Origin of the sequence: Pseudooceanicola marinus (assembly GCF_002786295.1) — a bacterium.
GTDB classification, from domain to species: Bacteria; Pseudomonadota; Alphaproteobacteria; order Rhodobacterales; family Rhodobacteraceae; genus Pseudooceanicola; species Pseudooceanicola marinus.
On the sequence record NZ_PGTC01000011.1, the window covers coordinates 1 to 180,865 of the forward strand.

A 180,865-nucleotide genomic window follows, 5' to 3' on the forward strand; every position below is an offset into this window, starting at 1 on the left:
TTTCCAAGAAAAATGAAAATTCTGAAAGATGATAAGATAAATAACTTAAATCAATGGCTTAGAGACCTCCGCTCTCGCGAGACCACACCGAAAGTGGATTGGCGCCCCACGCCGCTCGGGCCTCTGCCCTCCATATCTTGGGGTATCCACAGAGTTATCCTCAATAAGGCAGAGACTCGGGGCGGAATCGGTGCCGACTCGGCGGGGAATCTGGACGCCTCGGGGGGCTCCGGCGAGTCGGGGAATGCAAAAGGGGGCCGCAGCCCCCTCTTCTCCCTCCGTACAGAGACGTCTCCCTCAGGGATCGGGCTGACCCGACACGCTACGCTCCATCAGCCGCTGAAAGAGAGAGGGAGAGAGGCGGTTCACCCACCAGGCCAGGCGCGCCACGCGACCCACGGGGATCATTGGCCGTCCCCGGGCCAGACCGCGCAGGATCTCCGCTGCGGCAGCCTCGGGCGTCATGTAGTCCATCCCGTCGGCGGCGGAACCGGGCCGGGCGATGCCGGAGGTCTCGCGCTCGGGCCGACCGATGTTGGTGGCGACGAAGGAGGGCGCGGCGATCTGGACCCGGACGCCGTACGCACGCTCCTCCGAGCGCAGCGACTTGAACGCCCCTTCGAGTGCATGTTTCGACGCGGCATAGGCGCAGCGGTTCAGCAGCGGGGTGAAGCCGGCCACCGACGAGATCGCCAGGTGCGTCCCCCCGGTGTCACGCAAGGCCTGCAGGAAGTGACCCGCCATGGCCATGGCGGCGAAGTAGTTCACCTCGAAGACCTTTCGATGCGTCGCCGCGTCCAGCTCCGCGAAGGGGCCGATCTGCGTGATCCCCGCATTGTAGATGACAAGGTCCGCCCGCCCGTGGTCAGCGAGCACGCGGGCGCAGGTCCGCGACAGCGCCTCCGGCTCCGTCAGATCGCATGTATAGAGAGAGAGGCCGGACGCCGGGACGAGGGCCGAGACGTCCCGGTCGATCACCGCCACGCGCCAGCCCCGCGCCAGCAGCGCCGCCGCCAGGGCGCGACCGAGTCCCCCTGCACCGCCGGAGATGACCGCGACCGGGGCAGTGCCCTCTCTTCTCTCTTCCCTGTCAGGAGAGGTCATCGGGCGCTCCTTCTACAGACCCGCCTGGGCACACCAGAGATCGAAGACCTCTGCACTGGTCTTTTCGGGCCGATAGCCGAACTGCGATTTCAGCGCGTCATTGGCCAGCACCGGGCGATATTGCAGGAAGCGGACCTGTTCCGGCCCGTAGCGGGTCAGGCCCAGGGGTTTCGCCACCGCCAGCGCGACCTTCAGCGCCCAGGCGGGCAGCACCCGCACCGGCTTGCCCATGCGGCGGGCCAGATCGGCCACCGACAGGGCGCCATCACCGGCCACGTTGTAGATGCCTGCCGGGCCGTCGGTCGCAGCGCGCGCGATGATGCGCGCCAGGTCACCGGTCCAGATGAAGACGAAAGGGCTGTCGCAGCCCGCCACCGCCAGCAACCGCGGCTTGCGGAAGAGGGCCGTGATCTGGTTCTCGGTGCCTGCCCCCAGCACCGTGCCCACGCGCAGCACCACCTGCTCCAGCCCGGGCGCGGCGCGGCGGGCCTCGGCCAGCATCTCCTCCACCTGCCGCTTGTGGTCGGCATAGGCGAACTCGGCATTGCCGCGCAGCGGATCGCTTTCGCGCAGCGGCACCGGATTATCGGGGTGATAGCCGTAGGCCGCCCCCGAGGAGGTGACGACCAGCCGCCGCACCCCGTTGGCGACACAGGCGTCGATCACGTGGCGCGTGCCGGTGACGTCGACACGATAGGCCAGGTCGCGCCCCTGCTCTGGCGTTGGCGTGACGATCGAGGCCAGATGCACCACCACGTCGGGTTTCACCATTGCAATCACCCGCATCGGATCCGCCCCGGTCACGTCGAGGGTCTCGAACCGCACCTGGGGCGGAAGATCGGCGGGACGGTGCAGGTCGCTCGCCACGACCTCCACCTCCCCGCCGCGCTCCGCGAGTGTAAGGGTCAGGGCCCGACCGATCATGCCGGCCGCTCCGGTAATCAGAATGCGGGTCATCGGGCCGCCTCCCTCCGCCGCCAGAGCTGCGACAGGGCGAAGCCCGAGACCGCATGCCAGATGCCCCAGAAAGCGGCGACCACAGCCATGCCGCCGAGGCCGTGGAAGAAGCCGAAGATCAGCACCAGACCCAAACCGGAATTCTGGATCCCCGTCTCGATCGTCACCGCGCGGGTGTTGAAGGCCGAGAGCCCCGAGGCGCGGGCCGTGCCGAAGCCACCCAGAAGGGCCAGCGCGTTGTGGGCGATGACCAGCCCGGCAATGCCCCCGGCGAATTGCAGGAAGTAGCCCCAGTTCGACGCCAGCGCCGCCAGCACGAAGGCCACGAAGATCCCCATCGAGATCCATTGCATTGGCCCGCGCAGCCGCGCCGTGATGTCGGGGCGGCGCGTGTTCAGCGTCACGCCCAGCACCAGCGGCAACACCAGCATCAGCCCCACGGTGATCGCCACCGACACCGGGTCTATGTGCGTTTCGCGCAGGATCTGTCGCGAGGGTTCGTAAAGCGATCCCCAGAAGGCGATGTTCGTGGGCGTCAGCAGGATCGCCCCCACCGTTGCCAGCCCGGTCATCGACACCGACAGCGCCGCGTTGCCCCCGGCCCGCTGGGTGAAGAAGTTGGAGATGTTGCCCCCCGGGCAGGCCGCCACCAGGATCAGGCCAAGCGCGACCGAGGCCTGCGGCTGCGTCACCCAGACCAGGGCGAAGGTCAGCGCGGGCAGCACGGCAAACTGCGCCAGGAACCCCGCGATCAGGGGCTTCGGCCGCCGCAGCAGCTCCATGAAGTTGGCGGGCGTCAGGTCGATGGCGACCGAGAACATGACCACGGCAAGGATCGAATTCAGCAACCGCAGCGAGGCGGGGCTGAAGTTCAGCATGACCTCATCCATCACGTCGCCTCCGCGCCCGACAGGCGACGAATCCAGTCGGTCACCGCCTTCCGGTAGGTCGCCTTGTCCACGTAGTAAGCCATACGCGCCAGCTTCAGGTAGGCCATGCCGCCGGTGGCCCGGTCAAACCCGCTCGCCTTTTTCCGGTGCAGCACCTCGGCGGCGGGATTGCCGCTCCGCCGCCCGGCGATGTAGCGCGCCACCATCTCGGCCTGTTCATGGCGACCCTGCCAGCCGAGGCCAGAGGCTTCGACCATCCCCAGCACGAACAGGTCGTCGCGCGTGGGGTGCATGGTGTTCAGATAGAGGTGCGGCGCATCCCCCTGCCAGTTCAGCAGCTCCTTGGTGATGAAGGGATAGTGCAGCTTGTAGCCGGTGGCGGCCAGGATCATGTCGTAGTCGGCCCGGGTGCCATCCTTGAAATGCACCGTCTTGCCCGACAGGTGGTCGATGTCGGGCCGGATCGTCAGGTCCCCGTGCCCCGCGTGGAACAGGACCAACGAATTCACCACCGGATGGGATTCGTAGAGCTTGTAATCGGGCTTGGGGAAACCGTACTTCGCCGGGTCCCCCGTGAACCACTTCAGGATCAGCCCGTCGATCCGCCGCTTCAGCCACATCGGCAGCTTGATCGCGCCGCCCAGGGTATCCGCCGGCCGGCCGAAGACGTATTTCGGCACGAAGTAATAGCCGCGGCGCATCGACAGGTCGCAGCTGATCCCGTGGTGGATCGCGTCGACCGCGATGTCGCAGCCGGAGTTGCCGGCCCCGACCACCAGCACCCGCTTACCGTCGAACTGGCGCGGATCGCGGTACTGGCTGGCGTGGATCAGCTCTCCCTCGAACTGGCCCCGGAAGCTGGCCATGTTGGGCTCGGACAGGGTGCCATTGGCGATCAGCACCCCGGCAAAGACCGCCTCGTGATCGCCCTCCGCATCGGTCCAGGCCACGCGCCAGCCCGCACCGTCCTCGCCCAGGGGCTCCACCCGCGTCACCTCGGCGCCGAAGGTATAGTGCCGGCGCAAATTGTAGTGATCGGCGAAATCGCGGAAATAGCGCGCCATTTCGCGGTGCGACGGATACTCCGCCACCTCCTCGCGCATCGGGAAATCGGTGAACTCCGTCATCCGCTTGGACGAGATCAGATGCGCCGTCTCATACATGGTCGACTGCGGCGCCTCGATGTCCCACAGCCCGCCCACGTCCGAATGCAGCTCGAAACCGTGAAAGGCGACGCCCTGCTCGCCCAAAGTCTTGGCGGCTGCCAGGCCCATGGGCCCTGCCCCGATCAGGGCGAATTTCCCTGTCGTGTCCTGCATGGTAGTCCTCCCTCGCACCCCTCCCGGTGCAGAGGCTAAAATGAACGTACGTTCAACATAAGGCAAGGAAATTCATGTCGCCGGAAAACACCAATAAAAAACAACGGCAAAGGGCACCACAGAAGCGTGCCGTGGAAAGCCGGCAAAAGATCCTGGATGCGGCGGAGCGGGTCTTTGCCCAAGGGGGATTCGATGGCGCCAAGGTGCGTGACATCGCCGCCGAGGCCGGCGTGCCCGTGGGGCTGGTGCATCATCATGGCGGCGGCAAGGAGGCGCTGTTCAAGGAGGTCCTCAGGCGCCGGGCCGAAATCCTGTCCGCCCTGCGGATCGAGGCGCTGGATGTTGCCCGTGCCGGGGGGCCCGTGACGTTGGACCAGGTGCTGCGCGCTTTCAACACGCCCTACTTCGAACAGGTCCACAACGGCGGGCCGCAATGGCTGGCCTATGCACGCCTGGTGGCGATCATCTCGGCTGATGAGAAGCTGACCGAAATCTCCGCCGCCCTTTTCGATCCAACGGCAAAGGTCTTCATTCAGGAATTGCAGCACCTCTATCCGAAGGCCCCGACCGCCGCGGTGGCGGAATGTTTCGTCTACATGGTGTCCTGCATGCTGGCCCTGGTCACCTCGCGCTTCCGCATCGCGTCCCTCAGCGGTGGCAGCGAGAGTGGCGAGATGGATGGCCTGCTGACCTTCTGCCGCGCGGGCTTCGAAGCACGGCTGGCCGAGGCGAGCAACGCCTGACCCAGGCGGACCTCGACGTGGGCCGCACAGTTGCGGCGGGCACGGGAAAGACACCGCGCCCAAGGTCTGTTGCCCCGAAGGGCAGCATTTTCTCGATTTCTGGAAAATTGGTCGGAGTGAGAGGATTCGAACCTCCGACCCCTGCCTCCCGAAGACAGTGCTCTACCAGGCTGAGCTACACTCCGACCGTGCAGCGCGATCTACAACCAGCGCCCGGGCTTGGCAAGAGAGAATCCGACGCAAATTCAATTGCTCCCGGACCGACCCCGCGCCGCCCGCCGCCGAGGGGCCCGCAGCGGCCCCGGTTCAGGCGTTGCGCCGGGTACCGGGGCTTCCCGCGACGGTCTTCGCCCGGGTGGAAATCATCCGCATCAACGGGCCGACCCGCAGCGCCGCTGGCGTGCCGGTGCGGTTGCGCGTGCGCAGCACTGGTTGGATCGAGGCACTGCCCGGCCGGGATTCGCGGAACACGATGTAAAGACCCGACCCGATGATCAGTACGGACCCTGCGGCGGTGTTCATCCCCGGCAGCTCGTTGAAAAGTAGCCAGCCATAGAAAGTGGCCCAGAGGATCTGGGAATACTGCATCGGCGCGATCAGCGCCGCCTCGGCGTTGCTGTAGGCCGCGATCATCAGCAGCATGGCCACGGTCGACAGGGCCGCCACGGCGAAGAACCCGCCCATATGCGGCAAGGGCACCTCGGCGAAATTGCCCGGCAGCGCCATCAGCCCGCCCATCAGGACGAAATTCGCGATCAACGGATAGATCAGCATGACCACGTTGCGTTCCTCACGGCCGATCTTGCGCACGATGACCGACGCCAGCGCCCCGCAGGCCGCCCCGCCCATGGCCGCGAAATGGCCCATCGACAGCTCCGACTTGCCAGGTTGCAGCACTACGGCCACGCCCGCCAGCCCGACCAGCACCGCCAGCCAGCGGCGCAGGCGCACCTTCTCGCCCAGGATCGGGATCGACAGCACGGTGATCAGCAGCGGCGTGGCAAAGAGGATGGCATAGACATCGGCCAGCGGCAGCACCGAGAAGGCGTAGAACCCACAGCCCGCCGCGACCACCGAGGCCAGGGTGCGCACCAGCATCCACCAGGGGTGCACCGGCCGCAGCGTCCCCGGTCGCGTATCGCGGATCAGGATGACCGAGGTCAGCGGGAAGCTCATCAGCACGGTGAACCAGACCAGTTGGAACGCGCTGTAGTTGGCGCCCAGGATCTTGATGATCGCGTCGTGCCCCGAGTAGATCGCGAAAGCCAGTAGAGCGAAGCCGATGCCGCGTGTGGTGCCGGACATGGGAATCCCTTCCGAAAAGCCAGACATGAAAAAACCTTCCCGGCGATAATGGCCCGGGAAGGTCTGGTTTCAAGCGCTCGGCGGAAAAAGCCGGGCGGTCAGGGTGTTATTGCCCCGAAGCGCGAAAAAATGGCCCGCCCTGCGGGCCGTCTTCCCGGCCAGTGCCTCAAAGGCTGGCATCGAGGGCAGCCACCACGGCATCGCCCATCTCGGTGGTCGAGGCGGGCGTGCGGCCTTCCTCGTTCAGCAGGTCCGCGGTGCGCACGCCGTCGGCCAGCACCTTTTCCACCGCCGCTTCCAGGCGGTCGGCCTCGGCGCCCAGGTCGAAGGAATAGCGCAGCGCCATGGCAAACGACAGGATGCAGGCACAGGGGTTGGCCTTGCCCTGACCGGCAATGTCGGGGGCGGAGCCGTGCACCGGTTCGTACAGCGCCTTCGGACGGCCGTTGGCCATCGGCTTGCCGAGGCTGGCGGAGGGCAGCATGCCCAGCGAGCCGGTCAGCATCGCCGCGGCATCCGACAGCAGGTCGCCGAAGAGGTTGTCGGTGACGATCACGTCGAACTGCTTCGGCGCACGGCACAGCTGCATGGCGCCGGCATCGGCGTACATGTGCGACAGCTCCACCTCGGGGTATTCCTTGCCGACCTCGGTGACGACTTCACGCCACAGGATGCCCGATTCCATCACGTTGGCCTTTTCCATCGAGCAGAGCTTCTTGCCCCGTTTCATGGCCAGCTCGAAGGCGGAGCGTGCGACGCGGTCGATCTCGCTCTCGGTGTAGCGCTGCGTGTTGATACCGACGCGCTCATTGCCTTCCTCGATGATGCCGCGCGGCTCACCGAAGTAGATGCCGGAGGTCAGCTCGCGCACGATCATGATGTCGAGGCCCGCGACCACGTCCTTCTTCAGCGAGCTGAAGTCGGCCAGCGCATCAAAGCACTGCGCAGGGCGCAGGTTCGCGTAGAGGTCCATTTCCTTGCGCAGGCGCAGCAGGCCGCGTTCGGGCTTCACGGAGAAGTCCAGAACGTCGTATTTCGGGCCACCCACGGCGCCCAACAGGACGGCGTCGACCTCCTGCGCCTTGGCCATGGTGTCGTCATGCAGCGGCGTGCCGTGCTTGTCGTAGGCGCAGCCGCCCACCAGGTCCTCGGAAACGTCGAAGGCGATGCCCCGCTTGGCGCCGAACCAGTCGATGATCTTGCGCACTTCGGCCATGACCTCGGGGCCGATCCCGTCACCGGGCAGGATGAGAAGCGAGGGGTTGCTCATGGGACGTCCTTCCTTAACTCTGCGTCGCCTTCGCGTAGCGGGCGATGCGCGAAAGATCAAGAAACGAAAGACCTCATGCGAGGTAGGAACGTAACCCGGCGGCCAGCCTGTCCCAGACGGCAGAGACGCGCGGGGTGGGCCGCAGGCTCTCATGCGCGGCAATCCAAAGGGGCAGCGTGGGCAGGTCCAGGTCGGGCAGCACCTGTTCAACCGCCGCGTCACCCCGGATCAGCGGGATTTGCCCGAAGCCGATACCGCAACCCGCGCGCACCAGCTCCCAGTAGGTGACCTGGTCGTCGCAGCGGGTGGCGAAGCGGGCCCGCTCGGGCGGCAGGCCCAGGCGCGCCATCTCCTTCAGGATCAGGTCGGCGCGGTCATAGCCTACCAGGGCGTGATGGACGAGGTCGTCGACCTGCGCAGGCCGCCCCATCCGGTCAAGGTAATCGCGCGACGCGAAGGCCCCCAGGGTCACGTCGCCCAGGTGACGCGCGATCAGGTCGGGCTGCACCGGGCGGTACATGCGCAGGGCAATGTCGGCCTCGCGGTACATCAGGCTGTCGGTATCGTCGCTGGCCACCAGTTCCACCTGCAACTGCGGCAGCTCGGCCCGGATCCGCGCCAGGATCGGCGGCAGCACGCGGGTCGCCACCATCCGGCTCGCGGTCACCCGACAGGTTCCTGCCAGCCGGTCGTCACGCGCCGCAGCGATCAGGGCGACCTCTCCCACGGCCTCCGCCATGCGCCGGGCGGGGCCCAGGATCTGCCGCCCCTCCTCCGACAGGATCAGCCCGCGCGGCTGGCGCAGGAACAGGGTCATGCCCAGCCTCCCCTCCAGCGCGCGCACCTTGCGACCCAGCGTCGGCTGCGACTGCCCCAACCGTCGCGCCGCCGCCGACAATGATCCGGTTTCGGCCACGGCCAGGAAGACCTGCACCGCGGCCCAGTCGAGTGTCTGCAATCGCTCATCCATTCAAGAATGAATAGAGAGCGATTGATTTCAGTCAATTCCCATTCGCCCTGCGGAGGCGCAGGATCGCGTCAGACCCGCCACTTTCCCCTTACACGACAGGAGCGCCCCATGCCCGGCAAGGTCCTCATCCTCGGTTCTCACGGCCGTTTCGGCCATCACGCGGCCCAGGCCTTCGGCACAGCTGGCTGGCAGGTCACAACCTTTGACCGCCGTCATGACGACCTGGCAACGGCGGTGCAGGGACGGGACGTGATCGTCATGGCGGCCAACCCCGGCGGGTATCAGCACTGGGCGCGAGACCTGCTGCCGGTGCATCGCGCGGTGATCGCCGCCGCGCGCGGCAGCGGCACCACGATCCTGCTGCCCGGCAACGTCTATGTCTTCGGCCCCGAGGCCCCCTTCGGCTGGGACGCGGACACGCCGCATCTGGCGACCAACCCACTGGGCCGGCTGCGTCAGCAGATGGAAGACGACTATCGTGCCTCCGGCTTGCAGGTGATCGTGCTGCGCTGTGGCGATTTCCTCGACACGCGGCCCTCCGGCAACTGGTTCGATGCCCATATCGCCAAGGGCGCCCACCGAGGGCGTTTCGCCTATCCCGGCCCATTGGACCGACCCCATGCCTGGGCCTATCTGCCTGATGCCGCCCAGGCCGCCGTGGCCCTGGCCGAACAGCGCGGCAGGCTGGAGCAGTGGGAAGACGTGCCCTTCCCCGGCTACACGCTCACCGGGGCCGAACTGGCCGCTGCGACCGGCCGGGCCCTTGGGCGCGACGTCCCCGCGGGCCGCATGGCCTGGTGGCCGCTGGCGCCGCTCCGCCCCGTGGTCCCCGCCCTGCGCGGCATCTTCGAGATGCGCTATCTCTGGTCCCTGCCGCACCGGCTGGAGGGCGCCAAGCTGCAGCGCCTGCTGCCGGAGGTCGCCGATACCCCGGTCGAGACGGCCATCGCGGCGGGGCTGGCCCATCACGGCTGACCGGCGAAGGCCAGCGCGACAAACACTTCGGCAAAGCCTGTACCCGATGATCCGCGCAGTTTGTGGACGAAGGATCCCGGGGATGAGTCACGTCATGCCCGCTCTGCTCGCGCGGATCGGTCTGGACCATGACGGGCAGAGTCTGCTGTCCGAGGTCGGCGCGGCACTGTTGCCGCATATGGACGCGGCACTGGATGCGATGTTCCTCGACGCTGCGCACCTGCGCCAGGTGATGACCGGTCAGGTCACCCACGGCCAGCAGATCGCGGCGGAACCCTCCAGAACGCAGAGCGGTCCGACAGCCTGGTGCGCACCTTGGGCAGCGCCGGCAACGAGATCAGCGATCGGGAGAGAACAGATGACCTGCAACATCGAGACGGTCGGCGCCAGGATCAGGGCCACCGAGCCCCGAGACGGCGTGCGCGCGCTCCAGGGCACCGGCCCAGGCATCAAGCGGAAAGCGCGTCGCCTCCGCCGCCCGCAGGCATCGACCTACGGTGCGGTCCGATGGCCTTCGGTCTCGGCCCGCACCAAGGTGACACCTCTCAGGCACAACCGCGGCGACCCGTCACCTTTGCGCCCCGCGAACGCCTGTTGCGCGCAGGGAACGGAGCGCCGGCTTTGCCCCACGTGGGCCGATCAGGCAGATCCACCTCCACCCAGATCAGCCGATGGCGGCTGGCCGCTGCCACCGCCTCCGCCATCGGCGCCCCGGCAATCGGCCAGAGGACCCCTGCATCCTGCAGGATCAGATCGGCAGAGGGCAGGACGTAGTCCACCCGCATGCGCCCCGGCCCCTCGGCGGGCCAGTCGACCGTCGTGTCCCCCTCCGTGAGATCCGGCGCGTCCCAGCGGGGGGCGGGATCCTGCAGTCGCGAATCCCCCAGCAGCGCTCGGATTGCCTCCCGCCGCCCCTCTCCCCGTTTCGGATCCAGGTTGGCCCCGCCGAGAATCACGAAGGGCGCAGGCAGGCCCCGGGGCCGATCGGCGGCTTCGGGTTCCACCGCGCCCAACGGGCGGCCCGGCGGCAGCGCGCCGTCCAGCAGGTGCCGCCAGAAGATCACCTCGTCATGGTTGCGCCGGCCGTTGCGATCTTCCGGCCCGTCGAAGACCGGCGTGGTGGCGCGGAAAAGACCGAGGTGGAGCACGCCCTGCGGCGTCTTCACCGGCAGCACCCAGTGCGCCATGGACGACAGGCGCTGCACCCCGTGGCCCGGGTCGTTCGCGGCGATCAGGCTCCCCGGCAGGTTCTGCCACAACAGCGCGGAATGATCGGCCCCGACCCCGATGGGCCAGCGCGACAACAGGGCCAGCCCCCCCTTCGCCAGTAAAGCGGCCATAGCCCTGCGCGTCGCGCGCCTCCCTCCGGCGACCGTTGCCGTCCATGTCCCGCCCGGTGGCCAGCCCGGCATTGGGCAGCGCGGTGAAGAGATGCGGATAGGGCGCAGGCAATGCGGCGTTCAGCGCCGCCAGGGTCCGCCCTTCGGCATCCGCGTCTATCCCCGCCAGAACGAGAATGTCGGGGGATATGGCGCTGACCACCTCCAGCACCGCGACGACCTGCGGGTCGGTCCCGCGCATGACGTCACGCAGCAGCAGGCCGGGGCCGTCGCGGGCCAGTTCCGTGTCGAAATAGGCCAGCCGCAGTGGTTCCGCGCGCGGCGCAGATGACCAGACCAGGCAAAAAAACACGAGCAGAAGCGCAGGAGCGCGCCCGGCGAGTCGTCTCAGATCGCCAGAACGCCTTCGGCTTTGGCGGCGGCGTAGGTGCGGCGCCGCTTGGCCTCGATCATCGCCGCGATACGGGCCAGGGCCACGCCGCGCATAATCAGGTTTGCCGGTAGGAAGGCCCATGCCACCATCGTCCAGATCAGGGTCTGCGGCAGCGCCAGCGCGTGCAGATCCACCATCGGCATCAGGAAGCGCACCACCACCGGCGCCAAGAATGGCAGCAAGAACCCTAACACGATGTTAACCACCGAATCCCGCTTCAGCCTGGCCAGGACGTCGCCGCCGCCGGTCGGGTCGAACAGCGGCAGGTTGATCCAGACGTTGAAGGCGCCGTAGCGGGCCGGCCAGCCATAGACCCGCACCAGGATGCCGAAGGCCACCAGCCCACAGAGCGAGGTCAGGTAGGCGATGCCGGCGGCAGCGCGGACATCCTGGATGAAGGCGGCAGAGGAGCCTTCCGGCAGCGCCAGAATCACCAGCCGGACCGGCGAATAGGGGAAGTCGACCGCATTCACCAGAATCTGGCCCACGCGCTGCAACAGATCCGAGATGGGCGAATCCAGCGCCGGGCCGGACTGGTAGACCGCCAGCAGCAGGATCATGGCGAAGGCAGTGAAATAGCGCAGCCGGTTCACCGGCGGGGCAAAGCGGAACTCGATGATGGTCGGGAACTGGCTGAAATATTCGATGAAGGTGTAAAGGGCGCCCACCATGGCGACCAGCACGACGACCTGGGCCGCGTCGGCGGTGATGTCCGGCAACAGCAGCGAGGGCGTGGCGATTGCCAGCGCAATAAGGATGGCCCGCATCAGCGCGCCGGTGACTCGAACGATCACTGCTCGTCTTCCTTCAAACTGGCCCGGGCGTCTTTTGCGTTTGCCCGTGTTTCCACTTTGATGCCGCTGCATGGCGGACTGCCTCATTCTTGCCACGATTTAGACACCCCTTCGCCGCAAGGCTCAAGAGCTGGCTTCAGAAGACACGGATATTGCGGCGAAATGCGGGCCAAACTGGTGCGATCTTGCATCATTTGCCCCGCAACCATCGGTTGCAGCCCCGCGGGGCGCCTCAATGCGCGTTCAGAATGCAGCTGCGTGGCGCCCCCTGCCTCCCTGGCGCCTATGCCCCCGGCGGCGGGGCTTCAATCGCCGCGCTGACGGGAGATCAGCCCGAAGGCGACCAGGGCCGCCCCTTCGGCCAGCAACTGAATCCCGAGGAGAACCCCCAGGAAGGTGGTCGCCGCGGCGCCCACGTCGAACAGCACCATCAGGCCGATGGCCAGCGAGGCGACGCCCGACAGAAGCACCAGCGAGAAGAAGGGAGCGCCGCGCAGCGACGCCGCCATGGCCAGCCGCACGAAGCCCATCAGGAAGAAGATCGCCCCCAGCAGGATCGTCAGCGACAACGTGCCCGCCAGCGGATTTGCCAGCAGCCAGACCGCGGCCACGATGGTCAGCAGGGCCACCAGCCCGTTGCGCCGCCGCCCCTGGTGCGGGCCGGCCTTGAACTCGACCCAGGCCTGGGCGACGCCGGAAATCATGAAGACGATGCCCACCAGGGAGGTGACGGCCAGCGAGGCAGCGAAGGGATTGGCCAGAGCCAGGGCCCCCATCACCAGAAGGGCGACACCGATCAGGACAAAGGCGGTGGAAAGTCTCATGGCGCAGGTTCTCCTGGACTGCGGGGCGCATTGCCAATTGCGCGTTCGATTTCAGACGCATGCCGCGCCAACCTGCCCCGCTTCAGCGCGGCCAACAAGCCCGTTTTCGCGCCGCCCGGGTCCAGTCTGGCGCGCAGCCCCGGCGATCGCCCTCCCGGGCACCTGCGGTACTGAGCCATGAAAAAGGGGCCCGCAGGCCCCTTCTAACCGTCTGCGATGCCGGGATCAGACCCAGGGACGGGCCTGTTCCATCTGGCTTTCAAAGCTGTCGATGGCCGGCGCCTTGGCCAGGGTCAGGCCGATGTCGTCCAGGCCTTCCAGCAGGCAATGCTTGCGGAAGGCGTCCACCTCGAAGGGGAAGACCTCTCCGTCGGAGGTGGTCACGGTCTGGGCTTCCAGGTCCACCTCCATCCGGGCGTTGGCGCCCTTCTCGGCGTCCTCCATCAGTACATCCACAACCTCTTGCGGCATGACGATGGGCAGCATGCCGTTCTTGAAGCAGTTGTTGAAGAAGATGTCGGCGAAGGAGGTGGAGATCACCACCTTGATGCCGAAATCGGCCAGCGCCCAGGGGGCGTGTTCGCGCGACGACCCGCAGCCGAAGTTGTCCCCGGCGACGATGATCTGGCTTTCGCGGTAGGCGGGCTTGTTCAGAACGAAATCGGGGATCTCGTTGCCCTGATCGTCATAGCGCATCTCGGCGAAGGCATGCACGCCCAGACCCGAGCGCTTGATCGTCTTCAGGTACTGTTTGGGGATGATCATGTCGGTGTCGATGTTCACCAGCGGCATGGGCGCCGCGATCCCCGAGACTTTCTCGAACTTTTCCATTTGGCTTTCCTTTGGCTGTCCGGTGGCGGAGGGGCCAGCCCTCCGCCCGGGGATCACATCATTTCACGCACGTCGGTCAGATGGCCGGTCACGGCAGCTGCCGCCGCCATTGCAGGCGACATCAGGTGCGTGCGGCCACCGCGGCCCTGACGGCCCTCGAAGTTGCGGTTCGACGTGGCCGCGCAGCGGTCGCCGGGGGCCAGCTGGTCGGGGTTCATCGCCAGGCACATGGAACACCCCGCCAGGCGCCATTCGAACCCGGCCTCGGTGAAGATTTCGGCCAGGCCCTCTTCCTCGGCCTGCGCGCGCACCAGGCCCGAGCCCGGCACGATCATGGCGCGGACGCCGTCCTTGACCTTCTTGCCCTTCAGGATCTCGGCGGCGGCGCGCAGATCCTCGATCCGGCCGTTGGTGCAGGACCCGATGAAGACCGTGTTGATCTCGATCTCCGACAGCTTCTGGCCCGGGGTCAGACCCATGTAGTCAAGCGCCCGCTTGGCCGCGTCGACCTTGCCGCCGGCAAAGCTCTCGGGGGCCGGCACCACGTCGGTGATCGGCAGGACGTCCTCGGGCGAGGTGCCCCAGGTGACCACGGGGGCGATATCCTCGCCACGGATGGTCACGACCTTGTCCCAATGGGCGTCATCGTCGGAATAGAGGGTCTTCCACCAGGTCATGGCGGCTTCCCACTGGGCGCCCTTCGGCGCATGGGGGCGGCCCTTCACGTACTCGAAGGTGGTCTCATCAGGCGCGATCAGACCGGCGCGGGCGCCGCCTTCAATGGCCATGTTGCAGACCGTCATGCGGCCTTCCATCGACAGCGAGCGGATGGCCTCGCCACAATACTCGATGACATAGCCGGTGCCGCCGGCGGTGCCGGTTTCGCCGATCACGGCCAGGGTGATGTCCTTGGCGGTAACCCCGGGATTCAGCTGGCCGGTAATCTCGACCTTCATGTTCTTCGACTTGGACTGGATCAGCGTCTGGGTGGCCAGCACGTGTTCCACTTCCGAGGTGCCGATGCCATGGGCCAGCGCGCCGAAGGCGCCGTGGGTGGCGGTGTGGCTGTCACCGCAGACTACGGTCATGCCGGGCAGGGTCCAGCCCTGCTCGGGTCCGACGATGTGCACGATGCCCTGGCGCACGTCGGTCACCGGGTAGTAGTTCACGCCGAACTCCTTGGCGTTGGTGTCCAGCGCGGCGACCTGGATGCGGCTCTCTTCCGGCATCTGGTCGGGGTTCTCGCGGCCCGGGGTGGTGGGCACGTTGTGATCGGGCACGGCGATGGTGCGCTCGGGCGAGCGCACTGTGCGGCCGGCCAGGCGCAGACCCTCGAAGGCCTGCGGGCTGGTCACCTCGTGCACCAGGTGGCGGTCGATGTAGAGCAGGCTGGTGCCGTCCTCATCCTGCTGGACGACGTGCGCGTCCCAGATCTTGTCATAGAGCGTCTTGGGGGACATGGGTCCTCTCCCTCGGTTTTCGTGGAAATTCGCAAAAGCGGAAAACGCGCGCGGTCGGCTGCCGCGGCCCGAAGGCCGGCAGCACCGCGCCCGGCCTCATAGGTGGGCCTGGATCGTCAGCGTCGCACCGAAGAACCGCCAGGGCAGGCGGGCACGGTCGTCCATGTCGAAAATCTGCGTCATGACGGCTCAAATACTCTTCGCGCCGCGTTTCATCAAGCCTGCGCTTCGCCCGCGCGTCCCGGTGCCCATCCGGAACCCTGCCGCCGCCCCGCCCGTTGTCCCGGCAAAGGAGGTTCCGATGACCCAGACCATTACCCTGAAGGACAAGCGCCAGCTGACGCCCGATGTGCACGCCTATACCTTCACCCGCCCCGACGGCCTGACGTTCACGCCCGGCCATGCGACCGAGATGACCCTCAACCGCGACGGCTGGAAGGAGGAAGGACGCCCCTTCACCTTCACCTCGCGCCCCGACGAGGACCATCTGCAGTTCGTCATCAAGTCCTACCCCTCCCACAACGGAGTGACGGAACAGCTGGCCGACCTGGCCCCTGGCGAAACGGTGGACATCGCCGAGCCCTTCGGCGCGCTGGAGGACAAGGCCCCCGACGCCCCCGCCACCTTCCTCGCCGCCGGCGCCGGCCTGACGCCCTTCCTGGCGATCCTGCGCGAACGCGCGGCGCAGGGCACGCTACAGGGCTGCCAGCTGATCTTCACCAATTCCACCGAGGCGGACATCATCCTGCGCGGCGAACTGACGGCGATGGAGGGGCTGACCACCCATTTCACCGTCACCGACGGCCCGGCCAAAACGGTGGAGAAGGCCAAGGTCGACCGCGCCTTCCTGGCCGACAAGATCCACGACTACAGCGGCCATTTCTACATTTGCGGCCCGCAGGGATTCGTCGACGACATCCGCGATGCGCTGAACGCGCTCGGGGCGGATCCGGACCGCATCCACACCGAGGAAGGCTGGTGAAACGCGCCTGCGGCACAGGGCGGGGTGGCGCATTTGCCGCCCTCCCGCCCATGTCATCCGGATTCATTGAAAACCCGCCCCCGCACTGTTACCTTTGGCATATGCCCAGCACCGGGGCCGTGGTCGGTGCGCATCCAGGGAGGACGATGTCCTGTCACTTGACGCAACGGCGGATCATTCCGCATCCTCGGGGGCCCAGATGATGGCAGCCTCGCAAGAGCTGAGTGTCCAAGACCAGCTCACCCTCATCCTGAAATCGCTGGAAGACGACAAGGCCGAGGAGATCGTGCAGATCGACCTGGCCGGAAAATCCTCCATCGGGGATTACATGGTCGTCTGCTCCGGGCGGTCGTCCCGCCAGGTCGGCGCGCTGGCCGAAAAGCTGGTCGAACGCCTGAAAGAGGCCACGGGCCGTACCGCCAAGGTCGAAGGCAAGGAAACCGGCGACTGGGTGCTGATCGACACGGGCGACGTGATCGTCCATGTCTTCCGTCCTGAGGTGCGCGAGTTCTACCAGATCGAGAAGATGTGGATGGAGCCGGGCCAGAAAACCCCGCTGTCCTGACCCGGACGGCTGCTGCCTGAGGCCCGATGAAACTGCATCTCTGCGCCATAGGCCGGCTCCGCAAGGGGCCGGAGAAGGCGCTGATCGACGATTATCTCGACCGCGCCGGCAAGACCGGCCGCGCGCTCGGGCTCGGGCCCTGTACGGTCAGCGAGGCCGAGGCGAAACGCGGCGGCGGCATGGCCGAGGAGGCCGATCTGTTGGCCCGCATGATCCCCGATGGCGCGAAGCTGGTCTGCCTCGATGAGCGCGGCAAGCTGCTGAGCTCGCCGCAACTGGCCGATCAGCTGGGCGCCTGGCGCGACGAAGGCATCCGAGACACGGCCTTCGTCATCGGCGGCGCCGACGGGATCGACCCGACCCTGCGCGCCCGCGCCGACCTGTCGATCTCCTTCGGCAAGATGGTCTGGCCGCACATGCTGGCACGCGTCATGCTCTCCGAACAGATCTACCGCGCCACCACCATCCTCGCCGGATCGCCCTACCACCGCGTCTGACGCGCGGCTGCGACAGAGGCAACCGAGCCCGGCGCCGAGAGGGTCGCGCCTGTTGGCGGACTTTGCAGCCGGGGCGCGCGCCCTCCCCCTCTCCCTGCCGCGCCCCTTGCGACGGGGGGAGCGCCCCCTGCCCCCACATCAGGCAGCACCACGGCTGAACCCTGCCCGCCCCGGCAGCAGAGGTTTCCCCCCTGCCGCGAAGGGTCTAGAACGACAGCAGACTTGGGCCACGTTAGGAGAATCCGCATGTCCACCCCCAAACCTGTCGTCCTGTGCATTCTCGATGGCTGGGGCCTGCGCGAAGAGACCGAGGCCAATGCCCCGGCCCTGGCCGACACCCCCACGTTCGACCGGCTGTGGTCCACCTGCCCCCATGCCACGCTGACCACCTTCGGCCCCGACGTGGGTCTGCCCAAGGGCCAGATGGGCAATTCCGAAGTGGGCCACACAAACATCGGCGCCGGGCGCGTCGTCGCCATGGACCTGGGCCAGATCGACCTGGCCATCGAGGACGGCTCCTTCGCCAAGAACGAGGCCCTGCTGGCGATGATCGCGACGCTGATGGAAACCGGCGGCACGGCCCATGTGATGGGGCTGGTGTCGGACGGCGGAGTGCACGGCTCGCTCACCCATATCCTGGCGGCGGTGAAGATCATCGCGGACGCCGGGGTGCCCGTGGCCCTGCACGCGGTGACCGACGGGCGCGACGTGGCCCCGCAATCCGCCAAGGGCTACCTGGACACGCTGGAGGCGGGCCTGCCCGAGGGCGCGCGCATCGTCACCGTCTCGGGCCGCTACTACGCCATGGACCGCGACAACCGCTGGGAACGGGTGTCCAAGGCCTGGTTCGCCATGATCAAGGGCCAGGGCGAGAAGACCGCCGCCACCGCGCAGGAGGCCGTCGACCAGAGCTATGCCGACGATGTCATCGACGAGTTCATCCTGCCCACCGTCATCGGCGATTATACCGGGGTGGCCGACGGTGATGGCTTCTTCTGCATGAACTTCCGCGCCGACCGCGCCCGCGAGATTCTGCGCGCCATCGGGGAACCGGAGTTCGCCGAGTTCGACACCGGCCCGCGCCCCGCCCTCTCGGCCCTGCTGGGCATGGTGGAATACTCCGACGACCACAACGCCTACATGACCACCTGTTTCCCCAAGCGGGAAATCGTCAACACCCTGGGCGACTGGGTGTCCAAGCATGGCAAGACCCAGTTCCGCCTGGCCGAGACCGAGAAATACCCCCATGTGACCTTCTTCCTCGACGGGGGCGTCGAGAAGATCAAGCCGGGCGAAGATCGCTACATGCCCAAGTCGCCCAAGGTGGCGACCTATGACCTTCAGCCGGAGATGTCCTCGGTCGAGGTCACGGACACGTTCGTCGAGGCGATCGAGAAAGGCTACGACCTGATCGTCACCAACTTCGCCAACCCCGACATGGTGGGCCACACCGGGTCGATTCCCGCCGCCGTCGCCGCCTGCGAGGCAGTGGACCGTGGCCTGGGTCGCGTGGTCGAGGCGCTGGAGAAGGCGGGTGGCGCGATGATCGTCAGCGCCGACCACGGCAACTGCGAAACCATGGTGGACCCGGAAACCGGCGGGCCGCACACGGCCCATACCACCAACCCGGTGCCGGTGATCCTGTTCGGCGGGCCCGAGGGGGCCGCGCTGCGCGAGGGGCGCCTGGCCGACCTGGCGCCGACCCTGCTGGAACTCATGGGGATGGAGAAACCGGCCGAAATGACCGGCGAGAGCCTCATCAAGTGAGGCCCCTGCGCCGCCTTCCCTGCCGGCTGACCCGCGCGCTGGCCCTGCTGGCCGGGCTGGCGATCCTGGTGCTGGCACTGCTGGGACAGGGGGCGCCCGCGCGCGCGGCGACCGATGCCGCCGCGCTGGCCCGCGCCGCCGCGTCAGAGCTGGAGGCAGCACATGACCGGCTGGACGGGGCGGAACGGGCCTCGGATCGGGTGGCGGCCTTGACCGCCACCATCGCCGCCTATGAAAAGGGCCTGTCGGCCATGCGCGACAGCCTGCGGGCCGCCGCCCTGCGCGAGGCCCGCATCCAGGCCCAGTTCGACGCCCAGCGGGATGAGATCGCGGCCCTTCTGGGAACGCTGCAGACCCTGTCGCGCGAGCCCGCCCCGGTGCTGATGCTGCACCCCGACGGGCCGATCGGGACCGCGCGGTCCGGCATGCTGATGGCCGAGGCCGCACCGGCGCTGAACCAGAAGGTCGCCGAGCTGCGCGCCCGGCTGGAAGAGGCCCGCGAACTGCGCGCGCTGCAGGAGGCCGCCGCCGACCAGTTGCAGACCGCGCTTTCGGGCGTGCAGGAGGCGCGTACCGCGCTCAGCCAGGCGGTGTCGGATCGCACCGATCTGCCGCGCCGCTTCACCGCCGACCCGATGAAGACACAGCTGCTGGTGGCCACCGCCGAAACCCTGCGCGCCTTCGCCTCGGGCCTGTCGGAGATCACCGAGGGCGAAGAGGCCCCCGCCGCCCAGGACATCACCGCGCAGAAGGGGCAGATCCCCCTGCCCGTACAGGGCAGCGTGCTGCGCCGCGCGGGCGAGGCCGACGCCGCCGGCGTCACCCGCCCCGGCGTGGTGCTGGCCACCCGCCCGCGCGCCCTGGTCACCGCGCCGGTGCCGGCCACGATCCGCTATCTCGGCCCGCTTCTGGACTACGGAAACGTGATGGTCCTTGAACCTCAATCCGGTTTACTCTTTGTTCTCGCCGGGCTCGATATCGTCTACGGAGAGATCGGGGAGGTGCTGGCCGCGGGGGCACCTCTTGGCCTGATGGGGGGCGAAGACCCCGCGCCCGGCGCAATTCTGGCCCAATCCCGGGACGGGTCTGGAAATGACCGCTCGGAAACGCTTTACATGGAAGTCAGGCTGGGCAACGAGCCCCAGGACCCACTGACCTGGTTCGCAGTCACGAAGGACACGCAATGATGAAGAAATTCGCCATGGCAGCGATCAGCGGGATGACCGTGGCGGTGATCGCCACCACCCAGATCGCCCCGCCGCTGCTGGCCCAGGACGCGAGCCGGGACAGCTCCGTCTACGAACAGCTCGACCTCTTCGGCGACGTCTTCGAGCGCATCCGCAACCAGTATGTTGAGGATGTCGATCCCTCCGACCTGGTCGAAGCGGCCATCGACGGCATGCTGAGCTCGCTCGACCCGCACAGCAGCTACCACCCGCCGGAACAGGCCGACGACCTGCGCGTGCAGACCCGGGGCGAGTTTGGCGGTCTGGGCATCGAGGTGACCCAGGAAGAGGGCTTCGTGAAGGTCGTCACGCCGATGGACGACACCCCGGCCTATGACGCGGGCATCGAGGCCGGCGATTACATCACCCACGTGGACGGCGAATCCGTTCTCGGACTGACGCTCGACGACGCGGTGAAGATTATGCGCGGCCCCGTCGGCTCGGAGATCGTCATCACCGTGGTCCGCGAGGGCGAGCCCGAACCTTTCGACGTGACCATCGTGCGCGACACGATCAAGCTGACCGTGGTCCGTGCCCGCACCGAAAGCGACTCGATCGTGCTGCGGGTCTCGGCCTTCAACCGCCAGACCTACCCGACCATGGTCGAGAAGCTGAACGAGCAGATCGAGGCGGCCGGTGGTCTCGACAACGTCAACGGCATCGTGCTCGACCTGCGCAACAACCCCGGCGGCCTGCTGGATCAGGCGATCCTGCTGTCCGACGCCTTCCTCGACAAGGGCGAGATCGTCTCGACCCGCGGACGTGAGGCCGGGGACGGCGAGCGTTTCAACGCCGAGGCTGGCGACCTGGTCAACGGCAAGCCGATCGTCGTGCTGGTCAACGGCGGCTCCGCCTCCGCCTCGGAGATTGTCGCGGGCGCCCTGCAGGATCACCGCCGCGCCATCGTCGTGGGCACCAAGTCCTTCGGCAAGGGCTCAGTCCAGACGGTAATGCCGCTGCGTGGCGACGGCTCCATCCGGCTGACCACGGCGCGCTATTACACGCCCTCGGGCCGCTCGATCCAGAACCTCGGGATTTCGCCCGACATCGTGGTGCACCAGCCGCGTGTCGATCCCACCGCCGATGAAGGCGAGGAAGAGGGCCAGGTGGATCGCCCCCGCCGCTCCGAGGCCGATCTGCGCGGGACCCTGGACAACGACTCGCTGAGCGAGGACGAGATCCGACAGATCGAGGAAGAGCGCGCCCAGGCCGAAGAGGCCGCGAAGCTGCGGGACGAGGATTACCAGCTGGCCTATGCCATCGACATCCTGCACGGGCTGGCGGCCCTGGGTCCGCAGTACCGCGCGCCCGCCATGCTGGCCGGCGAGACGGACACCGGCGAAGGCAACTGAGCCGCGACGCATCGCAGAAACCAGACCCCCGCGCAGACCCTCTGCGCTGGGGTTTTTGCTTGCCTTGCCGCACCCGCGACGCGGCCCCGTCATCCGCCCATGCACAAGACCACCACACCGCGCTTGTGCCGCCCCTCGGCCCACAGCCTCTGCAGTGCCTCCAGGTCCTCCGCCCGGTCTGCGTTGACGTGGATCTTTACACGCCTGCGCGAACACGGCCAAAGCGCGGCCACGATCTCCCGCAGCCCGAAGTTCAGCGGCACGAAGACCCCGCCGGGACGCAGCAGCGCCCGGGCCTGCCGCACCGACAGCGCCCCGAAGGTGTCGAGCACAACGTCGAAGCTCTGCCCCAGGGCGGCCAGCTCGGCGGTGCGATAGTCCAGCGCCGTCTCGGCGCCCAGTTCGCGCAGCAGCGCCAGGTTGCCGGCACTGGCCATTGCCGTCACCCGCGCGCCGAAGGCCATTTCTACGGCAGTGCCAGCTACGTCGCCTCACCGGGGGAGATCACCGGCCCCGCCGACCTCGCCCGGGCACGCTTCCTCGCCTGGGGCCAGGGCCCGGCGCTGACCAACCTGCTGACTGCCATGGGCGTGCCGCTCGGCCCGCACAGCTTTCCGGTGACGACGGCCAGCCACTTGGTGCAGTGGCAGATGACGCAAGCCGGACTGGGCCTGGCGGCCAAGCTGACTCAGGCGGCGGGCCCGTCCTCGGGGTCGTGACAGACGATGCAGATCTTGTTGCCCTCCCTGTCGCGGAAACAGGCCCCAGAGAAATCTGCAGTCCGCCTCGCGACAAAAGAAAAGGCGGATCCGCGGACCCGCCTCATACGATGGTTGGAAATACGCCCGGGGGCGTCGCGACCGGGGGCAGCGCCCCCTTGCCCGTCCGGCGACCCTGTGGCGGCGGGCGGGCAAACCGCCGGCGATCAGAAGAACGCCTGCAGCCCGGTCTGCGCCCGGCCGAGGATCAGCGCATGCACGTCGTGCGTCCCCTCGTAGGTGTTCACAGTCTCCAGGTTCTGCGAGTGGCGGATCACCTGGTATTCGATCTGGATGCCGTTGCCGCCGTGCATGTCCCGCGCCTGGCGGGCGATATCCAGGGCCTTGCCGCAGTTGTTGCGCTTGATGATCGACACCATCTCCGGCGCGGCCTTGGCGGCGTCGAACAAACGACCCACCTGTAGAGATGCCTGAAGGCCAAGCGCGATCTCGGTCTGCATGTCGGCCAGTTTCTTCTGGTACAGCTGCATGCCGGCCAGCGGCTTGCCGAACTGCTTGCGGTCCAGGCCGTACTGGCGCGAGCGGTGCCAGCAATCCTCGGCCGCGCCCATCACGCCCCAGGCGATACCGTAGCGCGCGCGGTTCAGACAGCCGAAGGGACCTTTCAGGCCCGACACGTGGGGCAGCAGGGCCTCTTCGCCCACTTCCACGTTGTCCATGACGATCTCGCCGGTGATCGAGGCGCGCAGGGACAGCTTGCCATCGATCTTCGGCGCCGTGAGACCCTTCATGCCCTTTTCCAGGACGAAGCCGCGGATCGCACCGTCATGGGCCTCGGATTTCGCCCAGACGACGAAGACATCGGCGATCGGTGCGTTGGAGATCCACATCTTCGAGCCGACAAGGCGATAGCCGCCCTCGGTCTTGATGGCGCGGGTTTTCATGCCGGCCGGGTCCGACCCGGCATCGGGTTCGGTCAGGCCGAAACAGCCGATCCATTCGCCCGAGGCAAGCTTGGGCAGGTACTTCATCCGCTGCTCTTCGCTGCCGTAGGCATAAATCGGGTACATCACCAGCGAGGACTGCACGGACATCATCGAGCGATAGCCCGAATCGACCCGCTCGACCTCACGCGCGACCAGGCCGTAGCTGACGTAGCCCGCGCCGATGCCGCCGTATTGCTCGGGCACCGTGACGCCCAGAAGGCCCATCTCGCCCATCTCGGCGAAGATCGAGGCGTCGACCCCCTCTTCCAGGTACATCTTCTCGACCCGGGGGGCGAGTTTCTCCTGGGCGAAGGCATGGGCGGTGTCGCGGATCATCCGCTCTTCCTCTTCCAGCTGTTCGTTCAGCAGGAACGGGTCTTCCCAGGAAAAGCTCGACATGTTCGGGCGGTCCTTTTCCTTCAGGACCGGACGGTTGGCAGTGTCCATTCTCTCTCTCCTCGACGGGAATCTGGCTAGGCGTTTGCCCGCAACCTAAGTCATGGACCTTTCCACCGCCAACGCGTAATTCTGGCAAAGCTATGAGTTTCCCGAATAGGCCGCCCAAAAATGCGCAAACCCTACATACCCTCGGTGGGTGAGCTTGAAGCCTTTTGCGCATGCGCCCGGGTGGGCACCACCACCGGGGCGGCGCGCGAACTGGGTCTGACGCAATCCGCCGTGTCGCGCTCCATCGCCGCGCTGGAGGACCGGCTGGGCGTGGCCCTGTTCACCCGGGCCCGTCAGCGGCTGGCCCTGTCGGACGCGGGCCGCAGCTTTCGCGGCGAGGCGGAGGCGCTGCTGGCGCGGCTGGATGCGGCGGCCACCTCCGTCATGGCCTTCGGCGGGCAGGAGGCGGTGCTGCGCATCTCGGTCCTGCCCAGCTTCGGCCGGTCCTGGCTGATCCCGAAACTGGCCGATTTCCGCGCCACCATGCCAGGGATGAGCTTCGACGTGGCGGCGCGCCTCGCGCCGGTGAACTTCGACACCGATCCCTTCGACCTGGCGATCCAGCGCAGCGCGCAGCGCGCGGGCGGCGCGCATCACCTGCACCTGCTGGACGAAAGCCTGGTCGCCGTCGCCTCGCCGAAGCTGGCACGCTCCGGCCCGCTGTCGGACGAGGCGATGCTGGCGCTGCCGCTGTTGCAGCAATCGACGCGCCCCACCCTCTGGCCCGACTGGTTCCGGGCCAGCGGAGTGGACCCCCGCCGTGCCCTGCGCGGGGCGCGGTTCGATCACTTCGACATGGTCGCTGATGCCGCCGCCGCCGGCCTGGGCGTCGGCCTGGTGCCCGAGGTGGTGGCCGAACGTGCCCTGGCCGAGGGGCGTCTGGCCCTGGCTTCCGCCCGGCGGCTGGAGACGGGGGAGGCCTATACGCTGATCTACCCCGAACGGTCCGAGGCCCTGCCGGGATTCGCCCGCTTCCGCGACTGGCTGGCGGCCGAGCTGGCCGGCATCTGGGCCTGAGGGCGACCGCCCGGGCGCGGGCCAGCCCCCGCACCCCCGGAGTATTTCCGGCCAACGTATAAGCACAGGACAGGTCAGGCCCGGGCCGACCGGCGACGCCCCGCGCGGGCGCGCTCCGAGCGGTGGACTTCACCCGCCTGCGGCGTAGGATGCGCGCGAAATGCAAGGAGTTGTCCGATGACACCCGAAGAGAAAGCGGCGCTGCCCTATCGCCCCTGCGCCGGCGTCATGCTGGTGAACGAGCTGGGCCTGGTCTTCACCGGCCAGCGCAATGACATGAAAGCGGGCGAGCCGCCGGCCTGGCAGATGCCCCAGGGCGGTATCGACGAGGGCGAAACCCCGGAAGAGGCCGCCCTACGCGAGCTCTGGGAAGAGACCGGCGTGACGGCGGACAAGGTCACCCTGGAGGCGATGACCGACGACTGGATCCTCTATGACCTGCCCGAACACCTGCTGGGCAAGATCTGGAAGGGCAAGTATCGCGGCCAGAAGCAGAAATGGGCGCTGATGCGGTTCCACGGCAGTGACGCGGATATCGACATCGCCACCGACCACCCCGAGTTCACCCAGTGGAAATGGATGGCCCCCGACGAACTGGTGGAGAACATCGTGCCCTTCAAGCGCAGCGTCTACGAGGCCGTCCTGGCCGCCTTCGGGGACAAGATCTGATGCGCGCGCTTCTCCTCTCCGCCCCGATCCTGGCGCTTGCCACCCAGGCCAGCGCCCTGTCCTGCCTGCCGCCCGATGCGGTGACCAGCTACCAACGCGCCGACCAGGCCCCTGAGACCTACGTCGTCCTGCTGGGCGACTTCCGCTTCGATCCGCCCGAGCTGCCGGAGCGGGATCTGACCGATCCGAATCCTGAGGAACACCGCTTCCCCGCGCAGTTCGAGGGTCAGGCCCTCGGGCCCGAGGGGTTCACCGGCAGCTATGCCCTGGACATGGAGGTCACGCTGACCTGCGCCGGGCCGTGGTGCGCGGGCGTGCCGACGGGCGGCGCGGGGCTGGCCTTCGTGGAGATGACCGACACAGGGTACCACCTGCGCCTCGGCCCGTGCGGCGGACAGTATTTCAGCGCGCCCGAACCGGCCGTCACCGACCGGATCGCGGCCTGCCACGCGGGTGACGCGGGTTGCGCGGCGGAGTGATCCGCCGCGCCCGGCACCGCGGCCTCAGCTCTTGAAATCGAAGAAGTTGGCGCCGGCCTGCGCCAGCAGGGCCTCGGCCATGACGCGGCCCAGTTCGGCCCCGTCTTCCACCGGCGCACTGCGATCATCCGACAGCGCCTCGGACCCGTCGGGGCGCAGGATCTCACCGCGCAGGCGCAGGGTGCCGTTCGTCACCTCCGCCAGCCCGGCAATCGGCGTCTCGCAGGAGCCGTCGAGACGGGCGAGGAAGGCACGTTCCGCCGCCAGCCGCTCGGCCGTGGCCGCATCGTGGATGGGTTCCAGCAGCGCAGCGGTGGCCATGTCATCGGCCCGGCGCTCGATCCCGATGGCGCCCTGGGCCACCGCCGGCAACATCTCGTCCGGGTCCAGGGCGGCGCGCGCCACCTCGGGCCGGCCCAGCCGGTGCAGCCCGGCCATGGCCAGGAACGTCGCCTCGGCCACGCCGTCTTCCAGCTTGCGCAGACGGGTCTGCACGTTGCCGCGGAATTCCACCACCTGAAGGTCCGGTCGCCGCACCAGCAGCTGTGCCCGGCGGCGCAGCGAAGAGGTGCCCATGACGGCACCCTGCGGCACCTCCGCCAGCGAGCCATGGGCCAGCGAGACGAAGCCGTCGCGCACGTCCTCGCGCGGCAGGTAGCAATCCAGCACCAGCCCCTCGGGCTGATCCACCGGCATGTCCTTCATCGAATGCACGGCGATGTCGATCTCTCCGGTGGACAGCGCCACCTCGATCTCCTTGGTAAAGAGGCCCTTGCCCCCCACCTCGCGCAGCGCCTTATCCTGGATCCGGTCGCCTGCGACCGAGATCACCACCACCTCGAAGGCCTCCAGCGGCAGGTCGAAATGGGCCGCGATCCGGTCGCGGGTCTCATGCGCCTGGGCCAGGGCCAGGGGCGAGCCACGGGTGCCGATTTTCAGGGGCTGGGCGGGGGTCGGGCGTGCATCAGTCATGGGCCTTGGTTACGCCCGCGCGCCCGGGCTGGCAAGCGTGGCGAAGGGGCGCGGGCAAGGGGGGCCAACCGACGTGGACAGATCGCCCCGGCGCACCATCTGTCACAGGCGCGAGACACCGGGATCGCTTGACTTTCAGGGGCCGGACCGCGACCAGAGACCCGAAGAACGGAGGGACCCACATGGCCGAAAAGACGATCCTGCGCGCGCTCAAGGGCGAGGTGCTGCCGACGCCGCCGATCTGGATGATGCGCCAGGCGGGGCGCTACCTGCCGGAGTACAAGGCGACCCGCGCCCAGGCCGGGGATTTCCTGTCGCTGTGCTACAACCCCGAGCTGGCCGCCGAAGTCACCTTGCAGCCGATCCGTCGCTATGGCTTCGACGCGGCGATCCTCTTTGCCGACATTCTGCTGCTGCCCCAGGCCCTGGGCGCCGACCTGTGGTTCGTCACCGGCGAGGGCCCGCGTCTGTCGACCATCACCCGGCAGTCCGAGTTCGACGCGCTGAAACCCGCATCCGACGTGCATGAGACCCTGTCGCCGATCTACGAGACGGTGAAGATCCTGAAGCGCGAGCTGCCCGCCGAGACGACGCTGATCGGCTTCGCCGGCGCGCCCTGGACGGTGGCCACCTACATGATCGCCGGACGCGGCACCAAGGACCAGGGCCCGGCCCATGCGCTGAAGGCCGAGAACCGGGCGCTGTTCGAGGCGATCCTTGAACGGCTGACCGAGGGCACGATCGAGTACCTGTCGAAACAGATCGAGGCCGGGGCCGAGGTGGTGAAGCTGTTCGACAGCTGGGCCGGATCGCTGAAGGGCGAGGATTTCGACCGCTACGCGCTGGCCCCCGCCAAACGCATCATCACCGAGTTAAAGGCGCGCCACCCCGGCATTCCCGTCATCGCCTTCCCGCGCGAGGCAGGCGAGAAATACGTGGGCTTTGCCAAGGCGACCGGCGCCGATTGCGTCGCCCTGGACAATTCCGTGGCGCCCGAATGGGCCGCCGCCAACGTCCAGGTGGACGGCTGCGTGCAGGGCAACCTGGCCTCGTCGCACATGGTCACCGGGGGCGAGGCATTGGTGCGGGAAACCAGGGAGATCGTGCAGGCCTTCTCCAAGGGGCCGCATATCTTCAACCTGGGCCATGGCATCACGCCGGATGCAGATCCCGAAAACGTCCAGCTGATGATCGACACGGTGCGCGGCGGCGCCTGATCCAGGCGCGCCGGATCAGGCGCCAGTGCTTAGCCCCCGTCCTCAGGCTTCTGCCCGGCGGGGGTCATGCACCGGCACCGACAGGCCCTCCGGCCCCGCGTCGGCGGGGCCCTCGACCTCGTGGATCGGGCCTTCTTCCACCAGCTGCGCCTCCTGCGGGCCGTCTTCGACGGCCCCGCCATCGGCCTCTTTCCCGGTCAGGACCGTATCCGCCTCGCCCCGCTGTGGGGCCGGATCCGGCGCCGCGACCTCGGCCGCCAGCGCCCGGTCGATCTGCACGTTCAGCGACGCGCCCAGCAGGACGACGAAGGCCGAGACATAGAGCCAGAACAGCAGGGCGACAGCCGCCCCGAGAGAGCCGTAGACCTCGTTGTAATTGGCGAAGTTGGTAAAGTAGAGCGACAGCGCGTAGGAGGCGGCCAACCACAGCACCACGCTGACGATGGCGCCCGGCGTGGCCCAGGACATGCGCTCGCCCCGGTTGTTGGGGCCATAGCGATAGAGCAGCGACAGCGCCCCCATCACCGCCAGCAGCGCGGCCAGCCAGCGCACGATCTCCACCGCGACGGAGGCCACGGGGCCCAGAGGGAAGATCGTCAGGATCACCGGCAGCACCACGACGGAGCCGAGCGCCACGATCCCCACCCCCAGAAGCGCGACCGTCAGCATCAGCGCGATCAGGTAGTGGCGCAGCGAGCCGCGGTTTTCCTGCCCGTGGATGGTGTTCAGACCCAGGATCATCGCCGCCACGCCGGAGCGCGACGACCAGATGGCGAAGGCCAGCGACAGCGCCCCCGCCCAGCCGAGGGTCGTCCCGGAAGACGCGGAGATCTTGTAGACCTGTGCCGCGACGAGGCGATAAACCTCGTCCGGTAAGATGCCGCGCAGCAGTTTCAGCTCTTCCATCACCACGGTGGGGTCGGAGATGATCCCCCACATGGCGATCAGCGCGGCGAGGCCGGGAAACAGCGCCAGCATGGCGTAGAAGGCGACGCCGGCGGCGACCAGGGCCATGTTGATCTCGCCGATCTGCACGACGATGCCCGACAGGACCGCCCACGCGCGTTTCACCTGTTTCATCATCGTCGCTGTCCCTCTGCTGCGCCCGGCTGCCAGACTAGATGGCGCGTCACACCCACTTTGCCAGCGGCGGCAGGGACATCAACACGGCATTGGGGTCATGGCCGGTCTCCAGCCCGAATTTCGTACCCCGGTCATAAACCAGGTTGTACTCGGCATAGAGCCCGCGATGGATCAGCTGCGCGTCCTTGTCGGCCGCGTCCCAGGGCTGCGCCCGGCGCTTGTCGGCCAGGGGCAGGAAGGCGGGCAGGAAGGCGCGGCCCACGTCCTGGATGAAGGCGAAATCGGCCTCCCAATCGCCGCTGTTGTGATCGTCGAGGAAGATGCCGCCGACGCCACGCGCGCGCTTGCGATGCGGGATGTAGAAATACTCGTCCGCCCATTCCTTGAAACGCGGATAGAAATTCGGGTCATGCCGCGCGCAATGCTCTTCCTGCACAGCGTGGAAATGGGCGGTGTCCTCGGCATATTCGATGCAGGGGTTCAGGTCCGACCCGCCCCCGAACCACCAGCCGTGCGGCGTCCAGAACATGCGGGTGTTCATGTGAACGGCCGGCGCATGGGGGTTCTGCATATGGGCCACCAGGCTGATGCCCGAGGCCCAGAAACGCGGATCCTCGGCCATGCCGGGCAGCCCCTTGCGCGCGGCCATGGCGGCCTGCGCCCGCGCCCCCAGCTCCCCGTAGACGGTGGAGATATTCACGCCGACCTTCTCGAAGACGCGACCGCCGCGCATCACGGACATCAGCCCGCCGCCCGCGTCGCTGCCATCCTCGCTGATGCGTGTCGTCGGCGTGACATCGAAGCGGCCCGCGGGCTGGTCCGACATCGGGCCATCAGTCTGCGCGTCCTCCAGCCCCTCGAACGCCGCGACGATCTGATCCCGCAGCTCGCGGAACCAGGCGCTGGCCCGCGCCTTCTCCTCCGTCATCTCCGCCATGTCCCGCTCCTTTCGCCAGATGCCTCCGCCTCCCTACCAGCCCGCGCCGCAGGGCAGAAGAGGGCGCCCACACCCCTGACCCCATACGATGGCTGAAAATACTCCCGCCGGAGGCTCGGGACTCCGCAGGAGCGCCGAACAGCACCAGCGCAAAAGGAAATGGCCCCTGACGGGACCATGCCTTCGGCGAGAGTATTTATGGCTGTCGGATGAAAGGGGTGCGGCGTCCTGGCCCGGATCAGTGTGCGGGGGCAGCCACCGGATCGAGCAGGGTGCGCCCGCCGTCGACCGTGACGATCTGCCCGGTCATGAAGGAGGAGGCGTCACAGGCCAGGTATTGCACCGCCTCGGCCAGCTCGCCCGGGGGGGCGATGCGCGACAGCGGCGTGTGATCTTCAATGTCCTCGCGGAAATCCGAATTGCCACGCAGGGTTTCCTTCAGCGAGGACGACATGACCGAGCCGAAGGCCAGCGCGTTGACCCGGATCCCGTGCGGCGCCAGGGCCACGGCCAGCGACCGGGTCATCTGGTCCAGCGCGGCAGAGGAGACAGAGAAGGCCATCAAGTCCGGGTGGGTGCGGCGCGCGGCGATCGACGACAGGTTCACGATCGCCCCGCCCTTGGGGCCGTCGGGTTTCTCGGATTGCTTGATCATCCGCTTGGCCACCGTCTGCGTCACCCGCAGTGCCGTCAGCAGGTTCTGCTGCAGCATGGTTTCCATCGCGTCGTCATCGGGGTTCAGCGGATCCGACACCAGCACCTGGCGCGAGGCGTTGACCAGGATGTCCACCTGATCGAAGGCATCAATGGTGGCCGACAGCAGGTTGGCGATGGTCAGCTTCTCCCGCAGGTCGCCCGCGAAGTAGCGGATGTTGCCCTCTTCCACCGCCTCGCCCAGCTCATCGCGCAGGCGATCCTCGTCCATGTCGGCGAACATCACATTGGCGCCCTTGTCGGCAAAGAGCTTGCCGATGGCCAGACCGATGCCATGGGCGGCGCCGGTCACGATGGCGGTCTTGCCCGCGATCGAGAATGTCATATGGATCTCCCCATTCGTCCCGAGGCGGAGCCTACCTTGCCCCCGCCCCCTTGGCGAGTGGGCCGCTCTGCCATCAGCAGCTTGAAGCTGCGATTGCCGCCGAAGACCTCCACGTGGCCGAAAAGATCACCCAGGGTCTTCTCGTAGCCCAGGTGTGCATTGGCCACGACGTAAAGCCGCCCCTTGGGGGCCAGCATGGCGCCGGCGGCGCGCAGGAAGGTGCGGCCCAGTTCCGGGTCGGCCTTGCGCTCGCGGTGGAAGGGCGGATTCATCACGACGAAATCCAGCATCCGCCCCGGGCGCCAGGCCGTGGCATCGGCCCAGTGGAAGCCCGCGCGCGGATCGGTGACATTGCGCCGCGCACAGGCCAGCGCGGCGTGGTCGGCCTCGACCAGGTCCAGCGCCTTCACCTTGGGCGAGCGGTCCAGCACCTTGGCCCCCAGGAAGCCCCAGCCGGCGCCCAGGTCGGCGCCATATCCCGAAAGTTCCGGCAGGGCCTCGGCCAGCAGGGCCGACGCCGGGTCGATCCCGTCGGCGGAGAAGACGCCGGGGGCGGTGTGCCAGCCATCGGCGCTCTGCTCCGCGGCGGGGCGCCAGGCCTCCAGATCGGCGGCGCCAATCCAGAACAGCTTCCCGTGGGCCTTGGAAATGGGGGCCGAGACCTCGCCCAGCCCACGCAGCGCCTTCAGCATGCTGTCCACGCCCGCGTCCTTCTGCCCGTCGACCAGGACGGGGCCGTCGGTCACGGCACGCGCCTGCGCCACAAGCGCCCGCGCCTCGGCCTTGGCCCGCGGCAGGCAGACCAGGGCCGCAGCATAGCGACCCTCGGGAGCCACGGCCACGGCGTAGCCCAGGCGTTCAAAGGCGGTGTAGTCGGGGCGGAAGCCGGTCACGACCTCCACACGATCCTTCGGCAGGGCCGACAGGTCGGCGCCGGCGTGGGGCGCGAACACGGCGATCCGACCCGCCTCCGGCAGGGTCGGGCCGCTCTCCATCGCGAGAGCGAGGCGGGATCCGAGCATGGTCGCTCTATTCCTTTTCCATGGTGCATTGCAGCGGATGCTGGTGCTTGCGGGCGAAATCCATCACCTGCGCCACCTTGGTCTCCGCGATCTCGTGGCTGAAGACGCCGACGACGGCGACGCCCTTCTTGTGCACGGTCAGCATGATCTCGAACGCCTGGGCATGGGTCATGCCGAAGAACCGTTCCAGCACCAGAACGACAAATTCCATCGGGGTGTAATCATCGTTCAGCAGCAGCACCTTGTAGAGCGGCGGCCGCTTGCTGCGCGGCTTGGTGTCCAGCACGACATTGCCGTCGCCTTCCGGATCATCAGGTCCGGCCATCAGTGTCAGCGGCTGCGCCCAGGCGCCCATCTGCGCCAGCGGCTCGGGCCGCGCGGTCTCGGTCACTCGGGTCATCGTCACGTCGGTCATCATCTCCGCTGGGCCTGTCTCTCCGATCGAACGTCCAAAGCAATGTTCATCCGGGGCGCCGGCAGCAGTGTTGAGGTTTCGGGATCAGGCTGCTCTATATAACGCCGCAGGCCCCTCAGGGAAGGCCGCAGCCAGGATCGCGGGAAAAAAATGGCACGAAAAATCACAACAATCGGTTTCGATGCGGATGACACGCTCTGGCAGAACGAGCGGTTCTTCCACCTCACCCAACAGCGATTCGCCGAATTGCTGGCCGATCATGCCGATCCCGATCACCTGTCGGAACGCCTTCTGGCGGCCGAGCGACGCAACATCGGGCACTACGGTTTCGGCATCAAGGGCTTCATGCTGTCGATGATCGAGACCGCGATCGAGATCACCGAGGACCGCGTGCCGGCCGAGGTGATCCGCCAGATCATCGAGGCCGGGCAGGACATGCTGGCCCACCCGATCGAGCTGCTGCCCCATGCCCGAGAAGCGATCGAGGCGCTGGCCGATAGCCACCGCGTACTGCTGATCACCAAGGGCGACCTGCTGGACCAGGAACGCAAGCTGGCGCAGTCCGGGCTGGGCGATCTCTTCGACGGGATCGAGATCGTCTCGGACAAGACCCCGCCGGTCTATGCCCGCATCTTCACCGAACATGGCGACGGGCCGGAACGGGCGCTGATGGCCGGAAACTCGATGAAATCCGACGTGCTGCCGGCCATCGCAGTGGGCGGCGTCGGGGTGCATGTGCCGCACGGGCTGTCCTGGGCGCTGGAACATGCCGAGGCGCCGGAAGATGAACCGCGCTTCTTCACCCTGACTGATCTCGGAGCTCTTCCGCCGCTGGTCGATCAGCTCGACTGAGGCCGTGGCGACCGGACGATGCCGAAAATGTCAACTTCGGTTCCTAGCCCCCTGAAAAGGAATAGCAATTGCACATCTGTAACCCCGCAATTGCATCCCCTTGTTTTCAAGGGCAGTCACAGTCCTAGTAGGTTTATCCACAGCCATCACTACATCTGGAGGATGTATACAGGCAGCGGAAAGTCGCCCCAAAATGGTCGCTTTGTTCCCCCTGCGCCCTATGGTATTTCTCTCAACAGACGACAGGTGTGCCGCAGGCATTGGCGCCCCGTCGACAAAGATGGACCGACCGGAAAACCGGCGGCAACGAGGCAGATAGGTGAGTGACGTGGTGGTTCGGCGCAGGCAGCCGGCCCTTGACGGGCTATTCAGGACATTCGTAACGGCATTTCTTGCCCTGGTTCTTGTGGCCTTTTGGTCACCCGGTACTCAGGCCGCGCCCTATGCCGAGATGGTCGTCGACGCCCGCACCGGCGAGGTGCTGCGCTCCCGCAACGCCGACACCCGGCTGCACCCCGCCTCCCTGACCAAGATGATGACGCTCTACATCGCCTTCGAGGCGGTGGAACACGGAGAGATCTCCCTCGACACCCAGGTGCGCGTGTCCCGCAACGCCGCCAACGAGGTCCCCTCGAAGCTGGGCCTGCGCGAGGGTCAGCGGATCAAGCTGCGCTACCTGATCCGCGCGGCGGCGGTGAAATCGGCGAATGACGCGGCCACGGCCATCGGTGAGGCCATCGAGGGCTCCGAAGCGGCCTTTGCCCGCCGGATGAACCGCACCGCCGAGGCCCTCGGGATGACCCGCACCACCTTCAAGAACGCCAACGGCCTGACCTCCTCCGGCCACCTGTCGACCGCCCGCGACATGACAACGCTGGGGCGGCACCTCTATTTCGACTACCCGGAATACTACCACCTGTTCTCGAAACGCACGGCGGACGCGGGCGGCACGACCGTCTACAACACCAACCGCAAGTTCCTGGCCGCCTATCGCGGCGCCGACGGGATCAAGACGGGCTACACTCGCGCCGCCGGGTTCAACCTGGTGGCCTCGGCCGCGCGCGGCAACGAACGCATCATCGCCACGATCTTCGGCGGTCGCTCCACCCCCTGGCGCAACGCGCGCATGGCGGAACTGCTGGACCTGGGCTTTGAACGGGCCCCCTCCTCCGCGCCGACCATCGCCCCGGCGAAACCCGTCTACGGCGCTCAGGACGAGCTGCTGATGGCCGGCAAGACAGTGCGCGTGAACGGCGCGCCGCGGGCCTCGCTGCGCCCCCGCGCCCGCCCGATCCCCGACACGTCGGAGGACACCCCGGACGAGATGCTGCTGGCCTCCCTGCCCGATGCCGCCACGCTGGACGCCGCCGCCGCCGAGGCCCTGGCCTTTGCCGACACCAGTGCCGGACAGACGCTGCCGCTGCCGGAGGATCCCGCCCAGGGCGATGCCGCGGTCGAAACCGCCGTCGCCGCCACCCCGGCGATCCTTCCCTCCGGCCCGGTGGAGAACCCGATTCCCCCGATGGCCCGGCCCAGCACGCTGCTCAAACAGTTCAGCCCGGCCCAGCCCGCGCAGACCACCGAGGCGCAGCAGGCCTCGCTTCCCGCAGACGTGGGCGTGGCCGTCACCCCGGTGGTCACCCGCTCCGCCGATGCCGGCCCGGCAAGCTGGGGCGTCAACATCGGCCGCTTCACCACCGAGGGCCGCGCGGAACGCATCCTGCTGACCACCGCCCTGGCCGAGGTCGAGACGCTGGAAGGCGCCGACCGCCGCGTGGTGCGTTCGCCCACCGGGTTCGACGCCAACTTCGCCGGTCTGACCCGGGATGCCGCCGACCGCACCTGCCGGCGCCTGAACGCCCGCAACCAGACCTGCTTCATGATCGGACCGGACACCTGACAGGCGCCCGCGCGGCGCGCCGGCCCCAGGGTCCGCGTCTGCGCAGGGGCCCCGCCCGCTTGCACAGGCCTGACCGGGCCGCAAGAAGCCGCCCGGTCGCTGAAGGGCATTGCCCCCCTCTCTCTATTCTTTGGCCAGAAATATCCCGGGGGAATTGAGCCCCCTAGGGCTCAAGGGGGCAGAGCCCCTCCCCGTCCTGCCTGCCTCGTCCTACGACGGGGTCAAGGCGCAGCCGCGCCCCTCAGGGCTTCGGTTTATCGTCCCATTGATCCGACAGGATCCGTTGCGACGCCCCCTCCGGGTCGTCGTATTGATCCGTCTTCACCGTCCAGATGAAGCCGACCAGACCGATCCCGCCGAGAAACAGCGAGATCGGGATCAGCCAGACGAGAATATCCATGTCCTGTCCCCTTTCGGCCCCTCGCGGGTGCCCCTGTCACCGCCTGCCCCGGTCCCCGACCGCGCGTCAGCGCAGCCGCAGGGCGTTCAGCGATACCGTGATCGAACTGGCCGACATGGCCAGCGCCGCGATCAGGGGCGAACAGAGCCCCGCAACCGCCAGCGGCACGGCTATCACGTTGTAGAATGTCGCTATGCGGAAGTTCTCACGGATCCGCCGCGTGGCGCGAGAGGCGATATCCAAGGCCTCTGGAATGGGCGACAGATCGCCTCCCAGCAGCACGATGTCGGAGGCAACCCGCGCAGCGTCCAGCGCCGAGGCGGGTGAGATCGAGACATGCGCCGTGCTCAGCGCCGCCGTGTCGTTGAGGCCATCGCCCACCATCAGCACCCGTGCGCCCTGCGCCTGCAGATCCGCGATGCGGGCGGCCTTGTCGCCGGGCAGGGCCCCGGCGGTCCAATCCGCGATCCCCAGGCGTGCGGCCAGATCCGCCACCGCGCCCTCGGCATCGCCGGAGATCAGCGCGACCCGTTTGCCCGCCGCCAGCAGGTCGCGCACGGCCGTCTCGGCACCATCGCGCAGGCTGTCGGTGAAGGTGAACTCCGCCAGACCGTCCGGCCCCTGCAACCAGGTGGCGGTCTCGCCCCCGGCCTCGGCGCCCAGCCAGGCGGCACGGCCCAGGCGCACGCGACGCCCGTCCAGCCGCCCTTCGGTGCCATAGCCCGGCACCTCGCGCAGCTCGGCGACCGGCGCCGGGGCGATCCCGCGCGCGCGCAGAGCGGTGACGAGAGAGCGGCTCAGCGGGTGCGACGACCCCTCGGCCAGGGCAAGCGCCAACGACAGGGTGGCGTCGTCAAATGCGTCAAGGTTGGTCGCCTCGGGCGCGCCGGCGGTCAGAGTGCCGGTCTTGTCGAAGAGCACCGTGTCGACCTCGGCCAGCCGTTCCAGCGCGGTTTCATGTTTCACCAGCATGCCACGGCGGAACAGACGGCCCGAGGCCGCGGTGGTCACCGCGGGCACGGCCAGACCCAGGGCGCAGGGGCAGGTGATGATGAGGACTGCGGCGGCGATGTTCAGCGCCACGCGCAGATCCCCCGACCACAGGAACCAGCCGAGGAAACTGAGCGCCGACAGGATATGCACACCGGGGGCGTAGAGCTTCGCCGCGCGATCGGCCAGCGAGGTGTAGCGCGAGCGCCCGCTTTCGGCGATGGCCACCAGATCCGCCATGCGGGCCAGCGAGGTGTCGCGACCGATGGCCGTGGCGCGCACGGTCAGCGGGCCGGTCAGGTTCACCTCCCCCGCGCTGACATCCTGGCCAACCATGGCCGGCACGGGCAGCGTCTCGCCGGTCAGAAGGGAGCGATCGAGTTCCGAGGCGCCCTCGACGATCGCGCCGTCCACAGGCATCCGCCCGCCGGGCCGTACCTGGATCAGGTCGCCAATGACCAGTTCGGCCACCGGCAGCTGCACCTCTTCGCCATCGCGCAGCACCCAGGCGCGGGGAACTTCCAGCGCCGCCAGCTCCTCCGCCGCGGACCGCGCCGCGGCCCGGGTGCGGTGATCCAGGTAGCGGCCCGCCAGCAGGAAGAAGGTCAGGGTCAGGGCCGCGTCGAAATAGGCATGTTCGCCGGACAGCGATGTCTCCCAAAGCGATGTCGCCAGGGCCAGGAGGATCGCCAGCGAGATCGGCACATCCATGTTCAAATGCCGCGCCTTCAGGGCACGTCCGGCGCTGATGAAGAAGGGCTGGGCACAGAAGGCAATGGCCGGCAGGGTGATCGCCGCGCTGATCCAGTGGAACAGATCGCGGGTGGCATCCGCCGCCCCGGACCAGACCGAGACCGACAGCAGCATCACGTTCATCGAGGCGAATCCCGCCACCGCCAGACGCATCAAGAGCTCGCGCCCCCGCCGGTCGGTGGCGGTGGCCGCGATGGTGCCCGCGTCCAGCTCATGCGCCTCGTACCCCACGCCCTCGACCACCTGCACCAGGTCGGCGGCCCCGACATCGGCGTCGGCCTTCACCTGGGCGCGTTTCAGGGTCAGGTTCACCCGCGCCTCGCGCACACCGGGCGCGGCGTTAAGCGCCCGTTCGACCGTGTCGATACAGGCCGCGCAATGGATGCCGGGCAGCGACAGCGCCAGGGTGGCGCCTTCCAGCTCACGCGCGCGGCGGGCCATGTCCTCGGCCGCCGGGGCGGCGGAACAGGCTGGACAGGCCGAGATGCCGCCCGGTTGTTCCTCGATGTAATGCTGCGCTGCGTCGACCATCTGCGGGCCTCAGATCCTCAGTTCTCGACCTGCAGCTCTAGCCGTTGCAGGAACTCGGTGCCGTCCTCGGCGATGGCGCTGAACCGCACGATCCAGCGGCCCTCGCCCACGGCCAGCGGCGTCTCGTAGGCGGTGCCGTTGTAGGCGAACTGCGGCACCACGTCGTCGGTGCTGTCGGTGGGCCGACCGATGGTCGCGGTCATCTCCTTGGCGCGCACGGGGCGGCCGTCGGAATCGGTGATCGCGATGGTCAGCATCTCGCCCACGTCGCGGGCCTCCACCGTCCAGCCCAGGCGTTCCTGGTCCGCGACGCGGCCGTCGAATTCCTGGCTGAAGACGTAGGTGTTGTCGACTTCCAGCCCCGGGAAGGTCCGCACCGCCTTGGTGGCCATGACCACGTTGACCGTGATGATGATGCCGAAGGCCGCCACGAAGATCGCCAGCACGTGCCAGCCCTTCAGGGTGAAACCGGTGGGTTCTGCGGTGTCGCTCATGTCAGTTGGCCCTTCCGTTGAAGACGGTTTCCTCGCTCGACCGTTCCTGGCTGGACGTGTCCTCGACCCAGAGGGTGAACTCGGTCCGGTCCGATGTTGCCGGTGTGGTGCCCGGGGCGGCGGTCACGTAGACCCGCGCCAGGTGGGTGGCGTCCGCGTCGACCGTCACCGTGGCATCCTCGCTGCCTTCCACCTGAACCTCAAGGGCGGGATCGCCCTCGGCCGACAGGCGGAAGACCTGCTCTTCGCCCTGCTTGTTGCGCAGGCGCACGTCGTAGACGTTGCGGATGGTGCCGTCAGACAGGGTGATGAAGGTCGGATTGCGCACCGGGGCGACGGTCATGTCGATGTCGGGCCGGATGAACAGCGCGACGACCAGGCCCACGCCCACGGCGGCCCAGAGCACGGTGTAGAGGATCGTGCGCGGGCGGAAGATGTGGCGGGTGATCTTGCGGGGTTCCTTGCCGGCGCGTTCGTTCTGTTCGTCCGTCAGCGCCATGTAGTCGATCAGCCCGCGCGGCTTGCCGACCTTGTCCATAACGTCATCGCAGGCGTCGATGCACAGCGCGCAGGTGATGCAGGCCAGCTGCTGCCCGTCGCGGATGTCGATGCCCATGGGACAGACGTTGACGCAGGCATGGCAATCGATGCAATCCCCCAGAGCCTCGGCGCCCTCGGCCTTGCGGTGCTTGCCGCGCGGCTCGCCCCGCCAGTCGCGGTAGGCCACGGTGATCGTGTCCTCGTCCATCATGGCCGCCTGGATGCGCGGCCAGGGGCAGGCGTAGATGCAGATCTGTTCGCGGGCGAAGCCGCCGAAGAGGAAGGTCGTCGCGGCCAGCAGCAGCATGGTGGTATAGGCCACCGGGTGGGCGTTCAGCGTCACCAGGTCGCGCAGCAGCGTCGGCGCATCGGCGAAGTAGAAGACCCAGGCGCCCCCGGTCGCCAGGCCGATCATGAACCAGGCGACCCACTTGGTGATCCGCAGGCGGACCTTGCGGAGATCCCATTTCTTCTGCCGGTGCAGGCGCAGGCGGGCGTTGCGGTCGCCCTCGATCCAGCGTTCCACCAGGATGAAGAGGTCGGTCCAGACGGTCTGCGGGCAGGTATAGCCGCACCAGACCCGGCCCAGGGCCGAGGTGAACAGGAACAGCCCCAGCCCCGCCATCACCAGCAGGCCGGCGATGAAGTAGAACTCATGCGGCCAGATCTCGATCCAGAAGAAGAAGAACCGCCGGTTAGCCAGGTCGATCAGCACCGCCTGGTCGGGCAGGTTCGGCCCCCGGTCCCAGCGGATCCAGGGCGTCAGGTAATAGATGCCCAGGGTCACGATCATGATGACCCATTTCAGGTTCCGGAAGCGGCCTTTCACCCGGCGGGGAAAGATCGGTTCCCTGGCAGCATAGAGCTTGGGATCTTCTGTATCGGAAGCAGACACGGGGGCGTTCCTTTGGATGCAATTACAAGGCCTTCTCGCAAGCCAATGTTTTCCGAACATTGACCTGCATCAAATGCGACATTTTCACTGTACCTATTGCACCCCCGGCTGTGATCCCCCCGCGTCGCTCGCCCCGGCCCTGTCGCCCCAGGCCGCCCGGGCCTGCCGCAGCAACCAGCGGCCGAACTCCCGCGCCTCGGGACGCAGCGTCGGCGCGTGCCAGAGCAGGAAATAGCCCTTTTTCCGGACATCCTCGAACAGAAGGCGCAGGCGCCCGGCGGCCAGCTCGTCCTCCGCGAAGGCCCGCGCCATGACCCCGACCCCGCGGCCCGAACGCAGCGCCTCCAGCATCAGGTTGCCCGGCAGCGACGTTACGCCGCGCTGCGGATCGAGCTTGCTGCCCTGCCATTCCAGGAACTCGCCGGCCTCGTTGGTGCCCAACTCCTGGAACCAGGGATAGCTCGATAGTTCATCGGGACTGGGGAAATGGCCTTCGGGAATCAGCCCTGGCGAGGCGAGGACGGCAATCGGGCTTTCCACCAGCAGCTGCGCCTCCAGCCCGGGCCAGTGGCCGCTGCCGTAGCGCAGGGCCAGGTCGGCCCCACCGGGGCCCAGATCGCGCAGCGCGGGCGTCGGGTCGATCATCAGGGACAGGCCGGGATGGCGGGCCTGGTAGTCGCCCAGGCGCGGCATCAGGAACTGCGCGGCCAGGGTCGGGGTGCAGGTGACCAGGATCGGTCGTTCGGCCAGATCCCCGCGCAGCCGCGTGACCACCTCCTCGATGCCCGCCACGCCCGCCAGCACCGCGTCGGCCAACTGCCGCCCCTCCGCCGTCAGCTCCAGGGCACGGGCGCCCCGGCGCACCAGGGGCAGGCCCAGGTGGCTTTCCAGCTGCTTCACCTGCTGGCTGATGGCGGCATGGGACACGTTCAGCCGGGCGCCGGCGGCAACGGTCGTGCCCGTCTCCGCCAGAGCGGCCAGGGCGCGCAGCGCCGTCATCGGAGGAAGGCCGGTCCAATCAATCATGTAAGCCAGACTTACACATGGGAATCATTCCTGAATAGGTGATTCGCGGTCCTGTACCGTAAAACAAGGTCAGACAGCCAAACCGGAGAGAGACCCATGTTCAACATCTACGCACAGAGCCTGCTGACCGCCACCCGCCTGGAACGCCGCAGCGCTCCGCCGGTGGCCGAAACCCGCCTGCCCCGCCTGCGCGCCCCGCGCGACGCCCGGCGGGACGACTGACACCGCACAGACACCCCCGAAAGGAGTGATCGCCATGGATCCGATCCTCTACCGCCCGCTCGATGTGCTGGACGAACGCATCCGCCGCGCCGACCGCTACCAGCAGAACCAGCCCCGGCGCCGCGTGCCCGACCCTGACGCGCCACGTTTCTACTGGTGGCCCGCCAAGCCGCGCCGCCGGCGCTGAACCGACTGCCGTCCCTTGCCCGCCCCGCGTGCAGCGATGAAAAAAGCCCGCCCTGCGATCGCAGGGCGGGCTTCCCCGAAGGCCCGGGGCGGGCTAGAAAAATGGCACCGACCGTTCAAGGAAACGCGCGAACAGGACGAAGCGGCCGGTGCCAACCCCACCACGAGAGCGGGGGTCTGGATTGGCGGGGGGCGACCCCCGCCAAATTCGTTTCAGCGGGCGGGCTTACTCGCCGCCGCCCAGCTGGTGGACATAGGTGGCCACGGCGCGGATCTGCGCTTCGCTCAGGCGTTCACCCCAGTTGGGCATGACGCCGAAGCGGGCGTTTTCGACCGTTTCGTGGATCGTCTCGTAGTCGCCACCGTAGAGCCAGATGGCATCGGTCAGGTTGGGCGCACCCTGTTCCCGGTCCCCGGTGCCGTCTTCCATGTGGCAGGAGACACAGTTCTCTTCGAAGACCACGGCGCCTTCTTCGACCAGGCTGGCGTCCTGCGGGGTGCCCGAGAGGGACATCACGTAGTTGACCACCGCATCGATCTGCTCGGGCTCCAGCAGCTCATCACGACCGAAGGCCGGCATCGCGCTGTAGCGGGCATCCCAGTCATCCTCGTTCCGGATGCCGTGGGTGACGGTGTAGTGGATGTCCTCAATCGAGCCACCCCAGAGCCAGTCGTCGTCCAGCAGGTTCGGATAACCGACCGCACCTGCTGCCCCCGAACCATGGCACTGTGCGCACCAGGTCTGGAAGACCGAGGCACCGGCAGAGACCGCGTACTGGTTCAGCTCCGGATCGGCGGCGACCTCGGTCAGTTCGACCGAGGCCAGCTGCTCGTTGATGCCGGCATTCGCGGTCTCGACCTCGGCGATCCGCTCGGCCACCTCGGCACGGGTCGAATAGCCCAGGATCCCGGCGGTGGCCTGGTTCACCAGCGGCCAGGCGGGATACAGCACCGTGTAGATGATGCCCCAGACGATGGTGGCGTAGAAGGTCCACAGCCACCAGCGCGGCAACGGCGTGTTCAGCTCTTCGATGCCATCCCAGGAATGGCCCGTTGTGCCGTGTTTCTGCTTCAGGTCATCGCTCATCTCACAGGTCCTTTCCTGCGAAGGCCGGCTTGGACGTGTCTTTCACGTCACTCGCAGGGCGGTCTTCGTTGCGCAGCGGGATGTTCGCCGTATCCTCGTAGGTCTTGCGGGCACCGGGACGGAACACCCACAGCACGACACCCACGAAGAACAGGAACAGGGCCAGCAGCATCCAGCTGTCCGCGAACTGGCGTAGGATCGAATAGATATCCATCGGATCCCCCTCAGCGGCTTTCGTCTGGGTAGAAGGTCGAGAAGTCGACCAGCGTGCCCAGCATTTGCAGGTAGGCGATCAGCGCATCCATTTCGGAGATGCCCGGTTCGCCGTCGAAGTTGCGCACGTTGACGCTGTCCTCGCCGTAGCGTTCCAGCAGCCCGTCGTAATCGCTGTCGGGATCCGCCTGGGCCAGGAAGTCGGACTGGGCGTTTTCCAGCTGATCTTCCGTGTAGGGGACACCGACCAGGGCGTGCGTGGACATCAGGTCCTGCATGTATTCGCCCTCGATCATGGCATGGGTCAGGAAGCCGTATTTCGGCATCACCGATTCCGGCACCACGGACTGCGGGTTGGTCAGGTGATCGACGTGCCACTCGTCCGAGTAGCGGCCGCCCACGCGGGCGAGGTCGGGCCCCGTCCGCTTCGAGCCCCACTGGAACGGGTGGTCGTATTTCGACTCCGCTGCCAGCGAGTAGTGGCCATAGCGTTCCACCTCGTCCCGCATCGGCCGGATCATCTGGCTATGGCAGACATAGCAGCCTTCGCGGACGTAGATGTCCCGGCCGGCCAGTTCCAGCGGCGTGTAGGGGCGCATGCCTTCCACGTCCTCGATGGTGTTCTCGAGGTAGAAGAGCGGTGCGATCTCCACGATGCCACCGATGGTGACCACGGCGAAGGAGCAGGCCAGGAGGAGCGTGGCGTTCTTTTCAAGAAACGCGTGTTTATCAAGGATACCCATCTATCTGCTCCTCATTCCGCCGGCACGAGGCCGTGGACGGTCTTCTCGGCGGGTTGCTTCTTCACGGTGAGCCAGAGGTTGAGGCACATGACGATCGCACCGGCGAGGTACATCACGCCACCCAGGCCACGGACCACGTACATCGGGAACTTGGCAGCCACGGTGTCGGCGAAGGAGTTCACCAGGAAGCCGTTGGCGTCGACTTCGCGCCACATCAGGCCTTCCATGATGCCGGTCACCCACATGGAGGCGGCGTAGAGAACGATGCCGATGGTGGCGAGCCAGAAGTGCCAGGAGACCATGGACAGCGAGTAGACTTCCTTGCGGTTCCACAGCTTGGGCACCAGGTAGTACAGCGCGCCGAAGGTGATCATGCCGTTCCAGCCAAGCGCGCCGGAGTGGACGTGACCGATGGTCCAGTCGGTGTAGTGCGACAGCGAGTTGACCGCACGGATCGACATCATCGGGCCTTCGAAGGTGGACATGCCGTAGAAGCCCACTGCGATCACCATCATCCGGATCACCGGGTCGGTGCGCAGCTTGTCCCAGGCGCCCGAGAGCGTCATCAGGCCGTTGATCATGCCGCCCCAGCTGGGCATCCACAGGATGATCGAGAACACCATGCCGAGGGTCGAGGCCCAGTCAGGCAGCGCGGTGTAGTGCAGGTGGTGCGGACCGGCCCAGATGTAGAGGAAGATCAGCGCCCAGAAGTGGATGATCGACAGCTTGTAGGAATAGACCGGCTTCTCGGCGCGTTTGGGGATGAAGTAGTACATCATCCCGAGGAAGCCCGCGGTCAGGAAGAAGCCCACGGCGTTGTGGCCGTACCACCACTGCGTCATGGCGTCCTGCACGCCGGCCATCACCTGCACCGACTTGCCGCCGAAGATGCTGACCGGGATCACCAAGTTGTTGACCACGTGCAGCATGGCGATGGTCACGATGAACGACAGATAGAACCAGTTCGCCACGTAGATGTGGGGTTCCTTCCGCTTGATGATCGTGCCGAGGAAGACCGCCAGGTAGGCCACCCAGACGATGGTCAGCCACAGATCGACGTACCATTCGGGTTCCGCGTATTCCTTCGACTGGCTGCCGCCGAGAACGTAGCTCAGCGCGGCCATCACGATGAAGAGGTTGTAGCCCCAGAAGACGAACCAGCCCAGGCCACCGCCCCAGAGACGCGCGGCCGAGGTCCGCTGGACCACGTAGAAGGAGGTCGCGATCAGCGCGTTGCCCCCGAAGGCGAAGATCACGGCGCTGGTGTGCAGCGGCCGCAGGCGCCCGAAGTTCAGATAGCCCTGGGCCCAGTCGAAGTTGAGCACGGGATAGGCCAGCTGGAACGCGATGAACACGCCGGCGAGGAACCCCACGACGCCCCAGAAGGCGGTGGCGATCACCCCGTAGCGGACAACACCGTCCATGTATTCCCCGGACAGGTCCCGCAGGTCGCGGTCCTCATCCGTCTTGCGCAGCGTGTAGATGAACGTCACCGAGGCGGCCAGCATGACCACCAGCATGTTCACCATATACGCCAGGTCGCGCGCATAATTGGCGGCGATCGCGGCGAAAATCGCGACCAGCGCCAGCGCGACTAGCTTGATTGCATTTGTCATAACGCGTCCCTTTGTCAGTCCAACGAGGCGGAATTCTCCCCCCGCTTCTTATCGGAGTTGCGACGTCCGCTTATTGCGTCGGCGCTGAATCACATGCCTTGATCTGTATCAATCGCGAAACCGTGAGGTGTTGACGAAGATCAATGTGAAGCAATTTCCCACATGCTAAACACATCTTATAGACCATTAGCTGGTCAAGGTATCTCATGGTTTGGTAACGATTTTCCACCGAACAACCGCTCAGGAGGCTCCCATGGCCTACAACACGATCTTCACGATCCTGACGCGAAAAGAAGGGCTTCAGGCCCATCTCGATCAGGTTGCCGCCCTCGCCCTTTCACATGACGCTCACCTCGACGTGCTCTGCCTCGGCGTGGATCGCACGCAAATGGGCTATTACTACGCCGGGGCCAACGCGATGGTCCTGCAAGAGGCGATCACCCGCGCCACCGAGGAATCCAAGGCGCTGGAGACCGAGACCACTGAGCTGCTGAAGAACGCTGGCCTGCGTTACGCCGTGGATACCGACGTGGCCCAGATGGGCGACATCGGACGCCACGTCGCCTGGCGCGCCCGCTTCTCCGATCTGGTCGTGCTGCCCAAGCCCTATGGCGACGGCAAGGGCGTGGAAGATGAGCCGATCATCGAATCGGTGCTCTTCGAAGGCCGTACGCCGGTCCTGGTCCTGCCCGACGATCCGGCCGAATCACTGGCCTCGAAGAAACCGCTGATCGCCTGGAACGAAACACCCGAGGCGCTGGCCGCGGTGCGAAAGGCGCTGCCGATGCTGCAGAAGGCCGCCGCGGCGCATGTGGTGGTGATCGACCCGCCGATGCACGGGCCCGACCGGTCCGACCCCGGCGGCATGCTGGCCGCCTGGCTGGCGCGTCACGGGGTGGCGACCGAGATCGACGTGATCTCGAAAACCATGCCGCGGATCTCGGATCTGATCAGCCGCCACGCGACGGACATCGGTGCGGACATGATCGTGATGGGGGCCTATGGCCATTCGCGCTTCCGCGAGGCGATCCTGGGCGGCGCCACCCGGCACATGCTGGAAGGCACCAAACTGCCGATCTTCATGGCGCACTGAGCGCCGGCAAAGGTGAAACGCACCAGGGGCGGGTCTTCGGATCCGCCCCTTTTCATGACGCCGACGCCTGGACGTGAGCGGGAGGGGGCTCTGCCCCCCTTGAGCCTATGGCTCAATTCCCCCCAGGATATTTCCGGCCAACAAATGGACAGGGGTGGGGTGCCTCACTCTGGCCGCGCACCCGTTGACCGGCCTGGCGGACCGATCGCGCTTGCAGCTTGGGCGTGCGGCGCCCCAGTCTTCTCTTTGCTGAAAGTATCCCCGCCGCAGGCATCGCCCGACGGGGCGACAGACCGGCGCGGTACCGCAGATCGCTCGCGCGGTGGTCCCGCCTCAGACCAGCAGGCCGCCGTCCGAATCGTCGCCCGCCTCTTCAAGCAGGCGCGAGAAATCGGGCACCGTCACGCGGCGCTTGCCCTGCAGCTCGATGAGGCCTTCGCGTTTCAGCGCCGAGATCTGACGGCTGACCGTTTCCAGCGTGAGCCCGAGGTAGTCGGCCATCGCCTCGCGCGTCAGAGGCAGATCGAAAACGATTCGCTCCTGCATGGACAAAGACTTGATCGAGGCATCGCGGCGCCCGATGATGGCCAGCAGAGAGGCGATCTTTTCCCGGGCGGTCTTGCGGCCAAGCACCAGCATCCATTCGCGCGCGGCGTCCAGCTCGTCCAGGGTCATCTGCAGCAGACGCTGCGCGATATGCGGCGTCGTTTCCATCATCTGCTCGAACGGCTTCTTGCGGAAGCAGCACATGACCAGGTCAGAGGTCGCCACGACGTCGTAGGCCGCGCCCTCGCGTCCCGGGCGTCCGACGAAATCGCTGGGCAGCAACAAGCCGACCATCTGGGTCCGCCCGTCTTCCATCGTCTGGGTCAGCGTGGCGATGCCCGAGACGACGGAGCCGACGAAATCCATCCGATCCCCGGACCAGACCACGGTCTGACCGGCCTCGAAGCTTCTGTAATACTTGATCTCTTCCAGACGCTCCAACTCATCCGTTTCGCAACGGGCACAAACGGCGCGGTGGCGGATCGGGCAATCGCCGCAATCATGGGAAACGAAGGAGAAATCTTCCTGAAGCATGTCGAACCGCAGTCTATGGGAGGGTTGATCTGGGTCAATGCGCCGATCCGGCGCTTCGCTAAACCCTATTCTCATGGTCACCAAAACGCAACTTGAACGCCTGGGACTGTTTGACGCGAAAGTGCCGCGCTACACCAGCTACCCCACGGCCCCGCATTTCTCCGACGCGATCGGCTCGGGCGAACATGCGTCGTGGATCGAAGCCATCCCGGAAGGGGCCGAGATCTCTCTCTACATCCATGTGCCGTTCTGCCGGCGGCTGTGCTGGTTCTGCGCCTGTCGGACGCAGGGCACGCAAAGCGAAGAGCCGGTGCGCGCCTACATGGACACGCTGCTGGCCGAGCTGGACCTGCTGGAGGCGCATCTGCCGCAAGGCGTTCGCCTGTCGCGGCTGCACTGGGGCGGCGGCACGCCGACCCTGCTGAACCCCGGCATGATGGAGACCCTCGCCGGTCGCGTGGCCGAGGTCGTGCCCTTTGCCGAGGGCGCCGAGTTCTCCGTGGAGATCGACCCCAACGAGGTCGACGAGGCACGCCTTTCTGTGCTGGCCGCCGCCGGCATGAACCGCGCTTCCATCGGGGTGCAGGATTTCGATCCGATGATCCAGGAGTGCATCGGGCGCGAGCAAAGCTATGAGGTGACCCGCGACGTGATCGAGGCGATCCGCGCCCATGGCATCGAAAGCCTGAACGCCGACATCCTCTTCGGCCTGCCGCACCAGACCAACGAGAAGATCACCGAAAGCGTGCAGAAGCTGCTGTCGCTGTCGCCCGATCGCGTGGCCCTCTACGGCTATGCCCATGTCCCCTGGATGGCGCGGCGCCAGGGCATGCTGCCCTCCGACGCCCTGCCCACCCCGGCCGAGCGGCTGGAACTCTTCGCCACCGCGCGCAAGCTGTTCCTGTGGGACAATTACGCCGAGATCGGCATCGACCACTTTGCCCTGCCCGACGACGGGCTGGCCAAGGCGCAGAAGGCCGGAACGCTGAAGCGCAACTTCCAGGGCTACACCGATGACCAGGCCGAGGCGCTGATCGGCATGGGGGCCTCCTCGATCTCGCGTTTCCCGCAGGGCTACACCCAGAACGCGCCCGCCACAGGCGTGCACACCAAGGCGATCCGCGAGGGCCATTTCTCCACCGCCAAGGGTCATGCCTATCGCGGCGAGGACAAGATGCGCGCCCGGATCATTGAGGCGATTATGTGCGACTTCGGCGTGCGCACCGCCGAGATTGTCCGCGACTACGGCATCAGCGCAGCGACCCTGACCGCGATGTTCCGCGAGGTCGCGGCGCAGTTCGACGGCCTGCTGCGCGTGACCGAGGAGGGGCTGACCATCCCCGCCGATGCGCAGCCGCTGACCCGGCTGGTGGCGCGGGCCTTCGACGACTACGACGGCGCCAAGGCGCGGCATTCCTCGGCCATCTGATCCGGGGGCACGCATGACAAAGGGGCGCGGAGCGGCAGGCTCCGCGCCCCTTATTCCGTCAGGCGCCTGGCTCGGGCGGGGGCCTCAGCGGTCCATCGCGGCGGCGAACAACTCCTTGGTATAGTCCGCCTGGGGCGCGTCGAAGACCTGGGCCGCGGGCCCAGCCTCGACCACGTCGCCATGGCGCATGACCATCACCCGGTGGGACATGGCGCGCACCACCTTCAGGTCGTGGCTGATGAAGAGATAGGCCAGCCCGTATTTCTCCTGCAACCGGCGCAGCAGATCGACGATCTGCACCTGCACCGTCATGTCCAGCGCCGAGGTCGGCTCGTCCAGCACCACCAGCTTGGGCCGCAGGATCATCGCCCGGGCGATGGCGATCCGCTGACGCTGACCGCCGGAAAATTCATGCGGGTAGCGGTCCATCGCCGCCGGATCCAGGCCCACCTCGGTCATCACCTCGGCCACCAGCTCGCGCACGGGGCGGTCATCTGCGATCTTGTGCACCGACAGGCCCTCCGCGATGATCTGCTCCGCGGTCATCCGCGGCGACAGCGATCCGAAGGGATCCTGAAAGACGATCTGCATGTCCTTGCGCAGCCGCCGCAGGTCGGTCGTCGACAGGGCATGCACGTCGCGCCCGTCGAAGCGCACCTTGCCCTCGGACCCGATCAGCCGCATCAACGCCAGGGCCAGCGTGGTCTTGCCCGACCCGCTTTCGCCCACGATGCCCAGGGTTTCGCCCGCGTGCAGGGTCAGCGAGGCGTCGTTGACCGCCTTCACATGGCCCACGGTGGTCTTCATCAGCCCCTTCTGGATCGGGAACCAGACGCGCAAATGCTCCGTCTCCAGCACGACGGGGGCATCACCCGAGGGCTCCTGCGGGGCGCCGGTAGCGGCTGCGGACAGCAGCATCTGCGTATAGGGGTGTTGCGGGGCCGAGAAGATGGCGTCGGTCGGCCCTTCCTCGACGATCTCGCCGTCCTTCATCACGCAGACCCGGTCGGCGATGCGCCGCACGATCCCGAGGTCGTGGGTGATGAACAGCAGGCCCATGCCGCTGTCGGCCTTCAGATCCGCCAGCAGGTCGAGGATCTGCGCCTGGATCGTCACGTCCAGCGCGGTGGTCGGTTCATCCGCGATCAGAAGCTCGGGCTTGTTGGCCAGGGCCATGGCGATCATCACGCGCTGACGCTGCCCGCCCGACAGCTCATGCGGATAGGCCGTCAGCCGGGATTCGGCATCGCGGATCCCCACCTGTTTCAGCAGCGCGATGGAGCGGTCCCGCGTTTCGCTGCCGGTGATCCATTGCGCCAGCCGCGCCTTCAGCACGACCTTGCCCGCCCAGAGCACCGCCGTCAGGCCAAGCGCCCAGAGGACGGCGCGGAACAGCCGTTCCACCGCCTCGGTCCCGAAGGCGCCGAGGAAATCCAGCGAGGGTTCCTCGGGCGCCGTGGCCACGAAGGCCCCGTAAAGCGCCAGGAAGCCGAAGAAGACGATCAGCCCGATCAGCACCGGCACGGGTTTCAGCCCCATCCAGCCTTCCAGCCAGCGTTTCAGCCAGCCGCGCCCCTTCATGCCCTGGTGCAGGGCCATGCTTTCCGCCAGCTGCTTCTCGATCGTGTGCAGCGGGTTGAGGGAGGTCATCGGCTCCTGGAAGATGAAGGAGATATCGTTGCCCCGCAGCTTGCGCAGCTTGGCGTTCGGGGCATCCACCATCTCTTCGCCGTCGAAGGTGACGGAACCGGAGACATGGGCGTTCTCCCCCAGAAGGGAGACGGTCGACAGCGCCGAGACGGATTTGCCGGAGCCGGATTCGCCCACCAGGGCCACGGTTTCGCCGCGGTCGACGGCGAAGGACACCCCCTTCACGGCCTCGACGCTGTGGCCGTCCTGGGTGAAGGCGACGCGCAGATCCCGGACCTGTAGCATGCTCATTTGAAGGTCTTCCTGGGGTCAAAGGCATCCCGCACGCCTTCGAAGATGAAGACGAGCAGCGAGAGCATCACGGCGAAGACGACGAAGGCGGTGAAGCCCAGCCAGGGCGCCTGCAGGTTCTGTTTCGCCTGCAGCGTCAGCTCGCCCAGCGAGGGCGAGGAGCTGGGCAGGCCGAAGCCGAGGAAATCCAGGCTGGCCAGCGTCGAGATCGTGCCGGTGACGATGAAGGGCATCATGGTCAGCGTGGCGACCATGGCATTGGGCAGCATGTGGCGGAACATGATGACGCGGTTCGACACGCCAAGCGCCTTGGCCGCGCGCACATATTCCAGGTTGCGGGCGCGCAGGAACTCGGCTCGCACCACGCCCACCAGGGCCATCCAGCCGAACAGGACGGTCAGCAGGACCAGCAACCAGAAACTTCGGCCCAGGATCGCGAAGAGGATGATGATGATGTAGAGCGAGGGCGTCGACGACCATATCTCGATCACCCGTTGGAAGATCAGGTCGATCTTGCCACCGAAATAGCCCTGCACGGCGCCGGCGAAGATGCCGATGGCCGAGGCGGAGACGGTGACGATCAGGGTGAAGAGGATCGACAGGCGGAAGCCGTAGATCACCCGCGCCAGCACGTCGCGCTTGGTGTCGTCGGTGCCCAGAAGGTTCTGGTCGTTGGGCGGCAGCGGCGCCGCGCCCGGGCGTTCCACGGGGCTGTCGTAGGAATAGGGGATCGGCGGCCAGAGGGTCCAGCCGCGCTGGATCTCCTCACCCTCGACCACGCCGTCCTTCGCATCTTCCATCACCGCTTCGGGGTCGTCGAAACAGATGTCGAGGCCCCCGCTTTCGATCAGGCACTGCACCTCGGGGTCGCGATAGATCGCCTCGGTGCGGAAATCGCCGCCGAACTCCGTCTCCGGGTAGAACCTGAAGATCGGCATGTAGTAGTCGCCACGATAGCTCACCAGGATCGGCTTGTCGTTGGCGATGAACTCCGCGAACAGCGAGGCGCCAAAGAGGATCACGAAGAGGATCAGCGACCAGAAGGCCCGGCGGTTGCGGCGGAAGGACCGCCAGCGCCGCTTGTTCAGCGGCGACAGGAACCCCTTGGGGGCCTCGGCCACCGGGGCCGGCGCCTCCTGGCCCGGCATGCGTTCTTCGTCCATCAGGCTCATCTCACCCCTCCCGGCTTTCGAAGTCGATGCGGGGGTCGACGAAGACATACATCAGGTCCGACAGGATCCCGACCACCAGCCCGATCAGGCCGAAGATGAACAGCGTGCCGAAGATCACCGGGTAGTCGCGCGCCAGTGCAGCGGTGAAGCCAAGCCGCCCCAGCCCGTCGAGCGAGAACAGCGTCTCGATGATCAGCGAGCCGGCGAAGAAGACGCCAATGAAGACGCTGGGGAAGCCCGCGATGACGATCAGCATCGCGTTGCGGAAGACGTGGCCGTAGAGGACGCGGCGTTCCGTCTGGCCCTTGGCCCGGGCGGTCATCACGTATTGCTTCTTGATCTCGTCCAGGAAGGAGTTCTTGGTCAGCAGCGTCAGCGTGGCAAAGGCCGAGATGGTCGAGGCCAGCACCGGCAGGGTGATATGCCACAGGTAATCCAGGATCTTTCCGCCGAGACTGAGCTGGTCGAAGTTGTCCGAGGTCAGCCCGCGCAGGGGGAATATCTGCCAGTAGGATCCGCCGGCGAAGAGCACCATCAGCAGCACCGCGAACAGGAAGCCCGGAATCGCATAGGCCACGATGATGATGCCCGAGGTCACGTTGTCGAAACGCGAGCCATCCTTCACCGCCTTGCGGATCCCCAGCGGGATCGAGATGATGTAGGCGATCAGCGTGGACCACAGGCCCAGCGTGATCGACACCGGCAGCTTCTCGATCACCAGGTCGATGACCGAGACGGAGCGGAAGTAGCTTTCGCCGAAGTCCAGCCGGACGTAGTTCCACAGCATCAGCATGAACCGTTCCAGCGGCGGCTTGTCGAAGCCGAACTCCTTTTCCAGGTTGGCGATGAACTCGGGCGGCAAGCCACGGGCGCCGGCGTATTCGGAATTGCCGCTGCCCTCGAACATGTCGGCCGCATCATTGGCGCCGCCGGTAAAGCCGGCGGTCACGTCCCCCTGCCCCTGCACCTGGGCGATGATCTGTTCGATCGGGCCGCCGGGGACGAACTGGGTCAGGGCGAAGTTGATGATCATGATGCCCAGCAGGGTCGGGATGACCAGCGCCAGGCGTCTTAGGATATAGGCCCCCATGTCGCGCTTACCTCAGCGCGCCCGCGGCTCTCAGCTCTTCCGCGCGGTCGGCGTTGTACCACCAGAAGTCGAGGTAGCCGAGGTCGTAGGGCGGAATGTCGGGATGTTCGTACATGTCGTAGTAGGCGACCCAGTAGCCGGACTTGTACCAGGTGGGCACCATCAAGAACTCATGCCGCAGCGCCCGATCCAGGGCCATCAGCGAGGCGTCCTGTTCCTCCTGCGTCTCGGTTTCCAGCGAGGCATAGATGATGTCGTCGATCAGCGGGCTGGCGATGCCAGCCGGGTTGAAGACCGAAAACTCGGCCTCCGCGGAGCCATACATCTGCAGCAGGCCGGTGCCGGTGCCAAGGCCCGCGCGGTAGCCACCGTAGAGCATGTCGTATTCGCGGTCGCGGCGCCGGTTGGTGTACTGGCTGGGATCGACCACCTCGAACTTCGGCTCGATCCCCAGGGCCATCAGGTTCTGGGCATAGTTGTCCAGGATCGGCTGGACCGAGGGTGCCGAGGAGGAGGAGATCGGGAAGTCGAGGGTCAGCAGCTGGCCATTCGCATTGCGGCGCTTGCCGTCATCGCCCACGGTCCAGCCGGCCTCGTCCAGCAGCTCCATCGCGCGGCCGAGGTTACGGCGGTCATTCAGGCGGCTGGCGCGGCTTTCGTGCACGCCGCGCGCGGGTTCGGTGAACAGCTCCGGCGGGACCACGTCGCCCAGGCTTTCCAGGAAGGCCAGCTCGGCCCCCTCCGGCACACCCTCGGCCTGCAGGGGGGTGTCCTGGAAATAGCTCTCGCGATGTTTGAACAGGCCGTATTGCAGGCTCTCGTTCGTCCATTCGAAGTTGAAGGCCAGCGCGATCGCCTCGCGCACGCGCACGTCGGCGAACTTCTCTTTCGCGAGGTTGAAGACGAAACCGGTGTTGTTCGGTGGCATGCCGTCGGGCAGGTCTTCCTTGACCACATGGCCTTCCTGCACGGCAGGGAAATTGTACTGGTTGGCCCACTGGCGCGAGGAGGTTTCCTGGCGGAAGGTGTATTCGCCGGCCTTGAAGGCCTCGAATGCGGCGGAATCATCGGCGAAATATTCCACCCGAATGGTGTCGAAGTTCCAACGCCCCTGGTTGATCGGCAGGTCGGCGCCCCAGTAGTCGGGATTGCGTTTGTAGACGATGCGACGGTCCACGTCGTAGCTGTCCAGCATGTAGGGACCGGAACCGGGCGAAGTCTCGAAGCGCGGCTCATCCAGACGCGCGCCGGTTTCCTCGAACCATTTCTGCGAAAAGACGGTGCCGCCGCCCACTTGTTCGATGAGCGACCGGCGCGATACGCCATCGGCGAAGGTGAATTTCACCGTGTAATCATCCAGCGCCTCGGCCCCCAGGACCAGCTTCTTGACCCCGCTCGAGAAGCTGGGCAGCCCCTGTTCGATGAAGAGGTTATGCGAGAAGACCACGTCGTGGGCGGTCAGCGGCGTCCCGTCGCTGAACTTCGCCTCGGGGCGCATGTGGAAGATGACCCAGCTTTTGTCCGCGGGATACTCGACGCTTTCGCACAGAAGGCAGTAGGCGCCGTTGTAGTCATCCGCGGCCTCGCCCAGCAGGCTTTCGTACATCATCGACGACAGCGCGCCCGCGCGGCCCTTCACGGTGAAGGGGTTCAGGCTGTCGAAGGTGCCCGAGGCCTCAATCGCGATCTCGCCGCCCTTGGGGGCCTCTGGGTTCACGAAATCGAAGTGCTCGAAATCCGCGGGGTATTTCAGGTCGCCGAAGAAGGAATAGCCATGGCTGGTAATGATCTCCGATCCCTCGGCCTGTGTCTCGGCCGTGTCGTCCTGCGCGGGCGCCGGCCCGGCAAGGGCCACCAGGGCCGCCAGTCCCAGTCCCGACAGCAACAGCGTCGCCCGCCGGCTCGGCGACAGGGTCGCGGCAAGGGCCATGGCGCGGGGTTCGGGACGATTCATGGGACGCTCCTCGACTATGTTTGCAGGATGGGCGGCGGGGCCGCGGACCGCACAGGCGGCTTCCTTTGAGGACCTAGGCTAATCGCCACGATTAACCATGTTCAAGACGAGAATGCGTGAGCAGAGGTTACCAGAACCTTGCAGGCTCTTCTGCCCCCAAGAAAAAAGCCGCCCGCGCAATGCGCAGGCGGCCCTGATCCGTGTCGCGGACCTTTGCCGAGGCGTGGGGCGTTACTCGCTCACGCTCTGCAGGTAGGCGATGACGTTGGCGCGGTCCTCGATGTCGTCGAGACCGGCGAAGGACATCTTGGTGCCCGAGGCGCTGTTCCGCGGGTCTTCCAGGAAGGCCTGCAGGTTTTCCGGGGTCCAGACGTCGAAGTTTTCCTTCAGCGCGCCGGAGTAGCTGAAATCACCGACCGAACCGACCTCGCGACCGACGACACCATCCAGGTGCGGGCCGGTGCCGTTCGTGCCATCAACCTTGTGGCAGGCGCGGCACTTGTTGAAGACACGCTCGCCGCGACCGGCATCGGCGGAGGCGAAGACTTCCTCGAAGGACATCTCGGGTTCGGGCTCTGCAGCCGCCCCTTCGTCCGCACCGGTGTCGATGACATAGCCGCGCGCGTGCTCCTCGCCACCGTGGCCCCCGGCACTGGTGTCGTAAAGAACGTCCGCCGCCCAGTTGCCCAGCAGGAAGACCAGCAGCGTGCCGCAAAGGCCGCCAATGATCTTCGTTCCCGTCATCGTGTCAAACATGTGCGCTGCGCCCCTGATGAATCCGTAGCTAGTTGTTCGGCGCGTATCTATCCGCTTCCCCTCGCGCAAAGCAAGGTGTAGTTACCGCGACCAATCGCCCGATGCGGGCGTTTTGACGCAAACAACACGGAATTCCCCAGATGACTCGCCGAATTGCCTTCCAGGGAGAGCTGGGTGCCTATTCGCACCAGGCCTGCGTCCAAGCCTGCCCCGATCTGGAACCCCTCCCGTGCCGCACTTTCGAAGATGCGATTGCAGCGGTCAAGGAGGGCGCGGCGGAAAAGGCCATGCTGCCGGTGGACAATTCCACATTCGGCCGAGTTGCGGATATCCATTATCTTCTGCCGGGATCGGGATTGCATATCATCGGCGAGGCCTTCGTGCGCGTACACATCAACCTGATGGGCCTGCCGGGCACGAAACTCGAAGACATCACCTCGGCCACCTCGCATTCGATGCTTCTGGGGCAGTGCCGCGCCTTCCTGGCCGACCACGGGATCCAGCGGATCACCGGCGCCGATACAGCCGGATCGGCGCATCTGATCTCGCAGCAAAGCGACCGCTCGCGCGGGGCGCTGGCCAGCGAACTGGCCGCCGAGGTCTATGGCCTGGACGTGCTGGCCCGCCATATCGAGGACCAGTCGAACAACACCACGCGGTTCCTGGAAATGTCGATGGAGCCGGACCATTCCCGGCGCGGCGGCGGCAAGATGATCACCACGCTGCTGTTCGAGGTGCGCAACATTCCCGCCGCGCTGTACAAGGCCATGGGCGGCTTCGCCACCAACGGCGTGAACATGACCAAGCTGGAAAGCTACATGGTCGGCGGCAGCTTCACCGCGACGCAGTTCTATGCCGATATCGAAGGTCACCCCAACGATCCGCACGTCAAGCTGGCCCTGGACGAGCTGAACTATTTCTCCTCGCGCCTCGAAGTGCTGGGCGTCTACCCCGCCGACCCGCAGCGCGACTGAGCGGCGGCAGGCACGGCCCCGCGCCCTCAGCCGGGGCTGCGCGGCTTGCCCTCGATGGAAGCCGCGAACTCGGCCATCCGTTCGGCCACCCGTTTTTCGATGGTGCCGCGGGCCAGCCGCAGCGACTGGATCAACAAGCGGGCCGACAGGGTCTTGGGCTTGATCTCCGTCTCGATCCGAATGCGCGTGCGCGTGCGCGACAGGGCCACCAGATCGACCAGCACGCCGCCCTTCATCCCTTCCGAGCGCAGCTTCATCACCATGCGCTCCGGCGCGTCGAACTCGGTCACTTCCAGGCCGATGTCGCGCCGCTTGCCGCGCAGATCGAACCGCACGTCCCAGGCCGCGCCCACACCGGTGACCGCCGGGCGATCCTTGCGAGTCACCTCTGCGCCACGTCGAATCGCCGAGCGTTCAAAGCTGCGGAAATCCGTCACGCGGTCGAACACATCCGCGATCGGCGCCTCGATGTCTTCTTTCGCAACGATCTTCATGGATTAGCCACCGTAGAGGGGAAAAGAGGAACGCCTGTCCTTCACAAAATTGAACATCACGTCAAGCCAGCCTATCCGCAAGCCAATTGCGTAGGAGGAATTCCGCAATCGCGCCGCGTCGGGGCCGTCTGATCATCGGGTGGTCGCCGGCAAAGACCGTTGCCAGTTCTTCACGCGACAGCCACATGGCGTCTTCCAGCTCCACCGGGTCGACGGAGATCGCCTCGCTCAGGGCGGTGCCGCGACAGCCGAACATCAGCGAGTTGGGGAAGGGCCAGGGCTGGCAGCAAACATAGCGGACCTCGCCCACCTCCACCGCGGTTTCCTCCAGCACCTCGCGGCGCACCGCGGCCTCGATCGTCTCGCCCGGCTCGACGAAGCCCGCGGGCACCGACCACATCCCCTCGGGCCAGCCATGGGACCGGCCCAGCAGCACGTTCTCGCCCCGGGCGATCAGCATGATGACCACCGGATCGGTGCGCGGGAAATGCTGCGCCTGGCAGGTCGGGCAGCGACGCTGCCAGCCGGCCTCGTTGATCTGCGACGGCTGGCCACAACGGGCGCAGAAGCGATGCGTCTGGTGCCAGGAGAAGAGCCCCCGAGCCGTTGCGGCCAGCTCCGCCTCCTCCGGGGTCAGGTCGGCCATGATGGCGCGCAGGTCGCTGAACCCCTGTCCCTCGGCCAAGGCGGGGTGCTGCGGCAGCCCGCCCACGGTCCAGCCCAGCGGCGCGTCGCGGTGTTCCAGCTCCGGCGGTTGCCAGGCGGAAATATCCTGGGCGAAGATCACCGCCCCGTCGGCGGACCGGCCCAGCAGGATCGGCGCGGCGCCCAGCGCCTCGGCCAACACCGGATGATCCAGCGGCAGCCGCGCCAGCGCGCGATCCGCCTCACCACCCTCTGTTTCACCACCCTCGATCAGGACATTGCCGCGCCAGTAGAGCAGGGTCCGCGCCCCCGGCTCTGCCATCAGCGCATCCAGCGCCGTCGCATCCCCGCGCTGCTGCGCCAATCGGTCCAGCCCGGTGCCGCCGAAGGTCACCTCCTGATCCTGCCACATCATCCTGCCTGCCGTTCCTGTCACGTTGTTTCTGTCTCTTGCGCTGGCAGACTGCCCCGCCCCCGAAGGAAGCTCAATGCCCCCCACCGGGGACGGACACCGACCTTCGCCCATTTGCCACGCGCAAGGATCGGCGCGACTTCGCGTCACCCTGACAAAAGCCGCCCGCAGCGTTGTGCGTTATGCTAACGTCATGTGACGACGGCATTACCACGGTCACGTGCATTTCCGGAGCTTTCCATGACACTGAAACAATCCACCTCCCTGTCCCGCCGCAATTTCCTGGGCGGTACGCTCGCCGGGGCAACCCTGCTCAGCCTGCACCCCTTCTCCGCCCGCGCCGCCAGCGGCCAGGCGCACCTGCGGATCATGGAAACGACGGACCTGCACGTCCACGTCTTCCCCTACAACTACTACGCAGACCGCCCCGACGACACGGTGGGCCTGGCGCGCACCGCCGCCCATATGCAGGCAGTGCGGGACGAGGCGATCAACACGCTTCTGGTCGACAACGGCGACATCATCCAGGGCAACCCGATGGGCGACTACATGGCCTATGAAAAGGGCCTGGCCGAGGGCGACGTGCACCCGATCATCGCCGCGATGAACACCCTGGGCTACGACGCCGCAACCCTGGGCAACCATGAATTCAACTACGGCCTGTCCTTCCTCGAAAAGGCCATCGCGGGCGCCGACTTCCCCTTCGTCTCGGCCAACGTGGTGAAGGAAATGGCCGCCTCCCCCACGGGCGACACCACCTTCATTCCGCCCTACGTCATCCTCGATCGCCAGATCGAACTGGGCGACGGCACGGCCAAGCCGATTCGGATCGGCCTGATCGGTTTCGTCCCGCCGCAGATCATGACCTGGGACCGCGCCCACCTGGAGGGCAACGTGCAGGCCCGCGACATCGTCGACACCGCCCGCGCCTACGTGCCCCAGATGAAGGAGGAAGGTGCCGACATCATCATCGCCCTGTCGCATTCCGGCATCGGCGCCGCCGACCATGAAGAGGGCATGGAAAACGCCTCGGTGCCGCTGGCCGGGATCGAGGGCATCGACGCGGTGATGACCGGGCACAGCCACCTCGTCTTCCCCTCGCCCACCTACGACGGCTATGCGCTGGTGGACGTGGCCAAGGGCACGATCAACGACACCCCCGCCGTCATGGGCGGCTACTGGGGCAGCCACATGGGGCTGATCGACCTGCTGCTGGAGGCGGACGGCACCGGCTGGCGCGTCGTCGCGCATGAGGCCACCACCCGCCCGATCTACGAGCGCGGCGAGGATCGCTCGATCACGCCGACGGTGGAGAGCATGCCGGTCGTGCTGGCCGCGGCCCAGACCGAACATGACGCCACGCTGGAGTATGTCCGGGCGGAAGTGGGCCAGACCTCGGCGCCGCTGCAATCCTACTTCGCCCTGGTAGCCGACGATCCCTCGATCCAGATCGTCACCAATGCCCAGACCTGGTACCTGGAACAGATGCTGGCGGGCACCGAATACGCCGCCCTGCCGCTCTTGTCCGCCGGTGCGCCCTTCAAGGCCGGCGGCCGTGGCGGGCCGGAGTATTTCACCGAGGTCGAAACCGGCCCGATCGCGATCAAGAACGTCGCCGACCTCTATCTCTACCCGAACACCATCCGCGCGGTGAAGGTCACGGGCGCCCAGCTGCGCGGCTGGCTGGACCGCTCGGCGGGCATGTTCAACCAGGTGGAGCCCGGCGCCACCGACGCGGTGCTGCTGAACCCCGACTTCCCCAGCTACAACTTCGACGTGATCGACGGCGTGACCTACAAGATCGACCTGTCGAAGCCGATGATGTTCGACCGCGACGGCGAGAAGATCTCGGACGAAAGCCGGATCGTCGACCTGATGTACGACGGGCAGCCCGTCACCGACGAGATGGAATTCGTGGTCGCCACCAACAACTACCGCGCCTCGGGCGGCGGGCATTTCCCGGGCAACGATGGCTCCACCATCATCTTCGAGGGGCCGGACACCAACCGCGACATCATCGTGCGCTACATCGTCGAACAGGGCACGGTGAACCCCTCGGCCGATGCCAACTGGACCTTCGCCCCGATGGAGGACACCACGGTGCTGTTCGAAACCGGCCCGGCGGCAGCGAAATATGCCGACAGCGTCGAGGGCGTGACCATCGAACCCGCCGGCGAGGGCGAGGGCGGCTTTGCGCTCTTCCGCATCACGCTCTGATCCCGGCGCCAGCCGGATCGAAGGGCCGCCCCCGGGCGGCCCTTTTCACGTGCCGGGCAGGCTCAGACCGCGACCTGCCCCGTTACCGTCGTCACGGCCCGGCCGCCGATGAAGATGCGGCCACCCTCGACGTGCACCGCGATCTCGCCATTCCGCCCGACGCAGCGCCCCTGGGTCGCCATGTAGCGCGCGCCCTCGCCCAGCTCGCTCGTCCGCAGGCGCAGCGCGGCCACCGCGCCATTGCCGCTGCCGCAGACCGGGTCCTCGGCGATCCCATCGGAGGGCGCGAAGGACCGCACCTCGATCCCACCCTCCGGCTTGCGTCCGAAGACGGTGACACCGCCCGCGCCCGCCGCGACCTCGAACGCCGCCATGCGCGGCAGGTCCGGGGTCAGCGCCGTCACCGCCGCGGCCGTGCCGAGGTCCGCAACGATCCACAGCGGGCCGACATCGACCACCGCCGGGGCACTGCCCGGCGCGAGCGGCGCGCCCAGCAGATCGGCCAGCTCAGCCGTCTCGGGCGCGGACAGGTCGCGGAACTGTGGCTCCGGCAGGCGCAGGGTCAGCAGCGCGCCCGCCTGCTGCACCGGAATCAGCCCGGCGGCGCATTCCTGCACCACCAACCCGTCCCGCGGGGCGATCACCCCCGCCTCGATCAGCGCATGGGCACTGCCGACAGTGGGATGGCCGGCAAAGGGCAGTTCACTGCGCGGAGTGAAGATGCGCAGGCGGTAGTCAGCGCCGGCGTCGGTGGGGGTCAGGTGGAACGTCGTCTCCGACAGGTTGGTCCAGGCGGCAATGGCCTGCATTTCGGCGTCGCTCAACCCGTCGGCCTGCAGGACGACGGCAACGGGATTGCCGCGAAAGGGCACGGCGGAGAAGGCATCGACGACACGATAGGGGCGCATGGGGGCTCCGTTTCTGGGTTGCTCATGGGGCCGGGACAGGATCGCCCCGCGGATCTGGCGCGACCTTAGCAGCCTGACCCGACCGCGCCAGCCATTGGCTCCGCCGCGCCCTCCCCCACTTGCATTGCCCGCCGTCCTTTCCTATATGCGGGCTTGAGAGGTTGGCGCGGGCAGGCGCCTCGCCAACCCGGTCAGGTCCGGAAGGAAGCAGCCGTAACGAGTCCCGCTTGGGTCGTTGTCCAATCTCTCACCCAGTCACCTTTGCGCAGCAGAGGTGACAGTCACCCCTCCCCGCAAGACCACCACGACGCCCCATGCGCCCGCAGCACGTCCGAAATCCCCCACGGGACGGCGGGCGGGGCGAAGCTCCCAGCGGGAGCGAGCGGCGCCAGGCGTTCCGCATCACGCACGGGGCCGCGAGCCGGAGCTGCGCCATTCCGACCGCAGCCGCCGAACCGCGCGCCTTGCGGTGGACGCCCCCGGCGGCCCCGTTTACTCTTGGGCGCAACCACCCGAATCCAAGGCTCCCGCCGATGCAAGACAGCGCCCCCGCCCCCAAGGGCCCCTACCAGGTCCTGGCGCGGAAATACCGCCCCGAGACCTTCGCCGACCTGGTCGGCCAGGACGCCATGGTGCGCACGCTGAAGAACGCCTTCGCGGCCGATCGCATCGCCCAGGCCTTCATCATGACCGGCATCCGCGGCACGGGGAAGACGACCACGGCGCGGATCATCGCCAAGGGCATGAACTGCATCGGGCCGGACGGACAGGGCGGGCCGACGACCGATCCCTGCGGCCAGTGCGAACACTGCAAGGCCATCATGGAAGGCCGCCATGTCGATGTGATGGAGATGGACGCGGCCTCCAACACCTCCGTAAACGACATCCGTGAGATCATCGACAGCGTGAACTACCGGGCGGCCAGCGCCCGCTACAAGATCTACATCATCGATGAGGTCCACATGCTGTCGACCAGCGCCTTCAACGCGCTGCTGAAGACGCTGGAAGAGCCGCCGGCGCATGTGAAGTTCATCTTCGCCACCACCGAGATCCGCAAGGTGCCGGTGACGGTGCTGTCGCGCTGTCAGCGCTTTGATCTGCGCCGGATCGAACCGGAGGTGATGATCGACCTGCTGCGCCGCATCGCCAGCCGCGAAGAGGCGGAGATCACCGACGAGGCTCTGGCGCTGATCACCCGCGCCGCCGAAGGCTCGGCCCGGGATGCGACCTCGCTGCTGGACCAGGCGATTTCCCACGGCGCGGGCGAGACCGGCGCCGACCAGGTGCGCGCCATGCTGGGCCTCGCGGACCGGGGCCGGGTGTTGGACCTCTACGAGATGATCATGCGCGGCGACGCCGCCGCCGCCCTGACCGAACTGTCGGCACAATATGCCGACGGCGCCGATCCGCTGGCGGTGCTGCGTGACCTGGCCGAGATCACCCACTGGATTTCGGTGGTGAAGATCACGCCCGATGCGGCCGAGGATCCGACCATCGGCCCCGACGAACGCGCCCGCGGCCTGTCGCTGGCAGAGCGCCTGCCGATGCGATCAATGACCCGCATGTGGCAGATGCTGCTGAAAGCCCTGGAAGAGGTGGCCGCGGCGCCGAACGCGATGATGGCCGCCGAAATGGCCGTGATCCGGCTGACCCATGTGTCGGAGCTGCCCTCGCCCGAGGAACTGGTGAAACGGCTGAAGGACGCCCCGCGCCCGCCCGAACCGCCCCAGGGCGGCCCCGGCGGCGGTGGTGGCGGCGCCTATGCCCCGGCGGGTCCGGCCGGTGGCGGTGCCCCGGCCTATGGCGCGCCCGGCCCCTCCGGTGGCGGCGGCGGTGGCGCCCAGGGTCACACCATGTTGGCGCAGGAGGTCGAACAGGCGCTGGCGCGCTACCCGACCTTCGATCACGTGATCGAACTGATCCGCCAGAACCGCGACGTGCGCCTGCTGGTGGAGGTCGAGGGCGGCGTGCGCCTGATCTCCTACCGCCCCGGCCGGATCGAGTTCGCCCCCGCTCCCGGCGCTGCTTCCGACCTGGCCTCGAAGCTGGGCACGGCGCTGCAACGCTGGACCGGCAACCGCTGGGTGGTGACCATCGGCAATGAGCCGGGCGACGACACCATCGTCGAGAAGCGCGACGCCAAGCTGCGCGCGCTGAAGGAGGAGGCCACAGCCCATCCGCTGATGCAGGCCGTGCTGGCCGCCTTCCCCAAGGCCGAGGTCACCAAGATCATCAGCCGCGAGGAGATGGCCGCCAAGGCGGAGGCCGAAGCCCTGCCCGAGGTCGAGGACGAATGGGATCCTTTCGAGGACGAGTAGTGATCCCGCCCGCAAGACACACTAGATAGCATTGAAACGACGCGCCCGCGCGGCGCCACATGAAGGAGAACGAGCATGTTCAAGGGCCTTGGCCAGATGGGCGACATGGCGAAGATGATGAAGACCGCCAAGGAGATGCAGACGAAGATGCAGCAGCTCCAGGATGACCTGGAGACGATGACCGTCACCGGCGAAAGCGGTGCGGGCCTGGTGAAGGCCACGGCCACCGCCAAGGGCGAGCTGAAGGCGCTGGACATCGACCCGTCGATCTTCGACCCGAACGAGAAGGAAGTGGTCGAGGATCTGATCCTGGCCGCGATCAAGGACGCCCAGGCACGCGCCGCCGAGAAGCACCAGGAAGAGATGGGCAAGATCACCGAGGGCCTGGGCCTGCCGGCCGACTTCAAGATGCCCTTCTGATCGAAGATGTCCGCCGGCCGCGACATAGACGCGCTGATCGAAATGTTGGCGAAGCTGCCGGGGCTCGGCCCCCGGTCGGCCAGGCGCGCGGTGCTGCAACTGGTGCGCAAGCGCGAGCTGCTGCTGATGCCGCTGGCGGACCTGATGCACGAGGTGGCGGTGAACGTGCGCGAATGCACCCGCTGCGGCAATATCTCCGAGGGGCCGGTCTGCCCGATCTGCCTCGACCAGAAACGCGCCAATGGCGAGCTCTGCGTGGTCGAGGACGTGGCCGATCTCTGGGCAATGGAACGCTCGGGCAATTTCAAGGGCCGCTACCACGTGCTCGGCGGCACCCTCTCGGCGCTGGATGCCGTGGGCCCGGAGGAGCTGCGCATCCCCGACCTGGTGCAGCGGGTCGAGGATGAAGGCGTGACCGAGGTGATCCTGGCGCTCAACGCCACCATCGACGGCCAGACCACGGCGCATTACATCGCCGACCAGCTGGAGGGCACGGTGCGCCTGACCTCCCTTGCCCAGGGCGTGCCCATCGGCGGCGAGCTGGATTATCTCGACGACGGCACGATCACCGCCGCCCTGCGCGCCCGCAAGGAGCTGTGAGCGCGGCGGTATCGGCCTGACGGCCGATGCCTTCGGCGAGAGTATTTTCAACTAGGTGAAGACAGGGGGGGGCGTCCCCGAGGCGGTGGCACCGCGGCGTCAACGTCCGCCAAGCCCGTTGCGCCCTTCGGCGCCGCCTCACGCCACGGCGGGTTCGACGGCCCAGTCGGGCAAGGCCTCCCCCGCCACCTGCAGCGCCCCAAGACGCCCCAGCTCGTCCGAGTTCTTCGCCCCGCGCCCGCCCCCGGCGAAAGCGGTGTGGATGCGCGCCGACAGGGCGGTGAAATGGGGGATGTTGCGCGGCGTAAAGGTCGTCACGCAGGCTGCGGTGGAGGTCGAGAGAATCTCCAGCGAAGGCATCCGCGCCCGCATCACCCCGTCGAGGTAGGCCGCCTCCTCCGGGTCGCCGGAGGAGCGGAACCAGGCGGTCAGCTCTTCGGGCGAGGTCAGCGGCCGGTCGACCCGGTCACCGCCTATCTTCAGGTAGAGCTTTCCGTCGGGATAGCGCAGGGGCGGCAGCAGGTAGGGATCCAGGCCATCGGGCAGCAGCGCAATCAGCGTGGGCATCCCCGCCAATCGTGCCGCCTCGGCCTCCGACACCTCGAAGAAGACCACGGTGCGGGCGTAGACGCTGAAGGGCAGCGCCTCTCCCACCAGCGCGCGGGAGAAACCGCCAGTGGCCAGCAGCACCCGATCCGCCGTCAATTGTTCGCCCCCGGCCAGCGCCAGGGTGACACCCTCCGCACTTTCGTCCAGCGCCGTGACATGATCGCGCACCAGCCGTGCCCCGCCCGCCTGCGCCAGGGTGATCTGGGCGCGTACCAGGGCGCGAGGGTCGATGACCCCGGCATTGGCCCGCTCGTGCAGACCCAGGGTGCCCGGGGCGAAATCGAACCAGGGGAAGCGATCTGCCAGATCGGCATCGCGCAGGCTGTCGCAGGGCACCGCGTCACGGTCGCGGGTGGCTTCCAGCCGGTTCATCTGCACCGAGCCTTCGGGACCTGCCATCAGCGAGCCGACCTCGGAGAAGAAGGGCACGCCCGAGGCTGCCTCGATCTCGCGATAGCGGGCGATGGAGGCGCGCGAGGCCCGTGACCAGAAGAGCGAGGGATCGAGTTGCCGGGTGATGCGCCCGGCATCGTAGTGCGATCCGAAGGGCCCCTGCCAGCTGGCCGGGTCTTCGGGTTCGGCAGGGCCGACCAGGGTCACCTGGTGGCCCATCCCGATCAGGTGGCGGGCGGCGGCGGCCCCGATCATTCCGGCCCCGATCACGGCGATATGCATGTCTATCCTTCCCTGTCCTGTCCTGTCCGACCTGCGGCCCGCCCTGAGCCAGGGCAAGGGGTCGATCCCGCGGCGCAGGATTGGCGGTGACGGAGTGACTTGCAAGACCCCGGACGAACCGGCCACCGAAAGCGCAGAAAAAAGCCCGCCGGAGCGGCGCTCCAGCGGGCTGAATGCAGGGGATGAAGGGGACGATTACTTGTCGTCTTCCTCGTCGTCGTCATCGCTGCCGCCCGGCAGGTTGAAGAAGCTGTCGGCGTCGCGCAGATCGTCGTCCTTGCTCTTGTCCTCGTCGTCCTGATCGTCGGAGGTCAGCGAGAAGGTTTCCAGCCCCTCGATGGCGGTCGGGATACGCGGCTCGGCCTCCATCTCCAGGCTCTGTTCGGTCGACAAGAGCTTGCGGCGCTCGTCGTCGGTGATCGCCTCGCCCCGCTTGGCGCGTTCGGCGGCGGCCTTCTGCACAGCAGCGTCCAGCTCGGTCTGCTTGCACAGGCCGAGCGCGACCGGGTCGATCGGCTGCATGTTGGCGATGTTCCAGTGGGTGCGTTCGCGGATCGACTGGATCGTCGGCTTGGTGGTGCCCACCAGTTTGGAAATCTGGCCGTCCGACAGTTCGGGGTGGAACTTCACCAGCCACAGGATCGAATTCGGACGGTCCTGGCGTTTCGACAGCGGGGTGTAGCGCGGGCCACGGCGCTTTTCCTCGCCCACGGCGGCGGCGTTGAACTTCAGCTTCAGCTTGTGCAGCGGATCGGCCTCGGCCTTGTCGATCTCTTCCTGGGTCAGCTGGTTATTGGCGACCGGGTCGAAGCCCTTCACGCCCTGGGCCACTTCGCCGTCGGCGATACCCTGGATCTCCAGCTCGTGCATGCCGGTGAAATCGGCGATCTGCTTGAAGCTCATCGTGGTGTTGTCCACCAGCCAGACGGCGGTGGCCTTGGCCATGATCGGTTTGCCCTGCATGTCTCAACTCCTGAACATCTGGCGTGGTGGAAACCTGCGGTCAGATATGTCTGTCCCGGGCCCTGGCCTTCGGGGCCGGGGCGCATCGCCGGGGCGATGCAGGTTTCCGTTGTCGGGGAACTCGGGCGCTATATAGTCGGGTCGGGCCGCAAATGGAAGAGTGATATGCGTCGCACCCTTGTCCTGTTGATGATCCTGCTCATGCCGCTGCGCGCTGTCGCCTCCGACCGGCCCGGGGACTTCGACTATTACGTCATGGCGCTGAGCTGGTCGCCCGCCTTCTGCGAGGTGCAGGGCGATCCGGAGCAATGCGCGCCCGGCAAACGCTTCGGCTGGATCCTGCACGGGCTGTGGCCGCAGCACGAACAGGGCTACCCCAGCGATTGCCGCAGCCCGATGCGCAATCCCAGCCGCGCCGACACCGCCGCAATGGCCGACATCATGGCGACCGCGGGCCTCGCCTGGCACGAATGGCAGGCCCACGGCCGCTGTTCCGGGCTGTCGTCGGAGGCCTACTTCGACCTGTCGCGGCAGGCCTATGACAGCGTCACGCGCCCGCAGGTCCTGCGCCAGCTGGACGAGGACGTGCGCCTGCCCGCCCGGGTGATCGAGGAGGCCTTCCTGGAGGCCAATCCCCATCTTTCGGCCGATGGCGTCACCGTCACCTGCCCCGACAACCGCATCCGCGAGGTGCGGATCTGCCTGACCAAGGACCTGCAGCCGCGCGACTGCGCCCCGGACGTGCGGCGCGATTGCCGCGCCTCCTCGGCCCTGTTCGATGCCATCGGGGGCTAGGCCCCGCGCGCGCCTGACGGGCTGGCAACCCGCAGGCTGACCGGGCGGCAGTCGGTGAAGAGCAGCCTCTGGCGGTTCAGGCATGTCGCGACGGCTGCGTCTGTCAGCCCCTTGGCCTGCGCCCTGCCGCGAGACCGAGCAGGCAAAGGATTGCCGCGATGGTTGTTTCGCGTCGCGATCTGGTTTCCAGGGCCTCTGCGCTGATGCATCATGCCGCTCGGGCGAGCCATTCCGCCCGCACCGGGCCGTATTCCCGTCCCGGGGAAAGACCGCTTTTGAAAGGTATTTACAATGAAGACCTCTGTTGCAACCGCGACCGCACTGGCCCTTGCTCTTGTCTCGGCCCCCCTGCAGGCCGATCCGGTGACGGATGCGCTGGAAAGCGCATTGGAGAACTACGAAAAGGGTGACCTGGGCATGACTGCTGCCCGGCTGACCGAGGCCCAGAAGGCGGTTGTCGCCCTTCAGGGCGGCAAGCTGACACGCTTCCTGCCCGAGGCCCCCGATGGCTGGAGCCGCGAGATTGATGAAGATGCCAACGAGGGCATGTCGATGGTCGGCATGGGCGGCGCCTCCGCCGCAGCGGACTACATCAGTCCGGAGGGCGATCACGTCACCCTGACGCTGGACGCTGACAACCCCATAGTAACCTCCATGGCCAGCATGCTGGGCAATCCGCAAATGATGGCCATGATGGGCGAACTGCTGGAATTCGGTGATCAGCGCATGGTCAACCAGGACGGCGAGATCTCCGGTCTGGTCGCGAATCGGGTGCTGATCCAGGCCACGGGCACCGCCTCCGAAGAGCAAATGTCCGAGATCCTCGGCATGATGGATTTCGACGGGCTGGCCGCCTACGACAAGTAAAACGGCCCCGCCATCAGCCTGGACGGTCGGGGCGACCGGGCGACGACCCGCCGCCTAGGGCGGGATCCAGCCGCCCCCACCTCCAGGATGCGAGCCCGCCGATATGGCCTGAGGGCGTTCGGAGCCCGCGCACGGCGCGATTGCCGTGCGCACTTGGCTCTTTTCGACGCCATCGGCGACCGACAGGCGTTCAGGGCGTGTCGATGATCCCGCCCTCGACCCGCAGCGAGGCCCCGGTGGTGGCCGAGGACAGGGGCGAGCAGGCATAAAGCGCCATGTTCGCCACCTCCTCGACATCCGCCGCGCGCCCGATGATCGAGCTGGGGCGAGCGGACTTCACGAAATCGCGGGCCACTTCGGCCTCGCTGCGCCCGTCTGAGGTGTCGAGGCCCGCCTTCATGCCGTCCGACAGGGTCGGACCGGGCAGCAGCGAGTTCACCGTCACACCGGTTTCCGCCAACCGCTTGGCCAGGCCGCGGGCCAGGGCCACGTCGGCGGCCTTGGTCACGCCGTAGTGGATCATGCTATCGGGGATGTTGAAGGAGCTTTCGGAGCCGAGGAACAGGATCCGCCCCCAGCCCTTCTTCACCATGCCTGGCGCCAGCGCGCGGGCCAGACGCATACCGGACATGACGTTCACGTCCCAGTACTTCTGCCAGAGGTCATCATCGGCCTCGAAAAAATCGACATCTCCGAAGATGCCCGCGTTGTTCACCAGGATGTCGCAGCCGCCGAGGTCGGAGATCAGCCGGTCCGCCTCCGCCGCATCGGCCAGATCGGCGGCCAGCCCGCCAATCTCTGCGCCCGGCACCTCATGCTGCATCCGGTCAATGGCCTGTTTCACCCCTGCCGTATCGCGGCCGTTCAGGGTGACGCGGGCACCGGCTTCGGCCAGGCGTTTCGCGATGGCATAGCCGATGCCCTTGGTGGACCCGGTGACGAGGGCGTGTTTTCCGGCAAGGTCGATGGAAAGAGGCATGGGAAGGCTCCGTGGTTGAATTGTCCTTTCGGGTCCAACGCATGCCCCCCGGGCGGTCGTTCCGCCCTCACATCCAGTTGAGGGCAGACAGTCGAGAGCGGAACGACCGGCTGCCGCCTCAGCCGCCCGCTACCTCCAGGACGATCTTGCCAATATGGCCGGAGCTTTCCATGCGGGCGTGGGCCGCCGCCGCCTCTTCCAGCGGGAAGGTGCTGTCCATCACCGGCGCCACGCGGCCCGCGGCCAGCAGGGGCCAGACATGCTCTCGCAGGCCCTCGGCGATCTCTGCCTTCACCTGGTCGGACTGGGCACGCAGGGTGGACCCGGTCACGATCAACCGCTTCATCATCACCTGGGCGAAGTTCACCTCGGCCTTGGGCCCGCCAAGGAAGGCGATCATCACCAGCCGCCCCTCGTGGTTAAGCGCGCGGATGTCGCGGGGGATGTAGTCCCCGCCCACCATGTCCAAGATCACGTCGGCGCCGCCGGCTTCCTTCAGCACCTCGACATAATCCTCCTCGCGGTAGTTGATCGCCCGCTCGGCGCCCAGCTTCTCGCAGGCGGCGCATTTCTCGGCGGAGCCGGCGGTGGCGAAGACCCGGGCGCCAAAGGCCTTGGCCAGCTGGATCGCGGTGGTGCCGATGCCGGAACTGCCGCCGTGCACGAGGAAGACCTCGCCGCCGGTCAGGCGGCCGCGGCGGAACACGTTTTCCCAGACGGTGAAGAAGGTCTCGGGCAGGCAGGCGGCCTCGCGCAGGCCCATGCCCTCGGGCACCGGCAGGCAATGGGCGTAGGGCGTCACCACCTCTTCGGCGTAACCGCCGCCGGGCAACAGGGCGCAGACGAGGGCGCCCAGGGCAGCCTCGGGAACGCCCTCGCCCAGGGCCACGATCTCGCCCGAGGCCTCCAGCCCCGGCAGGTCCGAGGCGCCGGGCGGCGGCGCGTAGTTGCCGGCCCGTTGCAGGGCGTCAGGCCGGTTCACCCCGGCCCAGGCCACGCGAATGCGCACCTCGCCCGGCCCCGGCTCGGGCAGCGCCCGCTCGCCCGGCACCAACACCTCGGGTCCACCCGGTTCGGAAATCTCGATCACGCGCATGTCTCGCGCCCCCTCATCATCTTCTCTTTGCCGAAAATATTCCCGCCGGAGGCGTCGGCCCACCAGCCGCGCGCCCCCAAAAGCCGGGCTTGTGTCGCCGCTCAGCGGCCCGAGGGGCCCGCCTGGCCCGGCAGGTCAGAGGCCCCCTGCGGCGCCTTCACGCGCGACAGCACGCCCAGCGGCCCCTTCTCGATCAGCCGCCCAAGGGGGGAGGACATCACCCGGCCCTTCACCTTCTCGAATCGCATCACGTCGCCGATGCGCCGGTCGAGGAAATCCCAGGTCGCCTGATGATCCAGGCTGTCGTCGCCCAGCCAGTAGAGCACGACGGAGGAATAGACGCCCGACAGCGTGGCGCGCTTGGAATACCAGTTCAGATCGTCGGAGGTGTCGCCAAGCGCGGTCCAGATCGCATCCGCCGACCCCCAGACGGCCCGGGCGCCGTCGGCAGTGTGCTGCGGCAGGGCAAACAGCGCCGCGCCGCGCCGCACCAGCTCCTTGTCCGCGATCTCCAGCCGCAGGCGGATGGCGCGGGCGACCTTCTCGGAATAGCGCAGCTCACCATGCGCGCCCTCGGCCGCCTCGGCGGCGAAAAGTCGAGCCATTTCAGCGTCCCCGGCCCGATGATAGGCCAGTGCCAGGTCGACCGCGCCGCGCGGGAACAGCGCCTTGGCCAGCTCGGGCGAGATGTCGGCATCCTGGGCGGCGGCCTGCAAGGTGGCCGTGCTCCACCCGTCGAAGGGGACGTGGATCAGCGCCGCCTCCAGCAGCCGGTCGGCGGCAGTGGGGGCCGTGCCCCGGGCGTCGGTTTCCTCGGTCATGATGCTCTCCGTCTTGCTGTGCCGTCTGCGCGGCCCGCCTGGCCTGCTGGCCGGACTACCCCGGTCGGACATATCACGGGCCCTGCTGGACAAATAGGGCGACCCTTGCTATACGGCCACCTCCTGCAACTATTGAAACTTTAACTTAGGAAGGTGGTGACAACCACATGCAGGTTAGTGTTCGCGACAACAATGTCGATCAGGCGCTCCGTGCCCTGAAGAAAAAGCTGCAGCGCGAAGGCGTTTTCCGCGAAATGAAGCTCAAGCAACATTTCGAGAAGCCTTCCGAGAAGAAAGCGCGCGAGAAGGCCGAAGCAATCCGCCGCGCCCGCAAGCTGGCGCGCAAGAAGGCGCAACGCGAAGGTCTCCTCTAAGGAGCCTTTTCTTCCTCATGGAAGACCCGACACAAAGACGACCCCCGCGGCCTGGCCCCGGGGGTTTGTCGTTTTCAGGGGCTGGGTTTGCGGGCCTGAACGGCGGCGGCGGCCCTCAACCCCAGCGGGCCAGCGCCCCGGCCAGCCGTTCGCCGAAGAGGCGCGCCGAGGCGGCGTCACCCGGGTCCAGCTGCCCATCCGTGGCAGAGCCGACCGCCAGTCCCAGGAAGGTACCCGAGGCATTCAGACCGGCATTTTCCGGCACCACCGGCGCGCCGATCACCTCCTGCCCGATCCAGAGCATGCCGTGCTGCGCGGCGAAAACAGCCATGGATTTCAGCGTCGCCAGCTTGTCGCCCGCCTGCTGGATGCCACAGGTGAACCCGCCCGCCAGCTTGTCCTTCCACAGACGCTCGGTCCAGATCGCATGGCCCGTTTCGTCCATGAAGGCCTTCATCCCCGCAGCGACCCCGCCCATGTAGGTCGGCGCGCCCAGGACGATGCCATCGGCCCGCGCCAGCAGGGACCAGTCGATGTCCTTCGGGTGCAGCACATCCACCATATGCACCTCGGCCCCAGCTGCCGCCGCGCCCCCCGCCACGGCCCTGGCGGCAAGCGTGATGGTGGCAGACCCCGACCAGTAGACGACAGCAAGAACGGCCATGTGCATTTCCCGATGATGTTGCGTGGCGGCACAATGCCCCGCGCGCCCCAGGGCTGCAAGCGACCTGCCATTTGTGCGCCTGTGCACGCGAAATGGGTTTGCGACAAGGGGAAGCAACAGATATGTGACGCCAATCCGAACTTTCCAGTTCAGAAAATCCATAGCTTCGCACGCGCCGCTGCGGGACGATCCCGCAGTCTGCCAGCGGATCAGACCCGGACCAGCAGATGCAAAACCAGACCCTCGCCCAGTTCCCGGTGGCGGCGCCGCGCAACGTGACCCTGCCGCTGTACCTCTTCTTCTACCTGTCCCAGGCCTTTGCGATCCCCTTCGCCTGGTTCAACCCCGACCTGTTCGAATTCGTGCTGATGCGCGAGGACGGCCCCTACGAATACATGACCGCGCTCTTTCTGGTGGTGGCCGGGGTCCTGCTGGTCTGGCGCGCGTCGCAGCTGCGCGGCCAGGGCCTGCGCGCGCTTGCGATGCTGACGGTGTTCTACGCGCTGCTCTTCTTCTTCGTCGCCGGCGAGGAAATCTCCTGGGGTCAGCGGGTCTTCGGCTGGGTCTCCGGCGACTTCTTCGTCGCCAACAACTTCCAGGAAGAAACCAACCTGCACAACATGATGGTCGGCGACACGCAGCTGGCGACCTCGCTCTTCGGATCCTGGCTGACGGTGGTGCTGCTGCTCTATCTCGTGGTGCTTCCGCTGCTCTACCCCTTCGCCAACTGGGTGCGCCGCTTCTGCGAAATCCTGGCCGTCCCGGTGCCACGCCCGCGCCACGCGGTGCTGGCGATCGCCGCTTCGATCGCGTTGCTGATGTGCGGCGAGGCCAACCGTCGCTTCGAGCTGTACGAGTTCGCCTTCGGGGTCATGGCCACCCTGATCTTCCTCGAACCGCGCAACCTGCGGCTTTACGGCGGTCGCGACAAAGAGTGATCGCGCGGTCGACGTCAGGGACAGGGGCGGCACGGGACACCCTGCCGCCCCTGTCGCATCCCTGCCCCGGGAAGGATCAGACCGGCAGCGCTGTCGTCTTGAAGACGGTCCGCAGCGCGAAGGAGCTTTGCATGCGCTGCACGCCGGGCAGCCGCGCCAGGCTCTGCCGGTGGATGCGGGCGAAATCCTCCGAGCTTTCGGCGACCACCTTCAGCAGGTAGTCCGCCGTCCCGGCCATCAGGTGCACCTCCAGAACCTCGGGCACACGCGCCACGGCGGTCTCGAAGGCCTCCAGAAGCTCGTCCGCCTGGCCCGACAAGCCGATCTCGACGAAGACGGTGGTGGCCAGCTGCATCTTGCGGGCGTTCAACAGGGCCACGTAGTCCCGGATGTAGCCCTCGGCCTCCAGCCGCTGCACGCGGCGGTGGCAGGCCGATTGCGACAGGCCGACCTTCTCCGACAGCTCCGCATTGGAAATGCGGCCGCTTTTCTGCAGCACCCGCAGGATGGAACGGTCTAGCTGGTCGGGCATCGAAGATCCTCGCGTCAGATGCGGGATTTCTCGCAGAAACCCGTCGCCGCTTCCAGTGCAAACACCGATCCCTCCCGCAGCCCGTGGCGCATCCTGCGGGCGACCGGGGCGCCGTTCCCGAATATCCCCGAATCCGGGTGATAGGCCTTCCGGCCGGGATGTCGGAGGTTGGCGCCAGAAGAGCCGCGCGGGCCCTCAGGCAGACCGGCGGCTCCTGATCGCCACTTATCTAAACGACCGGAAACGATCCATGACGCGCTTTGCACCGCCCCTCCTCACCATGTTCGCCCTCGCCCTGCCCGCCGCCCCGGCCCTGGCACAGTCCGCCCCGCCGCCGGCAGAAGCCTGGCAGGGGATCTACGGCGGCCTGAAGGCCGAGGCCTTCAGCGGCGACCGCGTTGGCTACAACTACGTCTACCAGGGCCAGACAGTCGAAATGCCCTATGGCCTCACGGAAACCACCGAACTTGGCGCCTTCCTCGGCTACAACTTCGTCTACGGGAACGTCGTCTTCGGGCCGGAAGTCGCCTTCACCGAGGGCGGCCCAAAGGAAGAGCTGACCCCGGTCTACCGCATGCACGACGCCCTCGACCTGAAGCTCCGCGTGGGCTACGTGACCGGCCGCGCCCTGCTCTACGGCTTCGCGGGCTACAGCCAGTCCGCCTGGGACGACGGATGGGACGTCAGCGACGTCGACGGCAAGATCTACGGGGTCGGTGTCGATGTGCTGTTCGACAGCGGTGCCTTCGCCGGCCTGGAATACGCCCGGCGCGACATGGAAGGGCACTACATCTACGGCGACGACTACGTGACGCTGGACACGACCTCCCTGTCGCTCCGCGTCGGCTACAAGTTCTGAGCCTTCCCGCGACGCAATGGGCCTGGGGCGGCGGAGCCGCCCCATTCGTCAGCCCGCCTTCTTCAGCGTGTCGCGGATCTCCAGCAGCACGTCCAGCTCGGTCGGGCCGGCGGGTTTCTCCTCCGCCGGAGTGTTGGGCACCTCTTCACGGGCCAGACGGTCCTTCAGCCGGGTGACATAGCGCACCAGCAGGAAGACGACAAAGGCGATGATGAGAAAGTTGATCACCGCCGAGAAAAAGGCGCCGTAGGCAAAGACGGTGGCCCCGGCCTCGCGCGCAGCGACAAGGCTTTCGTAGGGGCCATCGCCCGACAGAACGGCGAACTTGTCAGTGAAATCGAGCCCGCCGGTGATCAGCCCCAGCACCGGGTTCAGCAGGTCCTTGACCATGGATTGCACGATCGCGGTGAAAGCCGCGCCGATGATGATGCCCACGGCCATGTCCATGACATTGCCCTTGGCGATGAAGGCCTGAAAGTCTTTCAGCATGGTGAAGATCACCCCCCTGTTGTGGATCCCTGCGCGCCCCTTCTGCGCGCATGCACCGACTTTGCCCCGAAATCGCGGCCAACCCACATTCTTTTTCGACCCGCGCGGGCTATATCGGGGGAAATGCCCCATAAGGAGAGACCGATGTTCCCCGAAGGCTTCCCCATCGACGCCAAGTGGCCCGCCCAGACCCCCGAGCGGATCCAGCTCTATTCCTTCCCCACCCCCAACGGCGTGAAAATCTCCATCGCGCTGGAGGAGCTGGGCCTGCCCTACGAGGCGCACCTTGTGACACTGAAGGACGAGGACGTGAAATCGCCCGAGTTCCTGTCGCTGAACCCCAACAACAAGATCCCCGCGCTGATCGATCCCGACGGGCCGGGCGGCGAACCGATCGGCCTGTTCGAAAGCGGGGCGATCCTGATCTATCTGGCCGAGAAGACCGGCCAGCTGATGGGGGAAGGCGCCGCCAAGTACGAGGTCATCAAGTGGCTGATGTGGCAGATGGGCGGCCTCGGGCCCATGCTGGGCCAGCTGGGCTTCTTCTACGCCTTCGCCGGCAAGGAGATCGAGGACCCGCGCCCGCGCGAACGCTACATCAACGAGGGCAAGCGCCTGCTGGGCGTGCTGGATCGCCAGCTGGAGGGCCGCGACTGGGTCGCCGGCGACTTCTCCATCGCCGACATCGCCATCGTGCCCTGGCTGGACGGCGCCCTGCGCTACTACGGCGCCGACGACGTGCTGGAGTGGAAGAGCTACGCCAACCTGCAGGCCTACGTGGATCGCTTCATGGCGCGTCCGGCCGCCGAGAGGGGCATGAACATTCCGCCGCGGGACTGAGCGCGGCACCGCAGAGAGACAGAGGGCGGCCCCGGGGCCGCCCTTTTCATGTCTGTATCAGGCTGCGGAACGCGGCAGGGGCGCGGTCACGCGACCGGAGAGCGCGGCGCCCCTTTTCTCTTTGCCGGAAACATACCCGCCGGAGGCATTGGCTCGACACGGGGCCAAAGGACCCGTTCAGCCCGGCAGCGCGCCGGTCAGCACGTAGCGCAGCACCTGCACCACCTGCTCGGGCGTCTCGGCCACGGCCAGCGCCGCCCCGTCCACCTCTTTCAGCGCATGACGCAGATCGGGCGCGTGCAGCACGATCAGCGACTTGCCAAGCGCAGCGGCATAGCCCGCGTCGAAGGCCGCGTTCCACTGCTTGTACTTGTCGCCGAAGCGCACGACGACCACATCGGCCTGCTCGATGCCCATGCGGGTGCGGATCGCGTTCACCTTGGCGCCCTTGTGGTCGTGCCAGAAGGGGTTGTCCTCGGCGCCCAGGATCGCCACGCCGCAATCGTCGGAGGCGCCGTGATCGGTGACCGGGGCATTGAAGGTGATGCCTAGGTCGGCAGCTCCATCGGTGATGCGCTCACGCCAGTCGGTGTGGATCTCGCCAGACAGGTAGACGTTCAGGGTCATCTCTTACCTCTTCTTCACGAACTCGGTGCGCAGGACCAGGCCACGGATCTCCGGGTGGCGACAGTCGATTTCCTCGGGGTTGTCGGTCAGGCGGATCGTCTTGATGACGGTGCCCTGCTTCAGGGTGCTGCCCGCGCCCTTCACCTTCAGGTCCTTGACCAGCACGACCGAGTCGCCATCGGCCAGCGGCGTGCCCTGGGCATCGACCACCTGAACCGCATTGCGGGCGGCCAGTTCCGAGGCCGGCATCCATTCGCCCGAAACCTCGTCATAGACGTATTCATCATCATCGCTCATCGCGCATCCCTCCATGGATTGTCCCGGGCCTAGACCAGCCCCAGGGGAAAGGCAAATGACCGAAAGCCGCACGGCGCGCCCCGAGGAGGGACGCGCCGTGTGAGAGAACGGGCGGAATGGGACGGCGGGCGGGGCGAGGCTCCGCGACGCGGAGCCAGCGCCGTCAGCCGCGCAGGGTGCCGCCGGTGGCCTTCTGCACCTTCTCGACGATCCTGGCGGAGATCGCCTCGATCTCCTTTTCCTTCAGCGTCGCCTCGGTGGGTTGCAGGCGCACGGTCACCGCGAGGCTCTTCTTGCCCTCGCCCAGCGACCCGCCGATGAACTCGTCGAAGACCCGCACGTTGGAGATCAGCGCCTTGTCGGCGCCCGCAGCCGCGTTGACCAGCGTCAGCGCCTCGACCGCCTCGTCGACGACGAAGGCGAAGTCCCGCTCCACCGCCTGCAGGTCGTTCAGCACCAGCGCCCCGCGCGAGGCGTCGGTGTTGCGCGGCAGCGGCACCTCTTCGGGCCAGATGGTGAAGCCCACGGCGGGGCCCTTCACATCCATCGCCGCCAGAACCCGGGGGTGGATTTCGCCGAAGACGGCCAGCATCTTCTTGGGGCCCAGGCAGATGCGGCCATGGCGGCCCGGGTGCCACCAGTCCGCCGCCTCGCGCAGGATCTGCACCTTGGCCGGCGCGCCGATGGCCGACAGGATCGCTTCGCAATCGGCCTTGGCGTCGAAGACATCGACGGCACGCGCGGCGCCGTGCACGTCCTTGGGACCGGTGTGGCCCACCAGGATGCCCGAGACCTGCAGGTGCTGTTCCCCCGGCTCACCGCCGTGCCAGGCGGGACCGGCCTCGAACAGTGCCATGTCGGCCATGCCACGCGCCTGGTTGCGAGCCGCGGCCTGCAGGAGGCCCGGCAGCAGCGCGGGGCGCATGTGCGACATCTCGGACGAGATCGGGTTGGCCAGCATCGTGGCATCGTCGCCGCCGCGGAACAGTTCCGCGCTGGCCTTGTCGATGAAGCTGTAGGTGACGCATTCGTTGTAGCCGAGGGCCGCGGCCGTGCGGCGCGCCACCTGCTCGCGTTTCTGCATCGGCGTCAGCACGGGCTTCGGCACACCGGGCTGCACTCGCGCCATGGGCTTGGGCTCCAGGTTGGTCAGCGAGGCGATCCGCGCCACCTCTTCCACCAGGTCCGCCTCGCCCTGCACGTCGGGGCGCCAGCTGGGCACCTGGGCCATGTCGCCATCCATGACGAAGCCGAGCGCCTCCAGCGTCGCGCGCTGCGTCTCGGCGGGAATATCCATGCCCACGAGCGAGGAACAACGCGCCGTGTCCAGCTTGTAGGCGCGGCTGACGTCAGGCACCTCACCCGCCACCACGGCGTCGGTCACCTCACCGCCGCACAGCTCCACGATCATGGCGCAGGCACGATCCAGCGCCTCCATGTTGAAGCCCGGGTCGATGCCGCGTTCGTTGCGATAGCGCGCGTCCGAGTTGATCTTCAGCGCCCGCCCGCCGTGGGCGATCGAGATGAAGTCCCAGAAGGCCGCCTCGACGAAGACATCCACGGTCTCGTCGGTACATCCCGAGGCTTCGCCGCCCATGATGCCGCCGATCGACTCGACGCCATTGTCGTCGGAGATCACCAGAACGCCCTCGGGGATCTGGTAGGTCTTCTCGTCCAGCGCCAGCAGTTCCTCACCGCCCTTGGCGCGGGAGATCACCAGGTCGCCCTTGATGCTGCCGGCATCAAAGACGTGCAGCGGGCGGTTCATGTCGTAGGTGAAGTAGTTGGTCACATCGACCAGGGCCGAGATCGGGCGCAGCCCGATGGCACGCAGCTTGTCCTGCATCCAGGCCGGGGAGGGGCCGTTCTTCACGCCCTTGATGATGCGACCGGCGAAGACGTGGCAGCCGTCGGCGGCGCTCTCGTCGATGGTGACATTCACCGGGCAGGCGCCTGCGGTGGCCTCCAGCGTGTAACCGGGCAGCGGCTTCAGCGTGCCGAGGCCGCGGGCGGCCAGGTCGCGCGCCACACCGTGCACGCCAAGCGCATCGGGGCGGTTCGGGGTGATGGCGATCTCGATCACCGGATCGACCTTCACCGGATCGTTCTGCGCCAACCAGTCCGCGAACTCCTGGCCGACCTCGCCGTTTTCCAGCTCGATGATGCCGTTATGCTCGTCCGACAGTTCCAGCTCGCGTTCCGAAGCCATCATGCCGTGGCTTTCCACGCCGCGGATCTTGCCCACGGAAATGGTGATGTCGAGGCCGGGGATATACATGCCGGGCTTGGCCAGAACGGCGGTGATCCCCGCCCGCGCATTCGGCGCGCCACAGACGATCTGGGTCTCGCCCTCGTCGGTCTGCACCTTGCAGACCCGCAGCTTGTCGGCGTCAGGATGCTGTTCGGCCTCCAGCACCTTCACCAGCTTGAAGCCCTTGAGTTTCGCCGCCGGGTCCGTGACTTCCTCGACCTCGAGGCCGAGGTCGGTCAGCGCCTCCAGGATCTCGTCCAGGGTCGCCTGGGTGTCGAGATGCTCCTTGAGCCAGGAGAGGGTGAATTTCATCGCGGATCCCCTTTGTTCCTTGCGCGGCCATGGGCCGGAAACCGTCGCATGGCTTGTTGCGCATCAGGGCGGCTTTGTCGAGGGGGTGGGGCCCGGTGGTCCCGCGCCGCGCTCACTCCTCGAACCGTTCCTCCAGGTTCTCCTCCTTGCCCATGGCATAAAGCTTCAGCTCCCGCGCGAGGCGCAGCGAGGGTTTGACGGCAAAGAGGATCGAGCCCACGAGGAACAGCCAGGTGCCCGCCTCCTGCAGCGACTTGTAGAAGAACAGGACCGAACCGACGATGAAGGCCAGGGCCGCCATGAAATCGACGGTCGTATGGGCGATCTCAAAGAGCGCATAGACCCGGCGCGTGTCATCGTTGCGTTCGCGGTTGGCGTGGTGAAACAGCGGCATGGCATCTCCTTGTCCGACGCGGGTTGTCCTACGCGGGCGCGACGGATCACCCGCCGCCCCCGATCGCCCGGCCTGGCTCCGGCGCGCCGGCCAGGTCACGCACCAGGCGGAAGCGTTCACAGACCAGCATCAGGTCCGGGGACCAGCCCCCGCTGCGTTCGAAATAGCCCCGGTGCCCCTCCTGCCAAGCGGCAAGGCTGTCATCCTCGCCCTCCGCCAGGGCGAAGGCCTCCGTCACCTCGTCGAAGCGGCAGAGCGTGACCTCCGTGGTTTCGATCTCCAGCGCCGGGGTTCCATCCCAGTTCAGCGCAATGTCGCGCCGCCCGACCTGCGGCATGGCCTCGGGGTCTGCCTCAAAGACCCGCAGCGCCTCGCAGGTCGCGGTCTTGCGGCCCGAGCGGACGAGGGCGAGGAGTTCGGCACAGAGGGGTTCGCTGTCGCCGAAGGTGAAGGTTTGGGGCGTGTCGGTCATTGGAAGGCCTCGGGTGTGTCTGATGCGGTCAGCCTGTAGGATCTGCGCCCGAGGTCAAGCGCGTCGCCGCGAAGCGCAGACAGGCGCCTGCCTGCGGTCCGGACCGGAGGGGTGGTTTCGGCCCGTTCGGCCCAGAAACGGCCCCGGGCGGACAGGCACAGAGATCGGCTCCGGGTCAAAATGAAGCGGAACGTCAGCACTATGCCCCAGCCGGGACGCTTGCGGCCCGGCCAGCCCCCGCCCCGGGGCTCCGCCCGTTCGGCCCTGAAACTGTCCCCCGGACAGTTTCCGAGACGGGCTTCACCCCCCGTGGGCAAAGCCAAGCAGGCATCAGGGCTTAAGGCAAAGGAAGAGTGCAACGTCGGGCTTCTGCCCCAGCCGGGGCGCGTAGCGGCCCGGCCAGCCCCCGACCGCCCCCATGGGCGGGGGCTACGCCCCCACCCGCGGTAGGGGGATGGCCTTGGGGGTCACCGAGACGGCCTGTGCTGACTTAGGCCGTATTCGGCTCTGACAGCTTCAATAAACCCGTCGAAATCGTCTCCCCAACCATCAAACGCTGAAGACGCGAGTGCTCTCATCAAGACCTGCGTCTCTCGCTCGCTGGCTAGACTGAGCACCTTCTTTTTAGCCTGGAGCCCAATTGAAAAATCCCAGAAGCGGTTAAACAGGCGGCTCCCTGCAGCGACAACTCGAGCGGAAGCGACCACTTTAAGCTGGGAGAAAGCGAAGTCCGCCTCTATCTGAATTTCTTCCACGACGCTTTCAACTTCCTGTCGAAGGTCGCGGAAATCTCCTGACTGATTGCCCAAAGGGCTCGAAGGGCGCCCTAATAGAAAGATCCTCTTATGCAGGTCATAGAAGCTTTGATGGACTTGCAGACAAACGGTGCGAGCCTCTCGCGCGGCCTCAAGCTTTTGATCCAATGACTTCTGACGGGGATAAACGCAAATAGCGATGTAGAGAGCGGTAAAAGAAGCAATAAATGCTGCAAGCAGCGTCAGCAGCGCTTGAAAGGGCTTAGGCTCCAAGAACCAAATCAGAGAGAAATCACGGCAAATGCTCTCACATACCGTGATTGTCTCGCCCATGGATCACACCCCGCCGCGGATCGTCGGCACCTGCAACGCGCTGAACCCGTAGTGGCGCAGCCAGCGCAGGTCGCTGTCGAAGAAGGCGCGCAGGTCGGGGATGCCGTATTTCAGCATGGCGATCCGGTCGATCCCCATCCCGAAGGCAAAGCCCTGCCATTCGTTCGGGTCGATCCCGCCCGCCTGCAACACCTTGGGGTGGATCATGCCCGACCCCAGCACTTCAAGCCAGCCGTCGCCCTCGCCCACCTTCACGGTGCCGTTCTCCCAGGAACACTGGATGTCAACCTCCGCCGAAGGCTCGGTGAAGGGGAAGTGGGAGGCGCGGAAGCGGGTCTTCACCTTAGTGCCGAAATAGGCGGAGAAGAACTCCTCCAGCACCCACTTCAGGTTCGCCATGGAGATGTCGCGGTCGATCGCCAGACCTTCGACCTGGTGGAACATCGGCGTGTGGGTCTGGTCGTAATCGGCGCGATAGACGCGGCCCGGGCAGATGATCCGGGTGGGCGCGCCGCCCTGCTCCATCGAGCGGATCTGCACCGGCGAGGTATGGGTGCGCAGCACATGCGGCGGACGGTTGTCGCCCTCGGCGCGGTGCATGTAGAAGGTGTCCATCTCGGCCCGCGCGGGGTGGTGGCCAGGGATGTTCAGCGCGTCGAAATTGTACCAGTCGGTTTCCACCTGCGGCCCCTCGGCCACGGAGAAGCCCATGTCCGCGAAGATGGCGGTGCATTCCTCCCAGACCTGGCTGACCGGGTGGATGGTCCCCTGGCGCTGTGGGCGCACCGGCAGGGTCACGTCCAGCCATTCGGCGCGCAGGCGTTCGTCCAGCGCCGCATCGGCCAGGGCGGCCTTCTTGGCGGCCAGGGCGGAATTGATCTCATCCTTCAGGGCGTTGAGCTTCGGCCCCATCACCTGGCGCTCTTCCGGGCTCATCTTGCCCAGCTCGCGCATCTGCAGCGAGATCTCGCCCTTCTTGCCCACGGCCTGCACGCGGAGCTCTTCCAGCGCGGATTCGTCCCCCGCCCCGGCAATCAGGTCCAGATATTTCGCCTTCAGATCGTCCATTGCCGCCTCCGTTCGCAGACGGCGACGGGGTTATCACAAGGGGGCGGGATTGCAAGCTATAGCGGCCCGCCGCAGGTGCAGCACCCGCACCCGGCGCCTGCCCCGGAACAGCAAAAACCCCGCTCCGGGCGGAGCGGGGTTTCGCTTGTCTTGCGAAGGGTCCGGTCGCTTACGCGGCCAGGGCGCCCTTGGCCTGGTCGACGATGGCAGCAAAGGCTTCCGGCTCGTTGACGGCCAGGTCGGCCAGAACCTTGCGGTCCACTTCGATCCCGGCCAGGGTCAGGCCGTTGATGAAGCGGGAGTAGGTCATCTGCTCGTCATGAGCGCGCACACCTGCGTTGATCCGCTGGATCCACAGGGCGCGGAAATTGCGCTTGCGGTTCTTGCGGTCGCGGGTTGCGTACTGGTTGGCCTTGTCGACGGCCTGACGGGCAACCTTGAAGGTATTCTTGCGGCGGCCGTAGTAACCTTTGGCTGCCTTGATGACCTTCTTGTGACGGGCGTGGGTCGTGGTACCACCTTTAACACGGGACATATCGCGACCTCCTTATTTCTTGCGGGCGTAGGGCATCATCGGCTTGATGATCTGCTCATCAGCCTTCGACAGGGTGGTCGTGCCGCGTGCGGTACGGATGAACTTGGTGGTCCGTTTGATCATGCCGTGGCGCTTGCCGGCCTGACCAGCCAGGATCTTGCCGGTCCCGGTCACCTTGAAGCGCTTCTTGGCGCTCGACTTGGTCTTCATCTTGGGCATTTTCGTCTCCTCTTGTGAGAATTACACACGACTCGGCATGCCTCGTCGGCCGGCCGCGCAGGTAGAGATCGGGCGTATAGGAGGGGAATCGCCTTTTGACAAGGGCGAAGTGCCCCCCACGGATGTCCTCCCGCCGATGTCCCGGGCTTCACAGCGCCCGCGCGGCGATCAGATCGCGCGCAGCAGCTCGGCGAAGACCCGGATGAAGGCATCGGGCATCTTCGAGGGCGCCAGGCGCACCGGGTCGCTGTACCAGGCATAGACAGTCAGCCCCGTGCCCGACAGCAGCGCGAAGACCGACACGGAGGGGATCCGGTTGTCGGCCCAGGCAGACACCAGGGCGGGAATGGCCAGAAGGCACAACAGGGCGCCGCACACGAAGATCACATCAAGGCTCATGCCCGATGCCTCTACCCGAGTTTGCCGCCCGCGCCAAAGCCTATTCGCGCGGCGCCGGACCGCCGCGCGCTGTCAGACCCGTGACGGGGCCGTGACCGACCGCTTACTCGGGGTCGGCGGCGAAGATCAGGCGCTCCTCGCAGGGGGCGACGCGCAGGATGTTGGTGGTGCCGGAGGTGTTGAAAGGCACGCCGGCGATGACGACGATGCTGTCCTCCTCGGTGGCCAGCCCGGTGACCCGCGCCCCGCGTGCGGCGTTGACCACCGCCTGCTTGAACCGCGACAGCTCTCCGGTGACCAGGCACATGACGCCCCACGACAGGGTCAGGCGCCGCGCCGTGCCACGCTGAGAGGACATGGCCAGAATCGGCACCCGCGGCTTCTCGCGGCTGACCAGCAGCGCCGTGGTGCCCGACTGGGTGAAGCAGCAGACGGCGCAGATGTTGGTGGTCTCGGCGATTTCGCGCGCGGCGGCGACGATGCCCTCGGCGACCGAACCGATCCCGACGAGCGTCCGGCGCTGCTGCTCCAGGATTTCGCGATAAAGCGCATCGCCCTCGACCTCCTGGGCGACATTGTCCATCGTGGTGACGGCCTCGACCGGGTACTGACCGGCGGCGGATTCGGCCGAGAGCATCACGGCGTCGGTGCCCTCGTAGATGGCCGCGGCCACGTCCGAGACCTCGGCCCGGGTGGGCATCGGGCTCTCGATCATGGATTCCAGCATCTGGGTGGCGACGATCACCGGCTTGGCCGCGGTGCGGCACTTGCGGATCAGGCGTTTCTGGATCGGCGGCACCGCGTGCACGGGCAGTTCGACCCCCAGATCCCCACGCGCCACCATGATCCCGTCGGAGACCTCCAGGATCTCGTCGAAGCTCTTCACCGCGGCGGGTTTCTCGATCTTGGCGAGCACGGCGGCGCGACCGTCAACCAGGGCGCGGGCCTCATGCATGTCCTCGGGCCGCTGCACGAAGGAGAGGGCGACCCAGTCAACGCCCAGCTGGCAGACAAACTCCAGGTCCTTGCGGTCCTTTTCCGACAGCGCCGCCAGCGGCAACACCACGTCCGGCACGTTCACGCCCTTGCGGTTGGAAATGGTGCCGCCCACGGTCACTTCGCAGTTGGCGAAATCGGCGCCGCAGTCTTTCACCTTCAGGCGGATCTTGCCGTCGTTGACCAGCAGCGAGGCGCCGGGTTCCAGCGCCGCGAAGATCTCCGGGTGGGGCAGGTTCACGCGGTTGATGTCGCCCGGCGTCTCGTCCAGGTCCAGGCGGAAATCCTGGCCCTCGACCAGCTCCTCGCCGCCGTCCGCCGCGAATGTCCCCACGCGCAGCTTCGGACCCTGAAGGTCCGCCAGGATGCCGATGACGCTGTCCATGTCCCGCTCGATCCGGCGGATGATGCGGTGACGTTCGCGGATCTCGTCGTGGCTGCCGTGGGACATGTTCAGACGGAACACGTCCGCCCCGGCTTCGTGAAGCGCGCGGATCGTCTCGTAATCGGAGGAGCTGGGCCCCAGCGTGGCGACGATTTTCGTATTGCGCTGACGTTTCATTAAGGTCATCCCCGTTGTCGCAGCCCGGACTCTGCCGGAATGTTAGCGTTCACATTTACCCTAAGGCGCCTGATCCCGAATGCCAATGGCGCCTGGATATCGAAGTCTGAATGTCGAAGCGAGGTGACAGCGGGATGACATATGCGCCGTACCGGATCCTTGGTCCGGATCGCCCCTCCCGCTGGCTTGTTACCTGCGACCATGCTGCCAACACCGTACCGAATTTCGTCGCCAACGGCACCCTCGGCCTGCCGGAAAGCGAGATGGCCCGCCATATCGCCTATGATCCGGGCGCGGCCGGGGTGACCCGTTTCCTGGCCAAGGCGCTGGAGGCGCCGGCGGTCCTGTCCAACTTTTCGCGCCTCGTCATCGACCCCAACCGGGGCGAGGATGACCCGACACTGTTGATGAAGCTTTACGACGGCACGATCATCCCGGGCAACCGCCACGCCGGCCCGGCGGAGCTGCAGGCGCGGCTGGAGGGCTGTTATCGCCCCTATCATGACGCGGTGGCCGGGCTGGTGGCAGCGCGCGCCGACCGGGTCTACCTGTCGATCCACTCCTTCACCCCGCAGTTGAAGGGGCGCCCGCCCCGGCCCTGGCAGGTCGGCGTCCTCTACGCCGCGGATGAACGCCTCTCGGACCCTCTGCTGGACCGGCTGCGGGCGGAACCGGACCTCTGCGTGGGCGCCAATGAACCCTACGGCGGGCACCTGCCCGGTGACGCGGTGGATCGCCACGCCATCGCCAACGGCCTGCCCAACGTGCTGATCGAGCTGCGCAACGACCTGATCGCGACCGAAGCGGATCAAAGCGCCTGGGCCCGGCGCCTCGCGCCGATCCTGCAAGAGGTTCTGGCGGAGACGGGCCTGTGACGCGCCGCTTGTCGGGGCGCGCGGCATGAGCGGCGCGCGGCTGATCATCGACTTTCACGGCCTTGCCGTGCCACACTCCCTACTGGTGCAGGCGCTGTCGGCGCTGGCACCCTGGATGGAGGAGATCGACGACTTCGGCTTCCTGCCGGAGGCCCGCCCCCTGCCCGCCGACGGCCGCCCCCTGGTAGAGCTCCGGCTGGAGGGCCTGGCCGGGCCGGAAGAGCGGGCCATCGCCGAAGTGATGACCGGTCTGCTGATCCAGTCCCTGCCGGCGGGCACCCGCATCTCTGCCCCCGACATCTGACCCCGCGCTTGACGCGAGGATCTGCCCCGCCCGCGCTGGACAGCCCCGCGATCCGCGCCACCGTCACGGAAGACGGCCCGCACGCAGCAAGACCACGGGCCGCAATAAGAAAGGACCCTGCCCCATGCCCCATATCGTTGTGGAATACGCCGGCCTAGACCTGCCCGAGGGGCTGATCGAGGCATTGACCGAGGCGATGGCCGCCCATCCCGAAGTGCCCGAAACGGCGGTGAAGCTGCGCGCCTACCGCGCCGACAGCTTCCGCCTGCTGTCTGGCGAGACGGCCTTCGTCAACGTCACCCTGCGCCTGATGGACACCCGCCCCGAGGTCCAGCACATGGAGCTGGCCGACGCGGCCCTCGCCGTACTGGAGACCCATCTGCCCGGCAGCTGCGCCCTCGGCGTGGAAACCGCCAGCATCCCCCGCTCTTCCTTCCGCAAGCGGGGCGGCCTATCTGAAGCCTGACACAGGAGGACCCCCATGAGCACCGAGATCGACGACCAGACCCGGATCGAGCTGGAGGCCGCGGCCTTCCGCACCCTGCGCGATCACCTGATGAGCAAACGCACCGACGTGCAGAACATCGACATGATGAACCTCGCCGGCTTCTGCCGGAACTGCCTCAGCCGCTGGTACCAGGAAGCAGCAGCTGAGCGGGGCATCGAGATGTCCAAGGAGGAAGCGCGCGAAACCTTCTACGGCATGCCCTATGACCAGTGGAAATCAGAGCACCAGACCGAGGCCAGCGACGTCCAGCAGGAGGCCTTCGAGACGGCCTTTCGCGAGAACGTGACCGAAAAGTAAATGTGACGCCGATATTTTGCCGTCCCGCCTCTTGAGCCGGGACGGCGAGGCCCCATCTGGGATATCAATGCCTTGAGGTCCGCCCCCGAGGCCAAAAGCATGTTTGACACCCGGATTTACAGAGGAGACAGGGATGGGGCTACGGCGTGAATTGGACAGGTTCTTTTCGAGCGACGCATCGGGAGGGATCTTCCTGATCCTGGCAACCGTACTCGCGCTGATTATCGCGAACTCCAGCCTGGGCCCGGCCTATGACGAATGGCTGCATACCTATCTGAAGATCTCCTTTGGTGAGGGCGAGTTGAAAAACTCGTTGCTGCACTGGATCAACGACGGCCTGATGGCGATCTTCTTCTTCCTTGTCGGGCTGGAGTTGAAGTACGAACTTCTCGAAGGCAAGCTGAAGAACCCGGCCGATGTGCTGATGCCCGGTGTGGCCGCCATTGCCGGCATGGCCTGCCCGGCGATCGTCTATGTCTCGCTTAACCTCGGGAATCCGGAAACTCTGGGGGGCTGGGCCATCCCGGCAGCGACCGATATCGCCTTCGCCCTGGGCGTCCTGGCCCTGGCCGGCCCGAAGGTGCCCACCTCGCTGAAGATCTTCCTGCTGACCCTGGCGATCCTGGACGACATGGGCGCCATCGTTGTCATCGCGCTTTTCTACACGGCCGATCTGCAGGTGGATTACCTCTTCCTGGCCCTGATCCCGCTCGCCGCGATGTTCGTGCTGCTGAAACGCAAGACCCACCGGGTCGCGCCGATCCTGCTGCTAGGTGTGCTGCTGTGGTACTTCGTGCTGATGTCCGGTGTTCACGCGACCCTGGCGGGCGTGCTAACCGCCTTCTTCATCCCGCTGAAGGACCGCTACGGCAAGTCGCCGCTGCATTCAATCGAGCACGGCTTGTCGCCCTACGTGCTGTTCTTCATCGTGCCGCTCTTTGCCTTCGGCAACGCGGGCGTGAACCTGACCGGACTGACCTTCGCGGATCTGCTGGATCCGCTGGCCCTGGGGATCGCGGGCGGCCTGGTCGTGGGCAAGCAGGTCGGCGTCTTCGGCGTCGTCTGGCTCATGGTGAAATCCGGCATCGCGCGCATGCCCAAGGGCGCCAACTGGGCGCATATCTACGGCATCGCCTGCCTGGCCGGCATCGGCTTCACCATGTCGCTCTTCATCGGCACGCTGAGCTTCGATGACGCCTCGCTGATGAACTCGGTCCGCCTGGGCGTGCTGACCGGCTCCGCGATCTCCGCCGTGGTCGGCTTCACCGTGCTGAAGCTGGCCTCGAAGGACCGTGACCCCGAGGCCGATGCGGAAGAAGAGGAAGAACTGGTGGCCCCCGCAGTCCACTGACCGCGCGGCGACTGACAGCCCCGACACAGAAAAGGCCCGGAGCGGATCGCTCCGGGCCTTTTGCATTCCAGGGGACCGCATCTGGGGCAGATCATGCGAGGCGCATCACTTCGCGGGCGGCAGATCCTCTTCGCCCTTGGCATTCGCGCCACCCTTGACGGGCTTCTGCGGCAGGTCCGACACGGTGACCTCGGGCAGCGGCGCGGGGCCGGCGGGGCGTTCCAGCACGTGATCCTCGTCCGGGCGCAGCAGGGTTTCGGCGGGGATGCGGTAGGTCACGCGCCCCAGCACCTTGTTCGCGCCGAAGGAGATATGGCGCAGCTCCCCGTCCACGATCTCCAACCGGCGCACGGGATACTCGGCCGCGCCCCCCTGTCCGTCGCCGAGGCGCAGCACGGCCTTGTCGGGGCCGCCGTCCGCGTCGACCAGGGCGAAATAGGCCGGGTCGGCGTCCTCCGCCATGTCGCTGAGCACGGCAAAGACCGCGTCGCTGTCGGTCCGGCGGCGTTCGTGCAGCGTGCAGACCCCTTCGAAGGCGGTGATGCCGATCACCCCCGCCGCGACCGAGACCGGGGCGGAGAAGGCCGCGGCCACGACGCCGGTCACGCCCTTCAGGCGATCCTTGTCGCGTTCGGGGTTCAGCAGGTTGGCCCCCGACACCACGTCGGACAGGTCGAACCCGACGCCGCCCTTGATCGCATCGCCCAGGGCGCTGTCGGCCACATCGTCGACCACCTTCTCGGGGCGGAAATCGCACAGGTCGGCACGCGCCGGCAGGGCCGTGGCCAGCAGGGCCAGCGCGGTGCAGGTCGTGATCAGGGAGAGGGAGAGGCGCATGGGCGGGACTCGCATGAGGGCAGCCCCTCATATGGCGCGGAACGCCTGTCTTTCAAAGCCCCGCGCACGCAGGGGGGAGGCGCATGGCAAAAAGGCGCGGATCAGCGGGATCCGCGCCTTCGGGTCTTTGGACAGGCGGCCGGGGCCGCCGGACACCGTCAGGTCAGACGGCCGCCTTCTTCATCTCGTCGAGGTAGATCTCGCGCAGGCGCAACGACACGCTGCCCGGGGTGCCGTCCCCCAGGGTCACGCCGTCGATCTCGACCACGGGCATGACGAAGGCGGAGGCGGAGGTGGTGAAGGCCTCATCGGCCTGGGTCGCTTCCTCGGGGGTGAAGTTGCGTTCCTCGACCTCGTATTGCGCCTCGGCGGCGAAACGCAGCACGGCAGCGCGGGTGATGCCGTGCAGGATGTCGTTGGACAGCTCGCGAGTGATGATCTTGTTGCCCTTCACGATGTAGGCGTTGTTGGAGGAGCCTTCGGTGATGAAGCCGTCCTCGACCAGCCAGGCGTCGTCGCAGCCGGCCTTCTTCGCCATCATCTTGGCCATAGACGGGTAGAGCAGCTGCACCGTCTTGATGTCGCGGCGGTGCCAGCGGATGTCCGGCACGGTGATGATCTTGGTGCCCTTCAGCGCCTTGGGATCCTTGTCGAGGCCCGGCTTGTTCTGGGTGAACAGCACCAGCGTCGGTTTCACCACCTCCGGATCGGGGAAGACGAAATCGCGATCCCCGGCAGAGCCGCGCGACACCTGCAGGTAGACCAGGCCATCGGTGATCTCGTTGCGGGCCACCAGTTCGCGGTGGATCTGCAGCAGCTCGTCCATGGTGCAGGGCTCGGCCATGTCCAACTCGGACAGCGAGCGCGCCAGGCGCTTGGCGTGGCCGTCGAAGTCGATGAGCTTGCCGCCCAGGACCGAGGTCACCTCGTAGACGCCGTCGCCCATCAGGAAGGCGCGGTCGAAGATGGAAACCGTGGCTTCTTCCTCGGGGAGGTATTCACCATTCACGTAGACGATGCGGCTCATGGGCCATTCTCCTGTCTGTCGTGGGGGACACGCCTGTGCGGCCCCGCAGATACGTCAGGCGCTTCCTAGACCCGCAACGGGGCGGAAGGCCAGAATTTTGCGTCCCCGGGACGCGGGGCGGTTGGCTGGCAGGTCGCCGGAAGGGAAATCAGCGACCTGCCGGTGATGCCGGGCAGATTGGCGGAATGCGCCCGGCATGTTTCGTAGATCGGTCCGCAAACGCGGGGGACCGGGGCCTTTGCCGCGCCTTGCGGCGCGGACCGGGCGTCACCCCCAAAGCGCCGCACTGGGCGGGTGCACGCCGGCCTCGTCGTATTGCAGGGCCGCGGCGCGGTCCTCGGCCAGCAGCAGCGGACCGTCGAGGTCGGTGACCATCGCGCCCTGCGCCACCAGGACCGCCGGCGCCATGGCCAGCGAGCTGCCGACCATGCAGCCCACCATCACCTCGTAGCCCTCGGCCAGCGCGGCCTCGCGCAGCAACAGGGCCTCGGTCAGGCCGCCGGTCTTGTCCAGCTTGATGTTCACCACGTCGTACTTGCCCTTCAGCTTGGGCAACGAGGCGCGGTCGTGACAGCTTTCATCGGCGCAGACGGGCACGGGGCGGTCCATGCCGATCAGCGCATCATCCAGCCCTGCCGGCAGCGGCTGTTCCACCAGCGCCACGCCGAGGCGCACCAGGTGCGGTGCCAGGTCGGCGTAAACCTCGGCCGACCAGCCCTCGTTGGCGTCGACGATGATCTTGGCGTCCGGCGCGCCACGGCGCACGGCTTCCAGCCGGGGCATGTCGTCCGGCGTGCCCAGCTTGATCTTCAGCAGCGGGCGATGCGCGTTCTTGGCGGCCTGGGCCTCCATCGCCGACGGTTCGTCCAGCGACAGGGTATAGGCGGTGATCTCCGGCCCCGGCGCGGGCAGGCCCGCCAGTTCCCAGACCCGCTTGCCGGCCTTCTTGGCCTCCAGATCCCACAGGGCACAGTCCAGCGCGTTGCGCGCCGCGCCCGCCTCCAGCAGGTCCTGCAGGCCCTTGCGGGTGATGTCGGGCGGCAGCGCCGCCAGCTGCGCCTCGACCGAGGCAAGTGTCTCGTCGTAGCGGGCGTAGGGCACGCATTCGCCCTGCCCGGTGTAGGCGCCGTCGGAGACGGTCACGGTCAGCACCTCCGCCTCGGTGCGGGCGCCGCGGCTGATGCGGAACACCTGGGCCAGCGGGAAGGTCTCTCGGGTCACGTCGATTTTCACGTCGGTCCCTTTCATCGTCGGAAAAGAACGCCCGCCGGGGATCCCCGGCGGGCCTTGATCGGTTCAGGCGATCAGCGCGTCGACCAGGTTTTCCGCGCCGTAGCGGTAGGGGTCGGTGGCGGGCAGGCCCAGCTCTTCCTCGACCTTGGCCAGGTAGGCGCGGGCGTCTTCCTCGCTCATGTGCTGGGTGTTCACCGAAACGCCGATGACCTTCACGTCCGGGTTCACCCAGGAGGCCAGTTTCATCGCCACGTCGCGCAGGTCCGACAGCTCGGGCAGCTTGTAGTCGGGCAGGCCGCGCATGTGGTCGCGGGTGGGTTCGTGGCACAGCACCAGCGCGTCGGGCTGGCCGCCATGGATCAGCGCCATGGTCACGCCGGAGTAGGAGGCGTGGAACAGGCTGCCCTGGCCCTCGATCATGTCCCAGTGGTCATCATCGTTGTCAGGCGTCAGGTATTCGATCGAGCCGGCCATGAAGTCGGCGATGACGGCGTCCAGCGGCACACCGTCGCCGGTGATCAGGATGCCGGTCTGGCCGGTGGCGCGGAAGCTGGATTTCAAACCGCGGTTCTTCATCTCGCGGTCCATGCACAGCGCGGTGTACATCTTGCCGACGGAACAGTCGGTGCCCACGGCCAGGCAACGCTTGCCCTTGCGCTTCACGCCCGAGGCGATCGGGTACTGGACGGAAGGGATACGCACGTCATGCAGTGTACGCCCCGTCGCTTCGGCCACGGCCTTCAGGTCGGGTTCGTTGCGCAGCAGGTTGTGCAGGCCCGACGCGATGTCGAAACCTTCTTCCAGCGCCTCGATCAGGACCTTCTTCCAGGCCTGGGAAATCACGCCGCCGCGGTTGGCCACACCGATCACCAGGGTCTTGGCGCCGGCGGCCTTGGCTTCGGCCAGGGTCATGTCGGTGAGCTTCATGTCCGCCTTGCAGCCGTCCATGCGGTACTGGCCCACGCAGTTCTCCGGGCGCCAGTCCTTGATGCCTTGCGCCACTTTCGCGGCCAAGGCGTCGGGGGCGTCACCGAGGAAGAGAAGATACGGGGTCTCGATCATGTCATGGTCTCCTGAAGAGGGTTTCCTTCACCATGGGGCCAATCCATATCAAGGTGTTTGCGAATTACGCGCGCGGGACGGGAAAAGCGCGCGCACCTCCCGGTTTCCGAACGCAAATTCGAAGATTCTTGCGTGACCCCGCGAAATCATGCTGCACTGCAAAATCCGGGTTGTAAACACAAAGGTAATTTCCTAACCATCAAGAAGCCTCGAACGTAATTTCCTTACCCGGAGACCGATCATGTCCTTTCGCGTCCAGCCTCAGCCCCCGGCCCGCCCGAACCGTTGCCAGCTGTTCGGCCCCGGCTCGAACACCAAGCTCTTTGCCAAGATGGCCGCCTCGGCTGCCGACGTGATCAACCTGGATCTCGAAGACGCGGTGGCCCCCGACGACAAGGAACAGGCGCGCCGCAACGTGACCCAGGCGATCGGGGATGTCGACTGGGGCAAGAAGACCCTGTCGGTGCGAATCAATGGCCTCGACACGCCATATTGGTATCGCGACGTGGTGGACCTGCTGGAAAACTGCGGCGACCGGCTGGACCAGATCATGATCCCCAAGGTCGGCTGCGCCGGTGACATCTATGCCGTCGACGCACTGGTCAGCGCCATCGAGACGGCGAAGGGCCGCACCAAACGCATCGGTTTCGAGGTCATCATCGAAAGCGCCGCGGGCCTCGCCCATGTCGAGGAAATCGCTGCCGCCTCACCCCGAATGCAGGCGATGAGCCTGGGCGCCGCCGACTTCGCCGCCTCCATGGGGATGCAGACCACCGGCATCGGCGGGACCCAGGAAGACTATTACATGCTGCGCGAAGGCCAGAAATATTGGTCAGATCCATGGCATTGGGCGCAGACGGCCATCGTCGCGGCCTGCCGCACCCATGGCCTGCTGCCGGTCGACGGACCCTTCGGCGACTTCTCCGATGACGACGGCTATCGCGCCCAGGCGCTGCGGTCCGCGACCCTCGGGATGGTGGGCAAATGGGCCATCCACCCCAAGCAGATCGCCCTGGCCAACGAGGTCTTCACCCCGTCGGAGGCGAAGGTGGGCGAGGCCCGCGAAATCCTCGCCGCAATGGAGGAGGCCAAGCGGACCGGCGCCGGCGCAACGGTTTACAAGGGAAGACTAGTTGACATCGCATCTATTAAACAGGCAGAAGTGATCGTGAAACAAGCCGAGCTGATCGCCGCCGGGGACTGACCTGCGGCTCGCCCGGCGAAGCGCCCGCGTGAGGAGGACTCGCGGGCGCTTTCATGTTTGAAGGGGTAGTTTGCGGGTTTGGCCTGCGACAGCCCGCCGCACCCCTTCTTTTCTTGCACTCTCAACGGTCTTGGCGCCGCGCGTAGGCCCGATTGCGACCGGCGGAACCGCGCCGCCGAACCTCACCGGGACCCCCGGGCGGCGCCCCTGCCCTTGGCTTTCCGCGAATCCGCTATAAGTTCCGCCGCAACGACGTCGAAAGCCGAAAGAGAGACGAGATGCGCGCCTTCCGCACCGCCCGCCTTCTGAAAGACCACCTGCCGGCCGCCCCCGTTCTGGCCGTGCCCGCCCTGGCCCTGGCCGCCGCGGCCGCCGCCCTGCTGGCCTCCCCCGCGCCCGTGGCCGCCCAGCCGGTGATCGAGACCGACACCGCGAAGATCTTTGAACAGCACTGGATGCAGAGCAAGGAGGCCGACAAGAACGGCCTGCTGATGTATCTGGACGAAGAGCGCGCGCTGACCGGCGACTACCTGTCGATCCGCTGCGAGGAGGGAGTACGATCGGTCCGGCTGGGGTTCGGCACGCCGCTGCCGCAGGTGGCCGAGGGCGAGGCCGAGGCCGATTTCGCCATCGACGGCCAGGCCACGACCTATCGTCTGGGCTATACCGGCAAAACGCCGGACCCGGCGATTTCCAAGGGCGACATCCACGGCTACCGGATGCTGTTCGACTCCGCCGCGGCGCGCGACAGCTTCCTGGCCTCGCTGCAGCGCGGTTCGGAACTGCGGGTCGAGGGGCAGGCCCTGCCGATCTCGCTGGCGGGCTCTGGCCAGGCGATCCGCGAACAGGCCGGCTACTGCCGCTAAGGCGCGCCTTTCAGCGCCCCCACTCAGGCCCTGTCATCCTTGGGAGAGCCCATGACCACATAGGTGGTCAGGGCCGAGACATGGGGCAGCGTGCCCAGCACCTCGGTGTGGAACCGCTTGTAGGCGGCCAGGCTTTCCGCCTCGATCCGCAGCAGGAACTCGCGTGAGCCGGTGATGTTGTGACATTCGCGGCATTCGGGCGCCTGACGCATGGCGGCCTCGAAGGCCTCCTGCGCGGCCTTCGTGTGTTCCGACAGCCCCACCGTGGCATAGGCGACGAACCCCGCCCCTACGGCCTCCGGGTCGATCACCGCGCGGTAGCCGCGGATCACGCCGGAGCGTTCCAGCTCCTGCACCCGGCGCAGGCAGGCCGAGGGCGACAGGCCCACGCGATCGGCCAGGTCGAGATTCGACATGCGGCCGTCCCGGGACAGCTCTCGCAATATCTTTCGGTTTATCTCATCCATCTTCGCCATTGATTGCAATCATGACGATACGGCGCGCCATTTTGCAACCCCACGGCGCCAGATCCAGCATAAGATTGCAATCCTGACAGCCGATGAGCAATGCCATGCCCCCTTTCCTGCCCGCCGTGCCGCTTGAGGTGCTGACCGCCCTCTTCCTCTTCTGTTTCGTCTCCTCGGTGACGCCGGGGCCGAACAACCTGATGGTCATGGCCTCGGGTGCGAACTTCGGCTACCGGCGGACGGTGCCGCACATGCTGGGCATCGGGGTCGGGTTCTCGGTCATGGTCGCCCTGGTCGGCCTGGGGCTGATGCAGGTCTTCGACCTTTACCCTGTCGTGCGCCAGGGGCTGATGGTGGCCTGCGCGGCCTACCTCCTCTACCTCGCCTGGAAGATCGCCCATGCCGCCCCGCCCGAGGGCGGTGATGCCACGGGGCGGCCGATGACCTTCCTTCAGGCGGCGGCCTTCCAGTGGGTGAACCCCAAGGCCTGGGTCATGGGGATGAGCGCGGTCACCCTCTACGCGCCCGACCGCAACCTAGGCGCAGTGCTGCTGATCGCGACGATGTTCGGGCTGGTCTGCATTCCCGCCAACTCCGTCTGGATCCTGCTGGGGCAGGAGGTGCGGCGGCTGCTGCATCGTCCCGGGCTTCTCCGGGCCTTCAACTGGACCATGGCGGCGCTGCTGGTGGCCTCGCTGATCCCAGTGGTCTACCACTAAGGGCATGATGCCCCGTCACGCCCTGCCGCTGAACACCGCCGAGCTTCACGTGGCCACCTTCGATGCCCTGCGCGACGAGATCGCGCCGGAGCTGGCGCTGCGCCACGTCGTGCGCCCGCCCGCCACATCGACCGCCTGAAGCCCCTCGGGCAAGGGCATGTCGGCGGGCAGTTCAATGCCTGCGAAGCTCTACAGTGCAGCCTCGGGCTTCAAGGTGACGTCGTCGTAATAGAGCGCCCCCATCACGCCAACCCGGGCCATCAGGCCCCGCGCTGCAGGATGGAGGTGAGGCGCGCATAGGCCCCCGATATGTCGAAATAGCTGCCGCGATGCGGCAGGCCGGCCAGGTGGCAGTCGGGGACCTGCCGGATCTCGACGGGGTAGAGGGTGGTTTCGGGGGCCACCCGTCTCTCCCTTCCGGCTTTACCCTGCCTGAGACGCATCCGGCAAATCTTGCCTTATTGCACTTCGCCGCCCGGACCTTCATATAACGGACGACCGAAACGGGAGCGCCAGATGACGAATTACCTCGACTTCGAACGTCCCCTTGCCGAGATCGAAGGCAAGGCCGAAGAGCTGCGCGCCATGGCGCGGCAAAGCGAAGAGATGGACATCGAGTCCGAGGCCGCCGCCCTGGACAAGAAGGCCAGCGACATGCTGGTCGATCTCTATTCCAAGCTGACGCCCTGGCGGAAATGCCAGGTGGCGCGCCATCCCGACCGGCCGCATTGCAAGGATTACATCGCCGAGCTGTTCACCGAGTTCACGCCGCTGGCCGGCGACCGGAACTTTGCCGAGGATCTGGCGATCATGGGCGGCCTGGCGCGCCTTGGTGACCGTCCCGTTATGGTGATCGGCCACGAGAAGGGCCACGACACCAAGTCCCGGATCGAGCGCAACTTCGGCATGGCCCGCCCCGAGGGCTATCGCAAGGCGATCCGCCTGATGGAGCTGGCCGACAAGTTCAACCTGCCCGTCATCAGCCTGGTCGACACCGCCGGCGCCTACCCCGGCAAGGGGGCCGAGGAACGCGGCCAATCCGAGGCCATCGCGCGCTCGACCGAGAAATGCCTGCAGATCGGCGTGCCGATGATCTCCATCGTGATCGGCGAAGGCGGATCGGGCGGCGCCGTGGCCATCGCGGCGGCCAACAAGGTCGCCATGCTGGAGCATTCGATCTACTCGGTGATCTCGCCTGAAGGCTGCGCCTCGATCCTGTGGAAGAACGCCGAGAAGATGCGCGAGGCCGCCGAGGCCATGCGCCTGACCGCGCAGGACCTGCATTACCTGGGCGTGATCGAACGGGTGATTTCCGAACCCACGGGCGGCGCGCATCGCGACCGCACGGCCACCATGTCCTCCGTCGGTCGCGCCCTGGAGGCGATGCTGGCCGAGATGGACGGCATGGACCGCAAGGCGCTGATTGACGCGCGGCGGAAGAAGTTCCTCGACATGGGGGCGCGCGGCCTGGCGGCCTGATCGCGCGCAGGCCCTGACGGCGGCAGGGGGCGCTGCCCCCGTCGCGGCCAGCCGCGACTCCCCCGGAGTATTTTCAGCCAACGTATGGGGCATGGGCGTGGCACGCGGGCGGCGCGCCGGCCGCCCTTGTCTGCCTCTGGGTGGCGTGACGCAGGCCAGCGAAAAGGCGCCCGGGCCGCACCCCCTGTGGCGGGACGCCGCGTTTCGCAAAACTGTCGCGGGACAGGGCTTGCCCAAACGCCTCGGGGCCGGTTCTCTGCGAGTGAGTCCGGTTGCATCGCCGCCCCCTGCGGCCCGCCGGACACGGGCGGATCCGGGAGGACGGCATGGCAGATCCCAAGGTCATCAAGCTGACGCAGGCGGATACATCGGAGCCAAGCTCCGCGGCGGCGCAGGACGGCACCCCGGGCGCAGCGCCCGCACCGGGCAAGGCCCCCGGTGCCGGCCCGCATCCCTATGCCGATCTGGACCGCATGGCCCGGGCGGGCCTTGCCGGGATGACCGGCGGCCTCTCGCCCTTTTCCACCCTGCAGGCCTGGGGCGACTGGGCGATGAACCTGGCCGCCGCCCCGGGCCGCCAGATCGAACTGGCCGAAACCGCCACCCGCAACGCCCTGAGCCTGAGCGAATACGCCCTGCGGCGTGGCGCCGGGGACGAGGACGCGCCCGCCCCCTTCACGCCCAAGCCCTACGACCACCGGTTCACCTACGACGGCTGGTCACGCCTGCCCTTTGCCATGATGGAGCAGGGTTTCCTGGCCTGCCAGGACTGGTGGGACCATGCCACCGACCACCTGCATGGCGTCAGCGCCGCCGACAGCGACCGCGTCGGGTTCATGATGCGGCAGGTGCTGGACATGGCCTCGCCCTCGAACTTTCCGGCCACCAACCCCGAGATCCTCGACGAGACCGTAGCGCGGCGCGGGGCCAACCTGGCCGAAGGGGCAGAGTTCTTCGCCCGCGACATGATGCGCGCGCTGACCGGTGCCGAGGGCGAAGCGAGCACGTTGGAGGTGGGCCGCGATCTGGCCTGCACCCCCGGCGAGGTGGTGCACCGCAACGAGCTGTTCGAGCTGATCCAGTACAGCCCCACCACCGACAAGGTGCAGGCCGAACCGGTGCTGATCGTGCCCGCCTGGATCATGAAATACTACATCCTCGATCTGACGCCGGAACACTCGCTGATCCGCTACCTGGTCGGCCAGGGCTTCACCGTCTTCGCCATTTCCTGGGCCAATCCCCGCGCCGATCAGGCCGAGCTGTCGCTGGAGGATTACCGCAAGGAGGGCGTGATGGAAGCGCTGGACGCGGTGACCCGCATCGTGCCGGGCCAGAAGGTCCATGCCACCGGCTATTGCCTGGGCGGCACCATCCTGTCGATTGCGGCGGCCACCATGGCGCGCAATGGCGATGACCGGCTGGCCTCGATGACACTCTTCGCCGCGCAGGTGGATTTCTCCGAGGCGGGCGAGCTGCTTCTCTTCGTCGATGAAAGCCAGGTCGCCTTCCTGGAGGACATGATGTGGGCGCGCGGCTACCTCGACAGCAGCCAGATGGCCGGCACCTTCCGCGCCATGCGGGCCGAGGACTTGATCCATGCCCGCGCGGTGCAGCGCTACTTCCTGGGGCGTGAGGACATGACCTCGGACATGACGACCTGGAATGCCGATGCAACGCGGATGCCGGCCCGGATGCATTCGGAGTACCTGCGCGGCCTGTTCCTGGAGAACCGCCTGAGCGCGGGGCGGTTCGCGGTTGAGGGGGAGGTGATCGCCCTGCGCGACATCGCCGTGCCGATCTTCCTGGTGGGCACCGAGAAGGACCATATCGCGCCCTGGAAATCGGTCTACAAGATGCGGCTGTTCAACAGCTCCGACCTGACCTTCGCCCTGGCCAGCGGCGGCCATAACGGCGGCATTGTCAGCCCCCCGGGCCGGCCCCGGGCCCATTTCCGCATCGGCCACCGCCCCGCCGGCGCGCAATACGAGGCGCCCGATGCCTGGTTCGCTGCCCATGCGCCGCAGGACGGGTCCTGGTGGCCCGCCTGGACCGACTGGCTGACGGATCACTCCTCCGGCGCGGTCGCCTCGCCGAAGATGGCCGCCTCTCTGGCCGCGGCGCCGGGACGCTACGTCCTGCAACACTGATCGGCGGCCCCGTCGCCCGGGAGCTGGGGTGCGGCGCGCGCCTTCGGTCGGCCCCCAGCCCTCAAGCGCGGCAAAGAACACTTCTCTGGCACTGAACCGGGAACCCCGGGTCGACGCATCATGCCTAGCAGTTCATCGGATACCATGCCTCCAAGGCGGCGCTGAACGTGCTGACGGTGCAGTCGAGCGAGGAGCGGAAGGAGACAGCCGGGCATGAAGGTGAACTCGGTCAGCCCCGGCTTCGTGACAACCGACTTGACCGATTTCGCCGTCATGCCGCCCGAGGAAGATGCCCGCCTGCCGGTGCACTATGCGCTTGGCGGCGAGAACAGCGGTCGGTTCGTTGAGCCGGCCGACGTGACGCCCTGATGAGACCGGAAGTCTTTCGTTCCGTCATCATACACGCCGCAACCGTCATGTTGCGGCCATGGCGCCCGAACGGGACCCTGCTCCGGCTGCAAGGTTCGGGATCAGGCCGCGATCCGGCGACGCCATCCACGCTCTCGGATCAGGGGCGGCACCCACATCAGCGCGAGCACGTAGAGGACGAGGAGCGTATTGATCACCACGCCGCTCGGCCCCCAGGCGCTGTCGTAGTACCGCACGGCGTAGACCAGCACGACATGCCAGGCATAGACGTGCAGCGAATGCCGCCCGAGCAGGCAAAGCGCGGGGCGCGTGAAAACCCAGTGAAGACCGGACGAGACCGCACGGACGGGGGCCAGCCGGTCCAGGCGGCCAGCGATCGCCAGCCAGCTGAACAGAACAGCGGCGGCCACGAAATTCACCAGGTAGATCACGCTGAAATTCGAGCGCCGGTCGAACGGCCAGAACACTTCGAGCAGCTCCTTCGGCATCAGACCGTGCGCGGTGGCAATGCGCAGCGGGGCGAAGAACAGCATGACCAGGAGGGCGCAGAACGCCACGCTGCGGGTCTTCGGGCCGAAGACGGCCTCCCAGCTGATGCGCCCGCTCGCCCAGAGGCCCCCCAGGATGACCCCGGCGATGAAAAGCACCTGCCAGCCCATGGGATCGAAGGCCATGCGCAGCCCCTGCGTGTCCGAGGCCTTCAGCGCCTCGTTCAGCGGACGGGACCAGATCCGCGCCACCTCCAGCTGGCAGGCGATCCAGCTGAGCGCCGACAGGCCGGCCGCAAGCTTCCAGCGCCCCTCGACGGCCCATCGGGTGACCACGATCGCGGCGCCCATGAAGAAGATGTACATGGGCAGGATGTCCATGAAGGTGGGCTGGAAGGTCAGCGTCAGGATCCCGAAGATCCGCATCGGATCGCCGATCGGCGCGGTACCGAGCCAGTTCCGCCAGGCCAGGTAGCCGCCGGGGGCCAGGTCACGGGCCACCAGGGCCAGGAAGATCAGCCCGACCGTCCAGAGCCACAGCTCCGCCATCCTGGACAGGATGGACCTTCGCATCGCGGCGCGCCCGTGGCGCAGCAGGCGCCGCCCCTGGATCAGACCGACCATGAGGCCCGAGAGAAAGACAAAGCCCTGGGCACTCTCGACGAACATCAGCTGCCGGAAATGCAGCTCCGTAAGCCAGACGCCGCCCTGCAGGACGATGTGGGAAAGGGCCATGGTCAGCAGGAAGAACCCCCGCATCCCGTCAAGAAAGTCGAGACGTTTCACGTCACTTGTCCTGGCAATGCCGCCTGCCTCAGAAGAGGAAGGCAGGCTTTCGTCTGGGTCGATGGGCACGGCGTCTCGGCGTCATGGCTGAGCAGCACGAGCTGCTCGATGAAGGAAAGTTCGACCTTAGTGCCTTGGATTGCTCCGGTCTAGCGTTGCTCGACCACGACGGAATGTCTCACGCGTTCGGCATGGCCCTCGAACCAGTGGCGGACTCATGCCTTACCCCTGGCGAAATATGCGGTCACGGTCGCCAGCGGCGCTCGGACCGATATAGCCTTGGCCTCAACTCACCACACCGGACCGCTTGAGCCGGTCGATCTCGGAGGAAACCGCATCGGCGAAGGCCAGCCCCATGGCGCTGAGGGGCCGATCGCGCGGCACGAATTGTGCAATGTCCCATGTGATCGCCGGCAGCAGCCTGTGCGAGGTAGTTTTTTCTGGAGTGAGCAGCTGAGTTGCGACGGGATCGACGATCGCGACACCGACACCGCGCTCGACCAGGCGCACCACGCCATGCAGTGTCCGAAGCTCGGCGGCGATGGTGCGGTCGACATTGATTGTCTCCATCATGTGATCGACGCGCTGCCGCAACGGGCTGCCTTCCGCAAGGTCTATGAACCATTCCTTGCGTAAACGCGGCAGCGGAATTTCCTCAACATCGCCAAGCGGATGCCCGGCGGGCAGGATGCAGCGAGCGGTGCAATGGGCCAGCACACGGGCATCGCCGCCAAAGGCCTCGGCGTTCAGCGTGATCCCGAAGGCCAGGTCGCAGCGCTGCTCGTTGATCATGCGCAGCAGTTCGGCGATGCCGACATCGACGATCTGCACCGTCGCCTGTGGATGGGTTTCGCGGAAGTTTTCCAGCGCATCGAGCAGGAAGGTGTCGCAGAAGATCGGCTGTGCGGCGATGACCAGATGCCCGACCTGCCCGTTCGCGATGGCCAGCGCTTCCTGTTCAAGGCTGCGCCACCCGGCGAGTTGGCGCACCACGGACTGGTGGAAGCGGAAGGCTTCCGGCGTCGGGGCCAGGCGATTGCGTTTGCGCAGGAACAGGTCGAAGCCGGTTTTTTCCTCCAGCGCCGAGAGCAGGCGGCTGATCATCGGCTGGCTGACATCCAGGTCTTCCGCAGCCATTTTGACGCCGCCGAGCCGCATATAGGCGTCAAAAGCCTCCAATTCGCTGATCTTGAACATGAGTACCTCCCTCAGTATGCATTTTATGCAAATGAGTGCAGGCTGTTGTCAATCTTCGCATACTGTGAATGCTGCGGGCCATCCAACAGACCGGCTCTGCCGGAGTAGATGAGAGGCAAACATGAAGAAGATTCTCGGAACGATCGCCATGGCCGTGATCGCTGCAACCGGGCCCGCCGCGGCCCAGGACTATCCCGACCAGGCGGTGACCCTCGTGGTGCCCTACGGCCCCGGCGGCGCCTCGGATCTGGCTGGCCGCGCGCTGGCGGAAACCGCACAGCCCTTCCTGGGCCAACCGGTCACCGTGATGAACAAGCCCGGTGCCGGTGGCATGAACGGTGCCCGCTCGGTTTCAGAAGCGGATCCGGACGGCTACACCCTGCTGCTGGCCCGCGTCGGCATGGCGCTGTCGCCCGCCGTGACCCCCGACAACGCTGTCGCATGGGACGCCTACAGCTTCCTCGGCGCGCTGGAAGCCACGCCGATGATCCTCGCCGTGCGCGCCGATGCGCCCTATGACAGCGTCGAAGACCTGGTGGCGGCGATCGCGGAAAGCGAAGGCCGGATGACCTATGCTGCCTCGGGCGCCACTGCGATCGACGGCTTCACCACCCAGGCGCTGCTGGCCGACAACGACCTCGACCCGCTCACCGCCGCGACGCTGGTGCCCTACAAGGGCGGCGGCGCCCTGGCCACCGCTCTGCTCGGCGGCCACGTGGATTTCGTCGCCATGGCGGCGGGCTCGCTCATGCCGCATATCGAAAGCGGTGACCTGAAGGCGCTGATGGTCTTCGCGCCCAAGCGCATGGACACCCTGCCCGATGTCGCGACCGCAGCCGAGCTCGGCTACGAGAAGGCCGGCCAGATCGCCGGCTGGAGTGCGCTCTACGGCCCCAAGGACCTGCCTGAAGAGGTGACCGCCAAGTGGCAGGAGGTGCTGGCCGAGGTTGCCACCGACGAGAAATGGCTGGAGCTTGCAGCGAACCGTGGGTCCATCTCGACCATTGGCGACGTCGACATGAGCGACTACGCCCAGAGCCAGTACGAGCTGTTCCACGGTCTGGCGAAGGATTTCGGCTACCTGCCGAACTAAGTGCCCCGGGCCGCGCCGCGGCCCGGCTGACCTGACGAGCGATCTGCGCGGCCCCATCCGAACGGGGCCGCGCCACCGACCCGCCCCGCGCCGACGGGGCCCCCTTTCCCGGAGTGTCGCATGCCCAAACCCGTCCTGCGGGGGCTGATCATTGTCGCCTTCTTTGCGCTGACCGCCTTCATCCTTGTTCCGGCCTACGTGCCGCGCCCGGCCTTCATTCCCGGCTTCGCCCCGCCGCCGGACATGTGGCCGCGCACCGTCTCCCTTGCGGGGATAGTGCTTGGGATGCTGGCGCTGCTTTTGGCTCTTTTCCGGCCCCAGGCCGATGAGTCGCCGCTGGAGACCGATGGCAGCAGCCGCGCCCGCATGGCCGGCCGCTTCGCCGGGCTGATGCTGGCCTTCGTACTGTTCCTGGTGGCCATCCCGCTGCTCGGCTTCCTTGTCTCGACGATGCTGCTCACGCTCAGCATCGTGCTGATGACCGGCGAGCGCGGCCACCGCATCTGGATCGCCCTGCTCGCCTTCGGCGCGCCGATCCTGCTGCAGCTCTTCTTCCATTCCGCGCTCGGCACGCAGTTTCCCAAGGGCGTGCTGACGAAGCCCTTCGGCTTCTGATCGGAGATTCCCATGCTCAATGAAATCCTCTCCGCACTGGTGGCCGTGGCGACCCTGCAGAACCTGCTGATCATGATCGCGGGCATCTGGGGCGGTGTCATCGTCGGCGCCATCCCCGGGATGACCGGCACCATGGCCGTCACCCTCGCGCTGCCCTTCACCTTCTACATGGACCCGGTGCCCTCGATCCTGCTGCTGGTCGCGCTCTACAAGGGGTCGACCTATGGCGGCTCGGTCTCGGCGATCCTGATCAAGACCCCCGGCACGGCCTCGGCCGCCTGCACTGCGCTGGACGGCTACCCGCTGGCGCAGCAGGGCAAGGCCGGCAAGGCGCTGAACATGGCGCTCTATTCCTCGGTCACGGGCGACTTCATCTCCAACCTGTCGCTGATCTTCTTCGCCGCGCCGCTCGCCGTTCTGGCGCTGCGCATCGGCCCGCCCGAGTTCTTCATGCTGATGCTCTTCGCGCTGACCACCGTGGCCGGTGTCTCGGGCAGTTCGCTGCTGATGGGCCTGGTCTCGGCGGCACTGGGTCTGCTGCTGGCGACCGTGGGCGAGGACATGTATGGCTCGTTCCGCTTCGCCTTCACACCGGACATGCAGGCCGGCCTGTCGATCGCGCCGGTGCTCATCGGCCTCTTTGCCCTGCCCGAGCTGATCAAGCTGGTTGTGATGCGCGCCACCAAGCAGGAAGAGGCGGCCACGCTGGGCGCGCAGCATGTGACCCGCGCAGAGTTCATGGGCTCGCTCAAGACCATCCTCAAGGGCTCGGTGATCGGCTCGGTGCTGGGCGCCATTCCCGGCATCGGCCCGTCCTCGGCAGCCTTCTTCTCTTACGGCGAGGCACAGCGCAGTTCCAAGAAAGGCGCCAACTTCGGCAAGGGCGAGCTTGAGGGTATTGCCGCCTCGGAATCCGCCAACAACGGCGCCTGTGGCGCCACCATGATCCCACTTCTTGCCCTTGGCGTGCCCGGCGACGTGATCACCGGGGTGATGCTCGGTGCCTTCATGATCCAGGGCCTGACGCCCGGACCGCTGCTGTTCCAGACCAACATCCACGAAGTCTACATGCTGCTGATCGGCATGCTGGTGTCCTCGGTGCTGCTGTTCTTCGCCGGCAAGATCACCATGCGCATGTTCGCCAAGGTCTCGCATATCCCGCAGACCCTGCTGACGCCGCTCGTGCTGCTGCTGTGCGTGTTCGGCATCTACTCGATCGCCTCAAGCCCCTTCGACGTGGCCGTGCTGCTGGTGATGGGTGTGGTGGGCTTCATCATGTTCCTGCTGAACATCCCGGCGGCGCCCTTCCTCATCGCCTTCATCCTTGGTCCCATGCTGGAAGAGAACCTTCGCCGCGCGCTGGCGATTTCGCGCGGCGAGCCGGCGGTGCTGCTCTCCTCGCCTATCACCTGGGTGTTTGCCGCGCTCATCGCGTTCGTTCTGTTCATCACGGTGCGCCGCGAAGTTCAGAAATTCAAAACAGAAAGACGAGTTGAACAATGACCCTGCAGAGCGAGATCCAGCCCGCCGCCTCCGACCGGCAGGCCAGCGCCGTGCAGCATCTCTCGGAGTTGATCCGCTTCGACACGGTGTCCCGGAACAGCAACCGTGCCCTGATCGACCACATGGCCGAGTATTTCCGCGGTCTCGGCGCGCGGATCACCATCCTGCCCGACGCGACCGGCACCAAGGCCAACCTCATCGCGGCCTTCGGGCCGGAGGGGGTCGCGGGCGTGGTCTGGTCGGGCCATACCGACGTGGTCCCCGCGGACGAGCCGGAATGGCAGAGCGATCCCTTCACCGCCGAGATCCGTGACGGCAAGCTCTTCGGTCGCGGCGCCTGCGACATGAAGGGCTTTGCCGCCTGCGTCATGGCGGTGGCCCCGCAACTGGCGCAAGCCCCCCTCGCCCGTCCCGTCTATCTCTGTTTTTCCCATGACGAAGAGGTCGGCTGCCTCGGTGCGCCGGCCATTGCCCGGCATCTGGCCGCGCTGCCGGTACCGCCCGAGTTCGCCATCATCGGCGAGCCGTCGATGATGCAGCTGGTAACGGGGCAGAAGGGCAAGATCGCCATGCGCGCCCATGTGACCGGCACCTCGGGGCATTCCTCCTTCGCGCCGGAGCATGTCAACGCCGTCGAATACGCCTCACGCGCGATCGCGATGATCGCGGAGCGTGGCAAGCGTTATGAGAGCGAAGGGCCGTTCGACCACGATTTCACCGTGCCACATGCGACCATGCTGGCCACGATGATCAATGGGGGCGTGGCGACCAACGTCACGCCGGACAGTTGCAGCTTCACCTTCGAGTTGCGCTCGATCGCCGGCATGGACGCGGAAGCCGACATGGCCGAACTGCTGGCCCGGATCGCGACCGAGGTCAGCGCCGAGATGGCCGCCAAGACCGCCGGAACCGGCATCACCTTCGAACGGATCTTCTCCTACCCGCCGATGGGAGAGGCGCGCAACACCACGGGCTTTGCCCGCTATGCCCGGCAGATGCCCGAGGCCTGGGGCGGCAAGGTCTCCTACGGCTCCGAGGGCGGCATCTTCGAACTGATCGGCGGCATTCCTTCGGTGATCGTCGGGCCCGGCTCGATCGAGCAGGCGCACAAGCCGAATGAATTCGTGGCCCTCGACCAGCTCGACGCCTGCATCGCCTTCCTTGACGGCATTGTGACAGAGCTCTGCGCCGCCCCGACCGAGACGGCCAGCTGAGCAGACCGAAGCGGCTGGCCACGGCCAGTATCCTGTGCTGAAAGACGCTCTGCCCTCTTCCTGGAAGGGGGCAGAGCGATGGATGAGCGGTCAACAGGACGTAAGCTAATCCACTGATTTCTCACGAGCTACCCGTGCCGCAGCTCCAAGGCGGCTCCAATGGAACCGCCCTAGACGAACGCCAAGCATACCGTTCCCGTGCGCGCGCAGTGCAACACGTCCCATCATGACAGCGACTTGTGCATAAGGATCCAATCGCCCGGCAAGTCGGACCCCGGGAAGGGCACAAACGGGCGTGTCGCACGGTCGGAGAACCCGAAGGCTTGGTAAAGATTGCGGGCACGCGTGTTTGCGCTGCCGACCAGTAAAGCCATTTCCGAACAGCCTGCCGCCCTCGCCGAAGCGGCGGCCTCTTCCAGCACGATCTTCCCAAGGCCCTGGCCCTGGGCCGTGGGATACAGTGCCACCATGGCGATGTAGTAGCAGCCCGGAATAAGTGCTTTCAGCTCATCCAGCGGCCTCAGAGCCTCTGGCGCATCTGTCGATGCAGCGCTGGCCTCGGGAATGACGTAGCAGTTAAGGGCCCCGGCCACCGCGCCACCGACTTCGACGATACACCAGTTGCGAAAAAAGATATAGTGATCGGACTGAGTAAGGAGGGCCGTTCGCCCCACCTCGAAGGCCGATTGCCCCGGAACGGCAGCCAGTCCCCAGAGATGAGACATCAGCCCTCGTGTCGCCATATCCGCAAGGATCGCAAGGTCCGCAACGTCGCCCTGCTGTGCCGTTCTGAAAATTAGATCCCTCATCGTCCCTCTTACTCCGTGTCCGGGCCCCTGCGGGTGCCGCAACATCTGACCTCGCCCGTCCAGACCTCACCCCGCGGCCCGGGCTCGCTGCTCTATACCCATTTTGCCCTGCTTGGTCTTCAGCTTGCATCAAGCTCCGGCAGCATGGTTCTGCGTCGCGGCGGCGCCGAGCGGCGCGCCACTCCTTCGCGACGTGTTCGACCTGCAGGTGCCGGATAAGTCGCGCCAGATACCCTTTTCAAGCCTTGTAGTTTGTCAGGCCGGCCTCCATCACCTAGGTCCAAACGCATCGGGTTCAGGCGTCGGCCGTCGTTCAGGACCTGTGTGCCGGAACCTTGATGAAGCGAAACTCAGAAATGAGCGATCAGCCTGACCAACTGGATGTCTTCCCGACCAGCGTCGATCTGACCCGGATCGACGAGGAGATGAACATGCGCCGGTTCTACCGGATCTGCCTGCAGCCGGACCTGTTCGGTGGCGTGACCCTGGTGCGGGAATGGGGGCGGATCGGATTTCGCGGACAGTCCATGGCGATGCGCCACGCAGATGAGGGCGAGGCCGTCACCGCCCTGATGAAGCTGGCCGCGACCAAGACCCGGCGCGGCTATCGCGATGCCCGCGAGAGCGGGACGCCCGAGGATGACAGCGAAGCATAAGCCGCCGCAGGGGGGCGGGAGATCCCGCGTGTCGGCGAGAGGGGCCTTCTTCATGTGATGGGCAGCGAGCGCCGTAACCCGTTGGACCAAAAGAAAATCCCCGGACCTGCGCGGGGCGGGTCCGGGGATCTGTCATGTCAAAGCCCCGCAGGGGACCGGGGCGCGCCGATCAGACGTTGACGACGACGCGACCCTGGATCTGGTTCGCCATCAGCTTCTCCGCCAGATCCGGCAGTTCGTCAAAGCCGTGAACCGCGTACATGGTGGACAGCAGATCGCGGTCCAACTTCTTGTTCAGCAGGTCCCAGGCGGCCTTCCGCTTCGGCTTCGGCGCCATGACGGAATCGACGCCCAGCAGGGCGACGGAGCGCAGGATGTGCGGCATCACGGTGCCGGGCAGCGAGGGGCCCTCGGCCAGGCCGCAGGCGGCGACGGCACCGCCGTAGCAGGTCTGCGCCAGTACATTGGCCAGGGTATGGCCGCCAGCGACATCCACCGCGCCCCCCCAACGTTCCGGTTGCAGCGGCTTGCCCTGTTCCGACAGCTCGGCCCGGTCAACGAAGTCGGTGGCGCCCAGTTTCGACAGGTAGTCATGGGTTTCCGGGCGCCCCGTGACGGCGGTGACGGAATAGCCCAGCCGGGCCAGCAGCGCCGTGGCGACAGAGCCCACGCCGCCGGCGGCCCCGGTGACCAGGATCGGCGCGCCCTGCGGGTCCAGGCCCCAGTCCAGCAGCGCCTGCACGCAGAGCCCGGCGGTATAGCCGGCGGTGCCGATGGCCATGGCCTGTTCGGGGCTGAAGCCCTCGGGCAGGGGCAGCAGCCATTCGGGTTTCACGCGTTGGAACTTCGAATAGGCGCCCTGTTCGGTTTCCGACAGGCCCCAGCCGTTCAGGATCACCTTGTCGCCGGGGGCGAATTCCTCGGTCGCGCTTTCGACCACGGTGGCGGCCATGTCGATGCCGGCGGTCATCGGCAGGCGGCGGGCGATGCGGCCCTTGCCGGTGACGGCCAGCCCGTCCTTGTAGTTCACGGTGGAATGGCTGACCTCGACCAGGACCGGCAGGTCGGGCAGGTCGGCCAGGGTCATCTCGGTCATCTCGGCGCGGGTCTTGCGATCGCCGGCGTCGGTGATGCGCAGGGCGGTGAAGGTGTCGGACATGGTATTCCTCCGGGGTTGGGGCGGCCCCCAGTGGGTCTAGACGGGCCGCTTGGCGTCGCGGGCCCTCTGGGCCGCGGCGTAGGTGTCGGTGAGGTGGCTGAGCAGCCGTTCCAGGGCCAGGCGGGCCCGTTGTGCATCCCGGGCCTCGACCGCTTCCAGCAGGTTCTGCTGATGCGCCAGGGTGTCGGCACGATTGCGCTGGCCGACCACGATCATGTTCAACAGCGGGATGAAGCTCTCGATGACGGTGGTCATCATCAGCCGCAGGGGAGCGTTATGTGCCGCCTCGACGATGGCACGGTGAAAGCCCACGTCGGCGGCGCAGAACTCCGTGTCCAGCAGGGTGGGGTCGGCCTGGCGGGCCAGCGCCGCGCGCATGGCGGCCAGGTCCTCCTCGGTGCGCAGGTCGCAGGCGCGTTCGAGGCACAGCGCCTCGGTTTCCAGGCGCGCCTCGATCAGCTCGTCGATGTCGAAGGCCCCCATGCCGACCATCAGCATGGCCGAGGTCGCCTGGGTTTCCACCAGCTCTTCCAGTTCGGGGCGCTTGACGAAATTGCCGCCTGTGGGGCCGCGGCGCGAATGGATGAGGTTCAGCGCGGCGAGCCGTTTCAACGCCTCGCGCACCGTGGGGCGGGAGACGCCGAAGCGGGTGGCGAGTTCCTCTTCGCCCGGCAGGCGGTCATCGGCCTTCAGCCGGCCATCGAGGATCGCGGCGTGAATTTCATCCGCCACCTGACGCGCCAGACCGACGGTCACCACTTGCCCGAATTTCACGCTCATCTGCTGGCCCGGCTCCGGTGAAAGGATCGTCAAAAGAACAATAGGTTTGACAAATATGGATAAGACCGCATGACATGGGGCCATGTCTACCGGAAATGTCCTCCTGCCGTGGCGTCGGCCCGGAAATGGCGCCGGGATGGGCAGGATGCGATGACGGGATCTGCTGACATGACGAGTGATTTGCCCCGGGCGTTCTGGGCGGCGCTGGAGGATCTACCGCCGCTGGCCGTGCTGCGTGGGGTCGATTGCGACCGCCATGCCGCGGATGCCACCGGCAACATCAGCCAGGTCCCCGAGGCGGTCTTTCGCCCCGCCACCACGGCCGAACTGTCGCGGATCATGGCCACCTGCAGCGCCCATGGCGTGCCGATGGTGGTGCAGGGTGGGCTGACCGGCCTGTCGAACGGCGCCACGCCCTGCGCGGGCGAGGTGGCGATCAGCCTGGAGCGGATGAACGTGCTGGGCGCCGTCGATCCGGTGTCGGCCACTGTCTGCGCAGGCGCCGGCGTAACCTTGCAGCGGGTGCAAGACGCGGCGGCGGCCGAGGGGCTTTCCTTCGGCGTCGACATCGGCGCGCGCGGGTCCGCTACCGTAGGCGGGCTGGCCGCGACCAATGCCGGCGGGCTGAACGTGATCCAGCGCGGGATGATGCGCGCCCATGTGGTGGCCCTGGAGGTGGTGCTGGCCGACGGCCGGGTGCTGGGGCATGTACGCCCGCTGGCCAAGGACAACTCGGGCTTCGACCTGAAGCAGCTGTTCATCGGCTCCGAAGGGGTGCTGGGCGTCATCACCCGGCTTTGCCTGGCGCTGCGTCCCGCGCCGGGTCCGCAGCAGACGCTGTTTGCCGCCGCCCCCGACATGCCCGCCGCCGCCGCTCTGCTGGCGCGGCTGCGCCGCCGGGCGCCAGGCCCGGTCACCGCCTTCGAGGTGTTGGACGAGGCGATCTTCGCGCTCATCCTGGAGCAAGGCCACCGCCCGCCCTTCGCCCCCGAGGGGATCCAGGTGCTGGCCGAGGTTGAAACCGCCCAGGCGGAGCCCCTGCAGGCGCTGCTGATGGAGGCGTTGGAGGCGGGCGAGATCAGCGACGTGACCCTGGCTGCCTCCGGCCAGCAGGCCGCCGCGCTCTGGGCCCTGCGGGAAGGCTGTGGCGAGGCGGTGGCAGCGATGCGCGCGCCCATAGGTTTCGACATCGGCCTGCCTGTGGCCGCCATGCCCGCCTTCCTGTACGACACCCGCGCCGCCCTGGCGGAGATGCCCGAGACCCACCCGGCGGTCTTCGGCCACCTGGGTGACGGCAACCTGCATTACATCGTCGACACCCCCGACCACGCCCGCGCGGCCGAGATCGTGCTGGGTGCCGTGGCGCGTGCGGGCGGGGCGATCAGTGCCGAACATGGGCTGGGCCGGGAAAAGCCCGGCTATCTGCCGCTGGTACGCAGCCCCGAGGAACTGGCCGTGATGCGCGGCCTGAAGACCCTGCTGGATCCGGCGGGCCTGCTGAACCCGGGGCGCATGCTGCCCGATGAACCGACCCTCTCTCCCCTTTTTCCCCTGACCAAGTGAAGCCAAGCAGATGAGCCGAGCCGACAAACTCTCCCCCGACATGGCGCAGACCGCCTTCCTGTCCGGCACCCAGGCGCTGGCGAAACTGCCGCAGCTGATGCGCCAGAGGGACGAAGCGGCGGGGCTGAACACCGCTGGGTACGTCACCGGCTACCGCGGCTCGCCCCTGGCGCAGCTGGACCGGGAAATGGTCAAGGCCGCCAAGGGGTTGAAGGAAAACCACATCCATTTCCACCCCGCGCTGAACGAGGATCTGGCGGTGACGGCGGCCTGGGGGACGCAGCAAAGCTCGCTATTCGACGGTGTGCGCTACGACGGCATCTTCGCCATGTGGTACGGCAAGGGGCCGGGGGTGGACCGCTCGTTGGACGCCATCCGCCATGCCAATGCGGACGGCACCGACCCCAGGGGCGGCGTTCTGGTGATGATGGGCGACGACCACGGCGCAGTCAGTTCCACCCTGCCGCATCAGACCGAACATGACATGATCGCGGTGCAGGTGCCGGTACTGGCGCCGGCGGGGGTGCAGGATTACCTGCGCTTCGGCCTTCTGGGCTGGGAAATGTCGCGCGCCTCCGGCGCCTGGGTCGGCTTCAAATGCCAGACCGAGGTGGTGGAAAGCAGCGCCACCGTGTCGATGGAGGGGCTGAACACCCCCGCCGTCCTGCCCGAGGGATCGGGCACCCATGCGCTGCGCTGGCCCGATGGGCCCTTCCCCAAGGAAGCGCGCATTGAGAAGAAACTGGCGCTGGTGCAGGAATTCGCGCGCCTGAACGGGTTGGACGAACGGTTTGGCGCAGGGGATGCGAAGATCGGCATCGTCTCTGCGGGCAAGAGCTGGCTCGACCTGCGCGCGGCGCTGGCGCGTCTGGGCCTGACCGAGGACGACGTGGCCGCCCATGGCATCCGCCTGCTGAAACTGGGGCTGACCTGGCCGCTCGACCCCGTGGGTCTGACCGAATTCGCCGAAGGCCTCGACGAGCTGATCGTGGTCGAGGAAAAGCGCCCGGTGATCGAGGATCAGGTGAAGGCGATCCTCTTCAACGCCGCCACCCGCCCGCGTGTGTCGGGCAAGACCACACCCGAGGGCGCGCCGCTGATGTCGGCGCTGGCCGAGCTGCACCCGCATCAGATCATGGAGGCGGTGTTGTCGCGCCTGCCCGAGGCGTTGCGCGCCGGGCTGCCCGCGCCCGCGCCGGTGCTGACCAGCGAGGCGCCCGCCGCCGCGCCCGCACTGGACCGCGACCCCTATTTCTGCTCCGGCTGCCCGCACAGCCTGTCCACCCGTCTGCCCGACGGCAGCCGCGCCACCACCGGCATCGGCTGCCACATGATGGTGATCGGGGTCGAGGGGCGGAACACCTCGACCTTCACCCAGATGGGGGCCGAGGGGATCAGCTGGCTGGGCCTGTCGCCCTTCACGGATGAGAAACACATCTTCGCCAACATGGGCGACGGAACGTGGTTCCATTCCGGTGCGCTGGCGATCCGGGCCGCCGTCGCCGCGCAGGTCAACATGACCTACAAGATCCTGTTCAACGATGCCGTGGCCATGACCGGCGGCCAGCCCCATGATGGCGAGCTGTCGGTGCCCAAGATCGTGAAACAGGTGCGGGCCGAGGGCGTGCGCGAGGTCGTCGTGGTAGCCGAACAGCCCGAGCGGCTGAAAGGCCAGCTGCCCGAGGGTGTGCGGATCTGGCATCGCGATCACATGGAAGAGGTGCAGCGCCACCTGCGCGAGGTCGAGGGTGTCACGGTGCTGGTCTACGATCAGGTCTGCGCCGCCGAGAAACGCCGCCGCCGCAAGTCGGGCGAGTTTCCGAAGATCGCCAAGCGGGTCTTCATCAACGATCTGGTCTGCGAGGGCTGCGGCGATTGCTCGGCGCAGTCGGGCTGTATCTCCATCGAGCCGGAAGAGACCGAGTTCGGCCGCAAGCGGAGGATCAACCAGTCAAGCTGCAACGGGGATACCTCCTGCCTGAAGGGCTTCTGCCCCAGCTTCATCAGCGTTGAGGGTGGCCGCCTGAAGAAACCCGGCAAAGCCGAGGCGAAGACCGACAGCGCGCCGCTGCCCGACCCGATCGTGCCGCGCATCGACGGGGTCTACAACCTGATGCTGGCGGGCATCGGCGGGACCGGGGTGCTGACGGTCAGCCAGGTTCTGGCGCGGGCCGCGCATCTCGACGGGCTGGCGGTGCAATCGCTGGACCAGACCGGACTGGCGCAGAAAAACGGCTCGGTTGTCGGGCACCTGCGGCTGGCGCCCGATGCGCACGACCTGACGGCGGCCCGGGTTGGCGAGGGCGAGGCCGATCTGGTGCTGGCCTTCGACATGCTGGTCGCGCGCTCGGCCAAGGTGCGGCCGATGCTGGGGCGGGGGCGGACGCGGGTGGTCGTGGATGACCGCTTGGCGCCGAACGCCAGCTTCGTGCAGAACACGGCGATGGAGTTCCGCAAATCCTCCGGCCTGGAGGCGCTGAAGGGCATGGTGGGACAGGGGCATTGCTTGGTGGTGCCCGGCACCGACCTGGCGCTGACCACCATGGCCGATGCGATTGCCACCAACCTGCTGATCCTCGGCTATGCCTGGCAAAAGGGGCTGGTGCCAGTCGGCGCCGAGGCCCTGCGCGAGGCCCTGCTGGGCGCGCGCGGTGGCGAGGCCAACATGACCACCTTCAACTGGGGCCGCCGCGCGGCGGTGGAGCCGGATCTGCTGGACCGTCTGGGCGGCAAGCCGGAGCCGGAGGCCGCGATGGAGGAAGAAACGCTGGCGCAGCTGATCGCCCGGCGAGCCGAGTTCCTGACCGGCTACCAGTCCGGGCGCTATGCGAGGCGGTACCTGAAGGTGGTGGAGGCGGCCAGGGCCGCCGAGGCGCCCCTGGGCCGCGAGGATTTCACCCGCGCCGTGGCGCAGACCGCCTTCCGTCTGATGGCCTACAAGGATGAATACGAGGTCGCGCGGCTGCACCTGGATGCGGCGCAGAAGGCGCGGCTGTCGGAGACTTTCGAGGGGGATTACAGGATCCGCTATCATCTGGCGCCGCCGGTGCTGTCGAAGACGGATCCGCGTACGGGGCGGCCGGCGAAGCGCGAGTTTGGCCCTTGGATCGAATCCGGGTTCAGGGTGCTGGCGGCAATGAAGGGGCTGCGCGGCACGGCGCTGGATCCCTTCGGGCGGACCGAGGAACGGCGCATGGAGCGTGCGCTGGTGGCGGAGTTCGAGGCGGAGGTGGCGGCGCTGGCCGATACGCTCACCGTCGACACCCACGCCCGCGCGGTCGAGCTGGCCGAACTGCCGCAGATGGTGCGTGGTTTCGGTCCGGTGAAGGAGGCGAATGTGGCCGCCTATCGGGCCAAGCGGGCCGAGCTGGGCTGAACAGAAAAAGGCCGGGACGCCGCAGGGCGCCCCGGCAGTCGGGGAGAGTTCCGAGGGGCGTGCCGTTAGTCCGGCGCGCCCTTTTTCGTCAGGATCAGCGCGTCGAGCAGGCGCAGCCCCCCGCCCTGGCTGAGGGGCAGGACGCGAACCGGGTTCAGGTCCACGGCCTCCAGCGCGCCCGCATGGGCACAGCCCCAGTCCGAGAGGGCCACCATGGCCTTGATAAGCGCGGCGCGGTCACAGGCCGGCGCCCCGCGATAGCCGTCCAGAAGCGCGTCCAGACGGGTCCGCTTCAGGAGCGCCGAGGCGCTGTCGTGGGTCAGGGGCAGCAGCTCGAACGCCGCGTCGTCCAGCAGTTCGACGAGGGTGCCGCCCAGGCCCACGACAAGGCCTGGACCGAAGGGCGGGCTGTCGACGAGGCCCAGCATGGCGTCGACGCCCTCGCCCACCATTTCCTGCACCACTACGCCGTCGAGCCGCGCCTCGGGGGCATAGGCTTGGGCGGAGGTCATGATGCGCTCGAACACCTCCGCCGCCTGTTCGGCAGAGACGGAAAGGGCCACGCCCCCGGCTTCGGTCTTGTGGGCGATGTCGGGCGAGGCGATTTTCAGCACCGCCGGGCCGGGAAGGGCCGCGACGGCCTCTGCGGCCGCCTCGCCGCTGGTGACCAGCTGTTCCAAGGGGCCGGGCAGGCCGAGGGGGGCCATCAGGGCGCGGGCGTCGGATTCGGACATCTGGGCGGGCAGTGGGGCATTGCCCTGCGCTGCGCGCCATGTCACCCGGCGCGGCGTGGTGGCCCATTGGGCCGTTGCCGTGAGCGCCGCGCGGGTGCCGGCCAGACGGGCGGCGGGGCCATAGGCCGTGGCCACGGAAACATGTAGTCCGGCCGACAGGTTGGCCAGCGCCACCACGGGCGTTTGCCCGGTGTAGGCGGCCACGGCCCCGGCGATGCCGTGGTATTCGGCGGCCATGTCAGGCGCCATGGCGGGCGGCGCATCCTGCGCGGCCAGCACAACGCCGACGCCCGGGTCGGCATCTAGGATCTCCAGCACCTTTGTGTAGAGCGCGGGATCACCGAAGGGCGCGCCGGTGACGTCCAGCGGGTTCTGCGGCGTGGCGAATCCGGGCAGCAGATCGCGCAGGGCAGCAACGGAGACCTCGGAGAGATCGGCCAGGGGCAGGCCCACCTCTGCGGCGATGTCGGCCACATGGGCCACGCCACCGCCCGAAACCCCCAGCACAGCGGCGCGGGGCAGAACCGGCGGCGTGGGATAGGCGTCCGCCAGTTGCAGGGCCGCCAGGAAACTGTCCATGTCAGGCATGTCCAGAAGGCCCACCCGGGCGCAGAAGGCGCGGGCGGCATCCTCGGTGCCCGCCAGCGCTCCGGTATGGGCGGCGGTGGCCCGCTGGCCGGCGGCGGAGCGGCCGACGCGCAGGGCGACGGCGGTTTTCCCGGCGGCGTGCACATGCTCCATCGCGGCGGCCAGGGCATCGGGGTCGCCCATGTCCTCGATCACCATGGCGATGGTGTCGACGCCCGGATCGGCGGCGAAATGGGCGACGTAATCGGCCAGCCCGGTGACGGCAGAGTTGCCGGCCGAGACCAGCGCGGCGAGGCCGATCTGGCCCGAGTGCGCAAGCGCGATGGCCGAGGCCCCGGAGGCGGAGATGAGCGCGGTACGTCCGCGCGGCAGGTCGGGCGAAATGGTCGAGGAGTAAAGCGCCGCGCCGCTGTCGCAGGCCACGAGGCCGAGGCAGTTCGGACCGCAGACGGCCATGCCGTGACGGCGGGCAATGTCCGCCACCTGCGCCTCAAGCGCCGCACCCTCGGCGCCGGCTTCACCGAAGCCCGAGGCGAGGATGACGGCAGCGCGGGCGCCCATACGGCCTGCTTCGTCGAGCGTGTCGGGGACCAGCTCGGCGCGCAGCCCGATGACGACGCAGTCGGGGCGGGTGTCGAGCGCGGAGAGCGATGGAAAGGCCGTCAGACCGAAAACCGTCTCCGCCTTGGGATGCACGGGGATCACCCGACCCGCAAAGCCGAAGCGGGCGAGGTTCTTCATCACGTAGCCGGCGGAATTGCCCTCCCGCTCGGACGCGCCCACCACCGCGAGGGTGGCGGGAGCGAAAAGGGCGGAAAGGTCCGCCTCGGCGCGGGGCAGGCCCGCCCCGGCTCGGGGCTCAGTCGAGGCCACGGAAGGGCCCGTCGCGGTATTCGAGGTATTCCTTCAAGGTCATCTTGGCGAGCTTGCGCATCCATTCCTCGCCCTCGTCGGTGACGTGCAGGCCGGCGATGGAGGTGATGTTGTAGTCAAACGACGCCTGAAGACCGGCCACCAGTTGCTGGTTGTTGATCGACTTCTTGGTGTATTTCAGCGCGGGCGTGGGCATGCGGGCCATCTTCCGCGCCAGGTTTTCGGCGCGCAGGGTCAGCTCGTCCGCCGGCACCACCTTGTTCACCAGGCGCATCTTGTCCGCTTCCTGGGCGTCGATGATGTCGCCGGTGAACATCAGGTAGCGCACGTCGCGGGTGTGCAGCAGCCAGGGCATCATCAGCGCGGGCGGGCCGGAGTTGTGGCGCACCTCGGGCTCACCGAACTTGGCGTTGTCGGCGGCAATGGCCAGGTCGCAGGACATCATCAGTTCCAGCGCGCCCGCGAGGCAGTAGCCGTTGACGGCGGCAATGACGGGGATCGGGGCCTTCCAGATGTTCAGAAGCGCGGTGGCGTTCTCGGTCATGTCCTCGACCCAGAAATCGAAGTCGACGACGAAGTCGCCCCCCTGAAGGTCATAGCCCGAGGAGAAGGCACGACCCGCGCCGGTGATGATCAGGGCGTTCACATCCGGGTCGGCCACAGCCTCGGCCAGGGCGGCGTCGATTTCGCGGATGCAGTCCTTGTTCATCGCGTTCAGCTTGTCGGGCCGGTTCAGCGTGATGGTGGCGAACTTGTCTTGCGCGTCCTTGGTGTAGAGGATCGTTTCGTAACTCATGGGAAAGCTCCTGTCGGAAGGGCCCTTCGGGCCTGTCATTTCGATTGTTTTTGGGGCCGGGGAGGGCCCTGAACGAAACGGGCGGCAGGGTGCCCCGCCGCCCGGTCCGGATCACTTGGCGGACATGGCCACCGCGATGTCGGCGGCCAGGCGCGCGTTGTTGCGCACCAGCGAGATATTGGCCTTCAGGCTGCGGCCTTCGCTTTTCTCGACGATGCGGGCCAGCAGGAAGGGCGTCAGCTCCTTGCGGGTCACGCCCTGGGCGTCGGCGGCGGCGATGGCCTCGTCGATGATGCCGTCGATCTCGGCCGGCGCGAGGGCGTCTTCCTCGGGGACCGGGTTGGCGATCAGGACGCCGGTGCCGGTGCCCAAGCTGTCATGGGCGTCGATGGCGGCGGCCAGGTCAGTGGCGCTATCCAGACGGTGATCGGCGGGATAGCCGCTTTCGCGGGCGAAGAAGGCGGGGAAGGCGTCGGTGCCGTAGGCGATGACGGGCACGCGGTTGGTTTCCAGCACTTCCAGCGTCTTGGGGATGTCGAGGATCGACTTCACCCCCGCGCAGACCACGGTGACCGGCGTGGCGCCCAGTTCAGTCAGGTCGGCGGAAACGTCCCAGCTGTGTTCCGCGCCGCGGTGCACGCCGCCGACGCCGCCTGTGGCGAAGACGCGGATACCGGCGAGCGCCGCGAGGCGCATGGTGGCAGAGACGGTGGTGCCCGCCGAGGCCTTGCGCACCATGGCCACGGCCAGATCCCGGCCCGAGGCCTTCACGCAGTCGGTATCCTGGGCCAGGGCGTCGAGTTCTGCCTCGGTCAGGCCGATCTTGATCTCGCCCTTCACCACGGCAATCGTCGCCGGGATGGCGCCGCGCGCGCGGATCTCGCCTTCGACCGCCAGGGCGGTTTCGAGGTTGGCGGGATAGGGCATCCCGTGGGTGATGATGGTGGATTCCAGGGCAACGACGGGGGCGCCCTTGGCAAGCGCGTCGGCGACCTCGGGGGTGAGGGACAGCATGTCGGGGGTCATCTAGGCGGATACTCCGGGATCTAGGGAGGAAGAGGAGGACAGGGCGGCGCCCTGCGGCAAACGGTGATTGTGCTGGTCAAGGAAGGCGGCGCTGAGGTCGGCGCGCACGGTGGTGGCGGTTTCCACGGTCAGCGCGGCCAGAAGGGCACCGGTGCAGGCGGCCTCGGCCAGGGGCTGACCGGCGAGGGTGGCGTGCAGGGTGCCGGCGATCATCGCGTCGCCGGCGCCCGTCACCTCGACCGGGTGGGAGGGGATGGCGGGCACATGGGTGACGCCGCTGTCGTCGGCCACCACCAGCCCCTGGGTGCCGGTGCTGACCACGGCGCCGGAGACGCCGCGCGCGCGCAGGGCCTGGGCGGCCTTGGTCGCGCCGGTGGAATCGGCCGGGAAACTGCTCGAAAGATAGGCGCCGGCCTCGTCCAGGTTCATGAACAGCAGCCCCACGCCGGTCAGATCGGCGGGCAGGCGCTGTGCCTTGTGGGTCGAGACCGGGTCGATCGCCAGGATGTAGCGGGCCCCGCGAGAGCGTTCGATCAGGGTGCGGATCGTCTCCATCGGCGGGTTGCAGTCGGAAAACAGCAGGGTGGCGCTGGTCAGATGGGCGCGGGCGCGTTCCAGCCGGTCGGGGGTCAGCTCCTCGAAGATGTCCATGTCGGCGATGCCCAGGTCGAGATCCCCGTCAGGCGACAGGATCGCGCAGTATTCGGCGGTGGACCGATGGCGCGACAGGGCCACCTGGGAGACATCGACGCCCCGGTCGCGCAGGTGGCCCAGCAGGGTGCGCCCGGTCTGATCGTCGCCGACAACCGAGACGAAGCTGGTGTCATGCCCCAGAAGGGCAAGGTTTTCCAAAACGTTACGCGCGACCCCGCCGTAGGAGTGAAACCCCGTGGCCGGGTTCGAGGTGCCGCGCACCAGGGGCTGGCTCGCCTGGAATTTCCGGTCGAAGACGGCCCCGCCGAGGCAGACCACCCGCTTGGCCGCCGGCAGGACATAGCCGCGCCCCAGGATGTAGCCCTTGCGGGTCAGCGAGACGATATGGGCGGCCACCGTCGACCGGGCGATCGACATCTGGTCCGCCAGCTCCTGCTGACCGGCGAAGGGGTTCTGGGTGATGTGCTTCAGGATTGCCGCTTCTAACGGCGAAAGATCATCCATGTCGATTTTTCCCGGGGGACGCTTTTATTTCTGTAGACAACAAGTGTTTTGGTCGTCAACAGTTGTTTTATGACGCAACGGAAGCCTGATTTCAGAAGGTCTCCGCGGCGCGACAGAGGCGTCCCGCATGGCGGAGGCGCCCGGCACGACAAGGAGGTTTGCCATGGCTACCGACACGATCGACCTGATCCCGGTTGTCGATATTTCCGAGTTCATCAGCGGCGGCCCCGGCGCGGGCGCGGTGGTCGAGAAGATCCGCACCGCCGCCACCGAAAGCGGCTTTTTCCTGGTCACAGGCCACGGGGTCGACCCGGCGGCGACCAAGCGCCTCTACGACCTGGCCTATGCCTTCTTCGATGAACCGCAGGACTGGAAGGTCGGCGTGGGCCGGGGCAAGGACGTCGAAGGCGGCGTGGCCTTTGCCCCGATGAAGGAAGAGGCCCTGGCAGGCACCCTGGGGAGGAAGACCCCGGGCGACCTGAAGGAAAGCCTGAACTTCGGTCCGCGCCTTGCCGGCGACACCTGGCCCGACCGCCCCGCGGGGCTGGAGGCGGCGTTCCGCGACTATTTCGCCGAGATGGAGACGCTGGCGCGTCACCTGCGCGGCATCTTCTGCACCGCCATCGGCCTGGCGCCCGATTTCTTCGAGAAGGATTTCGAGAACCACCTGTCGGCCCTTCGGGTCATCAACTACCCCGAACAAAGCGAGCCGCCCGAGGACGGCCAGCTGCGCGCCGGTGAACATACCGACTACGGCTTCATGACCATCCTGCGGTCCGAGGCCAGCGCGGGCGGTCTGCAGGTGCAGCGCCGCGATGGTGTCTGGCTGGACGCGCCCAATATCGAAGGCGCCTATGTGGTCAACATCGGTGATGCCTTCATGCGCTGGTCGAACGACGAATGGGTCAGCACCCCGCACCGCGTGGCCAACCCGCCGTCCGGGTTCCACGGCACGGCGCGGCGGCAGTCGATCCCATTCTTCCTGAACCCCTCGGCCGAGACGATGATCGAATGCCTGCCGCCCTTCGCCAAGGACGGCGCCAAGTACGAACCGATCAGCTTTGCCGATTACATCGCGCTGAAGACCAGCCAGGCCTTCGGCGGCTGACCCCGTTTCGCGGTCCTTTCGGGGCCGCGCCGGTGTGCCCCCTCCCCTTCCGGGGCACCCCTTTTCCGGCACCGGGCACAAGATCCGGGCCGTTTCCGTCCAAAGCGACAGTTCAACAGAGGAAGACCCACATGACCCTGACACGACGTCAAACCCTTGGCGGCATGGGCGCCCTTGGCCTCAGCGCCTTCATGCCCCGCTACGCCTATGCCCAGAACAGCGAAACCCTGGTGGTGCCGACCCTCGGCGGCGTCTGGGAACAGTTCTGGCGCGAAAACATCGCCCCCGCCTTCACCGAGATGACCGGCGCCAACGTGACCCTGGACGTGGGCAACGGCCGCGTCTTTGGCGCCAACCTGCGCGCCGCCGGCGCCGAGGAACCGCCCTATTCCATCGTGATGACCAACGAGGTCTTCGCCCAGTCCCTGCGCAAGGAAGGCTTCTTCGAGGAACTGGACCTGGAGAAGATGCCGAATTACGCCGATCTCTACCCGATCGCGCAGACCGCCGGCGGCTATGGCGCGGTCGGCACCTATTCCCCGATCGGCATCGGTTTCCGCACCGACATGGTGCCCGCGCCGAGCGCCTGGAAGGACCTGTGGAAGGACGATTACAAGGGGCTGATCGGCCTCTACAACTTCGCCAACTCCGCCGGCAAGATGGAGCTGCTGCTGGCCTCGAAGATCTTCGGCGAAGACCAGTATGACGTCGACGCGGGCTTTGCCGCGCTGGCCGATCTGGGCCAGGTGATCCAGGTCGATTTCAACCTGTCCACCGCCATGGCCTCCGGTGAGATCGCCATCGCGCCCTTCGATTTCGCCGAAATCGTCCGCCTGAAAGGTCAGGGCCTGCCGGTCGATTACGTGGTGCCCGAGGAAGGCGTGATCGCCTTCGACCAGACCCTGAACATCCTGGCCAATGCGCCGAACAAGGACCTGGCCTATGCCTATGCCAACTTCCTGATCTCCCCCGAGATCCAGGAGATGCTGATGCGCCAGTTCTTCACCTCGCCCACCAACTCGAAGGTCACCGTGCCCGACGAGCTGAAGGAACAGGTGCCGATCTCCGGCGAGGGCATGGCGGCCATCCTGCAGTGGGACTGGGAATTCGTGAACGAGAACCAGAACGACCTGTCCGAACGCTGGGCCCGCGAGGTCGGCTGAGGCCGTATTTCCGCACCCATCTGACAGGAGGCGGGGCCCGCGCGGCCCTGCCTCATTCAAGGTACGAACAGGAACGCGCATATCATGACCGAAGTCAGGTTGAACCGGCTCACCAAGATCTACTCGGGCGGCAAACCGGCGGTGGATTCCATCACGCTCGATATTCCCTCGGGGCAGTTCGTCTCGCTGCTTGGCCCCTCGGGCTGCGGCAAGACCACGACCCTGAAGATGCTGGCCGGGTTTGAAGACGTGACCAGCGGCGAGATCGCCTTTGACGGCGAGGATGTGGGCCGCGTTCCGGCCGAGGATCGCGACATCGGCATGGTGTTCCAGAACTACGCGCTGTTTCCCCACATGACGGTGCAGCAGAACCTGGCCTTCGGGCTGGAGATGCGGAAGGTCTCGAAGGCCGAGATCAAGCGCCGCGTGCAGGCCACGCTGGAGATGGTGCAGCTGGATCACCTGGCCGACCGTTACCCCGCGCAGCTGTCCGGCGGGCAGCAGCAGCGGGTCGCCATCGGCCGCGCCCTGACGATCGAGCCGCGCATCCTTCTGCTGGACGAGCCGCTGGCCAACCTCGACGCCAAGCTGCGCGAGGAAATGCGCGTCTTCATCCGCGACCTGCAGAAACGGGTCGGCATCACCACCGTCTACGTCACCCACGACCAGGCCGAGGCGATGACCATGTCCGACCTAGTGGTGGTGATGTTCGACGGCCATATCGCCCAAGCCGGTGCCCCGCGCGAGATCTACGAGACCCCGAAGACCGCCAAGGTCGCGGGCTTCGTCGGCCAGGTGAACCTGATCGAGGCGCCGATGGACCCGGCCACCCCGGGCCATGCCGCCACCCCCTTCGGCCCGGTGCCCGTCACCGCCCCGGGCGTGGGCGAGACCGTGACCCTGGCCCTGCGCCCCGAGGCGATCGACATCGCACCCGCAGGCGTCCCCGGCACCCCCGCCACCATCGAGCGGGTGCAATATTCCGGCGCCATCGTGGACTATACCCTGCGCTTTGCCGACGGCACCGCGATGGAGGTGAAGACCATCCCCCGCCATCCCTTTGCCACGGGCGATGCGGTCAGCCTGTCGGTGGACCTGGCGCGCTTCCGCCAGCTGGAACGGGAGTATTGAGATGTCGCAGCGCAAGACCTTCCTGCTGCTGCTGCCCGCCGGTGTCCTGCTGGTTGCCTTCCTGGCGATCCCCTACGTCAGCGTCTTCATCTCGGCCTTTCGGGAACCGGGACAGGGCACGCCCTATGGCGAGGGCTACACCATCGCCAACTTCAGCCGCATCCTGGGCGACTGGTTCTATGTGAAACAGGCGCTGAACACGATGCTGATCGGCGCGGTCACCACATTGGCAACGCTGGTGATCGGCCTGCCGGTGGCGTTTCAGCTGGCGCGCCCCGATCTGAAGCTGCGCGGCCTCTTTTACGGCATCGTGTTATCGCCGCTTCTGGTGGGGATCGTGATCCGCTCCTACGGCTGGACGATCCTTCTGGGCAACAACGGCGTCATCAACCGGACCCTGCGGGAATGGGGCTGGATCGATGGGCCCTTGCCGCTGATGTACAACACCCTGGGCATCGTCATCGCGCTGACCCATGTCTTCCTGCCCTTCATGATCCTGCCGATCATGTCGGCGGTGCAGGGCATTGACCCCTCGGTCAGCTCCGCCGCGCGATCCCTGGGCGCGAAACGCCCGACGGTCATCCGCCGCGTGCTGCTGCCGCTGGCCATGCCGGGGATCCAGTCGGGCTGTATCCTGGTCTTCGTGCTGGCCCTGTCGTCCTACGTGACGCCCGCCCTGATCGGCGGCCTGCGGGTGAAAACCACCGCCGTCACCGTGGTGGATGCGATGATCGACACCTTCCAGTGGCCCTTCGGCGCAGCACTTGCGCTGACGCTGTCGGTCCTGGGCGGTGGCTCGGTCCTGATCTTCGCCCGCCTGACACGCATGAAGTGGAAATGACCATGGGCCGCAATGTCCTCAACATCTACTGCCTGGCCGTCTACACTTTCCTGCTGGCGCCGATCTTCGTCGTCGTGGGCGCGTCCTTCAACGCCGGCGAATTCCTGACCTTCCCGCCGCAGGGCCTGTCGCTGCGCTGGTACTTCACCTTCTTCGAGAACGAGGTCTTCCTGCGCGCCATCGGCACCTCGCTGTGGATCGCGGCGGTGGCGACCTTCTTCTCTGTCATCATCGGCACCATGGCGGCAATTCACTACGTGAACTTCGCCGGACGCTACAAGGAAGCGGTGCGCGTCGCCGCCCTGTCGCCGCTGCTGCTGCCGGAGATCCTGACGGCCATCGCCCTGCTGTTCTTCCTCTATGACATCGGCATCGGCACCACGACGATGTTCGGCCTGCTGGTCGGCCACGTGCTGATGACGCTGCCCTTTGTCTTCATGAACGTCTCCGCCTCGCTGGAGGCCTATGACACAGACTGGTCCATGGCGGCCCGGTCCCTGGGGGCGCGGCCCTTCACCCGGTTCCGCCGGATCATGCTGCCGCTGATCAAGCCCGGGATGATCGGCGGGGCGCTCTTCAGCTTCGTCATCAGCTTCGACATCTTCACCATCTCGCTGCTGCTGAAATCCATCGGCACGGCGACCCTGCCGATCCAGCTGTTCGACTATCTGAAGACCAACTACACGCCGGAGGCCGCTGCCGTGTCGACCCTGTCGATCGTGGCGACCATCACGGTCGTGGTGATCGTCGAAAAGGTCATCGGGCTGAAGATGCACAAGTTCTGACGCGACTGCTCCCCCCGTCAGACCTTTCACGGGGCGGGCCGCGAGGCCTGCCCCGTTTGTCATCCTGCGGGGCGTGAGGGGAATAGCCCCCGTATTCCTCACATGGAGATCTGGGACACCCCCGCCGGGCCGCACTTCCGGCACGACTCTGGGGCCATCGAGGCCCTGGCCTCCTTCGCCACCGAGGGCGTGCCCCTGCAGGCGGAGGCGCGTTTCCTCCTGCGGGGCAATACCTTCTTTACCCGCAACGGCGATCTTCCGCCCCGGGCTAATCAGGTCCTGCGGCGATTTTTGCGGAAGGCGAGGCGCGGCTGGCCCAGGGCATCAGAGCCGGCCCCTGGGGCAAGATCGCCCGGATCTTGCCCGCCACGGCCACCCGTGATTTGGCCGAGCCGGAGCGGCGCGGCGTACTGAACCGGGGCGAGGGTGGCGGCCGGTCGACCCGGATCTACCTGGGAGACCAGGCCGCGCTACATCATGAACCGGGGCCGCCGGGCTGCTGCGATGTCACCGCCGCAGCCCAGTGGGTCTCAAGGCGAAACGAACTCGGGGGAGAGATGACGGAGATCACACTGGGCATGGTTGGCGGCGGACAGGGGGCCTTCATCGGCGCCGTCCACCGCATCGCGGCACGGCTGGACGGGCGGTTTCGCCTGGTGGCAGGGGCGCTGTCGTCGGATCCCGACCGCGCGGCGGCCAGCGCCGCCGAGCTGAGGATCGAACGCAGCTATACCGACTGGGCCGAGATGGCCCGCGCCGAGGCCGCGCGCCCCGACGGGATCCGCGCGGTGGCCATCGTCACCCCGAACAACCTGCATTTCGGCCCCGCCAAGGCGTTCCTGGAGGCGGGCATCCACGTCATCTGCGACAAGCCGATGACCGTCACGCTGGAAGAGGCGCTGGAGCTGCGCGAGATCGCGGCGAAATCCGACGCGCTGTTCATCCTGACCCATACCTACGCGGGCTATCCGATGCTGCGCGAGGCGCGGCGGCTGGTGGCCGAGGGCGCCTTGGGAAAGCTGCGCATGGCGCAGGTGGAATACGTGCAGGACTGGCTGGCAGAGCCGGTCAGCGGCAAGCAGGCCGACTGGCGCGCCGATCCGAAACAGGCGGGCACCGGCGCCATCGGCGACATCGGCACCCATGCGGCGCACCTGGCGCGCTTCGTCTCGGGCCTGCCGATCGAACAGGTGGCCGCCGAAATGCACACCTTCGTCGAAGGCCGCGTGGTGGATGACAATATCCATGTGATGATGCGCATGGGCGCGGGGGTGCGCGGCATGCTCTGGGCCAGCCAGGTGGCGCCCGGGCACGACAACGACCTGCGGCTGCGGGTGATCGGGGAAAAGGCCACCGTCGACTGGTGCCATGACCGCGCGGAGGAGCTGCGCTTCACCCGGCTGGGCGAGGCGCCGCAGATCCTGACCCGTGGCGGCCCCGGCTTCCAGGGCCAGGCCCGCGTGCCCGGCGGCCACCCCGAGGGGTATCTGGAGGCCTTCGCCTCGATCTACGCCGATGCGGCGGATGCCATCGAGGCCGGTGCGCTGCCCGAGGGGCTGCCCGGCGTCGAGGAAGGCGTGCAGGGCCTGCGCTTCATCGAGGCCTGCCTGGCCTCGGATGCGGACGATGGCCGCTGGACCGCGCTCAAGGACTGAGCAAATGGCACGCGTCCGCGGGCCGGATCGCGCCCGCGGGCGGCGCCGGGCCGGTTAGGCAGGGCGTAGCGGACGGGACGGGCAGGCAACTGCGCCGTCCCGTTTTTCATCCGCCCCCTGTGTAACGCATTGAAATCACTTGAGGGACCGGCGCGTCTATGAGTCTTCGCCATGACAAACTATGTGACTCTGAAGGTCACCTGCGCCGGTTGATTAGCCGTTTCCCAAGCAAGGGTTTTGAAATTCATGTTTTTGGCCCTGCGCGCCATCCCCTACCGTCGGCCTCATCCCCGGAGCGGGAGAACGCATTGACAGGACATGAGGTAACAGGAATGGCGACGAAGATCGAAACGTTGGTCGTGGGCGGAGGACAGGCCGGCGTCGCCATGAGCGAACATCTGGGCAAGCTGGGCATTTCGCATGTCGTGCTGGAACGGGCCCGCATCGCGGAACGCTGGCGCTCGGAACGCTGGGATTCGCTGGTGGCCAACGGCCCCGCCTGGCACGACCGGTTCCCCAACATGGAATTCAAGTCCGACCCCGATGCCTTCGTGCCGAAGGAAGAGGTCGCGGATTACTTCGTCGACTACGCAAAGATGCTGAACGCGCCGATCCACGAAGGGGTCGAGGTGACCTCGGTCACCAAGAAGGACGGCGCGCCGGGCTTCATCGTAGAGACGTCGGACGGCACCTATGAGGCGAACAGCGTGGTGGCCGCCACCGGCCCCTTCCAGGTGCCCGTCTACCCCAAGATCGTCCCCGAGGACGCGCCCGTGACGCAGCTGCATTCCAGCGCCTACCGCAACCCGGGCCAGCTGCCCGAGGGCGCGGTGCTGGTCGTGGGCGCCGGTTCGTCCGGCGTGCAAATCGCCGAGGAGCTGCTGGATTCGGGGCGCGAGGTCTACCTGTCGGTCGGCCCGCATGACCGCCCCCCGCGCAGCTACCGTGGCCGCGATTTCGTCTGGTGGCTGGGCGTGCTGGGCCTGTGGGATGCCGCGGCGATGGAGCCGGGCAAGGAACACGTCACCATTTCCGTGTCGGGCGCCCATGGCGGCAAGACCATCGATTTCCGCGAACTGGCGGCCAAGGGCATGAAGCTGGTCGGCATGACCGGCGCCTACGAGGACGGCAAGCTGTCCTTCGCCGCCGATCTGGCCGACAACATCCGCGCCGGGGACGCCGACTATTTCTCGATCCTGGACGCGGCCGATGCCTATATCGAACGCAACGGCCTGGACCTGCCCGAGGAGCCGGGCGCGCGCGAGCTGCTGCCCGACCCCGCATGCATGACCAACCCGCTGCGCGAGGTCGACCTGGCCGAGGCCGGCATCACCACCGTTCTCTGGGCCACCGGGTTCAAGCAGGATTACCCCTGGCTGAAGGTCGATGCCTTCGACGAGGCTGGCCGCCCCGTGCAGCAGCGCGGCGTGTCGCCGGAACAGGGGGTCTACTTCGTCGGTCTGCCCTGGCTGTCGCGCCGTGGCTCGACCTTCATCTGGGGCGTCTGGCACGATGCGAAATACATCGCCGACCACATCGCCACCCAGCACAAGTACGCCGAGTACCGGGGCCCCGAAGACACGGCGGCCCCGGCCGCCGCGGCCGAGTAAGCCCAGTCCAATTCCAGGCCTAATTCCAGGCCCGATCCCCGCTCCGCGCCCTGCCCCGAGGCGCGAAACGAGCCGCCCCCGGACGTCGCCGCGTCCGGGGGTTTTTCATCCGCCCCAGCGAGGGATTCGCCCGCATCCACAGGGGTTTGCCCGGCTTCGGAGAAACTGAAGGGTGCCGCGCACTGGCGTCAGATGGCCCCCGGATTTCGATGAGAAAACACTCTTTCTACCGCGCAGACAGCAGGCTTCCTGCCCGTTTTGTGTGCAGCCGCTACGGGGTGAAATCGGTATCTGCGCCTAACCTTCTGAAATGACTAGGCTTAGGGCCTCCCTAAGCAATGGCTTGAATTTTTTGAATGGGTTCTTGGCGGGCGCCGGTGCCACCAAGACGGGGCACTTGCACGCGGGGATCGCATGGAAAACGACACTTTCGATTACATCGTCATCGGCGCCGGATCTGCCGGCTGCGTCCTGGCCAACCGCCTGTCGAAGGACCCCGCGAACCGCGTCTGCATCGTCGAGGCCGGCGGCAAGGACAGCTCGCCGCGGGTGCGCGTGCCTGCCGGTATCCTGTCGCTCTATAACGATCCGCAATACGACTACAGCTTCATGTCCGTGCCGCAGCCGGCGATGAACGGGCGCCGCATCCCGATGAACCGGGGCAAGGCGCTTGGCGGCTCTTCGGCGATCAACTCGATGCTCTATATCCGCGGCCTGCCGCGCGATTACGACGAATGGGCCGAGCTGGGCTGCCCGAACTGGGGCTGGAAGGACATGCTGCCGGTCTTCAAGGACTTGGAGAACAACCAGCTGGGCCAGGACCCCGAGCTGCACGGCACGGGCGGGGAGCTTTACGTCGATCGCCACCGCGATCCGAACCCCGTCAGCCGCATGTTCATCAAGGCGGGTCGCGCCCACAACCTGGAAGAGACCACGGACATGAACGCCCGCCAGGAAGGCCTGGGCATCTACAACGTGACCCAGCACGACGGCATGCGCTGGTCCTCCTTCCGCGCCTTCCTGAAGCCGGTGATGGACCGCCCCAACCTGACCGTGCTGTCCGGCACCGAGACCCGCAAACTGGTCATCGAGGACGGCAAGGTCACCGGCGTCGATGTGGTCACGCCGGAAGGGCCGAAGACCCTGAAGGTGGCGAAAGAGGTCGTCCTGTCGGCCGGCGCCATCAACTCGCCCGAGCTACTGATGCGGTCCGGCGTGGGCCCGGCGGAGATGCTGAAGGCCGCGGGCGTCGAGGTGAAATGCGACCTGCCCGGCGTCGGCCAGAACCTGCAGGATCACGTGGACGGGATGATCACCGTGCGGTCGAAATCGACCAAGACGCTTGGCCTGTCGGTGCTGAACCTGCCGTCGATGATCGCCGCCCCGTTCAAGTTCCTGGCAAACCGCAAGGGCATGTTCGCGACGAACTACGTCGAGGCCGGCGGCTTTGCCCGCACCAAGTTCGCCAATGAAAACCCCGACATCCAGTTCCACTTCGTCCCCGGCTATCGCAGCCACCGTGGGCGCGTGGTCGAATACGGCCACGGCTACGCCATCCACACCTGCGTGCTGCGGCCCAAGTCGGTGGGCGAGATCCGCCTGGGCCGCGACGGCCAGCTGGAGATCGACCCCCGCTTCCTGACCGAGCCCGAGGACCTGGCGGTGCTGGTCGAGGGCATCAAGACCGCCCGCGCCATCCTGGCCGACAGCACCTTCGACGGCATTCGCGGCCCCGAGATGCTGCCCGGCGAGGAGGTGCAGAGCGACGAGGACATCGCCCAGGCCATGCGCGAGCAGGCGCTGACCGTCTTCCACCCCGTCGGCACCTGCAAGATGGGTACCGATCCGATGGCGGTCTGCGACCCGGCCTCGCTGAAGGTCAACGGTGTGGCGGGGCTGCGCGTGGCCGATGCTTCGGTGATGCCGAAACTCATCGGGGGCAACACCAACGCCCCCACCATGGTCATCGGCGAACGCTGCGCCCGCATGATCCTGTCCGAAGCCGCCTGAGAGCAGCCGGACCCCGGCCCTGCCCGCCCGGGCAGCGGCCAAGACGCGCGAGTTTGCCCCCCGGGGCGTGAAGGGAAGGGACGAATAGATGAGCCGCCAATCCGCGATTGAGATCGCCGGGGTGTCCAAGCAGTTCGGTGATTTCACCGCGCTGGACCACGTCGATTTCAAGATCCAGCAGAACGAGTTCTTCACCCTTCTGGGGCCCTCTGGCTGTGGCAAGACCACCCTTCTGCGCATGATCGCGGGTTTCGAGACGCCGACCCAGGGCGACATCCTGCTGAACGGCAAGACGATCAGCGACAGCCCGGCGCACCGGCGCAAGATCAACACGGTGTTCCAGAACTACGCCCTGTTCCCGCATATGACCCTGGCGCAGAACGTGGCCTTCGGGCTGGAAAACCTGGGCTGGGCAAAGGGCGACATCAAGACCCGCGTCGACGAGATGCTGGAGATGGTCCACATGGCGCAGTTCGCGCGCCGCAAGCCCGACCAGCTGTCGGGCGGGCAGAAACAGCGGATCGCCCTGGCCCGGGCGCTGGCGCCGAAACCCGAGGTGCTGTTGCTGGACGAACCGCTGTCGGCGCTGGACCTGAAGCTGCGCCAGTCGATGCGCGACGAGCTACGCCGCCTGCAGCGCGAGACAGGCATCACCTTCGTCTTCGTCACCCATGACCAGGAAGAGGCGCTGGACATGTCCGACCGCATCGCGGTCATGGGCCACGGCCGGGTGCAGCAGATCGGCGCGCCGGATGAGATTTACGAGGCACCGGAGAACCGTTTCGTGGCCGATTTCATCGGCGAGACCAACTTCCTCGACGGCGAGGTCACGGCGCTGGACGGCGACACCGCCACGATCCACACCGCCCTTGGCATCGACGTGACCACCACCCAAAGCGGCGTCACCGCGCCGGGCCCGGCCGTGCTGTCGATCCGCCCCGAGAAGATCGGGCTGGAGACCCAGGCCGAGGATGAGACGCGCGAAGGCACGGTCGTGTCGCGCAACTACATGGGCGGCTTCACCCATTACACCGTCGAGGCCGGCGGCGTTTCCTTGCGCGTCTCGCGCCGCAACGCACAGGCCCGCGCCGACCGGATCGAGGTGGGCGATACCGTCACCCTCGGCTTCCAGCCGGCCAACGCGAGGATCCTGGGGCAATGAGCAAGGCGTTCCGTTTCTGGGGGCTGGTCCCCGCCTGGGCGCTGATGCTGCTTACGCTGATCGTGCCCATCCTCATCGTCGCCGCGGTCAGCGTCGCCGAACGCGGCGCCTACGGCGGCTTCACCTGGGGGTTCGACCTGACGTCCTACCGCCAGATCCTCTTCACCGAGGGCTGGACGGACGAGCTGGAGTTTGACCCCGCCTACCTGATCATCATCGGGCGCACCCTGGCCTATGCGGCGGGCGCCACGCTGATCTCGCTGCTGCTGGCGCTGCCGGTCAGCTACTTCATCTCGCTGCAATCGGCACGGATGAAGCTGATCCTGGTCTACCTCGTCACCCTGCCCTTCTGGGTGTCGATGATCGTGCGGGTCTATGCCTGGCTGATCATTCTGGGCAATGACGGGCTGGCCGAACGGGCCTTCCGCCTTTTCGGCGGCTGGGACGTGCCGGGGTTCCTGTTCACCCCGGGCGCGATGCTGACCGGCATGGTCTACAGCTATATCCCGCTGATGATCCTGCCTGTCTATGCCTCGGTGGAGAAGCTGGACCCGGCACTGATCGAGGCCAGCCATGACCTTTACGGCAGCCGCTGGACGGCCATGCGCCGGGTCATCCTGCCCCTGGCCTCGCCCGGTCTGATGGCCGGCTCGATCCTGGTCTTCGTTCCCTGCCTGGGCACCGTTCTGGAACCGATGCTTCTGGGCGGCGGCAAGCAGCTGATGATGGGGACGCTGATCCAGAACCAGTTCGGCGGCGCCCGCAACTGGCCCTTCGGCTCGGCCATCGCGATGCTGCTGCTGGCGATGGTGATCGGGGTGCTGATCCTCAACGCCCGCCGTGCCCTGGCCCGTCAGACGGAGGTCGCCCCATGAGCGCTGCAAACAGCAACATCCGCGATTACCCGGGCTTTCGGCTGCTGACCCTGGTCTTTTTCCTGTGGCTCTACCTGCCGATCGCGGTGGTGATCTACTATTCCTTCAACGACAATCGCCTGGTGTCGGTCTGGACCGGCTTCTCCACCAAGTGGTACGCCTCGGCGCTGGAAAACGCCGCCCTGATGAGCGCGCTGCGCGTGTCGCTGACCGTCGCGGTCATCGCGACGATCTTCGCCACCGCCATCGCGCTGGTCTCGGCCCTGGTGCTGACCCGGGCGCAGGGGCTGAAGTTCCGCCGGGTTTCCGAAACGGTGGTGAACCTGCCGCTGCTCCTGCCGGAAATCGTTCTGGCGGTCGCCGTTCTGATCCTGTTCAGCCAGATCGGATTGCAGAACGGCATGGTGCGGCTGGTGCTGGCCCATACCGCCTTCTGCACGCCCTTCGCCTTCATGCCGATCCGCGCCCGCCTGCAGGGCATGCCGATGGATTTCGAGGAGGCCGCGCGCGACCTCTACGCCGCGCCGCTGACCGTCTTCCGCCGGGTGACGCTGCCGATGATCATGCCCGGCCTCTTCGCCGGGGCGATGACCGCCTTCGTCATCTCGATGGACGATTTCATCACCTCGAACATGCTGAACTCCGGCGGGGCGACCACCCTGCCCGTCTACATCTTCAGCCTGATCCGCCAGGGCACGACGCCGGAACTGAACGCCGTCTCGACCCTTCTGATCGCGGCCTCGCTGGTGCTGGCCACCATCGTGATCGTGCTGAATGCCCGGGCCATGCGCCGCGAAGGCTGACCCCGGAAACGACCCCCGGTCCTGCCCCCGGACCCGTCAAAAATCATCAAAACCCCAGGGGGCCCAACAAGGAGAACGTCATGAAGAAAATCCTTCTCGCCACCACCCTCATCCTGCCGCTGGCCGCGCCCGCCATGGCCGACGGATCGCTGAACATCTACGCCTGGGCCGACAGCATCTCGCCCGAGCTGATCGAGACGTTCAGCGAAGAAACCGGCATCACCGTGAACGTCGACAGCTTTTCCTCCAACGAGGACGCGCTGACCAAGCTGCAGGCCGGCTCCTCCGGCTACGACCTGGTGACCCCCTCGCAGCACTTCGTGAAGATCATGGTCGACGAGGGCCTGCTGGAAGACATCGACGCCAACGAGATGGCCGCCTACGGCCAGCTGGACGACCGCTGGACAGGCCAGTGGTGGGACCCGGAAAACGACTACTCCATCCCCATGGCCTACGGCACCGCCGGTTTCGCCGTGAACCGTGACCTTTACGACGGCCCCGTCGACAGCTGGTCGGTGATCTTCGAGCCGACCGATCTGGCCGGGTCCATCGCCATGCTGTCCTATCCCGACGAGGTGGTCTCCGCCGCGCAGCTTTACACCGGCGTCGCGTATTGCTCGGAAGACCGCGCCGAGATGAAGAAGGTCTTCGACCTGCTGATGGCCCAGAAGCCCGATGTCGCCGCCTATACCTCCGACAACATCGAGAACCGCCTGGGGTCTGGTGAGGTCGCCGCGCACTTCTGGTGGGACGGCAACGTGCTGCGCCTGCGCAACTCTGGCGCCAATGTCGAATTCGCCATGCCGAAAGAGGGCCTTGTGGGCTGGCTGGACAGCTACGTCGTGCCCGCCGGCGCGTCCAACGTCGACAACGCCAAGGCCTTCATCGACTTCATGTCCGAAGTCGACAATGCCACCGCGCAGTACAACTACTACGCCCACTCCGCCCCGGTCGAGATCGACGAGAGCAAGGCCAAGTACACGCCCGAGAACGCGCCCGAGCTGTTCCCGACCGTGCCGGTGGTCTTCGCCCGCGCCTGTTCGCCCGCGGCGCAGGACCTGGTGACCAAGGTCTGGACCGACCTGCTGCAGTAACCCTGCCGCGCCTGCCCGGGCGTCTGCCCGGGCGGGCTTTCCCCGAAAGCCGCCCCTAGCGAAAGTCCCCTCCCCTTGGATGACCTGCTGATCACCAACGCCCGCCGCATTGCCGATGGCGCGCCGGTTTCCGTCGCCCTGCGCGAGGGCCTGATCGCCCGCGTCAACGGCGGCCCGGCGGAGGCCGCGCGGGTCATCGACGCCGGGGGCCGGTGGCTGGGGGCCGCTTTCGTGGAAAGCCACCTGCATATCTTCTCGGGCGGGGTCGCCCTGAACCGGCTGAACCTGGCCCACGTCCATGACGAGGCGACCCTGGCCGCCGAGGTCCGCACCTGGGCCGAGACGCGCACCGACCTGCCGCTGATCTGCGGCTATGCGGCCAACTACGACCTTGTGGGCGAGGGCCGCCGGCCCGACCGCCATATCCTCGACGCGATCCTGCCCGAGCAGCCGCTGTTCATCGTCTCCACCGACCTGCACGCGGGCTGGGCCAACACGGCCGCCCTGCGCGCCTGCGGTTTCATGGATGCGGTCCCCGACCTGCCGGGCGCCGAGGTGGTGCTGGGCCCCGACGGCCTGCCGAATGGCGAGTTGCGCGAGAACGGCGCGATGGATCCGGTCTATGCGCTGGATCAGAACGGCGGGCGTGAGAACCTCGGGATCGGCGGGCACGAACCCGGGGCCGTGACCGAGGCCGCGCGCGCCGCCGACAAGGCCGCGATCCTCGATGCGCTGAAGACCTGCGCGGCCCATGGCATCACCCTGGCCGTCAACATGGACGGCAACCTCTACCAGGCGCGGCTGTTCACCGAACTGGCGCAGGCGGACCTGCTGCCGATCCGTGTCTCGCTGCCGATGACCCTCGCGCCGGGCCAGGATGACGCCCGCATCGCCGCCCTGCTGGAGGCCGCCGGGCGCCCCCCGGTGGGCAAGCTGTCCTTCGGGCGGGTGAAGATGTTCATGGACGGCGTCTTCGACACCTGGACCGCGCTGCGCACTGACGATTACCCCGACCGCCCGGGCTTTCGCGGGGAACCGCTGTTCGCCCCCGCCCGTTTCGCGGAGATATGCATCCGGGCCGATGCGGCCGGTCTGCAGATCGCCACTCATTGCGTCGGCGACGGCGCGGTACGCGCGGTGGTCGATGGCTACGAGCTGGCGGCGAAGGCCAACGGCCGGCTGGACGCGCGCCACCGGATCGAACACCTGGACATGGTGCACCCCGACGATGTGGCGCGGATTGCCGATCTGGGCATCATCGCCTCGATGCAGCCGGTGCATCCGCCGGGATCGGCGGGGCTGCCGCTGGAACCCACGATCTCGATCATGGGGCGCAACCGCTGGCGCGATACCTTCCCCTGGGCGCGGCTGAAATCGGCCGGCGTGGGGCTGGCCTTCGGCACCGACTGGCCCGTTTCGCCGCTGTCGCCCATGGTGGCGATCCATGCCGCCCTGACCCGCCGCGCCTGGGCCGAGGACGTGCCGGATCAGCGCCTGTCGCTGGCGGATGTCTTTTCGGCCTATACCGCCGGCGGCGCCCGCGCCGACCATCGGGAGGCGCAGCTTGGCCGCCTAGAACCGGGGCTGGCCGCCGACCTGATCCTGCTGGACGGGGACCCGCGCGCCCTGATGTCCAGCCCCGACGCCTGTTCCGTGGCCCTGACGCTTTGCGCCAGGCGCGCGGTCCACGATACCCTGTCCGGCTGAGGCCGCGACACGTTTTCCCCGGCAGCGATGCGCGCCCCGCGCCCTGCCCTTTACACGTACCGGAGGCCAAGATGGCGCATACCCGCATCCGCAAGTTCAACACCCGCGAAACCTACCCCGAGCAGAACCTCGACAACGACCTGTGCCAGGCCGTCGTGGCGCAGGGCAAGATGGTCTTCCTGCGCGGCCAGTGCCCGCAGAACCTGGACGACGCCAAGAACATCGAAAGCCATGACCCGGTCGAACAGACCCACAAGGTGATGCAGAACATCAAGCACCTGATGGAAGAGTGCGGCGGCGGCATGGAACACGTCTGCCGCGTGCAGGTCTTCCTGACCGACGTGCGCAACCGTGAGGCCGTCTATCGGGTGATGGGCGAATACATCAAGGGCGTGCACCCCGTGTCCACCGGTCTGGTCGTCACCGCCCTGGCCCGCCCCGACTGGCTGGTCGAGATCGAAGCAACCGCCGTCATCCCGGAGTAATCGCATGACCTTTTCCCTTGTCGCCCGCTGTGCCGAGACCGGCATGTTCGGGGTTGCCGTGTCGTCTTCCTCTCCGGCCGTGGCCGCGCGTTGCGCCTATGCGCGGGCGGGTGTCGGCGCGGTCAGCTCGCAGAACGTCACCGACCCGACGCTGGGTCCCCTCGCCCTCGACCTGATGGAGGGTGGCATGTCCGCGGCGCAGGCCGTGGCCCAGGTGCAGGCGCAGGGCAGGTTCATCGAGTACCGGCAGGTGCTGGTCGTCGACGCCGCAGGCCGCACCGCGATCCATTCGGGCCCCAATTCCCTGGGGATCTTCACCGAGGCGCATGGCACCGACGTCGTGGCCGCCGGCAACATGCTGCAGAACGAAGGCGTGCCCCAGGCCATCGTCACCGCCTTTGAACAGGCGGAGGGCCACCTGGGCGACCGGCTGATCGCCGCCATGCGCGCGGGTCTCACTGCCGGCGGCGAGATGGGCCCGGTGCATTCGGCCGGCATGAAGCTGGTGGACAAGGTGGCTTGGCCCGTGGCCGACCTGCGCTGCGACTGGACCGAGGACTGCCCGGTGGAAAACATCGCCACCGCCTGGGAGGTCTACAAGCCCCAGCTTGACGCCTATGTGCAGCGCGCCCTCGACCCGCGCGAGGCGCCCTCCTACGGCGTCCCCGGCGACGAGTGATGCGCCCGTGAGGGGCGACGAGTAACGCGCCCCATCCCATGACGACCCGGCCCGCGACAGGGCCGGGACCCACAGCAGACAGAAAGCCGATCCCATGACCCTGAGCCATGCCGAATGGACCGCGAAGGCCAAGGCCCTGACCTTCCGCAACCAGGCCTATATCGACGGCAAATTCGTCGATGCGATCTCGGGCGCGACCTTCGACACGATCAATCCCGCCACGGGCGAGGTGCTGACGCAGGTCGCCGCCTGTGACGCCGCCGACGTGGATGCCGCCGTTACGGCTGCGCGCCGTGCCTTCGAAAGCGGTGTCTGGTCGCAGATGGACCCGACCGCGCGCAAGGGCGTGCTGCTGAAACTGGCCGACCTGATCCGCGAAAACCTGGAGGAATTCGCCCTGCTCGACACGCTGGACATGGGCAAGCCGATCATCGAGACCTCGACCGTGGACGTGCCGGGCTCCGCCCATTTCTTCCAGTGGTACGCCGAGGCGATCGACAAGCTTTATGATGAGGTCGCCCCGACCGCGCCCGGAGACCTGGCGCTGGTGCGCCGTGTGCCCCTGGGCGTCGTGGGCGCCGTGGTGCCCTGGAACTTCCCCCTCGACATGGCAACGTGGAAATCCGCCGCCGCCCTGGCCGCGGGCAACTCCGTCGTGCTGAAACCGGCGGAGCAATCGCCGCTGTCGGCGCTGTTCCTGGCCGAACTGGCGACAGAGGCGGGCATTCCGGCGGGTGTCTTCAACGTCGTGCCGGGCTTTGGCGCCACCGCCGGCAAGGCCCTGGGCCTGCACATGGACGTGGATTGCCTAGCCTTCACCGGCTCCACCGCCACGGGCAAGATGTTCATGGAATACTCCGGCCAGTCGAACCTGAAACAGGTCTGGCCCGAGACGGGCGGCAAATCCCCCAACATCGTCTTCGCTGATTGCGAGGATCTGGAGGCCGCCGCCGACATGGCCGCCTTCGGCATCTTCTTCAACCAGGGCGAGGTCTGCTCTGCCAATTCGCGCCTTTATGTCGAGCGGTCCATCCACGATCTGTTCGTCGAGCTGCTGAAGGCCCGCGCCGAGGCCCGCGTTCCGGGCGATCCGCTGGACCCCGCCACGGTGATCGGCGCCATCGTGGACGAAAAGCAGACCCAGGGCATCATGGCCCGCGTCGAGGCCGGGAAGGCCAATGCGCGCCTTGTGACGGGCGGCGAGCGGGTCACCGTGGACGGCAAGGGCTGCTTCGTGCCGCCGACGATCTTTGCCGACGTGGCGCAGGACGATGCCCTGGTACAGGAGGAAATCTTCGGCCCCGTGCTGACCGTCATCCCCTTCGACACCGAGGCAGAGGCCATCGCCATGGCCAATGACAGCATCTATGGCCTGGCGGCCTCGGTCTGGACCGACAACCTGTCCCGCGCCATCCGCGTGTCGGACAAGCTGATGGTCGGCACCGTGTCGGTGAACACCGTCGATGCCCTTTCGGCCCAGACCCCCTTCGGCGGGATGAAGCAGTCGGGCTTCGGGCGCGACCTGTCGCTGCATTCGCTAGAGAAATACACAGCGTTGAAAACCACCTGGATCAAGTACAAGCTGCAGGCCTGATCCCGTGGAGAAGAGGCCCAACATGATCCGGTACACCCTGCGGCAGCTCGAATATTTCGTGGCCGTGGGCGAGGCGGGCAGCATCATGTTGGCCGCCGGCAAGGTCAACGTCTCTTCTCCCTCGATCTCGGCGGCCATTTCGCAGCTGGAGACGGAATTCGGCATGCCGCTGTTCGTGCGCCAGCACGCGCAGGGGCTGTCGTTGACCCAGGCGGGCCGGACCCTGATGGAACAGGCCAAGGTAGTGCTGCGCGAGGCCGACCGGCTGGTGGACCTGGCCGGCGACATCTCCGGCACCGTGCGGGGCCCGATCTCCGTCGGCGGCATGCTGACCTTTGCCCAGACCGTGCTGCCGCCCCTGCGCAAGGATTTCGTCGAAGCCTACCCTGAGGCGCGGTTCACCCAGATCGAACTGGACGCGAATGAGCTGGTCAGCGCCTTGCGCCGGGCCGAGATCGACGTGGCGCTTGGCTATGATCTGGTGTTGCCACCTGATCTGAAATTCGTGCCGCTCTTGGATCTGCCGCCCTTCGTGGTGCTGCCCAAGGATCACCCCCTGGCCGACCGCGAGGAGATCGCGGTGGAGGAGCTGCGCGCCGAACCCATGGTGCTGCTCGATCTGCCGCAAAGCTCCGACTACTTCCTGTCGTTCTTCCATGAGAAGGGCATCAAGCCGATCATCACCGAACGGTCGCGCGACATCGCGGTGGTGCGCAGTCTGGTGGCCAACGGCTTCGGCTATTCCATCGCCAATCTGCGGCCCCTGAACGGCGTCTCCCCGGACGGCAAACCGCTGCAGTTCGTGCCGCTGGCGGGGGGGCTGCGGCCGATGACCATGGGGCTGATGATGACCCTGCAGGCGGAAACCACCAACGTGGTTCGCAGCTTCGTCGAATTCGCCCAGTCGTGGTTCCGCGACGGTTTCATGCCGGGGCAGATCCCGCATGAGGTCAGTGGCCCGAAGGCGAGCCCAGCATCGGTAAAAGAAGAGAGAAAAGCTGCGCCTGGGAGCTGATCCCGAGACGCGCGTAGAGCTGCTTGCGAAAGACCTTCACCGTTTCCGGGCTGAGGTCGAGGTGCAGCGCGATGGAGGCCGTGGAATGGCCCTTGAGCACGAGGAAGGCGACCTGCGCCTGGCGCGGGGTCAGGGCGATGCCCAGGTGCGCGGCGACGTTGGCGCGCAGGCTGTCGGCGACACTGACGACGACATTGGCGTGGGCGCTGCCGCTGTCCTGCGCGGCCAGCCCGGCCCAGTGACGGCGGATCAGCGACAGGCAGACCGGCGCCAGCGCCTCCGCCTGGGCGATGTCCCGCGCGCTGAACCGGCGCCCGGAGGAGGCATCGCGGCCCAGGCAGATCGTCACCGTCACCTGCGCCGCGGGCCGCGCCACGAAGGCCAGTTCGTCCGTCAGGGTCGTGCCCTGGTAGTAGGTCAGGAAATACTCGCCCCGGCTGAAATGGTCCGGCGCCACATCGCCCAGCCGGTACAGCCCGTCCGCCGCGCCGTCGGCGTGCAGCTGGTGGAACGGATCCAGCAGGTAGGCCCCCTTCAGGTAGGCCGAGCCCAGGCGGGCATGCACCCGGGCATCGGCGGCATCGAGGTGCAGCACCCGGGGCCGGTCGTGGCCGGGGTAGGCCAGCATGGTGATATTGTCGAAGGGCACGGCCGCACGCAGCCAGGCGGCCAGCGCGGGTTCGAATCCGGGCGTGCCCAGCCGGTCGATGGCTGCCGCGAGGCGGTGTTGGGGGCTGTTGTCGGTCATGGATCCCTCCTTGGGGGTATATACCCCCCAAAAGTCGAAACGTAGAAGTGGAAACTGAATTGCGGGGGTATGCCCCCCCCCGCGCCAGATGTCCCGCCGACCGGAGAGACCGACATGACCCTGATGCCCGACACCCGCCAGATCCTCGACCAGGACGCCCACCTGATCCAGTCTTTCGCCGACCTCGACGCGCTGAAGGCGCAGGGCGCGCGCACGGTGATTTCCAAGGCCAAGGGCGCCCATGTCTGGGACAGCGACGGCAACAAGATGATCGACGGCATCGGCGGGCTGTGGTGCGTCAACATCGGCCATGGCCGGGACGAGATGATCGAGGCCATCGCCGGTCAGCTGCGCGAGCTGGACTATTACTCCACCTTCTACAACTTCACCCACCCCAAGGCCGCCGCCCTGGCCGAGAAGATCGCGCAGTTGTCCCCGGGGCACCTGAACAAGGTGTTCTTCTCCAATTCCGGCTCCGTCGCCAATGACAGCGCCATTCGGATGCTGCACCACTACAACATCCGCAAGGGCCGCCCCGAGAAACGTCAGGTGCTGTCGCGGATCGGCGCCTACCACGGCTCCACCTACCTGGCGATGGCGATGACCCAGCCCAGCAATTCCGTCGGCTGGACCTCCGCCGCCGACGGTCTGGTGCACCACCTGCGCAGCCCCCACTTCTGGCGCGAGGGGGGCGAGATGAGCGAGGCCGAGTTCCTCGACGCGCTGATCCTCGACCTGGAAACCTCTATCGACCGGATCGGGGCGGGCAACATCTGTGCCTTCATCGCCGAACCCATCCAGGGCGCCGGTGGTGTCATCACCGCGCCCGCAGGCTACCACCGCCGCGCGTGGGAGGTCTGCCAGGCCAATGACATCAAATATGTCGCCGATGAGGTGGTCACCGCCTTTGGCCGCCTGGGCCATATGTTCGCGTCCCAGGACGTGTTCGGCATGACGCCCGACATCATCAACACCGCCAAGGGCCTGACCTCGGGCTATCAGCCGCTGGCGGCCACCATCGTGTCGGATGAGATCCACGACGTGATCTCCGCCCCCGACGGCTATTTCCTGCACGGCCTCACCTACTCGGGCCACCCGGCCGCCGCCGCCGCCGCGCTGACCAATATCGAGATCATGGAACGCGAGCAGATCCCCGAGCGCGTCCGCACCACCGGCGCCTATTTCGAGAAACGCCTGCGTGAGCTTTCGGACATCGAGCTTGTCGGGGAGGTGCGTGGGAGCCATTTCATGATGGGGATCGAGTTCGTGAAGGACCGCGCCACCAAGGAAAGCCACCCGGACGCGGCCCAGGTCGGCCCCAAGGTCGCCCGCGCCTGCCAGAAACGGGGCCTGATCGCCCGGCCTCTGGGGAACGTGTTGATCCTCTCGCCCACGCTGATCATGGACGAACCCATGATCGACGAGATTGCCGGCATCTTGCGCGATGCCATCACCGAGGTTGCCGCGGGTCTTTGACCTGCGGCCCCCGCAACTGACGAAAGACTTATGGACAGCCTCAGCCTTCTGGACACGCTCATCGCCTTCGACACCACCGCTCGGACGTCGAACCTCGACCTGATCGATTTCGTCGAAAGCTACCTGACCGAACGCGGCTTCCGCGTGACGCGGGTGATGGCCCCCGAAGGCGACCGCGCAGGGCTGTATGCCGCCATCGGGCCGGAAGGCGCAGGGGGCGTGATGCTGTCGGCGCATACGGACGTGGTGCCGGTCGCGGGGCAGGAATGGACCCGCCCGCCCTTCCAGCTGACGCGGGAGGGCGACCGGCTTTATGGGCGCGGCACCACGGACATGAAAGGCTATCTCGCCGCCATGCTGGCCCTGGCCGACAATGCGGCGGGCGCCGACCTGGCCGAGCCGCTGAAGCTGGCAATCTCCTACGACGAGGAGATCGGCTGTGTCGGCATCCAGGCGATGATCGACCAGCTGGAGCCCGCCATCGGCCTGCCGCGCCTCTGTTTCGTCGGTGAACCCAGCGAGATGCAGGTCACCGTGGGCCACAAGGGCAAGGCCGCCTTCCGCGCGGTCTGCCACGGCCAGTCGGGCCATTCCGCGCTGGCCCCGCAGTTCACCAATGCCCTGCACCTGGCCACGGATTTCGTGGCCGAACTGCGCGCGCTGCAGGAGCACTACGCCCGCGACGGGGCCCGGGATGAAGCCTATGGCGTGCCCTATTCCACGATCCACGTAGGCACCCTGTCGGGGGGCACCGCGCTGAACATCGTACCGGATCGGGCCGAGCTGACCTTCGAGTTCCGCCACCTGGCCGCCGACGACCCCGACACGATCCGCGCCCAGATCCGGGGCGCGGCAGACCGGGTCAGCGCCGCCCACGAGGCCGACGCCCGGATCGAGGTGGAGGAGGTCAATGCCTACCCCGGCCTCGACCAGGCCGAGGAGGCGGAGGTGACCACCTTCGCCATGGCCATGGCGCAGACCAACAGCGTGACCAAGGTGGCTTTCGGCACCGAAGCGGGGTTCTTCGAAGCCCTGGGGATTCCCACCGTGGTCTGCGGGCCGGGGTCGATGGACGGACAGGGCCACAAGCCCGATGAATATATCGAGCTGGACCAGCTGCGCGCCTGCGACGCCATGCTGGAGCGGGTGCTGGACAGCCTGCGCATCTGATCCCGGCGCGCGGTCAGCCCCCGGCCCCATACCGGTTGCCCCTCCTCTCTGCGGGTCGGGGGGCGCACCGGCAGCATTCGCCACGGCACCGCGCGGGCGGAGATTGTCCCGCCCGCAACATGTCTGTACATTTGGTCCCTGCTGCCCCGGCCCCGCCGGCACCGGCACGCACAGGACCAGAGCGACAGGACCCGGAGCAGACATGGCGGCAGCACAGACCGAAACCCTTCATTCCCGCATCCTGGCTGAGTTGACCCGCAAGATCGTCGACGGCAGCTGGCCGCCGGGCCACCAGCTTCCGAAGGAGACGGAGCTGGCAACGCAATACGGCGTGTCGCGGATGACAATGAACAAGGTGCTGACCCAGCTGGCGCAAGAAGGCTACGTCGTCCGGCGCAAGCGCACCGGCACCGTGGTGGCCCAGCCACGGGCGCAATCGGCGGTGCTGGCGATCAATAACATCCAGGACGAGGTGGCGGCCCTGAGTCGACGCTATCACTGGCGACTTTTGTCGGCCGAGACCCGCCCTCGCAGCGCCCAGGATCAGCGGCAGCTGGACCTCGATGCCGAGGAAGGCACATGTGACACGCTCTTCCTGCAGGGGCTGCATTATTCCAACGACGACCCCTTCTGCCTGGAAAGCCGTGCCATCAACCTCGGCGTGGTGCCCGATGCCGCCGGCATGGATTTCGATTGCGACGTGCCGGGCAGTTGGCTGTTACAGACCATGCCCTGGACCAACGCGCGCCACCATGTGCGTGCGGTCAATGTCGCGGGCCGTGATGCCACGCTGCTGCAACTGCCCGTGGGTGCCGCCTGCCTGGAGATTCTGCGCAAGACCCAGATCGAGGGCGAATGGGTGACCTACGTCCGCCTGCTCTACCCCGGCGAGGCGCATCAGCTGGTGGCGGAGTTCGAGGGCCGGCCGGGCGGCTGAACGATGCGGCCAGGGCCAAAGCGAGGCCGAGCGGTTCAGCGGTCGGGCGCAGCCCTCCGATCCTCAGCCAGACCGGAGGGGCAACCTTTCACTCCTCAAGAATGAGGATCAGCAGGCACCCCGCGGGCACCGCCTCCGGCGCGCCGTCCAGCTCCACCAGATCGTACCGCCCCAGGCCCACCTCCGCCCGATCCTCGCGCGCGAACAGATAGGCGCCCAACACAGCCGCGCCCGCCACAGCCTCCCCCGGTTGCAGCACGACCCCGCGCAGCGGTGCGCGCACCATCAGGTTGAGGTCCAAAAGACCCGTCCCCGGCAGTTCCGCCTCACAGGCCAGTCCGCCGTCGAAGGGATGCGGCCCGCTGCCCGGGTCCGTCTCGATGACCGATCCGTCCTCGAAGCGCAGCAGCATGGCGCCGCCCTCCAGCACGGTCAGCACCCGGTCGATGCCGGGAAAGACCGAGAAGGGGCCGGATCCGCCGACCTTCGCCGTGCTGATCCGCCACTGAAAATCCTCGAACCCTGCGCCGGCGGGATGGCAGATCACCTCTGCCGTCTCGCCGCCGCCGTTCTTCCAGGGGGCAAAGCCCCGCTCTGCCGCCCTGTGTATCCTGCCTGTCATCCGAGGATCCGGGGCAGGTTCAGCCCGTGTTCCTTCGCGCATTCGATCGCCTCCGGGTAACCCGCATCCGCATGGCGCCAGACGCCCGACGCGGGATCATTCCACAGCACCCGCTCCAACCGCCTGGCGGCCTCGGGCGTGCCGTCGGCACAGATAACGACCCCGGCGTGCTGGGAAAAGCCCATGCCGACCCCGCCGCCGTGGTGCAGCGACACCCAGGTGGCACCCGAGGCGGTGTTCACAAGCGCGTTCAGCAGCGGCCAGTCCGACACGGCGTCGGAGCCGTCGCGCATCGCCTCCGTCTCCCGGTTGGGCGAGGCGACCGAGCCGCTGTCGAGGTGATCGCGCCCGATCACCACCGGCGCCTTCAGCTCGCCATTGGCGACCATCTCGTTGAACTTCAGCCCCGCGCGGTGGCGATCGCCCAGGCCGATCCAGCAGATTCGCGCGGGCAGACCCTGGAACGCGATCCGCTCGCGCGCCATGTCCAGCCAGCGGTGCAGCCCCTCGTTCTCCGGGAACAGCTCCTTCATCGCCTGGTCGGTCTTGTAAATGTCCTCCGGGTCGCCCGACAGCGCGGCCCAGCGGAACGGCCCGATGCCGCGGCAGAACAGCGGGCGGATGTAGGCGGGCACGAAACCGGGGAAGGCGAAGGCGTTTTCCAGCCCCTCTTCCTGCGCCATCTGGCGGATGTTGTTGCCGTAATCCAGTGTCGGGATCCCGGCGTTCCAGAAACCGACCATCGCCGCCACGTGATCCTTCATCGAGGCCCGCGCGGCACGGTTCACCGCCTCCGGCTCGCTTTCCTGCTTCGCCCGCCATTCGGCCACGGTCCAGCCCTTGGGCAGGTAGCCATGATAGGGGTCGTGGGCCGAGGTCTGGTCGGTGACGATATCGGGCCGACCGTTCGGCAGGGCCTCGCCCGCCTCGACGCGGCGCAGGATCTCCGGGAAGACCTCGGCGGCATTGCCGATCAGCGCCACGGATTTCGCCTCGCCGGCCTTGGTCCAACGGTCGATCATCGCCAGCGCCTCGTTCAGGTCGTGGGTCTTCTCGTCGCAGTACCGGGTGCGGATGCGGAAATCGGCGCGGGTCTCGTCGCATTCCACCGCCAGGCAGCAGGCGCCGGCCATGACGGCCGCCAGCGGCTGTGCGCCGCCCATGCCGCCCAGACCGCCTGTCAGGATCCACTTGCCCCTCAGGTCGCCCTCGTAATGCTGACGCCCCGCCTCGGCGAAGGTCTCATAGGTGCCCTGCACGATGCCCTGCGCCCCGATGTAGATCCAGGACCCGGCGGTCATCTGGCCGTACATCATCAGGCCCTTCTTATCGAGCTCGTTGAAATGCTCCCAATTGGCCCAATTGGGCACCAGGTTCGAATTGGCGATCAGCACGCGGGGCGCATCCGCATGGGTGCGGATCACGGCAATCGGCTTCCCCGACTGGACGATCAGCGTCTCATCCGCCTCCAGCGTCTTCAGGCTGTCGCAGATGGCGTCGAAATCCTCCCAGGTGCGCGCCGCGCGGCCGATGCCGCCGTACACCACCAGCTCATGCGGATTCTCGGCCACGTCCGGGTGCAGGTTGTTCATCAGCATCCGCAGCGGCGCCTCGGTGACCCAGCTTTTCGCGGTCAGCTCGGTCCCGGTGGGGGGGAAGATGTCGCGGGTGTTGTGACGGGGGTTGGTCATGTCTGGGGTCCTCTCTCAAAGGCGCGGCAGCTGCGGAGCAGGCCGGGCGGCGGCCTCGGCGGCCTGCAGGATATCGGTCAGGATGGCCTTCAGCTGCGGGCGCAGCGTGGCGATCTTCTCGGCGTCCACCTCGGAGGGCAGATCCTCGGTCTCCAGGTAGGCGGACTGGGCCAGTTCCATCTGGATGGCGTGAATACCCCGACCCGGGCGACCGTAATGCCGGGTGGTCCAGCCGCCGCGAAAGCGCCCGTTCACCACATGGCTCTGCCCGGTGGCAGCGCAGGCATCGCGGCAGGCGGCCTCGATCTGGGCCGCGCAGGTGGTGCCGCCGTCGGTGCCGATGTTGAAATCGGGAAGCGTGCCCTCGAACAGCCAGGGGATGACTGAGCGGATCGAGTGGCAGTCGTACAGAACCGCATAGCCGTGGATCGCCTTCACCCGCGCCAGCTCGGCGTCCAGCGCGGCATGGTAGGGCGCGTGATACTGCGCCACCCGGTGCGAGACCTCTGCCGCATCCGGGGCCTCTGCCCAGATCGGCACGTTGTCGAAGGTCGTCTCGGGCACCAGCCCGGTGGTCGTCTGCCCGGGGTAGAGCGACTGGCCGGAGGGATCGCGGTTGGCGTCGATCACGTAGCGGTGGAAGCTGGCGCGCACCATCGTCGCCCCGTCGATCAGCCCGCCATAGAGCTGGTGAATATGCCAGTCGGTGTCGCGCAGCAGCTGGCCCTCGGCGTTCAGCTGCGCGCGGATGTCCTCGGGCACCCAGGTGCCGGTGTGCGGCAGGCCCAGCACCAGCGGGCTGTCGCCCTGAACGATCTGAACCGGATCCATCACGCCACCTCCGGCAGGGCCACGCCCAGGCCCTGGATCAGCGCGCCTTCCGCCACCAGGTCATGGGCGGCGGCCAGGTCGGGCGCCATGTAGCGATCATCGCCCAGCTCCGCCACGCGGCTCCGCAGCGCGGCGATGGCGGCTTTCAGCGGGGCCGAGGTTTCCAACGGCCCGCGCAGGGCCACGCCCTGCGCCGCCGTCACCGCCTCGATGCCCAGGATGTTGAAAAGGTTGCGGGTCATCAGACCCAACCGCCGCGCGCCATGGCAAGCCATGGAGACGTGATCCTCCTGGTTGGCGGAGGTGGGCGTCGAGTCGATGGAGGCCGGATGCGCCAACTGCTTGTTCTCGCTCATCAGCGCGGCAGAGGTGACCTCGGCGATCATCAGCCCCGAGTTCAGCCCCGGGTTCGGCGACAGGAAGGCCGGCAGGCCAAAGCTCAGCGCCGGATCCACCAGCAGGGCGATGCGGCGCTGCGCAATCGCGCCGATCTCGGCGACGGCCAAGGCGATCTGATCGGCGGCAAAGGCCACCGGCTCGGCATGGAAGTTGCCACCCGACACGACGCTGCCGTCCGACAGCACCAGCGGGTTGTCGGTGGCGGCATTGGCCTCCACCTCCAGCGTGCGGGCGGCCTGGCGCAGAAGGTCCAAGCAGGCGCCGCCGACCTGGGGATGGCAGCGCAGGCAATAGGGGTCCTGCACCCGCTCGTCATCGTCGCGGTGGCTCTCACGGATCTTCGATCCCGCCAGCAGGGCGCGCAGGGAGGCCGCCACCTCCACCTGGCCCGTATGGCCGCGCAGGGTGTGGATCTCCTCGGCGAAAGGCGCGGTGGATCCCATGGCGGCGTCCGTCGACAGCGCCCCGGTCACGACCGAGGTCATCAGCGCCCGTTCGGCGCGGAACAGCCCCGCCAGCGCCAGCGCGGTGGAGGCCTGGGTGCCGTTGATCAGCGCCAGCCCTTCCTTGGCCGAGAGCTCGATCGCCTCCAGCCCCGCCTCGGCCAGGGCCTGCGAAGATGGCATCCGGCGGCCGTGGTAAATGGCCTCCCCCTCGCCCAGCATGGTCGCGGTCAAATGCGCCAGCGGTGCCAGATCGCCAGACGCCCCGACCGAGCCCTGTTCGGGGATCAGCGGCAGCAGGTCGCGGTCCAGCATCTTCAGCATCAGCCGCACCACCTCGGCCCGGATGCCCGAGGCGCCGCGCGCCAGCGACATCACCTTCAGCACCATGATCAGCCGCGTGACCTCCGGCGCCAGCGGGTCGCCCACGCCGCAGCAATGCGACAGGATCAGGTTGCGTTGCAGGGTCGCCGTATCCTCCACCGCGATCTTGATCGAGGCCAGCTTGCCGAAGCCGGTGTTCACGCCGTAAACGGCGGCATTGCCGGCGGCGACCTCGGCGATGCGGGCGGCGGCAGCGTCGATGGCGGGCCAGGCACTGTCATCCAGCGTGATGCCCGCGCCGTCCCAGTAGATCCGCGCCAGGGCCCGCAGGGACACGGCGCCGGGGGTCAGATGTTCAACCTTGGTCTCAGCCATGGGTCACGGCTCCCTCAAAGACTCGCATATGCATCGGGTTCAGGCCGATCCGGCCAACAAGCTGGGCGGGTCGTTCCGCATCCCAGACGGTGAAATCCGCCGACAGGCCGGGGGCCAGCCGCCCGGTCACGTCTCCAAGGCCCAGGGCGCGGGCGCCATGGGTCGTCACCGCGTCCAGGCATTCCGCCACGGTCATCCCCCACAGGACCGCGCCCATGTTCATGGTCATCAGCAGCGAGGTCAGCGGCGATGTGCCGGGGTTGCAGTCGGTGGCCAGCGCCATGGGCACGCCGGCGGCGCGCAGGGCGGCGACGGGCGGTTTCTGCACCTCGTTCAGGGTGTAATAGGCGCCGGGAAGCAGCACCGCGACGGTGCCGGAGGCGGCAATGGCGGCCACATCCTCCTCGGTCGCATATTCGAAATGATCCACCGACAGGGCCCCATGGCGCGCGGCCATCAGGGTGCCGCCCGAGCGGGTCAGCTGTTCGGTGTGCAGTTTCACCGGCAGGCCCAGCTCGCCTGCGCGGGCAAACAGCGGCTCCAGCTCCTCAGCGGAAAAGGCGATCCCCTCGCAGAAGCCATCGACGGCATCCACCAGCCCCTCGGCCTGGGCGGCCTCCAGCCCGGCAATCGCCACCTCGCGGATATAGCCCGCCTTGTCGCCCGCGTATTCGGGCGGCAGGGCATGGGCCGCCAGCCAGGTGGTGCGCAGACGGAAGGGGCGCAGCTCCGCCAGCCGTTTGGCGGCGCGCAGCATCTTCAGCTCGCTCTCGATGTCCAACCCGTAGCCCGACTTGATCTCGATGGTGGACGTGCCCTCGGCCAGCAGCGCATCGAGGCGCGGCAGGGCTTCGGCCACCAGCTGGTCCACGTCACGCTCGCGGGTGAACCGCATCGAGGCTTTGATGCCGCCGCCCGCCCGCGCGATGTCCTGGTAATCGGCGCCTTCCAGCCGCATCTCGAACTCGCCCGTGCGGTCGCCACCGAAAACCAGGTGGGTGTGGCAATCGACGAAAGAGGGCAGCACCAGCCGCCCGCCCAGGTCCACCACCTCGGCCCCCGCCTGCGACAGGTCGGGGCCGATGGCGGTGATCTTGCCGCCCTCGGTCTCGATCTGCTGCAGCCTGGCCTCACAGGCCAGTCGCGCGTTGATCCAGATCCTGCGTGTCGTCATGGAGCCTCTCCGGGTCGGCGTGTCAGGTTCTCCATTAAGTATAGACATAATTACCCAGGCCTGCCTAGAGGGTTTCTGCCCCCCGGCGCGGCTACAGCACGGCCTCCAGCGCCCCCAGGAACTGATCGTTCTCCACCGCCAGCCCGGTGGAGACGCGCAGGAAGCTCTCGTAGCCCGGCTGTTTCCAGGGTTTCACGATGACCCCGTGATCGATCAGCGCCTCGCCCACCGGGCCGGAGGGGCGCGCGACGTTGACGAAGAGGAAATTGCCCTTCGACGGCAGCACCTCCAGACCCCGCCCGCGCAGGACGTCGGCGACCCGCGCCCGCTCCGCCAGGGTGTCGGCCACGGCGGCCTGCATGCCTTCCGGCGCGCACAGCGCCGCCAGCGCGGCGGCCTGGGCCACGGCGTTGACGTTGAAGGGCGTGCGCACCAGGTGCATCGCGGAAATCAGCGCGTCGCTGTTCGACAGCCCGTAACCGATGCGCAGCGCCGCCAGCCCCCAGGCCTTGGAAAAGGTGCGCAGGATCAGCAGCGGTTTGGCGTGGCCGCCGATCCGTTCGGTGCCGGGCAGGTAGTCGGGACCGGCGGCATATTCCACATAGGCCTCATCCAGACACAGCACGCTGTCGGGATGCTGCGCCGCCAGCACCTGGTCCAGCTGATCGGGCGTCAGCCAGACGCCCGCCGGGTTCATCGGGTTGGCCAGCAGGATCAGCCGCACGGGCCGCGCCACGGCCTCCAGCAGGGCGGCCATGTCGATCTCACGCCCCTCGGTCAGGCCGATTCGCGTGACCTCCGCCCCCATCATCCGGGCGTAATCCTCGTGCAGCGGGAAGGACGGATAGAGCGTCACCACCTCGTCGCCGGTCTGCAACAGCGCGCGGGCCAGCACGTTCAGCAGATCCTCCGACCCGTCGCCGAAGACGATGCGCGCGGCCTCCACCCCGGTCACCGCCGCCAGCTGTGCCGCCAGCGCCCGGGCAGACGGATCGGGGTACATCTGCGTCCGCCCCAGCACCTCCGCCATGGCCGCGCACACGGGGTCGGGCAGCGGGTGCGGGTTCTCGTTCGAGCCCAGCTTGGCAATGGGCCGCCCGCCACAGCGGCTGGCCACGTCCTCCAACGACAGGCCGGAATTGTAGGGGGCAAGCGCCGCCAGTTCGGGGCGCAGGGCGATTTCGGTTGCGGACATGGGGGAACTCCGTTGACTAGGCGCCGGGGAGGGGGCAATTTATGTCTAGACATGTCAAGCGAAAGTGACCTTCCCATGGCCGAAACTCCGCCGCTGCCCGCCGATTGCACCTTCGACTTCACCGGCCGCCGGGTGCTGGTCACCGGCGCCAGTCGGGGCATCGGGCGCACCCTGGCCCTGGCCTTTGCCCGCGCCGGCGCCGACCTGGTGCTGACCGCCCGCGCCCTGCCCTCGCTGGACGACACGGCCGCCGAGGCCCGCGCGCTTGGCCGCGACGTGATCTGCCGCGCCGTGGATCAGCAATCGGTCGCCGCCGTGCAGGAGGGGCTGTCGGACCTGCCGCCCCTCGACGTGCTGGTCAACAATGCGGGCATCGAGGACGTGCGCCCCACGCTGGAGGTGGATGAGGCGCTTTGGGACAAGATCGTCGACACCAACCTGAAGGGCGCCTTCTTCGTCGCCCAGGCAGCAGCGAAATCCATGGAAGGGCGCGGCGGCGCGATCATCAACCTGGCCTCGCTGACCTCCTTCGTGGGCGTGCCCACGGCCACCCCCTATACCGCCTCGAAAACCGGCATCCTCGGCATGACCCGCGCCATGGCCGCCGAATGGGCGCCCTTGGGCATCCGCGTCAACGCCATCGCGCCCGGGTATTTCAAAACCGGCCTCACCTCGACCTTCTACGAGGATGAGGGCTGGGTGCAGGCGATGACCGACAGCGTGCCCATGGGCCGCCTCGGCAATCTCGACGATCTCGAAGGCGCGACCCTCTTCCTTGCCTCCTCCGCCGCGCGCTATATCGCCGGACAATGCCTGGCCATCGACGGCGGTTTCCTGGCTAAAATCTAGGCAGATCCGCGACTGCCCGGCCAGCGTCCCGCTTCGCAGGCGCAATAAGTCTATACAATTCAGGTCCGGCGGCTAGAACAGCCCCGACCGCTCTCCCGAAGGCCCCGCGGGGCCGCCAAGAAAAAGGTGCTCCCATGCCCCAAGTGACCCAGCACAGCCTCGCCGGCCTCTCGCCCGAAGACCGCGCCGCCCTGACCAACCGGTCCGAGGCCGACCTGTCCTTCTTCCTGGAAAAGGCCGCGCCGATCATCGAGGCCGTGCGCACCGAAGGCGACGCCGCCCTAGTCCGCTTCGGGCGCGAGTTCGACAAATCCGAAGGGCTGACCGCCGACATCCTGCAAGCGCCGGAAAGCGAATTCGACGAGGCCTTCGACCTGGTGGAACCAGAGGTGATCGAGGCGATCCGCAAGGGCATCCGCAACATCCGCACCTTCCATGAGGAACAGGCGCCGGAACCCATGTGGCTCAAGGAAGTCAGCCCCGGCGCCTTCGCCGGTGACCGCTGGACGCCGATTGACTCGGTCGCGCTCTACGTGCCGCGTGGCAAGGGCTCCTTCCCGTCCGTCACCATGATGACCGCCGTGCCGGGCGCCGTGGCCAAGGTGCCGAACCTGGCGATCTTCACGCCCCCCGGCCCCGACGGCAAGGTGGACGCGGCCACCCTGGTCGCCGCCCGCCTTGCAGGCGTGGAAACCATCTACAAATGCGGCGGGGCCCAGGCCGTGGCCGCCGCCGCCTATGGCACCGAAACCGTGAAGAAGGCGCAGAAGATCGTCGGCCCCGGCTCCCCCTGGGTGGTCGCCGCCAAGCGCCTTCTGGCGGGCGTCATCGACCCCGGCCTGCCCGCCGGCCCGTCCGAGGTGATGATCCTGGCCGATGACACGGTACACGGCGGGCTGGCCGCCATGGACCTGCTGATCGAGGCCGAACACGGCCCCGACAGCTCCGCTTGGCTGGTCACCAACTCGCAGCGCGTCATCGACGAGGCGCTGGAGGCCCTGCCGGAGCTTTGGGCCGCAATGACCGACCAGCGCGTCGCGTTCTCGCAATCCGTGCTGTGCAACGGCGCGGGCGGCATCGTGCTGGCCCGCGACATGGACGACGCCTGCGCCTTCGTGAACGAATACGCCCCGGAACACCTGGAAATCCTGTCGGAGAAACCGTTCGAATACCTGGGCCAGATCACCGACGCGGCCGAGGTCCTGATGGGCACGCACACCCCCGTCTCCATCGGCAACTTCGCCTTGGGTCCGAACGCCGTGCTGCCCACCTCCAAGGGCGCGAAGACCTACGGGCCCCTCTCGGTCACCGACTTCCTGCGCCGTTCCTCCATCGGTTACGTCACCGAAAAGGGCTATCCGGAACTGGCCGAGACCGCCCACACCCTGGCGAAATACGAGGGCTTCTCGTCCCACGCCAACGCGGTCAGCGAGATGCGTGCGAAGTATCTGAAGAAGTCGTAAAATGACGGCGTGAACTGAGGGGGCCGCGCCCGCCGTGGCCCCCTGCCCGTCCGATCCAAGAGAGACCGATCCCATGCGCGCCGTCCGTCTTCATGCCACCCGCGACCTGCGTTTCGAAACCATTGACGCCCCTCTGCCGCCCCGGCCGGATGAGGTGACCCTGCGCGTCACCGCCGCCGGGATCTGCGGATCGGACCTGCACAATTACGCCACCGGCGCCTGGATCAGCCGCGCGCCCTCGGTCGCCGGGCATGAGTTTACCGGCGTCGTCACCGCGGTCGGCAGCGACGTGGCCCATGTGGTCGAAGGTCAGCGCGTTATCGTCGACAGCCGCCACATCTGCGGCACCTGCCCCGCCTGCCTGGAAGGCAACGGGCAGGTCTGCGACGATCTCGGCTTCCTGGGGGAGAAGATCGACGGCGGCTTTGCCGAATCCGTCACCCTGCCCGCCCGCAACGTGGCCCCCGCCCCCGAAGGCGTGCCGGACCGGCACCTGGCGATGGTCGAACCGCTGGCCGTGGCCCTGCACGCCGTCCGACGCCTGGATGCGCCCGAGGGCGCCGAGGTGGTGGTCACCGGCTGTGGCCCGATCGGCGGGCTGGTGGCCCTGCTGCTGACCCGCGCCGGCCATCCCGTCCGGGTGATCGATCTGAACGCGACGCGGGTGAACCTGGTCTGCGAGGCCACCGGCGCCACCCCCGCCACGCTCGACGCCCTGCCCCGCTTCCGCTTCGCCGTCGACACGACCGGCGCCGCGCCCGTCATCTCCGCCCTGGTCGAAAACATCGCGGGCCGTTCGCGCCTGGCCCTGGTGGGCATTGGCGCCGCGAAACCGCTCCTGGACCCCGTGCACCTGGTGGAGCGCGAAATCACCCTGCTGGGCTGTCACGCCTACGGGCCCGAGTTCTTCGAGGTGGCGCCGATGCTGCCCGATCTGGCGCCCGCGCTCGAAGCCTTCATCGCCGCCGAAATCCCGCTGGAGGCGGTGCCGGACGCCTACGAATCCCTGCTGGCGGGCGACAGCAGCGGGTTGAAGACGATCATCAACTGCGCCGTCGCCGCCGACATGGGCCGCCCGGGTGAATGACGCGGTGACGACCACGGCCCAAGACACGCCTGGCGCCCTGCCGTCCCGCACCGCCCTCTTCCTCTGCCCGACGCTGGTGATGAACCTGCGCGCGGGCGGGGGCGCGCATACCCCCACCTCCTCCGCGATCGGCTTGGCCACGGCCCTGGCCGCCGGATCGCCGCCCACCTCGGGCCGCGACCGGATGAGCGATTTCTTCGACCGGATCCGCCCCGCATGACCGACCTCTCCCGCCGCTTCGTCACCACCGACGACTTCGCCCGCGCGGCCCGCCGCAAGCTGCCGAAGATCTTCGCCGACTACATCGACGGCGGGTCCTTTTCCGAGACAACGCTGCGCCGCAACCGCGAAGGCTTCGACCGCTACCTGCTGCGCCAGCGCGTGTTGCACCCCCTAGGCCCCGCCGATCTGACCACGCCCCTCGGGACCGGCACCGCCGCGCTGCCCTTCGGCCCCGGCCCCGTCGGTTTCATGGGCCTCTACCACCGCGACGGCGACATCTGCGTCCACCGCGCGGCGACCCGCGCCGACACCCCCTGCGTCATCTCCACCTTCTCGATCAACGGGCTGGCGACGATGAAACAGGCGGCGGGCACCGTGCCTGACTTTCAGCTCTACCTGGACCGGGACCCGGAGGTGAACGCCTCCTACCTCGACCAGTGCCGCGCCACCGGCGTCAAACGCATCTTCCTGACGGTCGACACCGCCATCACCTCGGTTCGCGAACGCGATGTCAGGAACGGCTTCCGCTCTGTCTCTCGCATCACGCCCTCACTCTTCCTGCAATTCGCTGCCCGCCCCGCCTGGTCGCTCTCACTCCTGCGCGGCGGCTTCCCGGAGGTCGAACTGGTCGCCGGCCGGCCCGAGTTCGGCCGCGGCGCGCTGGCCCAGGCCGGGAACCTGTCGGGACGGCTCGATATCGACCTGACCTGGGACAAGGTGCGCCAGCTGCGCGCCGACTGGGACGGCGAGCTGATCATCAAGGGCATTTCCGACCCCGAGGATGCCGCCCGCGCCGCCGCCGAAGGGATGGACGGGATCGTGCTGTCGAACCATGGCGGGCGACAGCTCGACCACGGACCGGCCACCATCACCCGGCTAAAGGCGGTGCGCGCGGCGCTCGGCCCCGACCCCATGCTCTTCATTGACGGCGGCTTCCGGCGCGGGTCCGACATCGTGAAGGCCATCGCCCTGGGCGCCGATTTCGTCATGATGGGCCGCCCCTTCGCCTGGGCCGTGGCGGCGGCGGGCGAGCCGGGCGTCGATCACCTGATCCGGCTGCTGGCGACCGAAACCGCGATCACCCTGCAACTGATGGGCCTGACCTCGATTGCCGAGCTGAAGGCCGCCGGCCCAGAGATATTGCTGACCGAGTGATCCCGGCAACCCAACCGTTCAGCCCGTCGAAGGCCCCGGGCGACAGCTCCTACCAGAAGGCGGTGATCGCCGCGGCGGTCAGCGCCGGCCTCCAGCCGTAACGCTCGAAATCGGCCCGCGCCGCGCCGTCCAGCCGCGACGGGAACTGCCGCTTGCCCCCAGCAGGCATATGTTCTTGGTTTGCACAGCCTCTACCGCTCTTTGCAGGTTCAGCGAACCCAAGAGCATACCCCCAGTCACAAAGTCTCAGGCCGGGGTGCAGCCTGTGCGGTATAGTTTCTGGTCCCATAGGATTGCGCCCAGGAAAAATCCTGGGCGTTTTCGATATGTCCAGGACAGCTCACACATCAAGCGCGGTCGAAATACCCACTCAGGAAAGCGCGACACCGCTCGGAGTGAGCATTTCCGAAGACCTGTTCCGGCGTGCCGTCCTCTTCGACGAGCCCCTGATGCAGGAAAATCGTACGGCTTGAGACCTCGCGCGCGAAGCCCATCTCATGAGTGACGATGATCATCGTGCGCCCTTCATCCGCCAGGTCGCGCATGACCTTCAGCACCTCGCCCACAAGTTCCGGATCCAGCGCCGAGGTCGGTTCGTCAAACAGGAGCGCGCGCGGCTTCTGCGCCAGCGCCCGGGCGATGGCGACACGTTGCTGCTGCCCCCCCGAAAGCTGGTTCGGCCAGGCATCGGCCTTGTCCGACAGGCCGACCTTCTCCAGCAGCGCCATCGCCTCGTCCCGGCATTCCGCCTTGTTGCGGCGCTGCACGATCATGGGCGCCTCCACGACGTTCTGCAGCACAGTGCGATGCGGCCAGAGATTGAAGTTCTGGAACACAAATCCGAGGTCGCGGCGGATGGCACGAGCGGTGCGTTCGTCTGCCCGGCTCAGCTTGCCGTCGCGCGGAGTGATATGCGCCTCCCCCACGGAGATCGACCCGCTGTTGGGAATTTCCAGCATGGGGATGCAACGCAGCAGAGTGCTCTTGCCCGAGCCGCTGGCCCCGATGAGAGAGATGACGTCGCCGTCATGCGCCGCAAGGTCGATGCCCTTCAACACTTCGTGGCTGCCAAAGCTCTTGTGCAGTCCCTTGACCGAGACCGCGGGGAGATTGTTGGTCATTGTCTTGCTCCAAATTGCCAGGGAGAGAGAGCACGTTCGGCCCAGGACGTGGCGCGGGTGATGATGAGCGAAAGCACCAGGTAGATCAGGCCGGCACAGAGGAAGATCTCGACCGCCCGCCAGGTTTCGGCCACGGCTTCGCGGGCGATGCCGGTGACATCCATCAGGCTGATCATGCTGACCAGCGCGGTGGATTTCAGCATCGAGATGATTTCGTTGGAGTAGGCCGGGAGGGCCTGACGCACCGCGATCGGCAGGGTCACGCGGCGCAGGATCTGCAGCCGCGACATGCCGCTGACCCGGGCTGCTTCCTGAGCGCCCCTGGGCACCGCGCGCAGGCCACCTCGCAGGATTTCTGCGGTGTAGGCGGCATCGTTCAGCATCAACGCGATCAGGCCGCACCAGTAGGGTTCGCGCAGCAGTGGCCAAAGAAAGCTGGACCGGACGAACTCGAACTGCGCCAGCCCGAAGTAAATCATGAACAGCTGCACCAGCAGCGGCGTGCCCCGGAAGAAGAAGATATAGGTCCCGGCCACGGCGTTGCCGATGCGGGTCGTGCGCAGAAGGTTCAGCAGCAGGGCGATGGCGAAGCCACCCAGCAGGGCAAAGACGGCGAGATTCAGCGTCAGGGGAAGCCCCCCGAGCAGTTTCTTGAAGAGATCGAGAAGATAGACCGTATCCATCAGTGCGACCCTCCGGCATAGCCGGCCATGCTGCGTCGCTCCAGCATGCGGAAGACCTGGTCGGACAGGGTCGTGATGATCAGGTAGATCACGGCCGCCGCGGTGTAGAACAGGAAGTGTTCCTGGGTGGTCCCGGCGGCGATCGAAACCTGTCGCATCGTCTCGACCAGTCCGGTCACCGACACGAGCGCGCTTTCCTTGATGACGGATTGCCACTGGTTCCCCATCCCGGGGATGGCCGTGACCATAGCCTGGGGCGCTGTCACCCGGCGGAACAACTGCCAGCGCGACATGCCGACGACACGGCCTGCTTCCAGCGTGCCTTTCGGCACGGCCTGGTAGGCGCCGCGCAACACCTCGGATTGGCCCGCGCCCGAGATCAGCCCGATGGCCAACATCCCCGCGACAAAGCCACTGATATCGAACGGCCCTTCGAAGCCCAGGGCGGTGCCGACGAGGGAAACCACCTGACGGCCGCCAAAGTAGAACAGGAAGATGACCAGAAGGTCAGGGATGCCACGCAGGACCACGACGTAGGTCTCGGCGATACGGCGGGTCACGGGGTTGCCCGACACCCGCCCCCAGACGGTCAGCGTGCCCAGCACGGTGCCCAGCAGGAAGGCCGAGAGAGAAACGGCGAGGGTCATGAGGCCGGCACGTGCAAGCACCGGCCCCCATCCCTCGGGGCCGAAGCCCAGAAGATACAATTCAGAAGTCATGCGACCGTCAGTATTGTTGCGGGGTCACGACGAGGCCGAACCACTTCTTCGACAGCTCGGCCAGCGTGCCATCGGCCACCATGCTTTCGAGACCTGCGTTCAGAGCCGCCTGCAGCTCGGCATCGCCCTTCTGCACAGCCAGGCCGGAGCCCGCCCCCATGACGCCACCGATGAAGATCGGGCCGGTCGCGCTTGCCGTATCGGCGTTCTTCTCAAGAAATGCCGGGACATTGGTGACCGAGGCGATACCCGCGTCGATGCGGCCGACGCTGAGATCCTGATAGACGTCGGGGCCGTTGGGATAGGTGCGCACGGTGACGTCACGATCCTCAAGGTACTTTTCCAGGAAAGCCGACTGGATCGTCGCCTGCTGCACGCCCACGGTCTTCCCGGCGAGGACTTCGACGACGGCATCGACAGCCGGGCCGATGCTTTCGGGGTCGTCAAGCTGCGCGACCTCGCCATCCATCGGCAAATCGATGCCCGAGGCGTTCATCACGACGAAGGTCGACCCGCCGGTGGTGTAGTTGTGGGTGAAATCCACCACTTCCTTGCGCGCCTCGGTGATGCTGACGCCGTCGACGATCGCGTCGTACTTGCCGTCGATCAGGCCCTGGATCATGCCATCCCAAGCCTGCGAGATCATTTCGACCTTGAGGCCCTGGCGTTCCGCGATCTCGTTCACCAGATCGATCTCGAAGCCGTAGAGTTCACCGTTGGGGCGGGTCATGTTGGAGGGAGGGAAAGAGCCTTCCGTCGCGATGACGATGGTGCGATCGGTCACGTCTGCCGACGCGGCGGATACAGCCAGAAGCGTGGCGGAGAATGCGGCGCCGGCCAGGGCGCGGGTGATCTTGAACATGTGTAGTCCTCTGTTGGTGATGGTGTCCCGATCCGCTCAGACGAGCAGTTCGGCAGCCATGCGGGTCAGCGCGATGGCACTGTCCGCGATGCAGCTTTCATTGGGCTGGTAGTCGGAATTGTGAACGCGATCGTCCCGGCCCGGCGTTTGCGCGCCCACCTGGATCTGGATCGACGGCATCCGCTCGCTGAACAGCGAGAAGTCCTCGGCCCCGAAATTGTCCGCCTCGGTGACGATGGGGACGCGACCGAACTGCGCCTCCAGCGCCGTTGCAGCCCGGTCGACCATGGCGTCGTCATTGATCAACGCCGGCACGCCGCGAACGTAATCCACCTCGGCCTCAAGGTTCATCGCCGCGGCGGCGTTGGTGCAGATCCGGCGGAACGAGTCTTCCACGCGGTCCCGCGACTGCGCGCTGCGGCAACGGGCCGTGCCCTCGAACATGCAACTGTCGGGGATGATGTTCTGGGTCTCGCCCCCCGCGATATGACCGATGGTCAGCACTGCCGACAGGCCCGGATCCATCTCGCGTGAAATAATGGTCTGCAACTGCGCGATGACATGGGCCGCGCCAACGATCGGATCGATGGCGGCGTGTGGTCGGGCCGCGTGCCCCGATTTGCCGCGAATGGTGACCTTGAACTCGTCACTCGACGCGGTCCCTGCCCCGCGGTTCAGCATCAGCTTGCCGGCTTCCAGTTCAGGACGGTTGTGGAAGGCGATGGACATATCCGCCCCCTCTGCCGCGCCGTCCGCGATCATGGCGGCGGCGCCACTTTCCAGCGTTTCCTCGGCAGGCTGGAAGATCAACCGTACGGTGCCGCGCAACTGCGGGGCCATCGCCTTCAACGCATGGGCCGCGCCCAGCAGTGCCGCGGTGTGCAGGTCGTGACCGCAGGCATGCATTTTGCCGGGGATGGTTGAGGCATAGGGCAGCCCCGTCATCTCTTGGATCGGCAGGGCGTCCATGTCGGCGCGCAGGATCAGGCAGGGACCGGGCGCACCGCCCTTGATCTCCGCCACAACGCCGGTGCGCCCGACACCGGTCCGGGGTTCCAGCCCGAGGGCGTGCAACTCCTCGGCGACCTTGGCCGCAGTGCGCACGGTATCGAAGCCTGTTTCGGGGTGAGCGTGAATGTCGCGCCGGATCTCGATCAACCGCGCCTCGACCTGTCGGATGAGGCTGTCGATCTCGGGGCCGGGATCATTCGCAAAGTCGTTCATCTGTATCCTTCCGCCAGCGCGCAGTTCTGATCTGCGGCACAGGACCTTGGGTATTTCGGGTTCGGGTACGGGACCCTATTTACCCAACTGTTGTACGAATGTATAGTAATGTCGACACGTTTGATGCCGCCGAGCGCAGAAAGCGCCCGTCTTTCGGTTTTCCCGGAGGCACGGCTTGCAGAATGAACACGCAGCACTTGATGGCCGGCACGTCAGCCAGCGAAACTGGCCAGGCCATCACATGCAGGAGGACGCCAGTTGACCCGGCGCAGCTATCAACGCCTGGGCGAAGACGCCCGACGCAACGCCCTGCTCGAGGCGACACTGGACTGCCTGGCCGAAGACGGCATGGCCGGGGCCAGCGTGCGCAAGATCGCCGACCGCGCAGGTGTCTCGGCCGGACTGATCCGCCATTACTTCTCGTCCAAGGACGAAATGGTGCACGACGCCTATGCCTACCTGATGGGAAACCTGACGGGCGCCGCCGCCGAATCGGCACATGCGGCCTCCGAAGGGCCAGCCCAGGCCCTGGCCCATTTCATTGCCGCCAACGTGATGCGGCCGAACCTGTCGTCCCGCAAGGTCTCTCTCTGGGCGACGTTCATCGGTCGCGTGCGCGCCGGAGCGCGCTACGCCGAGATCCACCGCGACAGCTATCGCGAGTTCCTGGATCTGCTGGAAACGCTGATCCATCCGGTTCTGGTGCAGTACGACCGCCCGGCGGATCCGGCAACCTGCCATGGCCACGCCATCGCCCTGAACGGGCTGATCGACGGCCTCTGGCTGGAAGGCTCGCTGGAGCACGGCCTCTACGATCCCGGCCGCCTGCCCCGCATCGCGCTGAGCGCCGCCGAAGGCATCCTGCGCCTGCCCGATGACACGCTGCTGCGCGCCGTCGCCCCCTGAACACATGCCCCGCCCGGCCCGGGCCGGCGCAAAGACCGTGAAGAACAAGGAAATACCATGCATTATGCAGCGATCACCCGCAGATTGAAGGACCTGGGCGGCGACAAGTGGGCGGTCCACAATGCCGCCCGGGACCGCATGGATCGCGGCGAAAAGATCATCGAACTGACCATCGGCGAGCCCGACATCCCCACGCATCCCGCCTTGATCGAGATCTGTGCCCAATCCATGCGCGATGGCCGCACCCGCTATTCCAATGGTCGCGGCGAGGCCGGTCTGGTGCGGGCGTTGCAGGACACCTACGCCCCCCGCCTGCCCGGCATCACCGCGGAAAACATCCTGTGCTTCCCGGGGACCCAAACGGCGCTTTTTGCCGTGATGCTGGCTCTGGCCGAAGAGGGTGACGGCGTGCTGATCGGCGACCCCTACTATGCCACCTATGATGGCGTGGTCGAGGCGACCGGAGCCCATGTTCAGCCCTTCGCGCTGCGCATGGAGCATGGCTTCGTCCCGCAGCCCGCCGACCTTCTGGCCGCCATCACACCCGCAAGCCGCGTGCTGTTGCTGAACACCCCGCACAACCCCAGTGGATCGGTCATCGACCACGACACCATGCTGGCCATCGGCGAGATCGCCATCGCCCATGACCTGTGGATCATCTGCGATGAGGTCTATGAATCGCTGATCTTCCACGGCGAGTTCTGTTCTCCGCTGGACATCGAAGACCTGCGCGAGCGCACGATCGTGGTCTCCTCGATCTCCAAGAGCCACGCTGCAACCGGGTTCCGCAGCGGTTGGGCCATTGGCCCCGTCGAAGCGATGCGTCTGGTGCTGCCGATCTCGGAGACGATGCTGTTCGGCAACCAGCCCTTCATCGCGGACATGACCGAAGCGGCGCTGACCGGGGACTACGACACGGCCGACCGGCTGCGCGCCTCGCTCGCCCGGCGGGCGGCAGCGTGCCAAGCCAGCTTCGAGGACGCCGAAGGGCTGTCCTCCTTCCCGCCGCAAGGCGGCATGTTCATGATGGTCGACGTCTCGGCCACCGGGCTGGGCGGTGAGGCGTTCGCCTGGCGTCTATTGGAGGAAGAGCACGTGGCGGTCATGCCCGGCGACAGCTTCGGCGCAGAAGCCCGGCATCTGATCCGCCTCGGCCTGACCTTGCCCGACGAAGAACTGGCCGAGGCGGTCGAGCGCATCGCGGCCCTGGCCGGACGGTTGTGCGCCGCCCGCGCCGAGGTCGCCCCCCCTGCCTGAGCCCCTCTGTGGCCAAAGGAAAAGGGCCGGTGCAATGCGCACCGGCCCTTGATCGGTCTGCCCGGGTCCTGTCGCGCCCTCGGGCGGGATCAGTCGCGGTAGTCCGGCGCGATCTTCTCCAGCAGGCGCAGGTGCGCGGCCCATTCCAGCAACACGTCATCCTCCTCGCCCATCGAGCTTTGGTATTGCGTAGCCACGTGATCCGCCACGTCGGCAGGCACCTTGCGAAGCGGCTGCCCCATGGACAGCGTCGCCACCTGGATCTCGCAGGCGCGCTCCATGTAGAACATCGTGTTGAACATCGATGCGGCCGTGGCCCCGGTGGTCAACAGCCCGTGGTTGCGCAGAACGAGCACAGGCTTGTCACCAAGGCTCGCCACGATGCGCTCGCGCTCGCCCAGATCCAGCGCGATCCCTTCGTAATCGTGATAGGCGATCCGCCCGTGGAACTGCAGCGCGATCTGGTTCAGCGGCAACAGCCCCGCTTCCAGCGATGACACCGCGACGCCCGCGCGGGTGTGGGTGTGCATGATCCAGGCGGCATCATGGCTGGTGCGATGAATCGCGGAATGGATGGTGAAGCCGGCGGGATTTACCGAATAGTCACTGTCCGCGACCTTGTTGCCGTCCACGTCGATCTTAACCAGCGACGAGGCCGTGATCTCGTCCCAGGACAGGCCGTAGGGATTAATCAGGAAATGCCCGTCCTCGCCCGGCACGCGGGCGGTGATATGAGTGTAGATCAGATCGGTGAAGCGGAAATGCCACGCCAGGCGGTAACAGGCGGCCAGTTCCTGGCGCGTCTGCCATTCCGCGGCGCTCATGCCGGCGGGGGGAATATTGCTCATTACGCTCTCCTTATCGGTCAGTAGCCGCGGGCACGATCGACGCCGAAACTGAGGGGAAGGCCATCGCGCAGCTCACGCGCGGTGGTCAGGATCTGTGCCCCGACGATCGAAGGGATGGAATCGCTCGCGATATGCGGCGTGATGCGCAGACGGCTGTCGCGCCAGTAGGGATGATCCGTCGGCAGCGGTTCCTGGCGGAAGACATCCAGCGTTGCCCCGGCCAGCTGCCCGCTGTCCAGCGCGGTCATCAGGTCGGCCTCCGCCAGATGCTCACCGCGCCCGATCTGAACCAGCCAGCTGCCGGGTGCCATGGCCGCGAAAAGGCGCGCATCCAGCACGTTCTCGGTCTTGGGTGTCAGGGGCAGCGTGTTGACCACGAAGTCGGCATCGGTGGCTGCGGTGATCACGCCCTCGGCCCCGGTGCAGTACGTCACATCCGGGATCGCATCGGTCGGGCTGGTACGGCAGGCGACCCGCAGGGTGAACCCCAGCGCCCGCAGCGCCCGTGTGACGGCGGCGCCCATGGTGCCGTTGCCCAGCACGGCGATGGTGGCATACTCTGGCGGCTGCATCGGCAGCGGCGCCCAGCGAGCCTCGGCCGCCGAGGCCGCAAGCTGGGCAAAGCCGCGCGAGACATGCAGCACCTCGTGCGCCACGTAGCCCGCCATCAAGGCGGCCTGGTGCGGATCCCGCACCCTGGCGATGGCCACATCCGGCGCCACCCCGGGATTGTCCAGCAGGTCGTTCACCCCCGCCCCGATGGACATCGCCAGTTCCAGGTTGGGATAGGCGGCAAAGCTGTCGGCCTCGGGCAGCCAGCAGACCGCGAACCGCACATCACGCGGCTCGGTGATTTCTTCCGGGCGCAGCACCTTCACCTCAGTTTTCCCCGCACTCAGCTCGGGGCCGTAAAGCGCTTCGAGGTCAAGTGTCGGGCTGAGGTAGACGCCAAGAATGGTGTCACTGCCGCGGGGTGTACCGGTCATGAGCCGTCCTCCGTCTGAATGGATCGACGGCATTTGTTGCACGTTCGTATAGCAATGTGCAATACGAGGGTTCTCCCGCAACGTTCGCCCCGCGATGTTGATCTGGCGGTGGTCCTGCAACCAAGAAACCCAGTCCGCGGCGGCCTTGCCCGCATCCAGAATAGTCGAACCACATCGAGCTTCCTCCAGGCGAACGGCTGCATCGTGCTTGCGCCCCTCTGGCTCGGCGCGTTCCGGCGGCCAGGCTGGATTTCACGATGAAGCCCAGCCCCGCCCCGCCAGCCGGGCCTCGGCTCGGGCAATCTGGCGCGGGTCCACCTTCCCACGCGGAATAAGGGAATCTGCCCCAAAGCACTGCCCCCAGAGGGCCAATGCTCCCTGTTTGTGCAGGCTATCCCGAGATTTGAAGGTTCAGCGAACCTAAGAGCATACCCCTGATCTACGCGCGCGCCTGAGCTGATCGACCCCGTTCTGGCTGATCAACTCAGGACGACTAGGGCCCGCAGGGATCAGAAATTCGCGGTCAGACCGAACCGCACGGTGCGGCCAGGCGACGGCATCAAGCCAAGCGTCAGGCTGTCCATGTAGTATTGGTCCGTCACGTTATCGACCGCGAGATCGACACTCATGAGATCGTTGACCTGATAGGAGCCAAAAACATCGACGAGGGTATAGGGCTCCCAGTTGATCATCGTGGTATAGCCCCCCGTCGAGGAACTGGCCGTGGTCGCCGCGCGGTCACCGATGTAACTGATACGCGTCCCCAGCTCGAGCCGTTCCTGCATGAAGCGCCCGCCTAGGGTGAGAGTGGCGCTGTCCTCTGGTGGCACATGCAGCTGGACATAGCCTTGTTTCGTACCGCCCGACAGGCAGACCCCCTGGTCGTCGCAATATTCGGTACTGGTGTAGCGCGTCGCAGTCAGCTCGGCGAAGACACGCGCGCTGTCGTAGCGCAGCGACAGCTCGGCGCCGCGCAGTCGGGCGTGTTCGATATTGGCGAAGCTGGCGCCGGGCGGTGTGCCGCGGGTGATGTAGTCCTCGATCAAGTTGTCGAAGACCGCAAACTTGGCCTGGAACAGGTCATCGCCGGTTATCAGACCCGGGCGCTGGTAGTTCACCCCTACCTCTTTCAGCTTGGCATGTTCGGGGCGCAGATCGCTCAGCGGGTCGGGGGAGGCGCTGAACCCCTTCGTCGTCTCGAACAGGCTGGCGGTCCGGTAGGCCTCGGCATATTTGCCGTAGATCTGCAGATCCGGGGTCAACTGATAGAGGGCCGAGAAGATGGGCGCGGTGCCGCTGGTCTTCTGGTGGTTGTAGAAGTTGACCCGATCCAGCCCGCCCGCGCCGTTGTCGATATAGGCGGGCGTGGCCGAATTGTCCTGCGACTCGGCGAAGACATAGCGCAGGGACCCTTCCAGGGTCAGACGGTCCGACGGCTCGAAACGGGCCGAGACAAAGGCGCTGGCCGCATTGCGCCAGCCATCGCGCCCATCCACGTCGAACATCGTGTTGGGGTGATCGTAACGGTAGGCCTCCAGGTTATCCGGCGGCTGCAGCGACTCGTGCCGCCAGGACAGGCCGTAGGCCAGGGTCAGCGGCCGCCCTGACAGATCCAGCCGAGAGGTATTCGACAGGCTGATCCCCCATTGCTTCGACTCGCTAACGAACTGCAACGGCGCGGCCTGGGGCGGTATCCCCCCGAAGCTGAAGCCGTAGCCGGTGACGATATTGGTCAGGTTGGAGGTGCCGAAGACATCGACCTTCAGGTCGATCAGGTCATTGGCCTCGGGGTTCCAGCGATAACGCGCGCTGAGCGTATCCACGTCCACATGGCTCAGCGGCGACTGCCAGCCAGAGTTGAAGCGGATGATCTGCGATGGCATCAGCTCGCCGTAGTCGCTTTCATAGCGCGAGAAAGCCAGGTCGACCGACTGGCCGTCACCCCAGCTGTAGATGCCGCGCAGCAGGTAGGACGTGTTGTCCTGCGAGGTGTTCAACACCTCCTCGCCTCGGCCATAGCGGTTCAGCCCCGTGTTGTCGGGCCCGCCTTCCTCGCTGCCGGCGAAGTAGTTGCCGACGTCGCGCCGGGCATAGGCGGCCAGGAACTCGAAATTGCCAAGGCGCTGCGCAATGGCGATGGAACCGCTGTGCCCGGCGCTGAAATCCAGCGCGTCGGGCATGTCCATACGCTCGGCCGAGCCGTTGCCCGCGCCAACGGTGAAGGTCTCGGGGACCTTGCTGGTATTGCCGATCAGCCCGAACTTCAGTCGCACCCCGATGTTCTGGCCCGCGGGAATGATGTCGGCGGGCTTCAGGGTCGACACGCGCACGACACCGCCGGTCGCCCCGGCCCCGTCGGCGCCGCTGCTCGGCCCCTTCTCGATCGCGACGCTGCCTACCAGGTCTGGGTCCAGATAGGTGCGCCCGGCGATGCCGGAATAGCCGCGATAGACCGTGCTTTCCTGAAAGGCCCCGTCGATCACCACCGGCACCCGGCCCTGCCCCTGCATCCCGCGCACGTTCACGTCCAGCGCGCCACTGTTGCGGTTGTCTCCGTTCAACACGCCGGGATTGCCCTTCAGGAAGTCACCGACCGAGGTGCCGCGAAAGCGGTCGATCTCTTCGGGGGAATAGTAGGTGACCGATCCCGCCGTCTCGTAGGTCGTCGCCTCGGAATAGCCTTCGACCTCGCGCTGCACCCGGATCGGATCCAGCAGAATGGTGCCCTCGTTGTCGGTTCCCACCGCCCCGAAAAGGGTGATCGACACGGTGCGGTCGCCGACAAAGCTGGCATCCAGACCGCTGCCCGAGATGACCCGATACAGCGCATCGCTGGGCGGCATCCGCCCGGCCACCGCCGGCGAGGTCAGACCCGCGACCACCGAGGAATCATAGGCGATCTGCAAACCGGTCAGGCGCGACAGACGGCTGAGCGCCTCGGCCATGGGCAGGGCGGGCAGGTCGATCTCGACCATGGCGGGCTGCGCCACCGCGGCAAGCGGCGCCAGCAGCAGAGGCGCCCCCGCGGCCAGGCCCAGGGCGGTGGCCGACATCAAGGCGCGCAGCACGGCGGCGCGCCGCGGGGATCGGCCCCGGCGGGAGGAAGGGTAAGAGTTCATGCGATGTCCCCTGAGTGGATGGAGTGGGTGCAGGGGGCGGATCGGCTGCCGTTTTCCCGGGTATCATTGGGATGACGCGCGCCGACGGATTTCACCCATAGAGATTTCCCCAAAATCATGCGACGAGAAGCATGACTCCGGCCAGCTCGCGCACCCGTAGGCCCTGAGTGCGCGCCAGCGCTTCTAGCGCGGGGCGGGCATCCTCCGTTTCGAACTGCCCGCTGACTCGGCCCAATGGGCCCAGCCCGGGCCGCAGAACCACCCGCCCCGGCAGATAGCGGGCAAGATCCCGGGCCGCTTCGGCAAAGGGGGTCTGGTCGTAGATGACCCGCCCCTGCCGCCAGGCCAGGCGCGTGGCCAGGTCGATGTCCCGCGTCGCGCCCAGAGGATCCCCGGCCTGCCAGTCGATGCCCTGGCCCGCCCCCAGGTCCCGCGACGACTGGCGCCCGGATCGCAACGCGGCCGCGCCTTCGCTCACCAGAAACGACTGCACGGCCTCACCGCTGCGCAGCGCCATGCCCCCGGCCTGCATCTGGGCAACGGCCCCATCGACCGTCAGTCGGAAGGGCCGCGTGGCCGGGGCGACATCCAGGAAAACCTCGCCGTCCAGCAGGTGCAGGCCGCGCCCCTCCGTGCCAGAGGTCAGTGCAACTGCCGTGCGGGTGTTCAATTCGGCCCGCGTGCCATCCGGCAGGTCAAGAGACAGCCGTTCGTTCGCCCCGGTCACATGGTCGGCCCGCAGTCCGGTCACCATGTCCGGCAGGACCACGGCGGCCCCGCCACCCGCGGCAAGGGCCAGCGCGCCGCCCAAAACGGCCCGACGATCCGGGCCCCGGCGCCGCGTCGCCTGCAGATGCAGCCGCGCAGCCTGTCGGGAAATCGCCTGTAGCGATGCGCGCTCTTCCTCGAAGATCCGGGCATGATCGGCGCTGTTGGATTGCCATTGCCGGAACCGCGACAGCACCGCCAGATCCACCTTGCCGGACGCCATAAGGGTCAACCAATCCCGCGCCTCGGCGCGCAGGCGCCAGTCGTCCTGAGAGAAAGGGGGCCTGCCTGGCCCGCCGCGCTCACGCTTCGCCATGGTCCAACTCCTTGCGCAGCGGCAACAGACGATCCATCGCCCGTCGCATATGATAGTGAACCGTCTGCTCGCTGATCGACAGCGCCTCGGCGATCTGGCGATAGGTCATCCCCTCGACCCGGTTCATCAAGAAGATGCGCCGCGTGCGCTCTGGCAGGGCATCCAGTTCTTGCGCCACCAGCGACAGGGTCTGACGCGCCCCGAGCATCCGTTCGGCCGAGATCCCCTCCTCGCCTTCAAGGATCGCCTCGACTTCGGCGCGAACCGCCCGTCGGGTGCCGGTCTTGCGAAACCCGCTGCGCAGCAGGTTGATCAGCATCCGGCTGAGGTATCCGCCAGGATTGCGGATCTGCACTTCATCGTCGACGGTCATGATCCTAAGCCAGAGTTCCTGCACCGCCTCCTCTCCCTCGTCGCGATCCGCAAAGCGGTGCGACAGGCGCAGCAAGCGTCGCCGATCTTCCAGGAACGCCTCGCGCAGGATCCTGTTTGCTGGCTTGGACATGAAGGGCCTCCGGGTCCAGTGCCACGGTCGGCACGTCATTTAGGACCTGGCGCGCCCGCCCGGATGACAGGCGGCACGGTGGAAACGCTGGGCTTGTTGGGTTCTGCTGGCTTTACCCGCTTCGGTCAAGCCTTCCGGGGCGGGTGACGTCTGCCCCCTTCCAAGACCGCGTGTCTGAGGACAGCCTCAGCCCGAGCAGGGTGCACGACGAGAGCTGTCAGCGTCTGTGTCCAGGGGGCGGCCTACCAGCGGGAAGGCCCGTTGCAGGCAGTTGGCCCGATCGCAGATCTTGCAGCCGGCCCCGATGGGCGTGACGCTTTCGGCACGCCCCAGATCCAGATCGCGGCCATAGATAATCCGGTCAGCATGGGCCAGATCAAAGCCCAGGGCGACAGAGAACCGCTTGACCGGCTGCCTTCATCCGGTTCCTCGAGGACGGGCGCATCTGCCTGACCAAAAACGCCGCAGAACGGGTCCTGCGCGGTATCGCGCTCGGGCAAAAATCATGGCTCTTCGCCGGATCCGAACGCGGCGGCGACCGTGCGGCCTTCATGTATTCTGATCGTCACCGCAAAGATGAATGACATCGCTCCGCAGGCATGGCTTGCCGACGTCCTCGCCAGGCTTCCCAATACGACGGCATCTCGGGTTCCAGACCTTCTGCCGTGGAATTGGCGCTCCTCCGAGAGCCGACGCGCGGCATGCCCGCGGCCTACGCCGGATGCTTACGAACCAACTCGCCAACAGATGGTCATTCACCTGGGCCACGACCAGTTCCGGCACAAACCCGCTACCGGCATCGGGAGAAACTGCAAATGTATCCGAGGCCTTCACCCGCTCGGCGGAGACACGCGTCGGGTCCGGCAACATAAAGACAAAACGAAGTCACAAGCGGAGCAGGCGACTTCTCATGCCAAAGTCATGTTAGAGGTCGTCTGGAGCTGAACCGCTCGGCGCATAAGAATCCTGGGTATGCATCCGTTTCTCCAGATGCTCTCTCAGAAGGTCTCTTGCATGCGCTGTATTTCCAGCCGCAAGTTCGCGCAATATTTCAATATGCTCTTCGGTAGACTTCCGGATGTCCTTGGCCGCCTTGAAGTGCCGGTATTCCCAGAGGCGGCGCAACTTGTTGTGCTGCACAGCAGCCTCCACGAAGAAGCTATTGTTGGACCACGACACAAGCTTCTCGTGGAACCGGGCATTTCGTTCGAAAGTCTCCGTCGAATGCGTGCCTTCACTCAGGATCAGTTTTTGCTCTCGAATAGCAGCGAGCACGTCTTCACGTGGTGCGTGATAACCCGGTTCGGCCAATGCGCCGAGTTCAATCGAAACCCTGTAGCGCAGGCTTTTTCTGACATCTTCAGGGGTGCGAAGTACCGTCTCGATCTTCCAGCCGACACCAACCCGTCGTCGCAGGACACCCTCATCGGACAACCGCTGCAAGAGACGAGCAACTGTCCGGCGCGGCTGCTCATAGCGCTTGATCAACAAGGTTTCGTCGAAGTTCTCAGGCAGGCACTCATCATAGATATCGTTGACGGCGCGCCAGTAGAGACGGTCGTCGTCTGACTGGATCTCCTCCCGATCAAAGCGATCCAGGTCGAGGATGAAGTAGCCACGATTGCTGCGCCTCTCCAGTACGCCCTGCTCGGTCAGAAGTTCCAACGCCCGAACGATGGGCGTGCGCGAAATCTGAAATTTGGCGGCCAGCTGCGAGGTAACCAGATGCGCCCCGGGCAAGTATCCCGCGAGCACTGCGTCCTCAACGATGTTCTGGGCCAGCCTGTGATGCAGGGGCGTATAGGGACTCACGCTCCACTCCCGATGACTTCTGTTGCCCCATCAAGTCTATAGGGCGTTCGGATCGAGAGGAAGCCCTTCAGAGAGAATGCATCTGATGGCGATACAGGTCAAACTCTAAGCATCTGAAAATTATACGATTCAATCGGAATTTCTTGTCTTTTCAGATTCACGATTGACTCGGTTCGCAAACAAATTCACTTTTGAAGTATGTTCGATGTTCAACCCTTTCCCCATATCCGCGTCCAGGGCGCGCCGTCAGAACGCGGCTTTGCCTACGGACGCCTTGCCGCAGATCGCATCAAGATCGGCGAAGAAATCTACCGTGAAGCGATGCAGCTTCATGGCCACGACTGGACCGAGATAAAGCGGCTCGCCCATGACTTCGCGCACTCCATCGAAGCGGTGGACCCCTCCTGCATGGAGGAAGTGACGGCCATCGCAGACGGCGCCGGTGTTGATCGGGAGGTCGTCATCGTCATCAACGCGCGATCCGAACTGTTCAACGGAACCTCGCCAGATGCCGCCAAGAGCGGGCGCGCGGCCATGCCAGTCGAAGGCTGCACAAGTGCGCTGGCCTATGGCACGGCGACGCGCGCAGGGCGTCTGCTGCATGGCCAGAACTGGGATTTCAATGCGCGCTGCGTGGAATCCAGTGTCATCCTGGAGATCAAGCAAGAGAACGGCCCGTCACTGATGACCTTCGTCGAAGCGGGGGGGCTCGCTCGCTCGGGCTTCAATGATGCGGGCATCGCGGTAACGGCAAACAACCTGGAATGCGAACAGGACTACGGCAACCGCGGCGTCCCGCTGTCGATCATTCGCCGGCGCATCCTGTTGGCGTCCAACTTTGCGCGCGCGCTTGGCGCGGTCACGTCTGTGCCTCGGGCGGTTTCCAACAATATGACGCTGTCCTCCGTGCACGGCGACATCGCAATCAGTCTGGAGACGACGCCGAAGGATGTCTTTTTCGTCCACCCGGACAGCGACGGTATCTTCGCGCACGCCAATCACTTTCTCAGCCAGGAGGGGCTGACGAAAATCACGGACAGTGCCCGTTTCGGTCGCTCGCCCTGCACCTACTATCGAGACAAGCGGCTGCTGCACCACCTCCGGAAAAGAGCCGGCGACCTGACCTTGGAGGACTTCAAGGCGGCATTCTCCGACGACTTCGGAACCCCCTTCGCAGTCTGTCGGCCGCCCACGCGGTCCGGGTCGGGACACTTGGTGAGCACGGTCGCCAGCGTCATTTTCGACCCGCTTGTCGGCGAGTTGCACGCCCGCCCGGCCCCCTACGACCCCTCGACAACCTACAAAACATACAAGCTCGGAACGGCGACCCAACAAGCCGCCTGAAACCGAGCACCAACATCCAGCAACAGGGAAAAAGATAATGAAGAAAGCAATAGCGACGGCGATCCTGACCACTCTACCGGCCATCGTTTCAGCACAGGATGCCATTCTGAAGGTTGGAACCCAGGTCGACATCCGATCCACCAATCCCGGTGTGGACCGCTCGGCCTACACGGACGGCATTCTGCTGAACGTGGTCGAAGGTCTTGTCGGCTATCGTGACGATCTGTCGGTCGGCCCGGTTCTGGCAAATGAGATCCAGATCTCCGAGGACGGGTTGACCTACACCTTCCCGCTGCGCCGCGGTGTGACTTTCCACAATGGCGCCGAATTGACTGCAGATGCAGTGCTTTGGTCCTGGCAGAGGCTGATGGCCGAGGATACAGGCTGGCGTTGCCGGGACCGCTTCAACGGGTCGGACGGCATCAACGTTGTCTCCGTCACGGCTCCCGATCCTTATACCGTCACCTATGAGATCAATGCCCCCTCCCCCCTGTTCCTGAAGGAGATGGCGCGCTTCGACTGCGGCGCCGCGCCGGTACTGCACCCTGAGAGCCTTAACTCCGAAGGAGACTGGGTCGCCCCGGTCGGCACCGGGCCCTTCATGCTCGGCGAGTGGCGTCCGGGCGAGCGCATTCGCCTGGCGAAGTTCGAAGGGTACACTCCGGCGGAAGGGGCCATGGACGGGTATACGGGCGCGAAGGTCGTCAATGTCGACCGCGTGGATATCATCGTGGTTCCAGATCCCGCCTCAGCAAAAGCCGCGTTGCGCGCCGGCGACATTGACCTCTTCAACATCAACGTCTCCGACATCACCGAATTCCGCGAAGCTGGTTTCACCGTTCTCACGGAGCCGACGGCAAGCTGGAGCAACTTCCTGATCTCGCGCCATGACGAGATGCTGGGTAACCCCGCCCTGCGGCAGGCACTGGCGCGGTCGCTGGACCTCGATCAGCTCGCGATGCTGATGGGGGAAGAGGCCGCGAACGCCTCACCGATCCCGCCGATTTCGAGCTTCTACACCGAGGTGCAAAGCCAACGATACGGGTACAATCTCGACGCGGCCAAGGCCCTGGTCGAAGAGTCGGGGTATGACGGTTCACCGATCACCCTGACGACAACGAAGCAGTCCGAACGGCTTTATGATCAGGCGCTGATCGCCCAGTCGATGTGGCGCAAAGCCGGCCTGAACGTCGAGATCGAGGTGATGGACTGGGGGTCGCAGCTCGACCTTTACCAAAGCGGCAAGTACCAGATGCAGTCCTTCGGCTTTTCGCCACGCCTGGACCCCGCGCTGTCCTGGGACATGTTCTCCGGTGAGCATCCTCGCAAGGTCTGGAACAATCCGCAGGCCCTCGAACTGATCGAGGCCCTGAAGTCGGAGACCGATACCGAGATTCGCAAGGAGCTCTCCGACAAATTGCACGTCATGTTCCTGCAGGACGTCCCTGCCATTGGCCTGTTCAGCCAGCTGGACGTGATGGCAGCCTCTGACCGCGTGCAGGACTTCCGCATGTGGCCCGGTGGCCAGCCCCGTTTCTGGAATGTCGGCCTCGGCGCCGCTGAGTGACAGGTGGGGCGGCGCAAGCCGCCCCACGAGAGGACACCAGAAATGTGGACATACGCAACCAAACGCTTCCTGATGACGATCCCGACACTGCTTCTGGTGTCGATCATCGTCTTCGTGCTGATCCGGCTGATACCAGGCGACCCTGCGGCGATCATGCTGGGCGACACCGATAGCGACACCGCCCTCGAGGCCATGCGAAGCAAGCTTGGCCTCGACCTCCCGGTTTACCGGCAATACCTGATCTGGGTCGGGAACATCTTCCGCGGCGATCTGGGCGTGTCGATCAACACCGGCGAAGACATTGCCTCAGCCCTGGTGTCGCGCTTCGCGGTGACCGCCCAGATCACCTTCGTCGCGGTCGGCATAGCGACGCTGATCGCCATTCCAGCCGGGCTTATCGCCGCCTGGCGGCAGAACACGCCGCTGGATTTCGGCATTCTCTTTGTATCGATCATCTGCCTGTCCCTGCCCAGTTTTTGGCTTGGCCTGATGATGATCTACCTCCTGGCAATCAATTTCGGCTGGTTCCCCACCGTAGGCTTCGTCTCGGTGCATGAGGATTTCGTCGGCGGCGTCATGTATCTGGTGATGCCCGTGATCACCCTGGCGGCTGTCGAAACTGGCGTCCTGATCAGGATGATCCGCGTCCAGACGCTGGAGATCCTGCGCCTCGACTACATTACCCACGCAAGGGCAAAGGGTCTGAGCGAGGCGACCGTGTTGATGCGGCATGTCTTCCGCAACTCCGTCGCCCCGGCGCTGACCGTAATCGGCCTCACGCTTGGCGCGCTTCTCGGCGGGGCCAGCGTGACGGAAACCGTCTTCAGCATCCCCGGCCTCGGCCGCCTCCTGGTCGATGCGATCTTCGCGCGGGACTACCCGGTTTTGCAGGGCTGCCTGCTGTTCGTGTCCTTCGTCTTCGTCATGGTCAACCTGGTGGTGGACCTTCTTTACATGCTCGTTGATCCGAAGGTGAAGCTATGAGCGATGCGACCTCTCCCAAGACCGCCGACATGCGCAGGGCCTTCGCCCTTCCTCGGCTGCTGCGCCGCGCCAACGGTCTCATCGGAAGCGCCATACTGATCTCGATCCTGGCGTTCACGCTGACAGGGGTGGTCTGGACCCCCTTCGACCCGATCGAGCCCGACTTCCTGGCCCGCCTCCAGCCACCGGATGGGACCCATTGGCTGGGCACCGATGAATGGGGGCGCGATGTCTTGTCACGCATCCTCGCCGGCGCACGCACGTCGGTCTTCATCTCCCTGTGCTCGGTCAGCTTCGCACTGTTCTTCGGTGCCCTGATCGGTGCCGCGTCCGGCTTTTTCGGCGGCTGGACAGACCGCGGCATCATGATGCTGACTGACGCGCTGCTGGCCTTCCCCGGCCTCTTGATGGCACTTGCCTTCATGGCGATCCTCGGCCCTTCGAAATGGGGCGTGATCTTCGCACTGGGCCTCGCCTATGTGCCGACAGTCATCCGCCTGATGCGCGGCTCGGTGCTTTCGGTACGAGAGCGCGAGTTTGTCGAAGCCTCCCACGCAGTCGGGGACAGCCGCCTCTACACCCTGCTGTTGCACGTCATGCCGAACTGCATGGCCCCGCTGATCATCATGGCGACGGCCCTGTTCGGCTATGCCCTGCTGGCCGAAAGCGCGCTCTCCTTCCTGGGTCTGGGCGTTCCCCCGCCAGAACCCACCTGGGGCAACATGCTCAGCGAGTCCCGCGGACAGTTCGCGATGGCGCCTTGGCTGGCGATTTTCCCAGGCCTTTTCATCTCGGTGACCCTGCTCGGAATTAACCTGTTCGGAGACGCGTTGCGCGACACCTTCGACCCCAGAATGCGAGAGACTGGAGACGCATGATGAGCCTGCTCGATATCAAAGGACTCTCGATCTCGTTCCGGAGCGTCAAGGCCGTCGAGAACGTTAGCCTTTCCGTTAAGGCGGGCGAGACGCTTGGCATCATCGGTGAAAGCGGATCCGGTAAAACCATGATCGGCCGCGCCGCCCTCGGTCTATTGCCCGGTGGCGGCCGCGTAAGCAGCGGCGACATCCTTTACAACGGCGAAAGCGTGCCAGGGATGTCGAACAGCGCATTGCGACGGCTGCGCGGCGCCGAGATCGGCATGATCTTCCAGGAACCCATGGTCTCGCTGAACCCGGCACTGACTGTCGGCCTCCAGATGACCGAAGGCTTGCGACTTCACCGCGACATGTCCCGCAAGGACGCCAAGGCCGCTGCCGTCAACATGCTCGACAAGGTGCGCTTTCGCGACCCGGGCGCGGTCCTGCGACAGCACCCTCACGAATTCTCGGGGGGCATGAGGCAACGCATCATGCTGGCCTCCGTGCTGCTGCTGCAGCCGAGATTGCTGATCGCGGACGAGCCCACGACCGCACTGGATGCCATCATCCAGCGGGAGATCCTGGATCTGACTATGGAGATGGTGAAGGAAACGGGCACCACGCTGATGCTTGTCAGCCATGACCTGCCCCTAGTTGCCAGCTACGTCGACCGCGTCGCCATCATGAGATCGGGCAAGCTGATCGAGGAAGGCGAGGTCGGTGCGGTCATGTCCCGTCCTACGCAACCTTACACGGAGAGGCTGATGAATGCGCTGCCCGTCCCCAAGACGACGCATGTGAGTGGCACACCCCCCCTGGTGGAGGCCCGTGGCCTCTCGGTCGCGTTCAAGGTCAAAAGCCGAGCCTCGCTACCCTGGACGCCGGCCCGCAAGGTTCAAGCGGTAAACAATGTCGACCTGACTGTCCATGAAGGGGAGATCCTTGGCCTCGTCGGGGAAAGCGGCTCTGGCAAGAGTACCTTGGGGCGCGCCCTGCTGAAGCTGGTGCCCAGCGACAGCGGCAATGTCACCCTCTCCGGGCAACCGCTGGGCCGGGATTTCCGGCGGCAGATGCAGATCATCTTCCAGGACCCTTTCTCCTCTCTCAATCCACGACGGACCGTCGGGCAGATCGTACGTGAGGGCCTGCGCCATCTTGATATCAGCGAAGCCGAGCGCCAGGGCAGGATCGCCGATATCCTCGATCGGGTTCAGCTACCGCACCAGACCTATATGACGCGCCTTCCTCACCAGATGTCGGGCGGGCAGCGCCAGCGTATCAGCATCGCACGCGCGCTTGTCAGTCGCCCCAAGTTTGTCGTGGCCGATGAATCCGTCTCGGCTTTGGACCTGACGGTACAAGCTGACGTGCTGGAGCTGTTCCGCGGCCTACAGGCAGAGATGGGCTTTGCCGCGCTGTTCATTTCGCACGACATGGCGGTGATCGAGGAGATTGCCGACCGCATCATCGTCATGCGTCATGGCGAGATCGTCGAGCAGGCGCCAGGTGACACCCTGCTGGCGCATCCCCGACACCCCTACACCCAAAGACTGCTGAGCGCCGTTCCGATGCTGGAACGCAAGAACGGCCAGCTGACGGTTGTCTATCGCAGTTTCGAAGACACACACGCCGCAACTGAAGACGTCGCCGATAGCATGCTTGTCGAGGTGGCCTCAGGCCATTTCGTCCGGCACGCTTCAACCACGCCGGCAGCACAATCCATAAAGAAGGCTTTCCATTCATGACACCTGCCGACTTGAAAATCATCGAAGGCTTCGCCCCGTTTGGCGAGCACCGCACCTGGTACAGGGTCACCGGTGACCTTGATGGAGCGCAGGCGCCTCTCGTGGTCGTTCACGGTGGCCCCGGCTGCACTCACGACTACCTCGACAACCTCACCGCCCTGGCGACGGACGGGCGCGCGGTCGTTCACTACGACCAGATCGGCAACGGGAAATCGACCCACCTGCCGGACCGGGGCGCGGATTTTTGGACCATCGGCTTGTTCCTGCAGGAACTGGAAAACCTCCTGTCCCATCTCGGCATCGCGACCCACTACGACCTGCTGGGACAGAGTTGGGGCGGGATGCTTGGCGCGGAACACGCGGTGCGTCGTCCCGACGGCCTCAACCGTCTCGTGATCGCCAACTCCCCCACCTCGATGGCGCGCTGGTCGTCAGAGGCAGATCGGTTGCGCACCGCACTTCCACAGGCGACCCAGGCTGCATTGCGGCTTCACGAAGCCAACGAGGCTTACGATCATCCCGACTACAAGGCGGCCAGCGACGTGTATTATCATCGCCATGTCTGCCGTTGCGATCCCTGGCCCGATTTCGTGCGACGTACCTTCGACTGGGTCGACCGTGACCCGACCGTCTATCACACGATGTGGGGACCGACGGAATTCTGGGGCACCGGAAGCCTCAGGAACTGGACGGTCGAGGACAGGCTTGCACAGGTCAAGGTGCCGACGCTGGTGATCACGGGGGCCTATGACGAGGCAACGCCACATGCGGCAGAGTTGTTCTCGACCCTCATTCCTGATGTTCACTGGCGGATCTTCGGCCAGTCCAGTCACATGCCACATGTGGAGGAAGAAGACGCATATATGAGCGCCGTCGACGCCTTCCTGCGCAGCACTGCGGAAACGTCAGCGGAAGTGCAGAATGGTTGAATCCACAGTCCCTCGTGAGGGAACGCAGCGCTTCGGAGACTCGTCACATTGGCTTGACTGCCAGTGGCGCCGGTCGCCAAGCGGCAAGGCGCGGCGCCCGGTGCTACTCGCCATCCATGGCAGCGATCGTGACGTGCAGGGCTGCATTGAGGGATTTGCCCCGCTCGCGGATCAGCTCGATCTCAACCTTTTGGCCCCACTGTTTCCGGATGCACCTGACGACAGAGTAGCCGCGGATAGCTACAAGTTCCTGGTTGGAGGCGGTCACCATCAACTCGCCAACATGGACGCTGCCCTTCTCGCCTTTTGCCAAATGATCGACGCAACCAGAGACCGGACCCTGCTCTTCGGCTTCTCCGGCGGCGCCCAATTCGCACATCGCTATGCCTATTTCAGAGCGCGGACGCTCGCCGGCCTGATCGTTGCGGCCCCAGGCAATGTCACTTTGCCGAGCCGGCAGGAAACCTGGTGGGCTGGTCTCGACAAAGCGGTTGAAATGATCGGTGAGGCACCGGATCTCAAGGCGCTGAAGAAAGTACCGATTGCCGTACTGGTTGGCGCAGAGGATCTGGCCGAAGGCCTTGTGGATCGCACAGCACAAGCCCCTTACGGGCACCGCGCCAGTGCTTTGGCAGGACCAACCCGCCTCGAGCGGGCAAGATACCTGCACAACGCCTACCTTCAGGCAGGCCTCAGCAGCCAGTTCGCGACGATTCCGGGTGCACGCCACAACTTGCAAGCCTGCATCTCCAGCGCGACGAGGATTTTCCGATCTTGGACTATAGAGATGTGATCGCGGCACACTCGCAGGGATCCATACCTTTCGACTTCGAGCGCCCGGCGATGCACCAAGTCGCTTAAACATTGGTGTCGTGAACGAAACTCGAACCTAAAGTTACACCGGGTTCTGACTGGAAGCATATGCAACAGCGAACAAGCGGCGCGAGACGGCAACGGGAGCCTTCTTTGAACCGCGGGGAGCACGCCATTTTGGGCGCAAGCGTAGAGTTCTGGAGTCCCAAGGTGTCTTCAAAGCGCAGATATCTGCCGTTCGTGCCCGGGCACTTTGGTGTCCGCAAAGCGCAGGAAGCGTACCCCCGGGGGGAAGTTCGCGAGAACGGACGTTCCCGTGCCGCGCAGCGAAGGTTCACTCGCAGCCCATAGCCGTCGTTCTTGCCCGGCGCTGCGAAAGACCGGTCCCAGCCCGACGCGAATATTCATGCGAACCGCGCAGCTTGGCCAATCTAAACCCAGATCTGGCGTTCCATCCAAATGCTCAGCTTACAGTGATCGAATGTCGGTCCAGCTTCAGGCTGCTATCCACTTTCCACGCTCACCGGCCGAACAAGCTGTGAAGCGTAAGATCAGAAGGAAGCCGGTCATTCTACTGCTGGTCGGTTTTAGGCAGCGCCAACCAAAGCTCCCCGGAGCGATAACCTCCGCGCACGAGACGGTTGCCGCGGGCGAGCTCCGGGTACTGTTCAACCCAGTCTCGAAAGCGATCATTGGTGACCACGCGCGCATCATAATCGCGGGCCGCAGCGAGAATGACCTCGTCTGCAGGTGTACCTTTGGCGACAACCATTACCCTGCCAACTCGAAGCCCCAAGAGCTTCGCAAGCTCGACATCGCCCTGATACCGATTGACCAGCTTGTATCCAACATTTGCATCGAAAACCACGCAAGGCGCGTAGCCCTTGGTGCTCAGGCATTGCGTGACATCTCTAACCGCAGCGATGTCCGGACCGCGTCCCTTCCAGTGCATGATGTTGGAGCCATCCAGCAGGATCCACGGCGTCTTCACACGCCGCGAAAGGCCAGTTCCCCAGACACGCCAGAGCAGAAGAAGCAGGCTGCCAATCACGCCAGGTCCCGCCAGAAGCACAAGGTCCGAAAGCCCAGGCACGAACAAGCTAGCCAGGAGAGCTGAGAGGGATAAGGCGAAAATGAAGATCAATCCGAACACAGGAGCTCTCCTTCGGCGACAGATAACTA

General features: G+C 66.6%; 173 protein-coding genes, 1 tRNA gene, 1 other RNA gene and 2 pseudogenes. 84 read left to right on the forward strand and 93 right to left on the reverse strand.

The features are described from left to right. Positions 1-297: 297 nt before the first annotated feature. Genes CVM50_RS07220 through CVM50_RS07235 form a run of 4 tightly spaced genes read right to left on the reverse strand, consistent with a single transcriptional unit; the run spans position 298 to position 4,270 of the window. On the reverse strand, positions 298-1,104 hold the full coding sequence (locus CVM50_RS07220) for an SDR family NAD(P)-dependent oxidoreductase (protein ID WP_085888569.1): 807 nt from the start codon (positions 1,102-1,104) through the stop codon (positions 298-300). A gap of 12 nt (positions 1,105-1,116) precedes the next feature. Then, positions 1,117-2,061 (reverse strand): SDR family oxidoreductase, encoded by a 945-nt coding sequence (locus tag CVM50_RS07225; RefSeq protein ID WP_085888570.1) that lies wholly within the window; start codon positions 2,059-2,061, stop codon positions 1,117-1,119. Continuing rightward, the gene (locus CVM50_RS07230) at positions 2,058-2,951 is read right to left on the reverse strand and encodes a bile acid:sodium symporter family protein (RefSeq protein WP_085888571.1); all 894 of its coding nucleotides are present in this window, start codon (positions 2,949-2,951) and stop codon (positions 2,058-2,060) included. The genes CVM50_RS07225 and CVM50_RS07230 overlap by 4 nt, the downstream gene beginning before the upstream one ends. After that, positions 2,951-4,270 (reverse strand): flavin-containing monooxygenase, encoded by a 1,320-nt coding sequence (locus CVM50_RS07235; protein ID WP_085888572.1) that lies wholly within the window; start codon positions 4,268-4,270, stop codon positions 2,951-2,953. The genes CVM50_RS07230 and CVM50_RS07235 overlap by 1 nt, the downstream gene beginning before the upstream one ends. Before the next feature lie 131 nt (positions 4,271-4,401). On the opposite strand from CVM50_RS07235, the gene CVM50_RS07240 reads away from it, so the two are divergent. After that, a complete protein-coding gene (locus CVM50_RS07240) occupies positions 4,402-5,013 on the forward strand; it encodes a TetR/AcrR family transcriptional regulator (RefSeq protein WP_232618182.1) in 612 nt (203 codons plus the stop codon). Positions 5,014-5,121: 108 nt separating this feature from the next. On the opposite strand, the gene CVM50_RS07245 is transcribed toward CVM50_RS07240, so the two are convergent. The 4 genes from CVM50_RS07245 to CVM50_RS07260 form a co-directional block, all read right to left on the reverse strand. Next, a tRNA-Pro gene (locus CVM50_RS07245) sits at positions 5,122-5,198 on the reverse strand. 121 nt (positions 5,199-5,319) lie between these two features. Continuing rightward, complete coding sequence (locus CVM50_RS07250) at positions 5,320-6,318, reverse strand: DMT family transporter (protein ID WP_085888574.1); 999 nt, start codon at positions 6,316-6,318, stop codon at positions 5,320-5,322. 166 nt (positions 6,319-6,484) lie between these two features. Further along, the gene (leuB, locus tag CVM50_RS07255) at positions 6,485-7,588 is read right to left on the reverse strand and encodes a 3-isopropylmalate dehydrogenase (protein ID WP_085888575.1); all 1,104 of its coding nucleotides are present in this window, start codon (positions 7,586-7,588) and stop codon (positions 6,485-6,487) included. Between the two features lie 73 nt (positions 7,589-7,661). After that, positions 7,662-8,546 (reverse strand): LysR family transcriptional regulator, encoded by an 885-nt coding sequence (locus tag CVM50_RS07260; protein ID WP_232618183.1) that lies wholly within the window; start codon positions 8,544-8,546, stop codon positions 7,662-7,664. 120 nt (positions 8,547-8,666) lie between these two features. Between CVM50_RS07260 and CVM50_RS07265 the strand changes: the two genes are divergently transcribed. After that, positions 8,667-9,533, forward strand: a complete 867-nt coding sequence (locus CVM50_RS07265) for a Rossmann-fold NAD(P)-binding domain-containing protein (RefSeq protein ID WP_085888577.1) — start codon at positions 8,667-8,669, stop codon at positions 9,531-9,533. Between the two features lie 641 nt (positions 9,534-10,174). On the opposite strand, the pseudogene CVM50_RS22245 reads toward CVM50_RS07265, so the two are convergent. The 5 genes and pseudogenes from CVM50_RS22245 to leuC form a co-directional block, all read right to left on the reverse strand. Next, positions 10,175-11,264: pseudogene (locus CVM50_RS22245) on the reverse strand (endonuclease/exonuclease/phosphatase family protein); the annotation flags it as partial. Continuing rightward, the gene (locus CVM50_RS07280; RefSeq protein WP_085888579.1) at positions 11,261-12,100 is read right to left on the reverse strand and encodes a hypothetical protein; all 840 of its coding nucleotides are present in this window, start codon (positions 12,098-12,100) and stop codon (positions 11,261-11,263) included. The pseudogene CVM50_RS22245 and the gene CVM50_RS07280, both read right to left, overlap by 4 nt. Positions 12,101-12,405: 305 nt before the next feature. Next, positions 12,406-12,924 (reverse strand): HdeD family acid-resistance protein, encoded by a 519-nt coding sequence (locus tag CVM50_RS07285; protein WP_085888580.1) that lies wholly within the window; start codon positions 12,922-12,924, stop codon positions 12,406-12,408. 225 nt (positions 12,925-13,149) lie between these two features. Then, positions 13,150-13,755, reverse strand: coding sequence for a 3-isopropylmalate dehydratase small subunit (leuD, locus tag CVM50_RS07290; protein WP_085888581.1), 606 nt, complete (start codon positions 13,753-13,755; stop codon positions 13,150-13,152). Positions 13,756-13,808: 53 nt separating this feature from the next. Continuing rightward, positions 13,809-15,215, reverse strand: coding sequence for a 3-isopropylmalate dehydratase large subunit (gene leuC, locus CVM50_RS07295; RefSeq protein WP_085888582.1), 1,407 nt, complete (start codon positions 15,213-15,215; stop codon positions 13,809-13,811). Between the two features lie 301 nt (positions 15,216-15,516). On the opposite strand from leuC, the gene CVM50_RS07305 reads away from it, so the two are divergent. The 6 genes from CVM50_RS07305 to CVM50_RS07330 all read left to right on the forward strand — a co-directional run bounded on the left by CVM50_RS07305 (position 15,517) and on the right by CVM50_RS07330 (position 21,604). Beyond that, positions 15,517-16,197: an FAD-binding oxidoreductase gene (locus tag CVM50_RS07305; protein ID WP_085888583.1), complete on the forward strand. Its 681-nt coding sequence runs from the start codon at positions 15,517-15,519 to the stop codon at positions 16,195-16,197. 202 nt (positions 16,198-16,399) lie between these two features. Beyond that, positions 16,400-16,762 (forward strand): ribosome silencing factor, encoded by a 363-nt coding sequence (rsfS, locus tag CVM50_RS07310; protein ID WP_085888942.1) that lies wholly within the window; start codon positions 16,400-16,402, stop codon positions 16,760-16,762. Positions 16,763-16,788: 26 nt separating this feature from the next. After that, the gene (rlmH, locus tag CVM50_RS07315) at positions 16,789-17,259 is read left to right on the forward strand and encodes a 23S rRNA (pseudouridine(1915)-N(3))-methyltransferase RlmH (protein WP_085888584.1); all 471 of its coding nucleotides are present in this window, start codon (positions 16,789-16,791) and stop codon (positions 17,257-17,259) included. A gap of 246 nt (positions 17,260-17,505) precedes the next feature. After that, complete coding sequence (gene gpmI / locus CVM50_RS07320) at positions 17,506-19,026, forward strand: 2,3-bisphosphoglycerate-independent phosphoglycerate mutase (RefSeq protein ID WP_085888585.1); 1,521 nt, start codon at positions 17,506-17,508, stop codon at positions 19,024-19,026. Beyond that, entirely contained in the window at positions 19,023-20,213 is a 1,191-nt protein-coding gene (locus tag CVM50_RS07325; RefSeq protein ID WP_306372315.1) for a murein hydrolase activator EnvC family protein, read from the forward strand. Before gpmI ends, CVM50_RS07325 begins: the two co-directional genes overlap by 4 nt. After that, entirely contained in the window at positions 20,213-21,604 is a 1,392-nt protein-coding gene (locus tag CVM50_RS07330) for a S41 family peptidase (RefSeq protein ID WP_085888944.1), read from the forward strand. Before CVM50_RS07325 ends, CVM50_RS07330 begins: the two co-directional genes overlap by 1 nt. Positions 21,605-21,693: 89 nt before the next feature. Here the strand turns inward: CVM50_RS07330 and CVM50_RS07335 are convergent, their stop codons facing one another. Beyond that, positions 21,694-22,041, reverse strand: a complete 348-nt coding sequence (locus tag CVM50_RS07335; RefSeq protein WP_157792146.1) for a zinc-binding dehydrogenase — start codon at positions 22,039-22,041, stop codon at positions 21,694-21,696. 488 nt (positions 22,042-22,529) lie between these two features. Next, complete coding sequence (locus tag CVM50_RS07340) at positions 22,530-23,756, reverse strand: acyl-CoA dehydrogenase (protein ID WP_085888587.1); 1,227 nt, start codon at positions 23,754-23,756, stop codon at positions 22,530-22,532. A 120-nt stretch (positions 23,757-23,876) separates the two neighbouring features. On the opposite strand from CVM50_RS07340, the gene CVM50_RS07345 reads away from it, so the two are divergent. The 3 genes from CVM50_RS07345 (at position 23,877) to CVM50_RS07355 (ending at position 25,921) form a co-directional block, all read left to right on the forward strand. Next, positions 23,877-24,773 carry a LysR family transcriptional regulator gene (locus CVM50_RS07345; RefSeq protein ID WP_085888588.1) on the forward strand — a complete coding sequence of 299 codons (897 nt, stop codon included), beginning with the start codon at positions 23,877-23,879 and terminating at the stop codon, positions 24,771-24,773. A gap of 177 nt (positions 24,774-24,950) precedes the next feature. After that, complete coding sequence (locus CVM50_RS07350; protein WP_085888589.1) at positions 24,951-25,442, forward strand: RNA pyrophosphohydrolase; 492 nt, start codon at positions 24,951-24,953, stop codon at positions 25,440-25,442. Further along, positions 25,442-25,921, forward strand: coding sequence for a hypothetical protein (locus CVM50_RS07355; protein ID WP_085888590.1), 480 nt, complete (start codon positions 25,442-25,444; stop codon positions 25,919-25,921). The genes CVM50_RS07350 and CVM50_RS07355 overlap by 1 nt, the downstream gene beginning before the upstream one ends. 24 nt (positions 25,922-25,945) lie before the next feature. Here CVM50_RS07355 and hemC read toward each other — a convergent pair whose 3' ends face one another. Further along, positions 25,946-26,893, reverse strand: coding sequence for a hydroxymethylbilane synthase (gene hemC, locus CVM50_RS07360; RefSeq protein ID WP_085888591.1), 948 nt, complete (start codon positions 26,891-26,893; stop codon positions 25,946-25,948). A gap of 182 nt (positions 26,894-27,075) precedes the next feature. Between hemC and hemE the strand changes: the two genes are divergently transcribed. Beyond that, positions 27,076-28,110 (forward strand): uroporphyrinogen decarboxylase, encoded by a 1,035-nt coding sequence (gene hemE, locus CVM50_RS07365; protein ID WP_085888592.1) that lies wholly within the window; start codon positions 27,076-27,078, stop codon positions 28,108-28,110. A gap of 42 nt (positions 28,111-28,152) precedes the next feature. Here the strand turns inward: hemE and CVM50_RS07370 are convergent, their stop codons facing one another. The 5 genes from CVM50_RS07370 to clpS form a co-directional block, all read right to left on the reverse strand. Next, entirely contained in the window at positions 28,153-29,193 is a 1,041-nt protein-coding gene (locus tag CVM50_RS07370; protein WP_232618185.1) for a YihY/virulence factor BrkB family protein, read from the reverse strand. A 46-nt stretch (positions 29,194-29,239) separates the two neighbouring features. Then, the gene (gene hemF / locus CVM50_RS07375) at positions 29,240-30,130 is read right to left on the reverse strand and encodes an oxygen-dependent coproporphyrinogen oxidase (RefSeq protein ID WP_408634052.1); all 891 of its coding nucleotides are present in this window, start codon (positions 30,128-30,130) and stop codon (positions 29,240-29,242) included. Between the two features lie 238 nt (positions 30,131-30,368). Beyond that, on the reverse strand, positions 30,369-31,169 hold the full coding sequence (locus tag CVM50_RS07380; RefSeq protein ID WP_085888593.1) for an SDR family NAD(P)-dependent oxidoreductase: 801 nt from the start codon (positions 31,167-31,169) through the stop codon (positions 30,369-30,371). Further along, positions 31,166-32,191 (reverse strand): class I SAM-dependent methyltransferase, encoded by a 1,026-nt coding sequence (locus tag CVM50_RS07385; protein ID WP_085888594.1) that lies wholly within the window; start codon positions 32,189-32,191, stop codon positions 31,166-31,168. The genes CVM50_RS07380 and CVM50_RS07385 overlap by 4 nt, the downstream gene beginning before the upstream one ends. 7 nt (positions 32,192-32,198) lie before the next feature. After that, positions 32,199-32,516 carry an ATP-dependent Clp protease adapter ClpS gene (gene clpS, locus CVM50_RS07390; protein ID WP_222476187.1) on the reverse strand — a complete coding sequence of 106 codons (318 nt, stop codon included), beginning with the start codon at positions 32,514-32,516 and terminating at the stop codon, positions 32,199-32,201. Between the two features lie 240 nt (positions 32,517-32,756). Here clpS and CVM50_RS07395 point away from each other — a divergent pair, with 240 nt between their 5' ends. Next, complete coding sequence (locus CVM50_RS07395) at positions 32,757-33,458, forward strand: HAD family hydrolase (protein WP_085888595.1); 702 nt, start codon at positions 32,757-32,759, stop codon at positions 33,456-33,458. A gap of 451 nt (positions 33,459-33,909) precedes the next feature. After that, positions 33,910-35,358: a D-alanyl-D-alanine carboxypeptidase family protein gene (locus tag CVM50_RS07400; protein ID WP_100148457.1), complete on the forward strand. Its 1,449-nt coding sequence runs from the start codon at positions 33,910-33,912 to the stop codon at positions 35,356-35,358. 241 nt (positions 35,359-35,599) lie between these two features. Here CVM50_RS07400 and ccoS read toward each other — a convergent pair whose 3' ends face one another. From ccoS to CVM50_RS07425, 5 genes are all read right to left on the reverse strand, one after another. Beyond that, positions 35,600-35,758, reverse strand: a complete 159-nt coding sequence (gene ccoS, locus CVM50_RS07405) for a cbb3-type cytochrome oxidase assembly protein CcoS (protein WP_085888597.1) — start codon at positions 35,756-35,758, stop codon at positions 35,600-35,602. A gap of 66 nt (positions 35,759-35,824) precedes the next feature. Next, positions 35,825-38,032 (reverse strand): heavy metal translocating P-type ATPase, encoded by a 2,208-nt coding sequence (locus CVM50_RS07410; RefSeq protein WP_085888598.1) that lies wholly within the window; start codon positions 38,030-38,032, stop codon positions 35,825-35,827. A gap of 17 nt (positions 38,033-38,049) precedes the next feature. After that, positions 38,050-38,526: a FixH family protein gene (locus CVM50_RS07415; protein WP_085888599.1), complete on the reverse strand. Its 477-nt coding sequence runs from the start codon at positions 38,524-38,526 to the stop codon at positions 38,050-38,052. Between the two features lies 1 nt (position 38,527). Then, positions 38,528-39,961 carry a cytochrome c oxidase accessory protein CcoG gene (gene ccoG, locus CVM50_RS07420; RefSeq protein ID WP_232618186.1) on the reverse strand — a complete coding sequence of 478 codons (1,434 nt, stop codon included), beginning with the start codon at positions 39,959-39,961 and terminating at the stop codon, positions 38,528-38,530. Positions 39,962-40,054: 93 nt separating this feature from the next. Continuing rightward, the gene (locus tag CVM50_RS07425; protein ID WP_085888601.1) at positions 40,055-40,987 is read right to left on the reverse strand and encodes a LysR family transcriptional regulator; all 933 of its coding nucleotides are present in this window, start codon (positions 40,985-40,987) and stop codon (positions 40,055-40,057) included. Positions 40,988-41,083: 96 nt separating this feature from the next. Here CVM50_RS07425 and CVM50_RS22150 point away from each other — a divergent pair, with 96 nt between their 5' ends. Both CVM50_RS22150 and CVM50_RS21300 read left to right on the forward strand, forming a co-directional pair. Further along, positions 41,084-41,209, forward strand: a complete 126-nt coding sequence (locus CVM50_RS22150) for a hypothetical protein (RefSeq protein ID WP_268808211.1) — start codon at positions 41,084-41,086, stop codon at positions 41,207-41,209. A gap of 34 nt (positions 41,210-41,243) precedes the next feature. Continuing rightward, positions 41,244-41,396 carry a hypothetical protein gene (locus CVM50_RS21300; protein WP_157792148.1) on the forward strand — a complete coding sequence of 51 codons (153 nt, stop codon included), beginning with the start codon at positions 41,244-41,246 and terminating at the stop codon, positions 41,394-41,396. A gap of 225 nt (positions 41,397-41,621) precedes the next feature. Here CVM50_RS21300 and ccoP read toward each other — a convergent pair whose 3' ends face one another. The 4 genes from ccoP to ccoN are packed head-to-tail and all read right to left on the reverse strand — an operon-like array spanning position 41,622 to position 45,054. After that, a complete protein-coding gene (gene ccoP / locus CVM50_RS07430; RefSeq protein WP_085888602.1) occupies positions 41,622-42,482 on the reverse strand; it encodes a cytochrome-c oxidase, cbb3-type subunit III in 861 nt (286 codons plus the stop codon). Position 42,483: 1 nt separating this feature from the next. Further along, positions 42,484-42,696 carry a cbb3-type cytochrome c oxidase subunit 3 gene (locus CVM50_RS07435; RefSeq protein ID WP_085888603.1) on the reverse strand — a complete coding sequence of 71 codons (213 nt, stop codon included), beginning with the start codon at positions 42,694-42,696 and terminating at the stop codon, positions 42,484-42,486. Between the two features lie 10 nt (positions 42,697-42,706). After that, positions 42,707-43,438, reverse strand: coding sequence for a cytochrome-c oxidase, cbb3-type subunit II (gene ccoO, locus CVM50_RS07440; RefSeq protein WP_085888604.1), 732 nt, complete (start codon positions 43,436-43,438; stop codon positions 42,707-42,709). An 11-nt stretch (positions 43,439-43,449) separates the two neighbouring features. Next, entirely contained in the window at positions 43,450-45,054 is a 1,605-nt protein-coding gene (gene ccoN, locus CVM50_RS07445) for a cytochrome-c oxidase, cbb3-type subunit I (RefSeq protein ID WP_085888605.1), read from the reverse strand. Between the two features lie 253 nt (positions 45,055-45,307). Here ccoN and CVM50_RS07450 point away from each other — a divergent pair, with 253 nt between their 5' ends. Then, positions 45,308-46,147: a universal stress protein gene (locus CVM50_RS07450; RefSeq protein WP_085888606.1), complete on the forward strand. Its 840-nt coding sequence runs from the start codon at positions 45,308-45,310 to the stop codon at positions 46,145-46,147. A 333-nt stretch (positions 46,148-46,480) separates the two neighbouring features. On the opposite strand, the gene fnrL is transcribed toward CVM50_RS07450, so the two are convergent. Further along, complete coding sequence (gene fnrL / locus CVM50_RS07455) at positions 46,481-47,227, reverse strand: transcriptional regulator FnrL (protein ID WP_085888607.1); 747 nt, start codon at positions 47,225-47,227, stop codon at positions 46,481-46,483. Positions 47,228-47,300: 73 nt separating this feature from the next. Here fnrL and hemN point away from each other — a divergent pair, with 73 nt between their 5' ends. Continuing rightward, a complete protein-coding gene (hemN, locus tag CVM50_RS07460; protein WP_085888608.1) occupies positions 47,301-48,656 on the forward strand; it encodes an oxygen-independent coproporphyrinogen III oxidase in 1,356 nt (451 codons plus the stop codon). Between the two features lie 84 nt (positions 48,657-48,740). Here the strand turns inward: hemN and CVM50_RS07465 are convergent, their stop codons facing one another. The 5 genes from CVM50_RS07465 to CVM50_RS07485 form a co-directional block, all read right to left on the reverse strand. Then, positions 48,741-50,591 carry an ABC transporter ATP-binding protein gene (locus tag CVM50_RS07465; RefSeq protein ID WP_408634053.1) on the reverse strand — a complete coding sequence of 617 codons (1,851 nt, stop codon included), beginning with the start codon at positions 50,589-50,591 and terminating at the stop codon, positions 48,741-48,743. Between the two features lie 2 nt (positions 50,592-50,593). Then, positions 50,594-51,745 carry an ABC transporter permease gene (locus tag CVM50_RS07470; RefSeq protein WP_100148459.1) on the reverse strand — a complete coding sequence of 384 codons (1,152 nt, stop codon included), beginning with the start codon at positions 51,743-51,745 and terminating at the stop codon, positions 50,594-50,596. Positions 51,746-51,770: 25 nt separating this feature from the next. Continuing rightward, positions 51,771-52,859 carry a microcin C ABC transporter permease YejB gene (locus CVM50_RS07475; RefSeq protein ID WP_085888611.1) on the reverse strand — a complete coding sequence of 363 codons (1,089 nt, stop codon included), beginning with the start codon at positions 52,857-52,859 and terminating at the stop codon, positions 51,771-51,773. Between the two features lie 7 nt (positions 52,860-52,866). Next, positions 52,867-54,813 (reverse strand): extracellular solute-binding protein, encoded by a 1,947-nt coding sequence (locus CVM50_RS07480; protein ID WP_085888612.1) that lies wholly within the window; start codon positions 54,811-54,813, stop codon positions 52,867-52,869. Between the two features lie 231 nt (positions 54,814-55,044). Then, positions 55,045-55,569: a c-type cytochrome gene (locus CVM50_RS07485; protein WP_085888613.1), complete on the reverse strand. Its 525-nt coding sequence runs from the start codon at positions 55,567-55,569 to the stop codon at positions 55,045-55,047. A gap of 140 nt (positions 55,570-55,709) precedes the next feature. Here CVM50_RS07485 and CVM50_RS07490 point away from each other — a divergent pair, with 140 nt between their 5' ends. Next, a complete protein-coding gene (locus CVM50_RS07490; RefSeq protein WP_085888614.1) occupies positions 55,710-56,543 on the forward strand; it encodes a prephenate dehydratase in 834 nt (277 codons plus the stop codon). Between the two features lie 26 nt (positions 56,544-56,569). On the opposite strand, the gene CVM50_RS07495 is transcribed toward CVM50_RS07490, so the two are convergent. Continuing rightward, complete coding sequence (locus CVM50_RS07495; RefSeq protein WP_085888615.1) at positions 56,570-57,037, reverse strand: SRPBCC family protein; 468 nt, start codon at positions 57,035-57,037, stop codon at positions 56,570-56,572. Positions 57,038-57,098: 61 nt separating this feature from the next. Beyond that, positions 57,099-58,094 carry an NAD(+) diphosphatase gene (gene nudC, locus CVM50_RS07500; RefSeq protein WP_085888948.1) on the reverse strand — a complete coding sequence of 332 codons (996 nt, stop codon included), beginning with the start codon at positions 58,092-58,094 and terminating at the stop codon, positions 57,099-57,101. 240 nt (positions 58,095-58,334) lie between these two features. Here nudC and CVM50_RS07505 point away from each other — a divergent pair, with 240 nt between their 5' ends. Next, complete coding sequence (locus tag CVM50_RS07505) at positions 58,335-60,311, forward strand: bifunctional 2',3'-cyclic-nucleotide 2'-phosphodiesterase/3'-nucleotidase (RefSeq protein WP_085888616.1); 1,977 nt, start codon at positions 58,335-58,337, stop codon at positions 60,309-60,311. A gap of 62 nt (positions 60,312-60,373) precedes the next feature. On the opposite strand, the gene CVM50_RS07510 is transcribed toward CVM50_RS07505, so the two are convergent. Next, positions 60,374-61,219: a PhzF family phenazine biosynthesis protein gene (locus CVM50_RS07510; protein ID WP_085888617.1), complete on the reverse strand. Its 846-nt coding sequence runs from the start codon at positions 61,217-61,219 to the stop codon at positions 60,374-60,376. 154 nt (positions 61,220-61,373) lie between these two features. On the opposite strand from CVM50_RS07510, the gene ffs reads away from it, so the two are divergent. From ffs to recR, 4 genes are all read left to right on the forward strand, one after another. After that, positions 61,374-61,472, forward strand: an RNA gene (gene ffs, locus CVM50_RS07515) — signal recognition particle sRNA small type. Positions 61,473-61,752: 280 nt separating this feature from the next. After that, positions 61,753-63,537: a DNA polymerase III subunit gamma/tau gene (locus CVM50_RS07520; RefSeq protein ID WP_085888618.1), complete on the forward strand. Its 1,785-nt coding sequence runs from the start codon at positions 61,753-61,755 to the stop codon at positions 63,535-63,537. 75 nt (positions 63,538-63,612) lie between these two features. Then, a complete protein-coding gene (locus tag CVM50_RS07525) occupies positions 63,613-63,957 on the forward strand; it encodes a YbaB/EbfC family nucleoid-associated protein (RefSeq protein WP_085888619.1) in 345 nt (114 codons plus the stop codon). A 6-nt stretch (positions 63,958-63,963) separates the two neighbouring features. After that, a complete protein-coding gene (recR, locus tag CVM50_RS07530) occupies positions 63,964-64,557 on the forward strand; it encodes a recombination mediator RecR (protein ID WP_085888620.1) in 594 nt (197 codons plus the stop codon). Positions 64,558-64,695: 138 nt separating this feature from the next. Here the strand turns inward: recR and CVM50_RS07535 are convergent, their stop codons facing one another. Both CVM50_RS07535 and CVM50_RS07540 read right to left on the reverse strand, forming a co-directional pair. Beyond that, positions 64,696-65,841 carry an FAD-dependent oxidoreductase gene (locus tag CVM50_RS07535; protein ID WP_085888621.1) on the reverse strand — a complete coding sequence of 382 codons (1,146 nt, stop codon included), beginning with the start codon at positions 65,839-65,841 and terminating at the stop codon, positions 64,696-64,698. Between the two features lie 195 nt (positions 65,842-66,036). Next, positions 66,037-66,804 (reverse strand): DUF1013 domain-containing protein, encoded by a 768-nt coding sequence (locus CVM50_RS07540; protein ID WP_085888622.1) that lies wholly within the window; start codon positions 66,802-66,804, stop codon positions 66,037-66,039. Positions 66,805-66,969: 165 nt separating this feature from the next. On the opposite strand from CVM50_RS07540, the gene CVM50_RS07545 reads away from it, so the two are divergent. Then, positions 66,970-67,599 (forward strand): ribonuclease T2 family protein, encoded by a 630-nt coding sequence (locus CVM50_RS07545; protein ID WP_085888623.1) that lies wholly within the window; start codon positions 66,970-66,972, stop codon positions 67,597-67,599. A 291-nt stretch (positions 67,600-67,890) separates the two neighbouring features. Further along, entirely contained in the window at positions 67,891-68,466 is a 576-nt protein-coding gene (locus tag CVM50_RS07550) for a hypothetical protein (RefSeq protein WP_085888624.1), read from the forward strand. 190 nt (positions 68,467-68,656) lie between these two features. On the opposite strand, the gene CVM50_RS07555 is transcribed toward CVM50_RS07550, so the two are convergent. The 3 genes from CVM50_RS07555 to CVM50_RS07565 all read right to left on the reverse strand — a co-directional run bounded on the left by CVM50_RS07555 (position 68,657) and on the right by CVM50_RS07565 (position 71,362). Continuing rightward, complete coding sequence (locus CVM50_RS07555; RefSeq protein ID WP_085888625.1) at positions 68,657-69,445, reverse strand: SDR family NAD(P)-dependent oxidoreductase; 789 nt, start codon at positions 69,443-69,445, stop codon at positions 68,657-68,659. Between the two features lie 118 nt (positions 69,446-69,563). Further along, positions 69,564-70,541, reverse strand: a complete 978-nt coding sequence (locus CVM50_RS07560) for an NAD(P)H-quinone oxidoreductase (protein WP_085888626.1) — start codon at positions 70,539-70,541, stop codon at positions 69,564-69,566. 101 nt (positions 70,542-70,642) lie between these two features. After that, complete coding sequence (locus tag CVM50_RS07565) at positions 70,643-71,362, reverse strand: COQ9 family protein (protein ID WP_085888627.1); 720 nt, start codon at positions 71,360-71,362, stop codon at positions 70,643-70,645. A gap of 167 nt (positions 71,363-71,529) precedes the next feature. Here CVM50_RS07565 and rpsU point away from each other — a divergent pair, with 167 nt between their 5' ends. Then, on the forward strand, positions 71,530-71,736 hold the full coding sequence (rpsU, locus tag CVM50_RS07570; protein ID WP_005614280.1) for a 30S ribosomal protein S21: 207 nt from the start codon (positions 71,530-71,532) through the stop codon (positions 71,734-71,736). 115 nt (positions 71,737-71,851) lie between these two features. Here the strand turns inward: rpsU and CVM50_RS07575 are convergent, their stop codons facing one another. Continuing rightward, positions 71,852-72,400 (reverse strand): flavodoxin family protein, encoded by a 549-nt coding sequence (locus tag CVM50_RS07575; RefSeq protein WP_157792150.1) that lies wholly within the window; start codon positions 72,398-72,400, stop codon positions 71,852-71,854. Between the two features lie 227 nt (positions 72,401-72,627). Between CVM50_RS07575 and CVM50_RS07580 the strand changes: the two genes are divergently transcribed. Then, the gene (locus tag CVM50_RS07580) at positions 72,628-73,338 is read left to right on the forward strand and encodes a hypothetical protein (protein WP_085888629.1); all 711 of its coding nucleotides are present in this window, start codon (positions 72,628-72,630) and stop codon (positions 73,336-73,338) included. Positions 73,339-73,414: 76 nt separating this feature from the next. On the opposite strand, the gene CVM50_RS07585 is transcribed toward CVM50_RS07580, so the two are convergent. Beyond that, complete coding sequence (locus CVM50_RS07585) at positions 73,415-73,870, reverse strand: Lrp/AsnC family transcriptional regulator (RefSeq protein ID WP_085888630.1); 456 nt, start codon at positions 73,868-73,870, stop codon at positions 73,415-73,417. 250 nt (positions 73,871-74,120) lie between these two features. On the opposite strand from CVM50_RS07585, the gene CVM50_RS07590 reads away from it, so the two are divergent. Then, complete coding sequence (locus tag CVM50_RS07590; protein ID WP_157792152.1) at positions 74,121-74,729, forward strand: outer membrane protein; 609 nt, start codon at positions 74,121-74,123, stop codon at positions 74,727-74,729. Between the two features lie 48 nt (positions 74,730-74,777). Here CVM50_RS07590 and mscL read toward each other — a convergent pair whose 3' ends face one another. Continuing rightward, positions 74,778-75,218, reverse strand: coding sequence for a large conductance mechanosensitive channel protein MscL (gene mscL, locus CVM50_RS07595; protein WP_085888950.1), 441 nt, complete (start codon positions 75,216-75,218; stop codon positions 74,778-74,780). Between the two features lie 144 nt (positions 75,219-75,362). On the opposite strand from mscL, the gene CVM50_RS07600 reads away from it, so the two are divergent. After that, positions 75,363-76,058, forward strand: a complete 696-nt coding sequence (locus CVM50_RS07600) for a glutathione S-transferase N-terminal domain-containing protein (protein ID WP_085888631.1) — start codon at positions 75,363-75,365, stop codon at positions 76,056-76,058. Positions 76,059-76,235: 177 nt separating this feature from the next. Here the strand turns inward: CVM50_RS07600 and CVM50_RS07605 are convergent, their stop codons facing one another. The 11 genes from CVM50_RS07605 to pyk form a co-directional block, all read right to left on the reverse strand. Next, entirely contained in the window at positions 76,236-76,685 is a 450-nt protein-coding gene (locus tag CVM50_RS07605; protein ID WP_085888632.1) for a YtoQ family protein, read from the reverse strand. 3 nt (positions 76,686-76,688) lie between these two features. Continuing rightward, entirely contained in the window at positions 76,689-76,982 is a 294-nt protein-coding gene (locus CVM50_RS07610) for an alkylphosphonate utilization protein (RefSeq protein WP_100148455.1), read from the reverse strand. Between the two features lie 163 nt (positions 76,983-77,145). Further along, positions 77,146-79,545, reverse strand: coding sequence for a phenylalanine--tRNA ligase subunit beta (pheT, locus tag CVM50_RS07615; RefSeq protein ID WP_085888634.1), 2,400 nt, complete (start codon positions 79,543-79,545; stop codon positions 77,146-77,148). Positions 79,546-79,657: 112 nt separating this feature from the next. Then, on the reverse strand, positions 79,658-79,939 hold the full coding sequence (locus CVM50_RS07620; RefSeq protein WP_085888635.1) for a YrhK family protein: 282 nt from the start codon (positions 79,937-79,939) through the stop codon (positions 79,658-79,660). Positions 79,940-79,985: 46 nt separating this feature from the next. Then, positions 79,986-80,411 (reverse strand): ASCH domain-containing protein, encoded by a 426-nt coding sequence (locus CVM50_RS07625; protein ID WP_085888636.1) that lies wholly within the window; start codon positions 80,409-80,411, stop codon positions 79,986-79,988. A gap of 467 nt (positions 80,412-80,878) precedes the next feature. After that, positions 80,879-81,499 carry a hypothetical protein gene (locus CVM50_RS21305; RefSeq protein ID WP_143515616.1) on the reverse strand — a complete coding sequence of 207 codons (621 nt, stop codon included), beginning with the start codon at positions 81,497-81,499 and terminating at the stop codon, positions 80,879-80,881. A gap of 3 nt (positions 81,500-81,502) precedes the next feature. Next, positions 81,503-82,567 (reverse strand): phenylalanine--tRNA ligase subunit alpha, encoded by a 1,065-nt coding sequence (gene pheS, locus CVM50_RS07635; RefSeq protein ID WP_085888638.1) that lies wholly within the window; start codon positions 82,565-82,567, stop codon positions 81,503-81,505. A 169-nt stretch (positions 82,568-82,736) separates the two neighbouring features. Beyond that, on the reverse strand, positions 82,737-83,102 hold the full coding sequence (rplT, locus tag CVM50_RS07640) for a 50S ribosomal protein L20 (RefSeq protein WP_085888639.1): 366 nt from the start codon (positions 83,100-83,102) through the stop codon (positions 82,737-82,739). Between the two features lie 12 nt (positions 83,103-83,114). Then, a complete protein-coding gene (gene rpmI / locus CVM50_RS07645) occupies positions 83,115-83,321 on the reverse strand; it encodes a 50S ribosomal protein L35 (RefSeq protein ID WP_085888640.1) in 207 nt (68 codons plus the stop codon). Positions 83,322-83,489: 168 nt separating this feature from the next. Further along, the gene (locus CVM50_RS07650; protein WP_085888641.1) at positions 83,490-83,720 is read right to left on the reverse strand and encodes a hypothetical protein; all 231 of its coding nucleotides are present in this window, start codon (positions 83,718-83,720) and stop codon (positions 83,490-83,492) included. A 103-nt stretch (positions 83,721-83,823) separates the two neighbouring features. Then, positions 83,824-85,278, reverse strand: coding sequence for a pyruvate kinase (gene pyk / locus CVM50_RS07655; protein ID WP_085888642.1), 1,455 nt, complete (start codon positions 85,276-85,278; stop codon positions 83,824-83,826). Between the two features lie 134 nt (positions 85,279-85,412). On the opposite strand from pyk, the gene CVM50_RS07660 reads away from it, so the two are divergent. The 5 genes from CVM50_RS07660 (at position 85,413) to nhaA (ending at position 88,613) form a co-directional block, all read left to right on the forward strand. After that, positions 85,413-86,153 (forward strand): N-formylglutamate amidohydrolase, encoded by a 741-nt coding sequence (locus CVM50_RS07660; RefSeq protein ID WP_085888643.1) that lies wholly within the window; start codon positions 85,413-85,415, stop codon positions 86,151-86,153. A gap of 25 nt (positions 86,154-86,178) precedes the next feature. Then, the gene (locus CVM50_RS07665) at positions 86,179-86,457 is read left to right on the forward strand and encodes a hypothetical protein (protein WP_085888644.1); all 279 of its coding nucleotides are present in this window, start codon (positions 86,179-86,181) and stop codon (positions 86,455-86,457) included. Positions 86,458-86,581: 124 nt separating this feature from the next. Continuing rightward, positions 86,582-86,923 (forward strand): 5-carboxymethyl-2-hydroxymuconate Delta-isomerase, encoded by a 342-nt coding sequence (locus tag CVM50_RS07670; RefSeq protein WP_085888645.1) that lies wholly within the window; start codon positions 86,582-86,584, stop codon positions 86,921-86,923. 15 nt (positions 86,924-86,938) lie between these two features. Further along, positions 86,939-87,262 (forward strand): DUF1244 domain-containing protein, encoded by a 324-nt coding sequence (locus CVM50_RS07675; protein WP_232618187.1) that lies wholly within the window; start codon positions 86,939-86,941, stop codon positions 87,260-87,262. Positions 87,263-87,395: 133 nt separating this feature from the next. Beyond that, positions 87,396-88,613, forward strand: coding sequence for a Na+/H+ antiporter NhaA (gene nhaA / locus CVM50_RS07680; protein ID WP_085888646.1), 1,218 nt, complete (start codon positions 87,396-87,398; stop codon positions 88,611-88,613). A gap of 105 nt (positions 88,614-88,718) precedes the next feature. On the opposite strand, the gene CVM50_RS07685 is transcribed toward nhaA, so the two are convergent. From CVM50_RS07685 to dgcN, 4 genes are all read right to left on the reverse strand, one after another. Continuing rightward, positions 88,719-89,465, reverse strand: coding sequence for a hypothetical protein (locus CVM50_RS07685; protein WP_085888647.1), 747 nt, complete (start codon positions 89,463-89,465; stop codon positions 88,719-88,721). A gap of 148 nt (positions 89,466-89,613) precedes the next feature. After that, positions 89,614-90,477, reverse strand: a complete 864-nt coding sequence (locus CVM50_RS07690; protein ID WP_085888648.1) for a D-amino-acid transaminase — start codon at positions 90,475-90,477, stop codon at positions 89,614-89,616. Positions 90,478-90,744: 267 nt separating this feature from the next. Beyond that, the gene (gene dgcA / locus CVM50_RS07695) at positions 90,745-91,710 is read right to left on the reverse strand and encodes an N-acetyl-D-Glu racemase DgcA (RefSeq protein WP_085888952.1); all 966 of its coding nucleotides are present in this window, start codon (positions 91,708-91,710) and stop codon (positions 90,745-90,747) included. 63 nt (positions 91,711-91,773) lie between these two features. Further along, entirely contained in the window at positions 91,774-92,772 is a 999-nt protein-coding gene (dgcN, locus tag CVM50_RS07700) for an N-acetyltransferase DgcN (protein ID WP_085888649.1), read from the reverse strand. Positions 92,773-93,013: 241 nt separating this feature from the next. Here dgcN and CVM50_RS07705 point away from each other — a divergent pair, with 241 nt between their 5' ends. After that, on the forward strand, positions 93,014-93,976 hold the full coding sequence (locus tag CVM50_RS07705; RefSeq protein WP_085888650.1) for an L-malyl-CoA/beta-methylmalyl-CoA lyase: 963 nt from the start codon (positions 93,014-93,016) through the stop codon (positions 93,974-93,976). Positions 93,977-94,254: 278 nt separating this feature from the next. After that, positions 94,255-94,842 (forward strand): hypothetical protein, encoded by a 588-nt coding sequence (locus CVM50_RS07710; RefSeq protein WP_085888651.1) that lies wholly within the window; start codon positions 94,255-94,257, stop codon positions 94,840-94,842. A gap of 23 nt (positions 94,843-94,865) precedes the next feature. Here CVM50_RS07710 and CVM50_RS07715 read toward each other — a convergent pair whose 3' ends face one another. Then, positions 94,866-95,318 (reverse strand): Lrp/AsnC family transcriptional regulator, encoded by a 453-nt coding sequence (locus CVM50_RS07715; protein ID WP_085888652.1) that lies wholly within the window; start codon positions 95,316-95,318, stop codon positions 94,866-94,868. A gap of 95 nt (positions 95,319-95,413) precedes the next feature. On the opposite strand from CVM50_RS07715, the gene CVM50_RS07720 reads away from it, so the two are divergent. Further along, the gene (locus tag CVM50_RS07720; RefSeq protein WP_085888653.1) at positions 95,414-96,028 is read left to right on the forward strand and encodes a LysE family translocator; all 615 of its coding nucleotides are present in this window, start codon (positions 95,414-95,416) and stop codon (positions 96,026-96,028) included. Positions 96,029-96,035: 7 nt separating this feature from the next. Beyond that, positions 96,036-96,167 carry a hypothetical protein gene (locus CVM50_RS22155; protein WP_268808212.1) on the forward strand — a complete coding sequence of 44 codons (132 nt, stop codon included), beginning with the start codon at positions 96,036-96,038 and terminating at the stop codon, positions 96,165-96,167. 121 nt (positions 96,168-96,288) lie between these two features. Here CVM50_RS22155 and CVM50_RS21310 read toward each other — a convergent pair whose 3' ends face one another. Beyond that, complete coding sequence (locus tag CVM50_RS21310) at positions 96,289-96,432, reverse strand: hypothetical protein (RefSeq protein ID WP_157792154.1); 144 nt, start codon at positions 96,430-96,432, stop codon at positions 96,289-96,291. A gap of 112 nt (positions 96,433-96,544) precedes the next feature. Here CVM50_RS21310 and CVM50_RS07725 point away from each other — a divergent pair, with 112 nt between their 5' ends. From CVM50_RS07725 to CVM50_RS21315, 3 genes are all read left to right on the forward strand, one after another. Then, positions 96,545-97,507: an acetyl-CoA carboxylase carboxyltransferase subunit alpha gene (locus CVM50_RS07725; protein WP_085888654.1), complete on the forward strand. Its 963-nt coding sequence runs from the start codon at positions 96,545-96,547 to the stop codon at positions 97,505-97,507. A 326-nt stretch (positions 97,508-97,833) separates the two neighbouring features. Continuing rightward, a complete protein-coding gene (locus CVM50_RS07730; RefSeq protein ID WP_085888655.1) occupies positions 97,834-99,654 on the forward strand; it encodes a PHA/PHB synthase family protein in 1,821 nt (606 codons plus the stop codon). 213 nt (positions 99,655-99,867) lie between these two features. Next, a complete protein-coding gene (locus tag CVM50_RS21315) occupies positions 99,868-100,023 on the forward strand; it encodes a Rossmann-fold NAD(P)-binding domain-containing protein (protein ID WP_157792156.1) in 156 nt (51 codons plus the stop codon). 101 nt (positions 100,024-100,124) lie between these two features. Here the strand turns inward: CVM50_RS21315 and opgC are convergent, their stop codons facing one another. Both opgC and CVM50_RS07740 read right to left on the reverse strand, forming a co-directional pair. Next, positions 100,125-101,297 carry an OpgC domain-containing protein gene (gene opgC, locus CVM50_RS07735; RefSeq protein WP_085888656.1) on the reverse strand — a complete coding sequence of 391 codons (1,173 nt, stop codon included), beginning with the start codon at positions 101,295-101,297 and terminating at the stop codon, positions 100,125-100,127. Positions 101,298-101,582: 285 nt separating this feature from the next. Further along, entirely contained in the window at positions 101,583-102,494 is a 912-nt protein-coding gene (locus CVM50_RS07740; RefSeq protein WP_085888657.1) for a LysR family transcriptional regulator, read from the reverse strand. A gap of 121 nt (positions 102,495-102,615) precedes the next feature. Here CVM50_RS07740 and CVM50_RS07745 point away from each other — a divergent pair, with 121 nt between their 5' ends. The 4 genes from CVM50_RS07745 to argE (CVM50_RS07760) all read left to right on the forward strand — a co-directional run bounded on the left by CVM50_RS07745 (position 102,616) and on the right by argE (CVM50_RS07760) (position 106,919). After that, a complete protein-coding gene (locus tag CVM50_RS07745; RefSeq protein WP_085888658.1) occupies positions 102,616-103,587 on the forward strand; it encodes a Bug family tripartite tricarboxylate transporter substrate binding protein in 972 nt (323 codons plus the stop codon). Between the two features lie 120 nt (positions 103,588-103,707). Further along, entirely contained in the window at positions 103,708-104,202 is a 495-nt protein-coding gene (locus CVM50_RS07750; RefSeq protein ID WP_085888659.1) for a tripartite tricarboxylate transporter TctB family protein, read from the forward strand. A gap of 12 nt (positions 104,203-104,214) precedes the next feature. After that, positions 104,215-105,705 (forward strand): tripartite tricarboxylate transporter permease, encoded by a 1,491-nt coding sequence (locus CVM50_RS07755; RefSeq protein WP_085888660.1) that lies wholly within the window; start codon positions 104,215-104,217, stop codon positions 105,703-105,705. After that, on the forward strand, positions 105,702-106,919 hold the full coding sequence (argE, locus tag CVM50_RS07760) for an acetylornithine deacetylase (protein WP_085888661.1): 1,218 nt from the start codon (positions 105,702-105,704) through the stop codon (positions 106,917-106,919). The genes CVM50_RS07755 and argE (CVM50_RS07760) overlap by 4 nt, the downstream gene beginning before the upstream one ends. Before the next feature lie 224 nt (positions 106,920-107,143). Here argE (CVM50_RS07760) and CVM50_RS07765 read toward each other — a convergent pair whose 3' ends face one another. After that, complete coding sequence (locus tag CVM50_RS07765; RefSeq protein WP_157792158.1) at positions 107,144-107,728, reverse strand: GNAT family N-acetyltransferase; 585 nt, start codon at positions 107,726-107,728, stop codon at positions 107,144-107,146. Between the two features lie 356 nt (positions 107,729-108,084). Between CVM50_RS07765 and CVM50_RS07770 the strand changes: the two genes are divergently transcribed. After that, complete coding sequence (locus CVM50_RS07770) at positions 108,085-108,384, forward strand: WGR domain-containing protein (RefSeq protein WP_085888663.1); 300 nt, start codon at positions 108,085-108,087, stop codon at positions 108,382-108,384. Between the two features lie 169 nt (positions 108,385-108,553). On the opposite strand, the gene CVM50_RS07775 is transcribed toward CVM50_RS07770, so the two are convergent. Further along, positions 108,554-109,543, reverse strand: a complete 990-nt coding sequence (locus CVM50_RS07775) for an MDR family oxidoreductase (RefSeq protein WP_085888664.1) — start codon at positions 109,541-109,543, stop codon at positions 108,554-108,556. Between the two features lie 36 nt (positions 109,544-109,579). Continuing rightward, positions 109,580-110,323: a FadR/GntR family transcriptional regulator gene (locus tag CVM50_RS07780; RefSeq protein ID WP_085888665.1), complete on the reverse strand. Its 744-nt coding sequence runs from the start codon at positions 110,321-110,323 to the stop codon at positions 109,580-109,582. A gap of 168 nt (positions 110,324-110,491) precedes the next feature. On the opposite strand from CVM50_RS07780, the gene CVM50_RS07785 reads away from it, so the two are divergent. Together CVM50_RS07785 and CVM50_RS07790 are read left to right on the forward strand one after the other, a co-directional pair. Then, complete coding sequence (locus CVM50_RS07785; RefSeq protein WP_159457057.1) at positions 110,492-111,886, forward strand: FAD-binding oxidoreductase; 1,395 nt, start codon at positions 110,492-110,494, stop codon at positions 111,884-111,886. Between the two features lie 10 nt (positions 111,887-111,896). Continuing rightward, complete coding sequence (locus tag CVM50_RS07790; RefSeq protein WP_085888667.1) at positions 111,897-115,262, forward strand: indolepyruvate ferredoxin oxidoreductase family protein; 3,366 nt, start codon at positions 111,897-111,899, stop codon at positions 115,260-115,262. 65 nt (positions 115,263-115,327) lie between these two features. Here the strand turns inward: CVM50_RS07790 and CVM50_RS07795 are convergent, their stop codons facing one another. The 4 genes from CVM50_RS07795 to CVM50_RS07810 form a co-directional block, all read right to left on the reverse strand. After that, a complete protein-coding gene (locus CVM50_RS07795; protein WP_198431868.1) occupies positions 115,328-117,457 on the reverse strand; it encodes an acetate--CoA ligase family protein in 2,130 nt (709 codons plus the stop codon). Then, entirely contained in the window at positions 117,444-118,253 is an 810-nt protein-coding gene (locus CVM50_RS07800; protein ID WP_085888668.1) for an enoyl-CoA hydratase/isomerase family protein, read from the reverse strand. Before CVM50_RS07800 ends, CVM50_RS07795 begins: the two co-directional genes overlap by 14 nt. 111 nt (positions 118,254-118,364) lie before the next feature. Further along, positions 118,365-119,279 (reverse strand): pseudouridine-5'-phosphate glycosidase, encoded by a 915-nt coding sequence (locus CVM50_RS07805; RefSeq protein WP_085888669.1) that lies wholly within the window; start codon positions 119,277-119,279, stop codon positions 118,365-118,367. Then, positions 119,280-120,437 (reverse strand): carbohydrate kinase, encoded by a 1,158-nt coding sequence (locus tag CVM50_RS07810; protein WP_085888670.1) that lies wholly within the window; start codon positions 120,435-120,437, stop codon positions 119,280-119,282. It abuts the gene before it with no gap. Positions 120,438-120,600: 163 nt separating this feature from the next. On the opposite strand from CVM50_RS07810, the gene CVM50_RS07815 reads away from it, so the two are divergent. From CVM50_RS07815 to CVM50_RS07895, 17 genes are all read left to right on the forward strand, one after another. Next, positions 120,601-121,545 (forward strand): isopenicillin N synthase family dioxygenase, encoded by a 945-nt coding sequence (locus CVM50_RS07815; RefSeq protein ID WP_100148456.1) that lies wholly within the window; start codon positions 120,601-120,603, stop codon positions 121,543-121,545. A gap of 131 nt (positions 121,546-121,676) precedes the next feature. Continuing rightward, a complete protein-coding gene (locus CVM50_RS07820) occupies positions 121,677-122,708 on the forward strand; it encodes an ABC transporter substrate-binding protein (protein ID WP_085888672.1) in 1,032 nt (343 codons plus the stop codon). Between the two features lie 84 nt (positions 122,709-122,792). Beyond that, positions 122,793-123,839 (forward strand): ABC transporter ATP-binding protein, encoded by a 1,047-nt coding sequence (locus CVM50_RS07825; RefSeq protein ID WP_085888673.1) that lies wholly within the window; start codon positions 122,793-122,795, stop codon positions 123,837-123,839. 1 nt (position 123,840) lies between these two features. Next, complete coding sequence (locus CVM50_RS07830) at positions 123,841-124,680, forward strand: ABC transporter permease (RefSeq protein ID WP_085888674.1); 840 nt, start codon at positions 123,841-123,843, stop codon at positions 124,678-124,680. A gap of 2 nt (positions 124,681-124,682) precedes the next feature. Further along, positions 124,683-125,465: an ABC transporter permease gene (locus CVM50_RS07835; RefSeq protein ID WP_085888953.1), complete on the forward strand. Its 783-nt coding sequence runs from the start codon at positions 124,683-124,685 to the stop codon at positions 125,463-125,465. 557 nt (positions 125,466-126,022) lie between these two features. Next, positions 126,023-127,120 (forward strand): Gfo/Idh/MocA family protein, encoded by a 1,098-nt coding sequence (locus tag CVM50_RS07840; RefSeq protein ID WP_085888675.1) that lies wholly within the window; start codon positions 126,023-126,025, stop codon positions 127,118-127,120. 332 nt (positions 127,121-127,452) lie between these two features. After that, positions 127,453-128,730, forward strand: coding sequence for a flavin-containing monooxygenase (locus tag CVM50_RS07845; RefSeq protein WP_085888676.1), 1,278 nt, complete (start codon positions 127,453-127,455; stop codon positions 128,728-128,730). A 414-nt stretch (positions 128,731-129,144) separates the two neighbouring features. Further along, positions 129,145-130,740: a GMC family oxidoreductase gene (locus tag CVM50_RS07850; protein WP_085888677.1), complete on the forward strand. Its 1,596-nt coding sequence runs from the start codon at positions 129,145-129,147 to the stop codon at positions 130,738-130,740. Positions 130,741-130,828: 88 nt separating this feature from the next. Continuing rightward, positions 130,829-131,902, forward strand: coding sequence for an ABC transporter ATP-binding protein (locus CVM50_RS07855; protein ID WP_085888678.1), 1,074 nt, complete (start codon positions 130,829-130,831; stop codon positions 131,900-131,902). Continuing rightward, positions 131,899-132,777, forward strand: a complete 879-nt coding sequence (locus CVM50_RS07860) for an ABC transporter permease (RefSeq protein WP_085888679.1) — start codon at positions 131,899-131,901, stop codon at positions 132,775-132,777. Before CVM50_RS07855 ends, CVM50_RS07860 begins: the two co-directional genes overlap by 4 nt. Beyond that, a complete protein-coding gene (locus tag CVM50_RS07865) occupies positions 132,774-133,580 on the forward strand; it encodes an ABC transporter permease (RefSeq protein ID WP_085888680.1) in 807 nt (268 codons plus the stop codon). Before CVM50_RS07860 ends, CVM50_RS07865 begins: the two co-directional genes overlap by 4 nt. Before the next feature lie 80 nt (positions 133,581-133,660). Beyond that, on the forward strand, positions 133,661-134,674 hold the full coding sequence (locus tag CVM50_RS07870; RefSeq protein ID WP_085888681.1) for an extracellular solute-binding protein: 1,014 nt from the start codon (positions 133,661-133,663) through the stop codon (positions 134,672-134,674). 75 nt (positions 134,675-134,749) lie between these two features. Next, on the forward strand, positions 134,750-136,381 hold the full coding sequence (locus CVM50_RS07875) for an amidohydrolase (RefSeq protein WP_085888682.1): 1,632 nt from the start codon (positions 134,750-134,752) through the stop codon (positions 136,379-136,381). A gap of 71 nt (positions 136,382-136,452) precedes the next feature. Then, entirely contained in the window at positions 136,453-136,866 is a 414-nt protein-coding gene (locus CVM50_RS07880; protein ID WP_085888683.1) for a RidA family protein, read from the forward strand. Positions 136,867-136,870: 4 nt separating this feature from the next. Then, positions 136,871-137,545, forward strand: a complete 675-nt coding sequence (locus CVM50_RS07885; protein ID WP_085888684.1) for a DUF1028 domain-containing protein — start codon at positions 136,871-136,873, stop codon at positions 137,543-137,545. Between the two features lie 94 nt (positions 137,546-137,639). Next, positions 137,640-139,139: an aldehyde dehydrogenase gene (locus tag CVM50_RS07890; protein WP_085888685.1), complete on the forward strand. Its 1,500-nt coding sequence runs from the start codon at positions 137,640-137,642 to the stop codon at positions 139,137-139,139. Positions 139,140-139,161: 22 nt separating this feature from the next. Further along, positions 139,162-140,154, forward strand: coding sequence for a LysR substrate-binding domain-containing protein (locus CVM50_RS07895; RefSeq protein WP_085888686.1), 993 nt, complete (start codon positions 139,162-139,164; stop codon positions 140,152-140,154). Here CVM50_RS07895 and CVM50_RS07900 read toward each other — a convergent pair. Next, on the reverse strand, positions 140,090-140,902 hold the full coding sequence (locus tag CVM50_RS07900; RefSeq protein ID WP_085888687.1) for a helix-turn-helix transcriptional regulator: 813 nt from the start codon (positions 140,900-140,902) through the stop codon (positions 140,090-140,092). The two genes, CVM50_RS07895 and CVM50_RS07900, sit on opposite strands and share 65 nt — an antisense overlap. Positions 140,903-141,016: 114 nt before the next feature. Between CVM50_RS07900 and CVM50_RS07905 the strand changes: the two genes are divergently transcribed. The 3 genes from CVM50_RS07905 (at position 141,017) to CVM50_RS07915 (ending at position 144,485) form a co-directional block, all read left to right on the forward strand. Then, the gene (locus tag CVM50_RS07905) at positions 141,017-142,378 is read left to right on the forward strand and encodes an aminotransferase class III-fold pyridoxal phosphate-dependent enzyme (protein ID WP_085888688.1); all 1,362 of its coding nucleotides are present in this window, start codon (positions 141,017-141,019) and stop codon (positions 142,376-142,378) included. Between the two features lie 30 nt (positions 142,379-142,408). Beyond that, positions 142,409-143,548: an acetylornithine deacetylase gene (gene argE, locus CVM50_RS07910; RefSeq protein WP_085888689.1), complete on the forward strand. Its 1,140-nt coding sequence runs from the start codon at positions 142,409-142,411 to the stop codon at positions 143,546-143,548. Positions 143,549-143,750: 202 nt separating this feature from the next. Next, positions 143,751-144,485, forward strand: coding sequence for a UTRA domain-containing protein (locus CVM50_RS07915; RefSeq protein WP_159457058.1), 735 nt, complete (start codon positions 143,751-143,753; stop codon positions 144,483-144,485). 88 nt (positions 144,486-144,573) lie between these two features. On the opposite strand, the gene CVM50_RS21700 is transcribed toward CVM50_RS07915, so the two are convergent. From CVM50_RS21700 to hisC, 6 genes are all read right to left on the reverse strand, one after another. Further along, positions 144,574-145,107, reverse strand: coding sequence for a HutD/Ves family protein (locus tag CVM50_RS21700; RefSeq protein ID WP_085888691.1), 534 nt, complete (start codon positions 145,105-145,107; stop codon positions 144,574-144,576). Next, positions 145,104-146,798, reverse strand: coding sequence for a urocanate hydratase (gene hutU / locus CVM50_RS07925; protein WP_085888692.1), 1,695 nt, complete (start codon positions 146,796-146,798; stop codon positions 145,104-145,106). Before hutU ends, CVM50_RS21700 begins: the two co-directional genes overlap by 4 nt. A 15-nt stretch (positions 146,799-146,813) precedes the next feature. Next, the gene (gene hutG, locus CVM50_RS07930; RefSeq protein ID WP_085888693.1) at positions 146,814-147,629 is read right to left on the reverse strand and encodes an N-formylglutamate deformylase; all 816 of its coding nucleotides are present in this window, start codon (positions 147,627-147,629) and stop codon (positions 146,814-146,816) included. Then, on the reverse strand, positions 147,629-149,170 hold the full coding sequence (gene hutH, locus CVM50_RS07935; protein WP_085888694.1) for a histidine ammonia-lyase: 1,542 nt from the start codon (positions 149,168-149,170) through the stop codon (positions 147,629-147,631). Before hutH ends, hutG begins: the two co-directional genes overlap by 1 nt. Then, entirely contained in the window at positions 149,163-150,344 is a 1,182-nt protein-coding gene (gene hutI / locus CVM50_RS07940; protein ID WP_085888695.1) for an imidazolonepropionase, read from the reverse strand. Before hutI ends, hutH begins: the two co-directional genes overlap by 8 nt. Before the next feature lie 91 nt (positions 150,345-150,435). Further along, positions 150,436-151,539: a histidinol-phosphate transaminase gene (gene hisC / locus CVM50_RS07945; RefSeq protein ID WP_085888696.1), complete on the reverse strand. Its 1,104-nt coding sequence runs from the start codon at positions 151,537-151,539 to the stop codon at positions 150,436-150,438. 75 nt (positions 151,540-151,614) lie between these two features. Between hisC and CVM50_RS07950 the strand changes: the two genes are divergently transcribed. From CVM50_RS07950 to CVM50_RS07970, 5 genes are all read left to right on the forward strand, one after another. After that, on the forward strand, positions 151,615-152,388 hold the full coding sequence (locus CVM50_RS07950) for an SDR family NAD(P)-dependent oxidoreductase (RefSeq protein WP_085888697.1): 774 nt from the start codon (positions 151,615-151,617) through the stop codon (positions 152,386-152,388). 134 nt (positions 152,389-152,522) lie between these two features. Beyond that, complete coding sequence (hisD, locus tag CVM50_RS07955) at positions 152,523-153,851, forward strand: histidinol dehydrogenase (protein ID WP_085888698.1); 1,329 nt, start codon at positions 152,523-152,525, stop codon at positions 153,849-153,851. 73 nt (positions 153,852-153,924) lie between these two features. Beyond that, on the forward strand, positions 153,925-154,938 hold the full coding sequence (locus CVM50_RS07960) for a zinc-dependent alcohol dehydrogenase (RefSeq protein WP_085888699.1): 1,014 nt from the start codon (positions 153,925-153,927) through the stop codon (positions 154,936-154,938). Then, entirely contained in the window at positions 154,931-155,158 is a 228-nt protein-coding gene (locus tag CVM50_RS07965; protein WP_232618188.1) for a hypothetical protein, read from the forward strand. The genes CVM50_RS07960 and CVM50_RS07965 overlap by 8 nt, the downstream gene beginning before the upstream one ends. Next, positions 155,155-156,315, forward strand: coding sequence for an alpha-hydroxy acid oxidase (locus CVM50_RS07970; RefSeq protein ID WP_085888701.1), 1,161 nt, complete (start codon positions 155,155-155,157; stop codon positions 156,313-156,315). The genes CVM50_RS07965 and CVM50_RS07970 overlap by 4 nt, the downstream gene beginning before the upstream one ends. A 347-nt stretch (positions 156,316-156,662) precedes the next feature. On the opposite strand, the gene CVM50_RS07975 is transcribed toward CVM50_RS07970, so the two are convergent. Genes CVM50_RS07975 through CVM50_RS07995 form a run of 5 tightly spaced genes read right to left on the reverse strand, consistent with a single transcriptional unit; the run spans position 156,663 to position 160,924 of the window. Continuing rightward, a complete protein-coding gene (locus tag CVM50_RS07975) occupies positions 156,663-157,436 on the reverse strand; it encodes an ABC transporter ATP-binding protein (RefSeq protein WP_085888702.1) in 774 nt (257 codons plus the stop codon). After that, positions 157,433-158,119 (reverse strand): ABC transporter permease, encoded by a 687-nt coding sequence (locus CVM50_RS07980; protein WP_085888703.1) that lies wholly within the window; start codon positions 158,117-158,119, stop codon positions 157,433-157,435. The genes CVM50_RS07975 and CVM50_RS07980 overlap by 4 nt, the downstream gene beginning before the upstream one ends. Continuing rightward, positions 158,119-158,838, reverse strand: a complete 720-nt coding sequence (locus CVM50_RS07985) for an ABC transporter permease (RefSeq protein ID WP_085888704.1) — start codon at positions 158,836-158,838, stop codon at positions 158,119-158,121. The genes CVM50_RS07980 and CVM50_RS07985 overlap by 1 nt, the downstream gene beginning before the upstream one ends. A 7-nt stretch (positions 158,839-158,845) precedes the next feature. Continuing rightward, complete coding sequence (locus tag CVM50_RS07990; RefSeq protein WP_085888705.1) at positions 158,846-159,700, reverse strand: transporter substrate-binding domain-containing protein; 855 nt, start codon at positions 159,698-159,700, stop codon at positions 158,846-158,848. 36 nt (positions 159,701-159,736) lie between these two features. Further along, the gene (locus CVM50_RS07995) at positions 159,737-160,924 is read right to left on the reverse strand and encodes a M20 metallopeptidase family protein (protein ID WP_085888706.1); all 1,188 of its coding nucleotides are present in this window, start codon (positions 160,922-160,924) and stop codon (positions 159,737-159,739) included. 258 nt (positions 160,925-161,182) lie between these two features. Between CVM50_RS07995 and CVM50_RS08000 the strand changes: the two genes are divergently transcribed. Continuing rightward, on the forward strand, positions 161,183-161,830 hold the full coding sequence (locus CVM50_RS08000) for a TetR/AcrR family transcriptional regulator (RefSeq protein WP_085888707.1): 648 nt from the start codon (positions 161,183-161,185) through the stop codon (positions 161,828-161,830). A gap of 57 nt (positions 161,831-161,887) precedes the next feature. Next, positions 161,888-163,087: a pyridoxal phosphate-dependent aminotransferase gene (locus CVM50_RS08005; protein ID WP_085888708.1), complete on the forward strand. Its 1,200-nt coding sequence runs from the start codon at positions 161,888-161,890 to the stop codon at positions 163,085-163,087. Between the two features lie 89 nt (positions 163,088-163,176). Here CVM50_RS08005 and CVM50_RS08010 read toward each other — a convergent pair whose 3' ends face one another. The 6 genes from CVM50_RS08010 to CVM50_RS08035 all read right to left on the reverse strand — a co-directional run bounded on the left by CVM50_RS08010 (position 163,177) and on the right by CVM50_RS08035 (position 170,016). Continuing rightward, positions 163,177-163,911: a class II aldolase/adducin family protein gene (locus tag CVM50_RS08010; protein WP_085888954.1), complete on the reverse strand. Its 735-nt coding sequence runs from the start codon at positions 163,909-163,911 to the stop codon at positions 163,177-163,179. A 41-nt stretch (positions 163,912-163,952) separates the two neighbouring features. Then, positions 163,953-164,921, reverse strand: a complete 969-nt coding sequence (locus CVM50_RS08015; RefSeq protein WP_085888709.1) for an NAD(P)-dependent oxidoreductase — start codon at positions 164,919-164,921, stop codon at positions 163,953-163,955. 509 nt (positions 164,922-165,430) lie between these two features. After that, a complete protein-coding gene (locus CVM50_RS08020) occupies positions 165,431-168,040 on the reverse strand; it encodes a TonB-dependent receptor (protein WP_085888710.1) in 2,610 nt (869 codons plus the stop codon). A 115-nt stretch (positions 168,041-168,155) separates the two neighbouring features. After that, positions 168,156-169,124, reverse strand: a complete 969-nt coding sequence (locus tag CVM50_RS08025) for a FecR family protein (RefSeq protein WP_085888711.1) — start codon at positions 169,122-169,124, stop codon at positions 168,156-168,158. Further along, positions 169,111-169,629, reverse strand: coding sequence for an RNA polymerase sigma factor (locus tag CVM50_RS08030; protein ID WP_157792159.1), 519 nt, complete (start codon positions 169,627-169,629; stop codon positions 169,111-169,113). The genes CVM50_RS08025 and CVM50_RS08030 overlap by 14 nt, the downstream gene beginning before the upstream one ends. A gap of 186 nt (positions 169,630-169,815) precedes the next feature. Continuing rightward, positions 169,816-170,016: a short-chain fatty acyl-CoA regulator family protein gene (locus CVM50_RS08035; protein WP_085888955.1), complete on the reverse strand. Its 201-nt coding sequence runs from the start codon at positions 170,014-170,016 to the stop codon at positions 169,816-169,818. Between the two features lie 26 nt (positions 170,017-170,042). Between CVM50_RS08035 and CVM50_RS08040 the strand changes: the two are divergent. Continuing rightward, positions 170,043-170,331 (forward strand): annotated as a pseudogene (locus CVM50_RS08040) (transposase domain-containing protein); the annotation flags it as partial. Positions 170,332-170,553: 222 nt separating this feature from the next. Here CVM50_RS08040 and CVM50_RS08045 read toward each other — a convergent pair. Further along, the gene (locus CVM50_RS08045; RefSeq protein ID WP_085888713.1) at positions 170,554-171,441 is read right to left on the reverse strand and encodes a GntR family transcriptional regulator; all 888 of its coding nucleotides are present in this window, start codon (positions 171,439-171,441) and stop codon (positions 170,554-170,556) included. A 198-nt stretch (positions 171,442-171,639) separates the two neighbouring features. Here CVM50_RS08045 and CVM50_RS08050 point away from each other — a divergent pair, with 198 nt between their 5' ends. The 7 genes from CVM50_RS08050 (at position 171,640) to CVM50_RS21320 (ending at position 179,663) form a co-directional block, all read left to right on the forward strand. Continuing rightward, positions 171,640-172,785 (forward strand): C45 family autoproteolytic acyltransferase/hydolase, encoded by a 1,146-nt coding sequence (locus CVM50_RS08050; protein WP_085888714.1) that lies wholly within the window; start codon positions 171,640-171,642, stop codon positions 172,783-172,785. Positions 172,786-172,822: 37 nt separating this feature from the next. Further along, positions 172,823-174,352: an ABC transporter substrate-binding protein gene (locus CVM50_RS08055; RefSeq protein WP_085888715.1), complete on the forward strand. Its 1,530-nt coding sequence runs from the start codon at positions 172,823-172,825 to the stop codon at positions 174,350-174,352. Between the two features lie 42 nt (positions 174,353-174,394). Next, positions 174,395-175,336, forward strand: a complete 942-nt coding sequence (locus CVM50_RS08060; protein ID WP_085888716.1) for an ABC transporter permease — start codon at positions 174,395-174,397, stop codon at positions 175,334-175,336. After that, positions 175,333-176,214, forward strand: coding sequence for an ABC transporter permease (locus CVM50_RS08065; RefSeq protein WP_085888717.1), 882 nt, complete (start codon positions 175,333-175,335; stop codon positions 176,212-176,214). The genes CVM50_RS08060 and CVM50_RS08065 overlap by 4 nt, the downstream gene beginning before the upstream one ends. After that, positions 176,214-177,941, forward strand: coding sequence for a dipeptide ABC transporter ATP-binding protein (locus CVM50_RS08070; protein WP_085888956.1), 1,728 nt, complete (start codon positions 176,214-176,216; stop codon positions 177,939-177,941). Before CVM50_RS08065 ends, CVM50_RS08070 begins: the two co-directional genes overlap by 1 nt. Further along, entirely contained in the window at positions 177,938-178,870 is a 933-nt protein-coding gene (locus CVM50_RS08075; RefSeq protein WP_085888718.1) for a proline iminopeptidase-family hydrolase, read from the forward strand. The genes CVM50_RS08070 and CVM50_RS08075 overlap by 4 nt, the downstream gene beginning before the upstream one ends. A gap of 100 nt (positions 178,871-178,970) precedes the next feature. Beyond that, on the forward strand, positions 178,971-179,663 hold the full coding sequence (locus CVM50_RS21320) for an alpha/beta hydrolase (RefSeq protein ID WP_143515618.1): 693 nt from the start codon (positions 178,971-178,973) through the stop codon (positions 179,661-179,663). Positions 179,664-180,254: 591 nt separating this feature from the next. On the opposite strand, the gene CVM50_RS08085 is transcribed toward CVM50_RS21320, so the two are convergent. Continuing rightward, a partial coding sequence (locus tag CVM50_RS08085; RefSeq protein ID WP_332835659.1) for an NYN domain-containing protein occupies positions 180,255-180,865 on the reverse strand: 611 nt, incomplete at its 5' end.

Bases quoted from the DNA above. Each gene is read 5' to 3' on its own strand.
- CVM50_RS07220 (WP_085888569.1), bottom strand. From the start codon at position 1,104: ATGACCTCTCCTGACAGGGAAGAGAGAAGAGAGGGCACTGCCCCGGTC.
- CVM50_RS07225 (WP_085888570.1), bottom strand. From the start codon at position 2,061: ATGACCCGCATTCTGATTACCGGAGCGGCCGGCATGATCGGTCGGGCC.
- CVM50_RS07230 (WP_085888571.1), bottom strand. From the start codon at position 2,951: ATGGATGAGGTCATGCTGAACTTCAGCCCCGCCTCGCTGCGGTTGCTG.
- CVM50_RS07235 (WP_085888572.1), bottom strand. From the start codon at position 4,270: ATGCAGGACACGACAGGGAAATTCGCCCTGATCGGGGCAGGGCCCATG.
- CVM50_RS07250 (WP_085888574.1), bottom strand. From the start codon at position 6,318: ATGTCCGGCACCACACGCGGCATCGGCTTCGCTCTACTGGCTTTCGCG.
- leuB (WP_085888575.1), bottom strand. From the start codon at position 7,588: ATGAGCAACCCCTCGCTTCTCATCCTGCCCGGTGACGGGATCGGCCCC.
- CVM50_RS07265 (WP_085888577.1), top strand. From the start codon at position 8,667: ATGCCCGGCAAGGTCCTCATCCTCGGTTCTCACGGCCGTTTCGGCCAT.
- CVM50_RS07285 (WP_085888580.1), bottom strand. From the start codon at position 12,924: ATGAGACTTTCCACCGCCTTTGTCCTGATCGGTGTCGCCCTTCTGGTG.
- leuD (WP_085888581.1), bottom strand. From the start codon at position 13,755: ATGGAAAAGTTCGAGAAAGTCTCGGGGATCGCGGCGCCCATGCCGCTG.
- leuC (WP_085888582.1), bottom strand. From the start codon at position 15,215: ATGTCCCCCAAGACGCTCTATGACAAGATCTGGGACGCGCACGTCGTC.
- CVM50_RS07305 (WP_085888583.1), top strand. From the start codon at position 15,517: ATGACCCAGACCATTACCCTGAAGGACAAGCGCCAGCTGACGCCCGAT.
- rsfS (WP_085888942.1), top strand. From the start codon at position 16,400: ATGGCAGCCTCGCAAGAGCTGAGTGTCCAAGACCAGCTCACCCTCATC.
- rlmH (WP_085888584.1), top strand. From the start codon at position 16,789: ATGAAACTGCATCTCTGCGCCATAGGCCGGCTCCGCAAGGGGCCGGAG.
- gpmI (WP_085888585.1), top strand. From the start codon at position 17,506: ATGTCCACCCCCAAACCTGTCGTCCTGTGCATTCTCGATGGCTGGGGC.
- CVM50_RS07330 (WP_085888944.1), top strand. From the start codon at position 20,213: ATGAAGAAATTCGCCATGGCAGCGATCAGCGGGATGACCGTGGCGGTG.
- CVM50_RS07335 (WP_157792146.1), bottom strand. From the start codon at position 22,041: ATGGCCAGTGCCGGCAACCTGGCGCTGCTGCGCGAACTGGGCGCCGAG.
- CVM50_RS07340 (WP_085888587.1), bottom strand. From the start codon at position 23,756: ATGGACACTGCCAACCGTCCGGTCCTGAAGGAAAAGGACCGCCCGAAC.
- CVM50_RS07345 (WP_085888588.1), top strand. From the start codon at position 23,877: ATGCGCAAACCCTACATACCCTCGGTGGGTGAGCTTGAAGCCTTTTGC.
- CVM50_RS07350 (WP_085888589.1), top strand. From the start codon at position 24,951: ATGACACCCGAAGAGAAAGCGGCGCTGCCCTATCGCCCCTGCGCCGGC.
- CVM50_RS07355 (WP_085888590.1), top strand. From the start codon at position 25,442: ATGCGCGCGCTTCTCCTCTCCGCCCCGATCCTGGCGCTTGCCACCCAG.
- hemC (WP_085888591.1), bottom strand. From the start codon at position 26,893: ATGACTGATGCACGCCCGACCCCCGCCCAGCCCCTGAAAATCGGCACC.
- hemE (WP_085888592.1), top strand. From the start codon at position 27,076: ATGGCCGAAAAGACGATCCTGCGCGCGCTCAAGGGCGAGGTGCTGCCG.
- CVM50_RS07370 (WP_232618185.1), bottom strand. From the start codon at position 29,193: ATGATGAAACAGGTGAAACGCGCGTGGGCGGTCCTGTCGGGCATCGTC.
- hemF (WP_408634052.1), bottom strand. From the start codon at position 30,130: ATGGCGGAGATGACGGAGGAGAAGGCGCGGGCCAGCGCCTGGTTCCGC.
- CVM50_RS07380 (WP_085888593.1), bottom strand. From the start codon at position 31,169: ATGACATTCTCGATCGCGGGCAAGACCGCCATCGTGACCGGCGCCGCC.
- CVM50_RS07385 (WP_085888594.1), bottom strand. From the start codon at position 32,191: ATGCTCGGATCCCGCCTCGCTCTCGCGATGGAGAGCGGCCCGACCCTG.
- clpS (WP_222476187.1), bottom strand. From the start codon at position 32,516: ATGGCCGGACCTGATGATCCGGAAGGCGACGGCAATGTCGTGCTGGAC.
- CVM50_RS07395 (WP_085888595.1), top strand. From the start codon at position 32,757: ATGGCACGAAAAATCACAACAATCGGTTTCGATGCGGATGACACGCTC.
- CVM50_RS07400 (WP_100148457.1), top strand. From the start codon at position 33,910: ATGGTCGTCGACGCCCGCACCGGCGAGGTGCTGCGCTCCCGCAACGCC.
- ccoS (WP_085888597.1), bottom strand. From the start codon at position 35,758: ATGGATATTCTCGTCTGGCTGATCCCGATCTCGCTGTTTCTCGGCGGG.
- CVM50_RS07410 (WP_085888598.1), bottom strand. From the start codon at position 38,032: ATGGTCGACGCAGCGCAGCATTACATCGAGGAACAACCGGGCGGCATC.
- CVM50_RS07415 (WP_085888599.1), bottom strand. From the start codon at position 38,526: ATGAGCGACACCGCAGAACCCACCGGTTTCACCCTGAAGGGCTGGCAC.
- CVM50_RS07425 (WP_085888601.1), bottom strand. From the start codon at position 40,987: ATGATTGATTGGACCGGCCTTCCTCCGATGACGGCGCTGCGCGCCCTG.
- CVM50_RS22150 (WP_268808211.1), top strand. From the start codon at position 41,084: ATGTTCAACATCTACGCACAGAGCCTGCTGACCGCCACCCGCCTGGAA.
- CVM50_RS21300 (WP_157792148.1), top strand. From the start codon at position 41,244: ATGGATCCGATCCTCTACCGCCCGCTCGATGTGCTGGACGAACGCATC.
- ccoP (WP_085888602.1), bottom strand. From the start codon at position 42,482: ATGAGCGATGACCTGAAGCAGAAACACGGCACAACGGGCCATTCCTGG.
- CVM50_RS07435 (WP_085888603.1), bottom strand. From the start codon at position 42,696: ATGGATATCTATTCGATCCTACGCCAGTTCGCGGACAGCTGGATGCTG.
- ccoO (WP_085888604.1), bottom strand. From the start codon at position 43,438: ATGGGTATCCTTGATAAACACGCGTTTCTTGAAAAGAACGCCACGCTC.
- ccoN (WP_085888605.1), bottom strand. From the start codon at position 45,054: ATGACAAATGCAATCAAGCTAGTCGCGCTGGCGCTGGTCGCGATTTTC.
- CVM50_RS07450 (WP_085888606.1), top strand. From the start codon at position 45,308: ATGGCCTACAACACGATCTTCACGATCCTGACGCGAAAAGAAGGGCTT.
- fnrL (WP_085888607.1), bottom strand. From the start codon at position 47,227: ATGCTTCAGGAAGATTTCTCCTTCGTTTCCCATGATTGCGGCGATTGC.
- hemN (WP_085888608.1), top strand. From the start codon at position 47,301: ATGGTCACCAAAACGCAACTTGAACGCCTGGGACTGTTTGACGCGAAA.
- CVM50_RS07465 (WP_408634053.1), bottom strand. From the start codon at position 50,591: ATGCTACAGGTCCGGGATCTGCGCGTCGCCTTCACCCAGGACGGCCAC.
- CVM50_RS07470 (WP_100148459.1), bottom strand. From the start codon at position 51,745: ATGCCGGGCCAGGAGGCGCCGGCCCCGGTGGCCGAGGCCCCCAAGGGG.
- CVM50_RS07475 (WP_085888611.1), bottom strand. From the start codon at position 52,859: ATGGGGGCCTATATCCTAAGACGCCTGGCGCTGGTCATCCCGACCCTG.
- CVM50_RS07480 (WP_085888612.1), bottom strand. From the start codon at position 54,813: ATGAATCGTCCCGAACCCCGCGCCATGGCCCTTGCCGCGACCCTGTCG.
- CVM50_RS07485 (WP_085888613.1), bottom strand. From the start codon at position 55,569: ATGTTTGACACGATGACGGGAACGAAGATCATTGGCGGCCTTTGCGGC.
- CVM50_RS07490 (WP_085888614.1), top strand. From the start codon at position 55,710: ATGACTCGCCGAATTGCCTTCCAGGGAGAGCTGGGTGCCTATTCGCAC.
- CVM50_RS07495 (WP_085888615.1), bottom strand. From the start codon at position 57,037: ATGAAGATCGTTGCGAAAGAAGACATCGAGGCGCCGATCGCGGATGTG.
- nudC (WP_085888948.1), bottom strand. From the start codon at position 58,094: ATGTGGCAGGATCAGGAGGTGACCTTCGGCGGCACCGGGCTGGACCGA.
- CVM50_RS07505 (WP_085888616.1), top strand. From the start codon at position 58,335: ATGACACTGAAACAATCCACCTCCCTGTCCCGCCGCAATTTCCTGGGC.
- CVM50_RS07510 (WP_085888617.1), bottom strand. From the start codon at position 61,219: ATGCGCCCCTATCGTGTCGTCGATGCCTTCTCCGCCGTGCCCTTTCGC.
- CVM50_RS07520 (WP_085888618.1), top strand. From the start codon at position 61,753: ATGCAAGACAGCGCCCCCGCCCCCAAGGGCCCCTACCAGGTCCTGGCG.
- CVM50_RS07525 (WP_085888619.1), top strand. From the start codon at position 63,613: ATGTTCAAGGGCCTTGGCCAGATGGGCGACATGGCGAAGATGATGAAG.
- recR (WP_085888620.1), top strand. From the start codon at position 63,964: ATGTCCGCCGGCCGCGACATAGACGCGCTGATCGAAATGTTGGCGAAG.
- CVM50_RS07535 (WP_085888621.1), bottom strand. From the start codon at position 65,841: ATGCATATCGCCGTGATCGGGGCCGGAATGATCGGGGCCGCCGCCGCC.
- CVM50_RS07540 (WP_085888622.1), bottom strand. From the start codon at position 66,804: ATGCAGGGCAAACCGATCATGGCCAAGGCCACCGCCGTCTGGCTGGTG.
- CVM50_RS07545 (WP_085888623.1), top strand. From the start codon at position 66,970: ATGCGTCGCACCCTTGTCCTGTTGATGATCCTGCTCATGCCGCTGCGC.
- CVM50_RS07550 (WP_085888624.1), top strand. From the start codon at position 67,891: ATGAAGACCTCTGTTGCAACCGCGACCGCACTGGCCCTTGCTCTTGTC.
- CVM50_RS07555 (WP_085888625.1), bottom strand. From the start codon at position 69,445: ATGCCTCTTTCCATCGACCTTGCCGGAAAACACGCCCTCGTCACCGGG.
- CVM50_RS07560 (WP_085888626.1), bottom strand. From the start codon at position 70,541: ATGCGCGTGATCGAGATTTCCGAACCGGGTGGACCCGAGGTGTTGGTG.
- CVM50_RS07565 (WP_085888627.1), bottom strand. From the start codon at position 71,362: ATGACCGAGGAAACCGACGCCCGGGGCACGGCCCCCACTGCCGCCGAC.
- rpsU (WP_005614280.1), top strand. From the start codon at position 71,530: ATGCAGGTTAGTGTTCGCGACAACAATGTCGATCAGGCGCTCCGTGCC.
- CVM50_RS07575 (WP_157792150.1), bottom strand. From the start codon at position 72,400: ATGGCCGTTCTTGCTGTCGTCTACTGGTCGGGGTCTGCCACCATCACG.
- CVM50_RS07580 (WP_085888629.1), top strand. From the start codon at position 72,628: ATGCAAAACCAGACCCTCGCCCAGTTCCCGGTGGCGGCGCCGCGCAAC.
- CVM50_RS07585 (WP_085888630.1), bottom strand. From the start codon at position 73,870: ATGCCCGACCAGCTAGACCGTTCCATCCTGCGGGTGCTGCAGAAAAGC.
- CVM50_RS07590 (WP_157792152.1), top strand. From the start codon at position 74,121: ATGACGCGCTTTGCACCGCCCCTCCTCACCATGTTCGCCCTCGCCCTG.
- mscL (WP_085888950.1), bottom strand. From the start codon at position 75,218: ATGCTGAAAGACTTTCAGGCCTTCATCGCCAAGGGCAATGTCATGGAC.
- CVM50_RS07600 (WP_085888631.1), top strand. From the start codon at position 75,363: ATGTTCCCCGAAGGCTTCCCCATCGACGCCAAGTGGCCCGCCCAGACC.
- CVM50_RS07605 (WP_085888632.1), bottom strand. From the start codon at position 76,685: ATGACCCTGAACGTCTACCTGTCTGGCGAGATCCACACCGACTGGCGT.
- CVM50_RS07610 (WP_100148455.1), bottom strand. From the start codon at position 76,982: ATGAGCGATGATGATGAATACGTCTATGACGAGGTTTCGGGCGAATGG.
- pheT (WP_085888634.1), bottom strand. From the start codon at position 79,545: ATGAAATTCACCCTCTCCTGGCTCAAGGAGCATCTCGACACCCAGGCG.
- CVM50_RS07620 (WP_085888635.1), bottom strand. From the start codon at position 79,939: ATGCCGCTGTTTCACCACGCCAACCGCGAACGCAACGATGACACGCGC.
- CVM50_RS07625 (WP_085888636.1), bottom strand. From the start codon at position 80,411: ATGACCGACACGCCCCAAACCTTCACCTTCGGCGACAGCGAACCCCTC.
- CVM50_RS21305 (WP_143515616.1), bottom strand. From the start codon at position 81,499: ATGGGCGAGACAATCACGGTATGTGAGAGCATTTGCCGTGATTTCTCT.
- pheS (WP_085888638.1), bottom strand. From the start codon at position 82,567: ATGGACGATCTGAAGGCGAAATATCTGGACCTGATTGCCGGGGCGGGG.
- rplT (WP_085888639.1), bottom strand. From the start codon at position 83,102: ATGTCCCGTGTTAAAGGTGGTACCACGACCCACGCCCGTCACAAGAAG.
- rpmI (WP_085888640.1), bottom strand. From the start codon at position 83,321: ATGCCCAAGATGAAGACCAAGTCGAGCGCCAAGAAGCGCTTCAAGGTG.
- CVM50_RS07650 (WP_085888641.1), bottom strand. From the start codon at position 83,720: ATGAGCCTTGATGTGATCTTCGTGTGCGGCGCCCTGTTGTGCCTTCTG.
- pyk (WP_085888642.1), bottom strand. From the start codon at position 85,278: ATGAAACGTCAGCGCAATACGAAAATCGTCGCCACGCTGGGGCCCAGC.
- CVM50_RS07660 (WP_085888643.1), top strand. From the start codon at position 85,413: ATGACATATGCGCCGTACCGGATCCTTGGTCCGGATCGCCCCTCCCGC.
- CVM50_RS07665 (WP_085888644.1), top strand. From the start codon at position 86,179: ATGAGCGGCGCGCGGCTGATCATCGACTTTCACGGCCTTGCCGTGCCA.
- CVM50_RS07670 (WP_085888645.1), top strand. From the start codon at position 86,582: ATGCCCCATATCGTTGTGGAATACGCCGGCCTAGACCTGCCCGAGGGG.
- CVM50_RS07675 (WP_232618187.1), top strand. From the start codon at position 86,939: ATGAGCACCGAGATCGACGACCAGACCCGGATCGAGCTGGAGGCCGCG.
- nhaA (WP_085888646.1), top strand. From the start codon at position 87,396: ATGGGGCTACGGCGTGAATTGGACAGGTTCTTTTCGAGCGACGCATCG.
- CVM50_RS07685 (WP_085888647.1), bottom strand. From the start codon at position 89,465: ATGCGAGTCCCGCCCATGCGCCTCTCCCTCTCCCTGATCACGACCTGC.
- CVM50_RS07690 (WP_085888648.1), bottom strand. From the start codon at position 90,477: ATGAGCCGCATCGTCTACGTGAATGGTGAATACCTCCCCGAGGAAGAA.
- dgcN (WP_085888649.1), bottom strand. From the start codon at position 92,772: ATGATCGAGACCCCGTATCTTCTCTTCCTCGGTGACGCCCCCGACGCC.
- CVM50_RS07705 (WP_085888650.1), top strand. From the start codon at position 93,014: ATGTCCTTTCGCGTCCAGCCTCAGCCCCCGGCCCGCCCGAACCGTTGC.
- CVM50_RS07710 (WP_085888651.1), top strand. From the start codon at position 94,255: ATGCGCGCCTTCCGCACCGCCCGCCTTCTGAAAGACCACCTGCCGGCC.
- CVM50_RS07715 (WP_085888652.1), bottom strand. From the start codon at position 95,318: ATGGCGAAGATGGATGAGATAAACCGAAAGATATTGCGAGAGCTGTCC.
- CVM50_RS07720 (WP_085888653.1), top strand. From the start codon at position 95,414: ATGCCCCCTTTCCTGCCCGCCGTGCCGCTTGAGGTGCTGACCGCCCTC.
- CVM50_RS22155 (WP_268808212.1), top strand. From the start codon at position 96,036: ATGCCCCGTCACGCCCTGCCGCTGAACACCGCCGAGCTTCACGTGGCC.
- CVM50_RS07725 (WP_085888654.1), top strand. From the start codon at position 96,545: ATGACGAATTACCTCGACTTCGAACGTCCCCTTGCCGAGATCGAAGGC.
- CVM50_RS07730 (WP_085888655.1), top strand. From the start codon at position 97,834: ATGGCAGATCCCAAGGTCATCAAGCTGACGCAGGCGGATACATCGGAG.
- CVM50_RS21315 (WP_157792156.1), top strand. From the start codon at position 99,868: ATGAAGGTGAACTCGGTCAGCCCCGGCTTCGTGACAACCGACTTGACC.
- CVM50_RS07740 (WP_085888657.1), bottom strand. From the start codon at position 102,494: ATGTTCAAGATCAGCGAATTGGAGGCTTTTGACGCCTATATGCGGCTC.
- CVM50_RS07745 (WP_085888658.1), top strand. From the start codon at position 102,616: ATGAAGAAGATTCTCGGAACGATCGCCATGGCCGTGATCGCTGCAACC.
- CVM50_RS07750 (WP_085888659.1), top strand. From the start codon at position 103,708: ATGCCCAAACCCGTCCTGCGGGGGCTGATCATTGTCGCCTTCTTTGCG.
- CVM50_RS07755 (WP_085888660.1), top strand. From the start codon at position 104,215: ATGCTCAATGAAATCCTCTCCGCACTGGTGGCCGTGGCGACCCTGCAG.
- argE (WP_085888661.1), top strand. From the start codon at position 105,702: ATGACCCTGCAGAGCGAGATCCAGCCCGCCGCCTCCGACCGGCAGGCC.
- CVM50_RS07765 (WP_157792158.1), bottom strand. From the start codon at position 107,728: ATGAGGGATCTAATTTTCAGAACGGCACAGCAGGGCGACGTTGCGGAC.
- CVM50_RS07770 (WP_085888663.1), top strand. From the start codon at position 108,085: ATGAGCGATCAGCCTGACCAACTGGATGTCTTCCCGACCAGCGTCGAT.
- CVM50_RS07775 (WP_085888664.1), bottom strand. From the start codon at position 109,543: ATGTCCGACACCTTCACCGCCCTGCGCATCACCGACGCCGGCGATCGC.
- CVM50_RS07780 (WP_085888665.1), bottom strand. From the start codon at position 110,323: ATGAGCGTGAAATTCGGGCAAGTGGTGACCGTCGGTCTGGCGCGTCAG.
- CVM50_RS07785 (WP_159457057.1), top strand. From the start codon at position 110,492: ATGACGAGTGATTTGCCCCGGGCGTTCTGGGCGGCGCTGGAGGATCTA.
- CVM50_RS07790 (WP_085888667.1), top strand. From the start codon at position 111,897: ATGAGCCGAGCCGACAAACTCTCCCCCGACATGGCGCAGACCGCCTTC.
- CVM50_RS07800 (WP_085888668.1), bottom strand. From the start codon at position 118,253: ATGAGTTACGAAACGATCCTCTACACCAAGGACGCGCAAGACAAGTTC.
- CVM50_RS07805 (WP_085888669.1), bottom strand. From the start codon at position 119,279: ATGACCCCCGACATGCTGTCCCTCACCCCCGAGGTCGCCGACGCGCTT.
- CVM50_RS07810 (WP_085888670.1), bottom strand. From the start codon at position 120,437: ATGGATGATCTTTCGCCGTTAGAAGCGGCAATCCTGAAGCACATCACC.
- CVM50_RS07815 (WP_100148456.1), top strand. From the start codon at position 120,601: ATGGCTACCGACACGATCGACCTGATCCCGGTTGTCGATATTTCCGAG.
- CVM50_RS07820 (WP_085888672.1), top strand. From the start codon at position 121,677: ATGACCCTGACACGACGTCAAACCCTTGGCGGCATGGGCGCCCTTGGC.
- CVM50_RS07825 (WP_085888673.1), top strand. From the start codon at position 122,793: ATGACCGAAGTCAGGTTGAACCGGCTCACCAAGATCTACTCGGGCGGC.
- CVM50_RS07830 (WP_085888674.1), top strand. From the start codon at position 123,841: ATGTCGCAGCGCAAGACCTTCCTGCTGCTGCTGCCCGCCGGTGTCCTG.
- CVM50_RS07835 (WP_085888953.1), top strand. From the start codon at position 124,683: ATGGGCCGCAATGTCCTCAACATCTACTGCCTGGCCGTCTACACTTTC.
- CVM50_RS07840 (WP_085888675.1), top strand. From the start codon at position 126,023: ATGACGGAGATCACACTGGGCATGGTTGGCGGCGGACAGGGGGCCTTC.
- CVM50_RS07845 (WP_085888676.1), top strand. From the start codon at position 127,453: ATGGCGACGAAGATCGAAACGTTGGTCGTGGGCGGAGGACAGGCCGGC.
- CVM50_RS07850 (WP_085888677.1), top strand. From the start codon at position 129,145: ATGGAAAACGACACTTTCGATTACATCGTCATCGGCGCCGGATCTGCC.
- CVM50_RS07855 (WP_085888678.1), top strand. From the start codon at position 130,829: ATGAGCCGCCAATCCGCGATTGAGATCGCCGGGGTGTCCAAGCAGTTC.
- CVM50_RS07860 (WP_085888679.1), top strand. From the start codon at position 131,899: ATGAGCAAGGCGTTCCGTTTCTGGGGGCTGGTCCCCGCCTGGGCGCTG.
- CVM50_RS07865 (WP_085888680.1), top strand. From the start codon at position 132,774: ATGAGCGCTGCAAACAGCAACATCCGCGATTACCCGGGCTTTCGGCTG.
- CVM50_RS07870 (WP_085888681.1), top strand. From the start codon at position 133,661: ATGAAGAAAATCCTTCTCGCCACCACCCTCATCCTGCCGCTGGCCGCG.
- CVM50_RS07880 (WP_085888683.1), top strand. From the start codon at position 136,453: ATGGCGCATACCCGCATCCGCAAGTTCAACACCCGCGAAACCTACCCC.
- CVM50_RS07885 (WP_085888684.1), top strand. From the start codon at position 136,871: ATGACCTTTTCCCTTGTCGCCCGCTGTGCCGAGACCGGCATGTTCGGG.
- CVM50_RS07890 (WP_085888685.1), top strand. From the start codon at position 137,640: ATGACCCTGAGCCATGCCGAATGGACCGCGAAGGCCAAGGCCCTGACC.
- CVM50_RS07895 (WP_085888686.1), top strand. From the start codon at position 139,162: ATGATCCGGTACACCCTGCGGCAGCTCGAATATTTCGTGGCCGTGGGC.
- CVM50_RS07900 (WP_085888687.1), bottom strand. From the start codon at position 140,902: ATGACCGACAACAGCCCCCAACACCGCCTCGCGGCAGCCATCGACCGG.
- CVM50_RS07905 (WP_085888688.1), top strand. From the start codon at position 141,017: ATGACCCTGATGCCCGACACCCGCCAGATCCTCGACCAGGACGCCCAC.
- argE (WP_085888689.1), top strand. From the start codon at position 142,409: ATGGACAGCCTCAGCCTTCTGGACACGCTCATCGCCTTCGACACCACC.
- CVM50_RS07915 (WP_159457058.1), top strand. From the start codon at position 143,751: ATGGCGGCAGCACAGACCGAAACCCTTCATTCCCGCATCCTGGCTGAG.
- CVM50_RS21700 (WP_085888691.1), bottom strand. From the start codon at position 145,107: ATGACAGGCAGGATACACAGGGCGGCAGAGCGGGGCTTTGCCCCCTGG.
- hutU (WP_085888692.1), bottom strand. From the start codon at position 146,798: ATGACCAACCCCCGTCACAACACCCGCGACATCTTCCCCCCCACCGGG.
- hutG (WP_085888693.1), bottom strand. From the start codon at position 147,629: ATGGATCCGGTTCAGATCGTTCAGGGCGACAGCCCGCTGGTGCTGGGC.
- hutH (WP_085888694.1), bottom strand. From the start codon at position 149,170: ATGGCTGAGACCAAGGTTGAACATCTGACCCCCGGCGCCGTGTCCCTG.
- hutI (WP_085888695.1), bottom strand. From the start codon at position 150,344: ATGACGACACGCAGGATCTGGATCAACGCGCGACTGGCCTGTGAGGCC.
- hisC (WP_085888696.1), bottom strand. From the start codon at position 151,539: ATGTCCGCAACCGAAATCGCCCTGCGCCCCGAACTGGCGGCGCTTGCC.
- CVM50_RS07950 (WP_085888697.1), top strand. From the start codon at position 151,615: ATGGCCGAAACTCCGCCGCTGCCCGCCGATTGCACCTTCGACTTCACC.
- hisD (WP_085888698.1), top strand. From the start codon at position 152,523: ATGCCCCAAGTGACCCAGCACAGCCTCGCCGGCCTCTCGCCCGAAGAC.
- CVM50_RS07960 (WP_085888699.1), top strand. From the start codon at position 153,925: ATGCGCGCCGTCCGTCTTCATGCCACCCGCGACCTGCGTTTCGAAACC.
- CVM50_RS07970 (WP_085888701.1), top strand. From the start codon at position 155,155: ATGACCGACCTCTCCCGCCGCTTCGTCACCACCGACGACTTCGCCCGC.
- CVM50_RS07975 (WP_085888702.1), bottom strand. From the start codon at position 157,436: ATGACCAACAATCTCCCCGCGGTCTCGGTCAAGGGACTGCACAAGAGC.
- CVM50_RS07980 (WP_085888703.1), bottom strand. From the start codon at position 158,119: ATGGATACGGTCTATCTTCTCGATCTCTTCAAGAAACTGCTCGGGGGG.
- CVM50_RS07985 (WP_085888704.1), bottom strand. From the start codon at position 158,838: ATGACTTCTGAATTGTATCTTCTGGGCTTCGGCCCCGAGGGATGGGGG.
- CVM50_RS07990 (WP_085888705.1), bottom strand. From the start codon at position 159,700: ATGTTCAAGATCACCCGCGCCCTGGCCGGCGCCGCATTCTCCGCCACG.
- CVM50_RS07995 (WP_085888706.1), bottom strand. From the start codon at position 160,924: ATGAACGACTTTGCGAATGATCCCGGCCCCGAGATCGACAGCCTCATC.
- CVM50_RS08005 (WP_085888708.1), top strand. From the start codon at position 161,888: ATGCATTATGCAGCGATCACCCGCAGATTGAAGGACCTGGGCGGCGAC.
- CVM50_RS08010 (WP_085888954.1), bottom strand. From the start codon at position 163,911: ATGAGCGCCGCGGAATGGCAGACGCGCCAGGAACTGGCCGCCTGTTAC.
- CVM50_RS08015 (WP_085888709.1), bottom strand. From the start codon at position 164,921: ATGACCGGTACACCCCGCGGCAGTGACACCATTCTTGGCGTCTACCTC.
- CVM50_RS08020 (WP_085888710.1), bottom strand. From the start codon at position 168,040: ATGAACTCTTACCCTTCCTCCCGCCGGGGCCGATCCCCGCGGCGCGCC.
- CVM50_RS08025 (WP_085888711.1), bottom strand. From the start codon at position 169,124: ATGGCGAAGCGTGAGCGCGGCGGGCCAGGCAGGCCCCCTTTCTCTCAG.
- CVM50_RS08030 (WP_157792159.1), bottom strand. From the start codon at position 169,629: ATGTCCAAGCCAGCAAACAGGATCCTGCGCGAGGCGTTCCTGGAAGAT.
- CVM50_RS08050 (WP_085888714.1), top strand. From the start codon at position 171,640: ATGTTCGATGTTCAACCCTTTCCCCATATCCGCGTCCAGGGCGCGCCG.
- CVM50_RS08055 (WP_085888715.1), top strand. From the start codon at position 172,823: ATGAAGAAAGCAATAGCGACGGCGATCCTGACCACTCTACCGGCCATC.
- CVM50_RS08060 (WP_085888716.1), top strand. From the start codon at position 174,395: ATGTGGACATACGCAACCAAACGCTTCCTGATGACGATCCCGACACTG.
- CVM50_RS08065 (WP_085888717.1), top strand. From the start codon at position 175,333: ATGAGCGATGCGACCTCTCCCAAGACCGCCGACATGCGCAGGGCCTTC.
- CVM50_RS08070 (WP_085888956.1), top strand. From the start codon at position 176,214: ATGAGCCTGCTCGATATCAAAGGACTCTCGATCTCGTTCCGGAGCGTC.
- CVM50_RS08075 (WP_085888718.1), top strand. From the start codon at position 177,938: ATGACACCTGCCGACTTGAAAATCATCGAAGGCTTCGCCCCGTTTGGC.